The sequence below is a fragment of the Sphingomonas spermidinifaciens genome (assembly GCF_002351485.1).
GTDB lineage: Bacteria > Pseudomonadota > Alphaproteobacteria > Sphingomonadales > Sphingomonadaceae > Sphingomonas > Sphingomonas spermidinifaciens.
Genome location: NZ_NWMW01000001.1, coordinates 1,919,965 through 2,101,540, shown reverse-complemented (window position 1 = coordinate 2,101,540; position 181,576 = coordinate 1,919,965). Strand labels below are relative to the sequence as shown.

At 67.9% G+C, this 181,576-nt stretch carries 182 protein-coding genes, 1 tRNA gene, 1 pseudogene, 1 riboswitch and 1 other annotated feature; of the genes and pseudogenes, 102 read left to right on the top strand and 82 right to left on the bottom strand.

Features of this window, described 5'->3' with window-relative positions; genetic code table 11:
• Positions 1 to 422: 422 nt before the first annotated feature.
• A complete protein-coding gene (locus COC42_RS10065; RefSeq protein ID WP_096342966.1) occupies positions 423 to 1,898 on the top strand; it encodes a lipopolysaccharide biosynthesis protein in 1,476 nt (491 codons plus the stop codon).
• Here the strand turns inward: COC42_RS10065 and COC42_RS10060 are convergent.
• Positions 1,895 to 2,323 carry a CBS domain-containing protein gene (locus COC42_RS10060; protein ID WP_096342965.1) on the bottom strand — a complete coding sequence of 143 codons (429 nt, stop codon included), beginning with the start codon at positions 2,321 to 2,323 and terminating at the stop codon, positions 1,895 to 1,897. The genes COC42_RS10065 and COC42_RS10060 overlap by 4 nt on opposite strands.
• A gap of 30 nt (positions 2,324 to 2,353) precedes the next feature.
• On the opposite strand from COC42_RS10060, the gene COC42_RS10055 reads away from it, so the two are divergent.
• Entirely contained in the window at positions 2,354 to 2,695 is a 342-nt protein-coding gene (locus COC42_RS10055; RefSeq protein ID WP_245843970.1) for a hypothetical protein, read from the top strand.
• Here COC42_RS10055 and COC42_RS17665 read toward each other — a convergent pair.
• The 11 genes from COC42_RS17665 to COC42_RS10000 all read right to left on the bottom strand — a co-directional run bounded on the left by COC42_RS17665 (position 2,649) and on the right by COC42_RS10000 (position 13,280).
• Positions 2,649 to 4,157 carry a DUF4139 domain-containing protein gene (locus tag COC42_RS17665; RefSeq protein ID WP_245843969.1) on the bottom strand — a complete coding sequence of 503 codons (1,509 nt, stop codon included), beginning with the start codon at positions 4,155 to 4,157 and terminating at the stop codon, positions 2,649 to 2,651. The two genes, COC42_RS10055 and COC42_RS17665, sit on opposite strands and share 47 nt — an antisense overlap.
• A gap of 11 nt (positions 4,158 to 4,168) precedes the next feature.
• Positions 4,169 to 5,644 (bottom strand): DUF4139 domain-containing protein, encoded by a 1,476-nt coding sequence (locus tag COC42_RS10045; protein WP_096342964.1) that lies wholly within the window; start codon positions 5,642 to 5,644, stop codon positions 4,169 to 4,171.
• Between the two features lie 146 nt (positions 5,645 to 5,790).
• The gene (locus COC42_RS10040; RefSeq protein ID WP_176484607.1) at positions 5,791 to 6,609 is read right to left on the bottom strand and encodes a DUF4167 domain-containing protein; all 819 of its coding nucleotides are present in this window, start codon (positions 6,607 to 6,609) and stop codon (positions 5,791 to 5,793) included.
• Positions 6,610 to 6,866: 257 nt separating this feature from the next.
• Positions 6,867 to 7,685 carry a peptide chain release factor N(5)-glutamine methyltransferase gene (prmC, locus tag COC42_RS10035; protein WP_096342962.1) on the bottom strand — a complete coding sequence of 273 codons (819 nt, stop codon included), beginning with the start codon at positions 7,683 to 7,685 and terminating at the stop codon, positions 6,867 to 6,869.
• Positions 7,678 to 8,751: a peptide chain release factor 1 gene (prfA, locus tag COC42_RS10030; RefSeq protein WP_096342961.1), complete on the bottom strand. Its 1,074-nt coding sequence runs from the start codon at positions 8,749 to 8,751 to the stop codon at positions 7,678 to 7,680. Before prfA ends, prmC begins: the two co-directional genes overlap by 8 nt.
• Positions 8,748 to 10,016, bottom strand: a complete 1,269-nt coding sequence (gene hisS, locus COC42_RS10025; RefSeq protein WP_096342960.1) for a histidine--tRNA ligase — start codon at positions 10,014 to 10,016, stop codon at positions 8,748 to 8,750. The genes prfA and hisS overlap by 4 nt, the downstream gene beginning before the upstream one ends.
• Before the next feature lie 47 nt (positions 10,017 to 10,063).
• Entirely contained in the window at positions 10,064 to 10,948 is an 885-nt protein-coding gene (locus COC42_RS10020) for an alpha/beta fold hydrolase (RefSeq protein ID WP_096342959.1), read from the bottom strand.
• Positions 10,945 to 11,847, bottom strand: coding sequence for a pirin family protein (locus COC42_RS10015; protein ID WP_096342958.1), 903 nt, complete (start codon positions 11,845 to 11,847; stop codon positions 10,945 to 10,947). Before COC42_RS10015 ends, COC42_RS10020 begins: the two co-directional genes overlap by 4 nt.
• The gene (locus COC42_RS10010) at positions 11,844 to 12,290 is read right to left on the bottom strand and encodes an NUDIX hydrolase (RefSeq protein WP_096342957.1); all 447 of its coding nucleotides are present in this window, start codon (positions 12,288 to 12,290) and stop codon (positions 11,844 to 11,846) included. Before COC42_RS10010 ends, COC42_RS10015 begins: the two co-directional genes overlap by 4 nt.
• Positions 12,280 to 12,990, bottom strand: a complete 711-nt coding sequence (locus COC42_RS10005; protein WP_096342956.1) for a glutathione S-transferase — start codon at positions 12,988 to 12,990, stop codon at positions 12,280 to 12,282. The genes COC42_RS10010 and COC42_RS10005 overlap by 11 nt, the downstream gene beginning before the upstream one ends.
• Positions 12,987 to 13,280 carry a BolA family protein gene (locus tag COC42_RS10000; protein WP_096342955.1) on the bottom strand — a complete coding sequence of 98 codons (294 nt, stop codon included), beginning with the start codon at positions 13,278 to 13,280 and terminating at the stop codon, positions 12,987 to 12,989. The genes COC42_RS10005 and COC42_RS10000 overlap by 4 nt, the downstream gene beginning before the upstream one ends.
• Before the next feature lie 44 nt (positions 13,281 to 13,324).
• Here COC42_RS10000 and COC42_RS09995 point away from each other — a divergent pair, with 44 nt between their 5' ends.
• The gene (locus COC42_RS09995; RefSeq protein ID WP_096342954.1) at positions 13,325 to 13,936 is read left to right on the top strand and encodes a J domain-containing protein; all 612 of its coding nucleotides are present in this window, start codon (positions 13,325 to 13,327) and stop codon (positions 13,934 to 13,936) included.
• 37 nt (positions 13,937 to 13,973) lie between these two features.
• Here COC42_RS09995 and COC42_RS09990 read toward each other — a convergent pair whose 3' ends face one another.
• From COC42_RS09990 to COC42_RS09960, 7 genes are all read right to left on the bottom strand, one after another.
• Positions 13,974 to 14,756: a VOC family protein gene (locus tag COC42_RS09990; protein WP_096342953.1), complete on the bottom strand. Its 783-nt coding sequence runs from the start codon at positions 14,754 to 14,756 to the stop codon at positions 13,974 to 13,976.
• Between the two features lie 11 nt (positions 14,757 to 14,767).
• Positions 14,768 to 15,481, bottom strand: coding sequence for a DUF1428 domain-containing protein (locus COC42_RS18210; RefSeq protein WP_096342952.1), 714 nt, complete (start codon positions 15,479 to 15,481; stop codon positions 14,768 to 14,770).
• A complete protein-coding gene (locus tag COC42_RS09980) occupies positions 15,478 to 15,942 on the bottom strand; it encodes an SRPBCC family protein (RefSeq protein WP_096342951.1) in 465 nt (154 codons plus the stop codon). Before COC42_RS09980 ends, COC42_RS18210 begins: the two co-directional genes overlap by 4 nt.
• 12 nt (positions 15,943 to 15,954) lie before the next feature.
• Positions 15,955 to 16,629, bottom strand: a complete 675-nt coding sequence (locus tag COC42_RS09975) for a glutathione S-transferase family protein (protein WP_096342950.1) — start codon at positions 16,627 to 16,629, stop codon at positions 15,955 to 15,957.
• Positions 16,630 to 16,632: 3 nt separating this feature from the next.
• Positions 16,633 to 17,112: a VOC family protein gene (locus COC42_RS09970; protein WP_096342949.1), complete on the bottom strand. Its 480-nt coding sequence runs from the start codon at positions 17,110 to 17,112 to the stop codon at positions 16,633 to 16,635.
• A gap of 117 nt (positions 17,113 to 17,229) precedes the next feature.
• A complete protein-coding gene (locus COC42_RS09965; RefSeq protein WP_096342948.1) occupies positions 17,230 to 17,460 on the bottom strand; it encodes a DUF4287 domain-containing protein in 231 nt (76 codons plus the stop codon).
• A 14-nt stretch (positions 17,461 to 17,474) separates the two neighbouring features.
• Positions 17,475 to 17,900, bottom strand: a complete 426-nt coding sequence (locus COC42_RS09960) for a VOC family protein (protein ID WP_096342947.1) — start codon at positions 17,898 to 17,900, stop codon at positions 17,475 to 17,477.
• A 71-nt stretch (positions 17,901 to 17,971) separates the two neighbouring features.
• Here COC42_RS09960 and COC42_RS09955 point away from each other — a divergent pair, with 71 nt between their 5' ends.
• The 13 genes from COC42_RS09955 to COC42_RS09895 all read left to right on the top strand — a co-directional run bounded on the left by COC42_RS09955 (position 17,972) and on the right by COC42_RS09895 (position 34,574).
• The gene (locus COC42_RS09955; RefSeq protein ID WP_096342946.1) at positions 17,972 to 18,655 is read left to right on the top strand and encodes a winged helix-turn-helix transcriptional regulator; all 684 of its coding nucleotides are present in this window, start codon (positions 17,972 to 17,974) and stop codon (positions 18,653 to 18,655) included.
• A gap of 81 nt (positions 18,656 to 18,736) precedes the next feature.
• Positions 18,737 to 19,741, top strand: a complete 1,005-nt coding sequence (gene cobS / locus COC42_RS09950) for a cobaltochelatase subunit CobS (protein ID WP_096342945.1) — start codon at positions 18,737 to 18,739, stop codon at positions 19,739 to 19,741.
• Between the two features lie 69 nt (positions 19,742 to 19,810).
• Positions 19,811 to 20,935: a 5-methyltetrahydropteroyltriglutamate--homocysteine S-methyltransferase gene (locus COC42_RS09945; protein ID WP_096342944.1), complete on the top strand. Its 1,125-nt coding sequence runs from the start codon at positions 19,811 to 19,813 to the stop codon at positions 20,933 to 20,935.
• Positions 20,936 to 21,017: 82 nt separating this feature from the next.
• The gene (gene cobT / locus COC42_RS09940; protein WP_096342943.1) at positions 21,018 to 22,856 is read left to right on the top strand and encodes a cobaltochelatase subunit CobT; all 1,839 of its coding nucleotides are present in this window, start codon (positions 21,018 to 21,020) and stop codon (positions 22,854 to 22,856) included.
• Positions 22,853 to 23,104 carry a ribbon-helix-helix domain-containing protein gene (locus COC42_RS09935; protein ID WP_096342942.1) on the top strand — a complete coding sequence of 84 codons (252 nt, stop codon included), beginning with the start codon at positions 22,853 to 22,855 and terminating at the stop codon, positions 23,102 to 23,104. Before cobT ends, COC42_RS09935 begins: the two co-directional genes overlap by 4 nt.
• Before the next feature lie 53 nt (positions 23,105 to 23,157).
• A complete protein-coding gene (gene yghU / locus COC42_RS09930) occupies positions 23,158 to 24,054 on the top strand; it encodes a glutathione-dependent disulfide-bond oxidoreductase (protein WP_096343229.1) in 897 nt (298 codons plus the stop codon).
• Positions 24,055 to 24,107: 53 nt separating this feature from the next.
• Positions 24,108 to 26,255, top strand: coding sequence for an NAD-dependent DNA ligase LigA (gene ligA, locus COC42_RS09925; protein ID WP_096343228.1), 2,148 nt, complete (start codon positions 24,108 to 24,110; stop codon positions 26,253 to 26,255).
• 163 nt (positions 26,256 to 26,418) lie between these two features.
• Positions 26,419 to 29,724 (top strand): TonB-dependent receptor, encoded by a 3,306-nt coding sequence (locus COC42_RS09920; RefSeq protein WP_096342941.1) that lies wholly within the window; start codon positions 26,419 to 26,421, stop codon positions 29,722 to 29,724.
• A gap of 113 nt (positions 29,725 to 29,837) precedes the next feature.
• A complete protein-coding gene (locus COC42_RS09915) occupies positions 29,838 to 30,935 on the top strand; it encodes a sensor histidine kinase (RefSeq protein ID WP_096343227.1) in 1,098 nt (365 codons plus the stop codon).
• Positions 30,932 to 31,738: a LytR/AlgR family response regulator transcription factor gene (locus COC42_RS09910; RefSeq protein ID WP_096342940.1), complete on the top strand. Its 807-nt coding sequence runs from the start codon at positions 30,932 to 30,934 to the stop codon at positions 31,736 to 31,738. Before COC42_RS09915 ends, COC42_RS09910 begins: the two co-directional genes overlap by 4 nt.
• A gap of 2 nt (positions 31,739 to 31,740) precedes the next feature.
• Positions 31,741 to 32,547 (top strand): aminoglycoside 3-N-acetyltransferase, encoded by an 807-nt coding sequence (gene aac(3) / locus COC42_RS09905; RefSeq protein WP_096342939.1) that lies wholly within the window; start codon positions 31,741 to 31,743, stop codon positions 32,545 to 32,547.
• An 87-nt stretch (positions 32,548 to 32,634) separates the two neighbouring features.
• Positions 32,635 to 34,086, top strand: coding sequence for a hypothetical protein (locus tag COC42_RS09900; protein WP_096342938.1), 1,452 nt, complete (start codon positions 32,635 to 32,637; stop codon positions 34,084 to 34,086).
• Positions 34,087 to 34,103: 17 nt separating this feature from the next.
• Positions 34,104 to 34,574 carry a hypothetical protein gene (locus COC42_RS09895; RefSeq protein ID WP_096342937.1) on the top strand — a complete coding sequence of 157 codons (471 nt, stop codon included), beginning with the start codon at positions 34,104 to 34,106 and terminating at the stop codon, positions 34,572 to 34,574.
• Here the strand turns inward: COC42_RS09895 and COC42_RS09890 are convergent.
• Positions 34,526 to 34,801 (bottom strand): DUF3297 family protein, encoded by a 276-nt coding sequence (locus COC42_RS09890; protein ID WP_096342936.1) that lies wholly within the window; start codon positions 34,799 to 34,801, stop codon positions 34,526 to 34,528. The two genes, COC42_RS09895 and COC42_RS09890, sit on opposite strands and share 49 nt — an antisense overlap.
• Before the next feature lie 69 nt (positions 34,802 to 34,870).
• Positions 34,871 to 35,248 carry a hypothetical protein gene (locus tag COC42_RS09885; RefSeq protein WP_096342935.1) on the bottom strand — a complete coding sequence of 126 codons (378 nt, stop codon included), beginning with the start codon at positions 35,246 to 35,248 and terminating at the stop codon, positions 34,871 to 34,873.
• Between the two features lie 157 nt (positions 35,249 to 35,405).
• Here COC42_RS09885 and COC42_RS09880 point away from each other — a divergent pair, with 157 nt between their 5' ends.
• Both COC42_RS09880 and COC42_RS09875 read left to right on the top strand, forming a co-directional pair.
• A complete protein-coding gene (locus tag COC42_RS09880; RefSeq protein WP_245843968.1) occupies positions 35,406 to 35,810 on the top strand; it encodes an EVE domain-containing protein in 405 nt (134 codons plus the stop codon).
• Between the two features lie 38 nt (positions 35,811 to 35,848).
• Entirely contained in the window at positions 35,849 to 37,222 is a 1,374-nt protein-coding gene (locus tag COC42_RS09875) for a glutamate--cysteine ligase (RefSeq protein WP_096342934.1), read from the top strand.
• 138 nt (positions 37,223 to 37,360) lie between these two features.
• Here COC42_RS09875 and COC42_RS09870 read toward each other — a convergent pair whose 3' ends face one another.
• On the bottom strand, positions 37,361 to 38,689 hold the full coding sequence (locus COC42_RS09870) for a methyltransferase family protein (protein ID WP_141395828.1): 1,329 nt from the start codon (positions 38,687 to 38,689) through the stop codon (positions 37,361 to 37,363).
• 157 nt (positions 38,690 to 38,846) lie between these two features.
• Between COC42_RS09870 and COC42_RS09865 the strand changes: the two genes are divergently transcribed.
• Positions 38,847 to 40,757, top strand: a complete 1,911-nt coding sequence (locus tag COC42_RS09865) for a M61 family metallopeptidase (RefSeq protein ID WP_096342933.1) — start codon at positions 38,847 to 38,849, stop codon at positions 40,755 to 40,757.
• A 118-nt stretch (positions 40,758 to 40,875) separates the two neighbouring features.
• Positions 40,876 to 41,457, top strand: coding sequence for an inorganic diphosphatase (ppa, locus tag COC42_RS09860; protein ID WP_096342932.1), 582 nt, complete (start codon positions 40,876 to 40,878; stop codon positions 41,455 to 41,457).
• 82 nt (positions 41,458 to 41,539) lie between these two features.
• Here ppa and COC42_RS09855 read toward each other — a convergent pair whose 3' ends face one another.
• On the bottom strand, positions 41,540 to 41,818 hold the full coding sequence (locus COC42_RS09855) for a CsbD family protein (protein ID WP_096342931.1): 279 nt from the start codon (positions 41,816 to 41,818) through the stop codon (positions 41,540 to 41,542).
• A 49-nt stretch (positions 41,819 to 41,867) separates the two neighbouring features.
• On the bottom strand, positions 41,868 to 42,533 hold the full coding sequence (gene msrA, locus COC42_RS09850; protein WP_096343224.1) for a peptide-methionine (S)-S-oxide reductase MsrA: 666 nt from the start codon (positions 42,531 to 42,533) through the stop codon (positions 41,868 to 41,870).
• Positions 42,534 to 42,663: 130 nt separating this feature from the next.
• On the opposite strand from msrA, the gene COC42_RS09845 reads away from it, so the two are divergent.
• A complete protein-coding gene (locus COC42_RS09845; RefSeq protein ID WP_141395826.1) occupies positions 42,664 to 42,846 on the top strand; it encodes a hypothetical protein in 183 nt (60 codons plus the stop codon).
• Here the strand turns inward: COC42_RS09845 and COC42_RS17660 are convergent.
• The 3 genes from COC42_RS17660 to pabB all read right to left on the bottom strand — a co-directional run bounded on the left by COC42_RS17660 (position 42,839) and on the right by pabB (position 46,125).
• On the bottom strand, positions 42,839 to 42,997 hold the full coding sequence (locus COC42_RS17660; protein ID WP_176484606.1) for a hypothetical protein: 159 nt from the start codon (positions 42,995 to 42,997) through the stop codon (positions 42,839 to 42,841). The two genes, COC42_RS09845 and COC42_RS17660, sit on opposite strands and share 8 nt — an antisense overlap.
• Before the next feature lie 134 nt (positions 42,998 to 43,131).
• Positions 43,132 to 44,331, bottom strand: coding sequence for a pyridoxal phosphate-dependent aminotransferase (locus COC42_RS09840; protein ID WP_096342929.1), 1,200 nt, complete (start codon positions 44,329 to 44,331; stop codon positions 43,132 to 43,134).
• Positions 44,332 to 44,376: 45 nt separating this feature from the next.
• Entirely contained in the window at positions 44,377 to 46,125 is a 1,749-nt protein-coding gene (pabB, locus tag COC42_RS09835) for an aminodeoxychorismate synthase component I (RefSeq protein ID WP_096342928.1), read from the bottom strand.
• Between the two features lie 77 nt (positions 46,126 to 46,202).
• Here pabB and COC42_RS09830 point away from each other — a divergent pair, with 77 nt between their 5' ends.
• Complete coding sequence (locus COC42_RS09830) at positions 46,203 to 46,865, top strand: MBL fold metallo-hydrolase (RefSeq protein WP_096342927.1); 663 nt, start codon at positions 46,203 to 46,205, stop codon at positions 46,863 to 46,865.
• Here the strand turns inward: COC42_RS09830 and COC42_RS09825 are convergent.
• Positions 46,862 to 47,596 carry a Crp/Fnr family transcriptional regulator gene (locus tag COC42_RS09825; RefSeq protein ID WP_176484605.1) on the bottom strand — a complete coding sequence of 245 codons (735 nt, stop codon included), beginning with the start codon at positions 47,594 to 47,596 and terminating at the stop codon, positions 46,862 to 46,864. The genes COC42_RS09830 and COC42_RS09825 overlap by 4 nt on opposite strands.
• Before the next feature lie 167 nt (positions 47,597 to 47,763).
• Here COC42_RS09825 and murA point away from each other — a divergent pair, with 167 nt between their 5' ends.
• Positions 47,764 to 49,044, top strand: coding sequence for a UDP-N-acetylglucosamine 1-carboxyvinyltransferase (gene murA / locus COC42_RS09820; protein ID WP_096342926.1), 1,281 nt, complete (start codon positions 47,764 to 47,766; stop codon positions 49,042 to 49,044).
• Positions 49,045 to 49,123: 79 nt separating this feature from the next.
• On the opposite strand, the gene COC42_RS09815 is transcribed toward murA, so the two are convergent.
• Positions 49,124 to 49,963 (bottom strand): acyltransferase family protein, encoded by an 840-nt coding sequence (locus tag COC42_RS09815; RefSeq protein WP_096342925.1) that lies wholly within the window; start codon positions 49,961 to 49,963, stop codon positions 49,124 to 49,126.
• Between the two features lie 10 nt (positions 49,964 to 49,973).
• Positions 49,974 to 50,201 (bottom strand): hypothetical protein, encoded by a 228-nt coding sequence (locus tag COC42_RS09810; RefSeq protein ID WP_141395825.1) that lies wholly within the window; start codon positions 50,199 to 50,201, stop codon positions 49,974 to 49,976.
• 98 nt (positions 50,202 to 50,299) lie between these two features.
• On the opposite strand from COC42_RS09810, the gene ispG reads away from it, so the two are divergent.
• Genes ispG through COC42_RS09795 form a run of 3 tightly spaced genes read left to right on the top strand, consistent with a single transcriptional unit; the run spans position 50,300 to position 52,831 of the window.
• A complete protein-coding gene (ispG, locus tag COC42_RS09805) occupies positions 50,300 to 51,421 on the top strand; it encodes a flavodoxin-dependent (E)-4-hydroxy-3-methylbut-2-enyl-diphosphate synthase (RefSeq protein WP_096342923.1) in 1,122 nt (373 codons plus the stop codon).
• Positions 51,422 to 51,461: 40 nt separating this feature from the next.
• Positions 51,462 to 52,352 (top strand): DMT family transporter, encoded by an 891-nt coding sequence (locus COC42_RS09800; RefSeq protein ID WP_096343222.1) that lies wholly within the window; start codon positions 51,462 to 51,464, stop codon positions 52,350 to 52,352.
• The gene (locus COC42_RS09795) at positions 52,349 to 52,831 is read left to right on the top strand and encodes a GNAT family N-acetyltransferase (protein ID WP_096342922.1); all 483 of its coding nucleotides are present in this window, start codon (positions 52,349 to 52,351) and stop codon (positions 52,829 to 52,831) included. The genes COC42_RS09800 and COC42_RS09795 overlap by 4 nt, the downstream gene beginning before the upstream one ends.
• On the opposite strand, the gene COC42_RS09790 is transcribed toward COC42_RS09795, so the two are convergent.
• On the bottom strand, positions 52,823 to 53,218 hold the full coding sequence (locus COC42_RS09790; RefSeq protein ID WP_096342921.1) for a DUF1489 family protein: 396 nt from the start codon (positions 53,216 to 53,218) through the stop codon (positions 52,823 to 52,825). The two genes, COC42_RS09795 and COC42_RS09790, sit on opposite strands and share 9 nt — an antisense overlap.
• Before the next feature lie 34 nt (positions 53,219 to 53,252).
• Positions 53,253 to 54,665 carry a magnesium transporter gene (mgtE, locus tag COC42_RS09785; RefSeq protein WP_096342920.1) on the bottom strand — a complete coding sequence of 471 codons (1,413 nt, stop codon included), beginning with the start codon at positions 54,663 to 54,665 and terminating at the stop codon, positions 53,253 to 53,255.
• Between the two features lie 130 nt (positions 54,666 to 54,795).
• On the opposite strand from mgtE, the gene COC42_RS09780 reads away from it, so the two are divergent.
• Positions 54,796 to 55,251, top strand: coding sequence for a peptidylprolyl isomerase (locus tag COC42_RS09780; protein WP_245843967.1), 456 nt, complete (start codon positions 54,796 to 54,798; stop codon positions 55,249 to 55,251).
• Positions 55,252 to 55,350: 99 nt separating this feature from the next.
• On the opposite strand, the gene COC42_RS09775 is transcribed toward COC42_RS09780, so the two are convergent.
• Entirely contained in the window at positions 55,351 to 56,244 is an 894-nt protein-coding gene (locus COC42_RS09775) for a LysR substrate-binding domain-containing protein (protein ID WP_096342919.1), read from the bottom strand.
• Positions 56,245 to 56,544: 300 nt separating this feature from the next.
• On the opposite strand from COC42_RS09775, the gene COC42_RS09770 reads away from it, so the two are divergent.
• Entirely contained in the window at positions 56,545 to 58,839 is a 2,295-nt protein-coding gene (locus COC42_RS09770) for a CDC48 family AAA ATPase (protein WP_096342918.1), read from the top strand.
• A 4-nt stretch (positions 58,840 to 58,843) separates the two neighbouring features.
• On the opposite strand, the gene COC42_RS09765 is transcribed toward COC42_RS09770, so the two are convergent.
• Positions 58,844 to 60,094 carry an MFS transporter gene (locus COC42_RS09765; RefSeq protein WP_096342917.1) on the bottom strand — a complete coding sequence of 417 codons (1,251 nt, stop codon included), beginning with the start codon at positions 60,092 to 60,094 and terminating at the stop codon, positions 58,844 to 58,846.
• 246 nt (positions 60,095 to 60,340) lie between these two features.
• Here COC42_RS09765 and COC42_RS09760 point away from each other — a divergent pair, with 246 nt between their 5' ends.
• From COC42_RS09760 to COC42_RS09750, 3 genes are all read left to right on the top strand, one after another.
• A complete protein-coding gene (locus COC42_RS09760) occupies positions 60,341 to 60,979 on the top strand; it encodes a class I SAM-dependent methyltransferase (protein ID WP_425442837.1) in 639 nt (212 codons plus the stop codon).
• Between the two features lie 31 nt (positions 60,980 to 61,010).
• Entirely contained in the window at positions 61,011 to 61,412 is a 402-nt protein-coding gene (msrB, locus tag COC42_RS09755; protein WP_096342916.1) for a peptide-methionine (R)-S-oxide reductase MsrB, read from the top strand.
• A 63-nt stretch (positions 61,413 to 61,475) separates the two neighbouring features.
• A complete protein-coding gene (locus COC42_RS09750) occupies positions 61,476 to 63,602 on the top strand; it encodes a transglycosylase domain-containing protein (RefSeq protein ID WP_096342915.1) in 2,127 nt (708 codons plus the stop codon).
• Here the strand turns inward: COC42_RS09750 and COC42_RS09745 are convergent.
• From COC42_RS09745 to COC42_RS09735, 3 genes are read right to left on the bottom strand one after another with little or no spacing between them, the layout of a single operon-like run.
• Complete coding sequence (locus COC42_RS09745; RefSeq protein WP_096342914.1) at positions 63,575 to 64,252, bottom strand: M48 family metallopeptidase; 678 nt, start codon at positions 64,250 to 64,252, stop codon at positions 63,575 to 63,577. The two genes, COC42_RS09750 and COC42_RS09745, sit on opposite strands and share 28 nt — an antisense overlap.
• Entirely contained in the window at positions 64,249 to 64,695 is a 447-nt protein-coding gene (locus tag COC42_RS09740) for a YcgN family cysteine cluster protein (RefSeq protein WP_096342913.1), read from the bottom strand. Before COC42_RS09740 ends, COC42_RS09745 begins: the two co-directional genes overlap by 4 nt.
• On the bottom strand, positions 64,683 to 65,273 hold the full coding sequence (locus COC42_RS09735) for an SCO family protein (protein WP_096343219.1): 591 nt from the start codon (positions 65,271 to 65,273) through the stop codon (positions 64,683 to 64,685). The genes COC42_RS09740 and COC42_RS09735 overlap by 13 nt, the downstream gene beginning before the upstream one ends.
• A 66-nt stretch (positions 65,274 to 65,339) precedes the next feature.
• Here COC42_RS09735 and COC42_RS09730 point away from each other — a divergent pair, with 66 nt between their 5' ends.
• Complete coding sequence (locus tag COC42_RS09730) at positions 65,340 to 65,933, top strand: ankyrin repeat domain-containing protein (protein ID WP_096342912.1); 594 nt, start codon at positions 65,340 to 65,342, stop codon at positions 65,931 to 65,933.
• Between the two features lie 103 nt (positions 65,934 to 66,036).
• Here COC42_RS09730 and COC42_RS09725 read toward each other — a convergent pair whose 3' ends face one another.
• From COC42_RS09725 to COC42_RS09675, 11 genes are all read right to left on the bottom strand, one after another.
• Positions 66,037 to 66,540, bottom strand: coding sequence for an MmcB family DNA repair protein (locus COC42_RS09725; RefSeq protein WP_096342911.1), 504 nt, complete (start codon positions 66,538 to 66,540; stop codon positions 66,037 to 66,039).
• A 38-nt stretch (positions 66,541 to 66,578) separates the two neighbouring features.
• Positions 66,579 to 67,211, bottom strand: a complete 633-nt coding sequence (locus tag COC42_RS09720; protein ID WP_096342910.1) for a cell wall hydrolase — start codon at positions 67,209 to 67,211, stop codon at positions 66,579 to 66,581.
• Between the two features lie 170 nt (positions 67,212 to 67,381).
• On the bottom strand, positions 67,382 to 67,711 hold the full coding sequence (locus COC42_RS09715) for a DUF1491 family protein (RefSeq protein WP_342747300.1): 330 nt from the start codon (positions 67,709 to 67,711) through the stop codon (positions 67,382 to 67,384).
• Complete coding sequence (locus COC42_RS09710) at positions 67,708 to 68,172, bottom strand: PaaI family thioesterase (RefSeq protein ID WP_096342909.1); 465 nt, start codon at positions 68,170 to 68,172, stop codon at positions 67,708 to 67,710. Before COC42_RS09710 ends, COC42_RS09715 begins: the two co-directional genes overlap by 4 nt.
• Complete coding sequence (locus COC42_RS09705; RefSeq protein WP_096342908.1) at positions 68,162 to 68,629, bottom strand: PTS sugar transporter subunit IIA; 468 nt, start codon at positions 68,627 to 68,629, stop codon at positions 68,162 to 68,164. The genes COC42_RS09710 and COC42_RS09705 overlap by 11 nt, the downstream gene beginning before the upstream one ends.
• Before the next feature lies 1 nt (position 68,630).
• The gene (hpf, locus tag COC42_RS09700; RefSeq protein ID WP_096342907.1) at positions 68,631 to 69,230 is read right to left on the bottom strand and encodes a ribosome hibernation-promoting factor, HPF/YfiA family; all 600 of its coding nucleotides are present in this window, start codon (positions 69,228 to 69,230) and stop codon (positions 68,631 to 68,633) included.
• A gap of 35 nt (positions 69,231 to 69,265) precedes the next feature.
• Entirely contained in the window at positions 69,266 to 69,973 is a 708-nt protein-coding gene (gene dnaQ, locus COC42_RS09695; RefSeq protein WP_096342906.1) for a DNA polymerase III subunit epsilon, read from the bottom strand.
• 7 nt (positions 69,974 to 69,980) lie between these two features.
• Entirely contained in the window at positions 69,981 to 70,574 is a 594-nt protein-coding gene (gene coaE, locus COC42_RS09690) for a dephospho-CoA kinase (RefSeq protein ID WP_096342905.1), read from the bottom strand.
• The gene (locus tag COC42_RS09685) at positions 70,571 to 71,377 is read right to left on the bottom strand and encodes a shikimate dehydrogenase family protein (protein ID WP_096342904.1); all 807 of its coding nucleotides are present in this window, start codon (positions 71,375 to 71,377) and stop codon (positions 70,571 to 70,573) included. Before COC42_RS09685 ends, coaE begins: the two co-directional genes overlap by 4 nt.
• The gene (locus COC42_RS09680; RefSeq protein WP_245844022.1) at positions 71,374 to 71,928 is read right to left on the bottom strand and encodes a Maf family protein; all 555 of its coding nucleotides are present in this window, start codon (positions 71,926 to 71,928) and stop codon (positions 71,374 to 71,376) included. The genes COC42_RS09685 and COC42_RS09680 overlap by 4 nt, the downstream gene beginning before the upstream one ends.
• Positions 71,929 to 71,966: 38 nt before the next feature.
• Positions 71,967 to 72,776, bottom strand: a complete 810-nt coding sequence (locus COC42_RS09675) for a pyruvate, water dikinase regulatory protein (RefSeq protein ID WP_096342902.1) — start codon at positions 72,774 to 72,776, stop codon at positions 71,967 to 71,969.
• A 300-nt stretch (positions 72,777 to 73,076) separates the two neighbouring features.
• On the opposite strand from COC42_RS09675, the gene hemE reads away from it, so the two are divergent.
• From hemE to COC42_RS09655, 4 genes are all read left to right on the top strand, one after another.
• Complete coding sequence (gene hemE, locus COC42_RS09670; RefSeq protein ID WP_096342901.1) at positions 73,077 to 74,120, top strand: uroporphyrinogen decarboxylase; 1,044 nt, start codon at positions 73,077 to 73,079, stop codon at positions 74,118 to 74,120.
• Positions 74,117 to 74,572 (top strand): CopD family protein, encoded by a 456-nt coding sequence (locus tag COC42_RS09665; RefSeq protein WP_096342900.1) that lies wholly within the window; start codon positions 74,117 to 74,119, stop codon positions 74,570 to 74,572. Before hemE ends, COC42_RS09665 begins: the two co-directional genes overlap by 4 nt.
• 152 nt (positions 74,573 to 74,724) lie before the next feature.
• Positions 74,725 to 75,981: a transcription termination factor Rho gene (rho, locus tag COC42_RS09660; RefSeq protein WP_096342899.1), complete on the top strand. Its 1,257-nt coding sequence runs from the start codon at positions 74,725 to 74,727 to the stop codon at positions 75,979 to 75,981.
• Positions 75,982 to 76,165: 184 nt separating this feature from the next.
• Complete coding sequence (locus COC42_RS09655) at positions 76,166 to 76,894, top strand: TerC family protein (protein ID WP_096342898.1); 729 nt, start codon at positions 76,166 to 76,168, stop codon at positions 76,892 to 76,894.
• Between the two features lie 58 nt (positions 76,895 to 76,952).
• Here the strand turns inward: COC42_RS09655 and COC42_RS09650 are convergent, their stop codons facing one another.
• Positions 76,953 to 77,651: a dienelactone hydrolase family protein gene (locus COC42_RS09650; RefSeq protein WP_096342897.1), complete on the bottom strand. Its 699-nt coding sequence runs from the start codon at positions 77,649 to 77,651 to the stop codon at positions 76,953 to 76,955.
• Between the two features lie 74 nt (positions 77,652 to 77,725).
• Between COC42_RS09650 and COC42_RS09645 the strand changes: the two genes are divergently transcribed.
• Genes COC42_RS09645 through COC42_RS09620 form a run of 6 tightly spaced genes read left to right on the top strand, consistent with a single transcriptional unit; the run spans position 77,726 to position 83,422 of the window.
• Complete coding sequence (locus COC42_RS09645; RefSeq protein WP_096342896.1) at positions 77,726 to 77,962, top strand: DUF6489 family protein; 237 nt, start codon at positions 77,726 to 77,728, stop codon at positions 77,960 to 77,962.
• Between the two features lie 2 nt (positions 77,963 to 77,964).
• Positions 77,965 to 79,242, top strand: a complete 1,278-nt coding sequence (mnmE, locus tag COC42_RS09640; RefSeq protein ID WP_096342895.1) for a tRNA uridine-5-carboxymethylaminomethyl(34) synthesis GTPase MnmE — start codon at positions 77,965 to 77,967, stop codon at positions 79,240 to 79,242.
• A 55-nt stretch (positions 79,243 to 79,297) separates the two neighbouring features.
• On the top strand, positions 79,298 to 81,127 hold the full coding sequence (gene mnmG / locus COC42_RS09635) for a tRNA uridine-5-carboxymethylaminomethyl(34) synthesis enzyme MnmG (protein ID WP_096342894.1): 1,830 nt from the start codon (positions 79,298 to 79,300) through the stop codon (positions 81,125 to 81,127).
• Positions 81,124 to 81,738 (top strand): 16S rRNA (guanine(527)-N(7))-methyltransferase RsmG, encoded by a 615-nt coding sequence (gene rsmG, locus COC42_RS09630; protein ID WP_096342893.1) that lies wholly within the window; start codon positions 81,124 to 81,126, stop codon positions 81,736 to 81,738. The genes mnmG and rsmG overlap by 4 nt, the downstream gene beginning before the upstream one ends.
• Positions 81,735 to 82,514: a ParA family protein gene (locus tag COC42_RS09625; RefSeq protein ID WP_096342892.1), complete on the top strand. Its 780-nt coding sequence runs from the start codon at positions 81,735 to 81,737 to the stop codon at positions 82,512 to 82,514. The genes rsmG and COC42_RS09625 overlap by 4 nt, the downstream gene beginning before the upstream one ends.
• Entirely contained in the window at positions 82,511 to 83,422 is a 912-nt protein-coding gene (locus tag COC42_RS09620; RefSeq protein ID WP_096342891.1) for a ParB/RepB/Spo0J family partition protein, read from the top strand. Before COC42_RS09625 ends, COC42_RS09620 begins: the two co-directional genes overlap by 4 nt.
• Positions 83,423 to 83,438: 16 nt before the next feature.
• Here COC42_RS09620 and paoC read toward each other — a convergent pair whose 3' ends face one another.
• The 5 genes from paoC to hrpB form a co-directional block, all read right to left on the bottom strand.
• Positions 83,439 to 85,640 (bottom strand): aldehyde oxidoreductase molybdenum-binding subunit PaoC, encoded by a 2,202-nt coding sequence (gene paoC, locus COC42_RS09615; protein ID WP_096342890.1) that lies wholly within the window; start codon positions 85,638 to 85,640, stop codon positions 83,439 to 83,441.
• Between the two features lie 4 nt (positions 85,641 to 85,644).
• Positions 85,645 to 86,586, bottom strand: a complete 942-nt coding sequence (locus COC42_RS09610) for an FAD binding domain-containing protein (RefSeq protein ID WP_096342889.1) — start codon at positions 86,584 to 86,586, stop codon at positions 85,645 to 85,647.
• Positions 86,583 to 87,236: an aldehyde dehydrogenase iron-sulfur subunit PaoA gene (gene paoA, locus COC42_RS09605; RefSeq protein ID WP_096343217.1), complete on the bottom strand. Its 654-nt coding sequence runs from the start codon at positions 87,234 to 87,236 to the stop codon at positions 86,583 to 86,585. The genes COC42_RS09610 and paoA overlap by 4 nt, the downstream gene beginning before the upstream one ends.
• 88 nt (positions 87,237 to 87,324) lie before the next feature.
• A complete protein-coding gene (locus COC42_RS09600; RefSeq protein ID WP_096342888.1) occupies positions 87,325 to 87,606 on the bottom strand; it encodes an ETC complex I subunit in 282 nt (93 codons plus the stop codon).
• Positions 87,607 to 87,616: 10 nt separating this feature from the next.
• Positions 87,617 to 90,064, bottom strand: a complete 2,448-nt coding sequence (gene hrpB, locus COC42_RS09595) for an ATP-dependent helicase HrpB (RefSeq protein ID WP_096342887.1) — start codon at positions 90,062 to 90,064, stop codon at positions 87,617 to 87,619.
• A gap of 90 nt (positions 90,065 to 90,154) precedes the next feature.
• Here hrpB and COC42_RS09590 point away from each other — a divergent pair, with 90 nt between their 5' ends.
• Positions 90,155 to 90,352, top strand: a complete 198-nt coding sequence (locus COC42_RS09590) for a hypothetical protein (RefSeq protein WP_096342886.1) — start codon at positions 90,155 to 90,157, stop codon at positions 90,350 to 90,352.
• Positions 90,353 to 90,392: 40 nt separating this feature from the next.
• Here COC42_RS09590 and COC42_RS09585 read toward each other — a convergent pair whose 3' ends face one another.
• The 3 genes from COC42_RS09585 to COC42_RS09575 all read right to left on the bottom strand — a co-directional run bounded on the left by COC42_RS09585 (position 90,393) and on the right by COC42_RS09575 (position 92,328).
• Positions 90,393 to 90,701 carry a hypothetical protein gene (locus COC42_RS09585; protein WP_096342885.1) on the bottom strand — a complete coding sequence of 103 codons (309 nt, stop codon included), beginning with the start codon at positions 90,699 to 90,701 and terminating at the stop codon, positions 90,393 to 90,395.
• A gap of 133 nt (positions 90,702 to 90,834) precedes the next feature.
• Positions 90,835 to 91,140, bottom strand: coding sequence for a hypothetical protein (locus COC42_RS09580; protein WP_096342884.1), 306 nt, complete (start codon positions 91,138 to 91,140; stop codon positions 90,835 to 90,837).
• A gap of 174 nt (positions 91,141 to 91,314) precedes the next feature.
• Positions 91,315 to 92,328 carry a polyprenyl synthetase family protein gene (locus tag COC42_RS09575; protein ID WP_096342883.1) on the bottom strand — a complete coding sequence of 338 codons (1,014 nt, stop codon included), beginning with the start codon at positions 92,326 to 92,328 and terminating at the stop codon, positions 91,315 to 91,317.
• 97 nt (positions 92,329 to 92,425) lie between these two features.
• Between COC42_RS09575 and COC42_RS09570 the strand changes: the two genes are divergently transcribed.
• From COC42_RS09570 to COC42_RS09555, 4 genes are all read left to right on the top strand, one after another.
• Complete coding sequence (locus COC42_RS09570; RefSeq protein WP_096342882.1) at positions 92,426 to 92,704, top strand: chorismate mutase; 279 nt, start codon at positions 92,426 to 92,428, stop codon at positions 92,702 to 92,704.
• Between the two features lie 109 nt (positions 92,705 to 92,813).
• Positions 92,814 to 93,911: a glycoside hydrolase family 130 protein gene (locus tag COC42_RS09565; protein ID WP_096342881.1), complete on the top strand. Its 1,098-nt coding sequence runs from the start codon at positions 92,814 to 92,816 to the stop codon at positions 93,909 to 93,911.
• A complete protein-coding gene (locus tag COC42_RS09560) occupies positions 93,908 to 95,491 on the top strand; it encodes an alpha-amylase family glycosyl hydrolase (protein WP_096342880.1) in 1,584 nt (527 codons plus the stop codon). The genes COC42_RS09565 and COC42_RS09560 overlap by 4 nt, the downstream gene beginning before the upstream one ends.
• Complete coding sequence (locus COC42_RS09555; RefSeq protein WP_096342879.1) at positions 95,488 to 96,501, top strand: glycosyltransferase family 4 protein; 1,014 nt, start codon at positions 95,488 to 95,490, stop codon at positions 96,499 to 96,501. The genes COC42_RS09560 and COC42_RS09555 overlap by 4 nt, the downstream gene beginning before the upstream one ends.
• Here the strand turns inward: COC42_RS09555 and COC42_RS09550 are convergent.
• Positions 96,489 to 96,923: an MAPEG family protein gene (locus tag COC42_RS09550; protein WP_096342878.1), complete on the bottom strand. Its 435-nt coding sequence runs from the start codon at positions 96,921 to 96,923 to the stop codon at positions 96,489 to 96,491. The genes COC42_RS09555 and COC42_RS09550 overlap by 13 nt on opposite strands.
• Before the next feature lie 204 nt (positions 96,924 to 97,127).
• On the opposite strand from COC42_RS09550, the gene rpmF reads away from it, so the two are divergent.
• The 12 genes from rpmF to COC42_RS09490 all read left to right on the top strand — a co-directional run bounded on the left by rpmF (position 97,128) and on the right by COC42_RS09490 (position 111,522).
• Positions 97,128 to 97,307 carry a 50S ribosomal protein L32 gene (gene rpmF / locus COC42_RS09545; RefSeq protein ID WP_096342877.1) on the top strand — a complete coding sequence of 60 codons (180 nt, stop codon included), beginning with the start codon at positions 97,128 to 97,130 and terminating at the stop codon, positions 97,305 to 97,307.
• A gap of 40 nt (positions 97,308 to 97,347) precedes the next feature.
• Complete coding sequence (gene plsX / locus COC42_RS09540) at positions 97,348 to 98,379, top strand: phosphate acyltransferase PlsX (RefSeq protein WP_096342876.1); 1,032 nt, start codon at positions 97,348 to 97,350, stop codon at positions 98,377 to 98,379.
• A complete protein-coding gene (locus COC42_RS09535) occupies positions 98,376 to 99,338 on the top strand; it encodes a beta-ketoacyl-ACP synthase III (protein WP_096342875.1) in 963 nt (320 codons plus the stop codon). The genes plsX and COC42_RS09535 overlap by 4 nt, the downstream gene beginning before the upstream one ends.
• A 90-nt stretch (positions 99,339 to 99,428) precedes the next feature.
• A complete protein-coding gene (locus COC42_RS09530; RefSeq protein ID WP_096342874.1) occupies positions 99,429 to 99,725 on the top strand; it encodes an integration host factor subunit alpha in 297 nt (98 codons plus the stop codon).
• Between the two features lie 8 nt (positions 99,726 to 99,733).
• Positions 99,734 to 100,081, top strand: coding sequence for a MerR family transcriptional regulator (locus COC42_RS09525; protein WP_096342873.1), 348 nt, complete (start codon positions 99,734 to 99,736; stop codon positions 100,079 to 100,081).
• Between the two features lie 313 nt (positions 100,082 to 100,394).
• Positions 100,395 to 101,684, top strand: a complete 1,290-nt coding sequence (locus COC42_RS09520; protein ID WP_096342872.1) for an RsmB/NOP family class I SAM-dependent RNA methyltransferase — start codon at positions 100,395 to 100,397, stop codon at positions 101,682 to 101,684.
• A 44-nt stretch (positions 101,685 to 101,728) separates the two neighbouring features.
• Positions 101,729 to 102,391, top strand: a complete 663-nt coding sequence (gene rpe, locus COC42_RS09515; protein WP_096342871.1) for a ribulose-phosphate 3-epimerase — start codon at positions 101,729 to 101,731, stop codon at positions 102,389 to 102,391.
• Positions 102,388 to 104,124 carry a heparinase II/III family protein gene (locus tag COC42_RS09510; protein WP_096342870.1) on the top strand — a complete coding sequence of 579 codons (1,737 nt, stop codon included), beginning with the start codon at positions 102,388 to 102,390 and terminating at the stop codon, positions 104,122 to 104,124. The genes rpe and COC42_RS09510 overlap by 4 nt, the downstream gene beginning before the upstream one ends.
• A gap of 140 nt (positions 104,125 to 104,264) precedes the next feature.
• On the top strand, positions 104,265 to 105,836 hold the full coding sequence (purH, locus tag COC42_RS09505; RefSeq protein ID WP_096342869.1) for a bifunctional phosphoribosylaminoimidazolecarboxamide formyltransferase/IMP cyclohydrolase: 1,572 nt from the start codon (positions 104,265 to 104,267) through the stop codon (positions 105,834 to 105,836).
• 71 nt (positions 105,837 to 105,907) lie between these two features.
• Positions 105,908 to 107,080, top strand: coding sequence for a hypothetical protein (locus COC42_RS09500; protein WP_096342868.1), 1,173 nt, complete (start codon positions 105,908 to 105,910; stop codon positions 107,078 to 107,080).
• A 55-nt stretch (positions 107,081 to 107,135) separates the two neighbouring features.
• Positions 107,136 to 109,883 carry a DNA polymerase I gene (gene polA / locus COC42_RS09495; RefSeq protein ID WP_096342867.1) on the top strand — a complete coding sequence of 916 codons (2,748 nt, stop codon included), beginning with the start codon at positions 107,136 to 107,138 and terminating at the stop codon, positions 109,881 to 109,883.
• A 127-nt stretch (positions 109,884 to 110,010) separates the two neighbouring features.
• On the top strand, positions 110,011 to 111,522 hold the full coding sequence (locus tag COC42_RS09490) for a lipopolysaccharide biosynthesis protein (protein ID WP_245843963.1): 1,512 nt from the start codon (positions 110,011 to 110,013) through the stop codon (positions 111,520 to 111,522).
• Positions 111,523 to 111,525: 3 nt separating this feature from the next.
• Here the strand turns inward: COC42_RS09490 and COC42_RS09485 are convergent, their stop codons facing one another.
• The 5 genes from COC42_RS09485 to COC42_RS09465 form a co-directional block, all read right to left on the bottom strand.
• Positions 111,526 to 112,644, bottom strand: coding sequence for a serine hydrolase (locus COC42_RS09485; protein ID WP_245843962.1), 1,119 nt, complete (start codon positions 112,642 to 112,644; stop codon positions 111,526 to 111,528).
• A 164-nt stretch (positions 112,645 to 112,808) separates the two neighbouring features.
• Positions 112,809 to 114,398 carry an L-aspartate oxidase gene (gene nadB / locus COC42_RS09480; protein ID WP_096342865.1) on the bottom strand — a complete coding sequence of 530 codons (1,590 nt, stop codon included), beginning with the start codon at positions 114,396 to 114,398 and terminating at the stop codon, positions 112,809 to 112,811.
• Entirely contained in the window at positions 114,391 to 115,314 is a 924-nt protein-coding gene (locus COC42_RS09475) for an ABC transporter ATP-binding protein (RefSeq protein ID WP_096342864.1), read from the bottom strand. Before COC42_RS09475 ends, nadB begins: the two co-directional genes overlap by 8 nt.
• A 142-nt stretch (positions 115,315 to 115,456) precedes the next feature.
• Positions 115,457 to 118,132: a phosphoenolpyruvate carboxylase gene (gene ppc, locus COC42_RS09470; protein ID WP_096342863.1), complete on the bottom strand. Its 2,676-nt coding sequence runs from the start codon at positions 118,130 to 118,132 to the stop codon at positions 115,457 to 115,459.
• A 73-nt stretch (positions 118,133 to 118,205) separates the two neighbouring features.
• Positions 118,206 to 118,616 carry a septal ring lytic transglycosylase RlpA family protein gene (locus tag COC42_RS09465; RefSeq protein WP_245843961.1) on the bottom strand — a complete coding sequence of 137 codons (411 nt, stop codon included), beginning with the start codon at positions 118,614 to 118,616 and terminating at the stop codon, positions 118,206 to 118,208.
• Between the two features lie 241 nt (positions 118,617 to 118,857).
• Here COC42_RS09465 and dinB point away from each other — a divergent pair, with 241 nt between their 5' ends.
• The 6 genes from dinB to katG all read left to right on the top strand — a co-directional run bounded on the left by dinB (position 118,858) and on the right by katG (position 128,060).
• Positions 118,858 to 119,886: a DNA polymerase IV gene (gene dinB / locus COC42_RS09460; protein ID WP_096343214.1), complete on the top strand. Its 1,029-nt coding sequence runs from the start codon at positions 118,858 to 118,860 to the stop codon at positions 119,884 to 119,886.
• 79 nt (positions 119,887 to 119,965) lie between these two features.
• Positions 119,966 to 120,886, top strand: a complete 921-nt coding sequence (locus tag COC42_RS09455) for a Gfo/Idh/MocA family protein (protein WP_245843960.1) — start codon at positions 119,966 to 119,968, stop codon at positions 120,884 to 120,886.
• A gap of 52 nt (positions 120,887 to 120,938) precedes the next feature.
• Complete coding sequence (locus COC42_RS09450) at positions 120,939 to 122,258, top strand: sugar MFS transporter (RefSeq protein ID WP_096342861.1); 1,320 nt, start codon at positions 120,939 to 120,941, stop codon at positions 122,256 to 122,258.
• Positions 122,259 to 122,474: 216 nt separating this feature from the next.
• The gene (locus tag COC42_RS09445; protein WP_096342860.1) at positions 122,475 to 124,037 is read left to right on the top strand and encodes an alpha-N-arabinofuranosidase; all 1,563 of its coding nucleotides are present in this window, start codon (positions 122,475 to 122,477) and stop codon (positions 124,035 to 124,037) included.
• A 37-nt stretch (positions 124,038 to 124,074) separates the two neighbouring features.
• Positions 124,075 to 125,709 (top strand): M28 family metallopeptidase, encoded by a 1,635-nt coding sequence (locus tag COC42_RS09440; protein WP_425442836.1) that lies wholly within the window; start codon positions 124,075 to 124,077, stop codon positions 125,707 to 125,709.
• Positions 125,710 to 125,825: 116 nt separating this feature from the next.
• Positions 125,826 to 128,060, top strand: coding sequence for a catalase/peroxidase HPI (gene katG, locus COC42_RS09435; protein WP_096342859.1), 2,235 nt, complete (start codon positions 125,826 to 125,828; stop codon positions 128,058 to 128,060).
• 179 nt (positions 128,061 to 128,239) lie between these two features.
• Here the strand turns inward: katG and gyrB are convergent, their stop codons facing one another.
• From gyrB to recF, 5 genes are all read right to left on the bottom strand, one after another.
• Entirely contained in the window at positions 128,240 to 130,711 is a 2,472-nt protein-coding gene (gene gyrB / locus COC42_RS09430; RefSeq protein ID WP_425442835.1) for a DNA topoisomerase (ATP-hydrolyzing) subunit B, read from the bottom strand.
• A 50-nt stretch (positions 130,712 to 130,761) separates the two neighbouring features.
• Entirely contained in the window at positions 130,762 to 131,163 is a 402-nt protein-coding gene (locus COC42_RS09425) for a Dabb family protein (protein WP_245843959.1), read from the bottom strand.
• Between the two features lie 170 nt (positions 131,164 to 131,333).
• A complete protein-coding gene (locus tag COC42_RS09420; protein WP_176484604.1) occupies positions 131,334 to 132,095 on the bottom strand; it encodes an OmpA family protein in 762 nt (253 codons plus the stop codon).
• 167 nt (positions 132,096 to 132,262) lie between these two features.
• Complete coding sequence (locus COC42_RS09415; RefSeq protein ID WP_096342856.1) at positions 132,263 to 133,621, bottom strand: DEAD/DEAH box helicase; 1,359 nt, start codon at positions 133,619 to 133,621, stop codon at positions 132,263 to 132,265.
• A gap of 192 nt (positions 133,622 to 133,813) precedes the next feature.
• Entirely contained in the window at positions 133,814 to 134,881 is a 1,068-nt protein-coding gene (recF, locus tag COC42_RS09410; protein ID WP_096342855.1) for a DNA replication/repair protein RecF, read from the bottom strand.
• A gap of 95 nt (positions 134,882 to 134,976) precedes the next feature.
• On the opposite strand from recF, the gene COC42_RS09405 reads away from it, so the two are divergent.
• The 8 genes from COC42_RS09405 (at position 134,977) to COC42_RS09370 (ending at position 143,271) form a co-directional block, all read left to right on the top strand.
• A complete protein-coding gene (locus COC42_RS09405; protein ID WP_141395824.1) occupies positions 134,977 to 135,324 on the top strand; it encodes a hypothetical protein in 348 nt (115 codons plus the stop codon).
• A gap of 195 nt (positions 135,325 to 135,519) precedes the next feature.
• Positions 135,520 to 136,677, top strand: coding sequence for a phosphoserine transaminase (locus COC42_RS09400; protein ID WP_096342853.1), 1,158 nt, complete (start codon positions 135,520 to 135,522; stop codon positions 136,675 to 136,677).
• A gap of 97 nt (positions 136,678 to 136,774) precedes the next feature.
• A complete protein-coding gene (gene serA / locus COC42_RS09395) occupies positions 136,775 to 138,352 on the top strand; it encodes a phosphoglycerate dehydrogenase (RefSeq protein ID WP_096342852.1) in 1,578 nt (525 codons plus the stop codon).
• Positions 138,353 to 138,561: 209 nt separating this feature from the next.
• A complete protein-coding gene (locus COC42_RS09390) occupies positions 138,562 to 138,768 on the top strand; it encodes an endonuclease domain-containing protein (RefSeq protein ID WP_342747298.1) in 207 nt (68 codons plus the stop codon).
• A gap of 3 nt (positions 138,769 to 138,771) precedes the next feature.
• Positions 138,772 to 139,866 carry an ATP phosphoribosyltransferase regulatory subunit gene (locus tag COC42_RS09385; protein WP_096342851.1) on the top strand — a complete coding sequence of 365 codons (1,095 nt, stop codon included), beginning with the start codon at positions 138,772 to 138,774 and terminating at the stop codon, positions 139,864 to 139,866.
• Entirely contained in the window at positions 139,863 to 141,323 is a 1,461-nt protein-coding gene (locus COC42_RS09380) for a phospholipase D-like domain-containing protein (RefSeq protein WP_096342850.1), read from the top strand. The genes COC42_RS09385 and COC42_RS09380 overlap by 4 nt, the downstream gene beginning before the upstream one ends.
• A gap of 32 nt (positions 141,324 to 141,355) precedes the next feature.
• Positions 141,356 to 142,357: a threonine aldolase family protein gene (locus COC42_RS09375; RefSeq protein WP_096342849.1), complete on the top strand. Its 1,002-nt coding sequence runs from the start codon at positions 141,356 to 141,358 to the stop codon at positions 142,355 to 142,357.
• On the top strand, positions 142,354 to 143,271 hold the full coding sequence (locus tag COC42_RS09370) for a DMT family transporter (protein ID WP_245843958.1): 918 nt from the start codon (positions 142,354 to 142,356) through the stop codon (positions 143,269 to 143,271). The genes COC42_RS09375 and COC42_RS09370 overlap by 4 nt, the downstream gene beginning before the upstream one ends.
• Here the strand turns inward: COC42_RS09370 and COC42_RS09365 are convergent.
• The 3 genes from COC42_RS09365 to COC42_RS09355 are packed head-to-tail and all read right to left on the bottom strand — an operon-like array spanning position 143,181 to position 147,270.
• A complete protein-coding gene (locus COC42_RS09365) occupies positions 143,181 to 144,008 on the bottom strand; it encodes a Rossmann-fold NAD(P)-binding domain-containing protein (RefSeq protein ID WP_096342847.1) in 828 nt (275 codons plus the stop codon). The genes COC42_RS09370 and COC42_RS09365 overlap by 91 nt on opposite strands.
• Positions 144,005 to 145,597, bottom strand: a complete 1,593-nt coding sequence (locus COC42_RS09360; RefSeq protein WP_245843957.1) for a M20/M25/M40 family metallo-hydrolase — start codon at positions 145,595 to 145,597, stop codon at positions 144,005 to 144,007. The genes COC42_RS09365 and COC42_RS09360 overlap by 4 nt, the downstream gene beginning before the upstream one ends.
• Positions 145,594 to 147,270 (bottom strand): M28 family metallopeptidase, encoded by a 1,677-nt coding sequence (locus COC42_RS09355; RefSeq protein WP_096342845.1) that lies wholly within the window; start codon positions 147,268 to 147,270, stop codon positions 145,594 to 145,596. Before COC42_RS09355 ends, COC42_RS09360 begins: the two co-directional genes overlap by 4 nt.
• An 80-nt stretch (positions 147,271 to 147,350) precedes the next feature.
• Between COC42_RS09355 and hisG the strand changes: the two genes are divergently transcribed.
• Genes hisG through COC42_RS09335 form a run of 4 tightly spaced genes read left to right on the top strand, consistent with a single transcriptional unit; the run spans position 147,351 to position 150,242 of the window.
• Positions 147,351 to 148,013 carry an ATP phosphoribosyltransferase gene (hisG, locus tag COC42_RS09350; RefSeq protein WP_096342844.1) on the top strand — a complete coding sequence of 221 codons (663 nt, stop codon included), beginning with the start codon at positions 147,351 to 147,353 and terminating at the stop codon, positions 148,011 to 148,013.
• On the top strand, positions 148,010 to 149,296 hold the full coding sequence (gene hisD, locus COC42_RS09345; protein ID WP_096342843.1) for a histidinol dehydrogenase: 1,287 nt from the start codon (positions 148,010 to 148,012) through the stop codon (positions 149,294 to 149,296). The genes hisG and hisD overlap by 4 nt, the downstream gene beginning before the upstream one ends.
• A 23-nt stretch (positions 149,297 to 149,319) precedes the next feature.
• Positions 149,320 to 149,796, top strand: a complete 477-nt coding sequence (nusB, locus tag COC42_RS09340; RefSeq protein ID WP_096342842.1) for a transcription antitermination factor NusB — start codon at positions 149,320 to 149,322, stop codon at positions 149,794 to 149,796.
• Between the two features lie 50 nt (positions 149,797 to 149,846).
• Positions 149,847 to 150,242 carry a glycine zipper 2TM domain-containing protein gene (locus tag COC42_RS09335; protein WP_096342841.1) on the top strand — a complete coding sequence of 132 codons (396 nt, stop codon included), beginning with the start codon at positions 149,847 to 149,849 and terminating at the stop codon, positions 150,240 to 150,242.
• 45 nt (positions 150,243 to 150,287) lie between these two features.
• Here COC42_RS09335 and COC42_RS09330 read toward each other — a convergent pair whose 3' ends face one another.
• The gene (locus COC42_RS09330) at positions 150,288 to 150,653 is read right to left on the bottom strand and encodes a hypothetical protein (RefSeq protein ID WP_096342840.1); all 366 of its coding nucleotides are present in this window, start codon (positions 150,651 to 150,653) and stop codon (positions 150,288 to 150,290) included.
• A gap of 109 nt (positions 150,654 to 150,762) precedes the next feature.
• Here COC42_RS09330 and thiL point away from each other — a divergent pair, with 109 nt between their 5' ends.
• From thiL to COC42_RS17655, 5 genes are all read left to right on the top strand, one after another.
• Positions 150,763 to 151,662 (top strand): thiamine-phosphate kinase, encoded by a 900-nt coding sequence (gene thiL / locus COC42_RS09325; RefSeq protein ID WP_176484603.1) that lies wholly within the window; start codon positions 150,763 to 150,765, stop codon positions 151,660 to 151,662.
• 116 nt (positions 151,663 to 151,778) lie between these two features.
• Positions 151,779 to 153,947, top strand: a complete 2,169-nt coding sequence (locus COC42_RS09320) for a sodium-translocating pyrophosphatase (RefSeq protein WP_096342838.1) — start codon at positions 151,779 to 151,781, stop codon at positions 153,945 to 153,947.
• A gap of 74 nt (positions 153,948 to 154,021) precedes the next feature.
• A complete protein-coding gene (locus tag COC42_RS09315) occupies positions 154,022 to 155,269 on the top strand; it encodes a dicarboxylate/amino acid:cation symporter (protein ID WP_096343211.1) in 1,248 nt (415 codons plus the stop codon).
• The gene (locus tag COC42_RS09310) at positions 155,266 to 155,676 is read left to right on the top strand and encodes an NIPSNAP family protein (RefSeq protein WP_096342837.1); all 411 of its coding nucleotides are present in this window, start codon (positions 155,266 to 155,268) and stop codon (positions 155,674 to 155,676) included. The genes COC42_RS09315 and COC42_RS09310 overlap by 4 nt, the downstream gene beginning before the upstream one ends.
• 53 nt (positions 155,677 to 155,729) lie before the next feature.
• Entirely contained in the window at positions 155,730 to 155,900 is a 171-nt protein-coding gene (locus COC42_RS17655; protein WP_176484602.1) for a hypothetical protein, read from the top strand.
• A gap of 25 nt (positions 155,901 to 155,925) precedes the next feature.
• Here COC42_RS17655 and COC42_RS18085 read toward each other — a convergent pair whose 3' ends face one another.
• A complete protein-coding gene (locus COC42_RS18085; RefSeq protein ID WP_281253085.1) occupies positions 155,926 to 156,672 on the bottom strand; it encodes an energy transducer TonB in 747 nt (248 codons plus the stop codon).
• A gap of 176 nt (positions 156,673 to 156,848) precedes the next feature.
• Here COC42_RS18085 and infA point away from each other — a divergent pair, with 176 nt between their 5' ends.
• From infA to COC42_RS09280, 5 genes are all read left to right on the top strand, one after another.
• The gene (infA, locus tag COC42_RS09300; RefSeq protein ID WP_096342836.1) at positions 156,849 to 157,100 is read left to right on the top strand and encodes a translation initiation factor IF-1; all 252 of its coding nucleotides are present in this window, start codon (positions 156,849 to 156,851) and stop codon (positions 157,098 to 157,100) included.
• A 26-nt stretch (positions 157,101 to 157,126) separates the two neighbouring features.
• Positions 157,127 to 157,696: a Maf family protein gene (locus COC42_RS09295; RefSeq protein WP_096342835.1), complete on the top strand. Its 570-nt coding sequence runs from the start codon at positions 157,127 to 157,129 to the stop codon at positions 157,694 to 157,696.
• Positions 157,689 to 158,648, top strand: a complete 960-nt coding sequence (locus COC42_RS09290; RefSeq protein WP_096342834.1) for a ribonuclease — start codon at positions 157,689 to 157,691, stop codon at positions 158,646 to 158,648. Before COC42_RS09295 ends, COC42_RS09290 begins: the two co-directional genes overlap by 8 nt.
• The gene (gene yacG, locus COC42_RS09285; RefSeq protein ID WP_096342833.1) at positions 158,645 to 158,830 is read left to right on the top strand and encodes a DNA gyrase inhibitor YacG; all 186 of its coding nucleotides are present in this window, start codon (positions 158,645 to 158,647) and stop codon (positions 158,828 to 158,830) included. Before COC42_RS09290 ends, yacG begins: the two co-directional genes overlap by 4 nt.
• A gap of 40 nt (positions 158,831 to 158,870) precedes the next feature.
• Positions 158,871 to 158,946, top strand: a tRNA-Phe gene (locus tag COC42_RS09280).
• Between the two features lie 530 nt (positions 158,947 to 159,476).
• Here COC42_RS09280 and COC42_RS09275 read toward each other — a convergent pair.
• Positions 159,477 to 160,145, bottom strand: coding sequence for a hypothetical protein (locus COC42_RS09275; protein WP_096342832.1), 669 nt, complete (start codon positions 160,143 to 160,145; stop codon positions 159,477 to 159,479).
• Between the two features lie 440 nt (positions 160,146 to 160,585).
• A pseudogene (locus COC42_RS09270) lies at positions 160,586 to 161,812 on the bottom strand (IS3 family transposase).
• Positions 161,417 to 161,532, bottom strand: a sequence feature (AL1L pseudoknot). Its footprint overlaps the pseudogene before it by 116 nt.
• A 126-nt stretch (positions 161,813 to 161,938) precedes the next feature.
• Between COC42_RS09270 and COC42_RS09265 the strand changes: the two are divergent.
• Positions 161,939 to 163,003: an acetate and sugar kinases/Hsc70/actin family protein gene (locus tag COC42_RS09265; RefSeq protein ID WP_141395823.1), complete on the top strand. Its 1,065-nt coding sequence runs from the start codon at positions 161,939 to 161,941 to the stop codon at positions 163,001 to 163,003.
• A 457-nt stretch (positions 163,004 to 163,460) separates the two neighbouring features.
• The gene (locus COC42_RS17440) at positions 163,461 to 164,747 is read left to right on the top strand and encodes a hypothetical protein (protein ID WP_141395822.1); all 1,287 of its coding nucleotides are present in this window, start codon (positions 163,461 to 163,463) and stop codon (positions 164,745 to 164,747) included.
• Positions 164,748 to 164,984: 237 nt separating this feature from the next.
• On the opposite strand, the gene COC42_RS09255 is transcribed toward COC42_RS17440, so the two are convergent.
• Positions 164,985 to 165,710, bottom strand: coding sequence for an SDR family oxidoreductase (locus COC42_RS09255; RefSeq protein WP_096342829.1), 726 nt, complete (start codon positions 165,708 to 165,710; stop codon positions 164,985 to 164,987).
• Positions 165,711 to 165,861: 151 nt separating this feature from the next.
• Between COC42_RS09255 and COC42_RS09250 the strand changes: the two genes are divergently transcribed.
• The 6 genes from COC42_RS09250 to COC42_RS09225 all read left to right on the top strand — a co-directional run bounded on the left by COC42_RS09250 (position 165,862) and on the right by COC42_RS09225 (position 170,249).
• The gene (locus COC42_RS09250) at positions 165,862 to 166,761 is read left to right on the top strand and encodes an AraC family transcriptional regulator (RefSeq protein WP_096342828.1); all 900 of its coding nucleotides are present in this window, start codon (positions 165,862 to 165,864) and stop codon (positions 166,759 to 166,761) included.
• 47 nt (positions 166,762 to 166,808) lie between these two features.
• Positions 166,809 to 167,447, top strand: coding sequence for a TetR/AcrR family transcriptional regulator (locus COC42_RS09245; RefSeq protein WP_096343209.1), 639 nt, complete (start codon positions 166,809 to 166,811; stop codon positions 167,445 to 167,447).
• A gap of 194 nt (positions 167,448 to 167,641) precedes the next feature.
• Entirely contained in the window at positions 167,642 to 168,040 is a 399-nt protein-coding gene (locus tag COC42_RS09240) for a hypothetical protein (protein ID WP_096342827.1), read from the top strand.
• A gap of 40 nt (positions 168,041 to 168,080) precedes the next feature.
• The gene (locus COC42_RS09235; RefSeq protein ID WP_096343208.1) at positions 168,081 to 168,287 is read left to right on the top strand and encodes a putative signal transducing protein; all 207 of its coding nucleotides are present in this window, start codon (positions 168,081 to 168,083) and stop codon (positions 168,285 to 168,287) included.
• 196 nt (positions 168,288 to 168,483) lie between these two features.
• On the top strand, positions 168,484 to 168,822 hold the full coding sequence (locus COC42_RS09230; protein WP_096342826.1) for a P-II family nitrogen regulator: 339 nt from the start codon (positions 168,484 to 168,486) through the stop codon (positions 168,820 to 168,822).
• An 11-nt stretch (positions 168,823 to 168,833) separates the two neighbouring features.
• Positions 168,834 to 170,249, top strand: a complete 1,416-nt coding sequence (locus COC42_RS09225; RefSeq protein ID WP_096342825.1) for an ammonium transporter — start codon at positions 168,834 to 168,836, stop codon at positions 170,247 to 170,249.
• Positions 170,250 to 170,523: 274 nt separating this feature from the next.
• Here COC42_RS09225 and mscL read toward each other — a convergent pair whose 3' ends face one another.
• The gene (gene mscL, locus COC42_RS09220; protein ID WP_096342824.1) at positions 170,524 to 170,979 is read right to left on the bottom strand and encodes a large conductance mechanosensitive channel protein MscL; all 456 of its coding nucleotides are present in this window, start codon (positions 170,977 to 170,979) and stop codon (positions 170,524 to 170,526) included.
• A 68-nt stretch (positions 170,980 to 171,047) separates the two neighbouring features.
• On the opposite strand from mscL, the gene COC42_RS09215 reads away from it, so the two are divergent.
• On the top strand, positions 171,048 to 171,617 hold the full coding sequence (locus COC42_RS09215; RefSeq protein WP_096342823.1) for an NUDIX hydrolase: 570 nt from the start codon (positions 171,048 to 171,050) through the stop codon (positions 171,615 to 171,617).
• On the opposite strand, the gene COC42_RS09210 is transcribed toward COC42_RS09215, so the two are convergent.
• The 5 genes from COC42_RS09210 to crtY form a co-directional block, all read right to left on the bottom strand.
• Entirely contained in the window at positions 171,584 to 172,327 is a 744-nt protein-coding gene (locus tag COC42_RS09210) for a Crp/Fnr family transcriptional regulator (protein ID WP_096342822.1), read from the bottom strand. The genes COC42_RS09215 and COC42_RS09210 overlap by 34 nt on opposite strands.
• A gap of 70 nt (positions 172,328 to 172,397) precedes the next feature.
• The gene (locus COC42_RS09205; protein ID WP_245844019.1) at positions 172,398 to 173,315 is read right to left on the bottom strand and encodes a phytoene/squalene synthase family protein; all 918 of its coding nucleotides are present in this window, start codon (positions 173,313 to 173,315) and stop codon (positions 172,398 to 172,400) included.
• A 14-nt stretch (positions 173,316 to 173,329) separates the two neighbouring features.
• Entirely contained in the window at positions 173,330 to 173,911 is a 582-nt protein-coding gene (locus tag COC42_RS09200; protein ID WP_096342820.1) for an LOG family protein, read from the bottom strand.
• Between the two features lie 45 nt (positions 173,912 to 173,956).
• On the bottom strand, positions 173,957 to 175,435 hold the full coding sequence (locus COC42_RS09195; protein WP_096342819.1) for a phytoene desaturase: 1,479 nt from the start codon (positions 175,433 to 175,435) through the stop codon (positions 173,957 to 173,959).
• Complete coding sequence (gene crtY, locus COC42_RS09190) at positions 175,432 to 176,595, bottom strand: lycopene beta-cyclase CrtY (protein WP_096342818.1); 1,164 nt, start codon at positions 176,593 to 176,595, stop codon at positions 175,432 to 175,434. The genes COC42_RS09195 and crtY overlap by 4 nt, the downstream gene beginning before the upstream one ends.
• Before the next feature lie 208 nt (positions 176,596 to 176,803).
• On the opposite strand from crtY, the gene COC42_RS17805 reads away from it, so the two are divergent.
• The 6 genes from COC42_RS17805 (at position 176,804) to thiC (ending at position 181,554) form a co-directional block, all read left to right on the top strand.
• A complete protein-coding gene (locus COC42_RS17805) occupies positions 176,804 to 177,121 on the top strand; it encodes a DUF3291 domain-containing protein (RefSeq protein ID WP_342747304.1) in 318 nt (105 codons plus the stop codon).
• Positions 177,122 to 177,173: 52 nt separating this feature from the next.
• Positions 177,174 to 177,965 carry a sterol desaturase family protein gene (locus COC42_RS09180; protein WP_096342816.1) on the top strand — a complete coding sequence of 264 codons (792 nt, stop codon included), beginning with the start codon at positions 177,174 to 177,176 and terminating at the stop codon, positions 177,963 to 177,965.
• Positions 177,892 to 178,314, top strand: a complete 423-nt coding sequence (locus tag COC42_RS09175; RefSeq protein ID WP_096342815.1) for a DUF2141 domain-containing protein — start codon at positions 177,892 to 177,894, stop codon at positions 178,312 to 178,314. Before COC42_RS09180 ends, COC42_RS09175 begins: the two co-directional genes overlap by 74 nt.
• Positions 178,315 to 178,371: 57 nt before the next feature.
• Complete coding sequence (locus COC42_RS09170) at positions 178,372 to 179,229, top strand: MipA/OmpV family protein (protein WP_176484601.1); 858 nt, start codon at positions 178,372 to 178,374, stop codon at positions 179,227 to 179,229.
• The gene (locus COC42_RS09165; protein WP_096342814.1) at positions 179,213 to 179,539 is read left to right on the top strand and encodes a hypothetical protein; all 327 of its coding nucleotides are present in this window, start codon (positions 179,213 to 179,215) and stop codon (positions 179,537 to 179,539) included. The genes COC42_RS09170 and COC42_RS09165 overlap by 17 nt, the downstream gene beginning before the upstream one ends.
• A 13-nt stretch (positions 179,540 to 179,552) precedes the next feature.
• A riboswitch (TPP riboswitch) is annotated at positions 179,553 to 179,664 on the top strand.
• 30 nt (positions 179,665 to 179,694) lie between these two features.
• A complete protein-coding gene (thiC, locus tag COC42_RS09160) occupies positions 179,695 to 181,554 on the top strand; it encodes a phosphomethylpyrimidine synthase ThiC (protein WP_096342813.1) in 1,860 nt (619 codons plus the stop codon).
• Positions 181,555 to 181,576 lie beyond the last annotated feature (22 nt).

The window sequence follows — 181,576 nt, the reverse complement described above, 5'->3', positions numbered from 1 at the left end:
AAACCGCTCATTTCTAGGAGCCGTTCCTGCACAAATCATTTCACGTATGGAAACGTGTAAGGACATGTATGGCCACAGGCGTGAACCCGTGAACCGTGGAACGACTTAAGCTTTAACCGAGTGTCCGACGCCTAAAATCCGCCAGAACCCGGAGCCGCCGCCCACATGTCCCTTCATCTAAATCACAATGTCAAAGAGCGACAAAAACCGACGCACCGTCAATCCCGTTTCCGGGCGACCCGTGCGCCTGAGATTTGCTGGCCAGCCGAACAACCAAGAGGTCGTCCCCGCCGGTGAAATGCTCTCTACGGACAGGTGTTGGATCGGTCAAACGGATTTTTCAGAAAAATGACGGTTGCGCGTCAAATCCGCAGAAATCCCGGCTTTACCTGCTGTTAGCGCAGCCCTGACATAGCAGTCTGATGGCCGAATCAGCCGACAACGCGCCCGCTCAGCGCTTCGACTCGCTGCGAGACCAGGTGCGCAGTGCCGTGATCTGGCGATCGGGCACACAGTTTGCGGGGCAACTCGTCACCTGGGCGGCGACCTTCCTCGTGATCCGCATCCTGTCGCCGCAGGATTACGGCCTGTTCGCGATGACGCAGGTCGTGCTGGCGCTGCTCAACATGCTCAACGGCTATGGCTTTGCCAGCGCCGTCATCCAGCGCCCGCACGTCGACGAGCGACTCAAGCGACAGTTGTTCGGCCTTCTCCTCATCCTCAACCTGGGGCTCGGCGCGCTTCAGGTGGCAATGGCGCCGCTTGCCGCCGCCTATTTCCGCCAGCCGATCGTCGCCGACCTGCTGCGCGTCCAGGCTTTGCTGTACGTCGCCACCCCGTTCATCGCCTTCCCCTATGCGCTGCTCGCCCGCGACATGGACTTCAAGGGACAGGCTCAGGCCAATTTGGCCTCGGCGACGCTCGGCGCGCTGGTCAGCCTGGCCGGCGCACTTGCGGGCTGGGGGGTGTGGACGCTGATCGCCGCGCCGATGGCGCTGTTCTGGAGCCGGGCGATCATCATGACGTGGCTCGCCCGGTCGCTGATGTGGCCGAGCTTTGATTTCCGCGGCGCCGGCGACGTCGTGCGCTTCGGCGGCCTCATGGCGACGAGCCAGCTCTTCTGGTTCCTGCAGAGCCAGGCCGACGTGTTCGTCGCGGGCCGCCACCTCGATCCGCATACGCTCGGCCTCTATACCACCGCGCTGTTCCTCACCCAGGTGTTCGTCGCCAAGTTCCTGCCAACGCTCAACGACGTCGCCTTCTCCGCCTATGCGCGCATCCAGGACGATGCCGCGGCGATGGGCGCCGCCTTCGCCAAGTCGAGCCGGATCGTCATGGTCGCGGCGATGCCCTTCTATGCGGGCCTTGCCGTAACCGCCGGACCGCTGGTGCAGGTGGTGCTCGGCGAGAAGTGGCTCGAGGCCGCACCGCTGGTCGCGGTGCTGGCCGTGGCGATGCCGTTCATGACGCTGCAGACGCTGTTCGCGCCCGCCACCAACGCGCGCGGACTGCCCGCGATCGCCGCGCGGTTGGGGGCGGTGGGCGGCGTGCTGCTGCCGATCGCGTTCGTCATCGGCGTGCAGTTCGGCGTGACCGGGCTCGCGCTCGCATGGGTCGCGGTCTGGCCGCTCTACCTTGCGATCACCGCCGCCCGCTCGCTGCGCGAGGTCGGACTGGGCGCGCGGGCGCTCGCCGCCGCGATCGCGCCGCCGGTGCTCGCGGGCCTGGGCATGGCGGTGGTCGTTGCGCTGATCGACGCCGCGCTGCCGCCGCTGTCGCCGCTGTCGCGGCTCGCGATCCTCGTCGCCGCCGGCGCGCTCACCTATGGCGGATGGCTCGCACTGTTCGCGCGCGAGACGCTGGCCGAGCTGGTCGCGTTCGTCCGCCGGCGAGGTTAGACCTGCTGGATATAGCTGCGCATCGCCTCGGCCTCGGCCTCGATGCGCTCGATCCGATATTTGACGAGGTCGCCGATCGACACGAAGCCGATGAGCCGCCCGCCCTCGATCACCGGCAGGTGGCGGATGCGACGCTGCGTCATCAACGCCAGCGCGCCGATCACGCTTTCCGCCGGACCGACGCTGATCGGCGGCGCGGTCATCAGTTCGGCGACGGGCCGGTCGAGTGCCGCCGCCCCGTCGCGCGCGATCGCGTAGAGGACGTCGCGCTCGGAGAAGATGCCGGCGACCGCGTCGCCTTCCAGCACCGGCAGCGCGCCGATGCGCCGCTCGGCCAGCATTGCCATCGCCGCTTGCGCGCTCGCGCTGACCGGCACCGACACCACCTCGCCGCCCTTGCTGCCCAGGATCGCCGCGATCGTCATCGCATTCCTCTCCTCGCCTATCGTGAGGCAATGGACTTTCCCACGAAACCGCCCATGTGGGAAGGCGTGCCCGACCTCGACGATCCCGATTACGCGCGCCTCGCCTGGGGCCGGTTCCGCCGCATCCTCGGCTGGATGGCGCTGCTCGCACTTGGCTGTGCGGTGGGAGCGCTCGTCGTCCTCTATTTGTGGCTCGGCACCCTGTACCTCCACATGGCGATCGCGACGTTTCTCGGCATGTTCGGGACGGTGCTGCTGGGCGGCGCGCTGATGGGGCTCGTCTTCCTGTCGTCGGGCACCGGACATGACGAGCATGTCGACGGGATCAATCAGGCCTATGATCCGGGGCGAGAGGACGAAGCGTCCAGCTGATCTTCGCGGTGCCGTTCGCCGGTACGCGCGTCCGCCAGACCCAGCGGCCGTCCTCCCGCTTCAAACCCCGCCCGCGCAGCATCTCGCCGTCGCGCGGACGGATCCGCGCCTCGTGATCTATGGCCCGCGGGGTGGCGTTGGTGAGCGTCAGCGTGACGCGGTACGTGTCCGGCCGGACCTCGTCCGAGCTCATTTCAGCCGTGATGTCGGGCGACGCCTCGAGCGCGATCTCGACCGTCTCCCCCTCGGCCTTGTCGGCCAGCCGGGCCTCGCCGATCAGCAGCGGCCGCGCCGCCCCCGCCTCGAAGACAGTCACCTCGCCCGAGGGGATTGGCAGGCCGAGCCCCGCCTCGCGCCGGTTGCGCATTGCCAGCATGAGTCGGGGATCGTCCGAACCCTGGCCGATAACATCGGTCCGATAGAAGCGGCGAACGGGCACCGCCGCGCGGTCGAACAGCCCGGTCTGCTTCTGCCCGCGCGCAGCGACGGTGACGGGCCGCGGCGCGCGATAGAGCTTGAGGTCGCCCAGCCGCTCGAGCTCGACCCTCATGCCGGTGACGACGATGTCGTCCGACATGGTTCGCTCGGGCATCGGTGGCGCGGCCATCATGAGCGGCGGTGGGGGAGGCGGCGGGGGTGGCGGCGGCGGCGGCTCGGCCGACCAGCAGGCGAGTTCGAGTTCGCCGTTGGGCACGTAAAGCGGCTCGCTGGCCTCGCGGTCGACCTTGCCCGCGATCAGTTGCAGCCCGGCATCGGCAAAGCTGGTCGGATCGCCGCTCGCCAGCGTGACGCGCGCCGACCAATCGACCCGCCCGTCCTCGCGCAGGGTCAGCACATGGTTCGCCTGCCAGTCGAAGCCGATGGCAAGATAGGTGAGCGTCACTTCCGCCTCAACCGGCGTCGCCGCCTCGGTGGCGATCGACAGCGTCGGGCGCGCGGGCAGGCCGGCGGGAACGCCGGGATAGACGATCGTCTCGGCAAGGCCGGTACAGCGCAGCGTCTCGATCCCCGCGCGTGTCTCCAGCACCGCGGCGCCTTCCCCGCCCGATCGGATGACCGCGGGCTCGCTCACGACACGGCCCGTGGCGCGGTCGGTGCGGCGGATCAGCACCTGCCGCCCTGTCGATCGGTCATAAAGCACGCGAGGCGAGAGGAGGTCGGCATCGAGATTCTTCTCGCGCACCCCCGCCAGCAGGCCCGTGACGACCGCGCTTTCGGACACGATGCCGCCCGCCACCCCCTCGAACCGCAGCACGGCGGGGCCGGCGGGCAGCTTCACGCGCCGCGTCTCGCTGACCAAGGCGAAGCCGCTCGGGTCGTCTCGGTCAATCGGCTCGGTGCCGCGATTCGGATCGCGGTAGAGCGTCACCGACACCGCATCGGGGGCCGTTGACGTTACCACCTCCTGCGCCGCAGCGGGCGCGGACAGCAAGAGCGCGAGCATGAGGAGAAGCCGGCGCATCGCCGCCGGGCTCAATAGCGCGTGTCGAAGGTCGCGGTCAGGCTCGCCGAGCCGTTGGCCGGCACCGTCACCCGCCACACGCGCTGGTCGCGGCTGCGCTGCTCGCCCGGCTGGCTCTCGACCGGCACGCGAGTGTCGCCATAGCCGGGGTCGAGCCCCGCCTGCACCACCTCGACCACGGCCGGCGCGGGGCCGGCATTGGTGAGGTCGTAGCGCATCCGCGTCCGCCAGTAGGTGACGGCATTCTCGACCGTCACGGTGCGAACGGGCTCGCCGTCCACCTTGACGCGATAGCGCTCCGAGCGGCGGAACTCGTCGCTGTCGATCCGCTCGCGCCCCTCGACCACCGGCCGGACCTTGAGGTCGAACGCCTCGCCGGTGCGGATCGACAGTTGGCTGCCCATCGGTGTGTGGTCGATCCGGTTCTCACCGACGAACTGCGGCTGGCCCTTGGCATCGCGGACATAGACGCGGACGGTCCCTGCGGGCAGCGCGTCGCCCAAACCGCCATCGCGGCTCGAGGAGAAGGCGAGCGCGGTCTCGACCCCCTGCGGCTCCTCGGTCTCGCCGAGCCAGCCATTGACGAAGCGGTAGGTGCGCGCCGCGGGCACGCCTGCCGACGAGAGGAAGCTCACCTGCTTCTGCTGGTTGGCGGCGATCGTCGTGCGCCGCGGCAACGGGTAGAGATAATAGTCGCCGATCCGGGCGCGGTCCGCGGTTTCGGTACCGGGCCGCGTGCCCGGCGCGAAGCGCGGCGGCGGGGGCGCGCTGCCGCGCCCGCCGCCGACCGCGCCCGCCACCAGCACCGTATCGGCATTCACCAGCGCGGCGGCATTGCGATTGTTGAGCGTAATCCAGCCCTGCAGGTCGAGCTTCCCCGCCCCCTCGTCGAACAGCGCGACATAATCGGCGCGCCACGACAGGCCGCGCGTCAAATAGGCGAGCGTCACCGGCCGCGTGCCGGCGCTGGCGCTTTCGATCGTCACCGACAAAGTGGGCCGCGCGCGCAGGTTGGGCGGCAGGCCGGGGAAGATGACGCGGACGGGCAGGCCGTCGTCGCGCAGCACCTCGATCCGCCCGCCGATGTCGAGCACGACGCCATCATTCGCCGCGAGCACCCGCGCCTGCTCGCGCGTCTCCGCCCCCGTTGCCGGATTGGTGCGCACGAGGGTGATCGTCTGCCCTACCGCCTTCTCGATCAGCGCGTCGGGGGAGAGCAGGTCATAGTCAAAATTCTGCTCGACGACGCCGATGCCATCGCCCGACAGGCGGACGGTTTCGGGCCGGATCTGCTGCGTGACGTCGGGAAAATCCTGCCGCGACACCCCCGCGGGCAGGGTCAGCCGGCGCACGTCCTGCACCAGCGCGGTGTCGTCGTTGTAGATGGTGACCGCGACATCGCCTTGGGCGCTTCGCGGCGGCGCCGACTCCTGCGCTGCCGCACTCCCGCTCGCCAGCACCAGCGCCAAACCCGTCGCGATCCGCATACGCCCTCTCCCCGACTTTGCGGAGCGAGCTTAGGCGTTTGAATGAGGAAAGGAAGAAAGAAGCGGGATCCCGCCTCTTCCCTCCCGACACAAGGAAAAAGGGCCGGCGATCGCTCGCCCGCCCCTTCATCAGATCGGAGATACTCTCAAGCTGCCGAGGGCGTCGCTTCCTCGTCCTCGACGCGCTTGCGACGACGGCGGGGCTTGGGCGCCTCTTCGCCATCGCTCTCGGGCTCGCTCACCAGGCCAAGCGACGGCGGCAGGCGGTCGGCCTCGATCGCCGCGGCGGGGGTATCGAGCGAAAGCTCGCGGCGCGGGCGGCCGCGGCGGCGGGGCGCTTCCTCGGCAGCCGCCTCGATGGGTGCGGCGGGCTGCGCCTCGGCCGCTTCCTCGCGCGGGGCGTGTCCGTTGGCGCGCTCGCGACGACGATCGTCGCGCTCGGGGCGGTCGCGACGAGCCTCACGGTCGGGGCGCTCGTTCCGGTCGCCGCGCGCTTCGCGCTCGGGCCGGTCGCCACGCGCTTCACGCTCGAGCCGATCGGCGCGCGGCTGCTGATCGCGATCACCGCGGTCCTGACGGTTGCCTCGCTCCTGCCGATCGCCACGGTCCTGACGATCGAAGCCGCGCTCGAACTGGTCGGGCGTGCCGGGCTCGCCCTCCATCTCGAAATCGTCCTCGTCCTCGTCGTCCTGCTGGCGACGCGAATTATTCTCCTCGAAGCGCGAGCGGGTCTCGCTCAGCACGCGAAAATAATGATCGGCGAACTGCAGATAATATTCGGTGTTGACCCGGTCGCCGGACATCTGCGCGTCGCGCGCGAGATTCTTGTACTTCTCGAGCAGCTGCGCCGCGTTGCCGCGCGCACGATTGTCGATCCGGTTGCCATTGTCGGGGCGATTGGGGTTGCCACCCTGCGAGCGCTGCCCGCCACGGCCGCGACGGCGACCGGCCTGACGATTGTTCATCAAGGTATGTGTGTCCTGTCCTTACCCTCTCCGGCCAGCGTACTCACCGGATGCGTGTTTACTCCGCGCGCCTGACCGGGGACGAGCCGGACCTGACGTGTTCGCCAAAGAGCCATCCGAAACGACGGCGCGTCTGACTGGATCGGGCCAATGCCCCGTTTTCAACAACCTGGTTGAAAATGCCTGCCCCTGCCTCGAACCAATAGCGACTGGCAGGTCGATCTCCAAGCGGAATATTGTGTGCGGGACTGCCCGGTTCAAGTCACGAAGACCGCGCGCGGACGCCCGCCCAGGTCGTTCACCACCCGCGCCGACCGCCCGGTCGCAGCGACGAGCGCCGCCACCGCCTCCCCCTGCCGCCAGCCGATCTCCAGCGCCGCCACCCCGCCGGGCGCCAGCAACCGCGGCAGCTCGGGCACGATCGCGCGATAGGCTTCGAGGCCCTCGTCCGCCGCGAACAGCGCCTCCGCCGGCTCGAATGCGCGCACGTCGGAGGCAAGATCGGGATCGTCCTCGGCGACATAGGGCGGGTTGGCGAGGATCAGGTCGAACCGCTCGTCCACGCCCTCGGCCCAGTCGCCAAGGCGGAACTCGGCCGGCAGGACCAGCGCCGCCGCATTGGCCCGCGCATAAGCGAGCGCCGCCGCCGATGCGTCGATCCCCAGCCCGGTCGCTTGGCGCCACTCGGCCAGCGCCGCGAGCAGCAGCGTCCCCGGCCCGGTGCCGAGGTCGAGGATACGCCGCGGCCCCGCTGACCCCGCGAAATGGGCGACCGCCGCCTCGATCAGCGTCTCGCTGTCGGCGCGCGGGATCAGCACGCCCGGCCCGACGCGGAGCGTGATCGTCCAGAAATCGCGCGTGCCCGTGATATAGGCGAGCGGCTCGCCCCCCCGTCGCCGCTCGACCAGCGCGGCGAACCCCGCCGGCTCCGCATCGTCCAGATACCGCAGCAGCACCGTATCGCGGGTCGCCCCCAGCGCCTGCGCCATCAACAACTCGGCATCGAGCCGCGGGGTGTCCGACACCTCACCCAACGCCCGCGCGGCTTCGGCCAGCGCGGTGCGCACATCACCCATCGACCATCGCCAGCCGCGCCGCTTCGTCCTCGGCGATCAGCGCGCCGACCAGCTCGTCGAGCTCGCCCTCCAGGATTTCCGGCAGGCGATGGAGCGTCAGGTTGATGCGATGGTCGGTGACGCGCCCCTGCGGGAAGTTGTAGGTGCGGATGCGCTCCGACCGGTCGCCCGAGCCCACCATCGACTTGCGCGCGCCGGCCCGCTCGCTCGCCGCGCGCTCGCGCTCGGCCTCGAACAGGCGGGCGCGCAGCACCTTCATTGCCTTGGCCTTGTTCTTGTGCTGCGACTTCTCGTCCTGCTGGCTGACGACGATGCCGCTCGGCAGGTGGGTGATGCGCACCGCCGAATCGGTCGTGTTGACGTGCTGCCCGCCCGCGCCCGAGGAACGGAAGACGTCGATGCGCAGGTCGCTCTCGGCGATGTCGATATCGACCTCCTGGGCCTCGGGCAGCACCGCCACCGTCGCAGCGGAGGTGTGGATGCGCCCGCCGCTTTCGGTCACGGGCACGCGCTGCACCCGGTGAACGCCGCTCTCGAACTTGAGCCGCGCGAACACGCCCGTCCCCTCGACGCTGGCGATGACTTCCTTGAAGCCGCCCGCTTCGCTCGCGCTTGCGGACATGAGCTCGACCCGCCAGCCGCGCTTGTCGGCATAGCGTTGGTACATGCGCAGTAGATCGCCGGCGAACAGCGCCGCCTCGTCGCCGCCCGTGCCAGCGCGGATCTCCAACATCGCCGGCCGCGCATCGGCCGCGTCGCGCGGCAGCAGCGACAGCGCCAGCGCGTGCTCCGCCGCCTCGAGTGCCGCCCTGTTCTCGTGCAGCTCCTCCGCCGCCATCTGGCGGAGTTCGTCGTCACCATCTTGCGTCATCGCAGCGAGCGACTTGCCCTCGGCGCGCAGCCGCCGCACCTCGCCCGCCGCCGCGGCGACGGGTTCGAGCTCGGCATATTCCTTGGAGACGGCGACGAAGCGATCGGACGGCAGGTCGCCCGTCGCCATCATCGCCTGCAACTCGTCGCGCCGCGCCTCGATCGCGGCGATCCTGTCGGCCGAGATGCGGGTCATTCGCCCGGCAACTCCGCCAGCCCGCGCACCTGAAGCACCAACAGGTCGATCTCGCTGCGGTCAACGGGCGATTCGGGGAAGACGGTGACGTTCATCCGCTCTGCCGCATCATTCGCCGCGCGCAGATAGATGACGGCATCGACGCCCGCCTTTCGCGCCTGCTCCGCCCGCTTCTTGGCGTTCGCCTTGTAGCCGGCGAACACCTCGATCCCCAGGCCACGCAGCTTGCGCGACAGATCGGCGGCGCGCGCCTCTTCGCTGGGCTTGTCGGGAACGATCGCGACAACCGGCTTCTCGCGCGGTGGCAGCTCGGTCAGCATCGCCAGCCGCTCGATCCCCGCGGCCCAGCCGACGCCGGGTGTCGGCGGCCCGCCCAGCCCCTCGACCAGCCCGTCATAGCGGCCGCCCGCCAGCACCGTGCCCTGCGCACCGAGGCGATCGGTGACGAACTCGAACGCGGTGTGGCGATAGTAATCGAGCCCGCGCACCAGCCGGCTGTTGCGCGTCCAGGTGACCCCCGCCGCATCGAGCCCCGCCGTCACGCTGGCAAAGAAGTCGCTGGCGGCCGGCGTCAGATAGGCGTCGATCTCCGGCGCCGCATCGGCGATCGGCCGGTCGCGCGGGTCCTTTGAATCGAGGATGCGCAGCGGGTTCTTGTCGAGCCGGGCGACGCTGTCCTCCGACAGCTCGCCGCGGTGCCCTTCGAAATGCTCGACCAGCGCCGCGCGCCAGGCCTCGCGCGTCTCGGCATCGCCCAACGTGTTGAGCTGCAGCGTCACGCCCTCCGAAATACCCAGCTCGCGCAGCAGCTGGTCGGCAAAGGCGAGCAGCTCGACATCGGCGGCGGGCTCGGCCGCGCCCAGCACTTCGGCGTCGATCTGGTGGAACTGACGATAGCGGCCCTTTTGCGGGCGCTCGTAGCGGAAGACCGGACCGTGCGCGGCGATCTTCAGCGGCACGAATTGCTGCCACCCCTCGGTCAGATAGGCGCGCGCGATCCCTGCGGTGAATTCGGGCCTGAGCGTCAGCGAATCGCCGCCGCGGTCATCGAAGGTATACATCTCCTTCGACACCACATCGGTCGTCTCGCCGAGTGAACGCGCAAAGACGGCGGTCGATTCGAACACCGGCAGCTCGACCCGCGTGAAGCAATAAAGCCGCCGCACCCGCTCGAACGCCTCGACCACGCGCGCAAAGCGGCGCTGCTCGTCGCCGAAGATGTCCTGCGTGCCGCGCACGCGCTTGGGGGTTTCGATCCTCGCCATGGGGGCGCGTATCTAGTGGACGCAAGAGTTCTGCGCCAGACGGGGCGTTAGGCGGCGTGCGAAGCCAGCCATTCGCGCATCGCGGCGTTGACCGCCTCGGGCCGCTCCCATGGTACGAAATGCCCGGCATCCTCGACCGGTACGACCGTGAGATCGTCGACGAGCTCCTCAAGCCCCTCTATCTGCACCGGCTGGAGCGCCTTGTCGCGCATGCCCCAGATGACCAGCGTCGGCACCTTGATCGACGGAAAGGGTGCGTCGAGCCAGGCCGGGCGGTCGGGCGCCTCGTCCATCGCCGGCACGATGATCCCGCTCGCGCGGTACCAGTTGAGCATGCCCGTCAGCGCGCCGGGCTGGCGCCATTCCTCGAGATAGCGTTCGCGCTCGCCCGCCACCGCCGCGGCATCGACATGCGGCGCGAAGCTGCCGTCGAAGAAGCGCTCCAGCCCCATCGCGTCGATCCGCGTCTCCAGCGCGGGATCACGGAACGAGCGGATATACTGGCTCCCTGCGCGCTGCTGGGGATCATCGAACAGGCTGCGCTGGAAGAGGAGCGGGTGCGGCGCGTTCAGGATGACAAGGCGAACGATCCGATCGGGGTGACGCAGCGCCGCCAGCCACGCCACCGCCCCGCCCCAGTCATGCGCGACCAGCGTGAAGCGCGCCGCGTCGAAATGATCGGCAAGCGCAATCAGGTCGGCGACGATCCGGTCGGCGGCATAGGCCTCCACCTCCTGGGGCTTGTCCGATCGGGCATAGCCGCGCTGGTCGGGCGCGATGACGTGGAAGTCGCGCGCAAACGCGGCCGCCTGGTGCCGCCATGTCCGGTGCGATTCGGGAAAGCCGTGCAGGCAGATCATCGTCGGCGAGCCCGGCTCCCCCGCCACCGCCACGTCGAGCTCGACGCCGGTTGAGAGCGGCACGCGGATCATGGATAGCTGACCGTTTTGGGTACTTCGGGGATCGGGATCCACTCCTTGTCGTCGCCGGGCACCCTGGGGAAGCGGCCCGCCTTCCACGCTTCCTTGGCTTCGTTGATCCGCTCACGGCGCGACGAGACGAAGTTCCACCAGACGTGGCGCGGGCTGGTGAACGCCTCGCCCCCGCACAGCATCACCCGCGCGCCGCGTTCAGACCGGAGCGTCGCGAGAAGGCCGGGACGCAGGACATAGAGTGTCAGCGGATCGAGGGGCATCCCGTCGATGCTGGCATCGCCGTTCGCGACATAGAGCGCGCGCTCCTCCGCCGCCGCCTCGATCGGCACGCTGCCGCCGGGGTCGAGCTGGATGTCGGCATAGATGGTCTGCGCATAGGTGGTGGTCGGCGCCTTCGATCCCCACAGCTCACCCATGATCACGCGCGCGCGAACGCCGCCATCCTCGATCACCGGCAGCTCGGCCTTTGCGACATGCTGAAAGGCGGGGTCCATCTCCTCGTCCTTCTCGGGCAGCGCGAGCCAGGTCTGGATGCCGAACAGTGCCGGGCCTTTCGCCCGCTCCTCGCCGGGCGAGCGCTCCGAATGGACGATGCCGTGGCCTGCGGTCATCAGGTTGACCGCACCGGGTTCGATGACGAGGTCGCTGCCGATCGAATCGCGATGCCCGATCGCGCCGCGGAAGAGGTAAGTGACGGTGGCAAGGTTGATGTGGGGATGCGGCCGCACGTCGATCCCCGTCCCGACCTCGAGGTCCGCCGGCCCCATCTGGTCGAAGAACAGGAAGGGCCCCACCATCGTCCGCGGCCTCGAGGGCAGGGTGCGATAGACCTTGAAGCCGCCAAGGTCGTGAGTCGTCGGCAGGATTTCCTGCAGGATCAGGTCGTCTCGGGTCATGGGTCGGTCGCCTCCAGCAGGTCGAGAAGGTCGGCAGGATAGATGGTTTCGGGCCAGCCCGCGATCTCGTCTCGCGAAAACCAGCGTTCCTCGATCATGACCCTTCGCTCGAGTTCGGTGTGATGGCTGCGGTCGATCGTTGTCCCCTTGCATTCGACCCGGAACCAGCGTTCGTCGGCGAAGACGGGAACGCGCTCGATCGTCTCGAACTCGATCCGCCGCCGCGCGACCTCCCGCCCCGGATCGGCATCGAGGCCGGTTTCCTCGAACAGCTCGCGCCGCGCCGCGGCCGGATAGTCCTCCCCCGGATCGAGCGCCCCGCCCGGCGTGCACCAGAAGGGCGGCCGCTCGTCGCCGGTCACAAAGCGGAACAGCAGCACGCGGCGCGCCCGATCAACGAGGAGGATGCGCGCGGCAGGGCGGGCGATGCGGCTAGTCGCCATCGAGTTCAGGATAATGGCGGAAGATGCCGTCCTCGTTGAAGGGGATGCGCCGGTCGCTGGAGAGATAGGCGGCGACGCCGTGCAGATTGGCGACCCGGTCGTGGAGCGCGATCAGCGCGGGATAGTCGCCCTCGATCGCGGCCATCCGGCGCGGAAAGGCATAGCGCAGCCCCTCGACCAGCTGGAACAGGCTGGTGTCGCCATAGGTCCAGCGCGCGCCCATTACCCAGTCGCCGGCGTTCGCGTTCGCCGCATCCTCGAAATGGCCGAGGAACTTCGGCATCCGCTCGGCCCGGAAGGCGGCGGCGGCGCGTGCGGCCTCAGCCTCCTGCTCATGATAATAGGCGCCGGTCGCGATCGGATGATGGACGTCGTGCACCTCCGCGACCAGATCTGCGATCGTCAGCTGGAGCTGATTGAGCCACAGCCGGTCGGCGAGCGCCGCGGGGGCGAGATGGTGCCGCTCGCCGAGATAGAGGAGGATGTTGGCGGCCTGTGCGATCACCTGATCGCCGGTGTCGAGATAGGGCGGTGCGAACGGCGTGCGCCCGGCGCGGCCGTTGAGGTCGGCGAGCAGTGCCTCGTCGCCTTCCTCGCGCGCCATGTCGCGATACTCGATTCCGCCCGCCTCCAGCGCCAGCCGCACGAACTCGCCGCGTCCCTGGATGCCGGACCAGTACCAGAGCTTGTACGGTGTCATGCCTCACCCGGCGCGCGGGTGCGCATGGTGAGCGCGTGGATGCGCGTCGCCAGCAACTTGGCGAGCGCGGCGTTGACCAGCCGCTGCCGCGCGACGCGGGGCAGGCCCGCGAACGCCGCACTCTCCACATCTACGGCGAAATGCGTCTCCCCGGTACCGTCGTCGCCCATATGGCCGGCATGATGGTGGCTCTCGTTCACCACCTCGAGGTGGGTGGGTGAAAGGGCGGCGGTCAATCGCTCGGCGATGAGGTCGGCGACGGGGCGAAGCGTGGTGGAAGGCTCGGTCATGGTGCCTATATCTGGAGACTTTGCCCCCGAACAGGAACCCCCGTGTGCCCCGGCCCGAACGCAAGGATCGCCCCAATACTCGCTTCCATGGTCGCGTCGAGGCCGAGGGACGCGTCTGCGCGGTGTCGGGTTGCGACGAACCGGGTGAGTTCCGCGCGCCCGCGAGCCCCGGCGCGCGCCACGGCTTCGACGGGCCGGCGGGCTATCGCTTCATGTGCCTAGATCATGTGCGAGCGTTCAACGCGGGCTATAATTTCTTTGCCGGCATGACCCCCGACGAGATCAACGATGCCCAGCGCCCCTATGCCGGGTGGGAGCGCGAGACGCGCGCCTTTGCCGCCAACGGCGCCGACCGCCCGCCGCCGTGGCGCGACTTCGCCGACCCGCTTGACGCTATCGGCGCGCGCTTTCGCGAGCGGATGGCCGCCGAGCAACCACGCACTGACGGCAAGCCGCTCTCGGGCAAGGATCGCGAGGCGCTTCGCACGCTCGGCCTCAAGACCGACGCCGATCGCCGCGCCCTCCGCCAACGCTACGCCGCGCTCGTGCGCAAGCTGCATCCCGACCACAATGGCGGCGACCGGTCGAGCGAGACGCGCCTGCAGGCGGTGGTCGAGGCCTACCAGCACCTCCGCAGCGCCCCGGCGTTCGCGTGATCACCACCTCCTCTCCCTTTCGGGGCAGAGGGCTCGATCACCCCAGCCGCGCTCCCACCATCCCGAACCTCACCCCGGCATCGTCCGCCGCGACGATCGCATAGCCGCCGCCGGGGATCGCGTCCGGCCCCTGCACCACGCTGCCGCCGGCATCCTTCAGCCGGCGTGCGGCGGCGTCGATCTCGTCGACGAGGAAGTAGACCTGCCAGCCGCGCGGCCAGTCGGGCTGCGCGTTCATCGACGCGCCGATACAGGTGTCGCCGGCATGGACGAACTTGTACTCGCCCAGCTCGCCCATCGGCATCCCGCCCTCGTGCCGCAGCCCCAGCAGCTTGCCGTAGAAGGCGAGCGCCGCGTCCTGATCGTCGGCGGTCAGCTCGTTCCAGACGGCGTGGCCAGGCGGAACCTGACCCGTCGACGAGTCGGCGAACGCCGTACTGCTCTCGTCCGGCTCGCCGCGCATCACATAGAAGGGGTTGCCTCCCGGATCGGCGATCAGCGCCAGTCGCCCGACACCCGGCACCGTCATCGCCGGCATCCAGACCTGGCCGCCTTCGGCCTCGGCCGCGGCAACGGCGGCATCGACGTCGTCGACGCCGAAATAGACGAACCAGCGTGCCGGTGCCGCGCCATCGGGTCGCTTGATCAGCCCGGCGATCGCCTCGCCCTGCGGGCGAGTGAAGATGCGATAGTCCATTCCCGCCTGCCCCGAATCGGCCGAATGCCAGCCGATCACCTCGCCGTAAAAGGCTTGGGCCGCGTCGGGATCGGCGGCCATCAGCTCGTACCAGATCGGAAAGCCGTGAGGACTGCGTGCCATCGCCAATCTCCTCAGGCGTCGATCAGCGGCACGAAACCGCCGAAGATCATGCGCTTGCCGTCGAACGGTGCGTCCTCGCCCGACATGCGGGGATCGGCCATCACCTTTTCCCAGCCGGCGTCGCGGCCCGCCTTGTCGGGCCACTCGACCCAGCCGAAGGCGGCGACCTCGCCGTCCTTGCGCAGCACCGCACGGTTGAAGTCGGTGACCTTGCCGTCCTGTACGTCGTCGGCGACGGCATCCATCACCCGCGTCGCGCCGAACTCGAGGAACACCGGCCCGACCTTCTCGCAAAAGCTGCGATACGCGTCGCGCGCGTCGGCGGCGAGCGGCAGCACTACGCCGTCGATATAGCCCGCCCCGCCCGGCCGGCCGACATCGCTGACGCTCTCGAACCCGCCCCAGACCATGCGCTTTCCGTCAAAGGGCGGCTCGGCCATCATCGGCTGCATCCGGGGATCCTCCATCATCCGCGCATTGGCCGCGTCGCGCGTCGCCCGGTCGGGATATTCGAACCAGCTGAAGACGATCGTCTCGTCCTCGCGCGCTTGCACCGCGCCGTAGAAGTCGTTGAGCTTGCCCCGCGGCACGTCGTCGCCCCAGGCCTCGACCATCCGCACCGTGCCGAACTCCTTGAACAGCGGCAGCGCGCTGGCGGCATGGTCACGATACGCATCCTTGTTGGCGGTCGGCACCGCGACCAGAAATCCCTCGACATAGGTCATGCGCCCCCTCCCTCGTGCAGGCGTTTCGCCACCGCTTCCAGCTGACCGGCGACCGTGCCCCAGCCCTCGTGGAAGCCCATCGCCTCGTGCTGCGCCTTCGCTTCCTCGGTCCAGTGGCGCGCGGTCGCGCGATAGAGCGTGCCGTCGCCGTCCACGAGGAACTCGGTGATCGCGATCATGAAGGGCGTCTGCGGAACCCAACCGGGGGCAAAGGCGTCGGTGGTGACGACGCGCTCGCCCTCCACCGCCTCCAGCACCACGCCGGTCAGCACCATATCCTCGCCCTCGGGCCCCACCATCCGCACATGGCTGCGGCCGCCGGGGCGAAGGTCGTACTCGACCTCGGGCGCCTTCCACGGAAGGGGACAGAACCACTCGGTCGCATGGTCGCGCCAGGCGCGCCAAACCGCCGCGCGCGGCACCGCCATGCGCCGCTCGATCACCAGATCATGTTCGGACATTCTCGCTCTCCCTCACGCCGCCTTGGGCGCTCTCTCATCGTTGAAATCGGCCAGCTGCGCTGCAAGCGCCGCCTGGAACGCCGGCCGCGCCATCCCGCGCGCGACATAGCCGGCGAGCACCGGTCGGTCGGCGAGCAAGGCGGTCCCCTGCATCTCGCGCAGCACCGTCACCATCGCGATGTCGGCAATGCCGAACCGCCCCGCCAGCCATTCGCGCTCGCCGAGCGCCGCCGCCAGCCGATCGAGCCGCTGGCCGATCTCGCGCTCGAGCGACGGACGGCGCAGCTTCGCCCATTCCTCCTGCGCGGCGAAGATTGTCACGCGCGCATGCTCGAAACGCCACGGCTCGATCGAGTTATAGGCCGCGAACAGCCACGCCAGCGCCCGGTCGCGTCCCGCCGGATCGCGCGGCAGCAACCGCTCATCCTTCTCGCCGAGATGGAGCAGGATCGCGCCGCTTTCGAACAGCGTCCGGCCATCCTCCTCGATGACGGGCACCTGACCCCAGGGCTGTTCCAGGAAATACCAGTCGGGCTTGGCCACGGCGCTCACCAGCCGGACGGCATAGTTCATGCCGATCTCCTCGCATGCCCAGCGCGGGCGAAGATCGCGAACGAACCCGCGCGCAAAATCGGGCACCCAGTCGAACGCCGTGATCGTCAACGGCGCACTTGCAACCTTCGGCATCGCTCAAGCCTCCCCTACCGCGCGGTCGAGCGCGGCGATGTCAATCTTTCGCATCGTCATCATCGCTTCCATCGCCCTGCCGGCGACGGCCGCGTCGGGATGCGCGACGAGTTCGGTCAGGCGGCGCGGCGTGATCTGCCAGCTGACGCCCCAGCGATCCTTGCACCAGCCGCACATGCTCTCCTGCCCGCCATGGCCGACGATCGAGTTCCACAGACGGTCGGTCTCGGCCTGGTCGTCGGTCGCGATCTGAAAGCTCACCGCTTCGGTCTGCGGAAAGACCGGCCCGCCATTGAGGCCGAGGAAGCGCTGGCCGGCGAGCTCCCACTCGACGGTGATGACGTCGCCCGCCTTGTTGCCCGGCGTGTCCACCGGCGTCCGCGCGACGCGGACAATGCGGCTGCCCGGCAGCAGCGTGACGTAGAAGGTCGCCGCTTCCTCGGCACCGCCGTCGTACCAGATGCAGGGAATGATCTTGGACATGCGTGAAGCTCCCGGTTCAGGCGAAGGGACAGGCACCGGCGATCGCCGCGGGCGCCAGCAGGGCAAGGACGGTGAGGGCAAAGCTGGCGACGCCGATCGCCAGCGTGGCGCACAGGCTCATTCGTCCCCCTCCTTCTTTCGGCCCGTCAGCAGGGCATAGATCGCCATGGCGTGACCGTGGCCGAGCCCGTGATCGGCCTTCAGCCACTCCGTCACGCGCTTCGCCGTCACGCCGGGGGCGAGCACCCCGTCCGCGACCAGTCCCCGCGCCGCCGCCTCGCGCCGGAAGTCGTCGGGGCGGCGGCCCGTCTTGGCCTCGATACTCGTCAGATAGCTCTGGAAGGACATCGATTTTCTCCCGATCAGGCCGGCTGCGCGGCCATCGCCGCGGCATGCGCCGCCACGTCCATCGTGAACGGTCCCCAGCCATTGCCGTCGGGGTCCTCGAACGCGCGCGAATACATGAAGCCGTGATCCTCGGGCTCGTGCAGCTCGCGCCCGCCCGCGGCCAACGCCGCCTCGGTGATCGCATCTACCGCCGCGCGATCGTCGAACGACAGCGCCAGCAGCGCGCCGCTTTCAGTGCGCGGGTCGATGATCTTCTTGGTCGTGAACGTGGCATAGAGGTCGCGCGCCAGCAGCATGACGTGGATCGTGTCCGACCATTGCATCGCCGACCCCTGCGCATTCGAGAACTGCTCGTTCCGGGCGAAGCCCACCGCCTGGTAGAAGGCGGTGGCCCGAGCCACGTCCTCGACCGGCAAATTCACGAAGATCATCCTCGCCATCTCGCCCGCTCCCTCGTCCCGATTCGCATCGTCGTTGCAATCTGTGCGCCTGCAGGTTATTAAAAGCAACCATGAAGTTAGAAAAGATAACCGAAAACGATCAACCGGTCACGAAGCGCTGGTACGACGACGCCTGCGGCACCGCGCTCGCGCTCGAGATCGTCGGTGAGCGCTGGGCGCTGCTCATCATGCGCGAGCTCGTCTTCGGACCGCGCCGCTTTTCCGAATTGAAGGCCAACCTGCCCGGCATCAGCGCCAACGTCCTGACCCAGCGCCTTCAGGGGCTTGAGGCGAGCGGCGTGCTGACGCGCCGGACGTTGCCCTCGCCCGCCAATGTGCAGGTCTATGGCCTGACCGAATGGGGCCTCGAATCGCAGGCGATGATGCGCGACCTCGGCCGCTGGGCGGCGCGCTCGCCGCGCCACGATCCCTATGCCTTCATGTCCGCCGCCTCGGCGATGATGTCGCTCCAGGCGCTCGTCGATCCCGACCGGGCACGCGACATCGACCTGACGATGGCCTTCCGCTTCCCCGCCGACGCCTTCGTCGCGCGCGCACGAAACGGCGCGATCGAGGTGACGCGCGGCGAGTCCGGCGACGCCGCCGCCCTGTTCGAGGGCGATACGATGCAGATGCGTGTCACCTTCTACGGCAAGGCGCCCTTCGGCGCGGCCGAGGGGATGACGGTGACGGGGGACCTCGACGCCGCCCGCGCGTTTACCGGGCTGTTCCGCTTGCCCGAAAAGGTGGCGTGAACGCCCCCAAAGTCCCGTTTGCGTCACCGCGATCAGGGCTTATGTGAACCCCGGACTTCCGCTCTGACAGGCTTTCCCTCCATGACCGACCTCGCCAACACCCAGCCCGACAGCCGCGAGACGACGCTGCTCGCCGCCCCCGACAAGACGGTGAGCGTGCGCGAACTGTTCGGCATCGACGTCGACATGGAAGTGCCCGCCTTCAGCGAGGCGGACGAGCGCGTGCCCGATCTCGACCCGGCTTACGTCTTCGACGGCGACACGACGCTCGCGGTGCTGGCGGGATTCGCGCACAACCGCCGGGTGATGATCCAGGGCTATCACGGCACCGGCAAGTCGAGCCACATCGAACAGGTCGCCGCCCGCCTCAACTGGCCGTGCATCCGCATCAATCTCGACGCGCATATCAGCCGCATCGACCTGATCGGCCGCGACGCGATCGTCCTGAAGGACGGCCAGCAGGTGACCGAGTTCCGCGAGGGCCTGCTCCCCTGGGCGCTCCAGACGCCGACCGCGCTCGTCTTCGACGAATATGACGCAGGCCGGCCCGACGTGATGTTCGTGATCCAGCGCGTGCTGGAGACCGAGGGGAAGCTGACGCTCCTCGACCAGAACCGCGTCATCCGCCCGAACCCGTGGTTCCGCCTGTTCGCGACCGCCAATACCGTGGGCCTCGGCGATACGTCGGGCCTCTATCACGGCACACAGCAGATCAATCAGGGCCAGATGGACCGCTGGAACGTGGTCGTCACCTTGAACTACCTTCCCGCCGCGACCGAGGCGCAGATCGTGCTCGCCAAGTCGGGCGAATATGACAAGCCCGGCGGCAAGGAAGCGGTCGACAACATGGTCCGCGTGGCGGAACTGACCCGCCGCGGCTTCATCAACGGCGACATCTCGACCGTGATGAGCCCGCGCACGGTCATCACCTGGGCGCAGAATGCGCTGATCTTCGGCGACGTTGGATTCGCCTTTCGCCTCTCCTTCCTCAACAAATGCGACGAGGCAGAGCGGGCGCTGGTCGCCGAATATTATCAGCGCGTCTTCGGCAAGGACCTGCCCGAGAGCATCGCCAGGAAGGGCTGATCCGAACGCGCCTTTTAGTTGGGCGCGCGCCCGGCTAAGCGGTGCGCCTGTCCTTCAGGAGCATCGCCGATGACCACCCCGCGCCCGCCCTTCCGCGCCGATCACGTTGGCAGCCTGCTGCGCCCCGCCTATCTGAGCGAGGCGCGCGAGCAACTGGCTGCGGGTACGATCGACGCCGCCGACTTCGACGAGGTCGCCGATCGTGCGGTGCTCGAGATCATCCGGCTTCAGGAGGATGTCGGCCTGATCGGCATCACCGACGGCGAGGCGCGCCGCGACACCTGGCACATGGACTACATCTACCAGATCGGCGGCATCACCAAGCGCGACAGCGACATGAAGGTCCGCTTCCATAACGAGGGTGGCGACATCGAGTGGACGCCGGCCAAGCTGGCGGTGGTCGACAAGCTGAACCTGCCCTCGACCATCTTCGCCGATGCCTTCACCTTCCTGAAGGACAATGTCCGCCGCGGCGTGCCCAAGCTCACCATCCCCAGCCCGTCGATGGTCCATTACCGCGGCGGGCGGGAGGCGGTGAGCGCGGAGGTCTATCCCGACCTCTCCGCCTTCTACGCCGACCTGTCTTCGGTCTATGCGCGCGAGATCGCCGGGCTCGGCGCGCTCGGCTGCACATATCTCCAGCTCGACGACACCAGCCTGGCCTATCTCAACGACCCTGCCCAGCGCGCGATGATCGCCGCGCAGGGCGAGGATGCCGATACCCAGCACGAGACGTACATCCGCATCATCAACGACGCGGTAAAGGATCGTCCCGCGGGGATGACGATCACCACGCACCTCTGCCGCGGTAATTTCCGCTCGAGCTGGGTCGCCTCGGGCAGCTACGATCACGTCGCCGACGCGCTGTTCAACACGCTCGACGTAGACGGCTATTTCCTCGAGTTCGACGACGAGCGCTCGGGCGGGTTCGAGCCGCTGCGCCTGCTGCCCAAAGGGCACAAGCGCGTCGTCCTCGGCCTCGTCACCACCAAGCACGGCGAGCTGGAGGATCCCGACACGATCAAGCGCCGGATCGACGCCGCGGCCAAGTTCGCGCCGATGGAGCAGCTCTGCCTCAGCGCCCAGTGCGGCTTCTCCTCGACCAAGGAGGGCAACGACGTCACCCCCGACCAGCAGCGCGCCAAGCTCGAGATGATCGTCGAGATTGCGCAGGACATGTGGGGCGAGCTCTGATCGCCGGCCGAAAGCCGGGGTGATTTCCCCGGCCGACCGCCCTATCTGAAGCCGGCGTTCCGACAGAGGCTTTCCCGACCTTATGGCTCAAGCGACCCCGATCGACCGCTTTCGCGACGTGCTCGCCGGCACCGCGCGCGCGATCGCGAACGATGGCGAGGTCGAGCTGGCGTTCAGTGCGGAGGCGCCGGCGCAATCGGGCCGCAATCTCAAGGTGCCGATGCCCGGCCGCGCGCTGCCCGCCGACCAGGTGGCGGAGGCGCGCGGATTTGCCGACGGCTTTGCGCTGCGCCTCCGCCTCCACGACGCCGGCCTTCACGCGCGCGGCGCGCCGGTGGAGCCGGTCGCGCGCGCCGTCCATGACGCGGTCGAGACCGCGCGGATCGAGGCGCTGGGCGCGCGCGGCTTTGCCGGCATCGCCGACAATCTCGACGCCAGTCTTCAGATGCGGATGCGCTCCGACCCGATCTCCCGCGCCCGCACCCGCGACGAGGTGCCGCTGTCGACCGCGATCCAGCTGATGGTGCGCGAGCGGCTGACCGGCAAGCCCGCGCCCCATGCCGCGGCGGGCGGCCTCGCGCTCGTCTCCGACTGGATCGAGGAGAAGGCGGGCTCGGAGCTCGACGCGCTGGCGCTCGCGATCGACGATCAGGCGCAGTTCGCGCGGCTAATCGCCGACCTCCTCGCCGACCTCGAACTCACCGAAGGTCGGATGGAGCCCGACGACGCCGATGACGGTGGCGAGGACGACGAGGGCGAGAGCGAAGGCAAGGACGATCAGGACGAACAGGGCGACGACGACCAGTCAGGTCAAGGCGACGCCGAGGTCGAGGCGCGCGGCGAACAGCGCGAGAGCGATGACGCCGAGGGCGACGGCGAGGAGCAGGATCAGGAGGGGGAGCCCCTCGACGACATGGACGGGCAGGACGGCGACGAGGGTCGCGACGGAATGCTGCCGACGCGCCCCAACAAGCCCTTCTCCGACTTCGCCCCGCAATTCGAATACAAGCCCTTCACGACGCAGTTCGACGAAGTGGTGGCCGCAACCGACCTGTGCGACGACGAGGAGCTGGGGCGGCTGCGCGCCTATCTCGACCAGCAGCTCGTCCACCTGCAGGGCATCGTCACCAAGCTCGCCAACCGGCTGCAGCGGCGATTGATGGCGCAACAGTCGCGGTCGTGGGACTTCGACCAGGACGAGGGGCTGCTCGACGCCGCGCGCCTCGCCCGCGTCGTCGTCAATCCGATGCAGTCGCTCTCCTACAAGGTCGAGCGCGACACCGATTTCCGCGATACCGTCGTCACGCTGCTGATCGACAATTCGGGGTCGATGCGGGGGCGGCCGATCGGCATCGCCGCGATCAGCGCCGACATCCTCGCCCGCACGCTCGAACGATGCGGGGTGAAGGCCGAGATCCTGGGCTTCACCACCCGCGCGTGGAAGGGCGGGCAGGCCCGCGACGCCTGGCTGGCACAGGGCCGCCCGCCCGCCCCCGGCCGCCTCAACGACCTGCGTCATATCGTCTACAAGGAAGCCGACGAACCCTGGCGCCGTGCACGCAAGTCATTGGGCCTGATGATGCGCGAAGGTCTGCTCAAGGAGAATATCGACGGCGAAGCGCTCCTCTGGGCCCACTCCCGCCTGATCGCCCGGCCGGAGGAGCGCAAGATCCTGATGGTCATCTCCGACGGCGCGCCCGTCGACGATTCGACGCTCAGCGTGAACAGCGGCAGCTATCTCGAACGCCACCTCCGCCAGGTGATCGGCTGGATCGAAGGGCGCAGCCCCGTCGAGCTCGTCGCGATCGGCATCGGCCATGACGTGACGCGCTACTACCAGCGCGCGGTAACGATCATGGACGTCGACCAGCTCGCGGGGACGATGATCGAGCAGCTCGCCGGGCTGTTCGACCAGCCATGATCGCGGTCGAGCCGCCGGCGGGCGGCTTCGTCGGCCCGGTCAAGCGCTCGATCACCATCGCCGGCCACGCCACCTCGATCAGCCTCGAACCCGTCTTCTGGTCGGCGCTTGAAGCCGAAGCATCGGCGCGCAGCCTGCCGCTCTCCGCCCTCGTCGCCGCGATCGACGCACAGCGGATCGCCGCCGCCGACCCGCCCAACCTCGCGAGCGCGATCCGCGTTTGGCTGTTCGCGACGCGGGGTGGTTGAGCGCCGCTCGCCGCCCCCTATCTGACGGGCTCCCCGATCAGGAGCCCATGAAGATGGCCGACGCCCCCAACCCCGCGAACAACCTGCCCGCCGGTTACGTGCCCCCGCGCGTCTGGGAATGGCAGCCGGGCAATGGCGGCCAGTTCGCCAACATCAACCGTCCTGTGTCCGGATCGACGCACGAGAAGGAACTGCCCGTCGGCAACCATCCACTCCAGCTCTATTCGCAGGGCACGCCCAACGGGCAGAAGGTGACGATCCTGCTCGAGGAGCTGCTCGCCGCCGGGCATGCGGGCGCCGAGTACGACGCCTGGCTGATCCGCATCGGCGAGGGGGGCCAGTTCGGTAGCGGCTTCGTCGGCATCAATCCCAATTCTAAGATTCCCGCGCTCGTCGATCGCTCCTCGGACCCGGCGATCCCCGTTTTCGAGAGCGGCGCGATCCTCTTCTACCTCGCCGAAAAGTTCGGCGCTTTCCTCCCCACCGACCCGGGCAAGCGCGCCGCGGTGATGAGCTGGCTGATGTGGCAGATGGGCGCCGGGCCGTTCGTGGGCGGCGGCTTCGGCCATTTCTATGCCTATGCGCCGATGAAGATCGAATACGCCATCAACCGCTATGCGATGGAGGTGAAGCGCCAGCTCCACGTTCTCGACACCCAGCTCGGTCGGCACGAGTTCGTCGCCGGCGACGAGCTCAGCATCGCCGACTTCGCGATCTGGCCCTGGTACGGCGCCCTCGCGGCCGGCAAGATATATGGCACCGCGGGTGAGTTCCTGAACGTCGGCGAATACCCCAATCTCCAGCGTTGGACGAAGCAGCTTGCCGAGCGCCCGGCCGTCAAGCGCGGCCGGATCGTCAACGTGACGATGGGTGTGCCCGAGAACCAGCTCCACGAGCGCCACGACGCGAGCGACTTCGACACGAAGACGCAGGACAAGATCGGCAGCTGAGCCGCGCGGCGGCGGGTTGTCAGGCCCGCCGCCATTCCGGCATGGGATGGCGCATGGTCGATACCCCCGCCCTGCCCCGGACCGACGAGGAAGCCGCCGCCGAGCTCGCGGCACTGGCCGCGGAGATCGCGCACCACAACCGCCGCTACCACACCGACGACGCGCCCGAGATCAGCGACGCCGAGTACGACGCACTCGTCCGCCGCAACCTGGCGATCGAGGCGGCGTTTCCCGCTCTCGTCCGCTCCGACTCGCCCTCGGTACAGGTCGGCGCCGCGCCCGCGGCACACCTTGCCAAGGTCGCGCATGCGCGGCCGATGCTCAGCCTCGACAATGCCTTTGCCGACGAGGACGTGGCCGAGTTCGTCGGCCGCGTCCGCCGCTTCCTGTCGCTGCCCCCCGACGAGCCCGTCGCGCTCACCGCCGAGCCCAAGATCGACGGCCTGTCCTGCTCGCTCCGCTACGAAAATCGCCGGCTGCTGCGCGCACTCACCCGCGGCGACGGCGCGGTGGGCGAGGACGTGACCGCCAACGCCCTGACCATCGACGACATCCCGCGCGAGCTGCCCGCCGGAGCCCCCGACCTGTTCGAGGTGCGCGGCGAGGTCTATATGGAAAAGGCCGCCTTTGCCGCATTGAACGCCCGTCTGCTCGCGGAGGCGGAGGCGGCGGGTGACGCGACGAAGGCGCGCCGATTTGCCAACCCGCGCAACGCCGCTGCCGGGTCGCTCAGGCAAAAGGACGCCGCCGTCACCGCCGCGCGTCCCTTGCGCTTCCTCGCGCATGGCTGGGGGGAGACGAGCGCGCTGCCCGCCGACACGCAGGCCGGAGTCGTCGCGGCGCTCAAGGATTGGGGCTTCCCCATCGCCAAGGACTTCGCCCGCTACGATACCACGGACGCCGCCCTTGCCGCCTATCGCGCGATCGAGGCGAAGCGCGCGGACCTGCCCTTCGACATCGACGGCGTCGTCTACAAGGTCGATCGCCTCGATTGGCAGGCGCGGCTGGGCACCGTCGGCCGCGCGCCGCGCTGGGGCCTCGCGCACAAGTTCCCCGCCGAGCGCGCGCAGACGACGCTCCAGGCGATCGACATCCAGGTCGGCCGCACCGGCAAGCTCACGCCCGTCGCCCGGCTCGAGCCCGTCACCGTCGGCGGCGTCGTCGTCACCAACGCAACGCTCCACAATGCCGACGAGATCGCGCGGCTGGGCGTCCGCCCCGGCGACCGCGTCGTCCTGCAACGCGCCGGCGACGTCATCCCGCAGATCGTCGAGAACCTGACCGCCGCCGAGGATCGTCCCGCCTTCACCTTCCCCGACCACTGCCCCGAATGCGGGTCGGAGGCGGTACGCGAGGAGGGCGAGGTCGACATCCGCTGCACCGGTGGCCTGATCTGCCCCGCGCAGCGCATCGAGCGGCTGAAGCATTTCGTCAGCCGGGCCGCGCTCGACATCGAGGGGCTGGGCGAGAAGACGATCGAGCAGTTCGTCGCGCTCGGCTGGCTGGCGGAACCCGCCGATATCTTCCGCCTGCGCGACCATCGCGAGGCGATGCTGAGCCTGGAGGGCTGGAAGGAGAAGTCGGTCGACAACCTCCTCGATGCGATCGAGGCGCGGCGCGCGCCCGACGCCGCGCGGCTGCTGTTCGGCCTCGGCATCCGCCACATCGGCGCGGTGACCGCCCGCGACCTCCTCAAGCACTACACCACGCTCGCCGCGATCCGCGAGCTGGGCGAGGCACTGACCGCGCTCCGCGACGCGACCACACCCGCGCTGGGCGAGGATGCCGCGAAGCACCGCAATCGCCTCGACAAGGTCATCGCCGAGCGTATCGGCGTCGCTCAGGTAGGCGCCGCGGTCGGTCATGCGCTCGCCGACTTCTTCCACGAAGCGCACAATGTGACGGCATGGGAAGACCTGATGGGTGAGGTGTCGCCCCCCGCCTATGTCGTCACCGCCCGCGCTTCCGAAGTCTCGGGCAAGACCGTCGTCTTCACCGGCACTCTGGAGACGATGTCGCGCGACGAGGCCAAGGCGCAGGCCGAATCGCTGGGTGCGCGCGTGTCGGGGTCGGTGTCGGTCAGGACCGACCTGCTCGTCGCCGGGCCGGGCGCGGGATCGAAGGCGAAGAAAGCCGCCGAACTCGGCATCCGCGTGGTCGACGAGGCCGGCTGGCAGGCGATCGTGGCTGCCGCGGACTGACCGGTAACCCTTGTCACTGTCGCCATTATGCAACGGCACGCGGTGAACTGCGCCGTGCGCGCAGCGTGTAACAGAAGCGACACATTGCTCGCGCAGGGGCGCGTTTAACGGCGAACGACGTCGATTGTTCCGGCCGCCACGGCCGCTCCAATAGGGGAAAATCATGCGAAATCACCTCATGATGGGTGCGGCTGCTGTCGCGCTCATGATTCCGGCCGCTGCGATGGCGCAGGAAACCACCTCGAGCATCCGCGGCACCGTGACCCAGGACGGCGCGCCGGTAGCCGGCGCGGTTGTGCGTGTGGTCAACACCACCAACGGTTCGGCGACCACCGCGAATACCAACGACGCGGGCAGCTTCGTCGCGTCGGGCCTGCTGCCCGGCGGCCCCTACACCATCGAGGTGACGAGCTCGAACGGCAACGCGACCGTCACCGACATCTTCACCGTCGTCGGCCAGCCCTATACCGTGCCCGTGGAGCTCGCCGCCGCCGGCGGTGACGACATCGTCATCACCGCCTCGCGCGTTGCCGGCGCCGGCACGATCGCGTCCGGGCCGCGCACCGTCCTGACCCAAGCCGACATCGGCAAGGTCGCCTCGGTCAACCGCGACGTCCGCGACCTCGCCCGCCGTGATCCGCTGGCGCAGCTCGATCTGTCGAACAGCCGCGCGGTCAGCTTCGGCGGCGTCAATCCGCGCTTCAACCGCTTCACGATCAACGGCGTGCAGATCGGCGACAGCTTCGGTCTCAACTCCGACGCCAATCCGACCGCCCGCGGGCCGATCCCGTTCGACGCGATCGCCCAGTTCTCGGTTTCGATCGCGCCGTCGGACATCCGCCAGGGCAATTTCCAGGGCGGCGCCATCGACACCGTCGTCAAGTCGGGCACCAACGAGTTTACCGGCACCGGCTTCTACTCGCAGTCGACCGACGGGCTTCAGGGCGACACGATCGGTTCGAACAGCCAGGTGCTGCCGAAGTACAAGTCCGAAACCTATGGCGCGACGATCGCTGGCCCGCTGATCCGCGACAAGCTGTTCTTCATGGTGTCGGGCGAGCGCAACACCGATCCGCGTCCCGCCGCCGTGTCGCAGATCTCGCAGATCCCCGGCCTGACCCAGGCGCAGATCGACACCGTCAAGAACATCGCGCAGAGCACGTATAACTACGAGGCCGGCGACATCGTTCAGGTCAACCAGAACAAGGACGAGAAGATCGTCGGCCGCGTCGACTGGAACATCGTCGACGGCCAGCGCCTGTCGCTCACCTACATCAACGCCTATGAATCGGGCACCGTGCCCCAGGGGACCTCGACCAGCCTGACCACCCCGAGCCTCGGCCTCTCGTCGAATGCCTATCAGCGTTCGGTGCTGCTGCGCTCTGGCATCGTGCAGCTCAACTCGGACTGGACCGACAAGCTCTCGACCGAAGCGCGCTTCCTATATCAGTCGACCGAGGTGACACAGGAATCGCTGGGGCAGCAGCCCTTCGCGCAGATCCGCGTCTGCACCGACCAGACCAGCATTGTCAGCGGCACCAACACGGTGAACAGCTGCTCAACCGGCGCGCCGGTCATCGCCTTCGGTCCCGACATCAGCCGCCAGGCGAACGAGCTGTTCTTCGACACCTGGGGCGGTTCGCTCCTGACGCGCTACAATGCCGGCGCGCACCAGATCAGCCTTTTGGCCGAGTATAATCGTCGCCGCACCACCAACCTGTTCCTGCAGAACGCGACCGGCGCCTATTATTTCGACTCGATCACCGATTTCCAGAATCGCAACGCCTCGCAGTTCTCGTACCAGAATGCGCTGTCGCTGAACGTGAACGATGCGGCCGCCGACTTCGTCTATGAGCAGTGGACGTTCGGCCTGCAGGATACTTGGGCCGTCGCGAGCAACTTCGATGTGACTCTTGGCGCGCGCTACGACCTGTACGGGATGCGTTCGCAGGTGCCGCTCAACAACGCCTATCTTGCACGTTACGGCTTCACCAACACCCAGACCTACAAGGGGCTCGATAACTTCCAGCCGCGCTTCAGCTTCAACTGGCGGCCGGTCGATGCGCTTCGCGTCCGCGGCGGCGTGTCGGTATTCGGCGGCGGTTCGCCCGACATCTATGTCTCGAACAGCTTCTCGAACACTGGTGTCGTCAGCAGTGCGATCAGCAACCTGACGCGTGCGACCGCAGCCGCGAACGGCTCGACCGCCACCTGCACCTCGCCCTTCAACACGCCGGCGAATGCTCCCGTCTGCCAGGCCGCGCTCAACGGCGTGAACGGCGCGACGATCCCTGCCGTCATCGACGGCTACATCGCCACCAACACCGCGGGTCAGGCGCTGGCGCCGACCTCGTCGCTGGCGCAGGACTTCCGGCCGCCGTCGGTCACGAAGTTCAATCTGACCGCGGAGTACGACCTGTTCGGCTTCACCTTCGGCGCCGACTATCTCTATACCCTGACCAACGAGGGTGTGAGCTTCACCGATCTGCGATCGCGCCAGATCGGCACGCTGCCCGACGGTCGTCCGCGCTATACCTTCGTCGCCACGCCCGGCACGTCGGTTACCGCCGACAACAATGCCGACTATCTCCTCTACAACGACGGCCGCGGTCGCAGCCACATCGCCGTCGCGCGGTTCGCCAAGGACTTCGATTTCGGCCTGTCGCTGGCGGGCAGCTATGCCTGGCAGAACGTCAAGGACGTCAGCCCGGCGACCTCGTCGACCCCCGGCTCGCTTTATGCCAACGCGGCCAAGGGTGACCCGAACTTCCCGGCCTATGGCCGCGCGAACGACGAGACGACGTGGCGCTACACCTACAGCATCGGGTTCGATCGCGCCTTCTTCGGCGACTATCGCACCGTCATCCAGCTGTTCGGCGAAACCCGCGCGGGACGCCGCTACAGCTTCACGATGCAGGACAACAACAGCAACCGCTCGCCCGTCTTCGGTACGATCGGCAACAACAACGCTCACCTGCTCTACGTCCCCACCGGCATCGACGATGCCCGCGTGAGCTACGACAACGAGCAGACCCGCACCGATCTTGAGGCGCTCATCAACAACACCGCGCTCAAGAACTATCGCGGCCAGATCGCGGCAAAGAACATCGCCCGCAACCGCGCCTTCACGCGCATCGACCTGCACCTCGAGCAGGAAATCCCGACGTTCGTGGGCAAGTCGCGCATCTCGCTGTTCGCCGATATCGAGAACCTGCCCAACCTCATCAACAGCGAGTGGGGCGGTCTGCGCCAGTTCGGCTTCCCGTACACCGCCGACGTGGTGCGCGTGCAGTGCCTGACCACACCGGTCGCAACCGGCACCGCGCCCGGCGCGGGCGTCGTCAACACCAACTCGACCCAGGCGTGCAACCAGTACCGCTACTCGAGCTATCGCGAGCCGAACGAGAAGGCGGTGTCGTTCACCAACTCGCTCTACCTGATCCGCGTGGGCGCGCGCTTCACCTTCTGATCCGCGCCCGACACGACCGACCCTGATCGGGGCCGTCGTTCCCATGGGGACGGCGGCCCCTTTCCTATCCGGCTTTTGCCCTTCCCCGACCGAGCCGCTACATGGAGCCGCACATGGCGAGCGCCGCGATCCTCTCCCGCCCCTTCTTCGAACAGAAGAGCCGCGCCTTCTGGATGCTGCAGGCCGCCGGCTGGTCGGGGTACCTGATCCTGCGCATGGTGTCGGGGGTCTCGAACAATCCCAGCCTCGACAATGTCATCCCGATCATCATCGAATCGATCGTCGGCTATTGCCTGACGCTGCTGCTCTCGACGCTTTACGGCTATTATCGACGGCTGCCGCGGATCACCGGCATCCTCGCGGTCGTCGCAACGCTGGCGGCGGCGACGGTCATCTACGCGGTGCTCGACGCCTTCACCTTCTCGTTCATCCGCTCGGCGAGCCCCGGCATCACCGTCAATCTCGTGCTCGCGACGGTGTTCCTCAACTTCACCGTGCTGGCCGGCTGGACCGCGCTCTATTTCGGCATCAACTGGTATCTAATCGTCGAGGATCAGATCGACCGCATGCAGGCGCTCGAGCTTCAGGCCTCGTCGGCGCAGCTGGCGATGCTGCGCTACCAGCTCAACCCGCACTTCCTCTTCAACACGCTCAACTCGATCTCGACGCTGGTCCTCCTCAAGCAGACCGAGCGCGCGAACGTGATGCTTTCCCGCCTCTCCTCGTTCCTGCGCTACACCCTCGCCAACGAGCCGACCGCGCATGTCACCCTGGCGCAGGAGATCGAGACGCTGAAGCTCTATCTCGAGATCGAGAAGATGCGCTTCGAGACGCGGCTGCGGCCCGTCTTCGACGTCGATGCGCGGGTCGAGCGCGCGCGGCTGCCCTCGCTGCTCCTTCAGCCGCTGGTCGAAAACGCGATCAAGTACGCCGTGACGCCGCTTGAAGAGGGGGCGGAGATCGCGGTTTCGGCACGGCTCGCCGGGGATCGGGTGCAGATCGCCGTGACCGACAGCGGTCCGGGGTTGATGCAGGGCAAATCTCGGCCAAGCCTTTCCACCGGCGTGGGCCTGGCCAATATCCGCGACCGTCTGGCCCAGGCTTACGGCGCGGAGCACCGTTTCGACACGGGGGCGAACCCCGGCGGCGGCTTCCGCGTTGAGATCGAAATTCCGTTCCAGGTCGAGGAACCCAGACGCGAGGCAGCATGACCATCCGTACCATCCTTGTCGACGACGAGTCGCTGGCCATCCAGGGCCTCGAACTGCGGCTCGAAGCGCATGAGGACGTCGAGATCATCGACAAGTGCTCGAACGGCCGCGAGGCGATCCGCTCGATCAAGACCCACAAGCCCGACCTCGTCTTTCTCGACGTCCAGATGCCCGGCTTTGACGGCTTTTCGGTGGTGCAGGGGCTGATGGAGGTCGAACCGCCGCTGTTCGTCTTCGTCACCGCCTATTCCGACCACGCGATTCGCGCGTTCGAGGCGCAGGCGGTCGATTACCTGATGAAGCCCGTCGAGGAGGCACGGCTTGCCGACACGCTCGACCGCGTGCGCCAGCGCCTGACCGAGAAGCGCGGCGTCGAGGAAGTCGAGAAGCTGAAGGAAGTGCTAGCGGAGGTTGCGCCCGATGCGGTCGATCAGATCGAGGGCGGCAACGCGGGCGGCGAGCTCGCCTCGAATCGCTTCGAGAAGCTCATCAACATCAAGGATCGCGGCCAGATCTTTCGAGTGGACGTCGATTCGATCGAGCGCATCGACGCGGCCGGCGACTACATGTGCATCTATACCGGCGACAACACGCTCATTCTCCGTGAGACGATGAAGGACCTCGAAAAGCGGCTCGACCCGCGCCGCTTCCAGCGCGTCCACCGCTCGACGATCGTCAACCTCGACCTCGTCCGGCAGGTGAAGCCGCATACCAATGGCGAATGCTTCCTCGTGCTCGATTCGGGCGCGCAGGTGAAGGTCAGCCGCAGCTATCGCGACGTGGTGGCCCGCTTCGTCCACTGAGGATGCGCAGCGCCACCGATCTTGCCGCCGATCTCCATGCACTGGAGCTCGGCGGCGGCGACACCGTCATGACTCACGCCGGGATGCGCTCCGTCGGCCCGCTCATCAATGGCCCCGACACGCTGATCGAGGCGATCCGGATGGTAATCGGCACCGCAGGCACGCTCGTCGTCGCGACCGATTGGGAGGCACCCTATCTCCAGCACCTGATCGGCGAGGACGGGCGCGTGCCCGATGAGTGGCGCGATCACATCCCGCCCTATGACCCCGCCCGGTCGCGCGCGTTGCGCGAAAATGGCGTCTTCGCCGAGTTCGTGCGGACGACGCCGGGCGCGCGGCGAAGCGCCAACCCCAATTGTTCGGTCGCGGCGATCGGTGCACGCGCCGACTGGCTGACTGAGGGGCAGGCGCTCGATTATGGCTATGGCGAGGGCTCGCCGCTGGCGAAACTGGTTGAGGCCAAGGGAAAGGTGCTGCTGGTCGGGGCGCCGGCGCACAGCATGACGCTGCTCCACCATGCCGAGCATCTCGCCGACGTTCCGGGCAAGCGGGTGCTGCGCGAGGAAGTGCCGTTCCGCCGTGCCGATGGCGCGACCGAATGGCGCTGGTGCGAGGAGTATGAGTCGACCGAGGCGATCGTGCCGGGGTTTGACGATCTCTATTTCGATCAAATCGTCGCCGACTATCGAAGCAAGGGCGGTGCCGACGGGCCGGTCGGCGACGCCGCTGCCGAATTGTTCGACGCTGCCGACATCACCCGGTTCGCCGTCGGCTGGCTTGAGGCGCGCGTCCCTAGTCGAATCGACTAGCCCGCCTAGTCGCTTCGGGGAGCGCATGGCCGCCCCGCGTCGGGCACAAGCGCGCGCATCGGTCCGTCAGAGTCGGGAGCAAGTGCGATGGTCACGCCGGTCCAGCAATCCGCAGTCGACGACATCCGGGGCAAGCTCGACACCTCGGGCCTGTTCAACACCGTCACCCATGGCGAGATGAACGACATCGCCGCACGGCTGCGCGGGCTGTCGGCGGCGGACGCCGATGCGGTCATCGACGAGCTGGCGCGCACCGGCGACCTCTCCCGCCTTGCCGACGAGGCGGTGGACGGCTCCTGGTTCGGCAACGGCGGCTATTCGGCCGATGAGCGCGGCGCGCTGTTCGCCGACATGGCGGGCAAGCTCGACGCGCAGAGCCTGCGCACGCTGAGCGACGCCTTCGCCGCGACCGATGCCGGCGGCAATGACGGCCATGCCCGCGTCGGTGAGCTGGCGAGCGCGATCGCCACCCATGCCGCGCCGCAGACGCGCGTCGACTTCGTCCGGGAGATGGCGGGGCAGACCACCGATAGTGAGAGCATCAACAGCGCCGGCATCGGCGGCTCGTCGATCCGCGACGTCGATGCCGAGGCGAGCGCGGTTGGCACGGTGCTTGGCTCGCTTAACGGCGCGCAGGCCCAGGCGGCGTTCGAGGCGCTTTCGCCCGAGCAGCTACGTGCGGTCATGCGATCGGGCCTCGACGCGCGGCTCGACACCAGCAGCATGGGCGGCGGCGCGGTGGCGAGCTGGGACGTCGGCAATCTGCGCGGCGTGCTCGATGCCGCGGCGACGATCCCCGATGCCGATCGCAAGGCGCAGATCTTCGATGCCGGCGTCGACACGATGCGGACGGTGCGCGACACCAGCACGATCATCGGCGGGCTGACGACGATCGGCAAGGATGACGCCATGGCCTCGATCCGGGACGGACTGACAGCCATCATCAACAGCGACACCGCGGGCGTGGTGAGTGAGCTCAACCGCAACACGCCGACGCGTCAGGGCGACGATTTCGCCGCCTATGCCAAGGAGATGCTGGCGAGCGGGCAGGAGGCGCGGCTGGGCGAGCAGATGGCGCGCATCCAGTTCGGCAACGCCAACAACGAAAATCCGGTCGATCGCCTCTATGCTGAGACCCCCGTGCCCGGCACCCCCGGCGACGTGCGGCTCCAGAATACCGAGGCGCTCGGCTATTTCATCGGCGGCGTGACACGCGCGGCGAACAGCATCACCAGCGACGTGCAGGCGCAGCGGGCGATGACGACCAACGTGCTCAATTCGGTGCTGTCGGTCGTCGACAAGGTAGGCGGTAGGATCTACGGCAACGCGGTGGGCATTCCTGCAAGCGTCGCCACCCGCTGGGTCCAGACCGCTGCCGAGGCGGCGATCGGCGATCCCACCGCCAATGCCGCGGATCAGCTGACCCGCACCGCACTGCCCGAACATCCCGCGACCGGCGAATCGGCGGTGGGCACGCGCGTCGAGGAGGCGTTCACCGCCGCCCGCGTGCGCGTGCAGAGCAGCACGGCCGGCCTTTGAGGACAGCGGCGGTCGCGATGGGGATCGTCGCCTTCGGTCTCGGCAGCTGCGATGCGGCAGCTCCCGCGCCCCCGCCGCTGCCCGAGACGATCGTCGAGCCGGCGGCCGGCTCCTGGCCGTTCGGCCAGCGCGATGCCGCGCGCGAGGCGGCGGTGCTCGCCAGCGTGCGCACGCAGTTCGGACCTGCATTCGGCGAGGTCGGGCTGATCGAGTCGCGGGTGCTCAGGGCCGGGCGCGAGCGGGCGCTGATCGAGGCACTATCGAGTCGCCTGGTGAGCGAAGGCTGGCAGCCGACGCCCGCAGCCGGAACGATCGGCGGCGCGGCGGCACGCTTCTGGCACAAGGGGCGCAGCCTCTACGGCGTCGCGCTGCCCCCGGTCGAAGCGGGCCGCGCGGTGCGCCCGCTACTGGTGCTCGGGAACGCCGCCGCCGGCGCGGCTCAGGCCTCGTCTTCGGCGACCGCTGCGGGCTCGCCCGCGGCATCCTGAAACCAGGCCTCGACCGGGCCGGACAGCTTGATCGTCAGCGGGTTGCCGTGGCGATCGGTCTTGCGGCCGACCTGAACGCGGATCCATCCTTCAGAGATCGAATATTCCTCGACGTCGGTGCGTTCGGCGCCCTTGAAGCGGATACCGACGCCGCGCTCGAGCGCGGCTTGGTCGAAATGGGGGCTTTTGGGCTGGATCGACAGGCGATCGGGGGGCGTATCGGTCATGCCCGCGCCCTTAGCGCCGCTTGGCCCGAATCGAAAGGGGCGGCAGCCTCAGCCACCGCCCCCGGCTCGTCAGCAATAGTTTACGCGGACGCGGCGCCCCAGATACGGATCGTAGACACGCCGGATGCAATTGCCCCGCCAATAACGGCGCGGCGCCGCATAGGCATAGCCGCCGCGCCACCGCGGCCCATAATAGGCACGCGGGCCATAATAGCCGCGAGGACCGTAGTAACCGCGCGGACCGTAGAAGCCGCGATCATAGTAACGATCGCGCGCGATGGCGCTGCCGAGCGCCAGGCCCGCGACGCCGCCGATGATCGCCGCCGCTGCCACGTCGCCGCCGCGGTCGCGGTGGTAGCGCCGCCACTGCGCCTCGGCCGGCGCTGCTGCCGTCAGCATCGTCGCGCCCGCAACTAGGCCGAGCGTCGCTTTCTTCACGAGTGTCATGGGTCAAGCCTCCTCAAACTGTCGCACCGGATGCACGAGGGTTGAACGCAGGCATCGTCGCGACGATAGCACATCGCCTAGGCGATTCGTACTGAACCGACGAAGAACCGGCCGTTCAGCCGGGGTTTAACTAGATGAACGGAAAGGATTTCGAGCCTTGGCGCTGTGGCTGATGAAATCGGAGCCCGACGTGTTCTCGTGGGACGACCTGGTCCGCGACGGGAAGACAGAGTGGGACGGCGTGCGCAACCATACCGCCGCACGCAACCTGCGCGAGATGAAGGTCGGCGACCGCGCCTTCTTCTATCACAGCAATATCGGGCTTCAGATCGTCGGCATCATGGAGATTGCGCGCGAGGCGAAGAAGGACGGCGAGGAGGGCAACTGGGTGTCGGTCGAATGCGGCCCGGTCGAACCTCTCCCCAATCCTGTAACGCTCAAGGCGATCAAGGCCGAACCCCGCCTCGCCGAGATGGAGCTCGTCAAATATTCGCGACTGTCGGTGGGCCGCGTGACGCCCGCCGAATGGGACGTCGTCCTCGAAATGGCGGGCGCGAAATGACGCTGGCGCGGCCCCGCGGCCGAGCGTAGAGGCGCCGAATGAGCACCAAGACGGTTTCGGTCAGCAACTCGCCCGTGATCGAGGATCGATCGCAGCTGATCGACTATTTCGCGCGCGGCGAGAAGCCCGCCGGACGGTGGCGGATCGGTACCGAGCACGAGAAGTTCGTCTATCGCACCGACGACTTCCGCGCGCCGAGCTATGACGAGCCGGGCGGCATCCGCGACCTCCTAATGGCGCTCACCGCCTATGGCTGGACCCCGGTCGAGGAGGGCGGCCATGTCATCGCGCTCGCCGGGCCGGACGGCACCGTCAGCCTCGAGCCCGCGGGCCAGCTTGAACTGTCGGGCGCGCCGCTCGAGAACCTGCACCAGACCTGTGCCGAGACGGGCCGCCACCTCGAGCAGGTGAAGGCGGTGGGCGAGCAGCTCGGCCTCGGCTTCCTCGGCCTCGGCATGTGGCCCGACAAGACCCGCGCCGAGCTGCCGATCATGCCAAAGGGTCGCTATGCGATCATGCTGCGGCACATGCCGCGGGTGGGGTCTATGGGGCTCGACATGATGCTGCGGACCTGCACGATCCAGGTCAATCTCGACTATTCCAGCGAAGCCGACATGGCGAAGAAGTTCCGCGTGGGGCTGGCGCTCCAGCCGCTGGCGACCGCGCTCTTCGCCAATTCGCCGCTGACCGAGGGGCGTCCCAACGGGATGCTCTCCTATCGCAGCCACATCTGGTCGGACACCGACCCGCACCGCACCGGCATGCTGCCCTTCGTGTTCGAGGACGGCTTCGGCTACGAGCGGTACGCCGACTACGCGCTCGATGTACCGATGTACTTCGTCTATCGCGACGGCCGCTATATCGACGCCGCGGGCCTCAGCTTCCGCGACTTCCTGAAGGGCGAGCTGCCGGCGCTGCCCGGTGAGAAGCCGACGATCGACGACTGGGCCGATCATCTCTCGACCGCCTTCCCTGAGGTCCGGCTCAAGACTTTCCTCGAGATGCGCGGCGCCGATGGGGGCCCGTGGGGCCGCATCTGCGCATTGCCGGCGCTTTGGGTCGGGCTGCTCTACGACCAGGACGCGCTCGATGCGGCGTGGGATCTGGTCAAGGGCTGGTCGATGGCCGACCGGGAAGCGCTTCGGAGCGACGTGCCCCGGCTCGCGCTCGATGCGCCGCTGCCGGGCGGCGGGAAGCTCCGCGATATTGCACGCGAAGTGCTGGGCATCGCCCATCGCGGCCTCGCTTCGCGCGCTCGCCGCAATGCCTCGGGCGACGACGAGACGGGCTTCCTCGAACCGCTGAACGAGATCGTCCGATCGGGCAAGGTGCCGGCGGAGCGACTGCTCGAGCGCTATCACGCGCAATGGGACGGGGATGCGATGGGCATCTACCGCGAGAATCGGTTCTGATACCTAGCGCGCTGTCTGATCCCTGGCCCGTCCGTGCCGAGCAGAGACCGAGTAGCGGCGCAGCCGCGTATCGAAGGCGCTTATCGAAGTACCGCGCCGTGCGCTAACATCCCTCGACACGCTCCCTGACGGAGCTACTCAGTCACTACTCGGGACAAATGGAGGTTGGTTGGGCTGCTTCGAGCCCCGCAGCCACGCGAAGAACCGCGGCACCGGCGCATTCCGCGCCATCCAGTCGCTATACTCGCGATAGACCGGGTCCATCCCCAGATGCCGCTCCTCGGTCTTGGCGCGCCAGTAATAGACGCCGCTGACCACCCCCATCAGCAGCGTGTTGCGGACCGCATCCTGCCAGTCGCCGCTCGCGGGCAGCATCGGCAGCACCGCCAGCCACCAGAACAGGTTCTTCGAGAGATAGGCCGGATGCCGCGAAAAAGCGTAGGGGCCGTGCGTCAGTATGCCGCGATGCGTGAGGTTCGAGAAGCGGAAGCCGAATGCCATCGTCGCCCAGGCATAGATGCCCGTGAGGCCGACCAGCGCCGCCCCCCAGACCCATAACAGCACCGGCCGCCCCGCCAGCCACACCGCCCAGCCATCGGGCCCGTGCGTCCCCTGATGATAGTCGAGCGGCCCGCCATCGCCCATCAGGATGAAGGGCGGGTAGCAGATGAGCGCCGCCATCCACGCCGCCGCGAACGGATTGGCGGTGCGGATGTGCGCGTCGAGCGGCTTCAGCGTCAGGACATAGCCCACGGTCGCGAACGCCACGTCGATCATGAACATGAAGGTGATGAGCCACATGGCGAGCGCTGTGGGGCTCGCCAGCACCTGCCCCACGTCGCCGCGGATGAACGCGCCGAACCCGCCGGGCACGATTGCCAGCATGAAGGCCATGAAGAAGCCCTTCACCGCCCAGGCGCGCGCATGATGCGCGATCGCGGTGTGGTCGATCTCTTCGTCGAGGCCCATGACCCACGCGCCGAAATGCCAGGTGCCGTCGCGCGGCTCGACCGTCACTCGGTCGATGAGGAAGATGTACGGGATCGACAGCGCGAACAGCCAAGGTGCGGCGGCCTGAAAGCACGCCATCGCGAAGCCGAACATGCCGTCATGATAGACGCGCACGCTGAAATAGATGAGGCCGATGACGCCCCATGTCAGCCACAGCCCGGCGAGCCGCGTCAGGCTGATCTCGAAGGTTTCGCGCCACGGCCGGGGGTTCGACCAGTCGAGGCCGGTAGAGCCGTGCCGATGCACCTTGTCGACGAACACCGCCCACAACACCATCGGCAGCCCGCAGGCGACGAGATTGGTCAGCGCCGAAAACGGCCCGTCCATGCCGTTGATCTTGGCGATACCCGTCCAGGTCAACAGGCCGGCGAGGCCGACGAGGCCGCATCCGGTTGAAACCGCCGACTTCGGACGCGGATCGGCCGCGCGAGCGGCAAGGCGCTTGTCGTGATACATCGCCGCGCTGCCTAGCGCACAAATGGTAAGCGCCGCGTGAAGGCCGATGGGTGCGGCTGTGACGATATCACGCGAAACCGGCTTGATGCCGCGCCCGGACGGGTCTTTATTGCGGCCAACGCCCGCACCCGCCCTGTCCCCGATCTGAAAGGCCCTCATGCACCGTCGCCTTGCGCTTGCCGCCGTCCTCTTCGCCTCGTCCGCCGCCGCGCTCGCGCAGCAGGGCAACACCCTGCCCCAGCCGCTGCCGATCGAGGCGACGATCCCCGCGCCGCGCGATGTCGACTATCCGGGCGTTATCAGGCTCGATGTCGACGCGACCGACGTCGATCGCGCGATCTGGCGCGTGAAGGAAACAATCCCGGTGGCGGAGGCTGGCCGCATGACGCTGCTGATGCCGGCCTGGCTGCCCGGCAACCATGCGCCGCGCGGGCAGATCGAGAAGCTTGCCGGCCTCGTCATCCGCGCCAATGGCCGCGTGATCCCGTGGACGCGCGATCCGGTCGACGTCTATGCCTTCCACATCGACGTGCCCGCGGGCGTGAAGAGCATCGAGGCGAGCTTCGACTTCCTCTCGGCGACCAAGGCCGACCAGGGCCGCATCATGGTCGCGCCCAACATGCTCAACCTGCAGTGGGAAGCGGTCAGCCTCTATCCCGCGGGCTATTACACCCGCCGCATTCCGATCCAGGCGAACGTCAAATATCCGGCCGGCTGGACCGCCGCCTCGGGGTTGCCCGCGACGAAGAACGGCCCCTTCTACGCCTATCAGCAGACGAGCTACGAGACGCTGCAGGACTCGCCCGTCTTCGCCGGCCGCTATTATCGCGAGTTCAAGCTTAGCCCCCGCGTCGATCTCAACGTCTTCGCCGACAAGCCCGAGGAGCTCGAGGCGACGCCCGAGCAGGTCGCCGCGCACCAGCGACTCGTCGAGCAGTCGGTGAAGCTGTTCGGCGCGCAGCATTACGACCGCTACGAGTTCCTGCTGGCCATCACGGACCAGATGGGCGGCATCGGCCTCGAACATCATCGCAGTTCCGAGAACGGCGTGCCGTCGGGCTATTTCACCAAGTGGAACGACGGACCGGGCCGCCGCAACCTCCTCCCCCACGAGTTCACGCACAGCTGGGACGGCAAGTTCCGCCGCGGCGCGGACCTGTGGACCCCCGATTTCAAGACGCCGATGCGCAACTCGATGCTGTGGGTGTATGAGGGGCAGACGCAGTTCTGGGGCTATGTGCTCCAGGCACGGTCGGGCCTCGTCTCGAAGGCAGACACGCTCGACATGCTCGCGGCGATCTATGCGGGACTCGACAGCCGGCCGGGCCGCGACTGGCGGCCGCTGATCGACACGACCAACGATCCCATCATCTCCGCCCGCCGCCCGAAGGGCTGGGTCAGCTGGCAGCGAAGCGAGGACTACTACAACGAAGGGCTGCTGATCTGGCTCGAGGCCGATGCCAAGTTGCGCGAGCTGTCGGGCGGGAAGAAGTCGATGGACGATTTCGCACGCGCCTTTTTCGGGATGCGCGACGGCGACTGGGGCGTGCTGACCTATGATCTCGACGAGGTGGTGCGGACGCTCGAAGGCGTGCAGCCCTATGACTGGCGCGGTTTCCTCGACGCGCGCGTCTATCAGGTGAACAAGCGCGCGCCGGTCGCCGGGTTCGAGGCCAACGGCTATCGCGTCGTCTTCACCGAGGAACCGTCGCCCTACCTCAAGAGCACCGAGAAGGAGGGTACCGCCGACTTCTTCTATTCGCTCGGCATGACGATCGGCAAGGAAGGCGCGGTCAGCGCGGTGCGCTGGGACGGGCCGGCGTTCGAGCAGAAGATCGACGTCGCGACCACGGTCGTCTCGGTCAACGGCGCCGCGTATACGCCGGAGGTGCTGAGGGCTGCGGTGACCGCCAACAAGGGCGGGCAGGCGCCGATCCGGCTGCTCCTGAAGCACGACGACCGCTATCGCGAGGCGGTGATCGACTATCGCGGCGGCCTTCGCTACCCGCGCGCGCAGAAGATCGGGACCGGCGAGGGCGGCCTCGACCGACTGCTTTCGGCGAAGTGAAGTCGCCGCGCCGGCACAGTTCGGCGCAAGACAGGGATCGACGGGTGCGGCGCCTCCATTGACGCGCCGCAACAAATGCCTATGCGCAACTCCCAGCATCTTTCAGGGAGTTTGGACCATGCGCATCGACAAGGTGCCTGTTGGCAAGTCGCCGCCCGATGATCTCAATGTCATCATCGAGGTGCCCACCGGCGGCGAGCCCGTGAAGTACGAGTTCGACAAGGCGTCGGGCGCGCTGTTCGTCGATCGCATCCTGCACACCCCGATGCGCTATCCCGCGAACTATGGCTTCGTGCCGCATACGCTGAGTCCCGACGGCGATCCGCTCGACGCGCTGGTCGTCGCGCGGAGCCCCTTCATCCCCGGCTGCGTGGTTCGCGCCCGCCCGATCGCGGTCCTCAATCTCGAGGACGAGGCGGGCGGCGACGAGAAGCTCGTCTGCGTCCCCGTCGACGCGACCTTCCCCTATTATTCGAAGGTCGGCGAGAAGGACGACCTGCCCGAGATCGTGTTCGAGCAAATTGAGCACTTCTTCACCCACTACAAGGATCTCGAGAAGAAGAAGTGGGTGCGCGTCGGCACCTGGGGCGACCGCGAGGAGGCGCGCCGCGTGACGATGGAGGCGATCGAGCGCTATGACGCCCACAAGGCCAAGGGCGAGGAACCGATGAACCACGACGTTCCGGGCCGCGACGACTGAGTCAATCGGCTACCGGCGAACGGACAGCTTCGAACAGGGCGGCGGGGATCACACACCCTCGCCGCCCATTTTTTGCGCGGCGTTACTCGGGCTTGCGACCGAACGCGGCGAACAGGGCCGCGCCCGCCGCGGCAGCAATCCCGATTGCAGCCAGCGGCTGACGGCGCGCGAAGTCGAGCGCGGGCTCCAGCGTTTCCTCAATCGCCGCTTGAAAGTGACCAAGCGACTTCTGGCCGCGCCCGGCGGCAGCGTCGGCAGTCCCCTCGGCCCTCAGGCTCTCGTCCTCGACCGCGGCGCCCAGCGTCTGCTTGGCCTTGCCGCCGAATTCGCGAATCGTGCCTTCGACGATGTTCTCGTTCATGTCCGTCCTCCGTTTTCGAGGGGCATGACGCGCCGCCGCGGCGAAAGTTTCAGCCGCGCACCAGCCGCGGATAGGCCGACCTGAGCGCCGCCACCTTGGGCGCATCCCAGCGAACGATATAGGGGTGGCGCGGGTTGCGACGGGCGAAGTCCTGATGCTCGGCCTCGGCCGGGAAGAAGCCGCCTTGCTCGATGCGCGTCACGATTGGGCGCCCGTCATAAGGGTTCGCCTTCTTCAGCTGCGCGATGTAGCGCGCCGCCACCGCCGCCTGTTCGCGCGATTGCGGGAAAATCGCCGAGCGATAGCTGGGGCCGCGGTCCGGCCCCTGCCGGTTGAGCTGCGTCGGATCGTGCGCGACCGAAAAATAGAGCTGGAGCAGCCGACCATAGCTGACGACGGCAGGGTCATAGGTGATTCGCACCGCCTCGGCATGGCGCGTCCGCTCGGTCGAGACCGCGCGGTAATTGGCGGTCGCGCGATCACCGCCGGCATAGCCGGAGGTGACGTCGGTCACGCCCTTCACCTGCTCGAACACCGCCTCCATCCCCCAGAAGCAGCCGCCCGCCAGCACCGCGACCGCACGCCCCTTGCCGGCCGGCACGTCGGCGGCGGGCGCGGGTAGCGGCACCGCGCGCTCCGCATGGCCAGGCGTTGCGGTGAGGGCGATCCCTAGGGCAGCGGCGCCGGTCACGCCGGCGATCCAGAGCGGCTTCATCCATGCCTCCTTTGCATCCGCGCCAAACATGGTGCGTCGGGCGACGAAGTAAAAGCGGCCGGCGGTGCAACGCGGGTGACTTACGCGGCGTTTAGGGACGGGGCCTGTAATCGCGTTCGGGGATGTGACCGTGACGATCTTCCATCCGCTGCTGATTGAGGCGGTGCGCGATGCGCGACCGCTCGACGATCACGAACTCAGACTCTTTGCCGAATCGATCCGCGATCAGGTGCGGCCGGCGACCCACGCCCCTGCCGAGCCGCCGCTCTTCCAATGGGCGAAACGGGCGATCGAGGGCTCGCGGATCAGCTGACCGCCGGCGTGACCGACGCATCGGCAGTGACCGGCGGATACATCGGCTTGTCCTCGGGCTGGGAGATCTGGAAACCGACCAGTGCCACCGCGCCCAGCGCGAAGCCCGAGAGGAAATGCCGGAGGAAGCCGGCGCGCGTCTTGTTCGTCATCGTCTGTCCCTTTGGCCGGGGCGGATGCCCGTTGATCCCGTGAGCCTCGTCGCTCGCCGGCCGTTTTAGCGATTCGGGTTGAACGGACGGTGGACCGCCCGTTCATCTGTCAGTCGGGTTTGGGGGGCACGCCGTCAGCGGCAGGCGCCGATGGCCTCGCCGATCCGCTCGCACGCGGTGCGCAGCAGCTCGTCGCTGGTCGCATAGCTGATTCGAAGCGCAGGCGAGAGACCGAACGCCGCCCCATGCACCGCCGCCACTCGCGCTTCGTCGAGCAGATAGCCGACAATCTTCTCGTCGCTGTCGAGCAGTTCGCCCTTGGGCGTCGTCTTGCCGATCACTCCCGAAAGATCAGGATAGACGTAGAAGGCGCCCTCCGGCGTCGGACAGGTGACGCCCGGGATTGCGTTGAGCATCCCGACGACGAGGTCGCGCCGCTTCTGGAATGCCGCCGCCCGCTCGGCGAGAAACGACTGGTCGCCCGACAGTGCCGCCACCGCCGCAGCCTGCGCGATGGAACAGGGGTTTGAGGTCGACTGCGACTGGAGCTTCGACATCGCCTTGATGAGCCAGGGCGCGCCGCCAGCGAAGCCGATCCGCCAGCCCGTCATCGAATAGGCCTTGGAACAGCCGTTGACCGTCAGCGTCCGTTCGTAGAGCGAGGGCACCACCTGCGCGATCGTCGCGAACTCGAAACCGTCATAGGTGATGTGCTCATACATGTCGTCGGCCATGATCCAGACATGCGGATGGCGTTCGAGCATGTGGCCGATCGCGCGAAGCTCGTCGGCGGTATAGGCCGCGCCCGTGGGGTTTGAGGGCGAATTGAGGATCAGCCACTTGGTCTTCTGGGTGATGACCGCCTCGATCTGGTCGGGTGTCACCTTGTAGTTCTGGTCGGAGCCCGCGGCGACGAACACCGGCGTCCCGCCCGCGAACTGGACGATGTCGGGATAGCTCACCCAATAGGGCGCGGGCACGATCACCTCGTCGCCCGGGTCGATCGTCGCGACCAGCGCGTTGAACAGCGTGTGCTTGCCGCCGACGTTCACGCTCACCTGATCGGGGGTGTAGGCAAGATCGTTGTCGCGCGCGAACTTGGCGACGATCGCCTGCTTAAGCGCGGCGGTGCCGTCGACATTGGTGTATTTGGTCTGCCCGTCGCGAATGGCCTTGATCGCGGCTTCCTTGACGAAGTCGGGCGTGTCAAAATCGGGCTCGCCCGCGCCCAGGCCGATCACGTCGACGCCCTTGGCCTTCAGCTCGAGCACGCGCGAGGTCATCGCGAGCGTGGCGGAGGGCTGGATGCGGCCGAGCGCGGTCGAGGGCGTCATGGGTCGGACTTTCGGTTGGCAGCGCACGAAGTTGCGCCGGCGCGCCTATACGCTTGTCGTTTGATGCGCCGCAACCATAACCGCCGAAACCAGCCCGCGAAGTGCATTGCCGAGCAGGAAGCCGCCGGCGAGGTCTTCTGGCGTGAGGTCGTGCTCGATCGCGCGACCGCTGGCGAGAAGCTCGGCGCGTAGTACGCCGGGGAGCAGCCCGCGCGAAGCCGGCGGGGTCAGGAGCACGCCGCCGCGCTCGACGAAGACGCTGGTGAAGCTGCCCTCGGTCACGAAGCCGGCGGGATCGACGAACACTACTTCGTCATGCGCGTCCCGCGCCGCGTCGTAGAAGCGCCGGTCGCTGGTCTTGTGCCGAAGGCGGAAGTCGGCCGGATCGACCGGCAGCGGGACCACCGCGACCCGCCACGGTTCGGCTCCGGCCGAGGGCAGCGGACCCGTCTCGATCGCCACCGCACCGCTTGGGCTCAGCATCAGCCGCACCCGCGCGCCCTCGCGCAGACGAAAGGTCGCGGCCTGGAGTTCGTTGCGGACGGCATGGCGATCGAACGGAAAGCCGAACGTCGCCGCACTGGCGCGCATCCGCTCGAGATGGCGCTCGAGCAGCACCAGCCCCTCGCGCGGGTCGAAGCGCATCGTCTCGATCAGGTCGAATGCGCGCGCGCCCTTGGTCAGGAACGCGCCCTTGGCGAGGCATTCGTCCCACTCGGCCACAGCCACCGAGTCGGCGACGATCCCCGAGCCGAGGCCGAGCGTCGCCCTGTCGCTCCCCGCCGGCAGCGTGAGCGTGCGGATCGCGACGTTGAACGCCGCGTCGCCGCCGGGTGCGAAATGGCCAATCGCGCCGGTATAGAGGCCGCGAGGGGCCCGCTCGATCTCGGCGATCGCCTGCATCGCGCGAAGCTTGGGCGCGCCGGTGATCGAGCCGCAGGGAAAGAGCGCCGTCATCACGTCCACCGCGTCGCGGCCGGGGGCAAGGTCCGCCTCGACGGTCGAAGTCATCTGATGGACGGTGGGATAGGCCTCGACCTCGAACAATCGCGGCACGCGGACGCTGCCCGGCACGGCGACGCGCGACAGGTCATTGCGCATCAGGTCGACGATCATCAGATTCTCGGCGCGCTGCTTGGGATCGGCGGCCAGCGCCTCGGCCGCGGCGCGGTCGGCAGCGGGGTCCGCAGCGCGCGGCGCGGTGCCCTTCATCGGGCGGGCGATCAGGCGGCCCCCTTCGGCCGTGAAGAACAGCTCGGGCGACAGCGACAGATGCACCGCCTTCCCCGTCGAGACCACCGCCCCCCACCCCGCGCCCGACGCCGCACGTAACCGGCCATAAGCGGCCAGCGGGTGACCGACCACCCGCGCGCTCGCCGGAAAGGTGAGGTTCGCCTGATAGATGTCGCCCGCGCGGATCAGCGCGAGCACCTCGTCGATCCGCGCGGCATAGGTGGCGAAGTCAATCGCCGGCTCGGCCGCGCCGATCCAGGCGCCCCGCGGATCGGGCAGGTCGGCGGGGTCGAAGGCCTCGAAGCAATTGAACAGCCCGAACCAGGCGAGTGGATCATACGGGCTGGCGGGCGCGCGATCTTCGAACGCGGCGCCCGCGCCGTAAGCGAGGAAGCCCGCCGCATGCAGGCCCCACTCGAGCCCCGCGCGCACCGCCTTCAGAACACCCGCGACCTCGCCCGCGTCGCGCGCGACGAGCACCATCTGCGGATCTCGGAACAGCCGCACCCGCCCGCCGGGCCGCGCATCGTCCAGAAGTACGAAAGGACCGTCGACCCCCATCACGTAGCACTGCCGCGCGAGTCGCGGAACGGCAAGCCTTCGTTGTCGGGCGCGGCCTTGCCGATTATGCCGGTTGCATGACCCAGCCCCCGCTTCGCGCCACGATCATCCCCGTGACCCCGCTCCAGCAGAACTGCACCTTGTTCTGGTGCACCGCGACGATGAAGGCGGCAGTCGTCGATCCCGGCGGCGACCTCGCCCGGATCGAGAGCGCCATTCAACAGGCGGGGGTAACGGTCGAGAAGATCCTGATCACTCACGGCCATATCGACCATTGCGGCGAGGCCAAGCCGCTTGCCGACAAGCTCGGCGTGCCGATCGAGGGGCCGCACGAGGCCGACCGCTTCTGGATCGCGCGCCTCGACGAGGATGGGCGGAACTACGGCATCCGCGGCGTCGTGTTCGAACCCGATCGCTGGCTGACCGAGGGCGAGACGGTGAGCGTCGGCGACCTCGAGCTGTCGGTCTGGCACTGCCCCGGCCACACGCCCGGCCATGTCGTCTTCCACCACGCGCCCTCGAAGCTCGCGATCGTCGGCGACGTCCTGTTCAAGGGCTCGATCGGCCGCACCGACTTCCCCTTGGGCGATCACGACGCGCTGATCGAAGCGATCGTCACAAAGCTTTGGCCGATGGGCGACGATACGCTGTTCCTGCCCGGCCATGGCGAACCCGGCCGCTTCGGCGAGGAACGACGGAGCAACCCCTTCGTCGCCGACCGGGTGCTGGCGGGGGCCTAACGCCCCGCTGGCAGCCAGCCGAGGTCGAGATCGCGATAGCGGTCGACATAGTTGGTCGCGGCCATCAGCGCGCGTTCGTCGCAGATCGTCACGCGCTGTCCCTCGCGCGCGATTAGCCCCTCTTCCTCGAGCTGGCGGAGCATCCGATTGACGTGGACCGCGGTCAGGCCGGTCGCGTCGCCCACTTCCTCCTGCGTGAGGCCGAGCGAGAAGCTCTCGCCGATCGACCCGTCGCCCGCTCGCAGCCGGCTGCGCCACTCGAGCAGCAGCGCGCCGACGCGCGCCTTCGCCGAAGTGCGACCGAGCGCCGCCAGCCGATCGGTCAGCGACACGCGATCGATCTGGCCATAAGCGAGGATCATCGAGGCGAGCCGCGGGTGCGCCTCGACCAGCTGCGCCAGCGCGCTCCGCTCGAACGGACAGACGACACTCTCGGTGACGGCGCAGATGGTCTCGGGCGCCTCAGGATAGACAAGGCCCGAAAGGCCCAGCATGTCGCCGGGAAAGTGGAAGCGCAGGATTTGACGGCTGCCGTCGCCGAGCAGCACATAGGTCATCATCAGCCCGCTGCGCAGCACGAACAACTCGCCCGACCGGTCGTTGCTGCGGCGCAGGATGCCCCCCCGCCGGACGGTGCGCGTGCGCTCCTCCAACCGCTCGAGCGTGTCGCGCTCCGCCGGGGTCAGTTCAATGTGCTGGCTAAGGACGTCGGCGAAACAACTGGCGGGCACGCTTATGTTCTCCCCGTTTGTTCCGCTTGAAAGCAGCGGCTCGACCGGCCCGCATTAAAGTCGATCAAGACGCTCCTTCTGCCGCGTAAGATCGTATATCATGGTCGACTGCGCGCCCCGTCAGCGACCCCGTTGCGAGGGCGACGGCGCGCCCTTAAAGCGCAGGGATGGATCGCATCATCATTCGCGGCGGCAATCGCCTGGCCGGCCGCATTCCCGTTTCAGGTGCCAAGAACGCTGCGCTGACGCTGATGCCGTGTGCGCTGCTCACCGACGAGCCACTGACGCTGCGCAACCTGCCGCGCCTGGCCGACGTCGACGGCTTCGGCCACCTGCTCAACCAGCTCGGCGTCTCGACAATGGTCGAGGGAGCGCATCCGGCCGATTTCGGCCGGGTGATGACGATGCGCGCGCAGCGGCTGACGAGCACTACGGCCCCCTATGACATCGTGCGCAAGATGCGCGCCTCCATCCTCGTCCTGGGGCCGCTGCTGGCGCGGGCGGGCGAGGCGACGGTGTCGCTGCCCGGTGGGTGCGCGATCGGCAACCGGCCGATCGACCTGCACCTCAAGGCGCTGGAGGCGCTGGGCGCCGAGATCGAGCTGGCGGCAGGCTATGTGAAGGCGACCGCGCCGGGCGGGCGGCTGGCGGGCGGGCGCTATACCTTCCCGATCGTGTCAGTGGGCGCGACCGAGAATGCGGTGATGGCCGCGGTGCTGGCGAAGGGCACCTCGATCCTCGACAATGCCGCGCGCGAGCCCGAGATCGTCGACCTGTGCAACTGCCTGCTCGCGATGGGCGCACGGATCACCGGCATCGGCGGCGAGACGCTGACGATCGAAGGCGTCGACCGGCTGCACGGCGCGACCTATCGCGTGATGCCCGACCGGATCGAGGCGGGCAGCTATGCCTGCGCCGCGGCGATCACCGGCGGCGATCTCGAGCTGGTCGGCGCATCGGCGGGCGACATGCGCGCGACATTGGCCGCGCTGGTTGAGGCGGGCGTGACGGTCGAGGAACAGCGCGATTCGGTGCGGGTGGCCGCGACCGGCGGCATGCGCCCCCTCACCCTCTCGACCGCGCCTTATCCCGGTTTCGCCACCGACATGCAGGCGCAGTTCATGTCGATGCTGACGCAGGCCGACGGCGCGAGCGTGCTGACCGAGACGATCTTCGAAAACCGCTACATGCACGTGCCCGAACTGGCGCGGATGGGGGCCGACATTCAGGTGGCGGGCCGCTCCGCAGTGGTGCGCGGCGTGACCAAGCTGGTCGGCGCACAGGTGATGGCGACCGATCTTCGCGCCTCGATGAGCCTCATCATCGCCGGCCTCGTCGCCGAGGGCGAGACGACGGTCAGCCGCATCTATCACCTCGACCGCGGATATGAGCGGCTCGAGGAGAAGCTTCAGGCGGTTGGCGCTGACATCGAGCGCGTGGGCGGCTGAACGCGTTCGGCTGCGCGAAGACCGATCAGCGGACGCAGCCAGCGGACCCTGGACCCCACCAGATAGAAGATTGCACAGGTCACCGCCGTTGCGCCGAGCAGGATCGCAAACTCGGCCCACGGGCCGAGGTCGAGCGGCAACGTCTCCCACGCGAAGAAGACGATCGAAGCGTGGTGGACGAGGTAGAAGGGAAAACCGCCTCCCCGAGCGTCTTCCGCCAGCGATGATCGCGGTTCCAGAAGCGTTCGGCGAGTCGAAACAGGACGAGCGTCATTGTCCAGCCCATCACCACGTCGGCCCCGCGCTCGGCTGCCATCGCCAGGTGCGGCGGGATGGCGTCCCCCTGCCACGTCATCTCGGCGAAGACAATGAACGCGCCGCTTATCGCCGCACCCAGCGCGGCCAGGCGCCAGTTCCGCTCGATCGCGTTCCAAAGCTGCGGCTGCGCGGCGAGGGTAAAGCCGAACAGGAACATCGGATAGTAGATCACGTGGCCGGGCCAGTCGGTGAACAGCCCCTGCTTCTCGGGCACCGTGAACAGCAGCGCGAGACGCAGGAACCCCATGACGATCAGCGGCGCCCAGAGGATGCGAAGGCCCTTGGCGATCCATGCGGCGGGCGATGCACCGGGCAGGCGATGAAGCCTCGACAGCCCCATCGTCACCATCGTGTACGCCCAGAGATAGACGACGAACCACAGATGCTCCCAGCTCGGGAACTCGCGGCCGTGATGTTGGCCGATCCGCCAGTAATCGCGCGTCCAGAAGATCCAGTAGCCATGCGGATAGCCGCGCGTCGCCACCTGGATGTACATTTCGATCGGCACCAGCACGACCATGCCGAAGGCGAGCGGCACGAGAAGGCGCAGGTTGCGCGAGCGCACGAACGGTCCTTCGCCGCCGCTTCGTGCGAACAGCATCCTGACTGGCTTAGCCTGAGACCGCGAACAGCAGGGAAAGCCGCCACGGCGTCAGCAGCGCCATCGGCGGGATGAGCTCGGGATAGCTGCGATCGGTGTCGATCACCCAGTGCCATGGCGCGAACACCATCCCGATATGGTAGAGGATGAGCAGCCCGAACGCGGCGATGCGCAGCCAGTCGAGGCCGTAATGCCGCCCCGAGCGGACCTCCGGCAATGCGGCGACGTGCGATTGCAAGCGGCGACCCTTGTTGCGGCTTGGGCGGATCGCCTTTCGCCTTTGCTCCGGGACCGCTATATCGCGCCCGAGTAACCGAAACCTTGCGGGAACCAGCAATGTCGATCCGACCGTGGCGCGATATCCATCGCCGCCAGAGCCGCCAGATCATGGTGGGCTCCGTCCCAGTCGGCGGCGATGCGCCGGTGACGGTGCAGACGATGACCAATACGCCGACCAGCGACGCGGGCGCGACCATCGCGCAGATCCGCCGCTGCGAGGAGGCGGGCGTCGACATCATCCGGGTGAGCTGTCCCGACGTCGAATCGACCGCGGCGCTTGGCAAGATCGTGCGCGCCTCGCGAGTGCCGATCGTTGCCGACATCCATTTCCACTATAAGCGCGCGCTGGAGGCCGCGGATGCGGGCGCCGCGTGCCTGCGCATCAACCCCGGCAACATCGGCTCGTCGGAGCGCGTGGCCGAGGTCGTCCGCGCCGCCAAGGCCAATGGCTGCGCGATCCGCATCGGCGTCAATGCCGGCAGCCTCGAGCGTGATTTGCTGGAGAAATATGGCGAGCCCTGCCCCGAGGCGCTGGTCGAAAGCGCGCTCGACCATATCAAGTTGCTACAGGATCACGACTTCCACGAATACAAGGTCGCGGTGAAGGCGTCCGACGTGTTCCTCGCCGTCGCCGCCTATCAGGGGCTGGCCGAGGCGACCGACTGTCCGCTGCACCTGGGCATCACCGAGGCGGGCGGGCTGATCGGTGGAACGGTCAAGTCGTCGATCGGCATCGGCAGCCTCCTGTGGTTCGGCATCGGCGACACGATCCGCGTCAGCCTCTCGGCCGAGCCCGAGGAGGAAGTGCGCGTCGGCTTCGAGATCCTGAAAGCGCTCGGCATCCGCAATCGCGGCGTGCGCGTCGTGTCCTGCCCGTCCTGCGCGCGCCAGGGGTTCGACGTGATCCGCACCGTCCAGACACTCGAGGAGCGGCTCCAGCACATCCGCACGCCGATGAGCCTGTCAGTGCTCGGCTGCGTGGTGAACGGCCCCGGCGAAGCGCGGGAGACCGATATCGGCCTGACCGGCGGCGGCGCGGGCAAGCACATGGTCTATCTGTCGGGCGTCACCGACCACACGGTCGAGGACGCCGACATGATCGAACACATCGTGAAACTGGTCGAAGCCAAAGCCGCCGAGATCGAGGCGACCGACGCCGCCAAGGCCGCAGCCGCCTGAACGCGTGACGGCGGCGCGCGTCGGCCCTAAGGCGCTGACGATGCGTGTCGCTTCCCCCGCCCTTGCCTTTGCCGCTGCGGTCGCAGGGATCGCGGTGTTTTCGGGCATGGACGCGATCATGAAGGGGCTGGTGCTCGGCATCGGCGCCTATTCGGCGTTGTTCTGGCGCAACCTCGTCGGCATCGCGGTCAGCGGCGTGCCCTATTTCGCCCGCCCGCGCCCGAAGCTGACACGCGCGGCGATGAAGCTGCACGCCAGCCGCGCGGTCATCACCGCGGTCATGTCGTGGCTGTTCTTCTGGGGCCTAGCCCGCGTGCCGATGGCGCAGGCGATTGCTCTCAGCCACATCGCCCCGCTGCTCGCGCTGTTCTTGGCGGCATGGCTGCTCGGCGAGACGGTCGGACGACGCACCGTCCTCGCCTCGCTCGTCGCGTTCGCCGGCGTGCTCGTCATCCTTGCGGGGCAGGCGAATACCGACATGGGCCCGGACGCCTTCCGCGGCGCGGTGGCGGTGCTCGCCTCGGCGCTCTGCTATGCTTTCAACATCATCCTGATGCGGCGCCAGTCGCAGCTGGCGGGGCCTGGCGAGATCGCCTTCTTCCAGTCACTGATTGTCGCCGGCGCCTATGCCCTCGGTGCGCCCTGGCTGGCCGACTGGCCGAGCGGTTTCTGGATCGAGATCGTCGGCGCCGCGGTGCTGGCGGTGGTGTCGCTCGGCCTGCTCGGCTGGGCCTATGCCCATGCGCCCGCAAGCACCCTGGCGCCGAGCGAATATACCGCCTTCGTCTGGGCCTCGATCCTCGGCTTCGTCGTATTCGGCGAGCAACTGTCGATCTGGACCGTCGCCGGTGCGGTGCTCATCATCGGCGGCTGCCTGTGGGCGGTCACCGACAGGGCGGCGATGCCGGTGGCGGAGGCGGCGCTGCCATGACCCTCGCCATTCGCCCCGCCCGACCGAGCGACGCCGCGCTCATCCACCGCTTCGTCACCGAACTCGCCGCGTTCGAGCGCGAGCCCGACGCGGTCGAGGCGACGCCCGAGAGCTTCACCGAAGCGCTGTTCGCGAGCCCGCCCGCCGCCGAGGCCGTGATCGCCGAGGTCGAGGGCGAGCCCGTCGGCTTCGCGCTGTGGTTCCACAATTTCTCGACCTGGAAGGGCAAGCGCGGCCTCTATCTCGAGGACCTGTACGTCACGCCCTCGGCGCGCGGCAAAGGCGTCGGGCGTGCGCTTCTGATACATCTGGCCGGCATCGCGGCCGGACGCGGCTGCGCAAGGTTCGAATGGTCGGTGCTCGACTGGAACCAGCCCGCGATCGACTTTTATCGTGCGATGGGCGCCGTCGGCATGGACGAATGGACGATCCAGCGTGTCGAGGGCGATGCGCTGGCCCGGTTGGCGGCGCTAAAGTAGCGCCAACGCGCTCAATTCACCGATCATCCTCGGCGGCATCGACGCGATCGCCTCACCCGCTTCGCCGAGGTCGAGGGGTGCATCGGCATGTTCCAGATAGCGCCAGCCCTGATGCGCGCGGCGCGGGCGCGCCTGCACGAGGATCAGCGCGGGGTCGATATGGATCGCGATCCGCCCGCTCTCGGCCTCGCCGAAGCCGAGGATCGGCGAGCGGGCGACAAGCGCGTGCTTGTGGATCCAGAACAGTGACCCCTGCCCCGCAATCTCCTCGTGCCGCTTGGGCAGGTAGCGCGTCGTGACCATTGGCGCGGCTCTCCCCGCAAACCACTGACGGATATCGTCGAGGCTGTCGGCGCCGTAGGCGACCTTTGTGATGTGAAGCGGCATTGCACCTGCGATTTGGGCAACCGGTGCGCGGCGATCAACCCACCAGCCCGCTTGCCGTCGCTAGCCCCAAGAAGACGAGGAACCCCATCGAATCGGTGGTCATGGTGACGAACACAGACGAGGCGATCGCCGGGTCGGCCTTCAGCCGTTCGAGCGTCAGTGGCACCAGAACGCCCGCCAGCCCCGCGATCAGGATGTTGCACAGCATCGCCGTGCCGATCACCACGCCCAGCTTCGGATTGGCGAAGAACAGCGACACCGCGATGCCGATGACGACCGCGATCGTCGCGCCGTTCATCAGCGCGATGGCAAGCTCGCGGCGCACTGCCCACAGCGTGTTCGATCGCGTCAGCTGATTGGTGGCGAGCGCGCGCACCGTCACCGCCAGCGTCTGCGTTCCCGCATTGCCGCCGACGCCCGCGACGATCGGCATCAGCGCGGCGAGCACGACCATCTTCGCGATCGTCCCCTCGAACTGGGTGATGATCGTCGAGGCGACCAGCGCGGTGCCGAGATTGGCGATCAGCCAGCGCACCCGTGCCTTGTAGCTGTCGCGTACCGGTTCGTTGATGTCGCCATCGCCGGCACCCGACAGCAGCAGCGCGTCCTCGCCTGCCTCTTGGCTGATGATGTGGACAATGTCGTCGACGGTGATCATGCCGACCAGCCGCCCGCCGCCATCGACGACCGCGGCGGAGATGAGCGCGTATTTCTGGAAGCGGAGCGCCACCTCCTCCTGGTCCATGTCGACGGGGATCAGTGTCTGCTCGCGCTTCATGACGTCGGTCACGGCGACCACGCGCGGGGTGCGCAGGATCCACGAAAGCTCGCAGGTGCCGACCGGGCGATGCGACGGATCGACGACGAACACTTCCCAGAAGTCGGTCGTCAGCTGGTCGTCGGCACGCAGATAGTCGAGCACGTCGCCGACGGTCCAATGCTCGGGCACCGCGATCAGCTCGCGCTGCATCAGGCGACCGGCGGACTCCTCGGGATAGGAGAGTGCTTCCTCGATCGCGGCGCGGTCATCGGGGTCGAGCGCGCGCAGCACCTCGCGCTGATCGTCGGCGTCGAGGTCCTCGATGATCGCCACGGCGTCGTCGGTGTCGAGCTCGGCGGCGATATCGGCGATCTGTCGCGGCTCGAGCGCGTCGACCAGCGCGTCGCGTACCCAGTCGTTCATCTCGGCGAGCACGTCGCCGTCGATCCGGTCGGCGATCGCGCTGGCGAGCGCGGCGCGATCCTCCGCCGGGGTCAGCTCGATCAGATCGGCGATGTCGGCGGGGTGCAGCGGCTCGACGCGAGCGCGCGCTTCCTCGACATCGCCCGCCTCGACCGCGTCAAGCACCGCGCGGACGAAATCGGGGTGCAGCCGGTCGTCCTCATCGAAATCGGCGTCGGCCCCCCGATCGATCTCGGGTCCGTGCAGCTCGGTCTCGCTGGTCATGCACGCCTCCCGGCCGTTCGAGGATGAGCGCGGGCTTATGCCGCGCTGCACAGAACCGCAATGGCCGCGGCTTCGTTGCCAGCAGGTGCCCGCCCGGCTAGGGGCGCTCGCACAGCAAGGAGATACTCAAGTGGCCGATGCCCCCCAGACTCTCGTCCTGACGCTCGATGGCGGCGATGTGACGATCCGCCTGCGCCCCGATCTCGCGCCCAAGCATGTCGAGCGCATCGTCACGCTCGCCAATGATGGCTTCTATGACGGCGTCGTGTTTCACCGCGTCATCGACGGCTTCATGGCGCAGGGCGGCGATCCGACGGGCACCGGCACCTCGGGCTCGAAGCTTCCGAACCTGCCCGCCGAGTTCAGCCGCGAGCCGCATGTGCGCGGCGTCTGCTCGATGGCGCGGACGATGGACCCGAACTCGGCCAACAGCCAGTTCTTCATCTGCTTCGACGACGCGACCTTCCTCGACGGCCAGTACACCGTCTGGGGCGAAGTGATCGAGGGCATGGAGCATGTCGACGCACTCCCCAAGGGTGAGCCGCCGCGCAATCCGGGCAAGATCGTCAAGGCACGGGCGGCCTGATCCGAAGCCGCACTCCCGCGGCTGCGGGAGCCGAGGGCTGCAGTTCCCGACACCGGTTGTCGGCCGTGGCCCTGCGCTCCCGCTTGCGCGGGCGCACGATCATCGTCCCGCCGGCTCTGGATCGAGGACGCCGAGCACCCAGTCGTGGAAGATCTTGACCGCCCGCGTCTGGAGTGCGCGCGGGCGGCAGACGAACCAGTAGCTGTAATCGCTGTCGACCGGTTCGAACAGGCGCACCAGCCGGTCGTCGCGCGCGCCCTCGAAATGCATTTCGAGCATGAAGGCGACGCCCAGACCCTGTGCCGCCGCTTCGAGCATCAGTGGCCCCGAATCGAAGAAGTCGGTCGTCCGCGGCTCAAGCTCGGGCATGCCCACCGCGCGGCGCCACTCGATGAACGTCTCGGGCATGTCGCGGTGGACGAGCGCGGTCAGGCCGCGCATCTGCCGGGGATCGAGGATCGGCGTGTCGCCCTCTAGCAGTTCGTGCGACCCGATCACGAATACCCGGTTGCGATCGAGCCGCCGCGCATAGAGCGCTGGATCGACCTCGCGCGCCAGCACGATTGCGGCATCGAGCGAGTCGCCCAGCCGCGCTTGGCGATTGGGCTGGGTATCGACGTCGAGATGCAGTTCGGGATGCGCCGCCTTGAGCTCACCCAGCCGCGGCATCAGCCGCTGCGAGGCATAGAGCGGCAGCAGGCCGAGGCGCAGGCGCAGCAGTTCGCCACCGCTGGTCAACGCATCGACCGCGTCGCTCATCGCGTCGAGCGCCGGGGCGATCTGCGCCAGCAACCGCTCGCCATCTGCGTTGAGAACGATTGCCTGGTGCCTGCGGTCGAACAGAGGCTTGCCCATAAAGCGCTCGAGCGCCTGCACACGCCGGCTCAGCGCAGGCGACGACAGCGCCAGCTCTTCCGACGCGGCCTTGATCGAGCCGAGCCGGGCGACCTGTACAAAGGCCTCGATGGCCGAGAGAGGCGGCAGGCGACGCATGTGCGGGATGCATTTTGCACTGCATCATCGTGCTTGGAAACCGTTTACTCCATTTGCTGTACGCATGCACATCAACGATTGTGAAAATTGCAACCGTCTTCGGTCTTTTCGCACTTGCACAATAGTTGGTAGCGATACATTTATATCGTGCCTTTCAGGCATCCTCTCCTAAAACTTTCGTGGCCGGCCCGTTGGGTCGGCCTTTTTTTTGTCCGCACGCGGCTCCCCTTGGCTTATTGGGGACCCCGATCCTATCTCGCGCGCTTCCGTCCCGACGCGGACGACAGGAGCGAGGTACGCATGGTCGACGACGAACCCCGGACACGCAAGCTGCAGGTCGCCAACGCGCGGCCCGAGGACAGCGGCCGCGGCGTTGCCCATGTTCCGCGCGCGATGCTCGCGGCGCTCGGCATCACCGAGGGTGACGTGATCGAGATCGTCGGCAAGCGATCGACCCCGGCGCGCGCGGTGCTGCCCTATCCCGAGGACGAGGGACTGGAGATCATCCGCGTCGATGGCCTTCAGCGTGCCAATGCCGGGGCCGGTTCGGGCGACTTCGTCGAGGTGCGCGCCGCCGAATCGAAGCCGGCGGGCCGGGTGGTCCTCGCCCCCGCGGCCCAGAATCTGCGGCTGCAGGGGTCGGCGCTGGCGCTCAAGCGCACCTTCCTTGGCCGCCCACTGACACAGGGCGACATCGTTTCGACGGTCGGGCAGCAGCGCGTCGCAAATATTCCCGCGAGCGTCGCCCAGCACCTGCGCGCACCCGCCTATGCGCTCCAGGAGATCCGCCTTGCCGTCATCTCGACGGTGCCGCGCGGCATCGTCCATATCGACGAGACTACCGAGATCGAGCTCCGCCCCGACTATGAGGAGCCCAAGGACGCGCGCCGTGCCGACGTCACCTATGACGATATCGGCGGCATGCATCAGACGATCGACCAGCTGCGAGAGATGGTCGAACTGCCGCTCCGCTATCCCGAGCTGTTCCAGCGCCTGGGCGTCGATCCGCCCAAGGGGGTGCTGCTCCACGGCCCGCCGGGCACCGGTAAGACGCGCCTCGCCCGCGCCGTCGCCAACGAATCGGATGCCGAGTTCTTCCTCATAAACGGGCCAGAGATCATGGGCTCGGCGTACGGCGAATCGGAAAAGCGCCTGCGCGAGGTGTTCGAGGAAGCGACCCGCGCCGCCCCTTCGATCGTCTTCATCGACGAGATCGATTCGATCGCGCCGCGCCGCGACCGCGTGCAGGGCGAGGCCGAGAAGCGGCTCGTCGCCCAGCTTCTCACGCTGATGGACGGGCTGGAGGCGCGCGCGAACCTCGTCGTCATCGCCGCGACCAACCGGCCCGAGGCGATCGACGAGGCGCTGCGCCGCCCCGGCCGTTTCGACCGCGAGATCATCGTCGGCGTCCCCGACGAGCGTGGACGGCGTGAGATCCTGGGCATCCACACGCGCGGCATGCCGATCGCCGACGATGTCGATCTCGACGAGCTTGCGCGCACCACCTACGGCTTCGTCGGCGCCGACCTCGCGGCACTCGCGCGCGAGGCGGCGATCGACGCGGTGCGGCGGATCATGCCGCGCCTCAACCTCAGCGAACAGACGATCCCCGCCGACGTGCTCGACAACCTGTCGGTCCAGCGCGCCGACTTCGTCGAGGCGCTGAAGCGCGTCCAGCCCTCCGCCATGCGCGAGGTGATGGTGCAGGTGCCGCAGGTCCGCTGGAGCGACGTCGGAGGCCTCGACGAAGCGCAGATGCGGCTGAAGGAGGGCGTCGAGCTGCCGATGAAGCGGCCGATGGCGTTCAGGCGGATGGGCATCCGGCCGGCGCGCGGCTTCCTGCTCTATGGTCCCCCCGGCACCGGCAAGACCCTGCTTGCCAAGGCGGTTGCGCGCGAGGCGGAGGCGAACTTCATCGCGGTGAAATCGTCGGACCTTCTCTCCAAATGGTATGGCGAGAGCGAGCAGCAGATCGCCCGGCTGTTCGCCCGCGCGCGCCAGGTGGCGCCCTGCGTCATCTTCATCGACGAGCTCGACAGCCTCGTGCCCGCGCGCGGCGGCGGCCTTGGCGAGCCGCAGGTGACCGAGCGGGTGGTGAACACCATCCTCGCCGAGATGGACGGGCTGGAGGAGCTCCAATCGGTCGTCGTCATCGGTGCGACCAACCGGCCGAACCTGATCGACCCGGCGCTGCTGCGGCCCGGCCGATTCGACGAGCTCGTCTACGTCTCGGTCCCCGATGCCGAGGGGCGGCTGCGCATCCTGCAGATCCAGACGGCGCGGATGCCGTTGGCGGAGGATGTCGACCTCGCCGCGATCGCCGACCGAGCCGACCGGTTCACCGGCGCAGACCTCGAGGACGTGGTGCGGCGCGCGGGCCTGATTGCGCTGCGCCAATCGCTCGACCTGGGCGAGGTCACGATGCACCATTTCGAGGCGGCGCTCGCCGACTCGCGCGCGACGGTGACGCCCGAGATGGAGCAGGAATATGCTCAGATGGCCGCGCGCCTGAAGCAGGAATCGGCCGCGCTCCAGCCGATCGGCTTCATCGCGCCGGGCATGCTGCAAGGGCGCGGGCCGAAGGGCGGCGACTGACGCCTCAGGCCGGGCGGGACGTACCGCCCGGCCTGAACGCCTGCCCCGCATAGACGAGCAGCAGCGCCAGCGCCGCCGCCGCGACCCAGTAGGGAAGCGGGCGATAAACCTCGTACAAAAGGACGCCGATCGACGGGCCGAGGATGAAGGCAGCGCCGTTAACTGACGTCACCTTGCCTGCCACCGAGCCTTGCGCCGCCGCCCCGACCGCGAGCGAGGCACCTGCGGTAAAGCCTGGCCTCAGGAACCCGAACCCCATCGCCGCCAGGCCGTAACCCATGGTGATGCCATAGAGGCTGCCGGCGTTCGCCGTCGCCGCGCAGCCGACCGCGCCGAGCACGCAGCCTGCGAGGACCAGCCGCGCCGGGCTGAGGTCGAGGAGCGGGATTAGCCCCCATTGGACGAGCAGCGCGGCCCCCGCCCCCACCATCAGTACGATGCCCGTTGGCCCCAGCGCCTCGACCGGCGGCAGGCCGAGCCGGTCGATGACGAGGAACCCCATCGTCTGGCCGATCATCGCCTGCGCATGGCCCATCACCAGCCCGACGATCATCCAGCCGCGCACCCGCCGGTCGAAATAGCCGACGCGCTCGGCCGCCGGCGCGGTCGCCGCGGTGACAGCAGCGCCCGACGCCTGGCCGCCGACCGACGGATAGCTCTGCGCCGCGCCGTGAGCGCCGGCGGTCGGCCCGTCGGCAGGCAGCATCCGCGCTGCTGCGATACCGGTGACAAGCCCGACGGCTCCGAAGACGAAGGCGGGTCCCGCCAGTCCGATCTCGACCCCACCGACCGACCCGAGCAGCAGATAGGGCGCCACCGCCGGGCCGATGATCGTGCCGAGCCCGAAGGCTGAACCGAGCAGTGCCAGCATCCGGGTCCGGTCCTCGCGCGCGGTCGATCCGGCGACGATCGCCTGCACCGCGGGCGGCGCGGCTGCACCGAACCCGCCATAGAGCATCCGCGCCCCGACAAAGGCGACGAACGCCGCGCCGCCCGTCAACCACCCGTTGATCCCCGCCATCAGGAACCCGCCGCACAACGTCACCGACGCGGTGAAGCCGGCGAGTCCCAGCAGCACCATCGCCCGCCGTCCACGCCGATCCGACCGATTGGCCCAGAAGGGCGCAGCGACGACCCACAGCAGCGCCGATACCGAGAATGCCGCCGCTACCGCCGTGTCAGCGACGCCGAGCGACCGACCGAGCGCGGGCAGCACCGACTGCAGCGCGGTGTTGCCAGCGGCGATCACCAGCATGACGGTGAACAGCAGGACGAAGGTCCGGTCGAGCCGCTCGATTTCATCCTCCCGGCGTTACTGGCGTCGCCAGCGTAGCGTCACGAGCGGCGACGACAACCATGGCCGGACGCTCTCGGTACGTCGGCACAAACTGCTTGATCTCGATTACGGCCGCTGCAACCGGCAGCCCACTGCGAACGTTACAACTTTACGACAGGGGCAAGCCCCGCCATGGTCGCGCCGTTTTCCAGCAAGAGTAGCCGAATGCCGCCAATTTCGACGACGCAGACCCCCGGCGCATCGCTGGCCGAGCCAGCATTGCCCGCCTCGCCCTGGGGCATGTTCCTGCGCGGTTTCCTGAAGCAGCCGGCAATGGTGGGGTCGATCGTGCCGTCGTCGGGACGGCTCATCCGCCGGATGCTCGCCCCCGTCGATTGGGCGGGCACGAAACTGTTCGTCGAATACGGTCCTGGCGTGGGCACCTTCAGCCGCGCGATCCTCGACCGGCTGCCCGCAGACGGCGTCTACCTGGCGATCGACACCTGTCCCGACTTCGTACGCTATCTGCGCCAGACGATCCGCGACGACCGGATGCGCGCGGTCCACGGCTCCGCCGCCGACGTCGAGCGCATCGTCGCCGAGCACGGCTTCGAAAAGGCCGATTACGTGCTCTCGGGCCTGCCCTTCTCGACGCTGCCCGATGGGGTGGGCGACGCGATCGCCGACGCGACGCGGGCGGTGATCCGGCCGGGCGGCGCGTTCCTGGTCTATCAGTTCGCGCCCAAGGTGCATGCGTTGCTAACGCCGCGCTGGACGGCGATCGACCATGCTGTCGAATGGTGGAACGTGCCGCCAGCCAATCTGTATTGGGCGCACCAGCCCCCGGCGCGGCCACGCGATTGAACTCGGCTGCTCGAGCACACACATTCAAGCCATGGAAAAACTGCTCCTGACCGATGCCGAGTGGCGCGAGCGGCTGACGCCCGTCCAGTATCATGTTCTGCGCGAGGCGGGGACCGAACGCGCCTTCTCCGGCGCGCTCAATGCCAACAAGGCCGATGGCCTTTACAGTTGCGCGGGCTGCGGCAACCCGCTGTTCGACAGCGACGACAAGTATGACTCGGGCTCGGGCTGGCCCAGCTTCACGCGCCCGATCGGGCCGGATGCCGTGACCGACCACGAGGATCTGAGCCACGGGATGCGCCGGGTCGAGACGCGCTGCGCGCGCTGCGACGGCCATCTCGGCCATGTCTTCCCGGACGGACCGCCGCCGACGGGGCTGCGCTATTGCATGAACTCGGTATCGCTCGATTTCCAGCCGCGTTCAGGCGACTGACAGTCGGGTTCGCTCATGGCGGCGCTTGTGAACCCGGTCCAGCCCGCCTAATCGCGTCAGTCGATGCCTGCCGCTGCCAAGTCCCGCAAAGCCCCTGCCCCGCGCTGGCGGCGCATCCTCAATTGGACGGTCATCGCGGGCGTGGCGGCGGCGCTGATCGGCCTGCTCGCGCTCGTCATCGCGGTCTATACCGCGCGTGCCTCGCTGCCGAGCTTCGAGGAACTCAAATCCTCACCCAACGGCCAGATGATCCGCGTTCACGCCGCCGACGGCACGGTGCTCGTGTCGCTGGGCCCGAGCTATGGCGAGTGGATCCCCTATCGTAACATCCCGCTGGTCATGCGCCAGGCGATGGTGTCGGTCGAGGACCGGCGCTTCCGTTCGCACTGGGGCGTCGATCCGATCGGCATTGCCCGATCGGTCAAATATGCGTTCGAGCGGCGCGGCACCGGCCGCCGCCTTCAGGGTGCCTCGACGATCACGCAGCAGGTTGCGCGCACTGTATTCCTCTCGAACAAATACGACTTCGGCCGCAAGCTGCGCGAGATCATCCTCGCGCTCGCGATGGAACGGAAGTTCTCGAAGGATCAGATCCTCGAGCTCTATCTCAACAAGGTCTATTTCGGCGGCGGCGCCTATGGCATCGACGCCGCCTCGCGCCGCTTCTTCCAGCATCCCGCCAGCAACCTTTCTCTTTCCGAAGCGGCGGTCATTGCCGGCCTCGTCAAGGCGCCGAGCCGCTATTCGCCTACCGCCGATGCCGAAGCCGCGGTCGATCGCGCGGGTGTCGTTCTCGGCCTGATGGTCGAGACCGGTGCGATCAGCGCCGCGGAAGCCGCCAGCGCCGAACGCACACAGGTCAAGCTTGCGCCCGAACCCAGGCAGAACAGCGTCCGCTACTTCACCGACTGGGCGCTGCCGCAACTCGAGATGCTGATCGACGAGACGCAGGCGCCGCTCGACGTCTGGACGACCCTCGACCTGTCGATGCAGGCGGCGGGCGACCGTGCGGTCCGCGCACATGCGCCGGGCGGCGCGCAGGGTGCACTGGTCGCGCTCGATCGCGACGGTGCGGTACGCGCGATGGTCGGCGGCAAGGATTATGTGAGCTCGAACTACAACCGCGCGACCCAGGCCGCGCGCCAGCCGGGATCGGCGTTCAAGCTCTTCGTCTATCTCGCCGCACTCGAAGCCGGGGCTAGGCCCGACGATCAGGTGGTCGACGAACCCGTGACCATCGATGGCTGGAGCCCGCGCAACAGCTCGGGCCGCTTTGCCGGGCAGATGGACCTGCGCTCGGCCTTTGCCTATTCGGTCAATACCGTCGCTGCGAAGCTCGGGCAGCAGGTGGGCTTCGGCACCGTCGCCGACATGGCACGCCGCTTCGGCATTACCACGCCCGTCGGTACCCGGCCGGCGATGGTGCTCGGCACCAGCGACGTGCGCGTCCTCGACATGGCACGCGCGATGGCGAGCGTGGCCAACAAGGGCGTCGCCGTGACCCCCTACGGCATCACCCGCGTCACCACCAACGGCCAGGTGATCTACAATCACGAGGTCGATACCTCGCGCGTCCTCGTTGCACCCTATGTCGCGGCGCAGATGACCGATCTCCTCCAGTCCGCGGTCGCCACCGGCACCGGACGCGCCGCACAGATCGGCCGCCCGGTCGCGGGCAAGACGGGCACCACCACCTCGAACAAGGACGGCTATTTCTTCGGCTTTTCGAGCGGCATCACCACCGCGGTCTGGATGGGCCGCGACGATGCCAAACCCGTTGCCGGGCTTCAGGGCGGCCGCGCGCCCGCGCAGGCGTTCGCCGACTTCATGAAGGTCGCGGTGGCCAAGCGACCTGTCGAGCAGTTCGAGACGCAGGTGACCCTCCCCGAATGGCAGGTCGAGCCCGACGAGGAGAGCTATTATGGCGAGCCGGACAATGGCGTCTTCGTCGATCCCGACGGCAATCCGATCGGCCAGCCCGCCGCGCCGGGACAGGGCGACTTCGTGACACCGGGCGAGGAGGGTGAGGAGGTTGCGCCGCCGCCGCTCGGGCAGGAAGGCGAGCGGCTTGATCGCGACTGGATCAATCGCGCGCTCGGTCGCGAGCCGGGCGAGCGCCAGCCGCCGCCGCGCGACACCCGCCGCCTACCGCCCCAGGACGATCAGGCGGGCGACTTCCCCAACCAGTGAAGGCCCGCGCCGTGGCGGCGCAGCCATGTCATTGCGGGACGCGGATCGGCGCCGAGCAACTCGCGCTCGAGCGCGTGGAAGGCGGGGCCGTGGTTCATGTGGCGGCGATGTGCCACCTCATGCGCGACGACGAAGCGGCGGACACGATCGGGCGCGAGGATCAGCCGCCAGCTGTAGCGGATCGCCCCGCCCGCCGAGCAGCTGCCCCAGCGTGCGCGCGGATCGCCGATCGCCACGCGCTCGATCGAGACGTTCGCTTGACCCGCGACGGAGAGCGTTTCTTCGGTCAGTACTCGCAACGCTTCGCGGCGTAACCAGCGCTCGACCCGGTCGCCGAATCTCTCGGCCGGGCCGCCGATTACCAACCGGTTGTCCTCGCGCACCGGCGTTCGCGCTGCGCCTGCCCGCCAGACAAGAGTGAGTTCGCCATCGCCGAAGGGTATCACCGCCCCCGGCACGAAGGGTAGAGCCCGCGGCAGCCGAGCGCGCTGCGCCTCGATCCAGGCGGACTTGGTGAGGGCCCAGGCGAGGCCGTCACGCTTGGAGCCGCGCGGCGGCAGGGTCAGGCGGACAAGGCCGCTTGCCGGATCGACCGACAGGCGCATCCGCCGAGCGCGCGGGTGGCGGACGACCTCGATGCCGTCGATCACAGCGGGCGGTCGATCAAGTGATGCTCGAAATCACCGGCATCGTCCTCGCTCACCGTCCAGCCGCGCACCGACTCACCGGCACGGTGCACCGCCTCGGAATCGCCGCAGACGAGGTGATGCCAGTCGGGCAGTGGCAGCCCCTCGCCACGCAGCCGATAGGCGCAGGTCGCCGGCAGCCAGGCGATGCCGTTCATCACCGCCCGCGCGGTGAGCCGCACGCAGTCGGGAACATAGGCGCGGCGGTTACGGTAGTCGCTGCAGCGCGCGGTCTCGCGGTCGAGCAGCCGGCAGGAGACGTTGGTCGCGGCGAGCTCCCCCGTCTCCTCGTCCTCTAGCTTGTGCAAGCAGCACTTGCCGCACCCGTCGCACAGCGCCTCCCACTGTGCGCGGTCGAGCCGGTCGAGCGGCGTGTCCTCCCAGAACCGGCCGGTCACGACACCCATTTGGCGAGCGTGTCGGCCACCGGTTTGCTCCCCTCGTCGGCAGGCACCAGCGCGATCGGCTTGCCCTCGCCGTCGATCAGATAGGTTTGGCGGCTGTGGTCCATCAGGTACGCACCGGGAGTCGAGCCCTCCTTGCGCGCGGCATAGATGGCGAACGCCTTCTGGACGCTCTCGATCGTCTTGGCCTCACCCGTCAGCCCGACGGTGCGCGGATGGAAGTTGCCGACGAACTGCTTGAGCACCGCAGGGGTGTCGCGCGCCGGATCGACGGTGACGAAGACAGGCACGACCTTCGCCGCGCGAGCGGGATCGCTCGCCTCGAACGCCTTCAGCCCGGCCGTGATGTTGGCCATGTCGACCGGGCAGACGTCGGGGCAGAAAGTGTAGCCGAAATACATGATGCGCCATTTGCCCGCGAGCTGGGTGTCGGTGAACCTGCGGCCATTTTCATCGGTCAGCGTGAACGGCCCGCCGATCCGCGCCCCCTCCAGCGGCGGCGCTTCCTTCGGCGCGGCACCACAGGCGGCAAGGGCGAGCAGGAGGGGCGCGAGCAACAGGCGAAACCGACGATCGTTCATGGCATCGCCAGCCATGATCTGTTAGCCGGTGATCCGCAAGCCACCGCCCGACAGGATCGTTTGCCCGTGAACAAGCTGATTTTCGCCCTTGCGCTGACCACGCTCGCCGCCCCCGTTTCGGCGCAGCAATTCTCCGAAAGCTACAAGTTCCTCGAAGCGATCCGCAAGGAAGACGGCAACAAGGTCAACGAGATCCTCGGCGCGCCGGGCCAGACGATCATCAACACCCGCGACCGGGTGTCGGGCGAGGGAGCGCTCCACATCGTCACCAAAAGGTCGGACTCCGTCTATCTGCGCTTCCTTCTGCAAAAGGGCGCCAATCCCGACATCGGCGACGCGCGCGGCGAGACGCCGCTGCTGATCGCGGTCGGCAACGGCTTCGACGAGGGAGTCGATATCCTGACCCGCTACAACGCGAACATCGATGCCGCCAATTCAAGCGGCGAGACCCCGCTTATCCGCGCGGTGCAGATGCGTCGGTTCGAGCTTGTCCGAAAGCTGCTTGGCGCCGGCGCCGATCCGGACAAGACCGATATCGCCGCCGGCATGTCGGCGCGCGACTATGCGAAGCGAGACACCCGCTCGCCGGCGATCGCCAAGCTCCTTGCTGATGCGCCCAAGAAGGCGGCGCGGCGCTCGACGGGGCCGGTGCTGCGCTGAGCCCGTCATTCTCGCGAAGGCTGCAATCGCTTGCGGTGAAGCTCTCTAGGTCGCCCGACAGTTATCCCAGCTTTCGCGGGAGCGACGTTCTGGGGCACGACGCCTAGAACCCCGTCTCGCCCGCCACACCGTCGGGATCGATCGCCGCCATCATCCGCCGTGCCGCCCGCCGCGCCAGCGCCAGCGTGCAGCGCTTTCGCGTGGCGGCGGCCAGCATGTGTGTCGCAGGTTCGCGCAGCACCGCCGCGTCGTAGCGGTCGGCGACGATCACCCCCGTCCGTTCAGGCAGGAACGCCGCGCCGTCGAGTGGACGTGTGTCGAACCCCTCGGGCACCGCCCAGTAGAAGCGGTCGCAATGTTCGAGATAGTCGGTCCACTTGCCGTCACCAAGCAGATCAGCGCGCGACACCTTAATCTCGACGATCACCAGCCGTCCGGCGGCATCGATGCCCATCAGGTCGGCGCGCCGCCCGCCCTCGAGCGGCATCTCGGCGATCGCCATGACGTCGTGTCGCACGAGGAGGCGGCAGACGCCGCGCGCGACATCCGCGGCGATCATCGGGGCCCTCGAGTCGATGGACGGGGGATCGGCGGGCAGCGAAGCCATCGCCGATCCCTAGAACATTCTAGGAACGCTGAAAAGTCTCAGCGATAGAAGATGTGGTTGCCGAGCATTGCGACCTTGGCCCGATTCCAGCTGGGGGAGACATGGCGCGCGTGGAAGAACAGGGCCTTGCCCGCCTTGCTTTCCCACAGGTCGTTCTTTGCGACCTTGGCGATGGCGACGGCGGTGTGCCACGCACGCTTGGTCGACTGGACGGCGGGCAGGCGGCCGCCACGCACGAAGCTGAACTGGCCGGGCTGGGTCAGCACCTTGCACACATCGGTGGGGAAGCGGCCCGAGCGGGTACGATTGAGGATCACCTCGGCGACAGCGAGCTGGCCGTGGAGCGGTTCGCCCTGTGCCTCGTAATAGATGCCGGTGGCGAGGCAGCGGAGCTGGCGATCCATGTCGCCGGGCACCGACTGGGCGGCGACGGCATCGCGCAGCGTGTCGAAATCGGCGGTCTGGACGGGGGTTTCGGCGTCGGCCGGTTCCTCGCGCGTCCACTCGGCGGGCACGATCGGCGAGGGGGGAGTCGGAACCTGGCTAGGATAGGGGGCGTTCATCACCTGCCCCGCGACGCCGGTCGCCAAACCCGGCGTCGAAACGCAGACGGAGATGCCTGCGCAAGATGTCACCGCCGCAAACATGGCGGCGCGTGCCCATGACTTCATTTTCGTTCATACATGTGCGGTTGGCGCGCGACGCGGGCAGTCAGGGCGATCGGATCAGCCCTTCGTACCGCGCCGGGCTTCCCCCCGACTGCGTCACCACCGGGATCGCACCCCGCTGGCACAACGCCATTAAGACAGGGGGGCGCCTATCCTGCTGCGCTGCCGCATTGTCAACCCGATGCGATTGTTTCGTCGGCGAGACGGTCCCCGCTTGCGACATCGACCTCGACGACCCACAAGTCGGGGTCGCGCGCGCGGCGACGCTGCCAATATTCCGCCGCTGCGACCGGATCGGCATCGACCGGCCCCGACTCGATGAGCCTCCCCGCTTCGCCCAGCCCACGTTCGCGAAAACGCGGGTTCATGCCCCGATCGAGCAGCAGGACGAGGATCGCGCCGCCGGTCGGGTCGCCCTTGGCCAAGATCATCGCACTGCCGCCCGCCTGATGCGCACGCCGGACCAGTGCCGAGACGCGCATCGTACTCGTCAGGCGAGTCACGGCCTCGCATAACCGGGGAGGGAGGCGAGGGCGATGCGGCTGCGCATGAACGTGCCGGTACCGCGGGCGACCTCTTCCCCCTCATCGTCGATCAGCCGCGCATCGGCGACGAACACGCGCCGCCGTCCACTGATCCACCGCCCTTCGGCCACTACCGGCCCTTCACCGAGCGGCCGCGTGAAGAGAAGGTTGAACTGCGTCGTAAGCAGGAATCGGTCGGTGACGAGGCTGTTACACGCATAGAAGGCGGCATCGTCGAGCAGCTTGAAATAGCTCGTCCCATGGGCCGCGCCGCCGGCGTGGAAATAGCGCGCATCGAGCATGAAGCGGATGCGGGCCACGCCCGCCTCGGCGATCTCGAGCGCGGAATCGAACAAGCGGTTGATCGGCGCGGCAGCGTATAGCGATTCGAGCGCACGGAAATGCGCCGCCTCGCCGCCCCCGCCGCGTTCAGGCGGCATCGCGCGCCTCGACCCCCGTCAGCAGCGCATAGATGGCATCGCGCGAGCCGGCCCCGCGCAGCTTGTCGGCGAATGCCGCATCGCGGAGCCGCCGCGACACCCGCGCCAGCGCCTTGAGGTGCTCACCGCCGGCATCCACGGGAGAGACGAGCAGCATCACCAGATCGACCGGCAGGCCATCGACCGCCTGGAAGTCGACGGCACTCGACAGGCGCGCGAACAACGCGCGCACCTGCCCCAGCTCCTCTATCCGGGCGTGCGGGATGGCGATGCCGCCGCCAAAGCCTGTCGAGCCCAGCTTCTCGCGCGCGAGCAGGCGGTCGAGCAGCAGCTTCGGCTCCACCCCCAACGGCCCTGCGGCCGCCGCCGCAAGCTGCTGAAACAGCGCTTTCTTATTGCCGGCGGCGAGGTCGACTACCACCGCCTCCGGCGCGATCAGGTCACTCAGGTCGGTCACGTCATCCCGCGCGGTTGGGTTCGACCCATCCGATCGTCCCGTCATGGCGCCGATAGACCATGTTGTATGTGTCCGTCCCGCTATTCTTGAACAACAATGCGTTGGTGTTCCGCAGGTCGAGCATCATCACCGCATCGCTGACGCTGGCCGACGGCACGTCAACGCGCGTCTCAGCGATGACCAGGGGGGCGTCGGCGACCTCTGCCTCATGATCGCCGCCGTCGCCGAACACGGTATAGCCAGCGTCGAACGTCGAATTGTCATAGGCCATGGCGTCGGCCGCGGCGATCACTTCACCGGCATTACGATCCTTCAGCCGGCGCATGTAGCGCCTGAGCTGCTTCTCGATCTTGTCGGCGGCACCATCGAAAGCGCCATGCGCGTCCTGGCCGGTGTTCGCGCTCTTCAGGATGAGGCCCTGCATCACATGCGCGACGATGTCGCAGGTGAAGCCGTGATCGTGCGGCCCCTTGCCGAACACCACCTGGGCCGAGATCGCGCGACTGAAATATTTGTCGGCGATCCCCTGAAGACGGTCGGTCACGTGGGTCTTGAGCGCATCACCGGTTTCCACCTGATGTCCCGAAACACGGACGTCCATCTTCTTTCTCCTTCTTGTTGGGCGCCGACGGGCGATCAGCCCGCGGCGACGGGATCGGCTTGGCCCCAGAGCGGGTCCTTGAGGTCCGCAACAAAGGCTGCGTGCCGCTCAAGTTCCGCGGGGCTGGCGGAAAAGACGCGCGGTGGCCGGATCGACACGGTGGCCGGAGCCGCCACCGCGACCGATGCGACGGCCGATGGTGCGAGGTCGGCGACGAGGCCGAGACCGATCTGCCGCCCGCCCGACAGCTCGACATAGACCTGCGCGAGCAGCTGCGCGTCGAGCAGCGCGCCGTGCAGCACACGCCGGCTGCGATCGATGCCGAAGCGCGAGCAAAGCGCGTCGAGCGTGTGCTTGGCGCCTGGCAGCCGCTGCCGCGCGATCGCCAGCGTATCGACCATGCGGCTGGTGCAGACGAGCGGGCGGCCGCACTTGCCCAGCTCGCCATTGATAAAGGCGAAATCGAAGCCGGCATTGTGGGCGATCATCGGCGCGTCGGCGATGAAGTCGAGGAATTCCTCACAATGTTCGTGGAACCGCTTCTTGTCGGCGAGGAAGGCATCGGACAGGCCGTGCACCGCCTGTGCCTCTGCCGGCATCGAGCGTTCGGGATTGAGATAGACGTGGAACACCCGCCCCGTCTCGACCCGGTTGACGAGCTCGACGCAGCCAATCTCGACAAGCCGGTCGCCGCCGGGAAAGCTAAGGCCCGTCGTTTCGGTGTCGAAGACGATTTCGCGCATTCGCCTCTTATCGACCCTGCGACGAAGCGAGGCAAGCGATGAGGTCGCGAACGGCGGCGCGCGTCGCCTCGATCGAACCGCCGGTCGGGATGACATGATCGGCGCGCGCGCGCTTGTCCGCATCGGGCAGCTGGCGCGCGAGAATCGCCTCGAACTTCTCGGCGGTCATACCGGGTCGGGCGAGCACGCGCGCACGCTGGATCTCCGCCGGTGCAGATACCACGGCGATCCGGTCAACCTCGCGCCAGCCCGACTTTTCGAAAAGAAGGGGTACGTCGAGGACGACGAGCGGCGCGGCTGCGTGCTCGGCCAGGAACGCCTCGCGCGCCGCGGCGACGGCCGGGTGGATGATCGCCTCGAGCTGGGCGAGCGCGGCGTCGTCGCCGAACACTGCCCGGCCGAGCGCCGCACGATCGACACCGTCGGGGCCGGTGGTGCCGGGGAACGCCGCCTCAATCGCGGGCAGAAGTGCGCCGCCCGGCCCCTGGAGGCGGTGGACCTCGGCATCGGCATCGAACACGAGCACGCCTTCGTCGCGGAACATCGCCGCCACGGTCGACTTGCCCATCCCGATCGAGCCGGTCAGGCCAACAAGGATCATGCGGTCAGGCGCGCGCGCAATTCGTCGTCGCGGTCGCGCGGCGGCTCGGCACCGAAGAATAGCCCGAACGCTGCCGCCGCCTGGCCGATCAGCATCTCGAGGCCGTCGATCGTCGCCAGCTCGCGCATTCGCGCTGCCGCCAGCAGCCGCGTCTCGAGCGGCGCGTAGACGATGTCGTAGACGATCGCGTGTTCAGGCAGCGGATCGAGGTCGAGGACCAGCGGCGGCTGACCCTTCATGCCGAGCGGGCTGGTGTTGACGACCAGATCCACCGGCGGCAACGGCGCGGCGAAATCGACGACATCGCCCTTGAGCCCGAACTTGGCGAGCAGGCCCGCGCCCTTCAGCGGGTTGCGCGCCATCAGCGTGACCGCGCCGATTCCCATCCGCGACAGCGCGAACAGCACCGCCCGCGCCGCCCCGCCCGATCCGACGACCACGGCATGGCCGCCCGCCAGATCGGTGTCGGCGAGGGGCGCATAGAAGCCGGCAGCATCGGTGTTGGTGCCGACCAGCGTCCCGTCGTCCGACCGGAACACGGTGTTGATCGCGCCGATCGAGCCGCGCACGTCGCCAGGGTCGGGCACATGATCGAGCGCCGTCTCTTTGTGTGGAATGGTGACATTACACCCCCGCCAGTCGGGATCGGCGGCGCGGTCGGCGAAGAAGGTACCCAACCCATCTGCTTCGACACGGGTCGCCCTATAACTGCCCTTGATGCCCAGTGCTGCGAGCCAGAAGCCGTGGATCACCGGCGACTTGGAATGCGCGATCGGATCACCGATGACTTCGGCGTAGTTCATGACGTCATCACCCCGCGCGTGCGCAGATAACCCAGCAGCGGCAGCAATGGCAGGCCGAGCACGGTAAAATGGCTGCCCTCGACCCGGGAGAAGAGCTGCACGCCCGGCCCCTCGATCCGGTAGCAGCCGACACATCCCGAGATCGCCGGCCATTCGACGTCGAGATAGGTCTCGATGAACGTGGGCGAAAGCGGACGGACATGCATCCGCGCGCGCTCGACGTGCCGCCAGACCGGCCGCGTCCCCTCGACGATGACCGCCGCGCTCCACAGTTCGTGGACCTGTCCCGACATGGCAGTCAGATGCTCGGCCGCCTCTGCGCGGCTCACCGGCTTGTCGAGCAGCCGGCCGTCGTGGAGCGCAACGACCGAGTCGCAACCGAGAATCAACCCCGGTGCGCCGAGCGCTGCGACTTTCGATGCCTTGAGCTCGGCCAGCGCATCGGCGGTATCGCGGGCACTCAGCCCTTGCGCGGCGAATGTCGCCTTGGCCGCATCCTCGTCCACCATCGCAGCGACCGCCTCATGCGGGACCCCGGCGTCGGTCAGCATCGCGCGGCGGCTGGCGCTCTGCGAGGCAAGGGTGAGCCTCACTTGCCCCGCTCCTGATAGAGGGTGATGACCGCCGCCGCCGTCTCCTCGATCGAGCGGCGCGTCACGTCGATCACCGGCCAGCCATTGTCGGCGAACATCCGCCGCGCGAATGCGACTTCGCGCGACACCGCTTCCTGGTCGACATAGGGCGTCTCGGGCGCCTGGTTGAGGCTGAGCAGGCGATTGCGGCGGACCTGGATCAACCGGTCGGCGCTGGTCGTAAGACCCACGACCATCGGGTTCTTGAGCGCGAAGAGCTTGTCGGGCGGCGGGCTCTCGACGACGATCGGGATGTTGGCGACCTTGTACCCGCGATTGGCGAGATAGATCGAGGTCGGCGTCTTCGACGACCGGCTGACGCCCGCCAGCACGATCTCCGCCTCCTCCCAGTTCTCCCAGTTGAGGCCGTCGTCATGGGCGATGGTAAACTGGATCGCGTCGACGCGCGCGAAATAGGCGGCGTCGAGGATGTGCTGGCGCCCGGGCCGCGCCTTCGCCGCCTGGCCGAGCAGTCCCGACAGCGCGGCGTTCACCCCGTCGAGCGGTGCCACCGCCGGCAGGCCCATCGCCCGACACCGGGCCTCCAGCGTCCGGCGGATATCGGCGTTGACCAGCGTGAACAGGACGAGGCCCGGATTTTGCGCGATTTCCTGCAGGATGCGCTCCAGATGCGCCTCCGACCGGACCATCGGCCAGAAGTGCCGCAGCGTCTCCACGTCGTCATATTGGGCGAGCGCCGCCTTGGCGATGTTCTCCAGCGTCTCGCCGGTCGAGTCCGACAGGAGGTGGAGGTGCAGGCGGTTCACCGGCTGGACCGATCTGTGGACAACATGGGGAGAGGCGCTAGCGCAACTTCGCCCCCCCGCCAAGGCGTGGACAAAGGGCACATCGATCCCCAGTTCGTCCACATTCCCTGCATCGACCAAAGGTTCCATCCCCAGCCTGTGGATAATGTGGACGCTGCCGCCGAATCCGAGCGCATCTGCGGGGCCGCCGGGGTCAAGCTGTTGGCATTTCCGGCAGCGCGGCTTAAGCCACGAAACCCACGCGCCATCCTCTTTCAACATCCATCTTAGATTCTTCTTTATTGTTTGAAGGGACCCTGATTGCGCCGTTCCGACACGCACCGACCCTTGCTTGCGACGCTGAAGGGTGCGCGACAGGCCGTGCCGCCGATGTGGCTCATGCGACAGGCCGGCCGCTATCTGCCCGAGTATCGCGCGCTGCGAGAGGCGAAGGGCGGTTTCCTCGCAATGGCGATGGATCCGGCTGCGGCGTGCGAGATCACGATGCAGCCGATCCGCCGCTTCGGTTTCGACGGCGCGATCCTCTTTTCCGACATCCTGACCGTGCCGATGGCGCTTGGCCAGCAGCTCTGGTTCGAGACGGGGGAGGGGCCGCGGCTCGCCCCACCGCTCGCCGATGCCGCAGCGATCGACGCGCTTCAGCCCGGTGCGCCCGATACGCTTGACCCCGTCTATGCCGCGGTCCGTAACATCGTCGCGATCCTGCCCGATGAAGTGACGATGCTGGGCTTTGCCGGATCGCCCTGGACGGTCGCCACGTACATGATCGCAGGGCAGGGGAGCCGCACGCATGATGCCGCCCGCCGCCTCGCCTACCGCGATCCCGCCGCCATGCAGCGGCTGGTCGATCGCATCGTCGGCGTGACGATCGACTATCTCGCTCGCCAGCACGAGGCGGGGGTGGAGGCGGTGCAGCTGTTCGACAGCTGGTCCGGCAGCCTCAGCCCCGAGCAGTTCGAGCGCTGGGTCATCGCGCCGAACAAGGCGATCGTTGGGGGGCTGCGCGCGCGCTGCCCCGAACTCGTCATCATCGGTTTTCCGAAGGGGGCAGGGGCCAAGCTCGCCGACTATGCCGAGCAGGTGGGAGTCGATGCGGTCGGCGTGGACGAGACGATCGCCCCCGAATGGGCGGCCCGCGAGCTGCCGGCTGGGATGCCTGTCCAGGGCAATCTCGACCCGCTCGCGCTGATTGCCGGCGGCGACGCGCTCGCCCGCGCGGTGGATCGCATCCTGACCGCGTTCGCGGGGCGGCCGCATGTCTTCAACCTCGGCCACGGCATCCTGCCCGACACGCCGATCGCGCATGTCGAGGCGCTGATCGTGCAGGTAAGGGGCGCCGCGTGATCGGCTATCTGGACGGAGCCTATCTCTGGGTGAAGGCGGCGCATGTCGTCTTCGTCATCTTCTGGATGGCGGGGTTGTTCATGCTGCCCCGATATCTCGTCCATCATCAGGAAGGCCTGTCGATCCCCGGCGAGCCCGAGCGGTGGATCAAGCGTGAGGCGCTGCTCCGGCGGATGATCCTGACGCCGTCGCTGGTGATCGTCTGGGTGCTGGGGCTGGCGCTGGCGCTCAACCTCGGGCTTCTGGATGGGCAACCGGGGCTCGGCTGGCTCCACGCCAAGCTTGCGCTGGTGATCGCCCTCAGCGGCTATCATGGCTGGGCGGTGGGCTATGCCAGGAAGCTCGCCGCCGGTCGCCCGACGCTCAGCCCCCGCACGCTGCGGCTGGTCAACGAAGTGCCGGCGCTCGCCGTGATCCTGATCGTTGTGCTGGCCGAGGTGAAGCCGTTCTGACGTTGACTTGAATCACAGCCCACCTTAAATCCCGATAACGTGCAGCGTTGCCGTTCCGGCGACCACCCGCACGCCCTCCCTCCAGCATCGACGCCGGCGCATTCGCCGAGCCGCACGACGCCCCCCTCCCAACGCCCGCACCGGACGCCCCAATGCACCTCAAGGACTTGAAGAAGAAAACCCCCGCGGAACTGGTCGAGATGGCCGAGGCGCTGGGGGTCGAAGGCGCGTCGACGATGCGCAAGCAGGACCTGATGTTCGCCATCCTCAAGGTTCAGGCCGAGAATGGCGAGCAGATCATGGGCCTCGGCACGATCGAGGTGCTGCCCGACGGCTTCGGCTTCCTGCGCAGCCCCGAGGCGAACTATCTCGCCGGCCCCGATGACATCTATATTTCGCCCAATCAGGTCCGGAAGTTCGGCCTGCGCACGGGCGACACGGTCGAGGGCGAAGTTCGCGGGCCCAAGGACGGCGAGCGCTATTTCGCGCTCACCAAACTCATCAGCGTCAATTTCGACGATCCCGATGCGGTCCGCCACCGCGTCAATTTCGACAATCTGACGCCGCTCTATCCCGAATCCAAGCTCAAGCTCGATCCGTTCGACCCGACGCAGAAGGACAAGTCCGCGCGCGTCATCGACATCGTTTCGCCGCAGGGTAAGGGCCAGCGCACGCTTATCGTCGCGCCGCCGCGTGTCGGCAAGACGGTGATGCTCCAGAACATCGCCAAGGCGATCACCGACAATCACCCCGAGGTGTTCCTCATCGTCCTGCTCATCGACGAGCGGCCCGAGGAAGTCACCGACATGCAGCGCAGCGTGAAGGGCGAGGTCGTCAGCTCGACGTTCGACGAACCCGCGCAGCGCCACGTCCAGGTCGCCGAGATGGTGATCGAAAAGGCCAAGCGCCTGGTCGAGCACAAAAAGGATGTCGTCATCCTCCTCGACTCGATTACCCGCCTCGGCCGCGCCTACAACACCGTCGTCCCTTCGTCGGGCAAGGTGCTGACCGGCGGCGTCGATGCCAATGCGCTCCAGCGGCCCAAGCGCTTCTTCGGCGCGGCGCGCAACATCGAGGAGGGCGGCTCGCTCTCGATCATCGCCACCGCGCTGATCGATACGGGCAGCCGCATGGACGAGGTGATCTTCGAAGAATTCAAGGGCACCGGCAATTCCGAAATCGTCCTCGACCGCAAGGTCGCCGACAAGCGCATCTTCCCGGCGATGGACGTCGGCAAGTCGGGCACGCGCAAGGAAGAGCTGCTGGTCGAAAAGCCGATCCTGTCGAAGATGTGGGTGCTTCGCCGCATCCTCATGCAGATGGGTACCATCGATTCAATGGAGTTCCTGCTCGACAAGATGAAGGACTCGAAAACCAACGAGGATTTCTTCGACTCGATGAACTCCTGATCGAGCCCACGCGCGCCTAGCGAAGCTAGACGCGCGTCGCGCCGATTCCGCCGGCAGGCGCAGTTTGACCGACGACGCGGACCTCGCCCGCGGCGGCACGGGAAACCATCCCGGCTCCCAACCATTCACATCATTCACGGCGCGGGCCTCTTGCCCGCGCCGTTTTCCCGTCTAGGACCGGCATATGCTCGAGCTTCTCTACAGTGCCGCCGCCGCGACCGGCGGGATCGGTTCGCCGGCCGAAATCTGGCAGCACATCCTGGCCGATTTCGCCAACATCACCGAACCGGCGGCCCTTGCCGCATTCGGATCGGTGCTGATGATCGACCTCGTCCTCGCGGGCGACAATGCGATCGTCGTCGGCGCGCTAGCTGCGGGACTTCCTGCGGATCAGCGCAAGAAGGTTATTCTGATCGGGATCGGCGCGGCGCTGGTTCTCCGCATCCTGTTCGCGTTGATCGTGACCTGGCTGATGGGGATCGTCGGCCTGATCTTTGCCGGCGGACTTTTGCTCTTGTGGGTCAGCTGGAAGTTCTGGCGCGAGATCCGCGCCGGCCATCACAGCGATGGTTCGCCCGAAATCGCCGGCGACGAGGCGTCGGGCCTCAAGCCCGCCAAGAGCTTCGCCGGCGCCGCCTGGTCGGTCGCGGTTGCCGACGTGTCCATGAGCCTCGACAACGTCCTTGCCGTCGCCGGGGCCGCGCGCGAGCACCCGGGTATCCTCGTCGTTGGCCTGCTCCTGTCGGTGGCGCTGATGGGTCTTGCCGCCAATTTCATCGCCCGGCTGATCGATCGCTATCGCTGGATCGCCTATGTCGGGCTCGGCATCATCGTACTGGTCGCGCTCAAGATGATCTACGAGGGCTGGATGGGCACGCCCGACACGCTGGGACTTGCCAGCCTGTTCATGTGATCTGACGGCTGTCCGACATCAAACCTGGGGGGAGCGGGCGACCGCTCCCCCTTTCATGTCAGCCGAGGTGTGTCGCGAAGAAATCGCGGGTGCGCGCATCGGCCTTGTCGGCGGCTTGCGGCGAACGACGGTTGCCGATCTCGGTCGCGAAGCCGTGATCCTCGCCGGGATAGTCGTGCAGCGTAACCCTCGGATGGTTGTCCAGCCCCGCGTGCATCTTCGCCTGGGCCTCCTTATCGACGAACCCGTCGTCGCCGGCGATGTGGAGGAGGAGCGGGTTGGCAATGGCGTGGGCCTCGCCCAGCAGCCCGTCAATGCCCACCGCATAATAGCCGACCGACGCGTCGACATCGGTCCGCGCCGCGGTCATATAGGCTAGGCGACCGCCGAGGCAGTAGCCCACGACGCCGACCTTGCCGCTATCGGGAAGGTGAGCGCGAGCGGCACGGATCGTCGCCTCGATGTCGCTGATCGCCTGGTCCTGATCGAACCGGCCCATCAGGTCGAGCCCGCGCTGCATCTCCTCCGGCACGTCAGGGTCGAGTTCGATCCCTGGCTCGATCCGCCAGAACAGGTCGGGCGCGATCGCCAGATAACCATCGGCGGCGAGGCGGTCGCACTTCTGCCGGATGCCGCGATTGACGCCGAAAATCTCCTGAATGACGACGATCGCCGCGCGGGGTGTGCCCTCGGGCTTTGCGACATAGGCGGGGAAGCGGCCCTCCTGCTTCAGCGTGTCGATCTCGATCTGCGGCATGGATGTTCCTCTTGGTTGCGTGCGCGCGCTCAACGCGCCTATCGTGCGGGGGTTCGCGCTAATCGGGGTGGCCAATGAAAATCAATGTCGAGGTCGACTGCACGCCGGAGGAAGCGCGGCGCGCCATGGGCCTGCCCGATTTCACGCCCGTCCACGAGCGCTATGTCGCGATGGTCCAGGAAACGATGGAGAAGGGGGCGAGCCCCGAGCTCATCGAAACGATGATGAAGAGCTGGGCACCGATGGGCGAGGCTGGCCTCACCTTCTGGCGGCAGCTTTTCGACATGTCGGCGAAGAGCCCGCGCGACTGATCATGGCCGATACGATCGTCGCGCTGTCGAGCGGGCCGCCGCCCGCGGCGATCGGCGTGATCCGGCTGAGTGGGCCGCAGGCCTTTGCGGCGGCCAGCGCCGTGGCCGGACCCCTTCCCGAACCGCGCCGGGCGGCGGTGCGGCGTCTGCGTCATCGAGGCTTGGTGCTCGACCAGGCGCTGGTGCTCGTCTTCCCCGCGCCCGGCAGTGCGACGGGCGAGGATTTGGTCGAGTTCCACGTCCATGGCGGCTTGGCGGTCGTTGAGGCGGTCGAGCGAGCATTGCTTGCGCAGCCGGGCGTCACGGCTGCGGCGCCTGGCGCCTTTACCCGCCGGGCGCTTGAGAACGGTAAGCTTGACCTTGCGCAAGTTGAGGCACTTGGCGATTTGCTCGCTGCACAGACCGACGCGCAGCATCGCGCGGCGGTAGCGGGCACCGAAGGTTTGCTGCGTCGCACCATCGATGATTTCACCGCAGAGCTGCTCGGCGTCGCGGCATCGGTCGAAGTTGCGTTGGACTTCGCCGATGAAGAGGACGCTGAAGCGGCGTCCGACACGGAGTTGCGCGACCGGCTGGAGCGACTGCGGAAGCGGATGCAGGCGCGGCTCGAGCAGCCATTGGTCGAGGCGCTCCATCGAGGATTCCGCGTGGTGCTCGCCGGCAGTCCGAACCGTGGGAAATCAACCTTGCTCAATGCCCTGGCCGGTCGTGAGATGGCGATCGTGTCACCGGTGGCGGGGACAACACGCGACCGGATCGAGGTCAGCGTAGCGCACGAAGGCGTCCCCTTCGTGCTGACCGACACGGCAGGCTTGCGCACGGCTTCGGATGATCCGATCGAGGCGATCGGTATCGATCGAGCGCGAGAGGCGATCGAGCGGGCGGACGTCATCCTCTGGCTGGAGGACGAGTTGCCATTGCCGCGTCCCGATGCGGTCCGGGTAGCCTCTCACGCCGATGTTGTAGATCGCGTCGCGCCAGCTGATGCGATCGCTGTGTCAGGCGTGACGGGAGCGGGCTTGGCCGAGCTGTGGGCAGCCATCCACCGCGCGGTTGCATCAAAGTTGCCGCCCGAGGACGGCAGCGCGCTCAATCGGCGTCAGCACAGGGAACTTGCGACTGCGGCAGATGAAATCGCCGCGGCTGCCCAGGCAGGTGATTTGTTGCTTGTGGCCGAGCATCTGCGACAGGCCCGCTCAGCACTCGACCGCGTGACCGGCGCGGCGGGGGTAGAGGCAATGCTCGACCAGCTGTTCGGACGATTCTGCATCGGCAAATAGTGTGTTCCACGTGGAACGTTTTGACGACCGCGTGCGGCGCGCGTAGGGCGGGCACATGCAATTCGACGTGATCGTCATCGGTGGGGGCCATGCCGGCACCGAAGCCGCAGCCGCGACCGCGCGTCGTGGCGCGTCGACCGCACTCGTCAGTTTCGATCCGTCGACGATCGGATCGATGTCATGCAATCCCGCGATTGGTGGGCTTGGCAAAGGCCATCTCGTACGTGAGGTTGATGCGTTCGACGGGTTGATCGCGCGTGCCGCAGACGTTGCTGGCCTACACTACCGCATGCTCAACCGAAGCAAGGGCAGCGCTGTTCAGGGGCCGCGGGTCCAGGCCGATCGCCGCCGCTATGCTGCCACCATCCGGACGATGCTGTCGCGTGAGACCCGGCTGACGATCGTGAAGGGCGAAGCGGCGTCGTTGATTGTCACTGGCGGCGGCGCGGCGGGTGTCATGCTGGCGGACGGCACGGCGCTTTCGGGTAAGGCGGTCGTCCTGGCCACCGGCACGTTTCTCGGCGGGCGGATTTTCCGTGGTGAGCTGCGAGCGGACGGGGGGCGGATCGGGGAACCAGCCGCGACGCGGCTCGCCGACCAGTTGCGCGGTTTGTCGCTGCCAATGGCGCGCCTCAAGACCGGCACGCCGCCGCGCCTCGACGGCCGGACGATCGATTGGGCGCGTCTGCCGGTGCAGCCGAGCGACGACGACCCCTGGACCATGTCGCCGATGACGGACAGGCGCGTGCTGCCGCAGCTGTCCTGCGCCGTCACGCGCACCAACGCACGCACGCACGAGATCATCGCGGGCGCTCTCGATCGCTCGCCGCTTTTCTCTGGTGCGATCGGGGCGCAGGGGCCACGCTACTGCCCTTCGATCGAGGACAAGATTCATCGCTTCGCCGACCGTGACGGCCATCAGGTTTTTCTCGAGCCGGAAGGGATCGACGATCGTCTGGTCTATCCTAACGGGATCTCGACCTCGTTGCCCGACGACGTGCAGCGAGAGATGATCGCCAGCATCGAGGGATTGGAACGCGCACGGATCGTGACGCCTGGATACGCCGTTGAGTACGACCACATCGATCCGCGAGCACTTGATCGGTCACTTGCGGTCCCGGCAATGCCGGGGCTTTACATGGCGGGACAGGTCAACGGCACGACGGGTTACGAGGAGGCGGCGGCGCAAGGGCTGGTCGCCGGTCTGAACGCGGCGGCGCATGCCTGCGGACTTGCACCGGTCGGCTTCGATCGCGCGACCAGCTATATTGGCGTGATGGTCGACGATCTGACGTTGCAGGGCGTGACCGAACCCTATCGCATGCTCACCGCACGTGCCGAGTATCGGCTGCATCTGCGCGCCAACAATGCCGAGACGCGCCTGTCGGCGGTCGCGGCGGCAGCGGGGTGTCTGTCGTCAGCGCGGCTTGAGCGGATGCGCGTGCGTGAGCGCGCCCGCGGCGAGGTCGACGAATGGCTCGGGCAGACGCGCACGCCGCATGAACTCCGGCTCGCCGGGGCCGAGGTCGCGCTCGACGGCACCCGGCGGACGCTTGCGGAATGGCTCCGGTTTGCACAGGTGACGCCGGCGCAGCTACTGCAGGGGCTCGAGGCCGAAGCGTCGGTGGTTGGCGAAGCCGTCGAGGATGCGCGTTATGCGCCGTATCTGGAACGACAAGCTGCAGAGGTCGCTTCCCTGCATGACGAGCAGGTCCGTCTCTCGAATGCCATCGACTACGGCGCCATCGCCGGCCTTTCGAACGAGATGGTCGAGCGACTGTCGGCGGCAATGCCTGATACGCTCGCCGCCGCTTCGCGCATTCGCGGGGTCACTCCCGCCGCGCTGACGGCAATTCTCCTCCATGTTCGGCGGCGGGCGGCGTGACCGAGGGCGAGGCCCGGGAGTGGATCGCCGACCGGTTCGGCAACGCAGCCGTCATGCGGCTGGAGGATTATGCCGAACGGCTGCTCGCCGAGAGCGAACGCCAGAACCTGATCGCGCGATCGACCGCGAACGAGCTTTGGACGCGCCACCTGCTCGACTCGGCTCAGTTGGTGCCCTTGGCGAAGGGTGCGGGTGACGGCGAGTGGATTGACATCGGTTCGGGCGCGGGATTGCCGGGCATCGTGGCGGCTATCCTTCAGTCGCGACATGTGGTGATGATCGAGCCGCGCCGCCGGCGCGCCGACTTCCTCGAATCGGTGATCGCGGCGATGAACCTCGATGCCGAGGTGCTCTGCACGTCAGCGGTACGGTGCCGCCGCACTCCCGCCGCGATCGTCTCCGCACGCGCCGTTGCGTCGCTTGACATGCTGCTGATGGATAGCGCGGGTTTCACCGACTTATCCACCATTTGGTTGCTGCCCAAGGGTCGTTCGGCCGAAAGCGAACTGGCCGATGCCCGCGCGGCATGGCATGGAGTGTTCCACGTGGAACCCAGTTTGACCGCCGCCGACTCGAAGATCGTAGTCGCCCGGCAAGTGAGGCGCCGATGATTATCGTGACCGTCGCCAATCAAAAGGGCGGGGTGGGCAAGACGACCAGCGCAATCAATGTTGGCACCGCGCTGGCTGCGACGGGTAAGCGAGTCCTGCTGATCGATCTCGATCCACAAGGCAACGCGTCGACCGGCCTCGGCATCGGGCGCAATGATCGCGAGCGGTCGAGCTACGACCTGCTCCTCGGCGACATGACCGTCGACGATGCGGTGATCGCGACGCGCGTCCCGAACCTCGACATCGTGCCCGCGACGCAGGATCTTTCGGGTGCCGAGATCGAGCTCATTGAGTTCGAGGCACGCACCCACCGCCTCGATCAGGCGATCGAGCGCGGCGGCAAGCGTTGGGACGTGGTGCTGATCGATTGCCCACCCTCGCTGGGCCTGCTGACGATCAACGCGATGGTGGCGAGCCACGCGCTGCTCGTGCCGCTCCAGTGCGAGTTCTTCGCGCTCGAAGGGCTGAGTCAGCTCCTCACCACAGTCGAACGGATTCGCGAGCGGTTCAATCCGGGTCTGTCGATCCTGGGTGTCGTGCTGACGATGTACGACCGGCGCAATCGGCTCACCGACCAAGTTTCCGACGATGTGCGGGCGGTGCTGGGCCGCGTCGTGTTCGACACTGTGATCCCGCGCAACGTCCGTCTGTCGGAGGCACCGAGTCACGGCGTGCCGGCGCTGATCTACGACCATCGCTGTGCGGGGTCTCAAGCCTATATCGCGCTGGCGAGGGAAGTGATTGGTCGGCTGCCACGTCTGGCGAAGGCGGCATGAGCGATCCGACCCCCCGCAAGGCTCGGCCGGCCGGCCTTGGTCGAGGACTCTCCGCGCTGCTTGGCGACGCCGCGCCGCGGGCGATGCCGACCGATGACGCGCTGCCGGCGGTCGCCTCAAGCGTGCGGATGCTGCCGGTCAGTTCGCTCGCACCGCATCCGGGCCAGCCGCGGCGGCACTTCGATGAAACCGCGCTCGACGAGCTGTCCCAGTCGATCGCCCAGCGCGGGATCATCCAGCCGATCGTCGTTCGTCCGCACGGCAAGGATTATCAGATCGTCGCCGGCGAGCGCCGCTGGCGCGCGGCGCAGCGTGCGCGGCTGCACGAGGTACCGGTCATCGTCCGCGACCTCGACGACGCCGAGACGCTTGAGATCGCGCTGGTCGAGAATATTCAGCGCCAGGATCTCAACGCTATCGAAGAGGCCGACACCTATTCCAAGCTGATCCAGACCTTTGGCCACACGCAGGAGGCCTTGGGCAAGCTGGTCGGCAAGTCGCGCAGCCATGTTGCCAACCTGTTGAGATTGCTCGATCTTCCGGTAACGGTGCAGAAGCTGGTGATCGACGGTGCGCTCAGCATGGGTCATGCCCGCGCGATCATCAACGCTCCCGATCCGGAGGCGCTGGCCGAGCGCGTGGTCGAGCGCGGCCTGTCGGTGCGCGATACCGAGAAGCTGGCGCGTGCCGGGGCACCGGCCGGAGCGGGCACGCGCGAGCGCAAGATCGCGCCCGCGGCGCCTTCTGACAATGCCGATATCGCCGCGCTTGAGCGACAGATCGGCGACGTGCTTGGCCTCAACGTGAGGATCAGCTTCGGCGAGGGCGGGGGTACGCTGACAATCGGCTATTCGACGCTCGACCAGCTGGACATGGTGTGCCAGCGGCTGTCGGGCGAGGTCATCTGACCCCGCCCGACGGCGCTCAGGCGGCGGTGACGGGCGGCAGCTTGCCGATGATCTTGTCGAGCGTGATGGGATATTCGCGCACGCGCACGCCGCAGGCATTGTAGATCGCGTTCGCCACCGCCGCGCCGACGCCGCAGATGCCGAGCTCACCTACGCCCTTGGCCTTCATCGGAGACGACTTGTCGTCGGTCTCGTCGAGGAAGAACACGTCCTGCACCGGAATGTCGGCATGGACGGGCACATGATACTCGGCGAGGTCGTGGTTGACGAAATAGCCGAAGCGCGGATCGACGACGAGCTCCTCCATCAGCGCTGCGCCTGCGCCCATCACCATCGCGCCGATGACCTGGCTGCGCGCAGATTTGGGGTTGAGGATACGACCGGCGGCGAACGCGCCGCTCATCCGCCGGATACGGACCTCGCCGGTGACCGCATCGACGCCCACCTCGGCGAAATGGCCGCCGAAGGTGGCTTGGGCGTAACGCTTGGTGAGGTCGCCGAACTTGATCGTGTCCTCCGCCGATAGTCCCTCGCGCCCGGCGACCTCAGACAGGCGCACTCGCTTGTTGCCCTGGCCGACGAAGCCATCGGCAAACTCGGCTGTCGCCGGATCGAAGCCGGCCTTGCGAGCCACCGCCTCGCGCAGCTTGAGGCAGGCGGCATAGACGCCCGCGGTCGAACTATTGGCGCCCCACTGGCCGCCCGAGCCTGCCGAGACGGGAAAGCTCGAATCACCGAGTAGCACGATCACGTCGTCGACATCGACGCCCATCATCTCAGCCGCGGTCTGCGCGACGATGGTGTAGGTGCCGGTCCCGATATCCGTCATGTCGGTGGCAACCGTCACCTTGCCCTTGGCATCGATGCCGACGCGCGCGCCCGAGTCCATCGCAAGGTTGTCGCGGAACGCCGACGCCATGCCATAGCCGACCAGCCAGCGACCGTCGCGCACCTGACCCGGCTTGGCCTTGCGGGCGTTCCATCCGAATCGCTCCGCGCCGATACGCAGACATTCGACGAGCTGGCGCTTCGAGAAGGGGCGCTCGGGCTTTTCGGGATCGACCTGCGTGTCGTTGAGGATGCGCAGCTCGATCGGGTCCATGCCCAGCTTCTCGGCCAGTTCGTCCATCGCGACCTCAAGCGCGAGCAGCCCGACCGCCTCGCCGGGCGCGCGCATCGCATTGCCCTCGGGCAGGTGCAGCGTCGCGAGGCGGTGCGCGGTCATGCGGTTGGCGCCGGCATAGAGGAGCCGCGTCTGGTTCGCCGCCGTCTCCGGCCCGCCGCCTGGCAGGTCGCCCGACCACACCTCGTGCGCGATCGCGCCGATCTTGCCGGCTCGGTCCGCGCCGATGCGGATGCGCTGGATCGTTGCAGGCCGGTGCGTAGTGTTGTTGACCATCACCGGGCGCGGCAGCGCGACCTTGACCGGGCGACCCGCCGCCTTGGCCCCCAGCGCCGCGAGCACCAGGTCGGCACGGATCCAAAGCTTTGATCCGAAGCCGCCACCGATATAGGGCGACTGGACCCGGATCTTTTCCTTGGGGATCAACAGCGTTTCGGCAATGTCGCGCCGTGCCCAGTCGATCATCTGGTTCGACGTCCAGACGTTGAGCATATCCCCGTCCCACGCCGCGATCGTCGCCATCGGCTCCATTGCCGAATGCGCCTGATCCGGGGTCGTATAGGTCGCGTCGATCTTTACCGGCGCACTGGCGAAGGCGCCTTCGAAGTCGCCGACTGCGGTGTCGGCCGACCGGCCGGGCTTCACCGCCTTGCCCTTTTCCTTCTCCAGATCGAAGGCGCCGGTGCCGCGCGCATATTCAACCCGGACGAGGGCGGCGGCGGCGCGTGCCTGTTCGAAGGTTTCGGCGACGACGACGGCGACCGCCTGGTGATAATGCTCGACCTCCGGCCCGGCGAGCAGCCTGGCGGTGATCGCTTTGGCCTTGCCGAGCTTGCCGGCATTGCTGTGATGGACGACGGCGAGCACGCCTGGTGCCGCCTCGGCCTCCGCCGTGTCGATGCGGGTGATGCGACCGGTGGCGACCGTTGCAGGCACAATCGCGCCATAGGCCTGGTTGGCGACGACGTCGTGCCGTTCATACGCATAGGGGGCGCGGCCGGTCGTTTTGAGCGGGCCGTCGATGCGGCTCAGCGGCTTGCCGACGACGCGCTGGCGGTCGATCGGATTGGCGGTGGCGGGTTCGTTGAACTGCATCGGATCAGCTCCTTGCGTCGGCGAGGACCGCGGTCAGCGTGCGCTCGGCAAGCGGCAGCTTGAAGGCGTTCTGGGTGGTGGGCTTGGCCCCGGCGAGGATGCGCTTGCCCATGCCGGCGTCGTCGCCCGCCTCGGCGCTTTCGACGCGCCAGGGCTTGGTACCGACGCCGCCGAGCGCGACGCGCGCCCGCCCGTCGCTGGGAACGATCGCCGCGACCGACACGAGCGCAAAAGCATAGGAGCTGCGATCGCGCACCTTGCGATAGACATGCGTGCCGGTAACGGGTGCTGGCAGCGTCACGGCAGTGATGAGTTCGCCCGCTTCGAGCGCGTTCTCAATATGCGGGGTCGTGCCGGGCAGCTTGTGGAAGTCGGCGATCGGGATCGTCCGGGTCGCACCGTCGGGCTTCACCGTCTCGACCATGGCGTCGAGGACGCGCATCGCCACCGCCATGTCGCTCGGATGCTGGGCGATGCAGGCCTCGCTGGTGCCGAGCACGGCGAGGCCGCGGTTGAAGCCGCCGATCGCCGCGCAGCCCGATCCCGGCTTGCGCTTGTTGCACGGCTTGGCGGTGTCGTAGAAATAGGGGCAGCGGACGCGCTGCAGCAGGTTGCCGCCCGTCGTCGCCTTGTTGCGGAGCTGCCCCGAGGCGCCCGACACCAGCGCGCGCGTCAGCACGGCATAGTCGCGGCGCACGCGCGGATGCGCAGCGAGATCGGTGTTGCGCACCAGCGCACCGATGCGCAACCCGCCATCGGGCGTGTCCTCCACCTTGTCGAGGCCGATGCGGTTGACGTCGATCAGGTGGCGCGGCGTCTCGATCTCCAGCTTCATGAGGTCGAGCAGGTTGGTGCCGCCGGCGATGAACTTGGCGCCCGGCGTGCGCGCGGCGGCGGCCGCCGCCTCGGCCGGGGTGGCGGCGCGTTCGTAGGTGAAAGCTTTCATGCGCGTGCCCCCCTGGCTTCGCCCGCCACGTCGGCAATGGCGTCGAAGATGTTGGCATAGGCGCCGCACCGGCAGATATTGCCGCTCATCCGCTCCTTGACTTCCTCGATCGAGAAGGCCGGCTGGGCGGCGACGTCGGCGGTGGCGTGGCTGGGGATGCCTGCCTTGATCTCGTCGAGCACGGCGACCGCCGAACAGATCTGTCCCGGCGTGCAATAGCCGCACTGATAGCCGTCATGCTCGACGAACGCGGCCTGCATCGGATGGAGGTCGCCGGGCTCGCCCAGCCCCTCGATCGTCGTCACTGCCTCGCCGTCGTGCATCACCGCAAGCGTCAGGCAGCTGTTGATGCGTCGCCCCTCGACGATGACGGTGCAGGCGCCGCACTGGCCATGGTCGCAGCCCTTCTTGGTGCCGGTCAGCTTCCAGTGTTCGCGCAGCGCATCGAGCAATGTCGTGCGCGGATCGAGATCGACGCGGTTGGACTTGCCGTTGACCTTCAGCGTCACGGGGACGCGCGGCTCGGCGCTGGCGGGAGCGGATTGGGGTGCGGCGTCGGCGGCGATCGACACGCTGGCGGTGGCGGCGGTCGCCACGCCGCCGGCAAGCACGCCGCGGCGGGACACGTCAAAAGCGGTGGAAGTCGGCATCATCGGCCCCTTGTCTGGAAAGCCGGTACGATTACGCGAACCCGGCCTGCACGAAGGTAACCGATGATAGGCCGAACGGCTCCCGCCGTCAGCGGAAATTGTCGGCGTAGGCCTGCAGCTTCAGCTTGGCGACCGGCGCGGGGATCACATGCGCCTCGATTCCCTCGCGCTCGGCATAGGCCTGCGCCGCCTTCAGCGTCGGGAAGCGCAGCTTTACCTGCTCGCGCGTGTCGCCGGAGCCAGCCCAGCCGGTCAGCGGATCGGCGCGCTGCGCCGCGCTCGGCTCGAACTCGAGCACCCAGCGGTGGGTCAGCGCCTTGCCCGAGGACATGGCGCTCTTGGGCTGCTGATAGATGCGTGCGGTAGGCATGACCGGCTCTTTAATGCGATTCGCGGCGGCGTGCATCCGCCTTTTTGGTGCGGAGCGTCGGGTCGGCGGCGGCGGGGTCGTCGGGCCAGGGGTGGCGGGGATAGCGGCCGCGCATTTCCTTGGCGACGGCGTTCCAGCTGCCCGCCCAGAAGCCGGGCAGGTCGCGCGTCGTCTGGATCGGCCGGCCAGCGGGGGAGATCAGGCTGAGGACGAGCGGCACGCGGTCGCGGCCGATCACCGGATGTTCCGACAGGCCATAGAGCGCCTGCACGCGCAGCTCGACCCGCGGCCCGCCCTCCGCGGCATAGTCGATCGCGTGGCTGGACCCCGCCGGACTCTCGAACCGCGCCGGCGCGATGCGGTCGACCTCGCGCATCGCGTCCCAGCCGAGCAGACCGCGCAGCGCTTCGGTCAACGCGCCCGGCGCGATGGCGTCGAGCCGCCGCTTGCCGGCAACCAGCGCGGGTAGCCATTCGTCGAGCCGCTCGGCCAACACCACGTCGTCGAGCGGCTGCCCGGCATAGGCGGCACGTGCGCGGAGTGCTGCCGCCCCCTCGTCCCAGGGCAGGATCGCGACGCCATGCCGGCGAACCCCGTCGACCAGTGCCGCCTGGATCGCCTCGATCGAGGCGCCTGAATCAGGGCCGCGTGACAGCGCGATTGCGCCCAGCCGCCGCGTCCGCTCGGCCACGACGCCGCCCGTCGCGGGATCGAAGCGCACCTCGCGCCGCGTCTCGATGCGATCGGCGAACAGCGCCTCCACGGCCGGAAGATCGAGCACCGCCGCCGACAGGATCCGCGCGCCCGCGGCCGAGCCCTGCGTCTCCGCAACAGCGAGCCATTCGGCGCTGGCCAGGCTGGAGGTGGGATCGAGGACGAAGCCCCGCCCGCCGACGCTGGCCCAGCGCTCGCCGACCGAATCGCGTCGCCGCGCGATGCGATCGGGAAAAGCGAGGGCAATGCAGGCCGCGACAGGGTGGTCGAAAGTCGCTGTCGCCGTGTTGCTGTCGATGAGTCCCGCCCAGCGCCCGGCCATGCGCCTCGCCGCGTCAGCACGCTGACTGCGTTCGTCCCGCCAGCGGCGGAGGCGCAGCTCGAGATCGGGATCGTTGCCGCCAAGGCCTCGCTCCCCCAGCATCACCGCGATCTCCGCCGCGGTCCGCGCCAACCCCAGCCCGCCCGCACGCACCAGCATGTGCGCAAGTCGCGGCGGCAGCGGCAGGCGCGCGAGATGTCGGCCATGCGCCGTCGGGCGCCCATCGGAATCGAGCGCGTCGAGGCTTGCCAGCCGCGCCCGTGCCTCCTCGACCGCGGCGGCGGGGGGTGGGTCGATCCATTTCAGCTCGCGCGGATCCGCGACGCCCCAGATTGCGCAGTCGAGCACGAGCGCCGACAGGTCGGCCTCGAGCAGCTCGGGTGGGTCGAAACGCGGCATCCCCGCGGTCGCGGCGGCTTCCCACAGGCGGTAGGCGGTGCCCGGTCCCTGCCGCGCCGCGCGCCCCGCGCGCTGCGCCGCCGACGCCTGGCTCGCGCGTTCGGTGACGAGCCGCGTCATCCCCGCCGCCCGATCGTAGCGCGGGCGGCGCGCCAGCCCCGAATCGACCACGATCCGGATCGAATCGAGCGTCAGCGAGGTTTCGGCGATCGAGGTGGCGAGCACGAGCTTGCGTGCGCCATCGGGCTCGGGACCGATCGCGGCACGCTGGCGGGCAGGATCGATATTGCCGTGGAGCTTGTGAAGGCGCACGCCTTCCGCCTCGCCCAGTCGCTCGGCCACGCGCTGGATCTCGGCGACGCCGGGCAGGAAGGCGAGCAGACCGCCCTCGCGCTCGCGGAGCGCCAGGCGGATCGCGGACGCCATGGCGTCCTCGATCCTCGCGGCGCCGTTGCGGCCCAGATGGACAAGCCCGAGCGGGTGGCTGCGCCCCTCGCTTTCGATTACCGGAGCCCCGTCCATCAGCGCGGCGAAGCGTGCGCCGTCGAGCGTCGCCGACATGGCGAGAAGGCGCAGGTCAGGCCTCAGCGCCGCCTGTGCATCGAGCGCGAGCGCGAGGCCGAAATCGCTGTCGAGGCTGCGTTCGTGCACCTCGTCGAACAGCACCGCCGATACGCCCGCCAGTTCAGGATCGGCCTGGATGCGTGCGACGAAGATGCCCTCGGTCATGACCGTGACGCGCGTCGCCGCCGACCGCTTGCTGTCGAGGCGCGTGGCATAGCCAAAGGTCCGCCCCACCGGCTCACCCGCCAGTGCCGCCATCCGCTCGGCCGCGGCGCGCGCGGCGATACGGCGGGGGGAGAGGAGCAGCACTTCGCCCTTGCACCAGGGCTCGGTCAGCAGGGCCGGCGCGACCGCCGTCGTCTTGCCCGCACCCGGCGGCGCGACCAGCACCGCGGCGTTCCGCTCGCCGAGCGTAGCGAGCAGTTGGGGCAGTACGGCGTGGATCGGCAGGTCGCTCATCGCACCGCGGGGTAGCCGCGAGGGAGCCAAGGCACAATTCGTGCGTATGCCACCCTCGCGCAGCCCCCATTACGCGCATGGAGACCGAACATGGCAGCAAAGGCACTTGCCAGCCTGGCGATCAGCCCGACCGGCGACGGCTATCTCTTGATGATCGAGGACGAGGACGGCGAGACGATCGAGTTGACCGCGACCTTCGAGCAGCTCGACCTGATCGCAGAGGCGGTCGATCAGCAGCTCAACGGCGATGAAGAGGACGCGCTGAGCATCGACGAGGACGACGAATGAAAAAGGGGCGGCCCGCCGGGGCCGCCCCTTCGATTATCGCTTACCAGCCGCGATAATAGGCGCCACGATTGTAGAAGCGCCGGTCGTAGCGCCAGTCGCGGCGCGCCTGGCGCCAGTAACGGCGGGCGCGGCGGTCGTCACGCCAGTGGCGGCGATGGTCGCGCCAGTGACGCCCTCGATTCCAGTGGCGCCGGTCCCAGCGATCGCCGCGCCAGCGCTGGCCGGGATGCGCGAAAGCTGCCGCAGAGGCGGCGATGACCGCGGTCCCGGCGGGTGCGGGCGCCGCGGTGGCGGCGGCGGTCGGCAGGATGGTGGCCGCGAGCGCGGCGGCAATGGCAAAGATACGCATGCTACTCTCCTCGACTTCGGGGTCGGGTCCCTGATCTAGCGCGAAGGGGCTGAACCCACGCCGACCCGTTCATTCACCTCCCGTTACGGAGAAGGACGGGGCGGCGCGATCCGGTCGCCCCGTCCTCACTCACTCACCAGCCGCGACGATAATCGCGATAGTCGCGGCGGTTGTCGCGGCGCAGATCGCGATAATCGCGACGGTTCTCGCGCCAGAACTGGCGGCGATTGATCTCGCCGCGGCGGAAGTCGCGGCGGTTCTCGCGGCGGTCGCGGCGGAAATCACGATAATTCTCGCGGCGGTCGCGGCGATAGTCGCGCCAGTCGGCACGGGCGCTGCGGTGATACTGGCCCCAGCCTTGCGGGGCAGCGGCGGCTGCCGGCGCAACGGCGGGCATGATGGCGGCGGCGATGGCGGCGATAATGATGGGGGTACGCATGTCACTTCTCCCGGTCGGTACAGCTGTCCAACCCGGACATCATGCATGCCGTTGCATGAACGCGCGCCAACACCGCGTTCACGACCCCGCAATCGAACTAAACGATGAGCCTATTCAATGCCTTAGCTGATGATCTGTTCGATCATCCGCTGACAAGCCGTGCGCTTGCTACGATCAATAGGCGCGGGCGACGGCGAATTCGACCGCCTCGATCATCGAGTCCTTGGCGGCGCCGGAAGAAAAGGGGCCCAGCGCGTCGATTGCGCGCTGGCCGTAATGGCGTGCGCGCGCCATCGTGTCCTCGACCGCGCGCGTGTCCTGCATTCGCCGGACGGCTTCGGCGAGCATCGCGTCGCTACTGTCACCGTCGCGAATCGCCTTCATCCAGAAGGCGCGCGCCTCGGCATCGCCGCGGGCATAGGCGAGGATGACGGGCAGCGTCATCTTGCCCTCGCGGAAATCGTCGCCGGCGTCCTTGCCCATCGTGCCGGCATCGCTGACATAGTCGATCGCGTCATCGACCAGCTGGAATGCGATGCCGAGGTTGCGGCCATAGGCGTCGAGTGCCGCTTCCTCGCCTTCGGGCCGTTCGGCGACCACCGCGGCGATGCGGCACGCGGCGGCGAAGAGCGCGGCGGTCTTGGCGCCGATGATCTCGAGATAGCGTTCCTCGGACAGGTCGATGCGGCGGACGGCGGTCAACTGGTTGACCTCGCCCTCGGCGATCACGGCGCTTGCGTTCGACAGGATCTTGAGGACCTTCAAACTGCCGTCCTCGACCATCAGCTCGAAGCTGCGGCTGAACAGGAAGTCGCCGACCAGCACACTGGCCGGATTGCCCCAGATGATGTTGGCGGTCCGCTTGCCGCGGCGAAGGTCGCTGCCGTCGACGACATCGTCGTGGAGCAAGGTCGCGGTATGGATGAACTCGACCGCGGCGGCGAGGCGGTGGTGGCGCGTGCCGCCATAGCCGAGCAGGCTGGCGCTCGCGAGCGTCAGCATCGGGCGCATCCGCTTGCCCCCGCCGGCGATCAGGTGACCGGCAAGCTTGGGGATCAGCGGAATGTCGGACTGCATCCGGTCGAGGATGACCGCGTTGACGCAGTTCATGTCATGCGCCGTCACGGCGACCATGGGATCGAGCGAGGCGGGCGGGCGCGACCCCAGGCGATGCACGGAAGCACTCATTGGCCGCCGACTTGGCCTTTCACCATGACAAACGCAAGTCGCTTGCACGGAGGCGGACCAAAGGCCATCAGGCGGCAACGTAAGGGAAGGGGCCGTCGTGACCGACGAAACGCTGGGGCGGTACCGCCAGAGCATCGACAACATCGACATGGCGCTGGTCTGCCTGCTCGCCGAGCGGTTCAAGGTGACGCAGGCGGTCGGCCGCTATAAGGCCGAGCAGGGCCTGCCCCCTGCCGATCCCAGCCGCGAGGAGGCGCAGATCGCCCGCCTTCGCCGGCTGGCCGAGGAGGCCGATCTCGATCCGGAATTTTCCGAGGCGTTCCTGCGCTTCATCATCGACGAGGTGATCCGCCACCACGAGCGACTACGGGGCTAGCCCTCTCGTTCCCACGTCACCCGGATCATGTCCGCGTGTCTTGCGTGGTAAAGGGACGGAACCACTCCGCCCATCCCGTCGTCTTCGGGGGCAGCGACGGGAGGGTGGATTGCGCGACGATTTCCTGATCTTCGAACCCCAAGACGTCGATCTCTCGCGCTCGCCGCTTCGGGGGCGCTGCGAGGCCGAGACCTTCGTCCTCGGCGCGTTCAACCCGGGCTTCACGCGGCTCCCCTCGGGCAACCTCCTGATGATGGTCCGCGTGGCGGAGGGGCTGGTCGATGCCGGCACCCGGTCGCTGCGCTGGGAGAACGGCCGCTACGTGGTCGATGAATGGCCGGCCGATCGCGTCGATGCAACGGACCCGCGCATCCTGAAGATCACTGGCGATCCGTGGCGCCCACTCGCGCTCACTTCGCTTTCCTGGCTGCTTCCCGTGGAACTCTCGTCCGACGGCGAGCGGGTGGAGGCGATCCACTATGACCGTGCGATCGTGCCTGCCGCCAGCTATCAGGCGTACGGCGTCGAAGACCCGCGCATTTCCCGCGTCGGCAACGAATGGGTGATGACCACCTGCTCGGTCAGCCCCGAGCGGCTCTGCACCACGCTCCACCGGTCGCGCGATGCGATGGAGTGGACGCTGGAGGGGATCGTCCTCGACCACCAGAACAAGGACATGCTCATTTTCGAGGGTCAGTCGGGCGGCCGCTACTGGGCGCAGACGCGGCCCTTGGGCGAAACCTGGTTCGCCTATCCGCCGGGGGCCGAGTGGCGCGCGGGGCCGGCGATCAATCTCGCCACCTCACCCGACCTCCTCCACTGGAAACCCTATGAGAAGCCGGGCCTTCGCCCCCATGCCGCCACCGTCTCGACGGCGCGGATGGGGGGCGGGACACCGCCGATCCTGACGAAGCGCGGCTGGCTGACGCTGTGGCACGGGGTGGAGCCGGGGGCCGAGGTCGGCATCTATCGCACCTATTGGTCCATCCTCGACCGCGACGACCCGTCAATTACGGTGGCGACCGAGCATACACCGCTGATCGAACCCGCGCCGCAGCTGACCGGCCATCTCGCCGAAAGCAAATATCTCGACAGCGTGGTCTTCACGACCGGGATCGTCGATGCCGGCGACCATTATCTGGTGGCGAGCGGTGAGGCCGATCTCGCCTGTCGCCTGACGCGGATCGACAAGGGCCGGATTGCATGAGCCGCCCGTGGTGGCACGGGGCGGTGCTCTATCAGATTTATCCGCGCTCGTTTCAGGACTCGAACGGCGACGGTATCGGCGACCTCGCCGGCATCACCGCGCGGCTGCCCTATTTCGTCGATCTCGGCGTCGATGCCATCTGGATCTCGCCGATCTTCCCCTCGCCGATGGCGGACTTTGGCTACGACGTCGCCGACTATTGCGGGATCGACCCGCGCTTCGGCACGCTCGCCGACTTCGATGCCCTGCTTGCGCGGGCGCACGGCCTCGGGCTCAAGGTGCTGCTCGATTTCGTGCCCAATCACAGCTCCGACCAGCATCCCTGGTTCGTCGAGAGCCGGTCGTCGCGCGAGAACCCGAAGCGCGACTGGTACATCTGGCGCGATCCCGCGCCGGGTGGGGGGCCGCCCAACAACTGGATCAGCGATTTCGGTGGCCCGGCCTGGGAGTATGACGCCGCGACCGGCCAATATTACAGCCACGCCTTCCTCAAGGAACAGCCTGACCTCAACTGGCGCAATCCGGAGCTGCGCGCGGCGATGATGGACGTGCTGCGCTTCTGGTTCGACCGCGGCGTCGATGGCTTCCGCATCGACGTGCTCTGGCACATGGTCAAGCATGCCGAGTTCCCCGACAACCCGCCCAACCCCGGTTTTGCCGAGGGCATGGGCGAGATGTGGCGCGTGCTTCAGCTCCATTCGACCGACCAGCCGGAAGTCCATGGCATCGCCGCCGAGATGCGCGCGATCGCCGATAGTTATGAAGACCGCCTGCTGATCGGCGAGATCTATCTGCCGGTCGAGAAGCTGATGACCTATTACGGCTCGGCCGAGGCGCCGGGCGTCCACCTGCCCTTCAACTTCCAGCTGATCGACGCGCCCTGGAACCCGCGCGCGCTTGCGACGCTGATCGAGGCGTACGAGCTGGCGCTGCCCGAGGCGGGCTGGCCCAATTGGGTGCTCGGCAATCACGACCGCCCGCGCGCGGCGACGCGTTTCGGGGCGGCGCAGGCGCGGGTTGCGGCGATGCTCAACCTCACGCTGCGCGGCACGCCGACCATCTATTATGGTGACGAGATCGGCATCGCCGATGTGGCGATCCCGCCCGACAAGGTCGCGGACCCGCGCGAGCTGCGCGAACCGGGCAAGGGCCTGAGCCGCGATCCAGTGCGCACGCCGATGGCCTGGGACGAAAGTGCCTGTGCGGGCTTCACCACCGGCGAGCCGTGGCTGCCGCTCCATTCCGACTGGCGCGCGCGCAACGTCGCGGCCGAGCGCGGCGATGCCGGGTCGAGCTGGACGCTTCACCGTGACCTGATCGCACTGCGCCGTGTGACGCCGGCGCTATCGGTGGGCGACTGGCATCCGGTCCATGCCGACGATGCCGTGCTGGCCTATGAGCGCCGCGAAGGCGAGACGCGCGTGCTCGTCGCTCTTAACCTGACCGCCGAGCCCGCGCGGCTCCTGCTGCCCGACTGGGCGCGCGGCCTGACCCCCCGGCTCAGCACGCTGGGCGGCCTGCCCGGCTTCGAGCATGGCGCCGTCATCCTGATGGGCGACGAGGGCGTGGTCCTGACATGAAGATCGCGATGATCGCGCCGATCGCCTGGCGCACGCCGCCCCGGCATTACGGCCCATGGGAATTGGTGACGAGCCTGCTGACCGAGGCGCTGGTGGCCAAGGGCATCGACGTCACCCTGTTCGCGACCGCCGATTCGCTCACTTCGGCGAAGCTGGCAGCGGTAGTGCCCGCCCCCTACAGCGAAGACCCTTCGGTCGACGCCAAGGTCTGGGAGCACCGCCATCTCGCGCATGTGTTCGAGCGTGCGGGCGAGTTCGACCTGATCCACAATCAGGCCGATTTTCCCGCCCACGCCTTCGCCAATCTTGTGCCGACGCCGATGGTGACGACGATCCACGGCTTTTCGTCCGACCGCATCCTGCCGATGTACGCGCCCTATCAGGACCGCGTGCATTATGTCGCGATCAGCGATGCCGACCGGCACCCGGCGCTACGCTATGCCGCGACGGTCCATCACGGCATCCCGGTCGAGGACTTCACCTTTGACCCGAAGGGTAGCGACGACCTCCTCTTCTTCGGCCGGATGCACCCCGACAAGGGCGCGGCAGAAGCGATCGCGGTAGCGGAGGCGACCGGCCGACGCCTGTCGATGTACGGCATCGTCCAGGACGCGGGCTATTACGAGCGTGACGTGGCACCCCGCCTGTCGCCGCGCATCGCCCATCCCGGCGCGGTTGGCGGAGCGGAGCGCGTGGCCGCGCTGGGCGGCGCGGCAGCGCTCCTCCACCTCATCAATTTCGACGAACCCTTCGGCCTGTCGGTGATCGAGGCGATGGCCTGCGGCACTCCTGTCATCGCGATGCGGCGCGGGTCGATGCCCGAGCTGATCGAGGACGGCGTCACCGGCTTCCTCGTCGACTCGCTTGACGACGCGATCGCCGCGGTCGGCCGGCTGGGCGAGATTGATCGCGCCGCGTGTCGCCGCGCGGTCGAAGCGCGCTTCTCGATCGAGCGGATGGCCGACGAGTATGTCGCCCTTTACGAGCGCATCCTGGCTCAGCCGCGATAGATGCTCGGCACCACCGGCCCGTCGGTCGCCATCACCGGCTTGCCGACGAAGACCAACGTAAGCGCCGTCAGCCCCAGCATGCCGGTGAGCGACAGCGTGACGACGGTGCCGAATTGCCGCGCGGGCAGGAAGCCGTCCATGCCGATCGGATGCGCGACCCGCCCGACAATGTAGAGCGCGCCCGCGCCCGCCAGCCAGATTGAGCTGCCTGCGCTCCATTCGATCGCGGCGATCAGGATCAGGATCAGCGGCGTATATTCGGCGAAGTTGAGCTGCGCGCGCATCCGTGCCGCCAGCCGCGCATCGCCGCCGTCGCCATAGAGGATCTTCTGCCCGAATCGGATGCACAGGATACGTACCGCCAGCCACAGGTTGATCAGAGCCGCCGCGCCCGCGGTCGCTAGCGTCACTGGCAAGGTCATCGTTATCCCCCAAGTTGCAAGACGAACCTGCCACCGTGTCCCCGCGCTTGCAACGCACGACGAAATCGCTATAGGCGCACCCTCGCTTCGCGACCTGCCCCGGCCACGTGGTGGTGCGGGCGCGCACTTGTTTGCGCGCTTGCCCGACCCGCGCGAGGGGCGTATCGCGACCCCGAACTCAGTTGTCGAAGAAGGTGTGCCGAGATGGCCGTTCCCAAGAGAAAGACCACGCCGTCGCGGCGCGGCATGCGTCGTTCGCACGATGCGCTGAAGGTCGAGTCGTTCCAGGAGTGCCCGAACTGCGGCGAACTCAAGCGTCCGCACATCCTGTGCGGGTCGTGCGGCCATTATAACGGCCGCGAGATCGTCGCGATCGAAGCCTGACGGGACACCGAACTTAGGGTTCAAGGAACGATAACGGGACATGGCGGAGAGCGCGCGGATCGCCGTCGATGCGATGGGCGGCGACGGCGGGCTCGCCGTCATCCTCGATGGCGTGGCGCGTGCCGCCGCCGATCGGCCCGAGCTGTCGTTCCTGCTGGTGGGTGACGAAGCGGCGATTCGCGCCGCGCTCGAGTCGCAGCCGGGCCTGACCGGCAGGGTCGAGATCGTCCACGCGCCCGAGACCGTCGCTTCGGAAGAAAAACCGAGCACCTCGATCCGCCGTGCGCGCGTTACCTCGATGGGCCTTGCGGTCGATGCGGTGAAGCAGGGGCGCGCGGGCGCTGCGGTGTCGGCGGGCAATACCGGCGCGCTCATGGCGATGGCGAAACTCTCGCTGCGCACCATTCCCGGCATCGACCGACCCGCGCTCGCCGCGCTGCTGCCCAGCCTCGGCGCCAATGACACGGTGATGCTCGACCTCGGCGCCAATACCGAGTGCGATGCCCGCAACCTCGTCCAGTTCGCGGTGATGGGCGCCGCTTACGCGCGCACCGCGCTCGATCTCGAGCGACCGCGCGTTGCGCTGCTCAACATCGGGACCGAGGATCTGAAGGGAACCGACATCATTCGCGATGCGGCGCAGCGGCTGCGCGGCGCGGCCCACCTGCCGATGGCGTTCACCGGCTTTATCGAGGGCGATCGCCTGTCGCGGGGCGAGGTTGATGTGATCGCCTGCGACGGCTTCACCGGCAACATCGCACTCAAGACGGCGGAGGGCACCGCGCGCTTCGTCGCCGACCTGCTCCGCCGCGCCTTTTCGAGTTCGATCCGCTCGAAGATCGGTTTCCTGATCTCGCGCCCCGCGACCAAGCTGCTGCGCGACCATCTCGATCCCAACAATCATAATGGCGCGGTCTTCCTCGGCCTCAACGGGTTGGTCGTGAAGAGCCATGGTGGGGCCAACGCCGCGGGCATCGCCAACGCGCTCAAGCTTGCCGGCAAGCTGGTGGAGGACGACCTGATCCGGCGCATCGGCGACGACCTCGGCAATATCGAAGCGCGCGCGGCATGACCGTCCGCGCTGTCATCGCCGGCACCGGCGCGGCGCTTCCCGCGCGGCGCGTCTCGAACGACGAGCTCTCGCAGCGCGTCGATACGAGCGACGAATGGATCGTCGAGCGCACAGGCATTCGCTTCCGCCATATCGCCGGGGAGGGGGAGACCACCTCGACCCTCGCCACCGATGCCGCCCGCCGCGCACTGGAGGCGGCGGGGATCGACGCGCAGGCGATCGACCTGATCGTGCTGGCGACCGCGACCCCCGATCAGACCTTCCCCGCGACTGCCACGCGTGTGCAGGCGGCGCTCGGCATCAACGACTGTGTGGCGTTCGACGTGGCGGCGGTGTGCTCGGGCTTCCTCTATGCGCTTCAGGTCGCCGACACGATGATCCGCGCGGGCGCGCACCGCCGCGCGCTGGTGATCGGGGCCGAGACGTTCAGCCGCATCCTTGATTGGGAGGATCGCGCGACCTGCGTTCTGTTCGGCGACGGCGCCGGCGCAATCGTGCTCGAGGCGCGAGAGACAGAGGACGAGGGCGTGCTTGCCGTTCGCCTCCATGCCGACGGCCGCCACAACGACATGCTCTACGTCGATGGCGGTCCGTCGACCACGGGCACCGTCGGCAAGCTCCGCATGAAGGGACGCGAGGTGTTCCGCCACGCCGTCGTCAACTTGGCGGCGGTGCTGCGCGAGACGCTGGCGGTGACGGGGCATCAACCGCACGAGATCGACTGGCTGGTCCCACACCAGGCCAATGCCCGCATCCTCGACGCGACCGCGCGCAAGCTCGACCTGTCGCCCGAGCGCGTCGTCGTTACCGTTGATCAGCACGCCAACACCTCCGCCGCGTCGGTCCCGCTCGCGCTCGACACCGCGATCCGCGATGGTCGCATTCGGCGCGGCCAGCTCCTCGTGCTCGAGGCGATGGGCGGCGGCTTCACCTGGGGCGCGGCGGTCGTCCGATATTAGGACGTGGGTTCGCATCGCCCCAAAGCGGCAATTGCTTGCGGCGTGCGTTCTGATAGGGTTAGCTACCGTTTCAACCGGGGGAAGTGAGCAATGCAGGCCGGAACTCTGACCCGCGCCGATCTTGCCGAGACGCTGCACAGCGAAGTCGGCCTGTCGCGCAGCGAATCGTCGAAGCTGGTCGAGCAGATACTGGGTCATCTGTGCGAGGCGCTGGCCAAGGGCGAGAACGTCAAGATCTCGGGCTTCGGCAGCTTCATCCTGCGCGACAAGGGCGAGCGGATCGGCCGCAATCCCAAGACCGGCGTCGAGGTGCCGATCGCGCCGCGCCGCGTCCTCACCTTCCGCGCCAGCCAGATGATGCGCGACCGCATCGTCGCCGGCGCCTGACATCCGCCATGGCCGGCCGGGCCAAGGCCGACGCCGCCTTCAGGACGATCGGCGAGGTTGCCGAGGCAACCGGCCTGCCGCAGCATCGGCTGCGTTACTGGGAACAGCGATTTCCCGAACTGCGGCCGCTGACCCGCGCGGGTCAGCGCCGCTATTACCGCCCCGAGGATGTGGCGCTCGTCCGCCGCATCGACGACCTGCTCAACCGGCAGGGCTATACGATCCGCGGCGTTCAGCAATTGCTCGCGAGCGAGGCAGGACCGCGACGCGCGCGGTCGCCGGCTACGGACGCACGCGGGCCGCTCGAAAAGCTGCGCGACCTCCTCGCCGCCGCTCTGGACCGCGACGCGCGTTGAGCTGACTCGTGCCCCGGTGGAGGCCGGGGTCCAGCTGCCCCAGCTTTCGCTGGGATGATCGGAGGTTGCAGGGAGTGGAGCCCCGCCCGCGCCCTATCGATGTCCAGCACTGACACCCTTCCGTTTGCCCCGAGTAGCCCTCGACCTTGTCGAGACGGCGTATCGAGGCCCCTCCTTCTCGACACGGGCTCTCGACTTCGCTCGATCGCTGCCCGAGGCCAACGGTTTGGCGGACTGTAGCCGTGGTCCTGTCAGAGTCGATCCGACCCCGCACCCCCTTCACCTGTGCCCCGCTTCCCCCTAAGGCGCCCACTTGTCCCAGCATCGTCATCCCAATCGCCCCCGTTTCGATCCCGTCGGCACTGCGCCGCGCCGCGCCGCGCTGCGCATCCTTGACGCGGTGCTGCGCCGTGGACAGGCGCTTGAGGCGGCCTTGTCACGCGCGGGTGAGGGGCTGTCGCCCGCCGACCGCGGCCTCGCGCATGCGATCGCGGCGGAAGCGCTGCGGCGACTGCCCGATCTAGACGCGCTGATCGACGGCGCGACGCGCCAGAAGTTGCCCGACGATGCCAAGGCGCGCACGGTGCTGCGCATCGCCCTCGTCCAGGCGCTGCGCCTCGACACGCCCGCCCATGCCGCCATCGCCACGGTGCTGCCGCTGGTCGATGGCGGGCCGCGCAAGCTCGTCCACGGCGTCTATGGCGCGCTGATGCGGGCGGGGGTGGCGCTGCCCGACCTCCCCGCGCTGCCCCAGGCGGTCGAAACGCGCTGGAGCAGAGCGCACGGCGCCGAGATGGTCGAGGCAGCGCGTGCGGCAATCGCCGCGCCGCCACCCGTCGACCTGACGCTCCGCGATCCCGCCATGACAGACGCCATGGCCGAGCGGCTCGGTGGCGTCAGCCTCACTCCAGGTCATGTCCGCCTGCCCGCCGGTGCGGATATCGCCGCGCTGCCCGGCTATGCCGAGGGCGAGTGGTGGGTGCAGGACCTTGCGGCAACGATCCCCGCGCGCCTGCTTGGCAAGGGCGCGGGCACTGCGCTCGACCTGTGCGCCGCGCCCGGCGGCAAGACGATGCAGCTCGCCGCCGCCGGCTGGCGCACGACCGCGCTCGACATCGCCGAAAGTCGGCTGGCGCGACTTCGCACCAACTTGGCGCGCACCCGCCTCGATGCCGACCTCGTCGCCGCCGATGCGCTGAAGTGGAAGCCCGCCGCCCCGGTCGAGGCGCTGCTGCTCGACGCGCCGTGCAGCGCGACGGGCATCTATCGCCGCCACCCCGACGTGCTTCACCGCGCACATCCCGGCCTGATCGCCGAGACGGCCGAATTGCAGGCCGCGATGCTCGCGCGCGCCGCCGACTGGGTGAAGCCGGGTGGCTGCCTGGTCTACGCCGTCTGCTCGCTCGAACCCGACGAGGGCGAGGACCAGCTCGCCCGCTTCCTAGCCGACCGCGCCGACTATGCGATCGAGGCGATCCGGTCCGACGAGCTGCCGGCCGGGATCGAGCCACGCGACGGCGGGACGGTTCGCACCTTGCCGACGATGCTTGCCGATGCGGGCCGGCTCGACGGCTTTTTCATCACGCGACTTCGCCGCTTGTGAATGGACATTGCCGCGGCGCTAACCGCTGCTAAGGAAGCGCGATCATGCAAGCATCCGTGCGTATCGCGCCCTCGATCCTCTCCGCCGACTTCGCCAGGCTGGGCGAGGAAGTGCGCGCGATCGACGCGGCGGGGGCGGACTGGATCCATGTCGATGTCATGGACGGGCATTTCGTCCCTAACCTGACGATCGGCCCGGCGGTGGTGAAGGCGCTGCGCCCGCACTCGGCCAAGCCCTTCGACGTCCATCTGATGATCGAGCCCGTCGACCCGTTCCTCGAGGCCTTTGCCGAGGCGGGGGCCGACTGCATCAGTTTCCATGTCGAGGCGGGGCCGCATGCGCACCGCACCGTCCAGCGGATCAAGGCGCTGGGCAAGCGCGCGGGCGTGGTCCTCTGCCCCGCCACGCCTGCCAAGTTGCTCGACTATCTGCTCGAGGATGTCGATCTGGTGCTGGTGATGAGCGTCAATCCCGGCTTCGGCGGTCAGAAGTTGATCGACAGCCAGCTGCGCAAGATCGAGGCGATCCGCAAGTCGATCGACAAGCTCGGCAAGCCCATCGACCTCGAGGTTGATGGCGGCGTCGATGCCTCGAATGCCGCGCGGGTGATCGCAGCGGGGGCCGACGCGCTCGTCGCGGGCACCGCGGCGTTTCGCGGCGGGCCGGATCATTATGCCGCCAACATCGCCGCCTTGAGGGGCGGTTGAACGATCTGCCCCCGCTCGACTCCGGCGCCGACGGGATCGAGGAGGGCAAGCGGCTGATCCGCCAAGGCGGCGACGGGGGGCTGTCGCTGTCCGAGCGCATCGCCGAGCGGTTCCACCGTCTGACCTGGCGCACGCCGATCCACACGCTGAAGCTCAAGGGACGGCACCCGCTCAAGCTGCTGACCGTCGCCGACGATCCCTTCTTCGGCGATGTCGAGCGCGGACAGGCGTTGCTGGACGGTGAACTCGCCTTTCGGGGCGAGGCGCTGCCGGTGGGGATGCTCGGCCTCGACCGCCCGACCTTCTCCAAGGCCTATGGCGAGCACCTTCACGCCTTCGCCTGGCTGCGCGACCTGTCGAGCGTCACCACAAGGGCAGTGGGTGCACCGATCGCCGAGGCGATCATGCGCCAGTGGATCGCCGCACACGGCGCGATGATCTCCGAGCCGGCGTGGCGCCCCGATCTGTGGGGCCGGCGCATCCTCTACTGGACCGCGCATGCGCCGCTGATCCTGTCCTCGACCGACCTCGTCTATCGCTCGAACGTGCTGCACGCGCTGGCGCGCGGCGCTCGGCATCTTGACCGGACGGCGGACAAAGCGCCCGCGGGCGCGCCGCGCATCGCCGCGTGGTGCGGGGTCGTCGCGGCGGGGCTGATGATCCCCGGCGGCGATCCGCGCCGGGTGTTCGGCGAGGCGGGGCTCGCCAAGGCGATGGCGGCCTCGCTGACCGAAGACGGCGGTATCGTCGGCCGGTCGCCCGCCTCGCTCTATGATGCGATCCAGCTCGTGACGATGTTGCGCGGCACCTATGCCGCGCGCCGCATGGACCTGCCCGAGGCGGTGGCCGAGCGGCTGCCGAAGATGGTCTCCGCGCTGCTCGGCGTCAGCCATGCGGACAAGGCGCTGTCGAGCTGGCAGGGCGGCTGCCCGCAGGATCCCGAGCTGATCGTCCAGACGATCGAGGCGACGGGGGTGCGAACACGGCCGCTTCGCCAGGCGCGCGAATGGGGCTATCAGCGGATGTCGGCGGGCAACACGCTGATCATCGTCGATGCCGCCCCGCCGCCGGTCGCGCGGATGGTCGATGGCGGTTGCGCCTCGACCCTGGCCTTCGAGTTCTCCGACGGGGCAAGCCGGATCGTCGTCAATTGCGGCGGCGCGCGATCGGCGGTGGCGCAGGTGCCCGCCGCGCTTGCCGAGGGGCTTCGCACCACCGCCGCGCATTCGACGCTGGTGCTGGGCGATTCGAACTCGACCGCGCTCCATGCCGATGGCACGCTCGGCAAGGGCGTGGCCGAGGTCGAGCTGTCGCGGCAGGAAAGCGACGCGACCAGCCGAATCGAGGCGAGCCACAATGGCTATGTCCGCCGCTTCGGCCTCGTCCACCGCCGGCTGCTCGCACTCGGCAATGACGGGCGCGACCTGCGCGGCGAGGACATGCTGCTGCCCGAGGGGCGCCGGCGGCGTCGCGACGCGGTGCCTTTCGCGATCCGTTTCCACCTCGCCCCCGATGTCGAGGTCGCGCCGACTTCGGATGGACAGGCGGCGTTCCTGCGCCTGCCCGGCCAGCTCCTCTGGCAGTTCCGCGCGAAGGGCGCGGCGCTGACGATCGAGGAGAGCCTGTGGATCAACGCCTTCGGCCGCCCGATCGCGACCCGCCAGCTCGTCCTCACCGGCGAAGCCCCGCCGGGCGGCGCGAGCATCAGCTGGGCGTTCCACCGCTCACGGTAATCTCACTTCCTCGTCACCCCGGATCAAGTCCGCGATGACGGAAGTGGGGATGGCGGGCGGCGTAGCCTCTCCGCATCCTCTGCGCCTCTGAGCGAACCTCTTCCTTGCACCCGCGCGCGCACCGGCCTAACCGCGCGCGCATGACCAGCATTCCTATTCGCCGCGCGCTCCTCTCGATGTCCGACAAGACGGGCATCGTCGATCTCGGCCGCGCGCTCGCCGCCAGGGGCGTCGAGCTCGTTTCGACCGGCGGCACCGCCAAGGCGCTGCGCGACGCCGGCCTGAGCGTGCGCGATATCTCCGACCTCACCGGCTTTCCCGAGATGATGGACGGGCGCGTGAAGACGCTGCACCCGATGGTGCACGGCGGCCTGCTCGCTGTGCGCGACGACCCAGAACACGCCGCGGCTATGACCGAGCACGGCATCGGTGCGATCGACCTTGTCGTCGTCAACCTCTACCCGTTTGAGGCGACCGTCGCGAAGGGCGCGGGGCGCGACGAGGTGATCGAGAATATCGATATCGGCGGCCCGTCGATGGTCCGCTCGGCGGCGAAGAACCACGCCTATGTCGCGATCGTCACCGATCCCGCCGACTATGCGCTGGTCGAGGGGGGCGAGACGACGCTCGACCAGCGACGGATGCTCGCGGCCAAGGCCTATGCCGCCACCGCCGCCTATGATTCGGCGATTGCCCAGTGGTTCGCCTTCGCCGATCAGGGCGAGAGCTTCCCGGCGACCCTCCCGCTCGCCTTCACCCGCGGCGACGAGCTGCGCTACGGCGAAAACCCGCACCAGTCGGCCGCGCTCTACATCCCCCGCGGCCCCGCTGCGCGCGGCATTGCGCAGGCGAAGCAGCTGCAGGGCAAGGCGCTGAGCTACAACAACTACAACGACGCCGACGCCGCGCTCGAGCTGGTGAGCGAGTTCCGCGACGGCCCGCCGACCGTCGTCATCGTCAAGCACGCAAATCCGTGCGGCGTCGCCAGCGCCGACACGCTTATCGAGGCGTATCGCGCCGCTTTCGCGTGCGACACCGTGTCGGCGTTCGGCGGCATCGTCGCCGTCAACCGCCCGCTCGACGGCGAAACCGCCCGCGCGATCAGCGAGATCTTCACCGAGGTCGTCGCCGCCCCCGATGCCGACGACGAGGCGAAAGCGGTTTTCGCGGCCAAGAAGAACCTGCGCCTCCTCCTGACCGGCGAGCTGCCAGATCCGGCGCGCGCGGGCCTGGCAATCAAGTCGATCGCCGGTGGGCTGCTCGTCCAATCGCGCGACGGCGGTACGCTTGCCGATCTCGACCTCAAGGTGGTGACGAAGCGCCAGCCGACCGAACGCGAGCTTGCCGACTGCCGCTTTGCCTGGACGGTGGCCAAGCACGTCAAGTCGAACGCGATCGTCTATGCAAAGGATGGCGCGACCGCGGGGGTCGGCGCGGGCCAGATGAACCGCCTCGAATCGGCGCGGATCGCTGCGTGGAAGGCCCGCGACGCCGCCGAGAAGGCAGGCTGGGCGGAGCCGCGTACGATCGGCTCGGCGGTCGCGTCGGACGCCTTCTTCCCCTTCGCCGACGGCCTGCTCGCCGCGGTCCAGGCGGGGGCGACCGCGGTAATCCAGCCCGGCGGCTCGATTCGCGACGACGAAGTGATCGCCGCGGCGGACGCGGCCGGGCTGGCGATGGTGTTCACGGGAATGCGCCACTTCCGGCATTGACGGAACCCGCGATTGCCAGTGTCGTTCGAATGACATAGCCTTCTCGCGCCAGAGTGCCGCGGAGTACCGCTATGTCGATCGTATTGGCCCTGTTGCTCGCGGCAAGTCCCGCACCCCAGGGGGGTCTGCAGGATGAAGTGATCGTCGTCGGCGAGACGATCCAGAAGGCCGAGCGCGATCTGGCAGGCTGCATCGCGGCGCGGTGTCCACCCGCTGAGGAGGTGCGGGCCACGCTCGCGCTGGCCGAGGCGCAGTATCTGGACGGTGACGTCCAGGCCGCGCGCGCGACCGCCAAGGCTGGACTGAAGCGCAATCGACGGTTCGCGTCGTCCATTCCGATCGAATTGTCGGGCCTCGTGCGGACATCCGCCCGAATGGCCGCGCATCTCGGTCTGACGGACGAGATGCGACACGAAACGATCAACAATGCGGTGATGCTGCGAAAACATGCCGGTGCCGATCACCGGCAGGCGATGATTGCGCGCGCCGAGATGGGCGACAGCTTCGTTCAGACGGGTCGGGCGCTCGCGGCGCGCGAGATCTATGCGGACATGGCCCGCGATGCCGCCCGGCTGGGCGTTCGCGACATGGAGGGGCTGGCGCTCCTTCGTCTCGCCGCACTCGACCTGCAGATCGCACGGCTTCAGCGAACGCGCGGCGAGAATGCCGCACGCACCATCGACTATCTGCGTGAAAGCCGCGTTCCCGAGCATGCCGTCTATGGGCAGGCGGCGACGGTGCTCGACGCGGTGATGCGCGCTCAGGATGGCGACGAGACGCGGCTAGATGCCGCGATCGACGAACTTCGCGCGACGCCCAGCCCGCAGCTGATCTTTGCGCCGCCGATCAGGCTTGGCGGTGCATTCGCTGCGGCGGAACTTAACGGCTCTGCGCCAAGGCTTGGCGAGGCGGGCAATTACGCGCCCTACTTCGCGGAGGCGGACAACTGGTTCGATGTTGGTTTCCTCATCAATCCTGATGGCCGGGTGAGCGACATCCAGATCCTGCGTAGCGGCAAACGGTTCGACGGTCGTTGGTACCCGGCGGTACAGCGGTCGCTTATCGGCCGACGCTATACGCCGAGCGCCGGACATTCGGCGAAAGCCGGCACCTATCGTGTCGAGCGCTTCTCGATGACCTTTCCGCTGGCGCAGGGCAGGCACACACGGCTCGTGACGCGGGGGCTGACACCGCTCATTTCACGCACCGACGTGACCGCCGATCCCGAGACGGCGACCTCCTGACGCGGGGTATATCGGCACCGTCGCAATCGCCCGCGACCGCTGCTATCTCCCGCCCATGCCACATCTCTATCTCGTCGACGGCTCGGGCTATATCTTCCGCGCCTATCACCGCCTGCCGCCGCTCACCAACAAGCATGGCGAGCCGGTGGGTGCCGTCTATGGCTATACGACGATGCTGTGGAAGCTCGCCGACGAGCTGCACAAGGCCGATGGCCCGACCCACATGGCAGTCATCCTCGACAAGTCGTCACATACCTTTCGCAACGAGCTCTACGACCAGTACAAGGCGCATCGCCCGCCGCCGCCCGAGGACCTCGTCCCGCAATTCCCGATGATCCGCGACGCGACGCGCGCCTTCAGCCTGCCGTGCATCGAGGAGGAGGGGTGGGAGGCCGACGACCTGATTGCGAGCTATGCCAAGGCGGCGCTGGCGCAGGGCTGGCAGGTGACGATCGTCAGCTCGGACAAGGACCTGATGCAGCTGGTCGAGGACGGCAGCCTCGACCTCTACGACACGATGAACAATCGCCGGCTGGGGCGCGAACACGTCGTCGAGAAGTTCGGCGTGGGGCCGGAGAAGCTCGGCGACGTGCTCGCGCTGATGGGCGACAGCGTCGATAATGTGCCGGGCGTGCCGGGGGTGGGCCCGAAGACCGCGGCGAAGCTCATCCTCGAACATGGCGACCTGGAGGGCGTGCTCGCCGCCGCGCCCGAGATGAAGAAGGGCAAGCTGCGCGACAACCTGATCGAGCATGCAGAGATGGCACGGCTGTCGCGGCGGCTGGTCGCGCTGTCGTGCGACGTGCCGCTGCCCGATCCGCTCGATGCACTGGAGATGCAGGGCATTCCAGAGGCGCCGCTGCGCGCCTTCCTCGACCATCACGGTTTCCGCTCGCTGCTCGCCAAGCTGTCGGCGGTCGCCGACGCGCCGGTCGCCACCCCGACGGCACCCGTCGCGCAGGAGGAGGACCCGCCCTGCAACCATGACGGCTACGAGACCGTGGTGGACGAGGCGGCGCTCGACCGCTGGGTGACGGCCGCGCGGCATCAGGGCTGGATGGCGATCGATACCGAGACGACGGGCACCGATCCGATGCGCGCGGAGCTAGTGGGCGTCAGCATCGCGCTCCACCCCAATCTCGCCTGCTATGTGCCGATCGCGCATGGCGGCGCCGACATGTTCGCCGAGAAGCCCGTCCAGCTGCCGCGCGAGACGGTGCTGGCAAAGCTCAAGCCGCTCTTGGAGGACGAAAGCGTCCTCAAGATCGGCCACAATCTCAAATACGATTACATCATGCTCGCCCGCGCCGGCATCCGCGTCGCACCCTATGACGACACCATCGTCATGAGCTTCGATCTCGACGCGGGCCTCCACGGGCACGGGATGGACGAGCTGGCGGCGACGCACCTGTCGCACAGCTGCATCGCGTACAAGGACGTGGTCGGCACGGGGAAGAAGCAGCTCGGCTTCCACGAGGTCGATCTGAAGGCGGCCACCCGATACGCGGCCGAGGATGCCGACGTGACGCTGCGCCTCTGGCGGCGATTTAAGCCGCGGCTCCCCTATGAGCGCGCGACCACCGTCTATGAGCGGGTCGACCGCCCGCTGGTGCGCGTCATCGCCGAGATGGAGATGGCCGGGGTCAAGGTCGACGCGCCGACGCTCGCGCGGCTGTCGGAGCAGTTCTCCGGCCAGATGGCGGCGCTCGAGACCGAGATCCACGGCCTTGCCGGCGGCCCCTTCACGATCGGCAGCCCCAAGCAGCTGGGGGACGTGCTGTTCGACCGGATGGGGCTGAAGGGGGGGCGCAAGGGCAAGTCGGGCGTCTATTCGACCGACGTCAACGAGCTCGAGCGGTTGGCGGCCGAGGGCGTGCCGATCGCGCGGAAAGTGCTCGACTGGCGGCAGCTGTCGAAGCTCAAGTCCACCTATACCGACGCGCTACAGGAACAGATCAACCCCGAGACGGGCCGCGTCCATACGAGCTACAGCCTGACCGGTGCGCAGACCGGGCGGCTGTCCTCCACCGATCCCAATCTCCAGAACATCCCGATCCGCACCGAAACGGGCCGCCAGATTCGAGACGCCTTTGTGGCGGAGCCGGGCAACGTCATCCTCGCCGCCGACTATTCGCAGATCGAGCTGCGGCTGGCCGCGCACATCGCCGATGTCGATCCCCTGCGACAGGCGTTCGCGCGCGGCGACGACATCCACAGCCTGACCGCCACCGAGCTGTTCGGGGAGGTCAATCGCGACACGCGCGGTCGAGCCAAGACGATCAACTTCGCCATCCTTTACGGCATCAGCCGTTGGGGCCTTGCTGGGCGACTCGACGTGACGCCCGACGAGGCGCAGTCGATGATCGACCGCTATTTCGAGCGCTTCCCCGGCATCAACCGCTATATCGCCGACACGCTGTCGGAGGCGAAGGAGCGCGGCTACACGACGACGCTGTTTGGGCGGAAGACGCACTTCCCGCGCATCAAGGCCTCGAACCCCAACGAGCGCGCTGGGTCGGAGCGCGCCGCGATCAACGCGCCGATTCAAGGGACCTGCGCCGACATCATCAAGCGCGCGATGGCGCGGATGGGGCCGGCGCTGGCCGAGGCCGGGTTGCCCGATGTGCGGATGCTGATGCAGGTGCATGACGAACTCGTGTTCGAATTGCCCGAAGGTGACGTCGAGGCCGCCAGGCCGGTCATCGAGCGCGTGATGGCGACGGCGGCCGAGCCGCTGGTCGAACTGACCGTGCCCCTCGGCGTCGAGATTGGTGTTGGCCCGAGCTGGGGTGCGGCGCACTGACCCAAACTCGTCACCCCGGAACAAGTGCGGGGTGACGCACGGATTTGTTGCCCGTTTGCCGCAACCCGCCGCCAATCGCCGCTGAGGGCTTTGGCGCTGCTTCGCTTTCGCCTAGAGGCGGGCGAACGTGATCGCGCCTGCTGCCCCCACGCCGTCCGATGGCGCCGACGACGATATCGCGGCACTGGCAAAGGGCGGGCGCACCAACATCATCGGATTCGCGCTTCGGCTCGCCGCGCGGCTGCCCTTCCTGTTCATCGCCGGCCGCGTCTACGGCCCCGAGATCGTCGGCCGCTTCGCGATCGCGGTGCTGGTGGTCGAACTCGCCGCGCTGCTGGCGACGCTCGGCCTCAAGCGCGGCCTGGCCCAGGCGCTGTCCTCGACCGACCGGCCGCATGCGCACGTCGTCTGGGACGCGCTCGCCGTCGCGCTGATCCTGTCGCTGATCGCGAGTGCGGTGCTCTTCGTCTTTCCCGAGATCATGTACCCGAACAGCGAGGTGATCGGCCTCGAGCGCCTGCTGCCGCTCGTCGTCTTCGCGGTCGCCTGTTCGGACGTGTCGCTCGCCGCGCTCGCCTATCGTCACAACGTCAAGGCCGCCGTCACTGCGCGCGCGGTGATCGAGCCGTGGACGATCAGCATCGCCGCTTGGGCGCTCTCCTATGTCTCGTCACGCGACGGGCTCATCATCGCCTATGTGCTGTCGATGGCGGCGGCGCTCGCGGCGAGCATCGTGCCGTTCGTGAAGAGCTATGGCCTGCCCGCCGGCTGGCGCCCGCACCTGACACCGATGTTCGCGCTCGCCCGCGCCAACGCGCCGCTCGCGGGCGCCGATGCGATTGAGTGGGGGACGCGCAACGTCGACCGCTTCATCCTCGGCCTCGTCTTCCCGCCCGCGGTGGTCGGCATCTATTACATGGCGCAGCAGGTCGCGAGCCTGCCACAGAAGCTCAAGACCAGCTTCGACCCCGTGCTCGGCCCCGTCATCACCCATCGCCTGGCCGAGAACGACCGCGCGGCGGTGGCGGCGCAGATCCGGCAGGTCGGCTTCTGGATCATGGCGGCGCAGGCGGCGCTGGCGCTGATCGGCGGCATCCCGGCCGAGGGGGTGATGGGCGTGGTCGGGCCCGAGTTCGTGGCGGGCGCGGGTGCGCTCTGCTTCCTCCTTCTCGCCGAAGTGCTCGCGGCGAACGGCGCGGTGGCGGAGGCGGGGCTCGTCTATGTCGCGCGGCACCGCAACTTGATGCTCTCGATCGCGGTGATCGGGTTGCAGGTCGCGCTGACCTTCGTCCTCCTCTTCGTCGCGCGCAAAGCCGCCTGGCCGCAGGGCTGGGCGGCGGCGATGCCCGCGGTCGCGCTGGCGGTGTCGCTCGGCGTCGGCTCGATCCTCAAGTCGCGGTTGCTCGCCCGGCTCCTCGGCGCGCCGGTGTCGTCGTGGCGCTGGCCCTGGGTGTGGGCGGTGCTCGCGACCAGCGTGGTCGGCTGGGCATTCGTGCAGCTGCCGCCCGAGCTCGAATGGGCCGAGCTGATGATCGGCATCCCGGTGATGCTGCTCGTCTACGGCTTGGTCCTGTGGCGCTGGGCGTTCAAGCGCGAGGACCGGGCGCTGTTCGAGCGGAAGGCGCCCGCGGCCGAGTAGCTCTTACTGCGCCATCACCCGCTGCGGCGCTTCGCTGTCGTGATAGGCGACGACGCGAGCGACGACGTTCTGCATCAGCTTCTGCCGCTCCTGCGTGGGGCGGCTGGTGTCACCGATCATCACCGCGATCGAATAGGCGCGGCCGTCAGGCGCGGTAAGGATGCCGACATCGTTGAAGCCGGCGGTGCGGCCCATCAGGTCCTGTCCCGTGCCGGTCTTGTGTGCGAGACGCCAGCCCGGGGGCACGCTCGCGCGAAGGCGCGCATGGCCGGTGCGCGAGCTTTCCATCACGCCGATGAGATAAGCGGTCGACGCGGGCGAGAGGAGCTCGCCGCGACGCAGCTTGGTGAGCGCATTGGCGATCGCCGCCGCCGCCGCCCCGTCGATCGGGTTGGCGACATAGGAATTGAACGCCGCCTGCCGGACATTGGGCGGCAGCTTGGCGCGGGCCGCCTGGAACGCCCGGCCCATCGCGTAATCCTGTCGCCAGGTCAGGCCCGCGGTGCGGCTTTGAAGCAGGCGCTCGCCCGGCCCGAACTTGATCGCGCCCAGCGAATGGCGAGCGATATAGGCGTTGACCGCCGACGGCCCGCCGACATGGCGCAACAGCCGGTCGTTGGCGGTATTGTCGCTCATTGTCATTGCCCGGCGCATCAGTTCGCGGACCGTGGTGTTGTAGACGCCGTTCTTCAGCAGCGAGGCGATCGGCTGGTGGAACAGCGTCAGGTCGCTCCGGGTGATCGTGATCGGATCGTCGAGACGGACACGCCCCTGATCGACCTGGTCGAGCAGCGTCAGCGTGACCCACAGCTTGCTGACCGATTGCTGCGGCATCGGCACATCGCCGTTTTTCGAAACCATCCAGCCGGCGTCGATGCTCTTGACCGCAACGCCCACCTTGCCGCCGAAGCCCGCGACCAGCCTGTCGATGTCGGTAACGAGCGGGGTGGGGGCAGGGATGACCACCTGTCGCTGCGGCGCGACACTGTTATGCACATAGCCCGGCGGGAGCAGTTCGGTGATGCGGCCGTCCTGATGCTGGGGCGCGGCGCCGATCAGCGCCAGCGGCGCGAGCCCGCCAAGCGTCAATGCCCGTTCGATCACCGAGAAACGCGAAAGCACCATATCGTCCGACAGCCCCCCTGATGGGCGAAACCATGACGCAGCCGGGCCGATCGCGGCAACAGGCCGCACGTGCGGCTGCGACGAACCTGTCTAACCTAGCGACAGGACGTGAACAACCGCCGAACGTCCCGGCTTTTCAGGCGTTTTGGGCGCCCTGTCGGTCACGGGATGAGAATGGTGTCCTGCGGCGGCTCTACGGGCCGGGGATGATCGAGCGTGTAGTGCAGGCCGCGGCTTTCGCGCCGGTGAAGGGCCGACCGCACGATCAGCTCGGCCGACTGGAGCAGGTTGCGCAGCTCGATCAGGTCGGGCGTGACACGGAAATGGCCGTAATAGTCGGCGACCTCCTCCTGCAGCATCTTGATACGGTGCGCGGCGCGCTCGAGCCGCTTGGTGGTCCGCACGATGCCGACATAGTTCCACATGAAGCGCCGGATCTCGGTCCAGTTCTGCTTGATGACGACTTCCTCGTCGCTGTCGGTGACGCGGCTTTCGTCCCAGGGGCGGATTGCAGGCGGCGGCGGCAGCGCGTCCCAGCTGGCGGCGATATGCGCCGCCGCCGCCTCGCCATAGACGAAGCATTCGAGGAGCGAGTTGGAGGCGAGGCGGTTGGCGCCGTGCAATCCCGACTGGCTGACCTCGCCCGCTGCATAAAGCCCGGGCAGGTCGGTGCGCCCGTTGCGGTCCACGACGACGCCGCCGCACGTGTAATGCTGTGCGGGCACGACGGGGATCGGCCCGGTGGTCATGTCGATGCCGAGCCCGAGCAGCTTGGCGTGGATCGTCGGGAAGTGCGCCTTCACGAAATCCGCCCCGCGATGGCTGATGTCGAGATGGACATAATCGAGGCCGAAGCGCTTGATCTCGGCGTCGATCGCGCGCGCCACCACGTCGCGCGGTGCCAGCTCCAGCCGGTCGGCGTCGTAATAGGGCATGAAGCGCTTGCCCGTCTGCGGGTTGATCAGCCGCCCGCCCTCGCCGCGCACCGCCTCGGTGATGAGGAAGTTCTTGACCTCCAGATGGTAGAGGCAGGTCGGATGGAACTGCATGAACTCCATGTTGGAGACGCGCGCCCCCGCCCGCCACGCCATGGCGATGCCGTCGCCGGTCGCCCCGCGCGGCGCGGTCGAGAACATATAGGTGCGCCCCGCGCCCCCCGTAGCCAGCACCGTCGCCCGTGCGGTGTGCAGCTCGACCTTTCCGGTGGCGCGGTTGAAAGCGTAGACGCCCCAGACATTGCCCGCGCCCGAATAACGCAGCTCGTGCCGGCTGGTCGCCAGGTCGATTGCCACCATGTCGGGGACAAGCGTGATGTTCGGATGCGCCTCTGCTGCGCGGATTAGCGCCACCTGCACCGCCCAGCCGGTGGCGTCGTCGACATGGACGATGCGGCGATGGCTGTGCCCGCCCTCGCGCGTCAGGTGCCAGCCGTTCTTGCCGTCCTCGGCGACGTTGAAGGGCACGCCCAGTTCCGCCAGTCGCTCGATCGCGGCGGGCGCGCGCTCGACCACGAACTCGACCACGCCGCGATCGTTGAGGCCGGCGCCTGCAACCATCGTGTCTTCGACATGGTTCTCAAAGGTGTCGCCGGGTTCGAGCACCGCAGCGATCCCTCCCTGCGCCCAGGCGGTCGACCCTTCGTCGAGCCGCCCCTTGGCGAGTACGGTCACGCGGAAGCGGTCGGCGAGATTGAGCGCTGCGGTCAGCCCCGCCGCGCCCGAGCCGATGACGAGGACGTCGGTTTCAGCCATTGGCGGCGCGCGTCAGGTTGAGGAACACGTCCTCGAGGTCGGCCTCGCGGGTGGTCACATCGACGATGCCGTAGCCGCCGGCGGTCATCGCCGCGAGCACCTCACCCGCATTCGCGCGGTCCTTGCGATAGGTGATGGCTAGGCTGCGCTCGCCCACCGCCTCGACCTTTTCGAAGCACGCATTGGCGGGCGGCTCGGTCACGTCGCGGTCGAGCGTCACGACCACCTGCTTCTCCTGCGCCATGCCGATCAGCGCACGGGTGGGTTCGTTGGCGATCACCCGGCCATGGTTGATGATGGCGATGCGGTCGCAAAGCTCCTCCGCCTCCTCGAGATAGTGCGTGGTCAGCACCACCGTCACACCGCGCGCGTTGAGGCCTCGGACATAGTCCCAGAGCTGGCGGCGAAGCTCGATATCGACGCCGGCCGTCGGCTCGTCGAGGATGATGACGGGCGGCGAATGGACCATCGCCTTCGCGACCATCAGCCGCCGCTTCATGCCGCCCGACAGCGTCCGCGAATAGGCATTCGCCTTGTCCTCCAGCCCCATCGCGCGCAGCAGGTCGAGACTGCGGCGCTTGACCTTGGGCACGCCGTAGAAGCCGGCCTGGTTCTCCAGCGTCTCCAGGGGCGTGAAGAAGGGGTCGAAGGTGATCTCCTGATTGACGATCCCGATCGATGCCTTGGCGTTGCGCGGATGCGCGTCGATGTCGAAGCCCCAGATCGACGCGCTGCCGCTCGTCTTGGTTACGATGCCGGCGAGGATGTTGATGAGCGTCGACTTGCCTGCGCCATTGGGCCCGAGCAGACCGAACACTTCGCCCCGCGGTACGTCGAAGCTCACGCCGTCGAGCGCGCGCTTGCCGCCGGCGTAGGTCTTGCTGAGGTCGCGGATTTCGATGGCGGCTTCGGTCATGCGGGTGAGGTAGTCGCTCGGCTGTCGCAAGGAAACCACCGATCGTCACCCCGGACTTGAGCCCGGGTCTTGCTTTCTTGTTTGTGCCGCAGGCGAGCAGACGAAGCGGGATTCCGGATCAGGTCCGGGATGACGGCATTAGTTATCCGCTGTTCCTGAGCGCCGTCGCGATCGCGTTGATCGAGAGGAGGATGCCCTCGCCGATGCGCGGGTCGGCCTCGCCGGCGCGGTGGCGCTTGAGGAGCTCGATCTGGAGCAGGTTGAGCGGCTCGATATAGGGGAGGCGCAGCCGGATCGACGCCTCCAGCGCCGGGTTCTTTTCCAGAAGCCGCGTCTGGCGGGTGATCGTCAGCAGCCCGTCATGCGTCGCCTGCCAGCCCGACCGGATGCGCCCGAAGATCGCCTCGCGCTGCCCCGCATCCTCGACCAGTTGCGCATACCGTTCGGCGACGGCCATGTCGGACTTGGCGAGCACCATCTCCATGTTGGCGAGCGTCGCGGCGAAGAAGGGCCAGCCCGCCGCCATCTCTCGCAACAGACCCTTGTCCTCGAACGCCTCGATCGCGGCGCCGACGCCGTACCAGCCGGGCAGCATCACCCGCGCCTGCGCCCAGCTGAACACCCACGGGATGGCGCGCAGATCCTCGATCGCGTCGGATTTCTTGCGGCTGGCGGGGCGCGAGCCGATCTTGAGGCCGGAGATTTCGGCGATCGGGGTCATCTGACGGAAGAATTGCCGGAATCCCTCGGTGCCGTAGACGAGGTCGCGATAGGCCTTGAAGGCGGTGGTCGACAATTCGTCCATCGCCGCGTGGAAGCGCGCGGCGTCGTCCGCCGACAGCTGCTCGGGCTCGAGGCTGGCGAGCAGGGTGGCCGACGTGACGGCCTCCAGATTGGCCATCGCGCTTGCGCGCGTGCCGTACTTCGCCGCAATCACCTCGCCCTGTTCGGTGATGCGGATGCGGCCCTGGACGGTGCCGGGCGGCTGTGCCTGGATCGCCGAGAAGGACGAGCCGCCGCCGCGCCCGACCGAGCCGCCGCGGCCGTGGAACAGCTGCATGCCGACTCCCGCCGCCTCGAACACCGGCGCCAGCGCCGCCGACCCGCGCGACAACTGCCAGGTGGAGGTGAGGTAGCCGCCGTCCTTGTTCGAATCCGAATAGCCGATCATCACTTCCTGGTGCCCGCGCGCAGTCGCGGTCGCGGCGATCTCCGGCAGCGCCAGATAGTCGCGCATGATGTCGGCGCCCGCCTCGAGGTCGGCGACGGTTTCGAACAAGGGCACGACCATCAGATGCGAAGTCGGAGGATCGCCGGGCACCCACAGCCCCGCTTCCTTGAGCATCAGATGGACCTCGAGCAGGTCGCTGACCGACTGGGCCATCGAGATGACGTGCTGAGTGATGCACTGCCGGCCGTAGCGCGCATGGGCGGCGGCAGCGGCGTGGAGGATGGCGAGCTCGCCCGCGGTCTCCTCCGAGTAATCGGCATAGGGGCTGGTGAGCGGGCGCGGGCTGGCGAGTTCGCGGCGGAGCAGCGCCACGCGCGCGGCCTCGTCCAGCGTCAGATAATCCGCCTCGACCCCGGCGGCCTTGAGCAGCTCGGCGACGACGCGCTCATGCACTGCCGAGTTCTGGCGCAGGTCGAGCGTCGCGAGATGGAAGCCGAAGATCTCGACTGCGCGGATCAGCCGACCGAGCGCGCCGCCGGTCGCCAGCACCCCCTCGCCCGCCGAAGACAGGCTGCGGGCCACGGCGACGAGGTCGTCGCGAAGCTCGCCCGGCCCGGCATAAGGCTCGCCCGTCAGCGCGCCGGGGCGCGGGGCGGCTTTGCCGACGAGCTGGCGATGCGTCGCGGCGAGACGGGCGTAGATGCCCGACAGCGCGCGGCGATAGGGCTCGTCGCTGCGGCTGGCGGCCGAATCGCCGCTTGCGTCGGCCAGCCGTCCGACCTCGCCGTTCACCCTGGTGATCTCGGTCGAGATCGACAGCTCGGCACCCAGCGCATGGACCGCATCCATATAGTGGACCAGCGCCGTCTCCGCCGCCCGGTCGAGCGCGCGGGTGAGCGATTCGGCGGTGACATAGGGATTGCCGTCGCGGTCGCCGCCGATCCAGCTGCCGCAGCGCAGGAAGGCGGGCAGCCGCTCGCCCATCGCCCGGTCCCAGCGCGCGTAGAGTGCGGGCAGCGCAGGGAGGAACACGTCGCGCAGGTACGAGAGTGCGGTCTCGACCTCGTCGGCGACGTACAGCCGCTCGCGCCGCAGCACGCGCGTCTGCCACAGGAGCGCGATCTGGCGCACCAGCGCCTCGTCGATGCGGTCGCCGTCCTCGGTCTCTTCGAGCCCGCGGTCCTGCAACGCCATCAGCTCGGCGATGCGGTTGCGGTGGTCGATCATCGACTTCCGCCGCACCTCGGTCGGGTGCGCCGTAAGCACCGGGACGATCAGCGCGTGGTCGAGCAGCGCCAGCACCCGGTCCTTGCCGATCCCGTGTTCGGCGAGCGTGCCGAGCGCATGGGCGACGTCCGCCCCCTCCTCGCGCGCAATCCCCTGCCGATCCTCGGCGAGGTTTGCGAGCATCGAGAAGAGCATGAAGCCGCGGACGAAATCGAGCGTCTCGTCGAGCGTCAGCCGCTCGAGGCCGGGATCTATCGCGTCGGCGCCGGCGACGCCGCGATGCCGATCGACCGAGGTGGCGCGGATATATTCGATGCGCTTGAACAGCGCCTCGCCGCCATAGGCGCGGATGACGTCGCCCAGCATCCGGCCGAGCAGACGGATGTCGGGATTGTTCGCGATCGGGGGAAGCGTGGCCATAACCGCTTGCTGCACCGCAGCGGGTCGGGGGTCAACGCATCAATGCGAATGCGCGCCGACGCCCGTGCGCAATTCAGTTGCGGGCGACGAGGCTCATGATGACGCGCGCAGTGCCGCGACCGACGATACCGAGTTCGCGGGCGGCGGCTTTGGACAGGTCGATCACGCGCTTGCCGGCAAAGGGTCCGCGGTCGTTGATGCGGACGATGACGCTGTTGCCGGTAAGCGCGTCGGTGACGCGGACGAGGCTGCCGAAGGGCAAGGTGCGGTGCGCGGCGGTCAACGTCTCGGGATCGCACTTTTCGCCGCTAGCGGTGCGCAGGCCGGCGATCTCGCGGCCGAAGAAACTGGCAAGCCCTTCGCCCACCTTCTCGATCACCGTGTGTGTTTCGGCCGCGGCAGGCGCCTCCTCGGCCCAGGCGGGCGTGGCGGCGAACAGCGCGAGCCCGGAACCGAGCACGACGATCGATTGTTTCAACGGCACATGCGGTCCCCCATGACACCCGCGATGCCAGGCGGGCGGATGGTGACTAGCATGACGCTTCGATGACTGCCTGAACGGCGCCATCGTTTCGCCGCCGGAATCCAACCGGCGATCCGAAAAGCGCAAGGTGGCGTTAAGCTTTGAACGCGGTTTCGCGACTCCCGCATCTTGTCGATCGCGCCTAGATCGACGTGCAGTGAGCGCTGAGTCCCCGCCCGTCCGCAAGATCATCCATGTCGATATGGACGCCTTCTATGCGTCGGTCGAACAGCGCGACGCGCCCGAGCTTCGCGGGCGTCCGCTGGCGGTCGGGCATGGCGAGGCGCGGGGCGTCGTCGCGGCGGCGAGCTACGAGGCGCGGGCCTTCGGCGTGAAGTCGGCGATGCCGTCGGTCAGCGCAAAGCGGCGCTGTCCCGAGCTCATCTTCGTGCCGCCGCGTTTCGAGGTGTATCGCGCGGTCAGCCAGCAGATACACGCCATCTTCGCGCGCTACACCGACCTCATCCAGCCGTTGTCGCTCGACGAGGCGTATCTCGACGTCACTGCCGATGCCCGCGGGCTGGGCACCGCCTGGGCGACGGCAAAGGCGATCCGCGCGGCGATCGCCGAGGAGACCGGGCTCACCGCCTCGGCGGGCATCTCCTACAACAAGTTCCTCGCCAAGCTCGCTTCGGACCAGAAAAAGCCCAACGGCCAGTTCGCGGTGACGCCCGAAATGGGTGCCGAGTGGGTCGCCGGGCTGCCGGTCGAGCGCTTCCACGGCGTCGGCCCGGTCACCGCGGCCAAGATGCGGCGGCTGGGGATCGAGCGCGGCGTCGACCTCGCGGCCAAGTCGCTCGCCTTCCTGGCCGAACATTTCGGCAGCTCGGCCGACTGGTATCACGGCATCGCCCGCGGCATCGACCACCGCCCGGTGGAGTCCAATCGCGTGCGCAAGTCCTCCGGGTCCGAAACGACTTTTGCGCGAGACCTGATCGATCCTCTCGAAATCGAGGCTGCGGTCGCGCAGCAGGCCGAGGAGGTCTGGAACTGGTGCGTGTCGCGCGGCCGCTATGGCCGGACCGTGACGGTCAAGGCGAAATATGCCGATTTCCGCCAGGTGACGCGCAGCCGCAGCACCCCCGCGCCAGTGCGCGACCGCGACCAGCTGCTCGCCACCGCCCGTGCGCTGATCGGTACGCTGTATCCGCTGACGCTCGGCCTGCGCCTCGTCGGCGTGACCGTTTCGGGCTTTCCCGCGGAGGATGCGGTCCCGTCGCTGTTCGACTAAACCCGCTTGTCGCCGCGCGAGCGATCTGCGAAATCAGATTTGTCAGACAAGCCGAGATAACGGCAGAGGGAGAGTCGAGTTGAGCCACGCCATTGCGATCGTCGGCCTGGGAAAGATCGCGCGCGACCAGCATCTGCCGACGCTTGCCGCCAGCGACAAGCTGCACCTGGCGGGCATCGTCAGTGGCCATGCGCGGGACGAGGACGTGCCCGTCGCCGCAACGATCACCGAACTGAAGGCTCAGGTTCCCGACCTCGCCGCCGTGTCGCTCTGTACCCCGCCAATGGCGCGCACCCCGCTGATCGAGGAGGCGCTGGGCCTCGGCCTCGACGTCATGGTCGAGAAGCCGCCTGCCGCGACCGTCAGCGTCGCCGAGCGCTATTCCGGCATGGCCCGCGACGCCGGCCGCGCGCTCTACCTCACCTGGCATTCGCGCGAGGCAAGCGCGGTCGAACCCGCGGCGCAGTGGCTGGCCGGCAGGAGCCTCCACCGCATGTCGATCGCGTGGAAGGAGGATGTTCGCGTCTGGCACCCCGGACAGGAATGGATCTGGGAGCCGGGCATCGGGGTGTTCGACCCCGGCGTCAATGCGCTGTCGATCCTGACGCGGCTGTTACCCGGCACCGAACTCCATGCCGCAACGCTGAAGTACCCCGCCGATCGCGAGGCGCCGATCATGGCCGACCTGACGATGGCGCATGGCAAGACCGCGATCGAGGCGGCGTTCAGCTTCGACCAGCGCGGGCCGCAGACCTGGACGATGACGCTCGAGACCGACGACGGCGTCGCCGAACTGCGCGAGGGCGGCGGGCGATTGTTCATCGACGACGCCGAGGTCGCCGTGCCCGAAGGCACTGAATATGGCCGCCTATACGCCCGGTTCGCCGACATGATCGGCACGGGCGCGATCGACGCCGATCTTTCGCCCTTCCGCCTCGTCGCCGATGCGTTCATGCTCGGCCGTCACGAGCGCGTCGGCGCGTTCCGCTGGGACGACTGACCGCCTTCAACCCGACCATATAGTCCGACAGCATCTTCAGGAAGGATCGCCGATGGCCCTGCCGCCGAGCCAGCCCGCACCGGGCGCCCACACTTCGCCGGCGGGGGGCCGGGGCGCATCCTATGCCCCCGCGCTGACGCTGCTCGCCAGCCTCTTCTTCATGTGGGGCTTCATCACCGTCATCAACAATACGCTGCTGCCGCACCTGCGCAGCGTGTTCGACCTCAACTACACGCAGACGACGCTGATCGAGAGCGTGTGGTTCATCGCCTATTTCGTGGCCTCCATTCCCTCGGCCAAGCTCATCGAGCGGATCGGCTATCAGAAGTCGCTGGTGACCGGCCTGCTCGTCATGGCGGCGGGCGCGGCGGGCATGACGCTGGCAGCGAGCCTGCCCTCCTACGGCGTGACACTCGTCATGCTGTTCGTCATCGCCAGCGGCATCACCCTGCTTCAGGTCGCGGCCAACCCCTATGTCACCGTCATCGGCCCGCCCGAGACGGGGTCGTCGCGCCTCAACCTCGTTCAGGCGTTCAATTCGCTGGGCACGACGCTGGCGCCGCTGTTCGCGGGCTATCTGATCCTCGGCCGGTCGGTGGGCGGCACCACGCAGGACCGCGTGCTGACCCCGGCCGAGCGGCTGGCCGACGCGCAGTCGGTGATCCTTCCCTATGTCCTTGTCGCCGCGGTGCTCGTCGTGCTCGCGATCGTCATCGCCCGCTTCCCGCTGCCCGCGATCGGCCAGTCGACGCAGCGCGTCACGCGCGAGGAGCGCAAGCGGCTGTCGCTGTGGAGCCATCGCAACCTCGTCTTCGGCGTGCCGGCGATCTTCATCTACCTGATCGCGGAGATCGGCGTCGCCAACCTCTTCATCAACTTCGTCAGCCAACCGAACATCGCCAACATCACCCAGGCAGAAGCGTCGAACTATCTCGCGCTCCTCTGGGGCGGGATGATGGTCGGCCGCTTCGCCGGGTCGCTCATCATGCAGAAGGTGCCGGCCGAAACGGTGCTTGCCGGCTTCTCGATCGGCGCGTTCGTCGTGATGCTGGGTGCGACGTTCCTGACCGGCCCGGCGGCGATGTGGTCGCTCATTCTGGTGGGGCTGTTCCACTCGATCATGTTCCCGACGATCTTCTCGCTCGGCATCAAGGGGCTGGGGCCGCTGACCGAGGAGGGCTCGGGCCTGCTCATCATGGCGATCGCCGGCGGCGCGCTGGTGGTCGTGCAGGGCTGGCTCGCCGACCTGTATGGCCTCCAGACCTCGTTCCTGCTGACCGTGGTGTGCGAGCTCTACATCCTCTTCTACGCGGTATGGGGCGCCAAGCCGACGCACGCACTTCCCGACCCGGAAGTCGCCCCGGCGGAGTGACGGCATCCTCCCCACCAGGAGGAGGTGACAACCGCCGGCTCAAGGAGGGGGCGGGCCACGGGCGGCGCGCGCTTGGCCAGCCCCCTCCCCCGACCTTGGCGGTCCCCGCCACCTGGCGAGGGCGGCCTTGAAGTCATTGCCAAAGCCTTCGGGCCTGAATATGTCCGACTAATGAAGAGGGCGGCGAGCGTCGCCCCGGCCACTTGGGAGGATAGGATGATCGGACGGACGGCGAAGCGAACGCTTCTGGGCGCGGCGATGGCGCTGACGCTGCTGGCGTCGGCATCGGCGCAGGAGGCGCCCAGGCCCACCGAGATCACCGTCCGCGCCGACACACCCGGCCCGACCTATGACAAGGCGATTTTCACCCAGTTCGCCGAGCATCTGGGCACCGGCATCTATGGCGGCCTCTGGGTCGGCGAGAAGTCGAAGATTCCCAATGTCCGCGGTTTTCGCAGCGACGTCGTCGGCGCGCTCAAGGAGCTGGGCGTGCCGATCGTCCGCTGGCCGGGCGGCTGCTTCGCCGACGAATATCACTGGCGCGAAGGTGTCGGCCCGCGCGCCAAGCGGCCGGTCAAGATCAACACCCATTGGGGCGGCGTGACCGAGCCCAACACCGTCGGCACGCACGAGTTCTTCGACCTGGTCGGGCAATTGAATGCGGAGGCCTATATCTCGGGCAATGTCGGCAACGGCAGCCCTCAGGAAATGGCCGAGTGGGTCGAGTATATGACCGCTCCCGCCGGCAGCCTCGCCGAAGAGCGCGCGCGGAACGGCCGCAAGGAGCCGTGGAAGCTCCCTTATTTCGGCATCGGCAACGAGCTGTGGGGCTGCGGCGGCAACATGCGCGCCGAATATGCCGCCGACGTGACGCGCCGCTATGCGACCTTCGTCAAGGCGCCGGCGGGCACGCGCATCCTCAAGATCGCCTCGGGCGCCAACAACGATGATTATCGCTGGACCGAGGTGATGATCCGCGACGCCGCGCAACAGATCGACGCGCTGTCGCTCCATTACTATACCGTCCCAGGCGGCTGGCCGCCGCGCGCCTCGGCCAGCGAGTTCGACGAAGCGGGCTGGGCACAGACGCTGGCGGCGACGTGGCGGATGGACGAGTTCATCACCAAGCATGTCGCGATGATGGACAAGTACGACCCCCAGAAGCGCATCTGGCTGGCGGTCGACGAATGGGGCACCTGGTACGCGCCCGATCCCGGCACCAATCCCGGCTTCCTCCGGCAGCAGAACACGCTGCGCGACGCGATGGTCGCGGCGATCAATCTCAACATCTTCGCCAAGCATGCCGACCGGGTGAAGATGACCGCGATCGCGCAGATGGTGAACGTCCTCCAGGCGATGATCCTGACCGACGGCGACCGCATGGTGAAGACCCCGACCTACCACGTCTTCCACATGTACAAGCCGTGGATCGACGCGACGGTGCTGCCGATCGAGCTGAAGGGCGGCTGGTACAACAAGGACCAGTACGTCATGCCCGCAGTCAGCGCGTCGGCGATCCGGGGCAAGGACGGCGTGGTGCGCATCGCGCTCGCCAACGCTGATCCCAACCGGCCGAACAGCGTGACCGCAAACCTGTCGGGCGTGCAGGCGTCGGCTGTGACGGGCACCGTGCTGACGGCCGACGCGATCACCGCGCGCAATGACTTTGACGCGCCGAACCGGGTTGCCCCGCAGGCCTTCACGGGCGCGAGCGTCGCGGGCGGCCGGTTGTCGGTGACGCTGCCGGCCAAGTCGGTGGTGGTGCTCGAACTGCGCTGAGGTTGCGTATGAAGGGCCGGCGGCTAGGGTGGCGCGCATGTTCATGCGCTTCCTCATTGCCGCCGGCCTGATCGCCGCACCCGCTGCTGCCCAGATCAAGGTCGACCCCGCGCGCATTACCCGCGACGTCAAGACGCTTGCCTCCGATGCGTTCGAGGGGCGGGCGCCCGGCACCGCGGGCGAGGCCAAGACCATCGACTATCTCGTCGCACGCCTGAAGCAGACGGGGCTCGAGCCCGGCGGGCCGGACGGCGACTGGGTTCAGAAGGTACCGCTGCTCCACACCGAGCTTCAGGACGGCGCGCTCGCGTTCGGCGACCAGCCGGTCGAACGCGGCAAGCAGATCTACGTCTCGACCATCCGCCCCGACGACCGGGCGCGGATCGACAAGGCGCCGATGGTCTTCGTCGGCTATGGCGTCACCGCGCCCGAGCGCGAGTGGGATGACTTCAAGGGCGTCGACCTGAAGGGCAAGGTCGCCGTCTTCCTCGTCAACGACCCCGATTTCGAGGCGAAGGCCGGCGAGCCCGTCGCGGGCAGGTTCGGCGGCCGCACGATGACCTATTATGGCCGCTGGACCTACAAGTTCGAGGAGGCTGCGCGGCGCGGCGCGATCGCTGCGTTGATCGTCCACGATACGCCGGGCGCCGGCTATGGCTGGAACGTCGTCGTCAGCCCGCGCGGCGAAAATTACGACATCGTCCGGGCGCCGAAGGACCTGACCAGCCTGCGCCTTCAGGGCTGGATCGAGGGCGAGGCGGCATCGGCGCTGTTCCGGCGTGCCGGGCAGGACCTCGCCAAACTCCGTCTGGCCGCGCGCCGCGCCGACTTCCGCCCGGTGCCGCTCGCCGGCGTCACCTTCAGCGCCGACGTCGCGGTTCGCCATGAGACGGTCGAGAGCCACAACGTCCTCGCCCGCATCCCCGGCACCAAACGTGCCGACGAGGTGGTGACGCTCGGCGCGCACTGGGACGCCTATGGCAAGGGCGCGCCCGACGCGCAGGGCCGGATCTATCGCGCCGGGGCAAACGACGACGCGCTCGGCGTTGCCGGCCTTCTCGAGATCGCCCGCGCGATGAAGGCTGGGCCGCAGCCCGACCGAAGCGTCGTCTTCGCCTTCTGGACTGCCGAGGAGCGCGGGCTGCTCGGCTCCGAATATTATGCCGCCAACCCCGTCTATCCGATGGAAAAGACGGTCGCGAACCTCGCGCTCGACATCCTCCAGACCGCGGGCGCGGCCAAGGACGTGGTGCTCGTCGGCAAGGGGCAGAACAGCCTCGAGGACGACATGGCGCGCGTCGCCGCCGCGCAGGGGCGGACGGTGACGCCTGAGAGCCTGCCCGAGCGCGGGCTTTTCTATCGCGCCGACCATTTCTCTTTCGCCAAGCGCGGCGTCCCCGTGCTGCTCCAGATGGGAATCGCCGGCGCTTCGGACCTCAAGGTCGGCGGGCGCGCCGCGGGTCAGGCGTGGATCGACCGCTATACCGGGGAATGCTATCATCAGGCCTGCGACGCCTGGGACGAAAGCTGGAATCTGGCGGGCGCGGCGCAGGACATCGAGTTGGTGGGAACGATCGCGCAGCAACTCGCGACCTCGAGCCGCTGGCCCGACTGGAAGCCGGGGTCGGAGTTCAAGGCCGTCCGCGACCGGAGTGCAGCTGTCCGCCGCTGATGTCGCCCACGCTGTCACAATCGAGTTTTCCGCCGAGTGTAAGCGAGACAATTGGCTAAACCGATCGTTCGAGAGGGCGTAGGAAAGAAAGCCTGAGTTCAACTGGAGAGCGATTCATGGACGCGAAAACCGGAGAGATGAGCGGCTGCCCGATCGAGAAGCCGACGACCGTTCGGTCGCTGCTGGGCCGCACCAACCGTGACTGGTGGCCCGACTCGCTGCCGCTCGAAGTGCTCAACCAGGGCGGCACCTCGCCCGACCCGATGGGCCACGAGTTCGATTACGCCGAGGCCTTCAAGCAGCTCGACTATCATGCGCTGAAGGCCGATCTGAAGGCGCTGCTGACCGACAGCCAGCCCTGGTGGCCCGCCGATTATGGCAATTACGGCGGCCTGTTCATCCGCATGGCGTGGCACGCCGCAGGCACGTACCGCACGGCCGACGGCCGCGGCGGCTCGAACAGCGGGCAGCAGCGCTTCGCCCCGCTCAACTCGTGGCCGGACAACGGCAACCTCGACAAGGCGCGGCGCCTGCTCTGGCCGATCAAGCAGAAGTACGGAAAGCACATCAGCTGGGCCGACCTCTTCATCCTCGCCGGCAATGTCGCGATCGAATCGATGGGCGGCCCGGTGTTCGGCTTCGGCGGCGGCCGCCAGGACGTGTTCGAGCCCGAGAAGGACATCTACTGGGGCTCGGAGGAGCAGTTCGTCGGCCATCCCGACAACAAGACGCGCATCCTGCCCGAGGAGCAGCTCGAGCTCGAGCAGCCGCTGGCCGCGATCCAGATGGGCCTCATCTATGTGAACCCGGAGGGGCCGGGCGGCGTGCCCGACGCGCTCCAGTCGGCGCGCGACATGAAGGAAACCTTCAAGCGCATGGCGATGAACTCGGAGGAGACCGTCGCGCTGACCGCGGGCGGGCACACCTTCGGCAAGGCGCACGGCGCGGGCGACCCCAGCCTCGTCGACGAAGCGCCCGAGGGCGCGGACATCGCGCTCCAGGGCCTCGGCTGGGCGAGCGCGCACGAGAGCGGCTTCGGCGAGCACACCATCACCAGCGGCATCGAGGGATCGTGGGTCAACACCCCCACGGAGTGGTCGGAGAACTACTTCCGCCTGCTGCTCGACTATGACTACGAGCTCGTCCGCAGCCCCGCGGGCGCCAAGCAGTGGCAGCCGATCAACCAGAAGGAAGAGGACATGGCGCCCGCGGCCCATGATCCGAACAAGCGCGTGCCGACGATGATGACGACGGCGGACATGGCGCTGAAGGTTGATCCCGAGTTCCGCGAGATCAGCGAGCGGTTCCGCCGCGATCACGAGGCGTTCAAGGATGCCTTCGCCCGCGCCTGGTTCAAGCTCACCCATCGCGACATGGGGCCGAAGATCCGTTACCTCGGCCCGGAAGTGCCCGAGGAGGACCTGATCTGGCAGGATCCGGTCCCCGCCGGCACGATGCCGTCGGACGCCGACGTCGCCGCGTTCAAGGCGAAGATCCTCGATGCCGGCTTCACCGTCGGCCAGCTGGTCAAGACCGCCTGGGCGTCGGCCTCGACCTATCGCCGCACCGACCATCGCGGCGGTGCCAATGGCGCGCGCATCCGCCTCGAGCCGCAGCGCGGCTGGACGGTGAACGAGCCGGATGAGCTGTCGGCGGTCCTCGCCAAGATCGAGGAGCTGCGCGGCAACCTGTCCGTCGCCGATGCGATCGTCCTCGCCGGCACGGCAGCGGTCGAGAAGGCAGCGAAGGATGCCGGCTTCGACGTCGAGGTGCCCTTCACCGGCGGCCGCGGCGACGCGACGCAGGAATGGACCGACGTCGAGAGCTTCGAGGTGCTTGAGCCCGTCGCCGACGGGTTCCGCAACTACCTCAAGACCAAGCAGACGGTGAAGACCGAGGAACTGCTCCTCGACCGCGCCTCGCTGCTCGGCCTGTCGGTTCCCGAACTGACCGTGCTCGTCGGTGGCCTCCGCGTGCTGGGCGCCAACTACAAGGACGCGCCCGAGGGTGTGTTCACCGATCGCAAGGGCCAGCTGACCAACGACTTTTTCGTCAACCTGCTCAACAACGACACCTTCTGGAAGGTCGTCGACACGAGCGGCGACGAGGAGTTCATCGGCTACGACCGTGCCGGCCAGCACGAGCGTTGGCGCGCGACGCGCACCGACCTGATCTTCGGGTCGAACAGCCAGCTGCGCGCGGTGGCCGAGGTCTATGCCGAGCGCGGGCATGAGGAGAAGTTCGTCCGCGACTTCATTGCCGCCTGGACCAAGGTGATGAACGCCGATCGCTTCGACCTCAAGCAGAAGTCGGACAGCGTCCAGCCGATCGGCATCGCCGAGCCGGCCTGAACGAAAGCGGCGCGGGGAGCGATCCCCGCGCCGTCTGGTTTTTCGAAAGCGCTCCCGCGTCTGGACTCGGGAGCGTTTTCTTTGCGCCCATCCCTGAAACGGAGGGGCAGAAATCGGTAAGATTCAAAGCGACCGAGCGTCATCCCAGCGAAGGCGGGGACCGGTCAATAGAGCCACCCTCACACGTCGAGATTCGCGACGCTCAGCGCATTCTCCTGGATGAACTCGCGGCGCGGTTCGACGACATCGCCCATCAGGCGCGTGAAGATCTCGTCGGCCACATCGGCCTGATCGATCGCCACCTTGAGCATCGAGCGCACCGACGGGTCGAGCGTCGTTTCCCACAATTGCTCGGCGTTCATCTCGCCCAGCCCCTTGTAGCGCTGGATCGAAAGGCCCTTGCGGCCCGAGGTCAGGATCGCGTCGAGGAGTTGGCTCGGCCGGCCGACGAGCGTCTCGCCCTTGCCCACCGTCACCGCCTCGTCCTCGCCCTCGGTCGCTTCGGCCGCCTGCGCCGCGCGCGCGGGGACGAGCTTGGCGGCGCTGACATAGGTTTGCGCCTCCTCGGCCGCGAGCGTGTGGAGCTTGCGCGCCTCGGCCGAGGCGATGAACGCCGCCTCGATGATGTGATGATCGGTCACGCCGCGCCACAGGCGGCGGAAGTGGAAGCCGCCCTCCGCGCTCATCTCAGCCGACCACTTCCCCTCGCCATCGCCCAGGTCGAGGCGGCGGGTCGCCTCGATCAGCCGCTCGGCGCGTACCTCTCGTGTCGCTTCGGGATCGAGCGCGCCGGCCAGCGCCAGCGTTTCGATGATCGAGGGATCGTAGCGGCGCGGCACGTAGCGCATCAGCGTCCGCATCCGCCGCGCATGATCGACCAGCCCGCGCAGGTCCTGATCGGCGCGCGTTCCCGTCGCGCCCTCGAGCACGTTCGATGCGACGCCTGCCTCGACCAGATACTCGTCGAGCGCGGCATCGTCCTTGAGATAAACCTCCGACCGCCCCTTGGTCGCTTTGTAGAGCGGCGGCTGGGCGATATAGAGGTGCCCCGCCTGGATGATCTCGGGCATCTGCCGATAGAAGAACGTCAGGAGAAGCGTGCGGATATGCGCGCCGTCGACATCGGCGTCGGTCATGATGACGATCTTGTGATAGCGCAGCTTGGCGAGGTTGAAGTCGTCGCGGCCGATGCCGGTGCCCATTGCTTGTATGAGGGTGCCGATCTCCTTCGACCCCAGCATCCGGTCGAACCGCGCGCGCTCGACATTGAGGATCTTGCCCCGGAGCGGCAGGATCGCCTGAAAATGGCGGTCGCGGCCCTGCTTGGCGCTGCCGCCTGCAGAGTCGCCCTCGACCAGGAACAGCTCGGACTTGGCGGGATCGCGCTCCTGACAGTCGGCGAGCTTGCCGGGGAGCGATGCGATATCCATCACGCCCTTCCGCCGGGTTAGCTCGCGCGCCTTCTTCGCCGCCTCGCGCGCCGCCGCCGCGTCGATCACCTTCTGGATGATCTGGCGGGCGACGGCGGGGTTCTCTTCCAGCCATTCGGCGAGCTTGTCGGCCATCAGCGATTCGAGCGGCTGGCGGACCTCGGAGCTGACCAGCTTGTCCTTGGTCTGCGAGCTGAACTTGGGGTCGGGCAACTTCACGCTGACGATAGCGGTCAGCCCCTCGCGCATGTCATCGCCGGTCAGCGTCACCTTCTCCTTCTTCAGGAGCCCCGACTTGTCGGCATAATTGTTGAGCGTGCGCGTGAGCGCCGCGCGGAACGCGGCGAGGTGCGTGCCGCCGTCACGCTGGGGGATGTTGTTGGTGAAGCAGAGGACGTTCTCGTAATACGAGTCATTCCACTCCAGCGCGACGTCGATGGTCACGTCGTCGCGCGTGCCGGCGATCGCAACGGGATCGGGCATCAAGGGCTGCTTGTTGCGATCGAGATACTTCACGAACGCGGCGATGCCGCCCTCGTAGAACAATTCGACCTCCTTCACCTCCTCGTGCCGCGCGTCGCGCAGGAACAGCCGCACGCCCGAATTGAGGAAGGCGAGCTCGCGATAGCGATGCTCGAGCTTGTCGAAGTCGTATTCGGTGATCTTGAACGTCTCGGGGCTCGCGAGGAACGTCACCCGCGTCCCCTTCTTGCCATTCGACGGGCCGACGACCTTCAGTGGCGCCTCGGCATCGCCGTGGCGGAAGCGCATGTAATGCTCCTCGCCGTCGCGCCAGATGTTGAGGTCGAGCCATTCGCTGAGCGCGTTGACCACGCTGACGCCGACGCCGTGCAGGCCGCCCGACACCTTGTATGCGTTCGAATCCGACGTGTTCTCGAACTTACCGCCAGCGTGCAGCTGGGTCATGATGACCTCGGCCGCCGACACGCCTTCCTCGGGGTGGATGCCGGTCGGAATGCCGCGGCCGTTATCCTCGACGCTGACCGAGCCGTCGGCGTTGAGCTGGATGATGATCCGGTCGCAATGGCCGGCGAGCGCCTCGTCGATGGCGTTGTCGCTGACCTCGAACACCATGTGGTGCAGGCCCGACCCGTCGTCGGTGTCGCCGATATACATGCCCGGCCGCTTGCGCACGGCATCGAGGCCCTTCAGCACCTTGATCGAGGAGGCGCCGTATTCGTTTTCGTTGGTGGTTGCCATGCCCATCATATAGGGGCGCGGGCCGTGTAACGAAAGCGAAATGGACCTGCTCAGCCGGCGGGCACGGTGTCGTAGACGACCACTTTCGACCAGAGCGCAGCATTGTCGCGCACGAAGTCGAGATGGATGGGGTGGTCCTGATACGCCTCCTGATCCGCGGGGCTGTCGAACGCGACCGTCCAGGACAGATCATAGCCGCGCTGGACAACGTCGCGCGTCGTCCCGGCATGCTGGCCGATCTGATAGCTGCGGATCGTCGGCGTGGCGGCGAGCTTCTGGAGCGCGGCGATCAACTTGGCGCGATCCTCGGCATTGCCGGGGCGCTTGAGCGTGAAGAAGACATGGTGGAGAAACCGGCGCTCGGCCGCGGCGGTCGTCTGCTGAGCCTGTGCCGGCAACAGTGTCGCGGCCACCAGCATCCCGGCGCCCAGTATCTGAAACATCGCCCGCATCTCGCTCTCCCTTGCTACGCGCGCAACCAAGCGCATCATATAGGAAAAGCCAAGCGGTGAGTGCGAAAAGCTGAGGGGGCGCTCGCACCAGGCTTTGCGTACCCCGGCGGCGGCCGGGGCGCGCGAAGCCGAGCCGCCCCGCTTTTCGGCGGGGCGGCTCCGTCCTGTCATCACCCGGCGAATTCGCTCGCGCGGCGACCGAGCAGCGTAACCTCGACGCGGCGGTTGCGGCGCATGCCCTGAGGAGTGGCATTGGAGGCGACGGGCTGGCGTTCGCCGAAACCCTGCACGCTGAACCGCGCGCGGGTCACGCCCATCTGGTCGAAGGCGGCACGGACGGCGTCGGCGCGGCGCAGCGAAAGCGCATTGTTGTGCGCGTCGGTACCGCGCGCGTCGGTATGCCCGTCGATCGCGACGCGAACGCCCGGATTGGCGCGGAGGTAGTCGGCCAGCGGCTCGAGCTTCGCGATCGCGCCGGGGCGGAGCACTGCGCTGTCGGTCGCGAACAGCACTTCCTCGGCCAGCGTCATCGTCGCGCCGCGCGGGGTCTGGCGGAAGCCGTAACCGCGCATCCGCGCCCGGTCCCAGCGGCCCGGACCGTCCCGCACGACAACAAGGGTGCCGCGGTCGCGCGCTTCCCAGTCAAACCGATCGCGGCGCCCGTCGGCAAGAATTTCGAAGGCTCGATTGGCCTCGCGCGCCTCGACCGGCTGGATGCGGCCGTCGCGGTTGCGGTCGAAATTGCGCACCACGAACGCGCGGCCGCGGTTGCTGGCGCGCAGTTCGGGGTAGAGTGCGGGCACGCCCGCGCCGATGAGGCGGATTGCGGGCTGGCCGCGGCGGCCGCCCGACCAGTCCCAGTTCTGCGCCATCGCGGGGCCGGCGGCCGCGCATATAATCGAGACGACGACAAGGTTACGCTTGATACCCATGTTCAAACCTTTCGCAGCTGCCCCCGCTACTGACCGGGGGCGCTACGCTCGAAGGCTTCAACCTCTGATGGCCGGTTCGCTTATCGCTGGTTAAGGTCGTCTGACCGGCTCGAATGAAGGCGGGGCCCCGGATCGCTCCGAAGCCCCGCCCTTAAATCGTCGCAGGATCAACCCTGCGCGCGGGCACCCTGGCGGTTGCCGCCGCCCGGACGGCCACCGCCGCCGGGGCGACCGCGGCCACCGCGCGGGCCGCCGGGGCGACCCGCCCGATCACCGGCAGGCTTGGCGGCGTGCGTCGCACGCGGGCGGCGCGGGCCCTGCTCCTGGCGCGGGCGCTCGGGGCGCTCGGCCGGGATGGGACCCACGCGGCTCGCCTTGATGCGGGCGCTCTCAGCCTCGAAATTGTCGGGCAGCGGCACGACGCTGATGCTCTGGCGCGTCAGCTTCTCGATCTGGCGAAGGTAACCCCTCTCCTCGACGTCGCAGAAGGCGAAGGCGACGCCGGTCTTGCCGGCGCGCGCGGTGCGGCCAATGCGGTGCACATACTGCTCGGCAACGTTGGGCAGCTCGAAATTGAGGACGTGGCTGACGTCCGACACGTCGATGCCGCGCGCGGCGATGTCGGTCGCGACGAGAATCTTCACCTTGCCCGCGCGGAAGTCGGCCAGCGCCTTTTCGCGCTGCGGCTGCGACTTGTTGCCGTGGATGGCGTGGCTGACGATGCCGTTCGAGGCGAGCAGCTTCACCACCCGATCCGCGCCGTGCTTGGTGCGGGTAAACACGATCGCGCGCTCGACCTCGTTGCGCTGGAAGAAGAGGGTCAGAAGCGCCTGCTTCTCGGCCTGGTTGACGTGCGTGACATATTGCTCGACGCGCTCGGCGGTCGAGCTGACGGGGGCGACGCGCACCTCGACCGGGTCGGTCAGGAACTTGTCGGCAAGCTCGCGGATCGTCTTGGGCATGGTCGCCGAGAAGAACAGCGACTGGCGATTGGCGGGCAGCATCGCGACGATCTTGCGGAGCGTGTGGATGAAGCCGAGGTCAAGCATCTGGTCGGCCTCGTCGAGGACGAGGATCTCAAGGTCGGCAAGGCTCATGCAGCGCTGCTCGATCAGGTCCATCAGGCGCCCGGGCGTGGCGACGAGGATGTCGACGCCTGCCGCCGTGTCGCGGCGATTGCGCGCGATCGGCACGCCGCCGAACACCGTGGCGACGGTCAGCTTGGTGAACTTGGCATAGGCGCGCGCCGAATCGGCGATCTGGCTGGCGAGCTCACGCGTGGGGGCGAGGACGAGCATGCGGCAGCGCATCGGCTTGCGCCGCTCGTTCGCCTTCACGAGCCGATCGATCGACGGCAGCATGAACGCCGCGGTCTTGCCGGTGCCGGTCTGGGCGATGCCGAGCAGGTCATTGCCCTCGAGCAGCGCCGGGATCGCCTGCTGCTGGATGGGGGTGGGCGTGTCGTAGTTCTTCGAGGCGAGCGCATCGAGCACGGACCGCGACAGACCGAGGGTCGAAAAGGACATGAATATTCTCGTATTTGGCGCGCCGGGCGCAACTCGGGCGCACGACGGGCGGGGTCGTTATGGCGCCCCGCGTGACATGGGATGCTGGCTGGGCGACGCGAGCCTGGCGGGATGTTCGCACCCCTGCCGATCACGCTGCTTCGGTTGAAAGCGTCGCTGCAGCGCGGCAAATGGGCGCAAAGCCCGCGAAAGTCAAGCGATCGTTACATGCCCGGCATCGACGTGCAGCCGCGTGGCGTCAGCGGGCAGATCGACGAACAGTGCCGCCTCGGTCCCGGTCATCCACACCTGACCCTTGCCCGCCAGCCGCTCGAACAGTGCGGCGCGGCGGAGGGGATCGAGGTGCGCGGCCACCTCGTCGAGCAGCAGCACCGGCGGGTGCGGCATCGTCGCGGCAACGAGATCGGCATGGGCGAGCACGATGGCGAGCAGCAGCGCCTTCTGCTCGCCGGTCGAACAGAGCGCGGCGGGCTGGCCCTTGTCGCGGTGCGTGACGGACAGGTCGGCGCGGTGCGGCCCGGCGAGCGCGCGGCCCGCCGCCGCGTCGCGTGACCGGCCCGACGCCAGTTCGCGCGACAGTGTGTCGCGCTCGCCCTGCCACCCCTCGATCGCGAGCGAGGGCCGCGCGAACGGCCCCGCGTTCGCCGCATCGAGGATCGCTGACAGCGCCGCCACCGTCCGTCGCCGCGCGGCATCGACCGCCGCGCCATGCTCGGCCATCCGCGTCTCGAGTGCCGCCAGCCATTGCGGATCGGCGGGCGCTTCGTCGGCCAGCAGCCGGTTGCGCTCGCGCATCGCCGTTTCGTAGCGCGTCGCGTGCCCGGCGTGTCCCGGCTCGAGCGCCAGTGTCAGCCGGTCGAGGAAGCGCCGCCGCTCGCCCGCGCCCTCGGCGAACAATCGGTCCATCGCCGGGGTCAGCCACAGCACCGCCAGCCACTCGGCAAGCGCGGTCGCGGGTGCGGCAACGCCGTTGACCCGCACCAGCCGCCGCTCGGGGGCGCCCGGCTGCACCCCGGTGCCGAGCGTCGCGTCGCCGATCAGCGTCGCCGCGACGCCGAAGCCGCCCGACCCGCCCTGCCGCGCCATCGCCGGAAAGGTCGCGCGGCGAAGGCCTCGGCCGGGCGCGAGCAGCGACACGGCCTCGAGCACGTTCGTCTTGCCCGCGCCATTCTCGCCCGTCAGCGCGACGAAGCCCGGTCCCGGCTCGATCACCGCATCGGCGTGGTTGCGAAAGTCGCTGAGCGCGAGGCGGACGAGCATGGTGCGGTGGGCTTAGGGTCGGGACCGACCGGCGCGCAACCTTCGCTTCGTCGCGGCGTTGCCACGGGCCAGAGAGATTGATCGAGGTAAAGAAGATGAAGCTTCGCCCCGCCGCCCTGCTCCTGCCGCTCGCGCTCGCGACCGTCGCCTGCGCGCCGCAATCGCCGCAGGAGCAGCAGGCCGACCAGATTCGCGATCAGGCCGACGCGCAGGGCGACGCGATCGAGGCCGCCGCCGCCAACCAGGCCGCGCAGATGGAGGAACAGGCGGCGACGCTGACCAACCAGGCCGGCACGTCGCAGGGCTTCGACGCCCAGCGCATCAACGTGCGGGCGGAGGCGCTGCGCAAGGAAGCCGAGCTCATCAAGGAACAGGCCGAAGCCCGGGCCAAGGCCGTCCGCGACCAGGGCGAGGCGCAGGCGAGCGCGGTGCTGGCGAAGTAAGGCCCTATCCCCTCCCGCTCAGGGGCGGGCGGGGCGCGCCTGAGGCTCACCGAGCCCGACGCTCGCAGCAGGCCCCCACCCTCGGGCTTTGTCAGCTGCCCACAATCCATTTGACTCCCGCCCCGGCGCCGCTAGGGCCGTCGGCGGGCCACGCGGTCCCAACGCCGCGCGTGCTCTCTGTGAGGAGAGTCAGACATGACTGAAGTGACTGCCGCCGACGCCACCCTTGCGTCCGCGAAACCCGCCGTGAAGCCGGCACGCCCCCATTTCTCCAGCGGTCCCTGCGCCAAGCCGCCCGGCTGGTCGCCCGACAAGCTCGACACGCGCGTCATGGGCCGCTCGCACCGCTCGAAGCTCGGCAAGAACCGGCTCCAGCACGCCATCGACCTGACCCGCGAGATCCTCGGCGTGCCCGACACGCATCGCATCGGCATCGTGCCGGCGAGCGACACCGGCGCGGTCGAGATGGCGATGTGGTCGCTGCTCGGCGCGCGGCCCGTCACTTTGCTCGCCTGGGAAAGCTTCGGCGAGGGCTGGGTGACCGACGCGGTCAAACAGCTGAAGATCGAGCCGACCGTTCTCAAGGCGCCCTATGGCGAGATCGTCGACCTGACGACGGTCGACCAGAGCCACGACGTCATCTTCACCTGGAACGGCACCACCTCGGGCGTGCGCGTTCCCAATGGCGAGTGGATCCGCGACGATCGGGAGGGGCTGTCCTTCGCCGATGCGACCTCGGCGGTGTTCGCGATGGACATGCCGTGGGACAAGCTCGATGTGACCACCTTCTCCTGGCAGAAGGTGATGGGCGGGGAGGGCGGCCACGGCATCCTGATCCTCGGTCCGCGCGCGGTCGAGCGCCTTGAAAGCTACACCCCCGCCTGGCCGCTCCCCAAGATCTTCCGCATGACCAAGGGCGGCAAGCTGATCGAGGGCATCTTTAAGGGTGAGACGATCAACACCCCCTCGATGCTCGCGGTCGAGGATTATATCTTCGCGCTCGAATGGGCGCTGGGCATCGGCGGCCTCAATGCGCTGATCGGCCGCTCGACAGCGAACGCGACCGCGCTCGGCCGCATCGTGGACGAGCGCGACTGGCTGGGCCATCTCGCCGCCGATCCGGCGACGCGCTCGAACACCAGCGTCTGCCTGACGGTCGAGGGCGCGGACGAGGCGTTCATCAAGAAGATGGCCTCGCTCTTGGAAGCTGAGCACGCCGCCTACGACATCGCAGGCTATCGCGACGCCCCGCCGGGCCTGCGCATCTGGTGCGGCGCGACCGTCGATACCGCCGATATCGAGGCACTCGGCCCGTGGCTCGACTGGGCCTATGCCGAGGCGAAGCGCGCTTAAATCCCATTGACCTCACCCCGGCGAACGCCGGGGTTGCTCCACAATCGCGCCCCCGCGGCGCCCGATCCCGGCCTTCGCTGGGATGACGAGGTGAACCATGCCCAAGGTCCTGATTTCCGACAAGATGTCCCCCCTCGCTGCCCAGATCTTCCGCGAACGCGGGGTCGAGGTGGACGAGATCACCGGCAAGACCCCCGACGAATTGAAGGCGATCATCGGCGAATATGACGGCCTCGCCATCCGTTCCTCGACCAAGGTGACGAAGGACATCCTTGCCGCCGCCACGAACCTCAAGGTGATCGGCCGCGCTGGCATCGGCGTCGATAACGTCGACATCCCCGCGGCGTCGGCTGCGGGCGTCGTCGTCATGAACACGCCGTTCGGCAACTCGATCACCACCGCCGAGCATGCCATCGCGCTCATGTTCGCGCTCGCCCGCCAGCTGCCCGAGGCCAACGCGCAGACACAGGCGGGCACCTGGCCCAAGAACGGCTTCATGGGCGTCGAGGTGACGGGCAAGACGCTGGGCCTGATCGGGGCGGGCAATATCGGCTCGATCGTCGCCGACCGTGCGCTCGGCCTCAAGATGAAGGTCGTCGCCTACGACCCCTTCCTGTCGCCCGACCGCGCGGTCGAGCTGGGGATCGAGAAGGTCGAGCTGGATCAGCTGCTCGCCCGCGCCGACTTCATCACGCTGCACACGCCGCTCACCGACCAGACGCGCAACATCCTGTCGGCGGAGAATCTTGCCAGGACCAAGAAGGGCGTGCGGATCATCAACTGCGCGCGCGGCGGCCTCATTGACGAGGCGGCGCTGAAGGAACTGCTCGACAGCGGCCACATCGCCGGCGCCGCGCTCGACGTGTTCGTGACCGAACCGGCCAAGGAACACCCGCTGTTCGGCACGCCCAATTTCGTCGCGACGCCGCATCTCGGCGCCTCGACCAACGAGGCGCAGGTCAACGTCGCCCTTCAGGTCGCCGAACAGATGGCCGACTATCTCGTCTCGGGCGGCGTCACCAACGCGCTCAACATGCCGAGCCTGTCGGCCGATGAAGCGCCGCGCATCCGTCCGTACATGGCGCTGGCCGAGCGGCTGGGATCGCTCGTCGGCCAGCTGAGCCGCGATGCCGCACCGCGCATCTCGATCCATCTCGAGGGCGCCGCGGCCGAACTCAATCCCAAGCCGATCGTCTCGGCCGTGCTCGCCGGCTACCTCCGCGTCCATTCGGACACGGTCAACATGGTCAACGCGCCCTTCCTCGCCAAGGAGCGCGGCATGGAAGTGCGCGAGGTGCGCACCGAGCGCGAGGGCGATTACCACACGCTCGTCCGCGTCTCGGTCAAAACCGAGGCGGGCGAGCGATCGGTCGCGGGCACGCTGTTCGGCAACGAGGCACCGCGCGTCGTCGAGCTGTTCGGGATTAAGGTCGAGGCCGATCTGGCCGGTCACATGCTCTATGTCGTCAACGAGGATGCCCCCGGCTTCATCGGCCGCATCGGCACGACGCTGGGCGAGGCGGGCGTCAACATCGGCACCTTCCACCTCGGCCGCCGCGCCGCGGGCGGCGAAGCGGTGCTCCTCCTCTCGGTCGACGAGCCGGTGACGAGCGACCTGATCGCCAAGGTCCGCGCGCTGCCGGGTGTCAAGACGGTGATGGCGCTGCGGTTTTAAGGTACTTCTAGCCCCTTCCCCTTTGGAGAGCGCCGGGTGGACAGCGCGGGGCACTGTTCACCGGGCGGTGGTTGGGAGGGGCTGTGCCGAAGACCGGCGAGCTGTTGCTGGCGAGAGCGCGCGGCATGCGGCTCGATGGCGTCAAGTTCAGCCGGCAGTTGGTCAGCGGTCCCTAGATCGTCGACTTCGACGCACGATCGCTAAAACTTTTGTTGGAGGTTGACGGCGACACCCACGATGCCGACAGCGCGAAGGACGAAAGCCGCACGGCTTTTCTGGAGCGCGAGGGTTATCGGGTGATCCGTTTCACCAATCGGGATGTTGGAAGCAATCTGGTGGGCGTGGTTGAAGCCATCGGCGTCGCGCTCGCGGCTCGGCCCCTCTCCCAACCCTCTCCCCAGAGGGGAGAGGGCTAAGCGATGACCGGCCTCCTTCCCGAAGGGTTTCACGACCGCCTGCCGCCATTCGCCGACGCTGCCGCTCGGCTCGAGCGGCGCGTGCTCGATACCGCGTTCGCGCATGGGTACGAGCAGGTGGACCCGCCGCTTGTCGAGTTCGAGGCGGCGCTGCGCCGGCGGCTGAAGGCGGGCGGCGCGCGCGATTCGGTGCGCTTCGTCGATCCCGCGTCGCAGGCGACGCTCGCCGTCCGCCCCGACATCACCGCGCAGGTCGGCCGCATCGCCGCCACCCGCATGGCCCACCATCCCCGGCCGGTGCGCCTGTCCTATGCCGGCCCCGTCATTCGCCTGCGTGGCGGCCAGCTGCGCCCCGAGCGTGCGGCGCGCCAGATCGGCTGCGAGCTGATCGGCCGCGATTCGGTTGCCGCCGCGCGCGAGGTGGTGGGTGTCGCGATCGAGGCGCTGCAGGCGGCGGGGCTGGAGGGGCTGTCGATCGACTTCACGCTTCCCGACCTGCTCGGCGAGCTGACCGGCGACCTCGCACCCGACACGCTGGCGCGCCTGCGCGAGGCGCTCGACGGCAAGGATGCCGCGGGCGTCGCGGCGATCGATCGCGCGTTCCTGCCGCTGATCGAGGCGGCCGGCCCATTCGACGCGGCGCTCGCCCGGCTGCGGGACAGCGCGCACGGCCCCGCGCTCGCTAGCCGGATCGACGGGTTGGCCGAGATTGCCGCCTCGGTGCCGGCTGGGGTTGCGCTGACGCTCGACCCAACCGAGCGGCACGGATTCGAATATCAGAGCTGGCTCGGCTTCTCGCTGTTCCAGACCGGGGTGCCGGTCGAAGTCGGCCGCGGCGGCAGCTATACGATCGTCCATGACGACGAGGCGGAGGAGCCGGCGATCGGCTTCTCGCTCTATGCCGACGCGATCCTCGATGCCGGCCTTGCGCCGGTCGAGCGGCGGCGGCTGTTCGTGCCGGTCGGCGCCGACCCCGCGGCGGCGGCGGAACTGCGGGAGCAAGGCTGGGTCACCGTCGCGGCGCTGGAAGCTGACGACACGCCCGAGGCGCAGTTGTGCACGCACATCCTGACACCAGAGGGACCGAAACCGGCATGAGCCTTTCCGATCATGGCTGGCGCACCGAACATGCGAACCGCGCCGCGCTGATCGTCGATGCCGCGGATTATTACGTTCATGCCCGGCGCGCGATGATGCTCGCGCGCGAGCGGATCATGCTGATCGGCTGGGACTTCGACACGCGCATCCTGCTCGATCGCGGCCATCCGCGCGACGGCGCGCCGACCGAGCTGGGGCCGTTCCTGACCTGGCTGGCCGATACCAAGCCCGACCTGTGCATCAACATCCTCACCTGGGACGTGGCGGCGGTGAAGCTGCTCGGGCGCGGCACCACCGCGCTTCGGCTCCTGCGCTGGATGGCGCGGCCCAACATCACTTTCCTTCCCGACAATGCGCATCCATTCGGTGGCAGCCATCACCAGAAGATCGTCGTGATCGACGACGCTTTCGCCTTTTGCGGGGGCATCGACATGACCGCCTCGCGCTGGGACACGCGCGAGCATCTCGACGATGACGAACGGCGGCGGCGGCCCTTCACCGGGCGGCGGTCGATGCCTTGGCACGACGCCTCGATGGCGGTCGATGGCGTGGCGGCGAAGGCGCTGGGCGACCTTGCGCGCGAACGCTGGACGATCGCCGGCGGCAATGAGTTGCCCGAACCCGCGCCCGGCAACGATGCCTGGCCCGAGGGGCTGGCCCCGCATTTCCGCGACCTCGACATCACCATCGCCCGGACTCGCGGCGCGAACGGCGAGATCGACGAACTGCGCGAGATCGAGGCGATGTTCGTCGCCATGATCGAAGGCGTGAAGCGCTTCGCCTATATCGAAACGCAGTATTTCGCCTCGCGCGTGATCGCCGAGGCGATCTGCAAACGGCTCGATGAGAAGGACGGCCCCGAATTCGTCATCGTCAACCCGTTCAAGGCCGATGGCTGGCTCGAGGAAGAGGTGATGGGCGCCGCCCGCGCCGAACTCGTCCATGCGCTGCGCCGTCACCCGCACCATGACCGCATCCGCATCTATACCCCCGTCACGCATCGCGGGGCCGACATCTACGTCCATGCCAAGATCATGATCGCGGATGACGAGGTGCTGCGCGTCGGTTCGGCCAACATGAACAACCGGTCGATGGGCCTCGACAGCGAATGCGATCTCGTGATCGAGGCGAACAGCGACGATCGCCGCGCGGCGATCGCCGGCATCCGCGACGACCTGATGGGGGAGCATCTGGGCGTTGCACCGGCGGTCGTCGCCGAGACGCTGGCGCAGACGGGCTCGTTGATCGCCACGGTCGAGCGGCTGCGCGGGTCGGGGCGGACGCTCAAGCCCTTTGATCCGCCCGAGAAGGGCGACCTTCAGCGCGGGATCGCGCGCAGCCAGGCACTCGACCCCGAGCATCCCGACCAGGCGTTCGAGCCCGCCGGGCATGGCAGGCTGGTCAAGGGCGTCCGCCGCCGCGCGCGGGCGATGCGGCGGCGCCTTCGTCGTCATTGACGGCCGCCCGCCGCGGTCTAAAGCGCGGAGACATGCGCTTCTTCTCCGACAATGCCGCTCCCGCTTGTCCCGCCGTCATGGCCGCGTTGGTCGAGGCGAACGTGCAGGACACCGCCTATGACGGCGATGGGTGGTCGCAGCGGCTCGACGGCGCATTCTCCGACCTGTTCGGCACCGACGTGGCGGTCCTCTGGGTCCCGACCGGCACCGCCGCCAATGCGCTGGCGCTCGCCGCGATGGTCCCGCCGCACGGTGCCGTCCTCTGCCACCGAGAGGCCCATATCCAGGTCGATGAATGCGGCGCGCCGGAGTTCTACACCCATGGCGCCAAGCTGCTGCTGATCGAGGGCGAGGGGGCCAAGCTGACCCCGCAGTCGATCGAGGACACCGCGTCGGCGATCCGCGACGACGTGCATCAGGTCCAGCCCCACGCGATCAGCATCACCAACGCGACCGAGGCGGGGCGCGTCTACACCCCCGCCGAAGTCGCCGCGATCGGCGAGGTAGCCAAGCGCCGAGGGCTCGCCCTCCACATGGACGGCGCGCGCTTCGCCAACGCCGTTGCGCATCTCGGTTGCGCGCCGGCCGAGGTCACGTGGCGCGCGGGCGTCGATGCGCTCTCTTTCGGCTTCGTCAAGAATGGCGGCATGTCGGCCGAGGCGCTGGTGTTCTTCCGCCCCGACCTTGCCGCCACCACCCGCTATCGCCGCAAGCGCGCCGGGCACCTCCAGTCGAAGGGGCGCTATCTCGCCGCGCAGCTGCTTGCGATGCTCGAGGGCGACGTCTGGCTCGCCAATGCCCGCGCGGCAAATGCCGGGGCGGCGCTGATCGCCGCCGCCGCGCCGCACCGGCTGGTCGAGCCGGTTGAGGCGAACGAGGTGTTCCTGCGCCTTTCCGCCGAAGAGGCAGCGTCCCTCCGCACGCAGGGCTTCGACTTCTACGACTGGGGGCCGGGGCAGGCGCGCTTCGTGACGGCATGGGATCAGGGCGAGGCGGCGGTCCGGCCGCTCGCCGACGCCATCGCCGCGCTGTGACGGGCGCGCCGCGCCCGCAATCGACGCGACTGTCGGTGCTGATCCCGTTCGGCATCGTCACGCTGATCTGGGGATCGACCTGGATCGTCATCACCGGCCAGCTGGGACAGGTGCCGCCGAGTTGGTCGGTTGCCTATCGCTTCGCCATCGGCGGCGCGGCGATGCTCGGCTGGGGGCTGTGGCGGCGCGAGCCGCTGGCGCTCGATGCGCGCGGGCTGCGCTTCGCGGCGCTGCTGGGGCTCATGCAGTTCGTGCTCAACTTCAACTTCGTCTATCGCGCCGAACTTTATGTCACCTCGGGGCTTGTGGCGGTGGTGTTCGCGCTGTTGCTGGTGCCCAACGCGATCCTCTCGCGCCTCTTCCTCGGGCAGCGTATGGGGCGGCAGCTGATCGCCGGGTCGGTGATCGCGATGGGCGGAATCGCGCTATTGTTCATCCACGAGGCGCGGATCGACGCCGGCGGGGCGAGCCGCACGCTGACGGGCATCGCAATCACGCTGGCCGGGGTGTGTTCGGCGTCGGTCGCCAACGTCATGCAGGCGTCGGGAACCGCACGCGCCTATCCGATGGCGGCGATGCTCGGCTGGGCGATGCTGATCGGCGCGGGCATCGATGCGGCGTTCGCCTGGACGACCACGGGGCCGCCGCGCTTCGATTGGAGCCCCGCTTATGTCGCGGGGCTGCTCTATCTGGGCCTCGCCGCCTCGGCGCTCGCCTTCACGCTCTATTTCGGGATCATCCGCACGATCGGGCCGGCCAAGGCAGCCTATTCGGGGGTGCTGGTCCCCGTCATCGCGATGGCGCTGTCGACCCTGTTCGAGGGCTATCGCTGGTCGGTGCTGGCGGGCGCCGGCGCGGTACTGGCGATGACCGGGCTGGTCGTGGCGTTGAGGGCGCGCAGGCCCAACCGATAGTCGGCATATCGCGGCTGCCAACCGAGCAGCCGCTTCGCCCGCCCGTTGGCGACGCGGCGGTTCTCCGCATGAAAGGCGCGCGCGGCGGGGCTGAGCGCTTCCAGCGGCACCACCGGCGGTGGATCGAGGCCGAGCAGTCGCGCGGCGAAGGCGACCACCTCGTCCTGCGCGCAAGGGTGATCGTCGGCGAGGTTGTAGGCACCCGGCGGTGCGTCGAGCCCCTTCGCCACCCCCTCGGCCAGATCCTCGACGTGGATGCGGCTGAATACCTGTCCCGCGATGCCGGTCCGGTGCGCCTCGCCCGCTGCCACCCGGTCGAGCGGCGAGCGGCCGGGGCCGTAGATGCCGGGCAGGCGAAACACGCGCGCACCCCGCGCCAGCCACGCGGCATCGGCCTCGTTCCGGTTCGCCCGTCGCCCGCGGATCGGTGCGCTCTCGTCGACCCACGCCCCGCCCGCATCGCCATAGACGCCGGTCGAGGAGAGATAGGCGAGCGCAGCGACCCCCAGTGCGTCGCCATAGGCGGCGAGTACCGGATCGCCCGCCTCGCCCGGCGGCACGCTCGACAGGATGTGCGTCGCCGCGCCCGCCTCGAACCGCACCCGCTCGGCATCGTCGAAAGCGATCGTCCCGTCGCGTCCATCGCGCGTCGTAGCCGCGACCCGCCAGCCGCGCGGGGCGAGCCGAGCGGCGATGACCTTCGCGCTATAGCCGAGCCCGAAGATCAGCAGCCTCACTGGCTGGGTGTGCCCCCATAGAGCGAGCCGAAGAAGTCACCCTTGTTCCAGGTCGGCCGCGGCCCGTCGGCGAGCTGGCGCGCGAGCTTGTAGTTGAGCATCGCAAAGCGGCGCGCCGAGGCCCAGTCGAAGGGCAGCTTCATGTCGTCCGACGGCTGGTGGTAATGCTTGTCGAGGAAGTCCTTGGTCGCCGCCTTGCCCGGTCCGCTCCAGCCGGCGTCGATCGAGACCGAGGGGACGCCCTGCTTGACGAAGCTGTAGTGATCGGTGCGCACGAAGTTCGATTCTTCCGGCGCCGGGTCGGGGCTGAGCTTCAGCCCCTCGGCACTCGCCACCTTCGCCAGCACCGGCCCGATGCTCGACCGGTCGGCGCCGTACGCGATGATGTCCTCGAACTTGTAGGTCATGATCGGCATGTCGAGATTGACGTCGGCGACGATCGACCCCTTCGGCACGGTGGGAAAGCGCGCATAATAATCCGAGCCGATCAGCCCCTCTTCCTCGGCGGTCACCGCGAGGAACAGCAGGCTGCGCTTCGGGGGCGCCCCCGCGTCGCGAAAGGCGCGCGCGGCCTCGAGCATCGAGGCGATACCCATCGCATTGTCCATTGCGCCGTTGTTGATCGCGTCGCCGTTCACCGGCTCGCCGACGCCTATATGGTCGAGATGCGCGGTCAGCACGACATATTCGTTGCGGAGCGCAGGGTCGCTCCCCTCGAGCTTGCCGACGATATTGGCGCTGGTCAGCGACACGATCTCGCTGCGCTGGGCAAAGCGCGCGGTGACGCCGAGAGCGCCCGTCGGCACCGGCTTCTTGGCGGCATCGGCCTTGCGCACGCGGTCCCACGCGACCGGCGAGCGGGCGAACAGCTTCGCTGCGCCCGCCTCGCTAATCGCCGCCAGTTGCGGCGCGCCGTCGCCGCGCGGCTGGCCGGGGCGGGTCCAGTTCATGCTCGGCCCCGACCACGCCTCGACGATCGCGGGAAAGTCGTAGGTCGCGCGGATCGCCGCCGATTCAATGAAGACGATGCCCTTCGCCCCGCGCTTGCCGGCGATCTCGGCCTTCACCTCCCGGTTGCCGTAATGCGCGGCGACCTCGCTGTTGAGGCCCGGCGGCCCGCCATAGAGGACGGCCACGATACGGCCGTTCACGTCGAGGCCGCGATAGTCGTCCACCCCGCGGGTCGGATCGACGACGCCGTATCCGGCGAACACGACCTCGCCCTCGACGGTGCGGTCGGCGTCGGTCAGGCTGGCTCGCCCGACGAAATCGGTGCCCGCAACCAGCGGTTGGGTCGCGCCCGCCCGCGTCAGCGATGCGGTCCCCTCCAGCGGTCGGGCGGCGACCAGCGGGACCGTCTGGCGCCACGTCCCGTTATCGCCCGCGGGGGTCAGCCCCGCTTCCTGCATCCGTGCCGCCACATAGGCCGCGGCGACGTCGTGTTCAGGGCTGCCCGCCTGCCGCCCCTTGAGTGCATCATCAGCGAGAAAAGCGACATGCGCCTTCATCGCCGCCTGATCCGGGGGAAGCGGCGCATCGGTCGCCGCGATCAGAAGCGCCGCGGCGCCGCCGAGCAGCAGCGCCCTCACTTTGCGCCTAACCCATTGTAGAGCGTGCCGAAGAAGTCGCCCTTGTTCCAGCGCGGCCGCTCGGGCGCGTCGGCGATCTCACGCGCGATCATGTAGTTCGCTTCGATGAAGCGCACCCCCGACGACCAGTCGATCGGCGGCGTCTGGCCGACCTCGTCGCTCGGCTGGTGATAGTGCGTCGACAGGAACGCGTCGAACGCCGCCTTGCCCGGCCCCTTGGTGCCCGGCCAAACGAACACGCTCGGAATGCCCTGCTGGACGAAGCGATAATGGTCGGAGCGCACGAAGAAGCCCTGATCGGGCATCGGGTCGGGCGAGATTTCGAGATTGAGCTTGCCGGCGGCGTTCTTGACGTACTGGCCCAGCGTCGTGCGGTCCGCGCCGAAGGCGACGATATCCTCGAACTTGTAAGTGATGATTGGCATGTCGAGATTGACGTCGGCGACGAGGTTCGCCTTGGGCAGCGTCGGATAGTGGGCGAAGTAATCCGCGCCGACCAGGCCCTTTTCCTCCGCCGTGACCGCAAGGAACAGCACCGAACGCTTGGGCGCAGCGCCCGCCGCCTTGAACCGCTTGGCCTCCTCGATCAGCGAGGCGATGCCGACCGCATTGTCCATCGCGCCGTTGTAGATCGTGTCGCCGTTCTTGGCCTTGCCGACGCCGACATGGTCGAGATGGGCGGTGAGGACGACCACTTCGTCCTTGAGCTTGGGATCGCTGCCGGGCAGCAGGCCGGCGACGTTATAGCTCGTGACGGGCTTCGTCTCGGTCTTGAGCCGGACCGACAGGCGGCCGGGCAGCTCGGTCGCGCGGAACTTGGCATTGGGGTTCTCGGCGGTTGCAACGACGCTGGCCCATGGGGTCTTCGCGCCCGCGAACAGCTTCTCCGCGCCCTTCATGCTCAGCGTGCCGAGCGCCGGCGCCTTCGGCGCGGCGAAGAAGCCGGTGCCGTCCTTCTCGGCCCAGGTCATGCGCGCGCTGTCCCAGGTCTCGGCCAGGCGCGAGAAGGGGCGGACACGCGCGCTCGACGGCGACTCGAGCACGATGACGCCGACCGCGCCCTTGGCCTGCGCGGTCACCGCCTTGTTCGCGGCATTGCCGAAATGCGCGCGCTCCTCGCCCGGCAGCCCCGCGGGCGCCCCCGAGAAGAAGGCGACGACCTTGCCGTGGACGTCGACGCCGGCATAGTCGTTGCGCTTGAAGGCGGGCGCGTCGATGCCGTAGCCGACGAACACGACCGGCGCGTCCACCGTCGTCTCGGCGCGCATCGGGTCGGCGCCGGGCAGATACTCCTCGCCGAAGGTCAACGCGGTCGCGCTGCCGCCCCTGGGCGCCCAGCCGAAGCTGCCCTTGTCGGCCGGCTTGTAGCTGACCAGCGGCACGGTCTGGAGGTAGCTGCCACTGTCGCCCGCGGGTCGCAGCCCCGCGGCGTAATATTGCGCGGCGACGTACTGCGCGGCGACGTTGTAGCTGTCGGTTCCCGCCTCGCGCCCCTGCATCGCGTCGCTCGCCAGGAACATGACGTGCGCCTTCATCGCCGCCTCGGCCTCGGGCAGCGCGGCGTTGACGCGGGCATTCACCTCAGCGGGGTTGGGGGCAGGGGCGGGCGCCTCCTGCGCGGCGGCGACGGTGGCGAGCGAAAGCGAGGCAAGCAGCAGACTGCGAAAGATCATCGGGGCTCCGGAGGACTTAGGGCCGTATCAACCGCGCCTTGTTGCACCCGCGCGGCCCCCCAAGTAAAGCGCGCCGTCCCATGAAAAGCCCACTCGTCATCGCCGTGCCGAAAGGCCGTATCCTGTCCGAGGCGCTGCCGCTGCTCGCCGCGGCGGGAATCGTACCCGAGCCGGCCTTTTCGGACGAGGACAGCCGGGCGCTGCGCTTCGCCACCAACCGGGCCGACATCGACCTGATCCGCGTCCGCGCGTTCGATGTCGCTACCTTCGTCGCGCACGGCGCGGCGCAGCTCGGCATCGTCGGCTCCGACGTGCTGATGGAGTTCGCCTATGCCGAGCTCTACGCCCCCGTCGATCTCGGCATCGGCCATTGCCGCATCTCGGTCGCCGAGCCCGCCGACATGGCCGCCAAGGACGACCCGCGCGGCTGGAGCCACGTCCGCATAGCCACCAAGTATCCCGGCATCACCCGCCGCCATTTCGAGGCGCGCGGCGTGCAGGCCGAGTGCGTGAAGCTGAACGGCGCAATGGAGCTCGCGCCCATCCTCGGCCTCGCGCCGCGCATCGTCGATCTGGTCAGCTCGGGCCGGACGCTCAAGGAGAACGGGCTGGTGGAGGTCGAGCCGATCGCCGAGGTTTCATCGCGGCTGGTCGTCAACCGCGCCGCGTTCAAGACGCGCGGTGAGGTGGTCGGGCTGGTCGACGCCTTCCGCGCGGCCGTCGCCGGAAAGGCCGCCGCATGATCCGCCTCGACACCGCCGCCCCCGGCTTCGCCGCCGCGTTCGATGCGCTGGTCAATGACCGGCGCGAGGCCGATGCCGACGTTTCGCGCGACGTCGCCGCGATCATCGGCAGCGTGCGACGGGAGGGCGATGCCGCGATCCACGCCTTCACCAAGAAGTTCGACGGCCACGACCTCAACGAGAGCGGCTGGCGAATCGAGCGCGCCGATTGCGACGCGGCCCTCGCGACCCTCGACTCCGACCTGCGCGTGGCGCTGAAGCTGGCGCGCGACCGCATTGCCGCCTATCACGAGAAACAACGGCCCGCCGACGCCGAGTATGCGGAGGCGAACGGCATCGTTACCGGCGCACGCTGGCGCGGGGTGGATGCGGCGGGGCTATACGTGCCCGGCGGGCGTGCCGCCTATCCCAGTTCGGTGCTGATGAACGCGATCCCCGCGCGCGTTGCCGGCGTCGAGCGGTTGGTGATCGTCACGCCAACTCCGAACGGGGAGGTCAACCCGCTCGTCCTTGCCGCGGCGGCGCTGGTCGGCGCGGACGAGGTGTGGCGCGTCGGCGGCGCGCAGGCGGTTGCTGCGCTCGCTTACGGCACCGACCGTATCAAGGCTGTCGACGTGATCTGCGGCCCCGGCAATGCCTGGGTCGCGGAGGCCAAGCGCCAGCTCTTCGGCGTCGTCGGCATCGACATGGTTGCGGGGCCGAGCGAGATCGTCGTCGTCGCCGACGGCGCCAACGATCCCGAATGGACCGCCGCGGACCTCCTGAGCCAGTCGGAGCACGATCCCACCAGCCAGTCGATCCTGTTCACCGACGATGCGGGCTTCGCCGATGCGGTCGCCGATGCGGTGGATCGCCAGATCGGCACGCTCTCGACCGCTAAAGTGGCGCGCGCGGCATGGGACGCCAACGGCGCAATCGTCCTCGTCCCCTCGCTTGCCGAGGCGATGCCGCTCGTCAATCGCCTCGCGCCCGAGCATCTCGAGCTTGCCGTCGCCGATCCGGCGCCGCTGTTCGACCTCGTCCGCCACGCTGGGTCGGTCTTTCTCGGCCGCCATACGCCCGAGGCGGTGGGCGACTATGTCGCCGGACCGAATCACGTCCTGCCGACCGGCCGCCGCGCGCGTTTCGCAAGCGGGCTGTCGGTGATCGACTTCATGAAGCGTACGAGCTTCCTGTCTCTCAGCCAGGAAGGCCTCGCCGCGATCGGCCCCGCTGCAGTGCGTCTGGCCGAGGCGGAGGGGCTGCCCGCGCACGCTCGCTCGGTCGCGCTTCGCCTGCCCTGATTTCCCCAAGTTCCGGAACCCGAATGCCCAGTCCCAAGTCCCGCTCCCGCACCCAGGCCCGCGCCGCCGCGCGGCTTGCCGCCATTCAGGCGCTGTACCAGCACGAGATGGAGGGGACGGCGATTCCCGCGCTGCTGCACGAATTCCACCAGCACCGCCTGGGCGCCACCATCGAGGATGCCGAGTATCACGACGCGGACGTCCATTTCTTCGACGATCTCGTCCAGGGCACGATGGCGCGGCTTGCGGAAATCGACGCCGCGGTCGCTGGCAAGCTCGCCACTGGCTGGTCGCTCGATCGGCTCGATAAGCCGATGCGCCAGATCCTGCGCTGCGGCACCTATGAGCTGATCGCACGTCCCGACGTGCCCGTGGGCGCGGTGATCAGCGAGTATCTCGACGTCACCGACGCCTTTTACGACCGGCGCGAGAAGGGATTCGTCAACGGCCTGCTCGACGCGGTCGCCCGGGAAGTGCGCGGCGCCCCCGCTGCGGGCTGAACCCGAACCAAGACCGGCGGGTTGTAGGGCAGTCCTAAAGGAGTGTCCCGATGAAGCGTTTCCTGCCCCTCGCCCTTATCGCCGCGCTGCCGCTCACCGCGATGCCCGTCGCGGCAATGCCGAGCGCAGCGCCCGAAATGCAGCGACGCGACCGCGACGATTATCGCTGGCGTGGCGACCGCCGCGACTGGGAACCCAGCCGCAGCTATCGCGAGGGCCGTTATCGCGAGCGGCGCCTTAGCCGTGACGACCGCATCTATCGCGGCCGCGATGGCCGCGCCTATTGCCGCCGTAACGATGGCACCACCGGCCTCGTCGTCGGTGCGGTCGGCGGCGGCGTGCTTGGCAACCTCGTCGGTGGCGGCACGCTCGGTACGTTGCTTGGCGCGGGCGGCGGCGCGCTGCTCGGCCGCGAAATCGACCGCGGCGGCGTCCGCTGCCGCTGACCTTTGAGTCGCGCCGCCGTCCCGATCGGACGGCGGCGCGACCGATCAGTCGAAACAGCGCGCGCGGGTGACGTGGTCGAGGTTCATGCGCTTCTCGATCGTCACCGCGACGCCGCGCTGGAAGCCCGCGCGTCGGCAGTAATTGGCCGCCGCCATTCCGCAATCGGCACCACAAAGCAGGCTGACCGCCGCAACCGTCTCCTCGCGCGCCGCCGGCCGCTGTGAATAGCCGCCGCGCGGCCGGTCGTAACCGCGCTCGCGATCGAGTTCGCGCTCAAGCGCGTCGATGCGTCGTTCCATGCGATCAAGACGTCGCAGCACCTCGTCCTCGAACCCGCGATCCTGCGCCGCCGCCGGCATCGTACCCGATACCGCCAGCAACAACGCCCCGATCGACAGCAGCTTTCGCATCGTACACCCCCTTTGCACGTTGAATATGGAAGCGGACTTATCTTGCTCGCGCGGCCGGGCCAAGTCGCATGGGCAAGACAAGCGCCGCAAAGCGCGCTAGCCGGGTCGCGTGAATGAAGCCGATTTCTTGTCCGCACTTCGCGGTCTGCCGCTGCACCCTGGTGCGATGAACCTGACCGACGACACCGCGCGCCTGTCCGAGTTCGTGCTGACCAAGGACCTGCTGGTCGAGGGTGTCCACTATCTCTCGGACGACCCGCCAGAGGACGTGGCGTGGAAGCTGATGGCGGTGAACCTGTCTGACCTCGCCGCCAAGGGGGCGGAGCCGGTCGGCGTGCTGCTCGGCTATCCGCTCGGTGACGACGCCTGGGACCGAGCTTTCCTGAAGGGACTCGGTGCGGCCTGTGCCGAGTTCGCCTGTCCGCTGCTCGGCGGCGACACCGTCCGGGGGCAGGGGGCGCGCACGCTCTCGCTGACCGCGATCGGCCGCGCGGGCGGGAAGGTACCGCTGAGGAGCGGTGCGCTGCCGGGGCAGGCGCTGTGGGTCGCGGGCACGATCGGCGATGCGCGGCTGGGGCTCGAGGTAGCGCGCAGCGGCGAGGGGCCGGAGGCACTGCTCCGCGCCTATCGCCGGCCGGTGCCGTTGATCGAGGCGGGAATGGCGCTCGGCCAGATCGTCAGCGCGATGACCGATGTCTCCGACGGCCTCCTCATCGACGCCGCGCGCATGGCGGCGGCAAGCGAGCTTGGCGCGGTGATCGACCTGTCGTGCATCCCGCGCTCCGACGCCGCGCGCGAGCGCACCGGCTCAAGTCGCGCCGCGCGACTTGAGGCGGCGACCGCGGGCGACGATTATGCGCTTCTCTTTTCACTGCCGCGAAGCGTAACGCCGCCGGTCGAGGCCAAGCGCGTCGGCTGGACCGAGACGGGGTTCGGCCTTCGCCTGATTGATGCAGGTGAATCTGTGCCGCTGCCCGCCTCGCTTGGCTGGGAACACGGGCGCGACTGAGCGCGAAAGCGCCGCTTGCGCGGGGCCGGATCGCTCACTACCCCTACCCGCCCGGTGACCCGCGGCGGCATCGTATCGGCGCGGGCGCCCCATTAGGATGAGGGGAAGTCAGCGACATGGACATTGTTCTGATCGCCATCGGATGCGGCGTGCTCGCGGTCCTGTATGGCATCGTCACCGCCGCGCAGGTGCTGCGCGCGCCCGCCGGCGACGCCCGGATGCAGGACATTGCTGGCGCGATCCAGGAGGGCGCCAAGGCCTATCTCGGCCGCCAGTACCGCACCATCGCCATCGTCGGCGTGATTGTCGCCGTCATCCTCGCGCCGACGCTCGGCCTCCTCTCCACCATCGGTTTCGCGATCGGCGCGGTGCTGTCGGGCATCGCCGGCTATGTCGGCATGCTGATCTCGGTCCGCGCCAACGTCCGCACGGCGGAAGCGGCGCGCACCTCGCTCCAGGGCGGGCTCACCATGGCGTTCCGGTCGGGCGCGGTCACCGGCATGCTTGTCGCGGGCCTCGGCTTGCTCGCGATCGCGGGCATCTTCGCTTACCTGATCGGGCCGGGCGGCATGGACCTGGCCGTCGAGGCCGACCGTCGCCACATCGTCGAGGCGCTGACCGCGCTGGCGTTCGGCGCGTCGCTGATCTCGATCTTCGCGCGGCTGGGCGGCGGCATCTTCACCAAGGCGGCCGATGTCGGCGCCGACCTCGTCGGCAAGGTCGAGGCGGGCATTCCCGAGGACGATCCCCGCAACCCCGCCGTCATCGCCGACAACGTGGGCGACAATGTGGGCGACTGCGCCGGCATGGCCGCCGATCTGTTCGAAACCTATGTCGTGACCCTCGGCCTGACGATGGTCTCGATCGCGCTGTTGCTGCCCGCGGCGGAGAACCTGCTCCAGCTCATGGCGTTGCCGCTGATCGTCGGGGGCGTCTGCATCGTCACCTCGATCCTCGGGACCTACATGGTCCGGCTGGGCAAGGGCGGATCGATCATGGGCGCGCTCTACAAGGGGTTCTGGACCACCGCGATCCTCGCCGTCCCGGCGATCTGGCTGGCGATGCAGATGACGCTCGGCGACCTGTCGGCGCCCATCGGCGGCGCCGGTTTCCTCGAGGCGGGCACCGACGCGCTCACGACCGAGGGCGGGCCGCTGCCCGACGCGGCGACCAGCTTCAACGGCTGGGACCTGTTCTGGTGCATGATGATCGGGTTGGCCGTTACCGGGCTGCTCGTCTGGATTACCGAATATTACACCGGCACCAACTATCGCCCGGTAAAGTCGATCGCCAAGGCGAGCGTCACCGGCCACGGCACCAACGTCATCCAGGGTCTCGCGATCAGCCTCGAATCGACCGCGCTGCCCACGCTTGTCATCGTCGTCGCGGTGGTGGCGGCGTATCAGCTCGCCGGGATCATCGGCGTCGCCTTCGCCGCGACCGCGCTGCTGGCGCTGGCGGGCATGGTCGTCGCGCTCGATGCCTATGGTCCGGTCACCGACAATGCCGGCGGGATTGCAGAAATGGCGGGGCTGCCCGACGACGTGCGCGGGCGCACCGATGCATTGGATGCTGTCGGCAACACGACCAAGGCGGTGACCAAGGGTTATGCGATCGGCTCGGCGGCGCTCGCGGCGCTGGTGCTGTTCGGCGCGTACACCACCGACCTCAAGGCATTCTTTCCCGAGCTGTCCGTCGATTTCAGCCTGTCCAACCCCTATGTCATCGTCGGCCTGCTGCTCGGCGCGCTGCTCCCGTACCTCTTCGGCGCGTTCGGCATGACCGCGGTCGGCCGTGCGGCGGGATCGGTGGTGGAGGATGTGCGCGATCAGTTCCGATCGAACCCCGGCATCATGGCGGGCACCAGCCGGCCGAACTATGCCCGCACCGTCGATATCGTCACGCGCGCGGCGATCCGTGAGATGATCGTCCCCTCGCTCCTCCCCGTGCTCGCGCCGGTCGCGATCTACTTCATCGTGACCGCGGTGGCGGGGCAGGCACAGGGCTTCGCCGCGCTCGGTGCGATGCTCCTGGGGGTCATCGTCTCGGGGCTTTTCGTTGCCATCTCGATGACGTCGGGCGGCGGCGCGTGGGACAATGCCAAGAAGTATATCGAGGACGGCAATTATGGTGGCAAGGGGTCGGAGGCGCACAAGGCCGCCGTCACCGGCGACACCGTGGGCGATCCGTACAAGGACACCGCCGGTCCCGCGGTCAACCCGATGATCAAGATCACCAATATCGTCGCGCTGCTGCTGCTCGCGGCGCTGGCGGGCATGGGTTGACCGAGGGCGCCCGCCCCGACGCCGGCAAGGAAGCGGGCACGGCAGCGGGCGGGCGCTTCCCGCTGCATCTCCAGATGCTGGCGGGGCTGGCCGCCGGCCTCGTCCTCGGCCTCGCCGCAAGCTGGGCGGCCGGGGGCGCAGGGTGGGTCGAGGCGGTGACGACCTACGTGACCGGACCGCTTGGCCAGATCTTCCTGCGGCTCCTGTTCATGCTCGTCATCCCGCTCCTGTTCGCGGCGCTGGTGACGGGCGTGACCGAGATGGGCGATCTTGCCTCGCTCAAGCGCGTCGGGTTGCGGACGCTCCTCTTCACCGCGGTGCTGTCGACGCTCTCGGTCGTGATCGCCCTCCTACTGGTCAACCTGATCCGACCCGGCGACGGCGTCGATCCGGCGACGGCCAAGGCGATGCTGGAGAGCGCGCGGGAGGGTGCGGGCGCCATCCTCGGCAAGTCGCAAGGGTCGCCGTCGGGCATGGAGAGCGCGCTGGCCATCATTCCCTCGAACGTCGTGCGTGCCGCCGCCGACGATGACATCCTCGCGGTGATGGTGTTCGCGCTTGCCTTCGGCATCGGAATGGTCGTCGCGCCCGAGGACAAGGTCGTTGTGCTCAAGGGCGCGGTCGAGGGGTTGCTCGAGGTCACGCTGACGCTGATCGGCTTCGTCATCCGGCTGGCGCCGATCGCGGTCTTCTGCTTCATGTTCAACCTGACCGCCGAGTTCGGTGCCGACGTGCTCGTTCGCCTGGGCGCGTTTGTTGGCACGGTGATCGGCGCGCTCGCGATCCAGATGGTCGTCGTCTATCCGATCGGCGTCTGGCTGTTCGCGGGCCGCGGGCCGGTCGGCTTTTTCCGCGGCGTCCAGTCGCCGATGCTGATGGCTTTCTCCACCGCCTCGTCCAACGCGACGCTGCCCGCTGCCCTGTCCGCTGCGGAGACCGAGCTGAAGCTGCCGCGCAAGATCGCGCGCTTCGTGCTGACGATCGGCGCCACCGCCAATCAGAACGGCACCGCGATGTTCGAGGGCGTTGCCGTCATCTTCCTCGCTCAGTTCTTCGGCGTCGAACTCAGCCTCGCGCAGCAGGGCAGCGTCATGCTCGTTTGCATTCTCGGCGGCATCGGCACCGCGGGCGTACCGGCGGGCTCGCTGCCGGTCGTCGCGATCATCCTGGCGAGCGTCGGCGTGCCGCCGGTCGCGATCGGGTTGATCCTCGGCGTCGATCGCTTTCTCGACATGTGCCGGACGATGCTCAACGTCACCGGCGACCTCGCCATCGCGACGATGGTCGCGGGGCGGGGCGATCCCAAGGAGAAGACTGCATGATCGTTGCCCTGACCACGCTCGCGCTGGCCGAGGCCGCACAGCCGCGTCTCGATCCGCGCGCTGCCACCTACGAACTGCGCATCTACCACGCCGCGCCGGGCAAGCTCGATGCGCTCAACGCCCGCTTCCGCGGCCATACGCTGGGGCTGTTCGAGAAGCACGGCATGACCAACGTCGCCTACTGGGTCGAGGCGCCGAACGAGAAGTCGCCCGGCGGCCGCGTCGTCTACGTCCTCGCCTATCCCGACCGCACCGCGCGCGAGAAGAGCTGGGCCGCTTTCGTCGCCGATCCCGAATGGAAGCGCGTAGCCGCCGCGTCGGAGGCGAACGGTAAGCTGGTCGCGCGGGTCGAGACGATCTTCATGACGCAGGCGGATTACTCGCCGCCGATTCGGCTGGGAAAGTAGGGCTCTTGCCCTCGCTCGCTGGCAACTTGGGCAATCGACGATGATGAACTTGTATGGCTGGTATTCTTGCTTTCTTCGCCATCTTCACGCTTTCGCTCATGGTGGCGGTGGCCGCTGATCGACGGTGGAACAGGATGCTATTGAGTGTCGTGACCGGTGCCGGTTTTGGCGCGGCAGCGTGGTTCGTCACGACGATGTTGTTCTACTATATCCTGCCGAGCTGAAGAATGCGGATCCCTTGGCAGGCCGCTAGTTGCCCATTCCCTCGGGTACCCATTCGTGATTCTCGACGATCTCCGCCGCCACTGGCCGCCCGCGCGCGTCGCGGGAAGGGCGGAAGCGGAAGCGGCGCTCGATATAATTGCAGGTCAGCGCGTCCAACTCGGCGGTGCCGCTCGACCGGGTGACACGGCAGTCGCGCGCGCGCCCGTCGGGATCGACGCGATAGCGCACGCCCACGCGCCCGCCGATCCCGGCATCGGCAAGGTGCGCGGGGTAGTCGGCATCGGCGATGTCGCCGCGGATCTGGATCGGCGGCGTCTCGTCAGTCCAGCCGCCGCCCTCACCATCGCCCTCGCCGCCCGCGCCGAAGCCGTTGCCGACCCCGCCCGCGCCGGTGCCGGGCCCCGGCACGTCGGCGGCGCCGCTGGTCGCCTGGATGCCCGGCCCCGGCTTCTCGGCGACGACGATCGGCGGCGGGGGCAGGGGAAGGACGACCAGCGGCTTGGGCGCGGTCACTTGCGTGGCCTTCGAGCGGAGGTTCGGCGGCGCCGCCTCGCCCTCGGGTCGCTTATCGCGGCGGGGCGGAGGGATGACGGGGTCGGGTGGCGGAGGCGGCTGCGGCGCGACGTCGAAGGTCTTGAGGCTCTCGACCACGCGGGCGACGGGATCGAAGCCCAGGCCCGCGATCAGCGCCCAGCCGAACAGCGCAGTCGCCACGATCGCGCCGACCGCGCCGGGCACGCGCTCGCGCCCTTGCATCGCGGTATAGCTCACCGAACCGCCCTCGAATTGCGCGCCATCGTCATTATATAGGTCGTGCCGCGCGGCATCTGAACCATGGCTGAGGGGCGGCCTTCGCCCCTTACCCGTCCAAGCCGCCGCGGCGCTTTCCTTTTTTGCCGTCCGGGCGTATAGGCCCGCGACTTTTGCGAACCCCGTGAGGACTGCGTTTGGCCAAGGAAGAACTGCTCGAAATGCGTGGGCGCGTGGTGGAATTGCTCCCCAATGCGATGTTCCGCGTCCGGCTCGAGAATGATCACGAGATCCTGGGGCACACCGCGGGCAAGATGCGCAAGAACCGCATCCGCGTGCTCGTCGGCGACGAGGTGCTGGTCGAGCTGACCCCCTATGACCTGACCAAGGGTCGCATCACCTATCGCTTCATGCCCGGTCGCGGCGGCCCCGGCCCGTCGTCGTCCTGATCCTGCGCCGCTAAGGCTGCGACCCCGTGCAACTCGTGCTCGCCTCCACCTCGCCGCGGCGGCGGGATCTGCTTGCGCGCATCGGTGCGGTGCCCGCGCGCGTCGCTGCCCCCAACATCGACGAATCGCCACTCAAGGGCGAGCTGCCGCGTCCCTATGCCCTCCGTCTTGCCGAGGCCAAGGCGCGCGCGGTGGACCGCGCCGAGGGCGAGATCGTCGTCGCTGGCGACACCACGATCGCGGTCGGGCGCCGCATCCTCCCCCCGGCTGAGACGCCCGAGATCCAGCGCGAGCTTCTCCGCCTCTTGTCGGGCCGCCGTCATCATGCGCTCTCCGCCGTCTGCGTCATCGGCACCGACGGGCGGGCGCGCACCCGCCTGTCCGACACGGTGGTCGCGTTCAAGCGGCTGACCGAGGTCGAGATCGACCGATATGTCGACTGTGGCGAGGGGCTAGGCAAGGCGGGCGGCTATGCCATCCAGGGCCGGGCCGAGGCGTTCGTCCGCTTCCTGTCGGGCAGCCATTCGGGCGTCATCGGCCTGCCGCTCTTCGACACGCGCGCGCTGCTCGAAAGCGCGGGCTTCCCGCTTGGCTGAGTGGCTGTTCGAGGCCGGGATCGGTGAGGCGCGCGCGGCGCTCGTGTCGCGCGGCCGCATCTGGAAGGCGCGGATCGAGGTCGAGGCCAGCGGCCCGCATGAGGGCATGATCGCCCGCGCGCGCCTGATCGAGCGGACCGGCCCGCGCACTGGCAAGGTGGCGCTGCCCGACCGGCAGGGCGAGGCGTTGGTCGAGCCGCTGCCCCCCGGCATCACCCAACGCGCGTCGCTCACCATCCGCATCGTGCGCGAAGGGATTGTCGAGCGCGGCCGCCGCCGGTTGCCCAAGGCCGTCCCTGCCGAGGGCGCGCCGCGCCCCGGCCCGACCTTGCGCGAGCGCATCGCTGCGACCGGCATCCCCGTCATCGACTGTCATGCGCACCAGCCCGACGCGTTCGAGGCGGCGGGCTGGTCGGAGGTGCTCGACGAGGCGATTACCGGCGACATCGCCTTTCCCGGCGGCTGGCTGCGCATGGCGGTGACGCCGGCGATGACGTTGTTCGATGTCGACGGCGCGCCGCCGCACGGGGCCCTGTCGATCGCCGCCGCGCATGCCGCGGCGCAGGCGATTGAGCGGCACGGCATCGGCGGCTCGATCGGCATCGACTTCCCGACGCTGGCCGACAAGGCCGAGCGCAATGCCGCCGCCGCCGCGCTCGACGCCGCGCTGCCGCAGCCGTTCGAGCGGACGGCGATCAACGGCTTCGGCTTCCTTCAGGTCGTACGTCGCCGGATCCGCGCCTCGCTGCCCGAGGCGATCCTCGCCGATCCGGTCGGCCACGCCGCGCGCGCGGCGCTGCGCATCGCGGAGCGGGTTCCCCCGCCGGTGCCCGACACCCATATTGTGCCCGAACCCGTGGCGCGCTGGCTGGCGCGCCGCCCCGACCTGACCGACGAACTTACGCGGCGCAGCGGCGTGGCCGCGCGGTTCGTCGCCGAGGAACCGCGATGAAGACGACGAAGGGCTGCCCGATCTGCGACCGCCCCGCCCAGGCCGACCATGCGCCCTTCTGCTCGCAGGGATGCCGCGACCGCGACCTGCTGCGGTGGCTGGGCGAGGGCTATCGCCTGCCCGGCCGGCCCGCCGATCCGATGGAGATGGATGGGCTGGACAGGGGCGATTCGCGCGACTAAGAGGCCCCCTCCCAGCGGCCCCAGCGGCCGCGACGCCCGTGCCCGGGTAGCTCAGTTGGTAGAGCATGCGACTGAAAATCGCAGTGTCGGCGGTTCGACTCCGTCCCCGGGCACCACTTTTCTGACCGGACCCGCTAGAAACAGCGGGCTGACCCGCTAACGTGCCCTCAAACCTGATTACGGTACTCAAAATGAGGGTGCCCGGGATATTTCATATCCGCCCGCGGTTTTTTAGGCGCCCGCAAACTGTTGGCGTTATCGGTTGGCTGGCTTCAAAGGGGAACGTTAGAAGGCGGCGGCACGGGATAGACAAAGCCAATCGATCGGCAGTCGCGACCCACAAGCGGTCACTCGCCGCCAAATTTTGCGGCTCTCAGAAGCCGACGCTTGTTCATACTTTGAATCTCGCGTCACCGAGGCCCCTAGGAACAGGCGGCTAGCGGGAATTGGCAGGAACGCTAGAAGACTACGACGCTCTGTTACGTCGCCGCCCGCTCTTCGCCGGCCGGAAGCTCGATCGCAGGCCAAGCTGCAGCGCGGACGTTTCTGCGAGGAGACGATGACCGACATCGTGACCGACGCGCTCGCCGGACCGGGCTGTTGATAGAGTATCCGAGCGAGCTGGACACCGGCGGTGACCTGGATCTCAGTCTGTAGGCGAATTCCCAGCCGCGACGGCAGGAGCTTCTTCAGGTGCCGCCTTCGCTGCCTGCTGACTAGGTCGTTTGAGCGCATTCGCGGGCGGACGGATCACCTGTTCGAGAGTCGCTCGGTCTTCGTCGTCGCGACCGCGCAAGTTCAATGCCACGCCTGCCTTCCCGGCATCCTGCGGGTTCAGCTTGTTGGTGGTGTCGAGGTTCAGGCCCACTAGCATGAACTGCGGGCCCGGTGGATTGCGGGCGGGTCGCTCGGGGGCGAACCATTTCGTGCCACCCATCTTGGTGATGTTGACCCCTCGCGTGAGCATGGTCGGCAGGTCGCCCGAACGCTGCAAATCCCGGAAGGCGCCTCGCGAGGCTGGGTAGGTCTCGGCTGCATCGATGGCTACGAGCGCCTCGTGCAGCGCCACGCTGGCCGTGGCCCGCATGACGAGTTTCTTGCTTGTATTCCCCTGCTTGTCCCTGCCGGACCAGATCATTCCGCCATCCGCGAGCTCCGGGACTTCTACCGGCACCAGCTCTCCGTCGGTGTTGGTTCGGAACGCCTCGATTGCGACGGGGAAGACCGCGGGCAGCGGTGCCAGGAGCCCGACTCCACGGGCCCGCTGATGACGCGGATCTTCATCGATCCGGCCACGATCAACAGGGTCGCTCAACTGCAATTCGACGTGACTGCCTACCCGACGTTCGACTTCGACAAGCGGATCAACCGCCGAGACGCTGAAGAGATGCTCAACGTTGACCCTTCAACGTTCTCGCGCGCAGTTAAGAATGGCGAACTACCGCGTTGCATCGGCGGGACATACGATCGGTTCGAAGTGCTCGACCTCGCCCGGACAAGGCTATCAGTAAGCGAGGCGTTAGCACGATGGGCGTCCGGCAGCCGCAGGTTGCCCCTATCTTTGAAGGGTAGGGGCGCGCCTATCCGCACCGGAATGTTAGGTTGGAGCCGCGCGGAAGCCCAGGACGTGATGGCATCATAGACGATCGCGTGAGCTTTACATTTTAGGATGATTGCCGCGTGGACGCCTAAGTAATGAAGGATGCCGTCAAAGGCTGAACCGCCCCAGGTTTGCCGGAGGCTGCGGGTTGTGAGTTACGCTGCCATATCCAGGTTCTCCGCGGCAGCATAATATTGCTCTTCGGCTTCAGCAGGCGGGATGTTGCCGATGGGTTTGAGCAGGCGACGATGGTTGAACCAGTCGACCCATTCGAGCGTGGCGTATTCGACAGCTTCGAAGGTGCGCCACGGCCCACGCCTGTGGATCACCTCGGCTTTATAGAGGCCGTTGATCGTCTCGGCCAAAGCGTTGTCGTAGCTGTCGCCGACGCTGCCAACCGATGGCTCGATCCCGGCTTCGGCGAGGCGCTCGGTGTACTTGATGGACACGTATTGCGATCCCCGGTCGCTGTGATGGACGAGACCGCCCCGATGGGCTGGCCGGCGATCATGGAGAGCCTGCTCCAGGGCATCGAGGACGAAGCTGGCATGCGCCGTTCTGCGCGCCCGACATCCCACGATCCGCCTGGCGTAGGTGTCTATGGCGAAGGCGACGTAGACGAAGCCCGCCCAGGTCGCGACGTAGGTGAAGTCGGACACCCACAGCATGTTCGGCGCTGGCGCGTAGAACGTGCGGTTGACGTGATCCAGCGGGCACGGCGCTGCCTTGTCGCTCATCGTCGTGCGAACCGGCTTGCCCCGGATCACGCCCTGCAGACCCATATCGCGCATCAGCCGCTCGATGGTGCAGCGGGCGACCGGGAAGCCCTCGCGCATCATCTGCCGCCGGACCTTGCGGACGCCATAGATCGCAAAGTTCTCGGCGAACACGCGCGCCACTTCGGGTTTGAAAGCCTGATCCCGTTGCGCCCGCGCCGACAGGCGCATGGAATTTCGTCGTTACGCGACATGCTCAAAATACGTCGATGGGGCGATCGGCAAGAAGCGGCAGATCGGCTCGACCCCATAGACATCGCGGTGATCGTCGATGAAGGCGATCATCGCCGGAACGGGCGGTCGAGCTCCGCCTGGGCAAATACGCGGATGCCTTGCGCAGGATCTCGTTGGCCTGGCGCAACTCACGGACTTCGCGCTCCAGCGCCTTCATCTTGTCGGCAATTTCGGTCGGGACGCCAGCGCGCTTGCCGCAGTTCACCTCCGCCTTCTTTACCCATTCATGCAGCGTCTGCGGCACGCACCCGATCTTCTCCGCAATGGAAACCACCGCTGCCCATGGGGAGGGGTGATCGCGCTCGTGATCCAGCATCATCCGTACCGCTCGCTCGCGGACTCGGGCGCAAATTTGTTCGTCGTCTTGCTCATACAGGCTCCACCTTCTCAGGAGTTGGAGCCTCCGACAAACCCGGGGCGGTTCACTGCGCTCCCAACGCTGAGGGCATAGACATTTTCTTCCCGCCCGTGCTCAATGCAACCGCAGGGGAGGAAGCGTTGTCCACTAAGAAGTTGCCTTTTATCTCGTCCGTAAACCTCGTCCCGATTGACGGGCGAAACGTGGTACCGACGACGATTTTCTACGATTCCGACAAGCGTGCCCACATCGGCTTTGACGCTCGTGAGAAATGCAGCGCTCCAGAGCAGCTTCTCGAAGACTTTAAGGTTCAGCTGGGCCAACACGATCCAGACGCGATAACGAAGCGGTCTTCCGGCACGGCTCATGCTCCGCGCACCACGGTAGCTGGTATCGCACAAGACTTTTTCAGGGCCCTGTTAACGAAGGTGAATTCCGCTCTCGAGCTTCAGGGCCGCCCGCTACCGAAGAGCCTGCTGATAGCCGAACCGCTTGCGCTTAGCGGTATCGACATGGCTGAGGAGAACTGGCTCTCCAACTATCGCCGTGCGATCCGTCGAATACTTCACGGCCGCTTTGAGCAGATCGATTTTCTTCCCGACCCGTTCGCAGTATTTCAGTATTATCGGTATGGTCTCAGACATCCAATTATTGCAGAGCATCGCAAACACATCGTCCTAGTGCTAGACTTCGGCGGCGGAACATTCAACATTTCCGTCGTCGAAACGACCAAGACTGGTGATGTGAGCCAGTCGGGCGTGAACAGTCGACCACTCAGTGCTAAGTCGGTGCAGGTCGGCGGGTTCGCTATCAATCGGCTGCTCGCAGCGGATTTGATGATGAAGGCTGTCGAGAAAGACATTCGGGCAGAGGTCAGAAAGTCGATCGAGCGTGCAGATCGCATCAAGACGCCGGACGAATTGACCGAATTGGCAGAGAGGCAACAAACTTTTTATCGTCACTATCGACGCCTCCTGCAGACAGTCGAGTCCGCGAAATTGTCGGTGTGTAACTTGATAGCCAACTGGAATCTTCAGGCAGATCTATCCGGCATCACACCGTTCCCGATTCAAGTTGCGGTTGATCCGTATGATCCCGCGTCACGTATGGCGACGCTTAAGCTCGACGCCGGCATGTTGCGCCACGCCTTCGAGGAGAATGTGTGGAAGGCGAAGCTGCGGGATGCTGTGAAAAAAAGCGCTTGAGCGCGCAGCTAAGGAACTCAAGGGTCAGGAAATCTCGGTCGTCCTGCTATCCGGCGGCTCTTCGAACATCCGTTGGCTCTCAAAGCTGCTCGAACGGGACCTAGGAAAAGTCGAACTGGCGCACGCGGAAATTCTGCAGCTCAGCGAGAACTTCCAGGAAATCGTTGCAAAGGGTTTGGCGACAGAGTGCGCGAGACGCTTCTACACGGAGGGGCAAGGCGATTTTCGGGCGGTCACCTACAATCGACTTTGCCTTGCCCTGCGACCAGACGACGGCGAACTCGAAATCCGGCGCGCTAGGCCGCTCGCTTTCGAACTCGCTGGAGGCGCGGCCGACGGGTTTGACGCAGGTGTGCTACTACCCTCTGCAAGCAGCCTGCGCGGTCTTGTCGGCACCCTCCTCCTTTGGAAAGTCCGACTAAACAGCCCGCCGAAGCGTCTTCTGGAATACTTTTTCATGAGATCGTCGTTCGACCCTGACGATCTCGAAGCACGTCACAATATCGTCGAGACTCGCGCCTACACACCCAAGAACACACGTTTCGCAGGTTCTATCGAGGTCGAACTGACCGTTAGGGAAGACGGAACGGCGATCCCCAGGTTCATATACGGCCGCAGCGATCGCTTTGAAGGTTTCATCGCGGAAGGAAAACCTTTCCACATCGACATGACGTTTGCTTCCGATGAGGATGGCGGCTCTACATATCTCGGCCTTGACTTCGGTGCTAGCGCGTCCGCCTGCTCGATTGTCGACAGCTCCGACGTCCAGATGATCCAAGAAAGGGCGCGCTCTCCCGGGTGGCGCGAACTCTCCGAGCTACTTTCGGTGTTGCCATATCCGGTGGCGGCACCGCTTGCACGCTTCGTGTCCGAACGTGATGCCGACAAACGCGTTCAAAAGGGCCGCGACGCAGCCGACTCGCTTCTGACGCTAGCAGCGTATCTCGCTTATGCGGATTTCTGCGCCACCAAGGGAGGCGGGAGCATGTTTAAGGGTTTCGCTCAGCGGTCCGCAGGACCTTTGTGGCATCTCTTAAAAAACGTCGTCGGCACTAATCAAGCTAAGCTTGATTTCGCGACCTCACTTGCCGCTCTCCTCAAACCGGAAAATATAGAGCAGATCGATGGCTGGACTTCAGGTCTAAATGCGGAAAAACATGGTTGGCGCCAAGTAGTTGATTGGATCGGTATTCTCAGTCTTCTCGGCAACCACGTTGCGCGAGCATTCGAAACGAACCGTCTGGGAGTGTTCGAAGGTGTGGTCCCCAAGCGGTTCCATCCTGGCAGCTACGTCGGAGTTTTCCGAGTGCTGCACGGCTCCGCCCAGACCTTTGTTGACGTGCTGGACTATGAAGGCTCGCAACCGTTCTCCGACGAGCTCGTCTACCTAGTCGATCCTGTCCGTGGTCGCGCTCTTCCGCTCAGTCCTCTCTACTTGTGGGGTCTCGAGCGCGAGGCGCTCGATCCGGGGGCAGTCGACATGTACGAATACGACACGGAGCGACGCGGCGATTTCAATTTCAAAACTACTCAACCGTCGGAGGGGCTTCAGGTAAGTTCGGGCGGCGAATGGTCTGGCCTGCATGCACAGCTAGCGGCGATGCGCGCTAGCGACCAGCGCTGCGCCGTTGTCGAAGGGCTGTCGCTGACCCAGTACGAGAGTCAATCCGCAGCCAGGAACAGTTGCCTTAGTGCAAGCCAGTGCCAACCATGCGTCTCTCGCCAGCGCGCTTTCATGCAATAGCCGCGTAGTGCGATGGGCAAGGCCGCGTACTACCTACCGTGCCGTCCCGAGCATTAGAGCCTGTTATCGGGTTTCAACCGAGAAGATGTTGTCGTAAGCGGGTTTCACGCTATGGGTTTTTCGTCGCAGCTCTGATTTCACGAGTGGAGCGCGGGAAATCCTTAGCGGGTCCGATTATTTTCCCATCGCGGAACGCTCCGGCCCGCAAGCGCCAGGCTCTCGGGCCGGGTCGTGCCTTCACATGTCGGCGGCGACGGGGCGGACGATCACCTCGTTGATGTCGACGCCCTCGGGCTGTTCGAGCGCGTAACGCACCGCACGGGCGACCGCATCGGGGGTCAGCGACTTCTGGCGCCAGCCCTTGAGCGCCGCGGCGACCGCGGGGTCGGTGATGTCGTGGCCGAGCTCGGTCGCGACGACACCGGGCGAGATCAGCGTCGAGCGGATCTCGTCATGCTCCTGGCGCAGCCCCTCGGTGACCGCGCGGACCATGTGCTTCGTCCCGCAATAGACCGCGGCGGTGGGGAGAACGATGTGAGCCGCCACCGAGGCGACGTTGATGACATGACCATGCCCTTGCGCGACGAAGCGCGGCAGCACCGCGGCGATGCCGTTGAGCACGCCGTGGACGTTGACGTCGATCATCCGCTTCCACTCGTCACGCTTCAAGGCGGCGAGCGGCGACAGCGGCATCACGCCGGCATTGTTGACCAGCACGTCGATCCGCCCGAATTGCGCCTCAGCCGCGGCGACGAATGCCTCGAAATCGTCGCCGTCGGTGACGTCTAGGGTGCGCCATGCGGCGTTCTCGCCGAGTTCGCCCGTGAGCGCTTCCAGCCGGTCGGCGCGCCGCGCGCCGATGAACAGCCGCGCGCCCGCCTGTGCCAGCTCGCGCGCGGTGGCCTCGCCGATCCCGCTCGAAGCCCCGGTGATGAGCACGACCTTGTCGATGTTCCGCGTCATGATGATGCTTCCTTTCGCTTGAAGTGACGCGATCCAGATGGTCCCGGGAGGGGACCGGGCGGTAGCTCGATCGTCCGAACGCTTTGCCCGATCCTTCAGAACTAGGTGCCGGCGCTTGCGTCGTCCCGGCCGATAAGGGATCAGCGTCCGCATGGAACCGATCGAGGGACTCGCGCGCGCGATCGAGCGCCACGTTGAGGGAACCGGCATCTGCTCTACCGCAATGCCGCGAGTGTCGCTGATCCGCGCGGACCGGCCAAGCACGCCCACCCCCGCGGTCTACGAAGCCTCGCTTTGCCTGATCGCCCAGGGATCGAAGCGGGTATCGATCGGCGAGCAGAGCCTGATCTACGACGCCTCGCGCTATCTGATCGTGTCGGTCGATCTGCCGCTGGTCGGCCATGTGATCGAGGCGAGCGCGTCGCGCCCCTATCTCTGTTGCAAGATCGACCTCGATCCCGGAATCGTCGCCGACCTGATGACCGAGGCGGGCGAGCGGGCGGCGCCGCGCGGCGACCTGCCGGTGCTCGGCGTCTATTCGGGCGACCCGGACCTGATCGATGCGGCGTGCCGGCTGGTGCGGCTGCTCGACCGGCCCGAGACGATCGGTACGCTCGCCCCGCTGATCGAGCGCGAAATCGCCTATCGCCTTCTCAACGGGCCGCACGGGCCGATGCTGCGTCACGTCGCGACCGCGGGCAGCCATCTCAACCAGGTCAGTCGCGCGATCGCCGCGATCCGCCGCCGCTTCGACGCGCCAATCCGAATCGAGGAGGTCGCCGCACAGGCGGGGATGAGTCCCTCGTCGCTCCACGCACATTTCAAGGCCATCACGCGGATGACGCCGCTCGAATATCAAAAGCAATTGCGGCTGCAGGAAGCGCGGCGGCTGATGCTGGCGGGCGGCGCGACCGCGGGCGCGGCGAGTTTCGCCGTTGGCTATGAGAGCCCATCGCAGTTCAGCCGCGAATATCGCCGCCTGTTCGGCGCCCCGCCGCGGCAGGATATCGAGCGACTGCAGGCGGCCGCCGCACCCGCCATGGCGCTCTGATTTCGGGCCAATTTGTAAGCGATGCCTACGCACCGTATATGGGCGGTATGGCCACCGTCCTCGAACACCCCGCGACTCAGAGCGATTGCGCGCCAGCGCACAAGGGCCGCCCGCGCGGTTTCTGCACCGACACCGCGCTCGCTGCGGCGCTACGGGTATTCTGGACCAAGGGCTATGAGGGCGCCTCGATCAGCGACCTCACCGAGGCGATGGGGATCACGCGCCCCAGCATGTATGCCGCGTTCGGCAACAAGGAATCGCTCTTCCGCCACGCGCTCGACCTCTATGAGCGCGAGAAGCTCGATTATGTCGGGCGCGCGCTCGCCGCGCCGACCGCGCGCGGCGTCGCCGAGCGGATGATGCGCGGTGGGATCGAGGCACAGACCAGCGACTGCGCCGCCAAGGGCTGTCTCAGCGTCATCTCCATCCTGCCGTGCGGCGACGATGCCGTGACGATTCGCGAGGAAGTGATCGCGCGGCGCGCCTCCTCGCACGCGGCAATGCTCGCGCGGTTCGAGCGCGCGCAGGCCGAGGGCGATTTCGGCGACGAACTCGCGCCCGGCGATCTCATCAACTATCTCTTGGCAGTGCTTCAAGGGCTCGCCGTCCAGGCGAGCGGCGGTGCCCCGCGCGAGCAGCTCGAGCGGACCGTCGAACTGACGCTCCGGACCTGGCCGACGCAATAGCACCGACCCGCTGAACTTTTTTCTGTACCGGGCGGTATAGAAGGATTGACGCGGGCTGAACGGACTTCTATACCGCTTGGTATGGAAGTCGGGTTCGCCCCCTTCCACCATTGGCAATCAGGCGGCGTTCGGCGGCGCGCGGGCCCCTCGGCTCGCGATGACGGCGTGCGTCCGGGTTCAGGGAAGGACGTTTCATGGCATATCTTCAGTTCGCCGAAGCCGCAGCCGGCAGCGCCGTCGCCCCTGCGCCCGCGCCGACCGCCTTTCGCGCCAAGCCCTCCTTCAGCCCGCTCGAATGGTCGGTGATCGCACTCGCACGCCGCGACCGGGTGTCCTCGCTGCGCGAACCTGGCCGCGTCGCCATGGCGATGGGCGTGCTGTTCGGCGAGCGGCCCAATCCGCGTCTGGCCGATCCGAAGCTCGAGGCGCTGCGCCGCATGGCGGTGCTCAGCTGGCGGCACGGGTACGAGGTCGATACCTCCGAGATCCGCCGCTTCGTCGAGGCGGGCTACGATCTGCGCCAGTATGAGCTGATGGTCGACAGCATCGCCGCCGACGCCTCGCGCGCCCGCCAGCGCCGCCGCGCCGCCTGAATTGCTTGCCCCCGCGGCCGAAGCGGGGCAGGCGGGCAGGATGCTCGTCGAGATCGGCCGCTATAACCGCATCGAAGCGCACGTCGTCGTTGGCGCGCTCGAGGCCGCGGGCATCCCCGCAGTCGCCTTCGACGGCGAGATGAGCCTGGGCGAGGGCAGCGCCTTCCTCATTCCCGTTCGCGTCATGATCGACGCCGACGACGAGCGCGAAGCCCGCGCGGTGATTGCCGAGGCGCTCGGCGGGTAGCAGACGCCGCCCCTACTTGGGGGGCGGCCGGGTTTTCCCGCCAACCCTGCCACAAAAACAGGCAGCTTCTCGCGCCTGCACAAATTTCACACTTTCGTAACGAAGCGGCCCGGCGCGCAACGCCTGTAAAGCCGCGCTTTTCGGTTTGGCACGCGCTTTGCGAAGCCTGTCTTCGGGAAACAGCCGAGGGGGCGACATGAAGCTAGTCATCGCCATCATCAAACCGTTCAAGCTCGACGAGGTGCGCGAGGCGCTTACCGAGATCGGCGTGGCGGGCATGACCGTCAGCGAGGTGAAGGGGTTCGGTCGCCAGAAGGGCCAGACCGAAATCTATCGCGGCGCTGAATATTCCACGAACATGGTGCCCAAGATCAAGGTCGAGGTCGTCTGCGCTTCCGACCTCGCGCCGCGCGTGGTCGAGGCGGTGCAGGCCGCCGCCAACACCGGCGCGATCGGCGACGGCAAGATCTTCGTGCTCGACGTCGGTCAGGCGGTCCGCATCCGCACCGGCGAAACCGACCAGACCGCGCTTTGAAGGGGGAACCGATGAAGCGATTGATTGCACCCTTTGCCGCCGGGGCCGCAAGCCTCGTGGCGGCGGCGCCCGCCTGGGCGCAGGAAGCCGCACCGGCGGCGTTCGTTCCGACGGCCGAGATGGTCAACAAGGGCGACGTCGCCTGGATGCTGGTGGCTTCCGCCTTCGTTCTCATGATGTCGGTGCCGGCGCTGGCCCTGTTCTATGGCGGGCTTGTCCGCACCAAGAACATGCTGTCGGTGCTGATGCAGGTGCTCACGATAGTATGCGTCGCGGCACTGGTCTGGTTCGGATGGGGCTATTCGATGGCCTTCACCTCGACCGGCACGCCGTTCCCCAAGCTGTTCGGCGGGCTGGACAAGGCATTCCTGGCGGGCGTGAGCCCCTCGACCTTCGCCGCCACCTTCTCCAACGGCGTCTATCTGCCCGAATATGTGTTCGTCATCTTCCAGATGACCTTCGCGTGCATCACGCCCGCGCTGATTGTCGGCGCGTTCGCCGAACGGGTGAAGTTCACGCCGCTCATCATCTTTACGGTGCTGTGGCTCACGCTCGCCTATTTCCCGATCGCGCACATGGTCTGGTACTGGGCCGGTCCCGACTTCCTGAACGCGGCGCCGGATGACAGCGGCCTGCTCTGGGGCTGGGGCGCGCTCGACTTCGCCGGCGGCACCGTGGTGCACATCAACGCGGGGCTCGCTGGCCTTATCGGCTGCCTGGTGATCGGTCCGCGCCTCGGCTTCAAGCACGAGCCGATGCCGCCGCACAGCCTCGTCATGACGATGATCGGCGCGTCGCTGCTTTGGATCGGCTGGTTCGGCTTCAATGCGGGGTCGGGGCTCGAGGCCAATGCGTTCGGCGCGCTCGCCTTCATCAACACCTTCACGGCAACGGCCGGGGCGGGCGTCACCTGGGCGGTGATCGAGCAGATCGTCCACAAGAAGCCATCGCTGCTGGGTGCGGCCTCGGGGGTCGTCGCCGGCCTGGTCGCCATCACGCCCGCGGCGGGCTTCGCCCATCCGGGCACCGCGATCATCCTCGGCGCCGTCGCCTCTGCCATCTGCTTCGTGTTCGTGACCAAGGTGAAGAACGCGCTGAACTATGACGACTCGCTCGACGTGTTCGGCATCCACTGCGTCGGCGGCATCGTCGGGGCGATCGGTACCGGTATCGTCGCCGATCCGTCGCTCGGCGGCCAGGGCTGGATCGACTATACCGCGCCGGTGGCCAAGGCGGGTGCCTATGACATGGCCGCGCAGGTGATGACGCAGCTCTGGGCGGTCGGTACCACGGTCGTGTGGACGGGCATCGTCTCGACCGTGCTGTTCCTCGGTCTGAAGTACACCATCGGTCTGCGTCCCACTGCCGAAGTCGAAGCCGAGGGCCTCGACATCAACGAGCATGGCGAGCGGGCCTACAACCTCTGACTTTCACGACTTCGGGACCGGCGTCCCTTTCTCCGCCGGTCCCGTCCCCGGGTTCCTCCTGCGGACGACTTGGCCGGTGCAGCGATGCACCGGCCTTCTTTTTTTGAAGTCGCGGTGCCGGCCCGTAGCGGGTGAACAGCGCCCGCGCTGTTCAGATCATCGCGGCGCGATGATCGGCCCGGCTACGCCCCCACCCGGCCACCCACAAATCATCCTGATGGGCGGTCGGGTGGCGGAGCGGGCCGGCACCGCTATCCAGCGTGAGCCGGACGAATCAAACGCCCCGCGCCGCTTTCAGCTCGTCGCGGATCTCGCGCAGCAGCACCACGTCGGCCGGATCGGCGGCGGGTGGCGCGGTCCCCTCTGCCTTCTCGCGCTCCAGCCGGGTCATCAGCCGGTTCACGCTGCGCACGATCAGGAAGACGATGAAGGCCAGGATCAGGAAGTTGATCACGACGGTGATGAACTGACCGAAGCCGAGCAACGGCGCGCCTGCCTCTTTGAGCGCTGCATAATTGTTGAGCGACCCCGTATAGCCCGCGGGCACCGGCCCGAGCCTTAGGAAATAGCCGGAGAAATCTACCCCGCCGAAGATCGCGCCGATCACAGGCATGATGACGTCGTCGGTCAGCGACTTGGTGATGTTGCCGAACGCCGCGCCGATGATGACGCCGACGGCAAGGTCGAGCACGTTGCCGCGCGCGATGAACGCCTGAAAGTCCTTGAGCATTGGCCCTGTCCCTTTGATCCCGTTAAAGGCGCGTCGAACCTAATCACGATCAGCGAGGGTGGCGAGCCATGACCGACGACCCCTTCGACCGCGACAGGCCGGTCGAGACGATGTGGGCGGGCCGCTGGCTCGAGATGAAGCGGCGAGGGCGGTGGGAATATGTCTCGCGCACCGGCGACATCCATGCGGCGGTCATCCTGGCGGTTCAGGAAGGTCATGTCCTGCTGGTCGAGCAGTATCGGGTGCCGCTGGGCCGCACCTGCATCGAGCTGCCAGCGGGTCTGGTCGGCGACGAGAAAGAGGGCGAGGACCCGGTCGAGGCGGCACGCCGCGAGCTGGAGGAGGAAACCGGCTGGCGCGCGCGCGTCATGGAGCCGGTCGGTGAGTTCTGGTCCTCTCCCGGCATGGCGTCGGAAGGCTTCACCCTGATGCGTGCGACCGACCTGATCCAGGTCGGCGACGGCGGCGGCGTCGCGGGCGAGGGGATCACCGTCCACCGCGTCGCGCTCGCCGATCTTGCAGCGTTCGTTGCGGCCAAGCGGGGCGAAGGCTGCGGTGTGGACGTGAAGCTGCTGGCGCTGCTCGGCCCTGCGCTGCTCGAAGGTCAGCGCGAGGGCGGCAGCCAGGCCGGATCATAGCGCGGCCGGCGCGGCTGGAGCGGGCACAGTGCGCGAAGTGCCGGCAGGTCCAGGAGCCGCATGCGGTGGCCGTTGCGCGCAATCAGTCCCTCGCTTTCGAACGCGCGGATCGTGCGGTTGACATGGACGGGGGTTAGCCCGAGCAGGTCGCCGATTGCCTCCTGCGTCAGCGGCAGGTCGAACGCGTCACCCTCGACGGCGTTGATCGGGCTGAGCCGCGCGTGCAGGTCGATCAGCAATCGTGCGAACTGCTCGCGCGCCGATGCGCGGCCCGTCACCGCCAGCGCGTCCATCAGTGCCAGCCGCTCCATCTGGACCGCGACGGTGAACAGCGCCGCCAGCCGCGGCGCCGTCTCGTACAGCCGGGCGAACCGCTCATAGGGAACGAAGGCGGTCGCGGCGTCGGTGATGGCAGTCAGCGTGTCGGCAGCGGTGGGCAGCACCATGCTGGGCGTGCCGAGCATGTCGCCGGGCAGATGTACCTTCTGTATCAGCCGGTTGCCGGTTCGCAGCAGGACCGAAGAGGCGATCCATCCCCGGATGTGCAGATGAAAGCCGGTAAGGGCCTCTCCCTCGCGCTGGAACGTCTCGCCGCGCGCGCGCCGGATCTCGGGATCGCCCAGCGATTGTAGCGTCGCCCGTTCGTCGACGCTCAGCGGAGCGAGTGCCTCGAAGCGATGGATCGAATAGCTCAATGCGGCGTCCCCCATTCGCCGCTCTCTTATCGTATCGCGCGGCAGGGAGAATTAAGTAGATCAAACAGTGACCACGGGATGGGACTCAGCCGCGCGGGCGCGTCCAGAGCGCCGGGTCACGCTCGATGACGGCATAACGCCGGCGCCGCAGCGCCTGCACCCCCGCCCGCGCTATCCAGCCGAGCTTGTCAGCCTTCGACGTGGTGACGCGGTGGTCCCAGGCATGGCCGCCGCGGCGGGCGACCTCGCGGGCGATGTCGCCATAGATGCCCGCCGCCGCCAGCACGGCCCAGGCCGAGCGGAGCGGCAGCGCGGGGGTGCCGCCACGCGCGCTATCCTCATGCAGCGCCGCGCGCGTCGCCAACCGCCGGGCAAGCACCGTCAGGCGCGAGCGAAAGGGCGGCTTCATGTGCTGGCCGGGCGGCACGTCCATCTCCGCCAGCCATTCGTGCGGCAGGTAGCAGCGGCCTGCGCGGTCATCCTCCTCGATATCGCGCGCGATGTTGGCGAGCTGAAAGGCGAGGCCGAGATCGCAGGCGCGGTCGAGCGTGTCCTCGTCGGCGGGATCGACCCCCATCACCACCGCCATCATGCACCCCACGGCGCCGGCGACATGGTAGCAATAGCGATAGAGGTCGGCTTCGCTTCTCGGCTGCCACTCCTCGGCATCGAGGACGAAGCCGTCGATCAGGTCGTCGGCGAAGCGCTGCGGCAGACCGGTTTCTCGCACCACTACCGCAAGGCCGTCGAACGCCGGGTCGGCGGTGGGCTCGCCGCGAAACGCGGCATGGGTCTGAGCGCGCAGCTGTGCGACGCGGGCAGGGGCGTCCTCGACGCGGGACATGCCATGACCGTGATCCTGTCCATCGGCCACGTCATCGCACTTGCGGCACCACGCATAGAGCAGCCACGCCCGCTCGCGCGTCGTCCGGTCGAACAGGGTGGAGGCGGCGGCGAAGCTCTTCGACCCCCGCGCAATCGACGCGCGCGCCGCCGCGACCAGCGCCGCGCGGTCGCTCACAGTTCCTCGCGCGCCATCCGGGTGATCGGCACGTGCGGTTGATAGGCGGCCATGCGCTCGAGCAGACGGTCGAGATCGCTGTCGACGATCAGGATGTCGCGGTGCTGCGCGCGGAGGAAGCCCACATCGGCCATGCGATCGACGAAGGCGACCAGCGGGTCGTAGAAGCCCTGCCAGTTGAACAGGCCCACGGGCTTAGTGTGATAGCCGAGCTGCGACCAGCTCATCGCTTCCCACAATTCGTCCATCGTGCCGGTGCCGCCGGGCAGCGTCAGGAATCCGTCCGACAGGTCGGTGAAGCGCTGCTTGCGCTCGTGCATCGTCGTCACGGTCTCCAGACGCGTGCATCCGCGGTGCGCGACTTCGGCATCGACCAGCGCCTGCGGGATGATGCCGATCACCTCACCCCCCGCCGCGAGCGCGGCATCGGCGACTGCGCCCATCAGGCCCAGCCTGCCGCCGCCATAGACGGTGCCGATGCCCCGGCCGGCCAGCGTGCGGCCCGTGAGCGCCGCGCATTCGATATAGCTCGGATCGGCAGGGGTCGCCGACCCGCAATAGACCGCGATGCGGTTCATCACTTCGTCTTTCTCAATGCCTCGACCGCGCCGCCGATACGCCGTTCAGCGCGGCTCCGCCAGCATCAGCTCCGCCGTCGCCTTGGCGCTACCCACCACGCCCGGAATCCCCGCGCCCGGATGCGTGCCGGCGCCGACGAAATAAAGGTTGGGAATATGGTTGTCGCGGTTGTGCGCGCGGAAATAGGCGCTCTGGGTCAGCACCGGCTCCAGGCTGAACGCGCTCCCCAGATGCGCTGACAGGTCGCGGGTGAAGTCGGCCGGCGTGTAGCTGAACTTGGTGACGATCCGGTCGTGGATATCGGGGATCAGCCGGCGGCCCACCTCGTCGAGGATGCGCCGCTCATACTGGTCCTTGATCGCGTCCCAGTCCGCCGGAAACTTGCCCTGATGCGGTACCGGCGCGAGCGCATAGAAGGTCGAGTGCCCCTCCGGCGCCATCGACGGATCGGTGACGGTGGGGTGGTGCAGATAGAGGCTGAAATCCTCGCTCAGCACGCCGTGGTCGTAGATGTCGGCGAGCAACCCCTGATAGCGCGGGCCGAAAAGGATCATGTGGTGCGGGATGCCCGGCCAAGTCCCCTTGACCCCGAAATGGACGACGAACAGCGACGGCGAGAACTTCTTGCGTTCGAGCTTCGCGCCCGTCCGCTTGGCGCTGCGCGAGCCCGACAGCAGGTCCTTGTAGCTGTGCATCAGGTCGGCGTTCGACGCGATCGCATCGACGTCGAGGTGCCAGCCGCTCTTCGTCGTCAGGCCTGTCGCGCGGTCGCCCAGCGTCTCGATCGACACGACCGGGTCATTCAGACGGATCGTGCCGCCCAGCCGCTCGAACTGGCGCACCATGCCCGCGACCAGCCGGTTGGTGCCGCCCTTGGCGAACCACACGCCGCCGTCGCGCTCGAGCTTGTGGATCAGCGCATAGATGCTCGACGTCTTCATCGGATTGCCGCCGACGAGGAGCGTGTGGAAGCTCAATGCCTGACGCAGCTTCTCGTTTTTCACGAAGCCCGCAACGATCGAATAGACCGACCGCCACGCCTGATACTTCGCGAGCGCCGGCGCCGCCTTGATCATCGAGGCGAAGTCGAGGAACGCTTTCGACCCCAGTTTGACGTACCCCTCCTCGTACACGCCGCGCGAATAGTCGAGGAAGCGGGCATAGCCCTCGACATCGGCGGGATCGAGCTTGGCGATCTCGCGCGCGAGCACGGTGTCATCGTTTGTATAGTCGAAATTGGTCCCGTCGGCCCAGTTGAGCCGGTAGAAGGGATTGACGGGGACGAGCTCGACATCGTCGGCCATGTCGTGGCCGGACAACGCCCAGAGTTCCTGAAGCGCTTCGGGCGCGGTGATGACGGTGGGGCCGGCGTCGAAGGTGAAGCCGTCCTTTTCCCAGTAGTAGGCGCGGCCGCCGGGCTTGTCGCGCGCCTCGACGACCGTGGTGGCGATGCCCGCCGCCTGCAGGCGAATGGCGAGTGCCAGCCCGCCAAAACCTGACCCTATGACCGCTGCGGACTTCAAACCCTTGACTCCCTGATGGCCGCGATCGCGCGGCCGATGGGGACCGGCGGCTTGCCCGTCAGTACCCGTGCCTTATCGAAGATGGTGGACTGCCCTGCATAGAACCGCCCGATCAACCCGGCATCGAGGCGGTAGAAGCGCTCGAGCACACGCCAGCGATCCTCAGGGTCGGCGGCGCGGAACAGCATCGCGGTCAGCATCCGGTAGAAGCCGCGCGACGCCCACGTGGCGGCGGCATGGGCGTGCGTCGTCTCGTGCAGCGCCGCGCCCCCATAATCGCGCGCGCGCGCCAGCATCGAGGCGGTGCGAACCGCATCGGGCAGCGAATAGCCGGTGAGCGGGTGGAACAGCCCGGCGCGCATCCCCGCCTTGGCGACGCCGCGCCCGCCCGACAGCCAGTAACCCTCGAAATCGCCGCCCCAGACCACCGGGAGCGCCCCGCGTTCAGCCCGCGCCACGCGCTCGACCACCCAGCCCCGCGCCGCGGCATAGGCGGCGATGCGCCCGTCGAGCACGCGGTCGTCGATGTCTGGCGTATCGCTGTAATAGGTGTCCTCGACGAAAATCCTGTCGGCGGCGAAGGGCAGGCAATAGACGAAGCGATAGCCGTCGATCTGTTCGACCGCGGCGTCCATCACCGTTGGCCGGGGGGCCTCATGGGGGGCGTTGAGCACCAGCTCCTGCCCGACGAATTTCTGCCAGCCCATCGTCAGGCGCGTCACGTCGCCCGGCCCGCGACAGTCGATGACGCCATCGGCCTCGATCCGGTCGCCATCGGTCAGCACCACGGCGGTCGCGCTGGCAGCCAACACGCGGCGCCCCAGCATCAACGCGCGCTCGGGCAGGCACTTGCGTACCAGTCGGTCGAGGCGGTCGGATTCGATCGAGTTGTAGCGCGCGGCGATCGTCCGGGCATGGTGCGGAAAGCGGACGTCGTAGGCTTCCCAGCGATGCGCGATCAACGGCTCGACCAGCCAGCGGTCCTCGGGCGCGATGTCATGGTCGAAGAACGACCACAGGTGATTGCCCCCGACCGACCCGGCGCCGTCGATCAACCGGATCTCGAGCCCCGGCCGCCGAGCCGTCAGCGCCAGCGCGATCAACCCGCCGGCGAGACCCGCGCCGACGATCGCGACATTGCAACGGTTGGTGGCGGCCATGTCCCGGGCCTAGCCGGGAAAGCAGGGAGGGGAAAGGGGACCTTGGGGCGATTGCCGGTCGCGCCGGGTTCGGCCATCATCGTGCCATGACGTTTGGCAGCATCACCCGGCTGCGGGTCCGTTCGATGCGCTTCATGCCTCTTTTCTACCTCGACGCGCTGCGGACCGCGCGGCAAGTGAAGGCGGCGGAGGGGCTGTCGGCGGGTCGCTGCTGGCGGATCGACGGCGAACCTTCTGGACGATGACGCTCTGGCACGACCAGACGGACATGCGTCGCTACATGGCGAACGGGCGGCATCGCGCCGCCATGCCCAAACTGTTTCACTGGTGCGACGAGGCGAGCGTGGTTCACTGGACGCAGCCGGATACGACCTTGCCGAGCTGGCGAGCGGCCGATGCTCGCATGCGCGCGGAGGGGCGGCCGTCGAAGGTACGGTATGCGTCGACGTCGCACGCGTCCCTCGCCTATCCGCCGCCGCGCATCGCCGCGCCGGTGCCACTGAACCCTCTGCGGCCGCTCGCGTGATCCGGCAGCGGGCGGGGTTCAACCTGCCGCACCAAACGGGTAAGGCATCGCCATGACCGCGCTTGTCGCCATCCTCCTGTCCGCCGCCGCGATGACGGTGATCGTCGGGGTGCGCTATCTGCTCACCTCGGGGGCGTTCGCGCTGGCGACGCGGGCGACGCGGCCCGGGCTGTATGTCGGCCTCGACAAGCAGATCGGGCGCGAGATCAGGTGGAGCCTCGCCTCCGCCGCGATCTATGGCGTGCCCGCGGGGATCGTCGCCTGGGGCTGGCGCCAGCATGGCTGGACGCGGATCTACGAGGATGTCGGCGCATACCCGCTCTGGTACCTGCCGGTGTCGGTGTTCCTCTATCTCTTCGCCCACGACACCTGGTTCTACTGGACGCATCGCTGGATGCACCGGCCGAAGCCGTTCCGGATGGCGCACGCCGTCCATCACGCCAGCCGCCCTCCCACCGCCTGGGCGGCGATGGCGTTCCATCCGATCGAGGCGCTGACCGGCGCCGTGGTAATTCCGCTACTGGTCTTCGCGATTCCGATCCATGTCGCCGCACTGGGCTTGGTCCTGGGCGTCATGACGCTTATGGGAGTGACCAACCACATGGGGTGGGAAGTCTTCCCGAGGTTCATGGTGGAGGGGCCGCTGGGCCGCTGGCTCATCACCGCCAGCCATCACCAGCGCCATCATGAGCGATACGGGTGCAATTACGGGCTTTATTTCCGGTTCTGGGACCGGCTGTGCGGGACCGATGACGGGTTGGGCAATTTCGATGCGGCGGCTCGCCGCGCTCGCGCCGCTGGCGCTCTCGGTCGGGGCCTCGCCGGTCGCGACGCTCAAGGTTGATGTCGACGCGCTGCGGAGCGAGCGCGGCGTTATCCGGCTCTGTCTGACCGCAGTCGAGAGCAATTTCCCGACCTGCGAGGACGATGCCCGCGCGATCGCCCGTTCGGTGCCCGCGACGATGCGCACTCTCGCCTATGAAGGGCTGCCGCCGGGCGGCTATGCCGTGGCGATCATCCATGACGAGAACGGCAACGGCAAGCTTGACACCTTTGCCGGCATTCCGCGCGAGGGGTTCGGCTTTTCGCGCAACCCGCGCATTGCGTTTGGCCCGCCGCGCTTTTCCGCGGCGCGCTTCACCGTCGATCACGATGGTGAGGAACAGCGGATTCGCATGCGCTACATGTTCTGAAGGGAGCTAAACGCGAACGTACACGTTTCGCGACTGAAACCTTTGGAGTTCCGCCACTTGCGCATCCTGTTCGCTGCCGCGTTGTCGCTCGGCCTTGCCGCCCCCTGCCTTGCTCAGGAGACGGCGCCCGCCCCGGTCGACACGCCGCCCACCAGCGATCCGCGCGCCGATTTCGCGATTGTCGGCATCGGCGTCGGCGTGCTCCCCGACTATGAGGGTTCGGGCGACTACAGCGTCTCGCCCGTTCCCGCCGCCATCGGGCAGCTGTCGGGCTATCGCTTCGTCCTGGCCGGCAACCGGATCAGTGTCGACCTGATCAAGGACGGCTATGGTCCGACCTGGGATATCCAGGCGGGGCCGATTGGCGTCGTCAACTTCAACCGGTCGAGCCGTGGTTCGATCGACAATCCCCAGGTCGCGCTGCTCGACGAGCGCGGCACCGCGATCGAGCTCGGCGGCTATGTCGGCATCGGCAAGACCGGCGTTATTACCAGCGACTATGACCGGCTGTCGGCGACGATCAGCTATCGCTACGACGTGGCGGGCGTGCACGAGAGCGGCATCCTGACGCCGACGATCACCTATACGACGCCGCTCTCGACGAAGGCGCTGGTCGGCCTGTTCGCCTCGGCCGAGTTCGTCGAGCGGGGCTATGGCCGCACCTATTTCAGCGTCACCCCGGCCGAAAGCGCGCGGTCGGGCCTGCCCATCTATACCGCGGGCGGCGGGTTCAAGAACTGGGCGCTGGGTGCGGTCGCGACACGCTCGCTGACGGGCGACCTGACCGGCGGGCTCCAGCTGGTCGGCGGTGTCGTCTATCGCCGGCTGTCGGGCGACTTCGCCGATTCGCCGGTGACGCAGGTGGGCTCGCCCAACCAGTGGATCGGCGCCGTCGGGCTTGCCTACAGCTTCTGAGCCTCCGGTCACGCCCGACGGGCGGTACATCGTCGTTCGCGGGCGCTTGTGGCGGCGGAGCGATCCGGCGCTTTCCGGGGAGGAGCGTCAGGCGCTCGTCGACGAGCTGATGGACGCCCGCCGCGCAGTTCGCGATTCCGCTGACGAAGCGGCGACCGCCGCCGCCCGCGCGCGGGTGCAGGCGGCAAAGGTCGCGCTCGGCGAGCGCGGGCCCGTTTGGTGGGATGACGGCGCGCCCGATTTCAACCGGCATATGGCTCGCAACACGCCCTACGCGGACTGGTACGCCTCGCTTGCAGGCGACCGGTGAAGCGCCTACACCCGGCGCATCCCCGGGGGACCGCCGATGCTGCGGTTGAGAGGATGGTTGCAGCCATCGACCCGCCGAACCTGATCCGGCTGACACCGGCGTAGGGAGTGGAGCGCGGCACCCCCGTCTCACCTCCCGATATGGAGAGACGAGACATGGCCGATATCCCCGCCCGCACCGAGCTCAAGGTCACGACCGGCCCGATCCGCGGCAGTCGCAAGATTCATGTCGGGCCGCTCAAGGTCGCGATGCGTGCGATCGATCTGGAGCCCTCGTCGGGCGAGCCGCCGCTCAACGTCTATGACACGTCGGGTCCGTACAGCGATCCCAATGCGCGCATCGACATCATGGCGGGGCTGCCCGAGCTTCGCCGCGACTGGATCCGCGGGCGCGGCGATGTCGAGGAAGTCGAACAGCGCGAAGTGCGACCCGAGGATAACGGGCAGCTCGGTCCCGATCGCTCAGGCGGCGTCCAGCCCTTCCCCAATGTCCGCCGCCGCGTGCTGCGCGCGAAGGCGGGCGCGAACGTCAGCCAGATGCACTATGCCCGCCGCGGCATCGTCACGCCCGAGATGGAATATGTCGCGACCCGCGAGAATCTGGGCCGCGAGATGTTGCGTGACTATGTCCGCGATGGCGAGAGCTTCGGTGCCGCCATCCCCGACTATGTGACCCCCGAGTTCGTCCGCGACGAAGTGGCGCGTGGCCGCGCGATCATCCCGTCGAACATCAACCACCCCGAATCCGAGCCGATGGCGATCGGCCGCAACTTCCTCGTCAAGATCAACGCGAACATCGGCAATTCCGCTGTCGCTTCGAACGTGGCGCAGGAGGTCGATAAGCTCGTCTGGGCGATCCGCTGGGGTGCGGACACGGTCATGGACCTGTCGACGGGCCGAAACATCCACGACACGCGCGAATGGATCCTGCGCAACTCGCCGGTGCCGATCGGCACCGTCCCCATCTATCAGGCGCTCGAAAAGGTCGGCGGCATCGCCGAGGAGCTGACCTGGGAGATCTTCCGAGACACGCTGATCGAGCAGGCCGAGCAGGGCGTGGATTACTTCACCATCCACGCCGGCGTCCGCCTGCCTTACATCCCGATGACCGCCAAGCGCGTGACGGGCATTGTCAGCCGCGGCGGCTCGATCATGGCGAAATGGTGCCTCGCGCATCACAAGGAGAGCTTCCTCTACGAGCGCTTCGACGAGATCACCGAGATCATGAAGGCGTACGACATCGCCTACTCGCTCGGCGACGGCCTTCGCCCCGGCAGCATCGCAGACGCCAATGACGAGGCGCAATTCAGCGAGCTCTATACGCTCGGCGAGCTGACCAAGCGTGCCTGGGCGCAGGACGTGCAGGTGATGATCGAGGGCCCCGGCCATGTGCCGATGCACAAGATCAAGGAGAATATGGACAAGCAGCTGGAAGCGTGCGGGGAGGCACCCTTCTACACATTGGGGCCGCTCACCACCGACATCGCGCCGGGCTACGACCACATCACCAGCGGTATCGGCGCGGCGATGATTGGTTGGTACGGCACGGCGATGCTCTGCTACGTCACGCCCAAGGAGCATCTGGGCCTGCCGGATCGCGACGACGTGAAGGTCGGCGTGGTGACCTACAAGCTCGCCGCGCACGCCGCCGACCTCGCAAAGGGGCACCCGGCCGCCAAGCTGCGCGACGATGCGCTGTCACGTGCCCGCTTCGAGTTCCGCTGGCGCGACCAGTTCAACCTGAGCCTCGATCCCGAGACTGCTGAGCAGTATCACGACCAGACGCTGCCTGCCGAGGGCGCCAAGACCGCGCATTTCTGCTCGATGTGCGGGCCGAAATTCTGCTCGATGAAGATCACGCAGGAAGTGCGGGACTTCGCGGCCAAGCAGAACCAGGAAGCCACGACCTTCATCGCCGCCGAGGAGGCCGAAGCCGGCATGGCCGCGATGAGCGAAGCCTATAACGAGGGTGGCCGCGAGCTCTATATCGGCGCGAACGGCCGCGAGCACGACTGATGCACGAACGGCCGCCGGGACG

What these genes read in the sequence shown, in the direction of transcription:
- COC42_RS09620 (WP_096342891.1), top strand. Translation starts at nt 82,511, where the DNA reads ATGAGCGATCCGACCCCCCGCAAGGCTCGGCCGGCCGGCCTTGGTCGA.
- COC42_RS09770 (WP_096342918.1), top strand. Translation starts at nt 56,545, where the DNA reads ATGGTCGACGACGAACCCCGGACACGCAAGCTGCAGGTCGCCAACGCG.
- COC42_RS09255 (WP_096342829.1), bottom strand. Translation starts at nt 165,710, where the DNA reads ATGACGCGGAACATCGACAAGGTCGTGCTCATCACCGGGGCTTCGAGC.
- COC42_RS09235 (WP_096343208.1), top strand. Translation starts at nt 168,081, where the DNA reads ATGCTCGTCGAGATCGGCCGCTATAACCGCATCGAAGCGCACGTCGTC.
- COC42_RS09385 (WP_096342851.1), top strand. Translation starts at nt 138,772, where the DNA reads ATGACCGGCCTCCTTCCCGAAGGGTTTCACGACCGCCTGCCGCCATTC.
- prfA (WP_096342961.1), bottom strand. Translation starts at nt 8,751, where the DNA reads ATGACCCGCATCTCGGCCGACAGGATCGCCGCGATCGAGGCGCGGCGC.
- hisD (WP_096342843.1), top strand. Translation starts at nt 148,010, where the DNA reads ATGATCCGCCTCGACACCGCCGCCCCCGGCTTCGCCGCCGCGTTCGAT.
- cobS (WP_096342945.1), top strand. Translation starts at nt 18,737, where the DNA reads ATGACCGACCTCGCCAACACCCAGCCCGACAGCCGCGAGACGACGCTG.
- COC42_RS09720 (WP_096342910.1), bottom strand. Translation starts at nt 67,211, where the DNA reads ATGAAGTCATGGGCACGCGCCGCCATGTTTGCGGCGGTGACATCTTGC.
- polA (WP_096342867.1), top strand. Translation starts at nt 107,136, where the DNA reads ATGCCACATCTCTATCTCGTCGACGGCTCGGGCTATATCTTCCGCGCC.
- COC42_RS09870 (WP_141395828.1), bottom strand. Translation starts at nt 38,689, where the DNA reads ATGTATCACGACAAGCGCCTTGCCGCTCGCGCGGCCGATCCGCGTCCG.
- COC42_RS09830 (WP_096342927.1), top strand. Translation starts at nt 46,203, where the DNA reads ATGACCCAGCCCCCGCTTCGCGCCACGATCATCCCCGTGACCCCGCTC.
- COC42_RS09815 (WP_096342925.1), bottom strand. Translation starts at nt 49,963, where the DNA reads ATGCTGTTCGCACGAAGCGGCGGCGAAGGACCGTTCGTGCGCTCGCGC.
- COC42_RS09215 (WP_096342823.1), top strand. Translation starts at nt 171,048, where the DNA reads ATGACCGACGACCCCTTCGACCGCGACAGGCCGGTCGAGACGATGTGG.
- COC42_RS09760 (WP_425442837.1), top strand. Translation starts at nt 60,341, where the DNA reads ATGCCGCCAATTTCGACGACGCAGACCCCCGGCGCATCGCTGGCCGAG.
- crtY (WP_096342818.1), bottom strand. Translation starts at nt 176,595, where the DNA reads ATGGCCGCCACCAACCGTTGCAATGTCGCGATCGTCGGCGCGGGTCTC.
- COC42_RS09725 (WP_096342911.1), bottom strand. Translation starts at nt 66,540, where the DNA reads ATGGCTTCGCTGCCCGCCGATCCCCCGTCCATCGACTCGAGGGCCCCG.
- COC42_RS09960 (WP_096342947.1), bottom strand. Translation starts at nt 17,900, where the DNA reads ATGGCGAGGATGATCTTCGTGAATTTGCCGGTCGAGGACGTGGCTCGG.
- COC42_RS09560 (WP_096342880.1), top strand. Translation starts at nt 93,908, where the DNA reads ATGAGCCGCCCGTGGTGGCACGGGGCGGTGCTCTATCAGATTTATCCG.
- ppa (WP_096342932.1), top strand. Translation starts at nt 40,876, where the DNA reads ATGCGCATCGACAAGGTGCCTGTTGGCAAGTCGCCGCCCGATGATCTC.
- COC42_RS09865 (WP_096342933.1), top strand. Translation starts at nt 38,847, where the DNA reads ATGCACCGTCGCCTTGCGCTTGCCGCCGTCCTCTTCGCCTCGTCCGCC.
- COC42_RS09935 (WP_096342942.1), top strand. Translation starts at nt 22,853, where the DNA reads ATGATCGCGGTCGAGCCGCCGGCGGGCGGCTTCGTCGGCCCGGTCAAG.
- COC42_RS09790 (WP_096342921.1), bottom strand. Translation starts at nt 53,218, where the DNA reads ATGCCGCTTCACATCACAAAGGTCGCCTACGGCGCCGACAGCCTCGAC.
- COC42_RS09525 (WP_096342873.1), top strand. Translation starts at nt 99,734, where the DNA reads ATGGCCGGCCGGGCCAAGGCCGACGCCGCCTTCAGGACGATCGGCGAG.
- prmC (WP_096342962.1), bottom strand. Translation starts at nt 7,685, where the DNA reads ATGGGTGATGTGCGCACCGCGCTGGCCGAAGCCGCGCGGGCGTTGGGT.
- yghU (WP_096343229.1), top strand. Translation starts at nt 23,158, where the DNA reads ATGGCCGACGCCCCCAACCCCGCGAACAACCTGCCCGCCGGTTACGTG.
- COC42_RS09580 (WP_096342884.1), bottom strand. Translation starts at nt 91,140, where the DNA reads ATGCGTACCCCCATCATTATCGCCGCCATCGCCGCCGCCATCATGCCC.
- COC42_RS09600 (WP_096342888.1), bottom strand. Translation starts at nt 87,606, where the DNA reads ATGCCTACCGCACGCATCTATCAGCAGCCCAAGAGCGCCATGTCCTCG.
- COC42_RS10040 (WP_176484607.1), bottom strand. Translation starts at nt 6,609, where the DNA reads ATGAACAATCGTCAGGCCGGTCGCCGTCGCGGCCGTGGCGGGCAGCGC.
- COC42_RS09230 (WP_096342826.1), top strand. Translation starts at nt 168,484, where the DNA reads ATGAAGCTAGTCATCGCCATCATCAAACCGTTCAAGCTCGACGAGGTG.
- COC42_RS09685 (WP_096342904.1), bottom strand. Translation starts at nt 71,377, where the DNA reads ATGAACTACGCCGAAGTCATCGGTGATCCGATCGCGCATTCCAAGTCG.
- COC42_RS09175 (WP_096342815.1), top strand. Translation starts at nt 177,892, where the DNA reads ATGCGGCGGCTCGCCGCGCTCGCGCCGCTGGCGCTCTCGGTCGGGGCC.
- coaE (WP_096342905.1), bottom strand. Translation starts at nt 70,574, where the DNA reads ATGATCCTTGTTGGCCTGACCGGCTCGATCGGGATGGGCAAGTCGACC.
- COC42_RS09415 (WP_096342856.1), bottom strand. Translation starts at nt 133,621, where the DNA reads ATGTCCTTTTCGACCCTCGGTCTGTCGCGGTCCGTGCTCGATGCGCTC.
- COC42_RS09210 (WP_096342822.1), bottom strand. Translation starts at nt 172,327, where the DNA reads ATGGGGGACGCCGCATTGAGCTATTCGATCCATCGCTTCGAGGCACTC.
- COC42_RS09240 (WP_096342827.1), top strand. Translation starts at nt 167,642, where the DNA reads ATGGCATATCTTCAGTTCGCCGAAGCCGCAGCCGGCAGCGCCGTCGCC.
- COC42_RS09250 (WP_096342828.1), top strand. Translation starts at nt 165,862, where the DNA reads ATGGAACCGATCGAGGGACTCGCGCGCGCGATCGAGCGCCACGTTGAG.
- COC42_RS09910 (WP_096342940.1), top strand. Translation starts at nt 30,932, where the DNA reads ATGACCATCCGTACCATCCTTGTCGACGACGAGTCGCTGGCCATCCAG.
- COC42_RS10010 (WP_096342957.1), bottom strand. Translation starts at nt 12,290, where the DNA reads ATGGCGACTAGCCGCATCGCCCGCCCTGCCGCGCGCATCCTCCTCGTT.
- ispG (WP_096342923.1), top strand. Translation starts at nt 50,300, where the DNA reads ATGTCGATCCGACCGTGGCGCGATATCCATCGCCGCCAGAGCCGCCAG.
- COC42_RS09450 (WP_096342861.1), top strand. Translation starts at nt 120,939, where the DNA reads ATGGCCCTGCCGCCGAGCCAGCCCGCACCGGGCGCCCACACTTCGCCG.
- COC42_RS09920 (WP_096342941.1), top strand. Translation starts at nt 26,419, where the DNA reads ATGCGAAATCACCTCATGATGGGTGCGGCTGCTGTCGCGCTCATGATT.
- COC42_RS09475 (WP_096342864.1), bottom strand. Translation starts at nt 115,314, where the DNA reads ATGACCGAAGCCGCCATCGAAATCCGCGACCTCAGCAAGACCTACGCC.
- msrA (WP_096343224.1), bottom strand. Translation starts at nt 42,533, where the DNA reads ATGAAGCCGCTCTGGATCGCCGGCGTGACCGGCGCCGCTGCCCTAGGG.
- COC42_RS17655 (WP_176484602.1), top strand. Translation starts at nt 155,730, where the DNA reads ATGGCTGGTATTCTTGCTTTCTTCGCCATCTTCACGCTTTCGCTCATG.
- COC42_RS09980 (WP_096342951.1), bottom strand. Translation starts at nt 15,942, where the DNA reads ATGTCCGAACATGATCTGGTGATCGAGCGGCGCATGGCGGTGCCGCGC.
- mscL (WP_096342824.1), bottom strand. Translation starts at nt 170,979, where the DNA reads ATGCTCAAGGACTTTCAGGCGTTCATCGCGCGCGGCAACGTGCTCGAC.
- hpf (WP_096342907.1), bottom strand. Translation starts at nt 69,230, where the DNA reads ATGGACGTCCGTGTTTCGGGACATCAGGTGGAAACCGGTGATGCGCTC.
- COC42_RS09875 (WP_096342934.1), top strand. Translation starts at nt 35,849, where the DNA reads ATGAGCACCAAGACGGTTTCGGTCAGCAACTCGCCCGTGATCGAGGAT.
- yacG (WP_096342833.1), top strand. Translation starts at nt 158,645, where the DNA reads ATGAAGACGACGAAGGGCTGCCCGATCTGCGACCGCCCCGCCCAGGCC.
- COC42_RS17665 (WP_245843969.1), bottom strand. Translation starts at nt 4,157, where the DNA reads ATGCGCCGGCTTCTCCTCATGCTCGCGCTCTTGCTGTCCGCGCCCGCT.
- COC42_RS09915 (WP_096343227.1), top strand. Translation starts at nt 29,838, where the DNA reads ATGGCGAGCGCCGCGATCCTCTCCCGCCCCTTCTTCGAACAGAAGAGC.
- rho (WP_096342899.1), top strand. Translation starts at nt 74,725, where the DNA reads ATGCACCTCAAGGACTTGAAGAAGAAAACCCCCGCGGAACTGGTCGAG.
- COC42_RS09740 (WP_096342913.1), bottom strand. Translation starts at nt 64,695, where the DNA reads ATGGGTGTCGTGACCGGCCGGTTCTGGGAGGACACGCCGCTCGACCGG.
- COC42_RS09335 (WP_096342841.1), top strand. Translation starts at nt 149,847, where the DNA reads ATGAAGCGTTTCCTGCCCCTCGCCCTTATCGCCGCGCTGCCGCTCACC.
- COC42_RS09310 (WP_096342837.1), top strand. Translation starts at nt 155,266, where the DNA reads ATGATCGTTGCCCTGACCACGCTCGCGCTGGCCGAGGCCGCACAGCCG.
- msrB (WP_096342916.1), top strand. Translation starts at nt 61,011, where the DNA reads ATGGAAAAACTGCTCCTGACCGATGCCGAGTGGCGCGAGCGGCTGACG.
- dinB (WP_096343214.1), top strand. Translation starts at nt 118,858, where the DNA reads ATGGACGCCTTCTATGCGTCGGTCGAACAGCGCGACGCGCCCGAGCTT.
- COC42_RS10000 (WP_096342955.1), bottom strand. Translation starts at nt 13,280, where the DNA reads ATGACCGAGCCTTCCACCACGCTTCGCCCCGTCGCCGACCTCATCGCC.
- COC42_RS18210 (WP_096342952.1), bottom strand. Translation starts at nt 15,481, where the DNA reads ATGACCTATGTCGAGGGATTTCTGGTCGCGGTGCCGACCGCCAACAAG.
- COC42_RS09180 (WP_096342816.1), top strand. Translation starts at nt 177,174, where the DNA reads ATGACCGCGCTTGTCGCCATCCTCCTGTCCGCCGCCGCGATGACGGTG.
- mgtE (WP_096342920.1), bottom strand. Translation starts at nt 54,665, where the DNA reads ATGACCAGCGAGACCGAGCTGCACGGACCCGAGATCGATCGGGGGGCC.
- COC42_RS09315 (WP_096343211.1), top strand. Translation starts at nt 154,022, where the DNA reads ATGCTGGCGGGGCTGGCCGCCGGCCTCGTCCTCGGCCTCGCCGCAAGC.
- COC42_RS09855 (WP_096342931.1), bottom strand. Translation starts at nt 41,818, where the DNA reads ATGAACGAGAACATCGTCGAAGGCACGATTCGCGAATTCGGCGGCAAG.
- COC42_RS09765 (WP_096342917.1), bottom strand. Translation starts at nt 60,094, where the DNA reads ATGCTGGTGATCGCCGCTGGCAACACCGCGCTGCAGTCGGTGCTGCCC.
- COC42_RS09775 (WP_096342919.1), bottom strand. Translation starts at nt 56,244, where the DNA reads ATGCGTCGCCTGCCGCCTCTCTCGGCCATCGAGGCCTTTGTACAGGTC.
- paoA (WP_096343217.1), bottom strand. Translation starts at nt 87,236, where the DNA reads ATGCCGACTTCCACCGCTTTTGACGTGTCCCGCCGCGGCGTGCTTGCC.
- ligA (WP_096343228.1), top strand. Translation starts at nt 24,108, where the DNA reads ATGGTCGATACCCCCGCCCTGCCCCGGACCGACGAGGAAGCCGCCGCC.
- COC42_RS09555 (WP_096342879.1), top strand. Translation starts at nt 95,488, where the DNA reads ATGAAGATCGCGATGATCGCGCCGATCGCCTGGCGCACGCCGCCCCGG.
- COC42_RS09245 (WP_096343209.1), top strand. Translation starts at nt 166,809, where the DNA reads ATGGCCACCGTCCTCGAACACCCCGCGACTCAGAGCGATTGCGCGCCA.
- COC42_RS09355 (WP_096342845.1), bottom strand. Translation starts at nt 147,270, where the DNA reads ATGATCTTTCGCAGTCTGCTGCTTGCCTCGCTTTCGCTCGCCACCGTC.
- COC42_RS09990 (WP_096342953.1), bottom strand. Translation starts at nt 14,756, where the DNA reads ATGGCACGCAGTCCTCACGGCTTTCCGATCTGGTACGAGCTGATGGCC.
- COC42_RS09440 (WP_425442836.1), top strand. Translation starts at nt 124,075, where the DNA reads ATGTTCATGCGCTTCCTCATTGCCGCCGGCCTGATCGCCGCACCCGCT.
- COC42_RS09955 (WP_096342946.1), top strand. Translation starts at nt 17,972, where the DNA reads ATGAAGTTAGAAAAGATAACCGAAAACGATCAACCGGTCACGAAGCGC.
- COC42_RS09590 (WP_096342886.1), top strand. Translation starts at nt 90,155, where the DNA reads ATGGCAGCAAAGGCACTTGCCAGCCTGGCGATCAGCCCGACCGGCGAC.
- COC42_RS09530 (WP_096342874.1), top strand. Translation starts at nt 99,429, where the DNA reads ATGCAGGCCGGAACTCTGACCCGCGCCGATCTTGCCGAGACGCTGCAC.
- COC42_RS09425 (WP_245843959.1), bottom strand. Translation starts at nt 131,163, where the DNA reads ATGCGGGCGATGTTTCAGATACTGGGCGCCGGGATGCTGGTGGCCGCG.
- COC42_RS09610 (WP_096342889.1), bottom strand. Translation starts at nt 86,586, where the DNA reads ATGAAAGCTTTCACCTACGAACGCGCCGCCACCCCGGCCGAGGCGGCG.
- COC42_RS09550 (WP_096342878.1), bottom strand. Translation starts at nt 96,923, where the DNA reads ATGACCTTGCCAGTGACGCTAGCGACCGCGGGCGCGGCGGCTCTGATC.
- COC42_RS09200 (WP_096342820.1), bottom strand. Translation starts at nt 173,911, where the DNA reads ATGAACCGCATCGCGGTCTATTGCGGGTCGGCGACCCCTGCCGATCCG.
- nadB (WP_096342865.1), bottom strand. Translation starts at nt 114,398, where the DNA reads ATGGCTGAAACCGACGTCCTCGTCATCGGCTCGGGCGCGGCGGGGCTG.
- COC42_RS09735 (WP_096343219.1), bottom strand. Translation starts at nt 65,273, where the DNA reads ATGAACGATCGTCGGTTTCGCCTGTTGCTCGCGCCCCTCCTGCTCGCC.
- COC42_RS10060 (WP_096342965.1), bottom strand. Translation starts at nt 2,323, where the DNA reads ATGACGATCGCGGCGATCCTGGGCAGCAAGGGCGGCGAGGTGGTGTCG.
- COC42_RS09380 (WP_096342850.1), top strand. Translation starts at nt 139,863, where the DNA reads ATGAGCCTTTCCGATCATGGCTGGCGCACCGAACATGCGAACCGCGCC.
- murA (WP_096342926.1), top strand. Translation starts at nt 47,764, where the DNA reads ATGGATCGCATCATCATTCGCGGCGGCAATCGCCTGGCCGGCCGCATT.
- COC42_RS10055 (WP_245843970.1), top strand. Translation starts at nt 2,354, where the DNA reads ATGGACTTTCCCACGAAACCGCCCATGTGGGAAGGCGTGCCCGACCTC.
- paoC (WP_096342890.1), bottom strand. Translation starts at nt 85,640, where the DNA reads ATGCAGTTCAACGAACCCGCCACCGCCAATCCGATCGACCGCCAGCGC.
- rpe (WP_096342871.1), top strand. Translation starts at nt 101,729, where the DNA reads ATGCAAGCATCCGTGCGTATCGCGCCCTCGATCCTCTCCGCCGACTTC.
- COC42_RS09965 (WP_096342948.1), bottom strand. Translation starts at nt 17,460, where the DNA reads ATGTCCTTCCAGAGCTATCTGACGAGTATCGAGGCCAAGACGGGCCGC.
- pabB (WP_096342928.1), bottom strand. Translation starts at nt 46,125, where the DNA reads ATGGGGGTCGACGGTCCTTTCGTACTTCTGGACGATGCGCGGCCCGGC.
- COC42_RS09500 (WP_096342868.1), top strand. Translation starts at nt 105,908, where the DNA reads ATGTCGATCGTATTGGCCCTGTTGCTCGCGGCAAGTCCCGCACCCCAG.
- COC42_RS09890 (WP_096342936.1), bottom strand. Translation starts at nt 34,801, where the DNA reads ATGACCGATACGCCCCCCGATCGCCTGTCGATCCAGCCCAAAAGCCCC.
- mnmE (WP_096342895.1), top strand. Translation starts at nt 77,965, where the DNA reads ATGGCCGATACGATCGTCGCGCTGTCGAGCGGGCCGCCGCCCGCGGCG.
- hisG (WP_096342844.1), top strand. Translation starts at nt 147,351, where the DNA reads ATGAAAAGCCCACTCGTCATCGCCGTGCCGAAAGGCCGTATCCTGTCC.
- rpmF (WP_096342877.1), top strand. Translation starts at nt 97,128, where the DNA reads ATGGCCGTTCCCAAGAGAAAGACCACGCCGTCGCGGCGCGGCATGCGT.
- COC42_RS09400 (WP_096342853.1), top strand. Translation starts at nt 135,520, where the DNA reads ATGACTGAAGTGACTGCCGCCGACGCCACCCTTGCGTCCGCGAAACCC.
- COC42_RS10005 (WP_096342956.1), bottom strand. Translation starts at nt 12,990, where the DNA reads ATGACACCGTACAAGCTCTGGTACTGGTCCGGCATCCAGGGACGCGGC.
- COC42_RS09650 (WP_096342897.1), bottom strand. Translation starts at nt 77,651, where the DNA reads ATGCCGCAGATCGAGATCGACACGCTGAAGCAGGAGGGCCGCTTCCCC.
- COC42_RS09900 (WP_096342938.1), top strand. Translation starts at nt 32,635, where the DNA reads ATGGTCACGCCGGTCCAGCAATCCGCAGTCGACGACATCCGGGGCAAG.
- COC42_RS09645 (WP_096342896.1), top strand. Translation starts at nt 77,726, where the DNA reads ATGAAAATCAATGTCGAGGTCGACTGCACGCCGGAGGAAGCGCGGCGC.
- COC42_RS09330 (WP_096342840.1), bottom strand. Translation starts at nt 150,653, where the DNA reads ATGCGAAAGCTGCTGTCGATCGGGGCGTTGTTGCTGGCGGTATCGGGT.
- purH (WP_096342869.1), top strand. Translation starts at nt 104,265, where the DNA reads ATGACCAGCATTCCTATTCGCCGCGCGCTCCTCTCGATGTCCGACAAG.
- COC42_RS17440 (WP_141395822.1), top strand. Translation starts at nt 163,461, where the DNA reads ATGAGATCGTCGTTCGACCCTGACGATCTCGAAGCACGTCACAATATC.
- COC42_RS09795 (WP_096342922.1), top strand. Translation starts at nt 52,349, where the DNA reads ATGACCCTCGCCATTCGCCCCGCCCGACCGAGCGACGCCGCGCTCATC.
- mnmG (WP_096342894.1), top strand. Translation starts at nt 79,298, where the DNA reads ATGCAATTCGACGTGATCGTCATCGGTGGGGGCCATGCCGGCACCGAA.
- COC42_RS09655 (WP_096342898.1), top strand. Translation starts at nt 76,166, where the DNA reads ATGCTCGAGCTTCTCTACAGTGCCGCCGCCGCGACCGGCGGGATCGGT.
- hrpB (WP_096342887.1), bottom strand. Translation starts at nt 90,064, where the DNA reads ATGAGCGACCTGCCGATCCACGCCGTACTGCCCCAACTGCTCGCTACG.
- COC42_RS09895 (WP_096342937.1), top strand. Translation starts at nt 34,104, where the DNA reads ATGGGGATCGTCGCCTTCGGTCTCGGCAGCTGCGATGCGGCAGCTCCC.
- COC42_RS10020 (WP_096342959.1), bottom strand. Translation starts at nt 10,948, where the DNA reads ATGATCCGCGTGCCGCTCTCAACCGGCGTCGAGCTCGACGTGGCGGTG.
- cobT (WP_096342943.1), top strand. Translation starts at nt 21,018, where the DNA reads ATGGCTCAAGCGACCCCGATCGACCGCTTTCGCGACGTGCTCGCCGGC.
- COC42_RS09945 (WP_096342944.1), top strand. Translation starts at nt 19,811, where the DNA reads ATGACCACCCCGCGCCCGCCCTTCCGCGCCGATCACGTTGGCAGCCTG.
- gyrB (WP_425442835.1), bottom strand. Translation starts at nt 130,711, where the DNA reads ATGGCAACCACCAACGAAAACGAATACGGCGCCTCCTCGATCAAGGTG.
- COC42_RS10015 (WP_096342958.1), bottom strand. Translation starts at nt 11,847, where the DNA reads ATGACCCGAGACGACCTGATCCTGCAGGAAATCCTGCCGACGACTCAC.
- hisS (WP_096342960.1), bottom strand. Translation starts at nt 10,016, where the DNA reads ATGGCGAGGATCGAAACCCCCAAGCGCGTGCGCGGCACGCAGGACATC.
- katG (WP_096342859.1), top strand. Translation starts at nt 125,826, where the DNA reads ATGGACGCGAAAACCGGAGAGATGAGCGGCTGCCCGATCGAGAAGCCG.
- COC42_RS09405 (WP_141395824.1), top strand. Translation starts at nt 134,977, where the DNA reads ATGAAGCTTCGCCCCGCCGCCCTGCTCCTGCCGCTCGCGCTCGCGACC.
- COC42_RS09680 (WP_245844022.1), bottom strand. Translation starts at nt 71,928, where the DNA reads ATGCTGACCGACGCCGGGGTCCCGCATGAGGCGGTCGCTGCGATGGTG.
- COC42_RS09375 (WP_096342849.1), top strand. Translation starts at nt 141,356, where the DNA reads ATGCGCTTCTTCTCCGACAATGCCGCTCCCGCTTGTCCCGCCGTCATG.
- COC42_RS09710 (WP_096342909.1), bottom strand. Translation starts at nt 68,172, where the DNA reads ATGCCGCCTGAACGCGGCGGGGGCGGCGAGGCGGCGCATTTCCGTGCG.
- COC42_RS09585 (WP_096342885.1), bottom strand. Translation starts at nt 90,701, where the DNA reads ATGCGTATCTTTGCCATTGCCGCCGCGCTCGCGGCCACCATCCTGCCG.
- recF (WP_096342855.1), bottom strand. Translation starts at nt 134,881, where the DNA reads ATGCTCGTCCGCCTCGCGCTCAGCGACTTTCGCAACCACGCCGATGCG.
- dnaQ (WP_096342906.1), bottom strand. Translation starts at nt 69,973, where the DNA reads ATGCGCGAAATCGTCTTCGACACCGAAACGACGGGCCTTAGCTTTCCC.
- COC42_RS09750 (WP_096342915.1), top strand. Translation starts at nt 61,476, where the DNA reads ATGCCTGCCGCTGCCAAGTCCCGCAAAGCCCCTGCCCCGCGCTGGCGG.
- COC42_RS09420 (WP_176484604.1), bottom strand. Translation starts at nt 132,095, where the DNA reads ATGGGTATCAAGCGTAACCTTGTCGTCGTCTCGATTATATGCGCGGCC.
- ppc (WP_096342863.1), bottom strand. Translation starts at nt 118,132, where the DNA reads ATGGCCACGCTTCCCCCGATCGCGAACAATCCCGACATCCGTCTGCTC.
- COC42_RS09445 (WP_096342860.1), top strand. Translation starts at nt 122,475, where the DNA reads ATGATCGGACGGACGGCGAAGCGAACGCTTCTGGGCGCGGCGATGGCG.
- COC42_RS09975 (WP_096342950.1), bottom strand. Translation starts at nt 16,629, where the DNA reads ATGCCGAAGGTTGCAAGTGCGCCGTTGACGATCACGGCGTTCGACTGG.
- COC42_RS09535 (WP_096342875.1), top strand. Translation starts at nt 98,376, where the DNA reads ATGACCGTCCGCGCTGTCATCGCCGGCACCGGCGCGGCGCTTCCCGCG.
- plsX (WP_096342876.1), top strand. Translation starts at nt 97,348, where the DNA reads ATGGCGGAGAGCGCGCGGATCGCCGTCGATGCGATGGGCGGCGACGGC.
- COC42_RS09800 (WP_096343222.1), top strand. Translation starts at nt 51,462, where the DNA reads ATGCGTGTCGCTTCCCCCGCCCTTGCCTTTGCCGCTGCGGTCGCAGGG.
- COC42_RS09970 (WP_096342949.1), bottom strand. Translation starts at nt 17,112, where the DNA reads ATGTCCAAGATCATTCCCTGCATCTGGTACGACGGCGGTGCCGAGGAA.
- serA (WP_096342852.1), top strand. Translation starts at nt 136,775, where the DNA reads ATGCCCAAGGTCCTGATTTCCGACAAGATGTCCCCCCTCGCTGCCCAG.
- COC42_RS09575 (WP_096342883.1), bottom strand. Translation starts at nt 92,328, where the DNA reads ATGAGTGCTTCCGTGCATCGCCTGGGGTCGCGCCCGCCCGCCTCGCTC.
- COC42_RS09225 (WP_096342825.1), top strand. Translation starts at nt 168,834, where the DNA reads ATGAAGCGATTGATTGCACCCTTTGCCGCCGGGGCCGCAAGCCTCGTG.
- COC42_RS10065 (WP_096342966.1), top strand. Translation starts at nt 423, where the DNA reads ATGGCCGAATCAGCCGACAACGCGCCCGCTCAGCGCTTCGACTCGCTG.
- COC42_RS10045 (WP_096342964.1), bottom strand. Translation starts at nt 5,644, where the DNA reads ATGCGGATCGCGACGGGTTTGGCGCTGGTGCTGGCGAGCGGGAGTGCG.
- nusB (WP_096342842.1), top strand. Translation starts at nt 149,320, where the DNA reads ATGCCCAGTCCCAAGTCCCGCTCCCGCACCCAGGCCCGCGCCGCCGCG.
- COC42_RS09885 (WP_096342935.1), bottom strand. Translation starts at nt 35,248, where the DNA reads ATGACACTCGTGAAGAAAGCGACGCTCGGCCTAGTTGCGGGCGCGACG.
- COC42_RS09625 (WP_096342892.1), top strand. Translation starts at nt 81,735, where the DNA reads ATGATTATCGTGACCGTCGCCAATCAAAAGGGCGGGGTGGGCAAGACG.
- thiC (WP_096342813.1), top strand. Translation starts at nt 179,695, where the DNA reads ATGGCCGATATCCCCGCCCGCACCGAGCTCAAGGTCACGACCGGCCCG.
- COC42_RS09320 (WP_096342838.1), top strand. Translation starts at nt 151,779, where the DNA reads ATGGACATTGTTCTGATCGCCATCGGATGCGGCGTGCTCGCGGTCCTG.
- COC42_RS17660 (WP_176484606.1), bottom strand. Translation starts at nt 42,997, where the DNA reads ATGACGAACAAGACGCGCGCCGGCTTCCTCCGGCATTTCCTCTCGGGC.
- COC42_RS09840 (WP_096342929.1), bottom strand. Translation starts at nt 44,331, where the DNA reads ATGACGCCCTCGACCGCGCTCGGCCGCATCCAGCCCTCCGCCACGCTC.